This window comes from Pseudorhodoplanes sp. (assembly GCF_059499825.1).
Map to the genome: position 1 here is coordinate 336517 of NZ_JCABZI010000001.1, position 230686 is coordinate 567202.

Consider the following 230686-nt stretch of genomic DNA (forward strand, 5'->3'; position numbering starts at 1 on the left):
GCGACACCCGACATCCGGCGCGCGCCGATCGCTTCGACCCGCGCCTGCTCCACCGCATCGAATACCGCGCGGGCCTGCTGGCCGCCCGGGATCAGCTTGCGATGCACATTGGGATCGTGACAGGCGAGCTTGAGCGCGACCGAATCGGCATGGCCCCGGACGATCGCCGCTTCGCCCTTGGTGAGCTTGCGTGGCGGCTCCGGCAACCGCACCTTGCCACCGATAAGCCCCGGCCGCTCCGCGGCGAAGGCGATCTCCATCTCGGGGCGCTTGGCAATCGCGCGCAGGCAACCGGCCACCGCACGCTTGAACGGCTCGGCGGGGGATTCCTTTTGAGACGGCTTCGATTTGTAGTTCGAGGACATGGCTGCGGCTTGCGGTTCCTGCGTCTTCTTCATGTAGCGGCCAACTTGCCCGTCGTCGATCCGGGGACCGGCAAGGGCTCGATCTTCAACGGCGATGTGACACCCATCGACACATAGATGCTGACGAGCTTTTCCACGCCGATATCCGCCGGCTGAACCCATTCGGCCGGTACATAAGCAAGGCATCCTCCGACCGGAAGCGGCGCGGAGGGAATGAGAACGGCGTGATAGGCCGTCTTGCCGACCATGATCGGCTCGGGCGTCGGCAACAGAGCCAGCACCGCCGCACTTTCGGGACCACCGAAAAAGCACCAGACCGGGCTCATGCTCTTGAGGCCCTCGACGTCTTTCTTGTCCATCAACGCCACGAAGCGATGGATCAGGTCATACAGGTTTCCGATCACCGGGATTCGCCGCATGGTCGAATCCAGAAACTGCGACAGATGGCTGCGCAACCGGGACTCGACCGCGAGGCCGAGCAGATAGACGACCACCAGGAACAGAACGAGCCCGATCACATAGGCCACGAACTGGGACGCCGAGAAACCGAATCCGATCGTCATCAGCGCCTGGCCGACGACGCTGGAGGGGCCGACGTAAGTGATAATGAACTGGCCGAGCCACGCCACCACCGCAAGCGTGATGATCAGCGGCAACAACAGAATGAGGCCGGACACGAATGTACGGAACATATGCGTCATGGGCAGCCACCAGTCCGGTTGCGCAGCGCCGCGGCACGCGACGCGAGCGCTGCAAATCCGGCACCCATCGTATACGCCGCCGCGCCGGCTTGTCCCGCTATGTCAGTGCAACATTCACCGACGATTCCGGCAATTCCTGCCCGAAGCTGCGCTGATAGAATTCCGCGACGATCGGACGCTCCAGTTCGTCGCACTTGTTCACGAATGTGACGCGCAGCGCGAAGCCGACATCGCCGAAAATGTCGGCATTCTCCGCCCAGGTGATGACCGTGCGCGGGCTCATCACGGTCGAGAGATCGCCGTTCATGAACGCGTTGCGGGTGAGATCGGCGACGCGCACCATCTTCGAGACGATGTCGCGGCCTTCCTCGTTGCGGTAGTGCTTGGCCTTGGCCAGCACGATGTCGACTTCCTTGTCGTGCGGCAGATAATTCAGCGTGGTGACGATCGACCAGCGGTCCATCTGTCCCTGATTGATCTGCTGGGTGCCATGGTAGAGCCCGGTGGTGTCGCCCAGCCCCACGGTGTTTGCGGTCGCAAACAGCCGGAAAGAGGGATGCGGCCGGATCACCTTGTTCTGGTCGAGCAGCGTCAGGCGGCCGGACTGTTCGAGCACGCGCTGGATCACGAACATCACGTCGGGGCGGCCGGCGTCGTATTCGTCGAAACACATCGCGATATTGTGCTGGAGCGCCCAGGGCAGAATGCCGTCGCGGAACTCGGTCACCTGCAGACCGTCGCGGATGACGATGGCGTCCTTGCCGACAAGGTCGACACGGCTGATATGGCTGTCCAGATTGACGCGCACGCACGGCCAGTTCAGGCGCGCCGCGACCTGCTCGATATGGGTCGACTTGCCGGTGCCGTGATAGCCCGTGACCATCACCCGGCGATTGCGGGAAAAGCCTGCCAGAATTGCAAGCGTGGTCGGCCGGTCGAACAAGTAATCGGGGTCGAGATCCGGCACATGGGCATCCGGCTCGGAATAGGCCGGGACCTCGAGGTCGGAATCGATGCCGAAAACCTGCCGGACAGAAACCTTCATGTCGGGCAGCCCGCCGGGGCCCTGGGGGATCTCTTCGGATGCAGTAGCCATTGCTTCTCCATGCGCCAGCCGGACCGGGGCGCGCCAATGTCGCTTCAGGTGGGCAAATCGGTCGCCAACCTAGCAGAAACGGCAACCGCCGCGAAACCCGCCAGACCGCGTGCGAATGTCGGGATGCACGGGAAAGATAGGCATTCCGGGGTCTTCGGGAAAGGCGGAACAGGATTGCGCCGGGCGGGAACCGGGAACGACGGCCGGTTCAGCAGAAGCCGACGGATTTGAGATAATTATAGGCCTGAATGATCTCGATCAGCCGGTCCTCGGTCGAGCGGTCGCCGCCATTGCTGTCCGGATGGTGGCGCTTTACGAGGTCGTGAAACTTGGCTTTGATCTCGACCCGTGAGACCCCGATGTCGAGCCCGAGCGTATTGAAGGCCTTGCGCTCGGCGTTGCGTATGGTGCGGCCTTCCGGCTTGGGCTTGGCCCGTCCGCCGGCCGGCGCGGCGCCTTCGCCACCCAGTTCACGGTACATCGCGAACGGATCGATCCCGTTCTCGGCGTAAAAGCGGCCGGGATCGGCATTCTTGCCGGTGCCCATTTTCCAGGTCGGGCGGTGTCCCGTCAGGGCGTCCTTCTGATACTTGCGGACGTCGTCGTCGCTCATACCCTGGAAGAAATTATAGTTCTGGTTGTATTGCCGCACATGATCGAGGCAATAGCGCCAGTAATCCTTCTCGCGGCCCCGACCTTTCGGGGCGCGATGCGATGCCTCATTGGTGCAACCGGGCCACTCGCAAACATGCTCGGTCGCGCGAGCCCGCCGGTCCTCTCCGGGCTTTACGCGAATCTTGTCGAACAGGGGCGAGTCGAATTTCATGGCTTGAGAGTATGCGAAGATTGCGCGTTGAGGTTCAAGACTTGACATTTCCAGGATTGATCTGGCTTCAACCGGATCAAACTGAAGCGAGTATACGACCATGCAAACGAAAGATGTCATCACGAAGAAATTGACGGAAGCTTTCGCGCCCGAGAATCTCCGCGTCGAAGACGAGTCACATCTTCATGCTGGGCATGCCGGACATCGTCCGGGCGGGGAAACGCATTACCGCGTTTATATCGTATCAGAGGCGTTCCGTGGCAAGAGCCGCATCGACCGGCATCGCGCGATCAATGCGGCGCTGTCGGCGGAACTGGCGGGCAGCGTACATGCGCTTGCGCTTCATGCCGCGGCACCGGGCGAAGGCGGGCAATAGCCACACGCGGAGAACGCGACGAACGCGGCCGATCCGTCGCTACGCCGGGTCAGGTCGAAGCGCCTTCGCCATGCCGGCCGCGAGGTCTCGCAATTGCGGGCTGTTTCTTTCCTCGTTGATATAGATTCCAAGTTCCAGCGGAGGCAGGGCGGGCAGGAAATGCTCGCGCGCCACCCTCAAATCGGCGGGCACGACGCGCTCCGGAAGCACGGCAAAACCGAGACCAGACCTGAGTGCCGCAAGATGCGCGCTCAGGTCCGATGCCGCGAAAACGACGGAATAGGACAATCCGGCATTCTCCAGCGCTTCAATCGCCAGCCGGTCCGAAATTCCGTGCGGCCAGCTCTGCAACGGCACCGGAGCGCCCGGGCTCGTCGTGAGGTCGGGCGCACAGACCCAACAAATCTTTTCCTGCCATTGTGCGGCCTGAACGGCCGACGCGACGCTTCCTCTCGATACGAATACGACATCGAGAAAGCCGCTGGCGACGTTGCGTGCCAGTCCGGTAGATGTGTCGCAGGAAAATTGCAGCCTCTCGCCTTTTGCCAGTTCCCGGAAAGTTGCAATCAACGTCGCCAAGGTACTCGAGGCAAACACATTCGGGACCCCAATGCGGACCGTTCTGGCGACCGACGCCGTTCCTGACAGCGACAATATCTGATCGTTCATGGCGAGGATGCGCCGTGCGTAGCGGCTGACGATCTCGCCTTTCGCAGTAAGCGAAACACCAAAGCCCGATCTGACGAAAACCTCGCCGCCAACGATCTGTTGCAATCGCTTGACCTGCGCGCTGATCGCCGGCTGCGTCAAATGCAGCGCCTCGGCCGCTTTGGTGAAGCTTCCGGATTCCTGAATCACAACAAACGAACGCAGGAGTTCGATCGGGATGTTTTGCGCTTCGTGCCGCCGCTGCATGTCAATGAGACGCTGTTGTTGGCCCGGGTTCGGACCTGCTTAGGATCAGTGGACAAACGACTGAGGGCCGCGTCTGGCGTATCGCGAACTCAACACGCGTTGCTCGGCTGGGTTCAACGGATCACGTTTTGATCGGCCCGAAAGCGGATTTGCATCGATGAAACAGGACCGCCGGCCGTCAATCGCGTTGGCAGACGACCCCGCAACCCTTGGATGCAAACAGTCAGATCCGTCCATCGGGCGGCCGGACCGACCTGGTTCGCAGGTACCTGCGGCAGGCCTTTGAATCAACTGGAAATCAAAACTTATGAGGCATCATCCAACAATTTCGGCAATATAGAACTTATTAATGTCACACAATCAATGATTGTGTATCAATTAGTATGATGATGCCATGCCGGAAGCCTCACGCGTCGCCGCGGGTTCGCGCCTGCCAGCCTGGCGCACGCGACAGCGGCGTTATGCGAAGCGACGTCAGCCGGTTTCGGTCCTTCAGCAGGACGCCGAAGCGAAAGCCGTAGAAGGTGAAGGTCTGTCCGACATCGGGAATGGACCGCGCCTCATGAATGACAAGCCCCGCGATCGTGGTCGCCTGCTCATCCGGCAGGTTCCATTCCATCGCGCGGTTGAGATCGCGGATCGGAACGCTGCCTTCGACATGCACGGAGCCATCCGGCTGCGGCCATACACCTGGCAGATCCACGTCGCGCTCGTCGGTGATGTCGCCGACGATCTCCTCGATGATGTCCTCCAGCGTGACGAGGCCCATCACTTCCCCATACTCGTCCACCACGAGGGCCAGCGGGGTCTTCCGGCGGCGGAACGCCTTGAGCTGTTCCGTCAGTGACCGCACGTTCGGGACGAACCACGGCGGCCGCGCGAGCGAAACCACATCGATCTTCGCCAGATTGCCGCCAGCCTGCTGAATCGCGACCAGCAAGTCGCGGACATGCAAGGTTCCGACGAAATTGTCCGGGGTGCGGCTCCAGAGCGGAATGCGGGTCACCGGTGCATCGAGCACCGCTTTCAGAACACTTTCGGGACTCTCGTCGGCGCAAACCGTGATCATCTCGGTGCGATGGATCATCACGTCGGACACCTGCAATTCACGCAGATCCAGAACGCCGCCCATCATGTCACGGTCGTGCTTCTCCACCGCGCCATCGCGATGCAGAAGGTCGACGGCGCCGCGAAGCTCCTCACGCGCGGAGAGGATCGGCTGGCTCTCGCCAACGCGCATGCCGAATGCCGAGAGCAGCAGGCGGACCAGCCTCTCGATCCAGATCAGGATCGGACCGAACACCCTGACGACCCAACGAATTGGCCGGGCGACCAGCAGGGCAATGCGCTCGGGCGCGTTGATGGCGATGGTTTTCGGCAGCACCTCCGTAAAGACCACCACCACCGCCGTCATCACCACCGTTGCATAGACCACCCCGACATCGCCGAACCACGCGAGCATCACGCCGGTGGCGAGCGAGGACGCCGCGATGTTGACGACGTTGTTGCCGAGGAGAATGCCTCCGATCAGCCGCTCGCGCGCATCCGTCAGCCTGTTGACGATGCCGGCATTACGGCTGCCGCCCTTCTCCATGCGCAGCATGCGCGCGCGAGAGAACGCGGTCAGCGCCGTCTCGCTGCCCGAAAAGAAGAACGACAGCGCGAGGCAGAACAGAATGATGAGCAGTGACAGCCAGTCCGGAATATCCATCGGTCAGTCGAGCTGGCTGGTGAGAAAGTCCCGCACATCGGCCACATCGATATCGGGCGCGATGAAGCTTTCGCCGATACCGCGCGCCAAGATGAAGGTCAGCCGGCCCCGCTTGACCTTCTTGTCCTGCCCGATCAGTTCGAGCAGCCGGTCGGCGTCAGGCCGCTCGCCGGGCATCTCGGCAATCCGGGTCGGCAGTCCGACGGACGCCAGATGTCGCGCGACCCGCTCTGCAACCGCCGGCGCGCACAGGCCCCGGCGCGCCGAAAACGCGAAAGCCAGCGCCATCCCGATGGAAATGGCCTCGCCATGATAGAGCTTGTCGGAGAAGCCGGCCGCCGCCTCCAGCGCATGGCCGAAGGTGTGACCGAGATTGAGCAGCGCACGGTCGCCGGTCTCGCGCTCGTCGCGCGCAACGATCTGCGCCTTCATGCGGCAACTCACCGCGATCGCATGCTCGCGCGCGGCCGTGCCGGCAAAGACATCGCGCCAGTTGGTCTCCAGCCACGCAAAGAAATCGGCATCCGCGATCAATCCGTATTTGGCGACCTCGGCATAGCCTGCACGCATGATGCGAAGCGGCAAGGTGTCGAGCAGCGCGGTGTCCGCGACCACCAGGATCGGCTGATGGAAGGCGCCGACCAGGTTCTTGCCATGCCGCGAGTTGACGGCGGTCTTGCCGCCGACTGACGAATCCACCTGCGCCAGCAGCGTTGTCGGTACCTGCACATAGTCGACGCCGCGCCGCACGGCCGAGGCGGCGAAGCCGGCAAGATCGCCGATGACGCCGCCGCCGAGCGCCACCACCAGATCGCCGCGCTCGATGCGTGCCGCAATCACGTCCTCGCAGACACGCTCGAACATCGCGTAGCTTTTGGTTGCTTCGCCGGCGGGAACGACAACGCGGCTGGTCTCGATGCCGGCCTGCGCAAACGAGGCCTCTGCCGCGGCAAGGTGCTGCTTTGCGACAACCTCGTCGGTCACGATGGCAACGCGCGCACCCGGGCGCAACGCGGCCACACGTCCGCCGAGACCGGCCAGAAGACCGCGCCCGATGGCGATGTCATAGGCGCGCCCGGCCAGCGCGACATCGACCACGATCGAAGCGCTCGAGCGAATGGGGACGGTCATGGCTGGCTGCTCCGCGAAATCGAAAAATAATCGGCCAGCGCCGCGATCACTTCCTCGACGATCACTTCATGCGAGACGTCGCGCGACTCGATTGCCAATTCGGCGAGCGCATAAACCGGATAGCGCTCATCGATCAGCCGCTTCAGCGTGGCGTCAGGATCGGCAGTGTGCAGGAGCGGCCGGTCGGTACGGCGCCTGATCCGCCTCATCAGCACATCGAACCCAGCCCGAAGCCAGATCGAAACGCCCTTGTCTTTGATCAGCTTCCGGGTTTCGGCATTCATGTAGGCGCCGCCGCCGGTCGCAAGCACCTGCGGCCCGCCGTCGAGCAGGCGTGCGATCACCCGCGCCTCGCCGGACCGGAACTCGGGTTCGCCGCGGATCTCGAAAATTTCCGGGATGGTCATGCCGGCCGCAGCTTCAATCTCGGTGTCTGCATCGGCAAAGGGCAGGACAAGCCGCGCCGCGAGCTTGCGCCCGACGGAAGACTTGCCCGCACCCATCATGCCGACAAGCACCAGCGAACGGCTGCCGAGCGCGTCCACGATTCCCGCCTCGATCGGGCGGGCGGCAATATCGGCTAAAGTTTGCGTCATGCGACCTTACGGAGGTTCCTTGGCCCGCCACTATACCATGACCGGAAGATTGCAAGGCAGTGGCGGTCCCGGCCGGCCTTGTGTCCGGTCAAATCCTGGCCGTAACCTTGTCAGGACCGCGCGAACATGTTGGTACTCACGTCTCTCATTCATCGAGGCGCCGTCACTCGAGCCGCGATTGTCGATCCATGCCGAGCCTGTTCCGCTTCCTTGCCGCCGTTGCGATCGTCGTTGGAGCGATCTATGCGGGCATGCTCGCCCTCGCGGTGCTGGTGCAGCCGCAACCCCGCGAGATCAGCGTGACGATCCCGCAGGACCGGTTCAGCAAGCAGCGCTAGCGTGGCGGGCCCCGTCATGCCGAACAAGGCGGCCGGAGCGGATACCAGGCAGATCGGGATGTTCCTCGACATGCTGGCGGCCGAACGCGGCGCCCGCCCCAACACGCTCTCGGCCTACCGCTCAGACCTCGACGACTTTTCGGACTATGCGGCGTCGACGGGAAGCAGCGTCGCCGCCGCCACCAGCGACGATATCCGCGGCTATCTCGGCGAACTCGCGCGCCGCGGGTTGGCACCGACGTCCGTTGCGCGAAAGCTTTCGGCGGTACGGCAACTTTTCCGCTTTTTGTATGCCGAGCGGTACCGGTCCGATGATCCGGCCGCGATCCTGGAAGGACCCAAGCGGGGACGCTCGCTGCCGAAAACGCTGACGATTACCGAGACCGATCGCCTGATCGCGGCGGCGCGGGCCTATGCCGACAAGGCGGAACTCTCCGCGGCCGAACGGCAACGCGCGGTCCGCCTGCATTGCCTGCTGGAATTGCTTTACGCGACCGGGTTGCGGGTGTCGGAACTGGTTGGCCTGCCCGCCTCGGCCGCACGCCACGACCAGCGGATGCTGCTGGTCCGCGGCAAAGGCGGCAAGGAACGCATGGTGCCGCTCAACGACGCCGCACGTAACGCGGTATCAAGCTACCGAGCCCTGTTGGGCGACACCAAGCACCGCGATTCTCCCTGGTTGTTCCCATCCTTCGGGCAGGACGGGCACCTCACGCGACAGCATTTCGCGCGCGACCTGAAGGAGCTGGCCGCACAGGCTGGATTGCGGTCGCAGGCCGTCAGTCCTCACGTCCTGCGCCACGCCTTTGCCAGCCACCTGCTGCAGAATGGCGCCGATTTGCGAGTGGTGCAGACGCTGCTCGGCCATTCGGACATTTCGACCACGCAGATCTACACGCATATCCTGGAGGAACGGCTGAAGAGCCTGGTCCGCGATCTGCACCCCCTGAACGATGCCACGCCCCCGGAGCACGGTCGTTAACGCGTCCCGCAGCGCCGCTTGCTTGACTTGCGCGCAGCAAAGGGTCATGTGCGCCCGGCCCCGGGCGCCCCGCCCGCAAGCTCCCCCATAGCGATGCGATCTTATCTCGATTTTGAAAAACCGGTCGCCGAACTCGAAGCCAAGATCGAGGAATTGCGTGCCGTGCTGGCTGACGGCTCCGGCGAGGTGCAGGTCGATGAGGAAATCGCCCGGCTGGAGTCGAAGGCGGCCGCCACGCTCAAGGAACTCTACGAGGATCTGACCCCCTGGCAGAAGACGCAGGTGGCGCGCCATCCGCAGCGGCCGCACTGCCTCGACTTCATCAACGCCATGATCGAGGATTTCGTGCCGCTGGCGGGAGACCGCAAGTTCGGCGACGACGATGCGATCATCGGCGGCTTTGGCCGGTTCCGCGGCGAAAGCATCTGCATCCTCGGCCACGAGAAGGGATCGACCACCGAAGCGCGGCTGAAGCACAATTTCGGCATGGCGCGGCCGGAGGGCTATCGCAAAGCCGTGCGCCTGATGGACATGGCGGATCGTTTCAATATTCCGGTGCTGGCGCTGATCGACACCGCCGGCGCCTATCCTGGCATCGGGGCGGAAGAACGCGGCCAGGCCGAGGCCATCGCCCGCTCCACCGAAGCCTGCCTCAATCTCACCGTACCGAATGTTGCCGTGGTCCTTGGCGAGGGCGGGTCGGGAGGCGCGATTGCGATCGCGACCGCGAATCGCGTCCTGATGCTGGAACACGCGATCTACAGCGTGATCTCGCCGGAAGGGGCGGCGTCGATCCTGTGGCACGACACCACCAAGGCGCAGGAAGCCGCCACCAACATGAAGATCACCGCCCAGGACCTGATTCGGTTCGGCGTGGTGGATGAAATCATCACCGAGCCGGCCGGCGGCGCGCACCGCGACCCGCAGGCCGCAATGAACGCAGCGGCGGACGCGATCGCTGCAGCCTTCGCTGCCATGCGAGACCTGGACGGCCTCGCCATCCGCACGATGCGGCGCGACAAGTTCCTCGCGATCGGCCGCGGAAAATTCTAATTCGGGAGCCCGCACGGGTTACCATCGAGCGTTTTTTCCTTGTGATTTGAGGGGTTAACGTTAACGCTAATCGGCGTTGCCGCGATGTCGCCATAATCCCGCCGCGTTGAAAGTCTGTATTTCCAGTGATTTTACCGGTCGTTCATCGTGATATGCTCAACCGGACGGGGGCTGCTGGCCCTTGCACAGGCTGTGACGGGGGGATAGCAATCCTTCCCGGCGCTTGGGGACGTGATGGTGGGGGCTAAGGGTTTGAGAATGCGCCCTGTTTTGTTGCGGACGCTGATGATCTCGGCGGCCCTTCTGGGCGCTGTGGCGTTGCAGGGCTGCAAGTCCGACGGCAACCTGCCTTACGCCGCCGGCAAGGCAAACGCTCCCATTCCGCCGAAGCTGCTCGCGGAAATCTCCGACAAGAATATGGAAGTCAGCTCGCCGATCCTGGTGCGCGTGTTCAAGACCGAGTCCGAACTCGAAGTCTGGAAGAAGGATCGCTCCGGCCGCTATGCGCTGCTGAAGACCTATCCGATCTGCAAATGGTCGGGCGATCTCGGGCCAAAGGTCAAAGAGGGCGATCGGCAGGCGCCGGAAGGCTTCTACGACATCACCCCGGCGCAGATGAATCCGAACTCGCAATTCTATCTGGCCTTCAATCTCGGCTACCCGAACGCCTTTGACCGTGCCCATGATCGCACCGGCGCGCATCTCATGGTGCACGGCGATTGCTCCTCGCGCGGTTGCTACGCCATGAGCGACGAGCAGATTCTGGAAATTTTCGCACTGGGACGTGAGTCGTTCTTCGGCGGCCAGAAGTCGTTCCAGGTGCAGGCCTATCCGTTCCGCATGACGCCGGCCAACATGGCCAAGCACCGCAACAACCCGAACATCCCGTTCTGGCGGATGCTCAAGGAAGGCTACGATCATTTCGAAGTCACCAGACTCGAGCCGAAGGTCGATGTCTGCGAGCGGCGCTACGTGTTCAACGCGCAGGCGCCGGGCGGCCAGCCGGCCAATTTCAGTCCGCGCGGCAGATGCCCGGCCTACGAAGTCCCGCAGGAGATCGCGTCGGCGGTCTACGACAAGCAGCGCAACGACGAACTGCAATTCGCGCAACTCGCTTCGCGCGGCACTCCGGTTGCGCCGGTTCGCAGCGGCCGGGACGGCGGCATGCATCCGACCTTCGTCGCAAAGCTGCAGCCGCGCGAGGTCGTCGACGAGCGCGGCAACGTGAAGCTGGTCGTCGATCGCAACGCGACCGGAAGTGTCGCGTCCTACAGCGCTCCGACCTGGAACAACAACGAGTTTGCGAATTCGCCGCCGGCTGCAGAGCCTGTGCGTACGGCGAGCGTGCCGTTGCCTCGCGCGACGCCGCAAGCTGCCGCCGAACGGCCTGCAGCCGAGCCGAGCTTTGCGGACAAGCTCGGTAACTTCTTCCGCACCGGCTCCACCAAGCCTGAGCCCGCTCCGGCTCAAGTGGCCGTCGCAGAAGAGCCAAAGCCCGCACCGAAGCGCGAAAGCGTGAAACAGCGGGTCTCGAAGATGGTCGGCCTGCGCGGATCGACCGCACCCGCGGCACCGGCGCCGAGTCAGGCCGCCAGTCGCGATGACGCTGCAAAGGTGAAGACGGCACAGGCGCCTGAGCCCACCCCCGCGCCCGTTCCATCCGGCGCGATGATGAACGGCGCGCAGCCGGCGCCGTCCTCCAACAATTTCGACAGCCGCTGGAGCGCCTTCCGGTAATCCCCCGGCAGGCGCCAGCGGTCAGGCCACCGGATCAGGTGCCGGCACCGTTCGTCGCCGGCTTCACGCGGATCTTGGTCGCCATCGGCCCCGTATCGCCGACCTCCTCGACATAGCTCACCGCATCGCCGCGCCGGAGACGGTCGAAATCGCCGATCAACACGGCGTTGCGGTGGAAATAGAGCAGCCCGCCTTCCTTGGTCATCACGAAGCCATGGTCCTTTTCCGGGGCCATTTCCGCCACCTGGCCCAGAAATTCGTTGGCGGCTTCGTGCGTCGCCGCGGTCTTGGTGCGATCGGCGAGCTTGTCCTTGAACTCGGTGAGTTGCCGTTCGGCGATACGGAACGCCTCGTTGATCGCGTTATGCAAATCCGGCCGCTGGAATTTGCGCTGCAGGCGCTCCGGTTCGTGCGCGACGACTATGTCCTTGTGACCCGGCACTCCGATTTCGATACGCACCACCGGTGGAATCGTCTGATGTGCATTGCTCGCACGCTGATCGACGCGCACCCGGCAAGAGGTCAGCCGCTTGTAGATGTCTTCGAGGCGGGCGACATGGCTTCGAATTTCGCCTTCAGCCCAGTCTGAATGCTCGACATTGTGAAACGCAATTTCGAGAGGGACCTGCATTTTTTGTCACTCGCTGGATCAGCCTGATGAATGCCAACGCGTAGCCGCAAGGTTGGTTCGGCTGCGTTGACAGCGGACACTCCAAGCAGAAAGGCCGGGCGTGAGCCCGGCCTTGACAATTATCAGACTTTTGCGCGAACCGCGATCACATCACCCGAAGCGGCCGTGGCAATGCTTGTACTTCTTGCCGGACCCGCACGGGCAGACCTCGTTGCGCCCGACCTTGCCCCAGGTCGCCGGGTTCTGGGGATCGCGATCGATCGCGCGCTGCGTTCCGTTTCCACCCGCCATCGCCGGGGACAGCGTTGCGTCCGCATACGCCATCTCGTCTTCGCCGGTAAACGGATCGATCTTGTGCGCTTCCATATAGGGAAGCTGCTGCTGCTGATCTTCGGGCGGCGCCTGCATCACCTCGACGCGCATCAATTGCGCCGTCACGCCTTCGCGCATGTTCGCGATCAGCGCCTCGAACAGCTGGAAGGCCTCCGACTTGTATTCCTGCAGCGGATCGCGCTGGCCGTAGCCGCGCAAGCCTACAACCTGTCGCAGATGCTCGAGCATCACCAGATGCTCCCGCCACAGATGATCCAGCGTCTGCAGCAGGATCGACTTCTCGACATAGCCCATCACCTCGGGGCCATATTGCGCGACCTTCGCCGCCATGTGCTCGTCGGCGCGCTTGGTGATACGCTCGCGCACTTCCTCGTCGGCGATGCCCTCTTCCTTCGCCCAGTCCTGAACCGGCAGATCGAGATTGAGGATGTGCTTCACCGCATCCTGAAGGCCGGTCGTGTCCCATTGTTCGGGATAGGCATTCTCCGGAATATGTTTCGACACCATTTCGTCGATCAGCGCGTGGCGCATATCCGCCACGGTGTCGGAGACATTGTCATCCTTCATCAGGTCGATGCGCTGGTCGAAGATCACCTTGCGCTGGTCGTTGGCGACGTCGTCGTATTTCAGGATGTTCTTGCGCAGATCGAAATTGCGCGCCTCGACCTTCTGCTGCGCCTTTTCGAGCGCCTTGTTGATCCAGGGATGGATGATCGCCTCGCCCTCTTTCAGGCCGAGCTTGGTCAGCATGCCCTCGAGCTTGTCCGACCCGAAGATCCGCATCAGGTCGTCGTCCAGCGACAGGAAGAACTTCGAACGGCCGGGATCGCCCTGGCGGCCCGAACGGCCACGCAACTGGTTGTCGATACGGCGGCTTTCATGGCGTTCCGTGCCGAGCACGAACAACCCGCCGGCGGCCAGCGCCTTTTCCTTCAGACGCGCCACCTGATCGCGGATTTCCTTCTCCCGCCTCTCGCGGTCCTCGCCCTCGACCCCGCCAAGCTCCTGCTTGATGCGCATGTCGGCATTGCCGCCGAGCTGGATGTCGGTGCCGCGGCCGGCCATGTTGGTCGCGATCGTGATCGCTCCCGGAACGCCGGCCTGCGAGACGATATAGGCCTCCTGCTCGTGGTAACGCGCGTTCAGGATGGCGAACACCTTGGTCTCCTTGGCGCCCTCATCGCCGGTATAGAGCGCGGCGAAAGCGTTCGGGTCGGTGAAGTCGTGCGCCTGCCAGCCTTCCTTGCGCAGCATGTCCGCAAGGGTCTCCGACTTCTCGATCGAGGTCGTACCGACCAGAACCGGCTGGCCGCGCTGCTTGCAATCTTCCAGCAGCGCGATGATCGCGCGGTATTTCTCCGTGTTGGTGCGGTAGACCTCGTCGTCCTGATCGTCACGGACCATCGGACGGTTGGTCGGCACCTCAACCACCGTGAGATTGTAGATATCGAGAAACTCGTCCGCTTCGGTGAGCGCGGTGCCGGTCATGCCGCCGAGCTTGTCGTACATGCGGAAGTAATTCTGGAAGGTGATCGAGGCGAGCGTCTGGTTTTCAGGCTGGATCGGCTGGTGCTCCTTCGCCTCCAGTGCCTGATGCAGTCCTTCCGAATAGCGGCGCCCCGGCATCATGCGGCCGGTGAACTCGTCGATGATCACGACTTCGCCGTTGCGCACGATGTAGTCCTTGTCCCGCTGGAACAGCTTGTGCGCGCGCAGACCCTGGTTGACGTGATGCACGGTCGAGACGTTCTCGATGTCATAGAGCGAATCGCCCTTGAGCAATTCGTCGGCGCGCAGCCACTGCTCCATCTTTTCCATGCCCGCTTCGGTGAGATGCACCGTGCGCTGCTTCTCGTCGACCTCGTAGTCGGTCTTGTCGAGGCGCGGGATGTACTTGTCGATGGTGTTGTAGAAATCAGAGCGATCGTCAAGCGGACCGGAAATGATCAAAGGCGTGCGCGCCTCGTCGACCAGAATCGAGTCGACTTCGTCGACGATGGCGAAGACATGCCCGCGCTGCACCATGTCCTCGAGCCGGTACTTCATATTATCGCGCAGATAGTCGAAGCCGAGTTCGTTGTTGGTGGCGTAGGTGATGTCGCAATCGTAGGCCTTCTTGCGCTCCTCGTCATCGAGGCCGTGCACGATGATGCCCGTGGTCAGACCGAGAAAGCTGTAGATCTGGTCCATCCACTCGGCGTCGCGCTTGGCGAGATAGTCGTTGACGGTGACGACATGCACGCCCTTGCCGGCGAGCGCATTCAGATACACCGCAAGTGTCGCGACCAGCGTCTTGCCTTCGCCGGTCTTCATTTCGGCGATACCGCCTTCGTGGAGGATCATGCCGCCGATCAGCTGAACGTCGAAATGACGCTGGCCGAGGACGCGCTTGCCGGCCTCGCGGACGGTGGCGAAGGCCGGGACCAGGATGTCGTCGAGGGTCTTGCCCTCCGCCAGCTGTTTCTTGAAATCAGCGGTGCGCGCGCGCAATTCGTCGTCGGACAGCTTCTCGAGTTCGGGCTCGAGCGCGTTGATCTGCTGGACACGCGGCTGGTAGCCCTTGATCCGCCGGTCATTGGCGGAGCCGAACAGCTTGCGGGCGACTGCGCCAAGCATACGAAATCCTTTTCTTCAGATCGTCTTTGGTCGGACGACTGGAACCGCGGTTCGGCCCAAGCCGTTCCCACACGAAGTTTTGAAACCGCGGAGACCCCCGGCCAGCCGACCGCAAATCCACCCCGGAAACGGTCTCGGCCGCACCTCAATATAGCGGATCGTGCGCAAATTCGGGGAGTGCGGCCGGGATTATCTGGAGAAATAGGAGGGGGTCACACCCTTGTCAATCAGCGTCCCAGGGGCCGCGATTGCCGAAAATTAAAGGTCTTCGGGCATTGCCAAGCCCCATTGCCTGCGTAAGTGTCCGCCGCAATCGTCGGCGCCACGCCTCTTAAGGAACCCCTATGACCCGGACCCGCACCTCCCTGTTCTCGCTGCCCGCGCTTGCTGCCGCGGCCATGTTTGCCGTCGCCGGCCCCTCGGGCGCAGCGGCCCAGACCGATCCGGTGGTTGCCAAGGTCAATGGCACTGATATTCGCGAAAGCGACCTGGCAGCCGCGGAAGCCGATATCGGCTCCCAGCTTCCGCCGATGGCTCCCGACGCCAAGAAAGACTACCTCATCACCTATGTCGGCGACATGATCCTGGTGTCCAAGGCGGCTGAAGCCAAGAAGCTCGGCGACACCGACGAATTCAAGAAGAAGCTCGCGCTGGCCCGGACCAAGCTCCTGATGGAAGCGCTGCTGCAGGACGAAGCCAAGTCCGCCGTGACCGACGAGGCAATGAAGAAAGTCTATGCCGACGCCATCAAGGAGGTCGGCAACGAGCAGGAGGTCAGCGCCCGCCACATCCTCGTCGAGTCGGAAGACGACGCCAAGGCGATCTCCGCCGATCTCAAGAAGGGCGGCGACTTCGCGGCGATCGCCAAGGAAAAGTCCAAAGACCCCGGGTCGAAGGATAGCGGTGGCGATCTCGGCTTCTTCACCAAGGATCAGATGGTCCCGGAATTCGCCGAAGCCGCATTCAAGCTCGACAAGGGCCAGGTGTCGGACCCGGTGAAGTCCCAGTTCGGCTGGCACGTCATTCGCGTCGACGATAAGCGCACCAAGGAGCCGCCGACCTTCGAGCAGGTGAAAGACCAGATCGAGAATTTCGTGCAGCGCAAGGCGCAGGCCGATCTGATCCAGAAGCTTCGTGCCGACGCCAAGATCGAAAAGATCGGCGACAAGCCGGCGGCTCCGGCTCCAGCCGCGACGCCGGACACCAAGGCCCCGGCGAAGAAATAACCTCCGCTCCAGCAGTGATTTTGAAACGGGACGCGCAGGCGTCCCGTTTTATTTTGGCCGTGGTCCCGCTATGACGTGGGCCGCCCGCATTGTCGCCGGGCTGAGAGGCCCGCAATGTCCACCGCCGTCTCCCCGCTCGCCCCCACACATGTGCCGGACATGCCGCCCATCGAGGGCGTCAGGATCGCCACGGCGCAAGCCGGCATCCGCTACAAGAACCGCACCGACGTGCTGTTCGCATCCTTCGATGCGGGGACGACGGTCGCCGGCGTCTTCACCCGTTCGAAATGCCCGTCGGCGCCGGTGGAATGGTGCCGGGACCGGCTCAAGGGCGGGGCCGCCCGCGCGCTGGTGGTCAATTCCGGCAATGCCAACGCCTTTACCGGCAAGTCGGGCCGCACGGCCACACAGCTCACCGCAAAACTCGCCGCCCAGGCCGTCGGCTGCAAGGCCAGCGATGTCTTCCTCGCCTCTACCGGAGTGATCGGCGAACCGCTCGACGCCAGCAAGTTCGACGGCGTGATGCAGGCGCTGGTCACCGGCGCGGCGCCCGGCCGTTTCCTGGATGCGGCCAAGGCGATCATGACCACCGATACCTTTCCAAAGGTCGCGACCGCGCAGGCCCGCATTGGTAAGACCACGGTCACGATTAACGGCATCGCCAAGGGTGCCGGCATGATCGCACCGGACATGGCGACCATGCTGTCCTTCATCTTCACCGATGCGCCGATATCGGCGCCCGCCTTGCAGAAGCTGCTGAGCGAGGGCGTCGTTGAAACATTCAATGCCGTGACCATCGACGGCGACACCTCGACCTCCGATACCCTGCTCGCCTTTGCGACCGGCGCCGCGGCCGCGCGCGGCGCGCCGAAAATCGCGCGCGCCGCCGATCCGCGCCTCAAAGCGTTCCGCAAGGCGCTACAGGCCGTGCTGGCGGACCTGTCGGAACAGGTCGCGCGCGACGGCGAAGGCGCCCGCAAGCTGGTCGAGATCAAGGTCGAGGGCGCGACATCCGACAAATCGGCACGGCGCATCGCCATGTCGATCGCCAATTCACCGCTGGTGAAGACCGCCATTGCCGGCGAGGACGCCAATTGGGGCCGCGTGGTGATGGCGGTCGGCAAGGCCGGCGAGCCCGCCGACCGCGACAAACTCTCGATCTGGTTCAACGGCATCCGAGTCGCCACCAAGGGCGCGCGGGATCCGTCCTACGACGAAGCCCAGGTGTCCGAGTCCATGCGCAAGCCCGAGATCGCGCTGAAGGTCGCGCTGGGCCTGGGCAAGGGGCGCGACCGCGTGCTGACCTGCGATCTCACCAAGGAATATGTTGCCATCAACGGCGACTACCGGTCGTAGTTTCGACGTATCGTTTAAGCGGCCGTTAACGCCGGGCTTTTTAGAGTGATCGACGGTTGTGAGCGCCAGACTTCTTATTGTCGTTGCCTGTGCCCTCCTCGACGCCGATGGCCGCGTGCTGATTGCACAAAGGCCGGAAGGCAAGGCGATGGCGGGTCTCTGGGAATTTCCCGGCGGCAAGGTGGAGACCGGCGAAACACCGGAGCAAACGCTGATACGCGAATTGCAGGAGGAACTGGGAATTGTTGTCAGGGAAGCCTGTCTTGCGCCCCTGACCTTTGCGAGCCACGCCTATCCTGATTTTCACCTCCTGATGCCACTCTATGTCTGCCGGCGATGGGACGGTGACGTTACCGCAAACCACCATGCGGGGCTCGCCTGGGTCAGACCGAACAAGCTCAGGACTTATGCGATGCCGCCGGCCGACGAGCCGTTGATCGCACACCTGACCGCCCTGTTGTAATGCTTGAGACAGACGGGAAAGCGCATGGATACGGCAAAAGAGAATACCTGGACGATCCGCGGCTTCCTCCGCGACGAGCGCGGTGCGACCGCGATCGAATACGCCCTGATCGCGGCTGGCATTGCCGTCACGATCGTCACCGCCGTCAATTCGCTCGGAGATTCCGTCAAGGCAATGTACGAGACCATCAGCACGGCCATCGCCGGCTAGCCAGGTTTCTCTCCCGCCGGCAATTCGGTGGTCTTCAGTGCATCGGCAAGCCGCGCCTTCGCCGATCCCGGACGCAGCGGTTGCTGCTGGCTTTCATGCGGCGCCCATCCTGACAGCCAGACGATGTCGAAGCTCGCGCGCAGGCGTCCATCCGGATCGCTGAATCGCCTCGCATAGATGTCCGCCATGCGCAGCAAGGTTGCGCGCTTCAATGGCAGACGGCGGCGTTCGACGAGCGCATTGGTCCAGCCCATCCCACGCAGGTCGCGCATCAGATCGAACGCCGTCGCGTAACGCACGGTCACACGGTCGGCATCGACAACCGGCAGCGCGAAACCCGCGCGCTGCAGCAGCGCACCCAGATCGCGCAGGTCGGCAAACGGCGCGACACGCGGCGAAACGCCGCCCTCGACCTCCGCTTCCGCTTCGGCAAATGACTGGCGCAGTTCGGTCAGCGTCTCGCCGCCGAGCAAGGCCGCAAGGAACAGGCCGTCCGGCTTCAGCGCGCGGCGGATCTGCGTCAGCGCTCCGGGCAGGTCGTTGACGGCCTGAAGCGCGAGAGCGGAGACGATCAAGTCGAGCGAGGCATCGGCGAAGGGCAGCGCCTCTTCGTCGGCGGCCACCGATCGGAGTGTGTCACCGCTGCGAAGCGCGCGGACCAGCGGATCGACGGCGATGAGATCGGGCACGAGCCCCTGAGACCGCATCATGGCCCGCAACGCGTCGCCGGGCGTCCCGATATCGGCCGCACGCACAAACGAGCGTTTCACCACCAGAAGCCGCTCCGACAGTTCCTGGGCAACATGCCTGAGCAGAAAATCCACGGGGTCGCCGCGCATCGCTCGCAGCCGACGACGGCGCTGCAAGTCACGGTCGAAGATCCGGGGTGGGCCCACCACTTTCACGTGTCTCCTCGAGGCGCTACGATGGTTCGGGGTTGGGACCTCCGCGCATGCCCGGCATCGCTATAACCGAACGCATCTCCACGCGCCTGTCGCAAATTGCAGCCGCGCTGCGGTTGCCGGTCCGGCTGGCGCTCGATGTGGCGCTGCCGCCGTTGTGCCCGTCCTGTCGCGACCCGGTCGGCGATGGAGCCGGCCTTTGCGCATCGTGCTGGTCCAGGCTTTCGCCGATCGAACGTCCGTTCTGCGAGAGACTTGGCATCCCGTTCACCTATGACCCCGGCCCCGGCATTCTGTCGATGCAGGCGATTGCCAGTCCGCCGGCCTATACCCGCGCCCGCGCCGCGGTCCGCTATGACGACATTTCCCGGGCCATGGTCCACGCTCTGAAATATGGCGACCGGCTCGACCTCGCGCCGGTCATGTCCCGCTGGATGGACCGTGCCGGGGCCGACCTGCTGGCCGACGCCGAGGTCGTGGTGCCGGTTCCGCTGCACTGGCGCCGCATCTGGGCCCGCCGCTTCAATCAGTCGGCGGCGCTGGCGACGCTTCTGGCTGCTTCGCGGGACTTGCCGGTGAGCTACGCGGCCTTGCGCCGGGTCAAGGCCACCCCGCAGCAGGTCGGCCTGTCGAAGGCCGAACGGGCCGCCAACGTGCAGGGAGCATTCCGGGTCGAACCTTCCGGCAAGGCCGACATCGCCCGGCGGCATGTGGTCCTGGTCGACGACGTCCTGACCTCCGGCGCAACCGTGGATGCGTGTTCGCGCGCGCTGCTGCGGGCGGGCGCCCGCCAGGTGGATGTGCTGGTCTTCGCGCGGGTTGTCGACAGCGTGCGCACGCCCATATAGTAATTTCACCAAAGTGAATCCCATGCCTCCGGTCGAAATCTATACAACCGCATATTGTCCCTACTGCGCCTGGGCGAAGGACTTGCTGGTGAAGAAGCGCGTCACCTTCAAGGAGATCGACGTCGGCGGCAATTCCGCATTGCGGGCCGAGATGAGCGCGCGCGCCAACGGCCGCACGTCGGTGCCGCAGATTTTCATCGGCGCGACCCATGTCGGCGGCTGCGACGACCTCTATGCACTGGAGGATTCCGGTAAACTCGATCCGCTGCTGGCGCAGCCCGGTTCCGCAGCATGAATCGGTCTCCCGATCACGGTGGCGGCAAGTTTCTTGCCGGCCTGGTGCAGATGCGTTCCGGGCGAAAGCCGGAGAACAATCTCGATGCGGCGTCGGCGCTCATTCGCGAGGCCGCGGCGGCGGGCGCGCAATACGTGCAGACACCCGAGATGACCAACATCATGGAGCTGTCGCGCGAGAATCTGTTCGCCGCCATCGCGGAAGAGGAGAAGGACATTTGCCTCGCCGCCTTCCGCAAGCTTGCGCGCGATCTGAAAATCCATCTGCATATCGGTTCGCTCGCCATCAAGGTGTCGCCCGAAAAAGCGGCTAACCGCGCCTTCGTGATCGATCCGCGCGGCGAGATCGTCGCCCGCTATGACAAGATCCATATGTTCGATGTCGACCTTGCCGGCGGCGAGAGCTATCGGGAATCGAACAATTTCCGTCCGGGCGAAAGCGCCGTTGCGGTCGATCTGCCGTTCGCGCGGTTCGGACTGACCATCTGCTACGACCTGCGCTTTCCTGCACTCTATCGTGCGCTTGCCGAAGCGGGCGCGACGATGCTGGCGATGCCGGCGGCGTTCACGCGCCAGACCGGGGAAGCGCATTGGCATACGCTGATCCGTGCGCGCGCGATCGAGAACGGATCGTTCGTGCTGGCCGCGGCGCAGGGCGGCGAACACGAAAACGGACGGGCCACCTATGGCCATTCCCTTGTGGTCGACCCCTGGGGCCGCATCCTCGCGGAAGGCGGCACCGAGCCCGGCGTCATCATGGCGGAGATCGACCCCGCCGCGGTGGCGGCTGCGCGGGCCAAAGTACCCTCGCTGCAGCACGGCCGCCGCTTCGACATCATCGAGCCGATGGCGGAGCCGGCGCATCTTCATGTCGTTGGTGATCCGGCATGATCAAATACGCGCTCGTCTGCGAGCGGAAGCATAACTTCGAAATCTGGTTCAGCGACTCAGGGGACTACGACAAGCAGCGCAAGCGCGGGCTTGTCACTTGCCCGGTCTGCGATTCGAAGAAGGTCGAAAAGGCGATCATGGCGCCGGCGCTCGGCCGCGGTGCAAAGAAGCGCAGCGCCCGTATCGAGGCGCCGATGCCGGCAGCGGAAACACCTTCCGCTCCCCCGCCAGAACAGGTGGCGATGATCTCGCCGCAGGAGCAGGAATTCCGGGCGAAGCTGAAAGAGCTGCGCGACCACCTCACGGCGAATGCCGACAATGTCGGCAAGAAATTTCCGGAGGAAGCGCGCAAGATGCATTACGGCGAGGCCGAGCATCGTTCGATCTATGGCGAGGCATCGCCGGACGAAGCCAAGGAATTGCTCGACGAAGGCATCGAATTTCATCCGCTTCCGATATTGCCCGACGAGCGAAACTGATTTCGGCACAGGCGGGACACATTTCCGCTCTATGCAGGCCCGAATTGAGACGCGGAAAACGTTCGCTCAAGATTTCTTTCCGCCGGTAACAAAGTAGTAAGCCTGCCACATCGTGGTCGCATTCGACCGGCAAGCGCGCGCCTTCTCCAACAAAAGAGGGACTTTTTTGGATGCAGGCACGAGCCTACGCATTGGCGTTTGCAGTTTGTCTTTCCTTCGCAGGGGGCGCTCAAGCTGAATCCGGTATTGCATCGGTCTACGGGTCCGGCGACGGTTACGCTGGCCGAAAAACCGCAAGCGGGGAGCGAATGAATCCCGGCGCAATGACAGCCGCACACAAGTCGCTTCCGTTCGGAAGCCGCGTGCGCGTCACCAACAAGAAGAATGGACGCTCCGTCACGGTCCGAATCAACGACCGCGGACCGTTCGTGCGCGGGCGCGTTATCGACCTGTCTCCGGCTGCGGCGCGTGCGCTCGGCTTTGCAGGTCTTGCGCCGGTCTCACTGGCTCGCTGACATTCATCGCGAGCCCACCATTTCAGAAGCCCTCGTTCCGACGTGAACGGGGGCTTCCGCTTTTCAGTGCGCCCATATCAACAGCACCACGCCGATCACGATCAGCGCAATCCCGAGACCTTCTCTCGCCGTGGTCTTGTGCCCGAACACGAAGCTCGATATCGCCTGCGCGAACAGCACTTCGACCAGCGCCAGCGTGCGGACGCTTGCCGCCGTCGCCAGCGCGAAGGCGAGAAACCAGAATTGCGAGGCGGTCGCGCCCATGAAACCGGCGAACAGCGACGGCCGCCAAGCCTTCACGATCGCGCGCATGACCTCCGGGCTGCGCAGCATCAGATAGCCTGACAGCAGCACCGCCTGCATCAGCAGGCCAGCCGTCAGCGTGAAGGTCGCCGCCATCACGAAGTCGGATAGCCCGAGGCTGAGGATACCGCCGCGATAGCCGATCGCCGACAATGCGAACGCGGCGCCGGATGCAAGCCCGAGCAGCATCGGCCGCCAGCTGTCATTCGCGGCGCCGTCGGGCTTCAGCGACATCACGATAACTCCGGAGGTCGCGATCAGGATCGCGGCCACCATGCCAGGCGTGAGCCGGTCACCGAGAAAGATCAGCCCGAACAGCGCCACCTGCACCGGCTCGGTCTTGATATAGGCGATGGTGACGACGAACGAGCGTTCCCCCATCGCCATCAGCATCAGCGCGGTCGCCAAGATCTGCGCGCCCATGCCTAGCAGCACCCACGGCCAGAAGACCGGCGGCGGCGATGGCAGCCGCGCGCCGGTGACCAGCATCAGTCCGGCCAGAAACAGAACCGCGAATGGGAAGCCGAACAGAAACCGCACATGGGTGGCGCCCGCGGTGCCGAGCATCGCGGTCAGTTCGCGCTGCATCGCATTGCGGATCGTCTGTCCGGCGGCCGCCAGCAGCGTGAACACGATCCACAGCCAGCCGGTATCGGGCATCCGGATTCAGAACAGGTTTAATTGGGAGCGAACTGCATGATTTCCGTTCGTGCAGCAAAGCATCGGGACGATCACGCGGTCTCGAGCTGACGTGCCTTGCCGCTCGCGTCCCACTCCGTGACTGTGCCGTTCTCATTGTCGACGAGCGTCATGAGATCGAAATAACGGATGGTCGGATAACCGCCGGTGCGCTTCTTCACGCCTTCGCGCCACTCGTCACCATGGGCCCGCTCGGCGGCTTCGATCGACGGCCAGATATAGACGCCGGCTCCGGTGCCTTCGGCCTCGCCGACACCCCAGAGGAAATGCTTGCGCACCAGATCTTTGTTGGCGGCCCATTTCGCGGTGACACCGCGCACAGCTTCCAGTTCGCTGTCGCGATCATGGCCGGCGGGGAAATTGAAGGTCACGAGTTCGACGATCATGGGCTGCTCCTTAAGCGATGGCCTCGCATCATCGCACAGCTCCAGCCCGGAGGGATAATTTTTCTGCCCGCGTTGCGCCGCACCTAATGCAACGCGATCATGCACCGCGCGCAGCGGTCAGCATGTAGTTCACGTCCATGTCGGACGACAACTCCCAGCGGTCGCCCATCACGCGGTACACCACACCGCGCTCGTCCACCACATTGAGCCCGGCCGCCTTCATCGCGCCCTCCAGTTCGGCCGGGGTGACGAACTTGTCCCAGCGATGGGTGCCGCGCGGCAGCCAGCGCAGCACATATTCGGCGCCGACGATCGCGAGCGCGAAGCTTTTCATGGTGCGGTTGAGGGTGGCCGCGATCATCAGCCCGCTCGGGCGCACCATCTCGGCGCAGCGGCGCATGAACAGGCCGACATCGGCGACATGCTCGACCACCTCCATCGCCAGCACCACGTCGAATTTCTCGTTCTTGTCGGCGAGGTCCTCCGCCGTCACCGCACGGTAATCGATCACAAGGTCGGCCAGCGCCGCATGCTTGCGCGCCACCTCGATATTGGCCTCGGCCGGATCGGCCCCGACCACGCTGGCGCCCAGCCGCGCCAGCGGCTCCGACAGGATGCCGCCGCCGCAGCCGATATCGAGAATGCGCAAGTTCGACAGGCAGCCGATCTGCCGCGGGTTCCGCCCGAAATGGGTGGCGGCCTGGTCGCGGATATAGGCGAGCCGCACCGGATTGAACTTGTGCAGCATGGCCATCGGGCCGCGCTCGTCCCACCATTGCGCGGCGAGCTTCGAAAACTGCTCGACCTCGGCCCGGTCGATTGTGGTCTCACCCCGCTTCGGCATCGTTTCACCCGCATTCCCACCGGCCTGACGAAGCGGCGCGACGCACCGATCCAGACGCTGTCCTTCTAGCCTCCCGGTAGCGCCCCAGCCCATCACTTTTCGCTGACTCCTGCGCCTTGCAGCCGAGGCATGGCGTCGCTATGACTGCGCCGCGCCGGGCGTCCGCCCCAGCCGCCGCGCGCTAACTTTGTCAGGGGCGCCGATCCTTTCATGTCACGTCTCGTGCTGAAATTCGGCGGAACGTCGGTCGCCGATCTCGACCGCATCCGCAACGTCGCGCGCCATGTGCAGCGCGAGTACAAGGCCGGCCACGATGTGGCGGTGGTGGTCTCCGCCATGGCCGGCAAGACCAATGAACTGGTGGCCTGGTGCAAGGACGCCTCGCCGATGCATGACGCGCGCGAATACGACGCGATCGTGTCCTCGGGCGAGAATGTCACCGCCGGGCTCCTTGCCATCGTCCTGCAGAATATGGGCATCACCGCGCGCTCCTGGCAGGGCTGGCAATTGCCGATGTACACCTCGAACGCGCACGGCTCGGCCCGCATTTCCGAACTGAACGGCTCCGAGATCGTCAAGCGCTTCCGCGAGCGCAAGGAGGTCGCGGTGATCGCCGGCTTCCAGGGCATCCACAAGGAGACCGGCCGCATCACCACGCTCGGCCGCGGCGGCTCGGATACCTCGGCGGTAGCGATCGCGGCCGCGATCGAGGCCGACCGCTGCGACATCTATACCGACGTGGACGGCGTCTATACCACCGACCCGCGCGTGGTGCCGAAGGCGCGCCGTCTCGACAAGGTGGCGTTCGAGGAGATGCTGGAACTGGCCTCGCTCGGCGCCAAGGTTCTGCAGGTTCGCTCGGTCGAGCTCGGCATGGTGCACAAGGTGAAGATCTTCGTGCGCTCCAGTTTCGACAAGCCGGAAGACATCGATCCGCACGGCATGCCTCCGGGCACGCTGATCTGCGACGAGGAGGATATCGTGGAGCAACAGGTCGTCACGGGAATCGCGTTCTCGAAGGACGAAGCGCAGATTTCGATCCGCAATGTCGAGGACAAGCCCGGCATTGCCGCCGCGATCTTCGGGCCGCTTGCCGATTCCAGCGTCAATGTGGACATGATCGTCCAGAATGTCTCCGCCGACGGCAAGACGACCGACCTGACCTTCACCGTGCCGGCGAGCGATTATCAGCGCGCCATGGACGTGATCCAGAAATCGAAGGAGACGATCGGCTTCCAGCGCGTGGACGGCGCCACCGATGTGGCGAAGGTGTCGGTGATCGGCATCGGCATGCGCAGCCATGCCGGCGTTGCCGCGCGCGCATTCAAGGCGCTGTCCGAACGCAACATCAACATCCGCGCGATCACCACGTCCGAGATCAAGTTCTCGGTGCTGATCGATGCCGCCTATACCGAGCTTGCGGTGCGCACGCTGCATTCGCTCTACGGGCTGGACAAGGCCTGATGCCTGGGTTTGTGCGTCGGGCGGATTAGCGCAGCGTCATCCGCCATTGTTGCTGCAACCCGGCGGATTACGCCTTCGGCTCATCCGCCCTACGACACCAGCCAAAGCTCCGCCAGCCCTGTTTTTTGGCCGGCGCGGGCGCGCCCGTATTCGTCATCGCATTCCCTCCCTTGGACATCCCAAGGGCGCGCGGAACTCCGGGCTTCCAGGAAGCCCGCAGCCTCGTGTGGTGTTGAGAGAGTATCCACACGAGCATAGTCACCACGGACAGCCGGTCGCCCGGCGTTCCGCGCGCGGTGTTTGAAGGTCTGCTCCATCGTCCCCAGTGGACGTTCCTCCACCGAAACGCCGCGTGGCTAACGCGACGGGACGCGGCTTGAACCTTCCATTGCGAGCGCTACGTCTTGCGTCCCGCAACGGCCACCGCTTCCCGCCCCGCGTCTCATGACGCTGATCAGACGCCCCTTGGACGAGGCGGGATGAAATGACTATATTCCTAACGCAGCAAAATGTCAAGAGGCGCATCGGATCGCAATGGCGCCTTGCCGCGGGATGGGGGCAGTGACATCAATTGACGGTGCCGGTGGCGAATGGAACCGGCCGGCACGGCGCTGCTGCGCGCCTCGGCCCAACCCTGCGGACGCGCAATCCGGCTGGTCGTAGCGTGAATTTGGCGTGAATGGAGAAACCGATGTTACCCACAATCGCCATCATCGCGCAGGGCAGCATGGGCGCAGGCGTTGCGAAGCGGCTGACTGAAAACGGCGTACGCGTGCTTACCTCGCTTCACGGCCGCAGCGAAGCCAGCGCCAGGCGCGCGCAAGCCGCGGGCATGATCGATGCGAGCGATGCCGAAATCGCGGCGGCCGATGTCATTCTCTCGATCGTGCCGCCCGGCGATGCCGCGGCGCTGGCCCAGCGCCTCGCCCCCGCGCTCACCGCCACGACCACCAAGCCGCTTTATGCCGATTGCAATGCGGTCAATCCGGACACCGTGAAGCAGCTCGGCGCGGCCATTGCTCGCACCGGCGCCCCATTCGCCGATGCCGGCATCATCGGCGGACCGCCGCGCGCGGGCTACGGCGGACCGGTGTTCTATTATTCAGGCGCCGACGCTGAGCCGCTCGCACGGCTGAACGATGTCGGACTGGTGTTCCGGCGGGTCGAGGGCGGGATCGGCGCCGCCTCGGCGCTGAAGATGAGCTATGGCGGGATCACCAAAGGGCTCACCGCGGTCGGTTCGGCGATGCTGCTCGCCGCCGAACGGGCCGGCGTCGCCGAGGCGCTGCATGCCGAGCTCAGCGCCAGCCAACCGAATCTGCTGGCCTATTTCCAGCGCAGCGTGCCGGACATGTTCGGCAAGGCCTATCGCTGGGTGGCCGAGATGGAAGAGATCGCCCAGTACACCGGTGGCGGTCCCTCGCGCGAGATGTACGAGGCAATCGCCGACCTGTACGAACGGCTGGCCGCCGACAATCGCAGCGAGAAAACCGATATCGGCGCGCTGGCGAAGTTTTTCGACAATTCGACGAAAAAATAGTCGTCATTCCGGGGCAGTGCGAAGAAGCCCCCCACCCCCAACCCCTCCCCACCACTCGCTCCGCTCGCGGGGGGAGGGGAGAAGAGTTGCTTGCGGCTGGCGTATCGCACCCGCTATAGCCCGGCATAGCCGGTTTCGCCGGCCACCCCTGGAAGGAATTGCCCATGCGAGGCGCAATGGGCGGCCCGCGCGTGCTGCTGCGAAGGCTCCGCGAAGTGATGGCGGAGCCGGTCAGCGCGCAGGACCGGCTCGACCGGATCGTCGTGCTGATCGCCGCCAACATGGTTGCGGAGGTGTGCTCCGTCTACGTCTTGCGCGTGGACGGCACGCTGGAACTGTACGCGACCGAGGGCCTCAACAAGGAAGCGGTCCACCAGACCGTGATGCGGATCGACGAGGGCCTGGTCGGTCTGGTCGCCAGCCAGGCCAATCCGATCAACCTGTCGGACGCGCAGACCCATCCGGCCTTCTCCTACCGCCCGGAAACCGGCGAGGAAATCTACCATTCCTATCTCGGCGTGCCGATCCTGCGCGCCGGCAATACCCTCGGCGTGCTGGTGGTGCAGAACCGCGCCCACCGCAATTATTCCGAGGAAGAGGAAGAAGCGCTCCAGACCACCGCCATGGTGCTCGCCGAGATGATCGCGTCCGGCGAGTTGACCTCGCTCGCCAAGCCCGGCGCCGAACCGGCGGTGCATCCGCGACGGCATCTGTCCGGTACCGTGCTGGCCGAGGGCATCGCACTCGGGCATGCGGTGCTGCATGAGCCGCGCGTGGTGATCAAGAATTTTGTTGCCGACGACGTGCCGGGCGAATTGAAGCGGCTCGACGACGCGATCGGCGCGATGCGCTCCGACGTCGACGTGATGCTGGAGCGCGGCGAGATCGCCGATGGCGGCGAGCACAAGGATATTCTCGAAACCTACCGCATGTTCGCCCATGACCGCGGCTGGCTGTCGCGCATGCGCGAGGCGATCCGCACCGGCCTGACCGCGGAAGCCGGCGTCGAGCGCGTGCAGTCCGACACCCGCGCGCGGATGCTGCGCGCCACCGACCCGTATCTGCGCGAGCGGCTTCACGATCTCGACGATCTCGCCAACCGGCTGATGCGCCAGCTGATGGGCGTGCAGCATGCACCGCACCGCGACCAGCTGCCCGACAATGCCATCGTGGTCGCGCGCATGATGGGACCCGCGGCGCTGCTCGACTACGACCGCAAGCGGCTGCGCGGCGTGATCCTGGAGGAAGGCGGCCCGACCTCGCATATCGCGATCGTTGCGCGCGCGCTCGGCATTCCCGCCGTCGGCGAGGTCGAGAATGCGGCGGGCCTGGTCGAGCCCGGCGACCCGATGATCGTCGACGGCATTTCCGGCGACGTTTATCTGCGGCCGCCGCCCGATATCGAAGCCGCCTATGTCGAGCGGGTGAAGCTGCGCGCGCGCAAGCAGGCGCAATACCAGACGCTGCGCGGCAAGCCCTGCATCACCCGGGACGGGCACGAAATCGCGCTGCATCTCAATGCCGGGCTTCTGGTCGATCTCCCCCATATCGAGGAGACCGGAGCCGCCGGCATCGGCCTGTTTCGCACCGAGCTGCAATTCATGGTCGCGCCGACATTTCCGCGAATCGGCGAACAACTCGCGCTGTACCGCTCGGTGCTGGAAACCGCCGGCGAGAAGCCGGTGACCTTCCGCACGCTCGATATCGGCGGCGACAAGGTGCTGCCCTATATGAGCGCCTTCGAGGAAGAGAACCCGGCCATGGGCTGGCGCGCGATCCGGCTCGGTCTCGACCGGCCCGGCCTGATGCGCAGCCAGATCCGCGCGCTGCTGCGCGCCGCCTCCGGCAAGGCACTGAAGATCATGTTTCCGATGGTGGCGGTGGTCGACGAGTTCACGCAGGGCAAGGCCATGGTCGAGCACGAACTCACCTATCTGCGCCGGCACGGCCATACGCTGCCCGAGCGGGTGGAGATCGGCGTCATGGTCGAGGTGCCGTCGCTGCTGTTCCAGCTCGACGATTTGTTGCCGCAGGTCGATTTCCTGTCGGTCGGCTCGAACGATCTGTGCCAGTTCCTGTTCGCGGCCGATCGCGGCAATTCGCGGGTGGCGGAACGCTACGATCCGATTTCGGTGCCGGTGGTCCGCGCGCTGCGCCTGATCGCGCGCAAGGGCCGCGAACACAAGAAGCCGGTCACCCTGTGCGGCGAACTCGCCTCCAAGCCAATCGGTGCGCTGGCGCTGGTCGCCATCGGCTACCGCGCGCTGTCGCTGACCCCGTCCGCCGTCGGTCCGGTCAAGTCCATGCTGCTCGAACTCGACGCGGAAAAGGCGCTGGCGGCGATCGGGCCATTGCTCGATCACTCGGAAACCGGCATGACGCTGCGCCAGCGGATCGAGCAATTCGCCGCCTCCGAGAATCTGCAGCTTTAATCAATGCTTCCACAGGTCAAACTCGACGCCCTGATCGTGCGTCACGCTGAAATCGAAGCGCGGCTGAGCGGCCAGCTCGCCGCCGACGATTTCGTCAAGCTGTCGCGCGAATTGTCCGACCTCTCGCCGGTGGTGGAGGCGATCCGCAATTACCGCGCGGCCTCGGCCGAACTGGAGGATGTCGAGGCGCTGTTTGCCGATGCCGATTCCGACGGCGAGATGCGCGACATCGCCGATGCCGAGCGCCGCAGCTTGCGCGACAAGCTCGAACAGCTGGAGCATGAAATCCAGCTGCAATTGCTGCCCAAGGATGCGATGGACGAGCGCAGTGTCGTCATCGAAATCCGCGCCGGCACCGGCGGCGACGAGGCCTCTCTATTCGCGGGCGTGCTGTTCCGCATGTACGAGCGCTATGCCGCCAAGCAGGGCTGGAAGGTCGAGATCGTGTCGGCGAGCGAAGGCGCGGTCGGCGGCTACAAGGAAATCATCGCCGACATCACCGGCCGCGGCGTCTATGCCAAGCTGAAATACGAATCCGGCGTACATCGGGTGCAGCGGGTGCCGGAGACCGAAGCGTCGGGACGCATCCATACCTCGGCCGCAACCGTCGCTGTGCTGCCGCAGGCCGAGGATGTCGATATCGATATCCGCGACGACGATCTGAAGATCGACACCATGCGCGCGCAGGGCGCCGGCGGCCAGCACGTCAACAAGACCGAATCGGCGATCCGCATCACCCATCTGCCGTCGGGAATCGTGGTCGCCGTGCAGGAGGACCGCTCGCAGCACAAGAACAAGGCCAAGGCGATGGCGCTGCTGCGCACCAAACTCTACGATTCCGAGCGGGAGAAGCTCGATAGCGCGCGCGCCGCAGACCGCAAGGTGCAGGTCGGCTCCGGCGACCGTTCGGAACGCATCCGCACCTACAATTTCCCGCAAGGCCGCGTCACCGACCACCGCATCAATCTCACGCTCTACAAGCTTCCCGAGATCGTCGAAGGCGAAGCGCTGGGCGAAATCATCGACGCGCTGGTGGCGGAAAACCAGGCCGCCCTGCTGGCGGCGCAGAACGACGCGGCATGAGCCTGATCGATCTCGCGGCCGCAGCGGATATCGCAAGCGCGCGCCGGCTGGTGGCGGCGCGTTTCGAGGCGGCCGGCATCGATACGCCGGCACTCGACGCGCGACTGCTGGTCGGACACGCGCTGTCGCTCGATCACACCGCCCTCGCCTCGCAAGCTGGCCGCGAACTGACCGCCGCCGAGCGCGCGACGATCGCACAGCTTGCCACGCGGCGGATGCGCGGCGAACCCGTGGCGCGCATTCTCGGCGTGAAGGAATTCTGGGGGCTGCCGCTCAAACTGTCGCCGGCAACGCTGGTGCCGCGTCCCGATACCGAGACCGTGGTCGAAGCGGCGCTGGCCGCGCTCGGCGAAAGCCGCAAGCGCGATCCGTTGCGCATTGCCGATCTGGGCACCGGATCGGGCGCGATCCTGTTCGCGCTGCTGCATGAATGTCCGCACGCGACCGGGCTCGGCACCGATATCGAACCGCAGGCGCTGGAGACCGCGCATGCCAATGCGGCCGCGCTCGGGCTGCAATCGCGCACCGGCTTCGTGCTCGCCGATTTCGGCACCGCGCTGAACGAGACGTTCGACCTCGTGGTGTCGAATCCGCCCTATATCCCGACGGCCGAGATCGGGGCGCTGGCGACCGAGGTCCGCGACCACGATCCGATGCGCGCGCTGGATGGCGGCGTCGACGGGCTCGATGCCTACCGCGCGATTGCGCGGGAGGCGCCGCACCTGCTGCACGATGACGGCGTCCTGATCGTCGAGATCGGGCCAGGTCAGAGCGGCGACGTGGCCGCCATCCTGACCGGGGGCGGCCTGGAACAGCGCGCGATCCACCGCGACCTGTCGGGCCGCGAGCGGGCTCTCAGTTTCCGCCGCCGGACGCCCTAAGCGGTTGAAAACCGGTCCATTTGCCATACCCTGACCGCATCCCGTCCCGCAAAAATAACGCTTGGATTATCGGATCGGACAGACTAGCTTCCGCTGCAGATATCGGCCCTGACGCAGGGCCGCCAATTGAGGCCCGGGCGTGGTTCCCGAGGGAAGAGGGCTTCCCCGAACCGGCTCCCGCGAAGGCGGCGGCAAATCAGCATCACGGGCGTAGCCGAAACGGGCATGTAGCCGAAACGGGCATTGATCGACGCAACGGGTCGAACGACGAAATAAGGCCGAACAAAAGACGATTTTGCCGATTTGATCGGGTGCAGCTCCGGCAGCATCGGGCCGATGACGATTAGGATCATCGGCGACCCGATCCACATCGGCTCAAGGTGGCGCGCGTTTGTCGCGCCGGGGGTTGAGAACTGTCGGAGCGATAGCGATCCAAGGAGACGCGGTCCGCCGCACATGCGAGCGGAAGCTGGGTCGTTGCGACACGATGAATTGAGGTTCGAGTGATCCGCAACGCGGCCGCAGGCCGCGCATCAGGAGTTGGCAAACAGGCGAGCCATGAGAAACGGTCAGAACAACAAGCATCGGATGCGGGGTCGTAACAATCGCGGCGGCGGTGGCAAAAGCCACAACCCGCTGACCCGGGTTTACGAATCGAACGGGCCTGACGTGAAGATCCGCGGCACCGCGAATCACGTGGCCGAGAAATACATCCAGCTGGCGCGCGACGCGACCGCGTCCGGCGATCCGGTGGCCGCCGAAAACTACTATCAGCACGCCGAGCATTATTTTCGTCTGATCGCGGCGGCGCAGGAGCAATTCCGTCAGAGCCAGCCGTTCCAGCAACGCGAAGGCGGCGAGCAGCGCAGCAACGACGAGAGCTACGACGACGACGACTCGCAGCCGAATTACGGCAGTGCCGAGCCCTATTCGCCGCGCGAGCAGCCGTATCAGCAACAGCAGCAGCCGCGCGATGCGCAGCCCTACCAGCCGCGCGAGCAGCGCGATCATCAGCCGCGCGGGGATTATCAGCCGCGGCAGGATCGCAATCGCGACAACCGTCAGGACCGTCACGACAACCGGCAGAACGACGCGCGTCAGCATGAGAGCCGTCAGCCGCAGCAGGCCAACGGCAGTCAGGACGAGACGGTCGGCTTGCCGTCCTTTATTACGGGCGCGGCTCCTGCCGGTGCCGGCGACCAGCCCAATGGCGGCCATGAGGCCCAGGGCGATCGCTTCCCGTTGCATCGCCGTCGCCGCCGCGGTCCGCGTGGACCGCGACCCGAGGGCGTTGGCGAAGGCGGCGACGAGGCGCAGACCCAGCCGCCGGCCGGAGAATAAGGCTTCGCGTTTTTAGTTCTCCTCGCTCGCGGGGAGAACTGAATCGCGCGCGGCCCCGCCCGTCGACGGCGCCAGCGCCGGTTCGAGCCGTGGCACCAGCACACGCTTTTCGCGTCGCACCGGAATCGCCCGATAGGCCTGCTTGGTCGCTTCCACGATATGCACACCGGGAAACGGCGACAGCAGCGTCGGCCCCAGACGCTCCCACATACCGGCCGACCGCAGGAACCAGGCGCGCTGAACCGGCGGCACGAACAGCGCCTCGCCCCAGCCTTTCGGCGTGAACATGGTCTCGCGCAGGATGCGGGTGATCTGCGAGCGCGAATAGGGCCGGCCGTGGCCGAAGGGCGTCGTGTCCATCCGCGCCCATAGACCGCGGCGATTTGGCACAACCGCGAGCAGCCGCCCATTCGCGGACAGCACCCGCCACACTTCGCGCAACAGCCGCACCGGATCGTCCGCCATTTCGAGCGCATGCACGAGCAGCACGCGATCGACCGCGGAATCGGTCAGCGGCAATTCGGTCTCGTCGACCAGCGCCGCGAGGCCGGGCCGATTCGACGGCCATTTCACCACGCCCTGCGAGGCCGGCATGAATGCCAAACAGCGCTCCGCATCTTCGCGGAAAATGCCGAGATACGGCGTGGTGTAGCCGACGCCCGCAAGGCGCTCGCCGCGAACGTCGTTCCAGTGCGCGCGGATGGCCTGTCCGACATGGCGCCGGGCCACAGTGCCGAGCGGCTGGGCGTAGAAATTCCGCAGGTCCACGACGTCGATGAACATGCGATCATGCTAGCATGAAACGCGGGGCCGGGCCCCGCATCCACAGGTGGCGGCCCGCATTCTCGAACCCGTGCCGCCGTGTTAGCGTTGACGATCACTCCCACATAACGGAACCGACATGCCGGCGAAAATCCACCAATTCCCCTGTCTTTCAGACAATTTCGGCGTCCTGATCCACGATCCCGAGACCGGCGCCACGGCCGCGATCGACGCGCCGGAGGCGGCCGCGGTGGAACAGGCATTGAAGGACACCGGCTGGACCCTGACCGACATTCTGGTGACGCATCATCATGCCGACCACACCCAGGGCATCCCGGAACTGAAGGCCAGGCATAAATGCCGGGTGACGTCACCGAAGAATGAGGCGTCGAAGATTCCGGATACCGACGCGACCTATGGCGAGGGCGACAGCGTGAAGGTCGGCTCGCTGGAGGCGCGGGTGATCGATACGCCCGGCCATACCGCCGGCCATATCTCGCTCGTCTTCGACAAGGAGAAAATCGGATTTTTCGGTGACACGCTGTTCTCGATCGGCTGCGGCCGGGTGATCGAGGGCACACCCGCGCAGATGTGGGACTCGCTATTGAAGATCCGCGCGCTGCCGGACGACATCAGCTTCTATTGCGGACACGAATACACGCAGGCGAACATCAAGTTCGCGCTGACCATCGAGCCGGACAATCCGGCGCTGCAGAAGCGCGCGGCCGAAGTCGAGGAATTGCGGGCGGCGGACAAGCCGACGCTGCCGCAGACGCTCGGCGCCGAGAAGGCGGCGAACGTATTCCTGCGCGCGGACATGCCGTCGGTTGCGGACGCGGTCGGCCTGAGCGGCAAGCCGGCCGTCGAGGTGTTCACCGAGGTCCGCGCGCGGAAGAACAAGTTTTAGCTTGGCGTTATTCGGACGGCAGGAGATGCGTACTCCGTTCATTCCCGTGAAAGTGGGAATCCAGTGTTCGTGGCTCTGGGTCCCCGCTTTCGCGCGGACGAACGGAGAGTGCGTTCCATGACCCTGCCCCTCTCCGGCCTCCTCGTGGTCTCGCTCGAACAGGCTGTGGCAGCGCCGCAGGCAACCTGCCGGCTTGCGGATGCCGGCGCGCGCGTGATCAAGATCGAGCGGCCGGAGGGCGATTTCGCGCGCGGCTATGACGGCTATGTGCATGGCGAGAGCGCCAATTTCGTCTGGCTCAACCGCGGCAAGGAATCGGTGGTGCTCGATCTCGGCCGCGCCGAGGACAAGACGCTGTTCGCCGCGATGCTGACGAAGGCGGATGTATTCGTGCAGAACCTGAAACCCGGCGCGATTGCCAAACTCGGCTTTCCGATCGCAGAACTGCGCAAGAAACATCCGCGGCTGATCTGCTGCTCGATCTCGGGCTACGGCGAGAGCGGTCCCTACCGAAGGCGCAAGGCGTATGATTTGCTGGTGCAGGCGGAGTCCGGCCTGGCCTCGATCACCGGAGGTCCGGAGGCGCCGGCCCGGGTCGGTTTTTCCGTCGCCGACATCGGCGCCGGCATGAATGCCTATCAGGCGATTCTCGAAGCGCTGATCGCACGCGATCGCACCGGCGAAGGCGCTGCGATTTCGGTTTCGCTGTTCGACGCGATGGCGGAATGGATGACGGTGCCGCTGCTGTCGCACGAAGGCGGTCATCCGTTCAAGCGCATCGGCTTGGCGCACGCGGCGATCGCGCCCTACGGCGTATTCAAGAGCCGCGACGGCGCCGACATCCTGATCTCGATCCAGAACGATCGCGAATGGCGCGTGCTGGCCGACAAGGTGCTGGGCAACGCCGCGCTCGGCACCGATCCGAAATTCGCCACCAGCATCCAGCGCGTGACCCATCGCAGCGAAACCGACGCTGCGGTCGCCGCGGCCTTCGCATCTCATGACGTGGCGGAGTTGATGACGATGCTGGAAACAGCCGATATCGCGTTCGCGCGCGTCAACGATTGCGCGCTGTTGTCGTCGCATCCGCATCTGCGGCGGATCGAGGTCGACACGCCAAGCGGACCGGCGGCCATGCCGGCGCCGGCCCCGATCGTCGACACGCAGCGACGCTACGGCGCCGTGCCGTCTCTCGGCGAGCACAACGACAAGATCCGCAAAGAGTTTTCAGCGAACACCAACGAAGGGAAACGACCATGAACCAGGACATGTACGACAAGGGCCTGTCGATCCGGCGCAAGGTGCTGGGCGATGCCTATGTCGATGCAGCGCTGAAGAACGCCGACGACTTCAACCGGCCGCTGCAGGAACTGGTCACCGAATATTGCTGGGGTTACGTGTGGGGCCGCGAAGGGTTGCCGCTGAAGCAGCGCTCGATGCTGAACCTCGCGATGATCTCGATCCTGAACCGGCCGCACGAACTGAAGGCGCATATCAAGGGCGCGCTGACCAACGGCGTCACCAAGAACGAGATCATGGAAGTGTTCCTGCAGGTTGCGATCTATGCCGGCGTGCCCTGCGCGGTGGATTCGTTCCGGATCGCGCGCGAGGTGTTCGCGGCGGAGGAGAAGGCATGACGCCATGCCGCGCGCGACATGGCTGACTTCCTGATCGCCGATATCGGCGGCACCACCAGCCGTGCGGCGCTGGCGTCGCAGGGCGGCCGGCCGGAGCGGATTGTCACCATCGCCAATGACAGCGTCGAGGGACCGGAGGGCGTGCTGGCGCGGCTGCTCGATGGCGCTAACCAGCGGCCGCGTATGGCAGTGCTGGCCTTCGCCGCGCCGGTCGAAGGCGAGGAAATCACACTCACCAATCGCAACTGGTGTGTGCGGCTGCCGGACCTGTCGCAGCGGCTCGGCATTTCGTCGATCCATGCGGTCAACGATTTCGAGGCGCTGGCCTGGGCGCTGCCGCACCTGCAGCGGGACGATCTACAGCCAATCGGCGACGATCGCGCTTTTGCCGACGGCGTGAAGCTCGTGGTCGGTCCCGGCACGGGACTTGGCGTGGCCGCGCTGGTGCCAACCCGCGATGGGCTGCATGTCATCGCCAGCGAAGCGGGGCATGTGTCATTCGGTCCGGCCTATGCCGATGAGGAAGCCATCTTCCACCGGCTGGCTGAGACACGCACGCCGCTCTCCGCGGAATGCGTGCTGTCGGGCACCGGTCTTGCGGCGCTGCATGAGGCGATGCATCCCGGCACGCTGAAGGTGAAACCGGAAATGATTGTGCGCCAGGCGCGCGCGGGCGATCGCGAGGCGCGCGCGACCGTAGCGATGTTCGTTCGCCTGCTCGGCCGCTTCGCCGGCGACATGGCGCTCGCGTTCCGCGCGACCGGCGGCGTGTATATCGGAGGCGGCGTCGCCACCGGGCTCGGCCCGCTGTTCGATGCGCGGCTGTTCCGCGCGGCGTTCGAACAGCACCCGCCGTATGAAGCGATGCTGAAGGCGACCCCCTCGGCGCTGATCACCTGCAAGGAGCCGGGACTGATCGGCTGCGTCGCGGTGGCTGAGCGGCTGATGAAGGCTTGACTTATCCCAGCCCCATCTCCGCCAGCGCCTCGACATGGCATTGCGCGGATTTCGCATCGAAGCAGCACAGCACCACGCGCGTAATGCCACGGGATTTGGCCGACAGTTCCGACACCACCGTTCCGGCGGCAATGCGCGCGGCGCGTTCGGGCGGAAAGCCGTAGATACCGGTCGAGATCGCCGGAAAGGCAATGCTGTTGAGCCGGTGTTCTGCGGCAATCTCCAGCGAGCGGCGATAGCAGGACGCAAGCAACGCATCCTCATCCTGCGCGCCGCCGCTCCAGACCGGCCCCACCGCATGAATCACATGCCGCGCGGGAAGCATGTAGCCTTCAGTGATTTTTGCATCGCCGGTGTCGCAGCCGCCGAGACTCCCGCATTCCCTGTCGAGTTCCGGGCCGGCTGCACGGAAGATCGCGCCGCACACGCCGCCACCCGGAAGAAGCTGCGCATTCGCCGCGTTGACGATGGCATCGATATCCAGCGTCGTTATATCGGCGATCACGAGGTCGAGTTGCGCGGCGCCGATGTCGTGGGTAATGAGCGGTGTGGGGACAGGCATCCGGAGAATGTATTCGTCTGCCTTCGATCCGTCACGCGGCGGATTTGTCAGGCCGCCGTCTCCTTCACCAGATCCAGCGTCGACCGGTGCCCGATATCGGCGAAATGGCGGTCGAGGAAGCGCCGCGCGGCTCTGCGCCCAGCGCGATGCAGCAGCTTGAAGAAGTCGAAATCGGTCTTGAGACGCGACCCGTTCAGCCGCTTGTCGAGACCATCGAGCAGGATGCGATGCACGTTGATGCCGGGCGCGTTGCCGCGTGCGCCGCGTCCGACGAATTCCAGCGCGCGCAATTCCGCCGCCAGCGATGAGGAAAACGAAATCTCGTTGACGCGGTTGAGAATATCGCGCGCGGATGTCGGCGTGTCGTCGCGCCGCAGGGGCGCGATTTGCACCAGCAGCACGTCGTCCGCATTGGATGCGACCAGCGGCAGGATCGCCGGATTGCCGGTGAAGCCGCCATCCCAGTAGGGCTCGCCATCGATCTCCACGGCACGGAACACATGCGGCAAGGCCGCCGACGCCATCACCACATCGGCGGTGATATCCTCGCGCCGGAATACGCGCAGCCGGCCGCTATGCACATTGGTGGCCGAGACGAACAATTCCATCGGCGCATGATTGCGGATCGCTTCGAAGTCGACGAAGCGCTCGATCAGACCCTTCAGCGGATTGATGTTAAGCGGGTTGAAATCATATGGGCTCATCAGCCGCGACATCGCATCGACGAACATCTGCACCGGCGAGCCGCCGGCGGGGAACAACGCCAGCAGACGGTCGAGCGCGGCGCGCTGCGGTCCGGGAAGATCGCCGCCGAGGCTGGCGCTGCGCCAGAATTCCGCCAGCCGCTTGCGCGCCGCATCGGGACCGCCGCGCGCGAGCCCGTCGGCCAGCATCACCGCATTGATGGCACCGGCCGATGCGCCCGACACGCCGGAAAACGTAAGCCGGCCATCCTCCAGCAGATGGTCGAGCACGCCCCAGGTGAAGGCGCCATGCGCGCCGCCGCCCTGCAGCGCCAGATTGACCCGTTTCACGCCCGGACGGGGCCGGAACCCCGTCAGAATACGGTTAACGCCGGCGGACATGTCTTTCAGCATTCAGCTTCCCAGAATGGTGCCACCCCGCGTGAACGAAGCTAAGCAGGAATTGTTGCGTTGCAATAATCTTTATTGTGCATTGCACAACAGGATTTCGCCACATCTCGCCGTCTTGCGGTTCGAAACGGGGCCTATATGAGAGAAGCATGAGCAGCCCGATCTTCCCCGCGCCGGATCACGACCACAATCGCTGCAGCGTCGACGCGCTTCGCTATGCGGAAACGCTGTGCGATCAGCGCGCGCAGAAGCTGACGCCGACACGCCGGCAGGTGCTCGAGGCGCTTCTAGAAAACCACAAGCCGCTCGGCGCCTACGAGATCATCGACCGCGCGGCGAAAAAGCATGGCACGCGGCACGCACCGATCACGGTGTATCGCGCGCTCGATTTCCTGATCGAGAACGGGCTCGCTCACCGGATCGAAAGCCGCAATGCCTATATCGCCTGCGTGCATCGCCACGACGCCGATGACCTCGTGGTGTTCCTGATCTGCGAGCGCTGCGGCGAAGTTGGCGAAGCGCCGTCGCAGGCGGTGGCGGACTCGCTGAAAGCCGCAACCCGCGCCGCCGGCTTTACCCCGAAAGCGCCGGTGATCGAGATCACCGGCATTTGCGCGCATTGCCGGTAGATTGAATTTTGCAGTGAGTGTCCTTCTCCCCGTCAGAACGGGGAGAGCGAAACACCGCACATGTCCGCCATGCACATGCCCGCTTCCGGCGCAGGCGCATAACCGGTACGAAAGTCGCTGATCATTCCCCGCCGGGAACCCGACCATGACCACAACCACGCAGGCGCCGCATACGGCGGCCACACGCCCGCTCGAACTCGGTGCGGCCGCGGTTGTGGTGTTCCTGTGCCTGTGCTGGGGCTTCAATCAGGTGGCGGTGAAGCTCGCACTGCCGGACATTCCGCCGCTTACGCAGGCGGCGATCCGCTCGGCCGGCGCGGCGCTGATCATCTGGATCTATGCGCGCACGCGCGGCATCTCGCTCGACCTGGGCGGCGAGACGATGAAGGCCGGCCTGCTGGCCGGCTTCTTGTTCGGGCTGGAATTCATCTTCATCTATCCCTCCCTGCTCTACACGACGGCGAGCCGCGCCACCCTGTTCATCTACGTCGCGCCCTTCGTGGTGGTGCTCGGCGCGCATTTCCTGGTGCCGAGCGACCGCTTCCGCTGGACCCAATGGGCCGGCCTGCTGATGTCGTTTTCCGGTCTGGTGCTGGCTTTCGGGGTGCCGACGCCGTCCGCCAACGCGAACCAGTTCCTGGGCGACCTGCTGGCGCTGGCCGGCGGCATCGCCTGGGGCCTCACCACGCTGGTGGTGAAATCCACCTCGCTTTCGCGCGCCGCACCCGAAAAGACGCTGCAATATCAGCTGGTGATCTCGGTGCCGATGCTGGCCGTGGCGGCGTGGCTGCTGGGCGAGACCATCACCAGCATGCCGGGCGCCCTCGCCCTAACCTCGCTGGTCTACCAGACCGTCTGGGTGGTCTCCCTGACGTTTCTGATCTGGTTCACAATGGTGTCAAAATACTCGGCCAGCCGTCTTTCGGCCTTCACATTTCTGACGCCATTATTCGGGGTATTCGCGGGTTATCTGGTCATGGGCGACCCGATCACGCCGCCTTTCGCGGGCGCCGTGGCGCTGGTGATCGGCGGGCTGATCCTGGTGAATCGGCCGCGTTGAGGCTTTCTTTAGCGGCCGGAGCGCCTATACCTCCCGGTTCCGGCCGGAAACAGCGGGCAGATCGACCTCCCGTTTTCACATTGAGATGCTAGATTAGGGTTATGGATCAGATTACCACCCCGGACGTTCTCGGCGGCCCCGCACCGCGCCATTCCTCGGTTGCCGTCGATGTCGGCGGCGTAACCGTCGGCGGCGGCGCGCCGATCGTCGTGCAGTCGATGACCAACACCGACACCGCCGACGTCGAACAGACCACGCGGCAGGTCGCCGCCCTCGCCCGTGCCGGCTCCGAACTCGTGCGCATCACCGTCGATCGCGACGAAGCCGCCGCAGCCGTCCCGCATATCCGCGACCGCCTCGCCAAGATGAATGTGCGGGTGCCGCTGATCGGCGACTTCCATTACATCGGCCACAAGCTCTTGGCCGACCACCCGGCCTGCGCCGAGGCGCTCGACAAGTATCGCATCAATCCCGGCAATGTCGGCTTCAAGGACAAGAAGGACAAGCAGTTCGGGGCCATCATCGAGACCGCGATCCGTCACAACAAGCCGGTGCGGATCGGCGCCAATTGGGGCTCGCTCGACCAGGAATTGCTGACGCATCTGATGGACGAGAACGCCAACTCGGCGGCGCCGCTTGAAGCGCGCGCGGTGATGCGCGAAGCGATGGTGCAGTCCGCTTTGCTGTCCGCCGATCGTGCCGTCGAAATGGGTTTGCCGAAGAACCGCATCGTCCTCTCGGCCAAAGTGTCGGCGGTGCAAGATCTGATCGCGGTCTATCAGGTGCTGGCGACACGCTCCGATTACGCGATCCATCTCGGCCTCACCGAAGCCGGCATGGGATCGAAGGGCATCGTCGCGTCATCCGCCGCGCTCGGCATCCTGCTGCAGCAGGGCATCGGCGATACCATTCGCGTCTCGTTGACGCCGGAGCCGGGCGGCGACCGCACCGTTGAGGTGAAGGTGGCGCAGGAAATCCTGCAGACCATGGGCTTTCGCACCTTCGTGCCGCTGGTCGCAGCCTGCCCCGGTTGCGGCCGCACGACCTCGACCACATTCCAGGAACTGGCGCGCGACATCCAGTCGTTCATCCACACCTCGATGCCGGAATGGAAGACGCGCTATCCCGGCGTCGAGGCGCTCAATGTCGCGGTGATGGGCTGCATCGTGAACGGTCCGGGCGAGAGCAAGCATGCCGATATCGGCATTTCGCTGCCGGGCACCGGCGAAGCGCCGGCCGCGCCGGTGTTCATCGACGGCAAGAAGGCGGTGACGTTGCGCGGCGCCAATGTTGCGGCGGAATTCAAGACCATGGTGATCGATTATATCGAGCAGCGCTATGGTCGCGGCGGCGCGGGACGCACGGCGGCGGAGTAGCGCGCGGTTAGCTCCCACGATCAACCGGATCTCCTCGGCGCGATCGACCGCAGGCCGGCTTTCATATGGGCGGGCCGGCCTTCATATGACTTGCGTCGCCGCTTCAATTTCATTTTTCAACTGCAACGGATGATGCGAAATTGAGCGCAGCTTGGCGGCCGCCCGATGAACCCGGTATCGGGCGGACTCGACAAATGCCGAAACGGAGCGAACGATGCGGTGGCGGCTGGCTCTTGCCCTCGCGCTGGCGGGTGTTGTCCAATTTGCTTCCGGCGTGGAGGCGAATCCGAAAGTCGCGGCGCCACCAGCCTGCTCCGCCTCAAGCTCCGGAGAACCGGAACAGATTGTCAAGGAGTGCACAAGCGCGCTGACTGACAAGCGCAGATCGTCCCAAGAACGCGGGACCTTTTTTAGAATCCGCGCCCACGCGCTTTACCGGCTTGAGAAGCTCGATGCGGCACTGACGGATATTGACGCGGCGATCAAACTCGATCCGCAAAATTACCTGCACCACAACGGCAAAGGCATCATTCTCAGGAAGAAAGGTGATTACGAACAAGCCATCGAAAGCTACACCGCCGCCATCGCATTGAACCCAAAAGTATCGGTCCACTATCTTAACAGGGGTGTCGCCTATCGGTACAAGCGCGATTACGACAAGGCGCTTGCCGATCTGAATACGCTGATCGGCATGAAGCCGACCGAGACACGGGGCCATGTCGAAAGAGCGATCGTGTACCGGTTAAAGGGCGATTTTGCCCGCGCCCGCGCGGATCATGATATATCGATCAAACTCGATGCCAAGAACTGGCTGAACTACGCCGAACGCGCCCGTACCAGCGAAACCGCGCAGGATTACCGCTCTGCGCTGACCGATATCAGGCAAGCCGCAAGCATCGATCCCGGCAACGCGTCACTGACCCGATCGCTTGCAAGGCTCGAGGCCAGACTCGCACAGCAAAGCGGAACCGCCAAAACCCCGGCGGGCAGCAACGCACGTGTCGCGCTGATCATCGGCAACAGCCAATACCGCAACGTAGCTCCCCTCATGAATCCCAGAAGCGACGCGGAGACGCTGAGCAAGGCCCTGACGGCGGTCGGCTTCAATCGCGTCGATCTGAAGCTCGACCTCACGCGCGAGCAACTTGCGACTGCCCTGAAGGATTTTGCAGCGCTTGCCGACCGCGCCGAATGGGCCGTCATCTATTATGCGGGCCACGGAATCGAAGTCGCCGGGACCAATTATCTGGTCCCGGTCGATGCGCGGCTCAAATCGGACAGGGATACGTCTTTCGAGGCGATATCCCTGGATCAGTTGCTGCGCTCCGTCGAGGGTGCAAGCAAGCTGAAGCTCGTCATCCTCGATGCCTGCAGGGACAATCCATTCGCTACCAGCATGACGAGAAGTCTCGGAACGCGTTCGCTCGGCAGAGGACTGGGCAACATCGAACCGGAAGGGGCTACTCTTGTCGCCTACGCAGCGAAGCACGGGCAGACGGCTCTGGACGGCAGCCAGGGCAACTCGCCATTCGCATCTGCGCTCGCCCGCGCCATCCTAACACCCGGCCTCGAAATCAATCTGGTGTTCCGAAAGGTGCGCGACGAGGTGTTGACCGCGACCAACCGCAAGCAGGAGCCATTCACCTACGGTTCGCTGCCGAGCGAGGCGTTCTTTTTCCGCAAGTGATGTCCAACTCAGCTTCTGCGGTCGCCATGCAGCGACGCCGCTTCGATCAAGAACCAAAGCACGCCGAAAACAACTGCGATCAGAATCGTCAACGGAATCAGGTTTTCAACCATGGGCGGTCCTCCTGTCGCCTCTGCGATGAAAACAATTGCTCCTTATCCGCGTTCCGGAAAAAGCGCATCATGACCAGTCGGTAATAATTGCGGCGCACAAAGCGCGGCCTTACTGCGACCATGCGAACAAGCCGCGACGCAGATGCTGCTGTCGCTTGTGTACACAATCAGGGTCGCGTCATTTTGTCCGCTGACGGTGCCGCATTGCGGCCACGCGGCTCAGGTCCCATATCCTTGCCATGTCCTACACCGATCCAACGAAGCCACCCGTGGAACGCCCGCGCGTCGAGCCCGAGATCATCCCGCCCAATGCCAGGCGCGGTGGCGGCGGGTTCGAAAATCTGTTCGTGCGGGTCGAGGAGGGCGACGACGGTTTCCGCCGCGTTCAGATCAAGAAGATCGGTCCGTTCACGCTGGCGATGATCCTGCTCGGGGTCGGACTCGCGGTCGGCATCGTGTTTCTGCTGCTGGCCGGCCTGGTGCTGCTGTGGATCCCGATCGTGATCCTCGGCATCCTGTTCGCCCTGTTCTCGGTATCGGCGCGCGACATGTGGCGCCGCGTCCAAGGCTTTTTCGGCGGACGCACCGGCCGCTGACACCGGACATTTTCATCTCTCTGATGTCGGCCCCTCTCTGACGGGCGCCACGCATTCCGAAAGGCCGTGCATTGTCTGGTGGCGCCGACCAGCCGTCAGCCCAAATACACTTTCTGGTTGCATTTTTATAATTACTATCTAAGATTGTATTTGTTCTTGATTGCACCTGCGCTGCCTTCACACATCGGATTTCGGTCTCCGCCATCACGCATTCGCGTTGCGGCGCATGCCTCTTTGCGCGCGTCGACTGGATGGGCCCGAACCGTCGAGCCGGCAGCGCGCAGCACCGCGCGGGAGGCGGTTCTTCGATGTCTGAACAAATCAGTATTCAACCCGGCCACGGCACCGCCGGACGTCAACCCAATCCAGAATTGCTGGCACGGCAACGGCTACAGGGACACGACGACCCTGGCATGTTCGGCCGCATGTTTCCTGACCTGCCGCCGTTGAAAGTCGCACCTGCGGCATTGCAGGCGCTGGCCAACGCCATGAAGGATGCGAGCCCCGGCGACCCGGCCGGCAACAACAGCAAGATCCCGGCGGGCTTCACCTATCTCGGTCAGTTCGTCGATCACGACGTCACGCTCGACCTCACCTCGATCGGCGACAAGGCCGCCGATCCCGAAGGCATCGAGAACTTCCGAACGCCGGCGCTCGACCTCGATGCAATCTACGGCCTGGGGCCTGACGGCAGCCGGCAACTTTACGCGCGTGAGTCAGGCGCTAACGCCGGCAAGGCACCGGGTCCGAAATTCCTCATCGGCAAGACCATCAATGTCGGCTTCGGCGGTGTCACCGGCGACCATCGCAACGATCTGCCGCGCAATCCGGAAGGATTTGCGCTGATCGGCGATCATCGCAACGACGAGAATCTTGTCGTCGCACAAACGCATCTCGCCTTTCTCAAATTCCACAATGCGGTCTGCAACCGGATTGCAGCGCCCGGCAAGACCGCGGAGCAGACCTTTCTGGAAGCGCGCCGCATCGTCACCTGGCATTATCAATGGATGGTGCTGCACGATTTCGTCGAGCGCATCACCGAACCCGGCATCGTCGCCAAAATTCTCCATCAGGGGCGCAAATTCTACCGTTTCAAGAAGCTGCCCTACATGCCGGTCGAGTTCTCCGCCGCGGCCTATCGCTTCGGCCACAGCATGGTGCGCGAACGTTACAACCATAACCGGATCTTCCCCCAGGCGACACTTCAGCTCTTGTTCGACTTCACCGGACTTTCAGGCGGCATCATCGGCGATCTTGCGCCGGTACCGTCTCCCGCTCCGCTGCCGCAACCGGTGCTGCCGTCGAACTGGATCATCGATTGGCGCCGCTATTATGATTTCAGTCCGCCTGCCAATCCGGCGGACGTCGCACTCAACCCGTCACGCAAGATCGATCCGTTCCTCATTCCGCAATTGCACACACTTCCCGGCGGCGGCGGAAATCTCGCGCTGCGCAATCTGCAGCGCGGCGTGTTTCTCGGCTTGCCGTCCGGTCAGGCCATCGCAGGGGCGATCGGCGTCAAAGCCCTGACCCCGGACGAGATCGCGACCGGTCCCGATGGCAACGCCGCGCGCGAGGGCGGCCTGCATAAGCAGACACCGCTCTGGTACTACATCCTCAAGGAGGCGCAGATCAGAGGCAACGGCGAGAAGCTCGGACCGGTCGGATCAACGATCGTCGCCGAGGTGTTTGTCGGCCTCGTTCACGGCGATCATGAATCGTATCTGTGGCAGAAGGGCGTGAACTGGAAGCCCGACCTGCCCGCCAAGGTGCCCGGCACGTTTACGATGACGGACCTGTTGCGGTTTGTCGGCGATATCAGTCCGATCGACGGCATCACGACATTGCCTTGAGCGGTGGCAACGCGCGCATTCTCCGATCGCTTGCGGAGAATGCGTGCGGTCGCATCGATCACGCCGGCTCCAACCCTCATCCGGCGAGGTATTTGCGCTGGCATCTCGTCATCGAGATGGAATTGCCGCGCTCCCCGACATCCGGCCGTCAGATTTGCAAGCTATTGAATCAATTTGAATCTGACTCCGTCCGCCGCGCGCGGGGCTGCGTTACCGAAGGCCCAATCGCGCCCCAAATTTTGCGGTCGACAGGATTTTAACCCGATCGGTTCATTGAAAGCGGGACGCCACACTGGCGTTGCGCGCCTGGTTTGATCGCAGGGGTCGGATACCATGAAACGCCTTCATCGACTGATTGGAGCGGTTTGCCTATCCGCGGCGATGTTGCCGGCAACATTGCCGCTGCACGCTGCCGACGTGGCCGTGGCGCCCTTCTACGCCAAGGTCATGGCGATGAAGCCGCAAGGCCCGTTGGGGACGGTGATCGCGCAAGAGCCCGTCGAAACGTCGCTCGCAACCGCGCAGGCCTGGCGCATCGCCTACATCTCCTCAGACGTACGTGAGCGGCCAACGATCTCCACTGCACTGGTCATCGCGCCAAAGGGTGAGGCCCCGACAGGTGGCCGGCCGATTCTGGCATGGGCACACGGGACAACCGGCACGGCGCAGAATTGCGGCCCGTCGCAGGTTCTCGATCCGGCGCAGGATCTCAACCAGTATTTCCTCGTCGGCGGAACGTCCTGGACCGATTTCGGAGTACCCGCGCTGTCGGAATTCATCGGCCGAGGCTATGTCGTGGTCGCAACCGATTATCAGGGATTGGGTGGCGGCGGGCGCCACCAATATGCAATCGCCGCCACGCAGGCACGCGACGTCATCAACTCAATTCGCGCCGTCGGGAGCATGGGTCTTTCAGGACAGAACCGAAAAGCTGCGGTCTATGGCTGGTCACAGGGCGGCGGAGCGACGCTCAGCGCAGCCGGCCTGGGTGACTATGTCAGGAAGGCCGGAACGGCCTTTGACGCAATAGACATCGTCGGCTTCGCAGCGTTAGCGCCGCAGGATGTCGCAGCGATCCTTCCCAAGGAAACGCCGGACGCGAAAGCGGCCGACGCGCTCCTCCAGGGTCTGGCGAAGACCTTTTCCGACAACGTCTTCAACTTCACCCATTTCGCGATGATGATGTGGGCGACGCCTGCGGCATTTCCCGAAGTTGCGCTGTCGGATCTGTTCTCGTCGGAAGGCGTGAACGCGCTCGAGGCGATCTTCAGCAAAAAATGCATGCACGCCGCTGCCGATACGATGAACTTTGCATTCGGAGACGAATACAAGTCGTTCCTGAAAGAAAATCCCGCGCGATCGGGGCAATGGGTCAAAACGCTGTTGGACGGCAGCGTCCCGGCAGTGAAGGCGATCGCACCCGTGATCATTTACTGGGGAACGAAAGACACCGTGGTCCCTCCGGTGATGGGTCAGCTTTATCGCGAGCAGATGTGCGGCATGGGCGGCAATGTCGCGCGTGTGCAATTGCCCGGCGAGCAGACGCATTTCTCGACGCCCGGTGCCGCCAAATCCATGTATGTGCAGTGGCTCGCTGACCGCTTTGCCGGCGCGCAGGCCGCCGACGGCTGCAAGTAAATTCGTGGCCGTGAGCGCCGCGGAATGCGGCGCCGCGCCTCACGTATGCCGCAGCGCTTCGATCGGATCGAGGCGCGACGCGCGCAGCGCCGGATACCAGCCGAAGAACACGCCGACCAGTCCTGAGAACACCACCGCGATCACGATCGAGGCCGGCTCGACCAGAAGCGGCCAGCCGGCAGCATTCGAGATCAGATAGGCTGCGCCAACGCCCAGCATCACCCCGATCAGCCCGCCGATCGCGGCGAGGCCTGTCGCCTCGAACAGGAATTGCCGCAGGATGTCCCATTGCCGCGCACCGAGTGCGAGCCGAAGCCCGATCTCGCGGGTGCGTTCGGTGACCGACACCAGCATGATATTCATGATGCCGATGCCGCCGACCGCGAGCGACACGCCGGCGACAGCAGCCAGCAGGATCGCGAGCGTGCGGGCCGAGGCTTCACGGGTGGCGGCGATATCGGCGAGATTGCGGATCGAGAAATCGTCGTCCTGACCGGGCTGCAAACGATGCCGCTGGCGCAGGAGACTTTTCACCTGCTCCTCCATCAGGCTCAAATTCTCGCCGTCCAGCGCCTTCACATAGATCGAGCCAACCGCGCGCGCATTGGCGAGATTGCGGCCGAGCACGCGCTGCCGCGCGGTGTTGAGCGGCACGAAAACAACGTCGTCCTGGTCCTGGCCCCAGGTTGTCTGTCCCTTGCGGCCGGCCACGCCGACGATGCGGAACGGTACGTTGCGGATGCGCAATTCCTGCCCGACCGGATCGAGCCCGCCGAACAGATTGCGGGCCACGGTCTGGCCCAGAACAGCGACCTGCGCACCGCGCGCGATCTCTTCGGGATCGAAGCCGCGGCCAAGTTCGACATCCCAGTCACGCGCCTCGAACCAGCCGGCATCGATGCCGATCAGCGCACTCGCCCAGTTCATTCCGCCGGCCACGAGCTGGCCGGAGCCGCGCATATTGGGCGCTGTGACCTGAACCCCCGGCACTTCCGCCATGATCGCCGCGGCATCGTCATCGGTCAGGGTGGACGCGGCACCCGACCCCATCCGCACGCCACCGGCCGTCACGTTGCCCGGCGTCACGATCAGCAGGTTCGAGCCGAGGCTTCTGATCTGCGCCACCACCTGTTCGCGCGCACCGCCGCCGACCGCGACCATCGCAATGACGGCGCCGACACCGATGATGATGCCGAGCATGGTCAGCGCACTCCGCAGCTTGTGCAGCCGCAGCGCGTCGAGTGCGGAGACGATCGCATCGCGGTTCGTCATTCGGCGGCCTCATGATGCGGATGGGGCTGCTTCATCAGTTCGGCCAGGCGTTCGTCGGCATTGACGGGAACATGCCGGCGATCCGACACCACGTGACCGTCGAGGAAACGGATCAGCCGGTTGGCATAGGCCGCGATGTCCGGCTCATGCGTCACGATCACCACCGTCGTGCCCTCGCGGTTCAATTCCTGGAACAGCGCCATGATCTCGACCGAGGTCCGGCTGTCGAGCGCGCCGGTCGGCTCGTCGGCGAGCAGCATTTTCGGATTGTTCACCAGCGCGCGCGCTACCGCCACACGCTGCTGCTGGCCGCCGGACAATTGCGTCGGACGATGATGGATGCGTTCGCCCAATCCGACCCGCTGCAGCGCCGCAACAGCCTTCTCCTTGCGGCCGGCGCGGTCGGTCTCGGCATAAATCATCGGCAGTTCGACATTGGACAGCGCATCGAGCCGGTCGAGCAGATGGAATTGCTGGAACACGAAGCCGATCTTCTTGTTGCGGACGGTGGCGAGCGCGTCGGCGCTGAGCGTCGATACCAGCTCGCCGTCAAGCCGGTAGGTCCCGGAGCTCGGCTTGTCGAGACAGCCGATCACATTCATGAAGGTCGACTTGCCCGATCCCGACGGTCCCATAACCGCGACGAAATCGCCCTCGTCGACGGACACCGACACGCCATCGAGCGCGGTGACGGTCTCGCCGCCGAGCCTGTAGAGCCGCGTCAGTTGATCGGTCTCGATCAGCGGCATGTCGGTGCCCGACGCGCTGTCATCGTCAGAAGCCGAAGCTCGGACCGCGCTTCTTCGCGCTGCCGGGCCGTCCGGCGCCACCGACGATGACCTCGGCGCCGGCATCCAGCCCCGCGATCACTTCGGTCGAGCCGCCATCGGTCGCACCGATACGAATGGTGACGCCCTGCGGCTCGCCGTCGCGGCCGACGATGAAGACCCGGCCGGATTGAGCCGTCCCCTGACCCGCACCCACCGCCTGCCGCTTCACGATCTCGTCGAAGGCGGACTTCTGCTCGGGCGTCAGGATGCTCGCGATGCGCTGCTCCAGCTCGCGACGCGCGGCGAGGATGCGCTCGCGCCGCGCATTCTGGTCGCTGTCGCCGGCGCCCGCCATGAAGGTCTTGCGCATGTCGCCGAACGCGGCTTCGATCTCGCGCAGTTGGTCGGCACCGGGCTTGATCTCGGCCTTGATCGCCTCGAGGAATTCCCCGCTGTTTCCACCGCTGGCGCGGCGCGGCGCTCCGGCCGGCGCACCAGCCGGCGCACCCGGTGCGGCGGCGTTCCTGACCAGCGGCTGCTCCGCAAGCGACGGCGGCCTCCAGCGCAATGCCGCGTTCGGGATCCGCACCACGTCTTCGCGCCGCTCGGTCTCGACCCGCAGGTTGGCGGTCATCCCCGGCAGCAATTCACGCCGCGGATTCTCGATCGAGATGATGGTGGTGTAGATCACCACATTCTGCACATTCTGCGAGCCAAGCCGCACCTGCTTGACGGTGCCGTCGAAGGTGCGGCCCGGAAACGCATTGACGGTAAAGGTCACGCGCTGGCCCGGCTTGATGCGGCCGATATCGGTCTCGTCGATATTGGCGGAAATCTCCATCTTGCGGAGATCGTCGGCGATGCGGAACAGTTCGGGCGCCTGCAGCGACGCCGCGACCGTTGCGCCGAGTTCGACATTACGCTGCACGATCACGCCGTTGACCGGCGACTTGATTTCCGAATTCGAGAGATCGACCTCGATCTGCCGCACCGCCGCCTCACGCTGCTGGCCCTGCGCGGTGACCGCGGCGAGATTGGCTTTCGCCACCTGCAGATCGGCGGCAAGGCCGAGCAGCGCCGCCTTTGCCGAATTGACCTGGGCACGCGCGGAGGCGAGCGCCGCTTCCTGCGCGTCGCGGGTGGCGCGTGCGGTATCGACAGCGGCGTCGGCGGCGAAGCCGCGCGTGCGCAGGTCGCTCTGGCGCTTGTAGATGCGGTCGGCATCGGCCAGCAGCGCCTCGTTGCGCGTGACCTGCGCCTCCATGTCGACCTGAGCCGCGCGCGCCTTCTCGGTCTCGGCCTTGACCTTTTCGATCTGGCCCTCGGTCACCATCCGCTGCGCGCGCATCTGCGCGAGATCGGCGCGCGCTGCATCGAGCCGTGCCCGGATCTGATCCTGATTGAGCCGCGCCACCACCTGGCCGGCTTTCACTTCGGAATTGTAGTCGGCGAGAATCTCGACCACCTGCCCGGACAATTGCGAGCCGACGATCACCGTCGTGGTCGGGTTGATGGTGCCGGTGGCGCTGACGGTGGCGACGATCTCGCCGCGTTCGGCCTTGGCGGTGCGGTAGCTGCCTTCCGCCGGCGCGACATTCCAGCCGGGCACGAAATAGAGCGCGGCGCCGCCGAGCGCGGCCAGCACCAGAACGATCGTCGGCAACTTGCGCATCTTCGTCTACCCCGGGGAACCAGATGTAGTGCTCGACCCGCGCGTCGTCACCTTACGTTTTCGATAGCCTGCGGACACAATTGGACACAAAATCGCCAACCGCGTCCACATCGGCGGCGATGCCGGCCACGCTCATTTCTCGCGCGCGGCAATGAATCGTGCGGTTTCGCGCAGGATCGCGCCGCGCTCGCCGAACGGCGCCAGGGCCGCCTCCGCGTCCGCCACCACGCCCGCGAGCCGCTTCCGCGCGGCCTCGATGCCGAGCACCGAAACCAGCGTGGCCTTACCGACCGCAGCATCCTTGCCGGTCGCCTTGCCGACGGTCGCGGCATCGCCTTCGACATCGAGGAGGTCGTCGGCAATCTGGAAGGCTGTGCCGACCGCGCGGCCGTATGCCGACAGCGCGCGAAGCTGCTCCGCCGATGCGCCGCCGAGAATGCCGCCGGCGATGCAGGCGAAGTGCAGCAGCGCGCCGGTCTTCATCGCCTGCATGGTGATGATGAATGTCTCTTCGCCCGCGGGCATCGCACCGAACCGGCCCTCCGCAGCGAGATCGAGCATCTGTCCGCCCGCCATGCCGCCGAGCCCCGACCCGCGCGCCAGTTCGCGCACCAGCGCGATCCGCACCGCCGGATCGGGATGGGTTTCGTCACGCGAGAGAATGTCGAAGGCAAAGGTGAGCAGCGAGTCGCCGGCAAGGATCGCGGTGGCGTCGTCGTAGGCGCGATGCAGCGTCGGCCGGCCGCGCCGCAGATCGTCATTGTCCATCGACGGCAGGTCGTCATGGACCAGTGAATAGCAATGGACGCATTCGAGCGCGGCGCCCGCCATCAACCCGCGCTGGCGGGGAACATCGAACAGGGCCGCGCTTTCCACGACCAGGAAGGGCCGCAGCCGTTTGCCGCCGCCGAGGCTGGAATAGCGCATCGCATCGAGCAGGCGCTGCGGGCGTTCGATCTCACCCGAAGCAGGTTGCGTCGACAGCAGCGTGCCGAGCAGATCTTCGGTTTCGGACGCGGCGGCATCGAGTGCGTTGGTAAAGCTGGTTTTCATATTCGCCATATTCGCGGCACAGCGCCGCATTCCTTGTCTTGTCACGTTAACGGAGAGTCTCTACGGGGGACTGTCTGCCGGGGCCCGGTTTAATGACCTTATTGCAGCAACGATGGACGGGTTCCAGTCCGCGCCTCCGCCGCGCCGTGAAGGTCGCGGTGCTTGTGGTCCTCGCCGCCCTGCTGCTGCCCTATCTGCTGACACCGCTTTACCTTGTGGTGCGCCCGGTTTCCACGCTGATGGTCTGGCGCTATGTAACATTCCAGCCGGTGACGCGAATCTGGCGCCCGCTCGAGGATATCGCCCCGGTGCTGCCGCGCACCGTGATCGCGTCCGAGGATGGGCAATTCTGTAACCATCGCGGCATCGACTGGCGGAGCCTGCGCGACATCCTCAAGGAGGCAGAGGATCTGGAGGACCTGCGGGGCGGTTCGACCATCACCCAGCAGACCGCCAAGAACCTGTTCCTGTGGCAAGGCCGATCGTATGTCCGCAAGGCGCTGGAACTGCCGCTGGCGGTCTGGATGGACCTGATCCTGGGTAAACGCAGGGTCATGGAAATCTACCTCAACGTGGCCGAATGGGGCCCGAGCGGGCAGTTCGGGGCCGAAGCCGGCGCCCGCCGGGCCTTCAAGACCTCCGCGGCCGATCTGGACGCCCGTCAGGCGGCCCTGATGGCCGCCATGCTGCCCAATCCGAGACGCCGCGACGCCCAGAAGCCCGGACCTGCGGTGCGCCGGCTGGCCGGGATTTACCAGCGCCGGGCCAATAATGCTGGCCTCGACGCCTGCCTGAGACGGGCGCCCCGGGTGGTGAGGGCCGGAGGCCAAAAGCGCTAGCGCAAACGCCTCTATTCCTCTATAAGCCGCCGCAATCCATTACATCCGGTCCGGCAGGGTTCCCCTGAATGGGATGTCCCGGCCGGATTGTCTTTTTTTCGGGAGTTCCGCAAATGGCCGTTCCTAAACGAAAAACCTCGCCGTCGCGGCGCGGGATGCGCCGGTCCGCCGACGCCCTCAAGCAGCCCGCCTATGTCGAGGACAAGGACTCCGGTGAGTTCCGCCGCCCGCACCACCTCGACCTGAAGACCGGCATGTACAAGGGCCGGCAGGTGCTGAAGGTGAAGAGCGCCGAAGCCTGATCGACCGGTCCTGTGGGCGCGAAACCGGCGCCCGCATTGCTGATTGCGCCGTGGACGGGAAAGTCCCGGAGGACATGATCCATGTATCTCGTCGGCTTTCCTCTCCTGCTGGTTCCGCTCGCGATCTACAACATGATCGCGTTCCTGTTCAGCCTCGGCTTCAGCGACACGGCGTTCTCGATTCCGATGATGTCCGGCGCCACGCTCGGCGTCACCACCGGCGATCTGCTGATCATCCTGTCGATCCTGCTGCTGTTCATTGAAATCCTGAAAGCCACCCGCTTCGGCGTGAAGTCGATCGTCGACCACCTGTTGTCGTTCGTGGTGTTCGTCGCTGCCTTGCTCGAATTCATCATGGTGAAGCAGGCCGCGACCTCGACCTTCCTGATCTTTCTCGTGATCTGCGCCGTCGATGTGATCGGCGGCTTCTCGATCTCGATCCGCGCGGCCTCGCGCGACTATTCCGTCGATGGCCATCCTCCGATGGCGCATTGATTGGTGCCAACACCTCCGGCGCTGCTCCCATGACCCGTGATTTTCACCTGCCCGGCCGTTCGCCGGCCTATGCCACAGGCGGCATGGTCGCGACCTCGCACCCGCTCGCCTCGCTGACCGCGGTGGAGATCATGCGCGCTGGCGGCAATGCCGCCGATGCGGCGGTTGCCGCGATGGCGGTTGCCTGTGTCGGCGAGCCGCATATGACGGGCATCGGCGGCGACTGCTTCTGTCTGGTGGCGCGGCCCGGCCAGCCGGTCTGGGGCTATAACGGCTCCGGCCGCAGCGGCGCGGCGATGCGCGCCGAAACACTGATCGCGCAGGGGCTAAAGGACGTCGCGGTCGATTCGGTCCACGCCGTGACGGTGCCGGGCGCGATCGAGGCCTGGGACAAAATCATCAAGACGCATGGCCGTCTCAATCTGGGCCGCGTGCTGCAGCCGGCGATCGACGCGGCCGAAGCCGGCGTCGCGGTGCAGCCGCGGGTCGCGCTCGACTGGTCGCTGGCGGTCGCCAAGCTCAGCAAGCACGCGGCCACTGCGAGGCATCTACTGGTCGACGGACATGCGCCAAAGGCCGGCGATGTCGTGAGATTTCCGGCGCTGGCCCGCACGTTGCGGGCGCTGGCCAAGGACGGTGCCCGCGCCTTCTACGAGGGCGAGATCGCCGACGACATGGTGGCGACGCTTCAATCGCTCGGCGGAGTTCTGACCGCGGCGGATTTCGCGGCGCATCGCGGCGACGAGGTGACGCCGATCTCGACGAATTACCGCGGGCTCGATGTGGTCGAATTGCCGCCCAACGGGCAGGGCCTGGCGGCGCTGGTGATGCTGAATATCCTCGAGCGCTTCGACATGGGCGCGCTCGACGCCAATGGCGCGAAGCGGCTGCATCTCCTGATCGAAGCCAGCCGCCTCGCCTATGCGATGCGCAACACCAATATCGCAGACCCTGCTCTCATGACCGAGAGTGTCGACGCGCTGCTCGATCGCGGCTTCGCGGCAAAGCTCGCCGGCATGATCGATCCGGCGAAGCGCTCGTCCTTTCCGAAGGCGATCAAGCCGATGGGATCGACGGTGCTGGTCTGCGTGGTCGACAAGGACCGCAATGCGGTCACCATGATCAACTCGCTGTTCTCGGCCTTCGGCTCAGGCATCGCGACGGACAAGACCGGCATCCTGCTGCATCACCGCGGCTCGGGCTTCAATCTCACGCCGGGTCATCCGAATTGCATCGGGCCGTCGAAGCGTCCGCTGCATACGATCATTCCCGCTCTGGCCATGCGCGCCGGCCGTGTCGACATGGCATTCGGGGTGATGGGCGGTGCCTATCAGGCCATGGGGCATGCGCATGTCATCTCCAACGTCGTCGATCACGGCATGGATCTTCAGACCGCGATCGACTGGCCGCGCGTGTTCTTCGAGGGCGAGCGCGTCGAGGTGGAGAACGGCGTCAGCGATGACGTGATGCAGGCGATGCGTGCCATGGGTCATGACGTATCCCGCCGCGCGCTACCGCATGGCGGCGGCCAGGCCATCCGCATCGATTGGGACCGCGGGGTGCTGATCGGCGCATCCGATCCGCGCAAGGACGGTCTCGCGCTAGGCTATTAGCGCGACGCGGCGTCAGATCTTCTTCGACAACACGCGTCCGAGCTTCGACGGCTTCTTCGCGCTTTTGCGATAGCTCGCATTCGCGTCGGCGGGATCGGCCCGGCGCTTCTCGCGTTGCTGCGGCGCATCGAACTTGCTGGCAAAGACGTGGGCGAGGAACAGCGCATCGGCATAACGCGATGGCTTGCCCCTGGGCGCCGTTTGCTTCGGATTAACCACGGCAAGATCACGCGACCCGGTGCCAGCCGCCGCGTTGTCCGGGGCGGCATCGTCCGCGCGGGCGCTTGCAGCCTCGCTGGGGAGCGATAATGCGGGCGGACGTTTGATCCTGTCGGCGAACACGGGCCGCTCCTGCGTCAAACTGGGACATCGGCGTCCCCTGAACCTCCAACTCGCAAGGGCTATGCCGCAAGTCCTGTGCCGCAAAGCTGTCTGCCGCGAGCCCCATGCGACGAACGCCACACCGGCCCGGTTGTTCCTAGAATGCAACCGTCTGATTTTTCCGATTCTTTAGAGTTCGCTACTACTTTTCCGTTGTCATGGCGCCGCCCTGATCGTGACGCGCGCATCAACGAGGCCAATGTTGACCGGAGCAGCGAACAGGTCGCGCCCCATACCGGGTGAGCAGCAACGCGACGTTGCTGCCGGCGGCCTTCAATCAAGGGACACGCTGAACTGCGCTGCGATCCTACAGTCGGCGGGCGAAATTCCCTATGAATGGACACTCGATACTGACGCACTGATCTGGGGTGCGGGCGCAGCCCGCCTGTTCGGCCTGCACGACACTGCGCCGATCGCAACCGGCCGCGGCTTCGCCAAACTGCTCGACCCGGCCAACGACACCACCCCGTTCGACGCGATCATGCATTCGGCAAAGGCCGACATGGGCGCCGGAATTCCGTATCAGCTTCAATATGCAATCCGGTCCGATACGCGGTCACCCAAGCTGTGGATCGAGGATACCGGCCGCTGGTTCGCCGGTCCGGACGGCAAGCCATGCAAGGCGCATGGCATCATCCGCGCGATCAACGACCGTCACGAACGCGAACAGAAACTCACCTATCTGTCGCGCTTCGACGTCCTGTCCGGCGAGATCAATCGCTGGAACCTGACCGAGCAACTGGCCGAAGCGTTGCGCGAGGCATTGCTGTCACGAACCTGTTGCGGCTTTCTGCTGGTCGCCATCGACAATCTCGGGCGCATCAACCGGGCTTACGGATATGACGTGGCCGATGAGGTGATCGGCGTGATAGCCAAGCGCCTGCGCGGTCGCATGCGCGGCCTCGACGTCATCGGCCGCTTTTCCGGCAACAAGTTCGGCATCATTCTGAAGAACTGTACGCCGGACGAGATCGGCGTCGCCGCCGAACGCTTTCTGACCGCCATCCGCGACGACGTCGTGATGACCACGGCGGGTCCGGTCTCGGTCACCGGCACGATCGGTGGCGTGACCGCCCCGCGCCACGCCGCCACCGTCGACGAGGTTCTGGTGCGAGCGCAGGAAACGCTCGACCTCGCCAAGAACAGGCGGCCGGGTTCGTTTCTGTCCTATCAACCCAGCATCGAACGCGAGACCCAGCGGCGCGCGAATATCCGCGCTACCGACACGATCATCAATGCGCTGAACGAACGGCGCATCCTTATCGCCTACGAACCGGTGGTCGATGCGCAAACCCGGGAGGTGGCCTTTCACGAATGCCTGCTGCGCATCCGCCGGCCCGACGGCACGCTGGTGCCGGCCGCGGATATCATGCCGATCGCAGAGCCGCTCGGGCTCGCCCGCCTGCTCGATCAGCGCGTGCTGGAGCTTGTGGTCGCGGAGATGGTCGCGCATCCGGACTTTCGTGCGAGCCTCAACGTGTCGGCCTCGTCGACCATGGATCCGGATTGGTGGTCGCGGCTCGAGGCCTCATTGCGTATGCACGACAATGTCGCCGAGCGCCTGATCGTGGAGATCACGGAAACCACCGCCATCCACGACATCGACAACGCCCGCGGCTTCGTGCAGCGCGTGAAGGATCTCGGCGCGCGTATCGCGATCGACGATTTCGGCGCCGGATTTACCTCATTCCGCAATCTGCGCGAGCTCGGCGTCGACCTGATCAAGATCGACGGCGCCTTCGTGCAGAACCTGGCGCGGTCCGAAGACGATCGCACCTTCGTGCGCACCATGCTCGACCTCGCCCGCGGCCTGAAGCTGAAAACCGTCGCCGAATGGGTGCAGGACGAACAGTCGGCCGCCATTCTCGCGGCCTGGGGCTGCGACTATCTGCAGGGCGAACATATCGCGCTGGCGCGGCTCGACTGGTATCAAACGCGGCACGATCAGCCGACGCCGCGCCCGAACCAGGCGCGGTCGTGACCCGGCTCCGCTTAGCCGCTCAGCTCTTGTCGCTGATCTGGTCGATGCGCCGCTGCATCTCTTCGATCTGACGCTTGAGCGCGTCGATGTCTTCTGATGCGCCGGCTGTCTTTTCGGATTCGGCTTTGCCCTGATTGGCGGCGGCGCCGCCCCGGGCGAACGGCGTGAACATGGAAAACGCCTTTTCGAACATCTCCATGTTGCGCCGGACCTGATCCTCCATCGGACCGAAAGGACTGGCGCCGACGCCCACACCGAAGGCCTGCGCCATCTGCTGGCGCATCTTTTCCTGTTCCTTGGTGAAGGATTCCAGCGAGACCTCAAGATAGCGCGGCACCATCATCTGCATGGAATCGCCATAGAACCGGATCAGCTGGCGCAGGAAATTGATCGGCAGAAGGTTCTGACCTTCCTTGTTTTCCTGCTCGAAGATGATCTGGGCGAGCACCGAGCGGGTGATGTCCTCGGAGCTCTTGGCGTCGAAAACGACGAAATTTTCGCCGGCTTTCACCATGGTCGCCAGATCTTCCAGCGTCACATAGGTGCTGGTCCCGGTATTGTAGAGACGGCGGTTGGCGTATTTCTTGATCGTGATGGGATCGTCGGATTTTGCCATGATTTCGCTTGCGGGCGCCCGTTGACATGCGGAATAGGTTCCAAGACCTAAAGAGTAGGCGGTTTCAATCCACCTAGCCACCGTTTTATGCGGGTCAAATCCGGCCATATCGCATGGCCGGAGGTTTTGAGGGCTGAACGCGCCATGCTATGGCGATGCCTAACAGACAGGGAGCAACTTCATGCAGGACGACATCGTCATTGTGGGTGCCGCGCGCACGCCGGTCGGCGCCTTCAACGGAGCTTTCGCGAACCTGCCGGCGCATGAGCTCGGCAAGGTCGCCATCGAGGCGGCCTTGAAGCGCGCCGGAGTGGACGGAAAGGACGTCTCCGAGGTCATTATGGGACAGATCCTGACCGCGGGTCAGGGCCAGAACCCGGCGCGGCAGGCCTCGATCGCCGCCGGAATCCCGGTCGAAAGCCCGGCCTGGGGCGTTAACCAGCTGTGCGGCTCGGGATTGCGGGCGGTTGCGCTCGGCTACCAGGCCATCCTCAACGGCGATTCCGACATCGTGGTCGCCGGGGGCCAGGAATCCATGAGCATGGCGCCGCATTGCGCACATTTGCGCTCTGGCGTGAAGATGGGCGATTTCGCCATGGTCGACACCATGATCAAGGACGGCCTCTGGGACGCCTTCAATGGCTATCACATGGGGACCACCGCCGAGAACGTGGCCAAGCAATATCAGATCACCCGCCAGCAGCAGGACGAGTTCGCGGCCAGTTCGCAGAACAAGGCCGAAGCCGCCATGAAGGCCGGCAAGTTCAAGGACGAGATCGCGCCGGTCACGATCAAGACCCGCAAGGGCGATGTCGTGGTCGACACCGACGAATATCCGAAGGCCGGCGTGACCCCGGATTCGATCGGCAAGCTGCGCCCGGCCTTCGACAAGGAAGGCACCGTGACCGCAGCCAATGCCTCCGGCATCAACGACGGCGCCGCCGCCGTCGTGCTGATGAAGGCATCGCGGGCTAAGAAGGAAGGCCGGCCGATCCTCGCCCGCATCGCCTCCTGGGCGCATGCCGGCGTCGATCCCTCGATCATGGGGACCGGCCCGATCCCGGCGTCGCGCGCGGCGCTGGAAAAGGCCGGCTGGAAGGTCGGCGACCTCGACCTGATCGAGGCCAACGAGGCCTTCGCGGCCCAGGCCTGCGCGGTGAACAAGGAGCTCGGCCTCGACACCTCGAAGGTCAACGTCAATGGCGGCGCCATCGCCATCGGCCACCCGATCGGCGCCTCCGGCGCGCGGGTTCTGACCACGCTGCTGTACGAGATGCAGAAGCGCGATGCCAAGAAGGGCCTCGCCACGTTGTGCATCGGCGGCGGCATGGGGATCGCCATGTGCCTGGAGCGTCCGTAGGACGCGACGGGCACGAGCGGGACCATGTGCCTGGAGCGTCCGTAGGACGCAGCGCCCCGGCGCTTTTCGCCGCAGTTTGAGTTGCGTCATGGCCGGGGCTTGCCCCGGCCATTTACGTCTCTAGTGTAGGCGGTCCGGATCGGTCGTCCGGCCAAGAAACAGGGGGAACAGATGTCTCGGGTGGCACTGGTAACGGGGGGAACGCGCGGGATCGGCGAAGCGATCTGCAAGGCGCTGAAGGCGGCCGGCTACAAGGTCGCGGCGAGCTATGCCGGTAACGACGAAGCCGCCCAGAAATTCAAATCAGAAACCGGCATCCCGGTGTTCAAATGGGACGTGTCGAATTTCGAGGCCTGCGCCGCGGGCATCAAGCAGGTTGAAGCCGAACTCGGGCCGGTCGAGGTGCTGGTCAATAACGCCGGCATCACCAAGGACACGATGTTCCACCGCATGACCGCGGATCAATGGAATGCGGTGATCGGCACCAATCTCGGTTCGCTGTTCAACATGACGCGAAACGTCATCGAAGGCATGCGTGCGCGCAAGTTCGGCCGCATCGTCAATATTTCCTCGATCAACGGCCAGAAGGGCCAGATGGGCCAGGTCAATTATTCCGCCGCCAAGGCTGGCGAGATCGGCTTCACCAAGGCGCTCGCGCAGGAAGGCGCCAAGAGCGGCATCACCGTGAATGCGATCTGTCCCGGCTATATCGGCACCGAGATGGTGAAAGCCGTGCCGCAGGACGTGCTCGAGAAAAGCATCCTGCCGCATATCCCGATGGGACGGCTCGGCGAGCCGGAGGAAATCGCGCGCTGCGTGGTGTTCCTCGCCGCCGACGAATCCGGATTCATCACCGGATCGACGCTGTCGGCGAATGGCGGGCAGTATATGTCCTGACCGCCCGAACGCGGCGTGACGAGCGTGGCGTCAGTCGCGCTCGTTTCGCAGCGTCTTGCCGCTGGTGGCGTCGATATGCAGTTCGCGGCGCTCGCCGGCCTGCGTTCGGCCCTCGATCTCCCACTTGCCGTCGTCGAGCTCGATCTCGCGTATCATCGCCAGACCGGCATCGCGCGCGATCTTAGTGGCTTGTTCGACCGAAATGGCGGGTGCCTGCTGTGCAGAGGCCGCCCATCCCGCCGCGATGGCAACGAATCCGATCATGGCGATGGCGAGTGCCGGCTTCAGCATGACAGTCTCCTGGTATGGCTTGGTCAGGAAACTGAACTCGTCCCACACTGAATGTTTCCACAGGCGGGACAATCCGTCGCGCCGGCTGAGCACTGTGCCGCAACGGTGCGGCACATGGGCCATCGCGTGCCATTGAACCTTCGCTAAGCTTGCTGCGACTCACGCACATCAAGTGTGCCGGAGGCGCAGTCCATGTCCTATTCCTACGTCCTTCCGGGCGAGCGATCCTCGTCCGGACGAGCGAAGCGTTGGCTCCTGGCCTATCCGGTGGCGCAGGTCCTGTGCCTCGGCGCGGCTGCGGCCATTGGCGCATTGGGACGCAGCCTGAAGGACATCTCGCCAGACCTCGACGCCGCGACGGTGACATTCGCGACAGGCCTTGCGGTCGCCTGCGTCTATGGCCTGACCTTCGGATATCTGCGCGGCGGCCTGCTGCGCGAACAACTCGCACGCTTCTCGATGCTGTTGTGGTGCGGCGCGATCGCGGCGGTCAGCGTGTTCTTTCTCCCGCCGGCCCCGGAGGCGCTTCCCGGTCTCACCTCTGCCGTATCGAACCTGCAGACTGCCGCCCACACCGCGACGCCAATTCTGCTGTCCGGATTCGTTTATGGAATCGTCATCGGCGCTGCCGAGGCGCTGAGCCTGCGACGCGCGGCCTTCGGATTGTTCGGCTGGACCATGCTGTCCGGCTTCGCCTGGGGGATCGGGCATGTCGCAGCCACGGCTGCCGCCGCGTTCGCCGCACCGGTTGCCGTGACCGCGTTCCAGGCCGGCACCGTCCATGCCGCCTGCATGGTGTTGCAGGCATCGCTCGCCGGGCTGGTGATGCTGCCCGCTTTGCGGTTGCTGACGCCGCGGCTCAGCTATTACGGGCCGCGCGTCTACCGCTCGGCGCTGCGCACGCGCGGATAAACTTACCCTGGAGACCAGCCTTTCGGGGCGAGTTCGAAGCCGGAAAACTCAAAACCGGGTGCGACCGTGCAGCCGACCAGCGTCCAGTCGCCCAACGACTCGGCGGCCTGCCACGCATGCGTCGGCACGATGCCCTGCGGCCGCTCACCGGCCGCAAGATCGGACCCCAGGATGAGTGTGGTGCGCGTGCCGCTGTCGTGGATGTCGAGGCGGAGGGGTGCGCCGGCATGCCAGTGCCAGGTCTCGACGGCGTCCACCTTGTGCCAGTGCGAGCGCTCACCGCGCGCCAGCAGGAAATAGATCGCGGTCGAGTATGCGCGGCCGGTGTGATCGGTTCGGCTGTCGCGGAAGGTCTCGCAATAGTGCCCGCCCTCCGGATGCGGCTTGAGATCGAGCAGGCGAATGATGTCGGCGGCGGTGACGGACATGGGATCGGGCCCTCAATACGAGCGCGGCAAGCCGAGCACATGTTCGGCAATATAGGACAGGATCAGGTTGGTCGAGATCGGCGCCACCTGATACAGCCGCGTCTCACGAAACTTTCGCTCGACGTCATATTCCTCGGCGAAGCCGAAGCCCCCGAAGGTCTGCACGCACATGTCGGCGGCCCCCCATGATGCATCGGCCGCAAGCAATTTCGCCATGTTGGCCTCCTCGCCGACATCGGCGCCGCTTTCATAACGCTCGGCGGCCTCACGCACCATCAATTCGGCGGCGCGCATCTGCGCATAGGCACGCGCGATCGGAAACTGCACGCCCTGGTTCTGGCCGATCGGCCGGCCGAACACGTTGCGGTCTTTCGCATAGGCCGACGCCTTAGCAATGAACCATTTCGCGTCGCCGATGCATTCGGCCGCAATCAGGATGCGCTCGGCATTCATGCCGGACAGGATGTAGCGGAAGCCCCTGCCCTCCTCGCCGATCAGCGACGACGCCGGCACCCGCATGTTGTCGAAGAAAACTTCCGTGGTGGCGTGATTCATCATGGTGCGGATCGGGCGGATGTCGAGACCCTTTCCTTTCACAGCGCGCATGTCGACCAGCAACACGGAGAGGCCGTCGGTGCGTTTCTGCACCTGATCGCGCGGCGTGGTGCGCGCCAGCAGCAGCATCAGGTCGGAATATTCGGCGCGCGAGGTCCAGATTTTCTGGCCGTTGATGACGTACGCGTCGCCGTCCCGGGTCGCGGTGGTGCGCAGCGACAGCGTGTCCGTCCCCGAAGTCGGCTCGGTGACGCCGAAAGCCTGCAGCCGCAACTCGCCGCGCGCGATCGCCGGCAGATAATCGCGCTTCTGGGCGTCGCTGCCGTGACGCAGCACGGTGCCCATCGTGTACATCTGCGCGTGACAGGCCGCACCGTTGCAGCCGGACGCATGGATTTCTTCCATGATCACCGCCGCGGCGCGCATCGACAATCCGCTGCCGCCATATTGCTCCGGGATCAGCGCCGCGAGGAATCCGGCATTGGTCAGCGCGTCGACGAATGCGGTGGGATAAGTGCGCTCGCGATCGAGTACGCGCCAATATTCGCCGGGAAAATCGGCGCATAATGCGCGCACGCTGCTGCGGATCGCGGCAAGATCGTCGTCGTCGTCACGCATCAATCCACCTCCGCGCGGCCATTGTTGATCGCGACAGCATCGCGCTCGACCACACGCGCGCGGAAACTCACGACATCGCCGTCGCGCCACATCTCCGTGCGGACGGTCTCGCCGGGATAAACCGGCGCGGAGAAGCGCCCGGCGATGGACCTCAAGCGCGCGGGATCGTAATCGCAGACGCTGCGCAGGATTGCATGGCCCGCCACGCCGAAGGTGCCGAGCCCCTGCAGGATCGGCCGCTCGAAGCCTGCGGCACGCGCAACCGCCGGATCGGCATGCAGCGGGTTCACATCCGCCGACAGCCGATAGATCAGCGCCATTTCGGGGCGCGTTTGAAGATCGCAGATCAGGTCCGGCGCGCGGTTCGGGAGCGCATGAACCGGCGGCGATGGCCGCGTGCCACCACTGAAGCCGCCATCGGCACGGCAGAACACGGTCTGGCGAATGGTGGCGAGCGGTTCGCCGGTCGCCTTGTCGGAGATCGCGCGCTGCATCAACAACAACGCGCCCTTGCCCGCGCCCTTGTCGATGACGTCGAGGATGCGAAGGCGCGCGAGGATGGTGCCGGAGGTGGCGAGCGATCGGTGCAGGATGAGGTGCTCCTCGCCATGCACCGTCATTTCGAAATTCACGCCGGCATCGTTATCGCGCAGCAGGAATGGGTCGAAGCCGAGCACCACCGGAAAGGTCGGCAGCACCTTCAGGTTTTTTTCATAGACGAAGGGGAGTTCGCGCTCGTCGACCGGATCGTGCCCGAGGCCGACGCCAAGCGCGTAAAGCATGACGTCTTTTTCGGCGTAATGCTGCTCGATATCCGGCAGCTTCAGCGACAGAAGCCTTTCGGGATCGAGCGGCATCGCAAGGCCTGCAGGCGCGACAAGGCGCTAGTTCGCGCCGAGCCCAAGCCGCTTGATCAGTTCGCCCTTGAACTTGTAATCGGCGACGGTCTGATCGTGGAACTCTTTCCCTTCGAGATAAACAATCGGCGTGCCGGTATTGCCAGCAACTTTCAGCACGCCGTCAGACTTGACCGCGGTCGCGCAGGCCTTCTCGAGCGCGGCTTTCACCTCGGCCGGCAATCCCTTCGGCGCATACAGCCCGTTCTGTCCGGGCGGCACCGACGTCTTCACACCGAGTTCGCCCGCGGTCGGCACATCGGGATACGACGCGCTGCGCTTGCCTGCGAAGATCACAAGCGGACGGATCTGGTCGTTGCCACGGATCGACGACAGCGCCGGCGCGCCGAAATCGAGATCGCCCTTGATCAGCACCGGCAGCATTCCGGCATCGCCGCGGAACGGCAGATGCTGCACCTTGATCTTCATCGCATCGGCGAAATTCTCGACCGAGAGATGCGGAATCGAACCCAGGCCCGCATGGCCGAAATTCAGGCTCTTGTCCTTGGCGGCGGCCAGCAGATCCTGCGCGGTCTTGTAGGGCGAGTTCGGCCCCACGGCGATCGAGAACGGATTCTCGAACACCTGGCAGATATATTCGAACGATTCCGGATTGTAGCGGACGCCCTTGACGAGATAAGGCGCATTGGCAATCGGCGTCGAGGGACCGAAGCCGAGCGTGTAGCCATCCGGCGCCGCGGCCGCGAGCGCGCCGAAGCCGATGGTACCGCCGGCGCCGTCGCGGTTCTGCACGATGACGCTTTGCCCGAGCTGCTCGGCCAGCGACGCTGCGATGGAGCGGCCGATCAGGTCCACGCCGCCGCCGGCGGCGAAGGGAATGATGACCTCGATATTGCGGGAGGGATATTTCTGCGCGGGGGCCACGCCGGTCATCACCAGCAGGGCCGCTGCCGTTGACAGCATCGTCCTGATCATTGTCTCACTCCCGTTTCTCGTAAGGCTCGTATTCAGCTTGGGCGCTTGTATCCCTTCTCAGGCCGTGGTTTGCAAGCCTCGGAACGTTGAGGACAGGACATGCCGCGCCGCATCATCGATATCTCGATCCCGCTCGAAAGCGATGTCGCCAGCGATCCGCCGGTTGCGCTGCCGAAGATCCAGTATCTGCGGCATCATGAGACGATTGAGCGCATCCGCGGCTTCTTCCCCGGATTGCAGGCGGACGATCTGCCGGACGGCGCGGGCTGGGCCCTGGAGAAGGTCGAGATCACGACGCACAACGGCACCCATCTCGACGCGCCGTGGCATTACCATCCGACCATGGATCATGCGCTCGGCGCGCCCAAGCCGGCGATGACCATCGACCAGGTTCCGCTCGACTGGTGCCTGCAGCCGGGCGTGAAACTCGACTTCCGGCATTTCCCCGCAGGCTATGTGGTGACGGCGCAGGATGTCGAAGCGGAGCTGAAGCGCATCGGCCATACGCTGAAGCCGCTGGAAATCGTGCTGGTCAACACCGCGGCCGGCATGAAATACGGTCAGCCCGATTATGTCGATTCAGGCTGCGGCATGGGCCGCGACGCAACGCTTTATCTGACCGAGCGCGGCGTGCGTGTCACGGGCATCGATGGCTGGAGCTGGGACGCGCCATTCTCCTTCACCGCGCAGCGCTACGCGAAGGATCACGACGCATCGATCATCTGGGAGGGCCACAAGGCCGGCCGCGATATCGGCTATTGCCATATCGAGAAGCTGCACAATCTGGAAAGCCTTCCGGCGGACGGCTTCACGGTGTCGTGCTTCCCGGTCAAGGTGAAGGGCGGCTCGGCCGGCTGGACGCGAGCGGTGGCGATCCTGGAAGAGTGACAGCGACCTGAACGCATCCAAACAAGGGGATCATCGACTATGCCCGGCCTGATCGATATCCATGCGCACTTCCTGACCGAAAATTATCTGACCGCAATGCGCGCGGCCGGGATTGAAGACGTCGACGGCTTCCCGTTGCCGGACTGGTCGCCCGACAGCGCCCTCGCACTGATGGACCGGTGCGGGATCGATACCCAGATTCTGTCAATCTCCGCGCCGGGGATCGACTTCGTGACTGGCGAGGCGGCCCGCTCTTTGACGCGCGACATCAACGACGAACTGGCCGGCATTGTCGCGAGCCATCCGCGCCGCTTTCGCGGTTTTGGTTTGCTGCCGCTTCCCGATATCGACGCGGCGCTGCGGGAAACAGCCTACGTGCTCGATACCCTGAAATTCGACGGGATCGGCCTTTATACGAATTTCGGCGGGATTTATCCGGGCGACAGCCGTCTTGATCCGCTGTTTGACGAACTCGACCGCCGCAAGGCCGTGGTCTACGTGCACCCAGTCGCGCCGCCCGGTTTCGACATGTCGCAGTTGGGCTTCCCGGCGCCGACGGTCGAGTATCCGTTCGATACCACGCGGATGATTCTCAATCTGGTGTCATCCGGTACGCTGCGCCGGTTTCCCAACGTTCGCATGATCGTCTCGCATGGCGGCGGCACCTTGCCTCTTTTGGTGCCGCGCATCGCGCGGCACATGGTGCGGTTCGCACGCAGCCCGGTGACGGCACACGAGGTCATGGCCGATTTCCGGTCGCTTTATTTCGACGTCACCGCGGTATCGCATCCGCACGCGATCGACACCTTGCTTGCCATTGCGCCGCGCGATCACCTGCTCTACGGCAGCGATCATCCCTTCATGTTGCCAACGGTGATCCCGCAGGGCATCGACTTCCTTGCGAAATCGCCGAAGTTCGACGAAGCCACCCGGCGCGCGGTGTCCTACGAGAACGCGCAGCGACTGTTCCCCGGACTTGCAGCGGGGTAGCTTATTTTTGCGGGGCGAAGCCGATCTGCTTTACGACCGGTCGCCACACCGCCTGCTCGTTGCGCAGGAAGGCGGTCGTGTCGGCCAGTGACATCGGCCGCACCTGCGTCGCCATCGCACCGAGCTTGTCCTTCACGGACGGCGAGTCCAGAACGGCATTCAGGTCGCGATTGACCTGCTGCACGATCGCGTCCGGCGTACCGCGCGGCGCCACCAGCGCGAACCAGCCGGTCGCCTGGAAGCCCGGCAGCGTCTCGGCCACCGTCGGGATATTCGGAAAATTCTCCAGCCGCGTCAGCGAGGATACGGCCAGCGGCTTGAGTGAGCCGTTCTGGATCGATCCGAGCAGCGTCCCAAGACCCTCGACGATCACCGAGATTCGTCCACCGAGCAGATCCTGCAACCCAGCCGCCGCACCGGGATAGGGAATGTAGGTCATATCGATGCCGGCCTGCGATTTGATGCGCTCGGCAGTGAGATGCGGCAGGGTCCCGCGCGCATTGGCAGCAAAGTTCAACGTCCCTGCCTTCTCCTTGGAGAGCTTGACGAGATCGGCCAGCGAATTGACGTTCAACGATGGGGACACGGCGATCACAAAAGGCTGCTCGGCGAGCAAACCGAGCGGCACGAAATCGCCAAGCATATCGATCTTCAAGGTTGGAAACATCTCCGGCATCACGATGAAGGCCGACGCAGCCGGGACGTATAGCGTGTAACCGTCCGGCTCCGCCTGGATGGCCTGCTTAGCGGCTACGCTGCCGCCGGCACCGGTCGCATTGAGGATGACGATCTGCTGCTTCCAGCGCCGCGACAATTCGTCGGCGACGATGCGCGCCACGACATCCGGGCCGCTGGCCGGCGCTCCCTGCGTGATCATCTTCACGGGAGCGGAGGGATAGGTCTGTGCCTGCACTGCTGATGCTGGCGCAAGACCCAATGCGACACAAAAAAGGAGTTTTGGAGCGCAGCCACTCATGTCTTTCCTCCTGTGCTTGTCGGCGCGTGTGACGGGCCGCCTATCTTCCGGAGGCGGCCGCAGCGTTTATCTCCCCCACACCTCTTCGGCGACCTCGACGCAGAGCCGCAGCTTGGCCCATTGCTCGTCCTCGGCCAGCACGTTGCCTTCCTCGGTCGAGGCGAAGCCGCATTGCGGCGACAGGCAAAGCTGCTCGAGCGGCACCACCTTGGTCGCTTCCTCGATGCGCCTTTTGAGCAGGTCCTTGCTTTCCAGCGTGCCGGTCTTCGAAGTGACCAATCCGAGCACCACGCGCTTGTTGGCCTTCGGCAAAAATCGCAACGGCGCGAAATCGCCGGCGCGATCGGAATCGTATTCCAGGAAATAGCCGTCGATGCCGATCTTGTTGAACAGCACATCGGCCACCGGCTCGTAACCGCCGGACGACACGAAGGTCGAGCGGAAATTGCCGCGGCACAGATGCATCGCCGTGACCATGCCAGCCGGCTTGTCCTTCAGCGCGGAATTGATCATGTCGGCCCAGGCATCGGCGAGCCAGATCGGGTCCTCGCCGCGCGCCTGCAGCGCCGCGCGCCGTTCCTTGTCGCACAGATGCGCGTAAGACGTATCGTCGAGCTGCAGATAACGGCAGCCGGCATCGCCGAACGCCTTGATCGCCTTGCGATAGGCGAGCCCAAGATCGTGCAGCAAGTCTTCCGTCGACTTGTAGAGGCCGTCCTGAATAGGCTTCGGACCGACGCGATATTGCAGCACCGTCGGCGACGGCAGCGTCATCTTCGGCGTGACCTTGCAATTCGCCTCGAGGAATTCGAAATGATCGATCATCGGCGCGCCGGAATAACCGAGCTTGCCGGTGACGGCGATATCCTCCGGACGGGTCTCGACGCCGGCAAACTTGATGCCGTGCGCGGTCCGCACCAGTTCGGCGCCATCGAGCAGCTTGAAGAAATCGAACTGCCACCACGAGCGGCGGAATTCGCCGTCGGTCGCAAGCTTCAAGCCCACCTCTTCCTGCTTCCTGATGATCTTCCTGATTTCTTCATCTTCGACCGCTTTCAGTGCCGCGGCGTCGATCTCGCCCTTCTCGCGTTTCAATCGCGCTTCTTTCAACGGCGCGGTGCGCAGGAGCGAGCCGACGTGATCGGCGCGGAAGGGTGCAGTGGTGTTGGTCATTTTCAGGTCTCTCTTTTCGTACTCACACTTCGCCGCTCCTTACCTCTCCGCGCAATGCGGGGAGAGGTCGATTTGCGAGCGAAGCGATGCAAACCGGGTGAAGGGCCGGCTTAGTACCCATGCGAACTCGCCCCTCACCCGGCTCGCATACGCTCGCCACCCTCTCCCCGCTGACGCGGGGAGAGGGAAGCTGCGGCGCTAATTCCTACCCCAGACCTCGTCGGCGATCTCCACGATCAGCCGCAGCTTGGCCCATTGCTGCTCCTCGGTCAGCGTGTTGCCTTCCTCGGTCGAGGCGAAGCCGCATTGCGGCGACAGGCAGAGCTGATCGAGCGAGATGTATTTCGAGGCCTCGTCAATCCGGCGCTTGATGACATCCTTGCTCTCCAGTTCGCCGGTCTTGGTGGTGATCAGACCCAGCACCACGCGGCGATCCTTCGGCACCAGCCGCAACGGCTCGAAGCCGCCGGCGCGCTCGGTGTCGTATTCCATGAAATAGCCGTGCACCTTGATGCGGTCGAACAGCACCTCGGCCTCGGCGTCGTATCCGCCCGCCCCCATGAAGGTCGATTTGTAGTTGCCCCGGCACAGATGCATGGTGATCGTCATGTCGGAGGGGATATCCGACATCGCCGCGTTGATGAGATCGCCGTAGAGCGGCCCGAGCTTGTCCGGATCGTCACCGCGCTTTCTCATCTGCTCGCAATAATTCGGGTCGCACAGCATCGCGATGAACACCTCGTCGAGCTGCAGATAGCGGCAGCCGGCATCGGCGAAGCCGCGCACCGCCTTCTTGTAGGCATTGCCGAGATCGTGCCAGAACGTGTCCATGTCTGGATAGGCGCTCTTGTCGATGGGCGTTGCGACCGGCCTACCGTAGATCGCCGACGGCGACGGAATGGTGATCTTCGGCGTCTGCTTCGTGTGCGCCGCGACGAACTTGAAATGCTCGACCATCGCATGCGGGCCCGACATACCGAGCTTGCCGGTGACCGCCACGCCCTCGTTGCGTGTGTTGACCGCGGCGAACTTGATGCGGGTGTCCATCACATGCTTTTCGGCGCCGTCGAGGCCCCAGAGAAAATCGAGATGCCACCAGGAGCGGCGGAATTCTCCGTCGGTGATCGCCTTCAGCCCAACCTCTTCCTGCTTTTTGATGACGCGCTCGATCTCGCGATCCTCTATTTCCTTCAATTCACCGGCGCTGATCTCGCCTTTGGCGTGCTTGGTGCGCGCGTCATGGATCGCCTTCGGGCGCAGCAGGCTGCCGACATGGTCGGCACGGAAGGGGGGCTTGGTATCGTTCGTCATGTGAGGTTCCGCCCTATCGGTTTGCCGCTCGCTCCCGCGAAAGCGGGAACCCAGGGAGGCTTGTGAAGTAGCTCTGGGTCCCCGCTTCCGCGGGGACGAACGGAGAGATTGTTCTCAGCCCCCGGTCAATTCCTTGCGCACCATCTTCGTGCCATCGACCATCGCCTTCAGCTTCCCGAATGCCACCTGGCGCGGCAGATATTTCATGCCGCAATCGGGTGCGATCACGAGGCGCTCGGCCGGCACCACCTTGAGCGCGGCACGAATTCGGTCCGCGACGGTCTCCGGCCGCTCGACGACAAGATCGCCAAGGTCGATGACGCCGAGGATGATGGTCTTCGACGGCAGTTGCTTCAGCACATTGAGATCGAGCTTCGGCTGCGCCGCCTCGATCGAGACCTGATGCACGCCGCTATTTTCGAGTTCGCCCAGGAACGAATAGCCGGTCGGCTTTTCATGCACGACCTGCGCATAGCCGAAGCACAGATGGATCGCGATGGTGCCGGTCACTCCGTCGAGCGCGCGGGCCAGCGTCTTCAGCCCGTATTGCCGCGCCTTCTCGGGATGCTGCTGCATCCACGGCTCGTCGATCTGCACGATGTCGGCGCCGGCCGCGAACAGGTCCTTGATCTCTTCATTCACGGCAGCGGCGTAATCCATCGCCACCGCTTCCTCGTTTCCGTAGAAGTCGTCCTGCGCCTGCTTGCCCATGGTGAAGGGGCCGGGCACCGTCGCCTTGATCTTGCGATCGGTATTGGCGCGCAAAATCTTGACGTCGCGCACCTCAACCGGATGCATGCGCCTGATCTTGCCGGCGACACGCGGCACCGGAATGGTCTTGCCGGTGCGGTTGATGGTGGTGCCCGGCTTGTCGAGGTCGATGCCTTCGAGCGCGGTGGCGAAACGGTTGGAATAGCTCTCGCGGCGCTGCTCGCCGTCGCAGATGATATCGAGCCCGGCCCGCTCCTGGTCGCGGATCGCGAGCAGCGTGGCGTCGTCCTGCGCAGCCTCAAGGTGCTTTTCAGGGATAAGCCACAGGTCGTGCATGCGCACCCGCGGCACCTGCTTGGACAGCCGCTCGCGGTCGATCAGCCATTCGGGTTGGGGATAGGAGCCGACGAGACTTGTGGGCAGCAGCATCAAGACGATCCACCTTTTCTTGGACTTGCAGGCTTGGGTTCAGAAGAAAACGGCGCCGCACGATGGCTCGCACGGCGCCGCGATGGTTTCAACCCTCAGCGCGTTACTGCTGCTGCGCCTTTTCGAACGGCAGCACCGCTTCACCGGTCTTGTGCTGATCCGGCGTCAGGATGATCTGGGTATCGAGGCCGCGGAACTGCTCGAGGTCGTTACCCTTGATGCCCTTGTACTGAACCTGCATCATTCCAGACTCGGTCCATTCGCCATTCTTGCCGAACTTAACCGGACCCATGATGGTGTTGATGGTGTTCTGGCGAAGATATTCCGCGATCTTGTCGTCGTTCAGGCTCTTGGCGCCTTCGACTGCCTTGCCAAGCAACTCTGCATAGGCATAGCCCCAGGTACCGAGATAGTAGCCCAGCGGATCGACGCCCTCGGACTTGGCGCGTGACTGATATTCCTTCAGGAACGCCTCAGCGTCCGGATTCAGGAAATGCTTGGTCGGCGCCCAGGTCTCGTAGTTGATCCAGCCATTCATCAACGGGCCAAGCTGGGTCTTGATCGCGCTGATCTGCAGGCCGACCATCGAACCGCCGATCATCTTCGGCTTGAATCCGATTTCATTGACCGCGCGCACCATGCCGACCGAGTCCGGCGGATAGGAGCAGATGACGACGGCTTCCGGATTCGCCGCCTGGATCGCGCGAACGATCGGCGTGAAGTCCGTCGTGGCCGGCGGATATTTCCGATCGTAGACCACCTTGATGTTGTGCTTCTTCGCGTTCGTCCGCGCGCCTTCGCAGGCGTTGTTCGCGAACTCGGCGTCAGCTGCCACCAGCGCAACGGTCTGGATCTTGTTCTTGGCGGCGACTTCGAAGAAGCCCTCAGTGAAAGACGGCTTGGTGTTCTGCCCCGTCGGGATCATCGCGAAATATTTCGGGTAGTTGAATTCGCTGTTAACCGCGAGACCGAACAGGCCGATGATCGTCTTGCCCTTCTGCATGACGACCGGCATCGCCGGTGCGATCATGTTCGTGGCATACGGTCCGAGGATGAGGTCGACTTTGTCGACGTCGATCAGCTTGGTGTAGATGCCCGGCACGGTCGAGGCATTGGTCTGATCGTCATACGCGATGATCCGGACCGGACGCCCGAGCAGGCCGCCCTTCTTGTTGATCTGATCTTCCCAGATTTTAACGCCGAGCAGCGCCTGCTTGCCGGGGCCGGCGAGACCGCCGGTCATTGCGATGCCGAGACCGATCTTGATCGGTTCACCGGATTGCGCGTTCGCTTGCGGGCTTGCGAGCAACGACAGAGCCGCTGCACCCGCCGCAAGCATGCCGGTCAGGTTTCGTAACATGGGTTCCTCCCTTAAAGGCCCTTATTGATTTATGGGGGGATTCTTCCCGATCCGACCGGCGGCTTCAAGCTCTAAAACTCGACACCGCGCCAGCGCGGTTAATCGGCTCGCCCCGAAGCCCTTGGGATCGTTGCCTCCCGCCGCCTCGCGCGGTGAGGTTATCTTTTCGAAATACGGAGGATCTGCCGGGTGGCGGCGAGCCACCCGGCATTGGATCACACCCTGCCGGCGCGAAGCCGGGCTCGGCCTATTTGCCCCATACCTCGTGGGACAATTCGACGATTTCCCGCATCTTGGCCCATTGCTGGTCCTCGGTGAGGATGTTGCCCTCCTCGGTCGAGGCGAAGCCGCATTGCGGCGACAGGCAGAATTGCTCCAGCGGCCCGAATTTCGTCGCCTCGTCGATGCGGCGCTTCACCTCGTCCTTGCTTTCCAGGGTGCCGCTCTTGGAGGTGATCAGCCCGAGAACCACCTGCTTCTCGCCCTTTGGCAGGAAGCGCAGCGGCTCGAAGCCGCCGGCGCGATCGGAATCGTATTCCAGGAAATAGCCGTCGAAATTCACCTCGCCCAGCAGCACCTTGGCCACCGGCTCGTAGCCGCCCGAGGAGATGAAGGTGGAACGGAAATTGCCGCGGCAGGCATGCATGGTCACGGTCATGTCCGCTGGCTTGTCCTTGAGCGACAGGTTGATCATGTCGCGATATTTCTGCTGCAGGTCGTCGGTCTTGTCGCCGCGCTCGCGCGATTGCGCCAATTCCTTCTCCGAGCAGAGATAGGCCCAGACCGTGTCGTCGAATTGCAGATAGCGGCATCCGGCGTCGTAGAAGGCCTTCACCGCCTTGGCGTAAGCCTTGCCCAAATCCTCATAGAAGAGGTCGAGATCGGGATACACATCCTTGCTGATCTTGGCCCGCCCGCCGCGGAAATGCGCCACCGTCGGCGACGGGATCGTCATCTTCGGCACGACCTTGGTGTTGGCCTTCAGAAAGCGGAAATGGTCGAGAAACGGATGATCGTCCGGAAAATCGATCTTGCCCGTGGTGCGGATGTCCCAGGCCTTTGTCTCGGCGCCCTGAAACTTGATGCCCTGCGAATGGTCGTAGAGATCGATGCCGGTCATGCCGCCGAGAAAGTCGAAGTGCCAGAAGGTGCGCCGAAACTCGCCGTCGGTGGCGAGCTGCATGCCGACGTCTTCCTGCTGCTTGATGACCTTCTTGATCTCTTCATCCTCGACGGCCTTGAGCTGCGCCGCGGTGATCTCGCCCTTGTCGCGCCTGGCGCGAGCCTCCTTCAGGCGCTCGGGGCGCAGGAAGCTGCCGACCTGGTCGGCGCGGAAAGGCGGCCTTGTACGTTGCGTCATGAAGCATTCACTCCCATTCTTTTGTGCGTGTTTTCTTGAAGGTCAGTAGCGCGCCGGCACGGCCTTCCTGATGAGAACCGCGCCGGGCACGAGATCGCGGGTGCCCTGGTTGCGGAAGGCCAGCTGCAGATTGCGATGCGCCAGCCGCGCATGCTCGCGCATCAGCGCTTCGGCGCGCGCGCCTTCGCGTTCCTCGATCGCACGCACGACGCAATGATGATGGTCCTGGGCGATGGTCAGAATCTTTCGAGCTTCCGGCAACATGGCCTGAACCATAACGAAACCGCTCGGCGAAGCGAACGGAAGATTGAGTGCGCGATCGATCTGGCGCGCAAGCACGGGCGAGTCCGCGGCATCGATCAGCAGCGCATGAAACTGCCCATTCAGTCCCACATATTGCGAGAAGTCGTCGACGCTCAGAGTGGGCCGGCCCACCAGTTCGTCGAGCTGCGCCAGCCGGTCCTTGATCTCCAGCATGACAGCATTGCGGACGCCGCGTTCGGCCGCGAGCCGCGCCGCGAAACCTTCCAGCGTGCCGCGCATTTCGATCGCGTCGTGAATATCGCGCTCGGAGAATGCCTTCACGGCAAATCCTCCGGACGGTATGGCTTCGAGGAACCCCTCTTCTTCGAGCCTGACAAGGGCCATGCGGATGGGAGTACGGGAAATGCCGAGCCGCTCGACCACGGAAAGCTCGGAAATCCGGTCCCCCGGCTTCAGTTCGCCGGACAGGATCAGGTCGCGCAGCGACAGCTGCGCCTTGACCGTCTGCGACGACGACCGCTCGTTGTCGGCTGCCTGAACCGGCACAGATGCCTCCCCTTCTTCCCGGCCTTGAGATTGCCGGGAATTCATGCTGTATACAATACAGGCAGGAGGGGTGGTTAGTCCATCCGGAGCGCCAAGAAACGTCAATCCAACGCTAAGTTTTCGAAACAGGGACGAAACAGGCAGAGGGTGGGAGCGGCGGCTTTTCGCGCCTCTGTATACAGACACAGACGGATTTGCCGGTCTCAGGGCCAGGGCGGAAACGCCTCGCCTCGCGCAACCGGCCGCCTTGCGGTCCGCCACGCAACACTATCGAACCATCATCGGAGGAACATCAGATGGCTTACAAGAACCTGGAAGAGAAGTTGAAAGCGGCCGGCAATACGGTCGAGATGATGCGCAATTCGCAGATCGGCGCCTATGTGTATCCGGTCGTTGCGCCCGAATTCACCAACTGGCGCGACGAGCAGCGTGCATGGCGCGAGACCTGCGTGCTGTTCGACCAGTCGCACCACATGGTGAACCTGTTCGTGCGCGGCAAGGACACCGTGAAGCTCTTGTCCTATCTCTCCACCAACTCGTTCAAGAATTTCACCGTCGACAAAGCGAAGCAATTCGCGCCGGTGACGCCGTATGGCCATGTGATCGGCGACGGCATCCTGTTCTATCTCGCCGAAAACGAGATGGTGTATGTCGGCCGTAACCCGGCGGCGAACTGGATCGAATTCCACGCCAAGACCGGCGGCTTCGACGTGCAGACCGAATACGACGATCGCTCGCCGTCGCGCCCGATGGGCAAGCCGGTGACCCGGAGCTATTATCGCTATCAGATCCAGGGCCCGAACGCCGAAGGCGTGATCAAGAAGCTGACCGGCGGCACGTTCCCGGATATCAAGTTCTTCAACATGGGCTACGTGACCATGGCCGGCCGCAAGATCCGTGCGCTGCGTCACGGCATGGCCGGCGCGCCCGGTCTCGAAATCTGGGGTCCGTATGCCGAGGGCGACGAAGTTCGCAACGCCATCCTCGAAGCCGGCAAGGATTTCGGCATTGTGCCGGTCGGCGCCCGCGCCTACGCGACCAACACCCTGGAATCGGGCTGGATCCCGTCGCCGGTGCCGGCGATCTATTCCGGCGACAAGCTGAAGGCCTATCGCGAGTGGCTGCCGGAAACGAGCTACGAGGCGGTTGCCGGTCTCGGCGGTTCGTTCGTGTCGAAGAACATCGAGGACTATTACACGACTCCGTATGAGCTCGGCTACAACACCTTCACCAAGTTCGACCACGACTTCATCGGCTCGGATGCGCTGAAGGCGATGGAAGGCAAGAACCACCGCAAGAAGGTGACCTTCGCGTGGGATAACGACGACGTGAATCGCATCAACGCGTCGATGTTCGCTCCGCATGGCGAGAACTTCAAGTTCATCGACCTGCCTCTGTCGAACTACGCCTCGTCGTCCTACGACACCGTGATGGCGAAGGGCGGCAAGATGGCCGGCGCCTCGATGTTCTCGGGCTATTCCTTCAACGAGCGCAAGATGCTGTCGCTCGGCTGGGTGGAAGCCGAATACGCCAAGCCCGGCACCGAACTCACCCTAGTGTGGGGCGAGGAAAACGGCGGCACCAAGAAGACCACGGTCGAGCGCCACAAGCAGACCGAAGTGAAGGTCGTGGTCGGCCCGACTCCGTATGCGGCCGAAGTCCGCGAGGGCTATGAGGGCAAGTGGCGCCACCAGGCGGCATAAGCCTTCGTTCCACGTACCGGAATGACGAAGCCCCCGTGCGATGCACGGGGGCTTTTCTTAGTGCGACCCTTCGGACGTCGAACGCAGCCGCTGCAGAAGGCCGTTTCGCGCGCGCCCGCTTGATCCGCTATTCGACAGCGGCCGGCATCCTCGCCACCGACATCAGCGGCTGGGCCACCTGGTCGAGAAGCTGATCGGCGTTTTGCTCCTCACCGAGGGACTGGGTCAGCAGATGAACAATCACTGGCAGATGCAGCTGCGATGCCAGATTTCTCGCTGCGGTATAGGCCGCAATCTCGTAATGCTCGACGCGCTGGGCCGCTCCGATGAGTGCGATGTCGGCCGGCGCATCTTCCTTCTCCTTACCCTCGCCCATGACCTCTTCGCCTTCGTCGACCAGCCCGGCCATCCCCTTGCAGGGCTTGGCTCTCGCTGCGCCTCCCAGCATTTTGAGACATTCGGTGAGACGATCGACTTGCAGCTCCGTCTCGGCGAGATGGGTTTCGAACAGCGTCCTGAGTTGAGCGGTACGCGCAGCTTTCGCCATTTTTGGCAAGGCTTTCAACAGCTGCTTTTCGGCATGAAGGATATCTCGCAACTGATCGACGAGAAGGGCTTCCAGAATGTCGGAGCTGCCTTCCGAGCTCGCAGCATGAATTGAAGGGTTTTCACCGCCGTCAGCGAAATCCTGAAAAGCAGGAGCCTCCACATATTCCCACGGCTCTCCTTCGTTCCAGGGACCACGTGCATCGACTTCACCGTGATCGCCTTCTCCGGTCGAGTCGTTGAAATACTGATCGACCAATTGCGGCGTGGGCGCAATTCGACCAATCGAGAAAGGCGGTTTGCCCATGCTCTCCAGCGCAGCGGTGAACGCCCGCATATGCGTGATTTCACGCGTCATGAGAAACTGAAGGGCATCTTTGGTGCCGGAGTCCCGGCAGAAGTTGATCAGTCGCTCATAGACGATTTTGGCACGAGCTTCGGCAGCGATGTTGCTGCGCAGATCGACATCGAGCTCGCCCGTGACCTTCAGGTAGTCAGCCGTCCACGCGTTGCCCATCGAATTGAACAGATTTACGCCGCCGCCGCCCGCGATCGCGATCAGGGGATCGGCCTCCGCTTCTTCCCGGATGGATTTCATCGGCTTGAGATGCATCCGCGCCAAGGTCCCGACAATCTCCAGATGGCTCAACTCTTCGGTTCCGATGTCCATCAGCAGATCCTTGCGAGCAGGATCTTCGCAATTGAGACCTTGGACCGAATACTGCATCGCCGCAGCGAGCTCACCGTTGGCGCCGCCAAACTGCTCCAGCAGCATGTTGCCGAATCGGGGGTCGGGCTCATCCACGCGAACCGTGTACATGAGTTTTTTAACGTGATGATACATGACGTGACCTTGTGATTGCGGAAACGGATAGTGGACTTAGGCGAACGCGCCCTGGGCCTGCTCGTTCCGGCTGCAGACTTTATATTGCAGTTCCCATGAGCCTGAATTCACGTCAAAAGACGCACGTCGTTCGAAGACGAGGACATTGCTTCAGCGCCGCCGCAGGACAGCTTTTTGTTTTCATCAATGGAGACGCTATAACGAGTTGTGGCAGCGGATCGCTCTCGAAGTGCGGACCGCCTGATCAGCTTTCGCACCCACGCCCCAGGATCTCCGACGTGCAAGACCACTCGCTACCTCCCGACGCCCACGCCGCCGATTTCTGGCTGGCATGCGGGGCCATCCTCACCGTCGCGATCCTGCAATTCTTTCTGATCAACGATCTCTCGCTCGGGCCGCGCTGGCTCGCGCCGGCTATGGAGATCGCCCTTTTGATTCCGCTCGCCGTGATGTTCCGGATCGAGGAGATGCGGGCGCCGATTGCGATCGCCGATGGCAAGATCGTCGACCCGAAGCGCCGCACCATCCGCCACTTCGCGCTGGCGCTGATCCTGGTCATGACCGTCATGAATTTCGTCGCGCTGAGCGAGCTCGTGCAGGCGCTGCTCGACGGAAAGGCGGAGAACGCGCGGACGCTGCTGGTCGATGCGGTGATCATCTGGGTGATCAACGTGATCGTTTTCGGATTGTGGTTCTGGGGACTGGACGGCGGCGGCCCGGCGATGCGGCATGCGCTGGGCCAGCCCTATTACGAGTTCGTCTTCCCGCAGGCGACGGTCCATCGCGCGAAAGCATCATCGTTTTCGCCCGGCTTTATCGACTATCTGTTCCTGGCATTCACCAACGCGACCGCGTTTTCGCCGGCCGATACCATGCCGCTGTCGCAACGGGCCAAGCTGTTGATGATGGCTGAGGCGATGATCTCGCTGCTGACGGTCGCGTTCGTCGCAGCGCGCGCGGTGGGAATATTGCAGTAGCACCGACCGCGTAAATCCGCAGGGCAATGCACCTCCTCCCGAAGTCGTGAACCGCGATGGGCCGCCCGCTGTAACAGCGGGACAACCCGCCACGAAGATAGTTCGTCGACTGCATATGCGCCGGTCGGCCCTGCGATCTCAGGCATGTCAGCGCATGGGAGGTTTACGAATGCGATTTTCCGCTTTGAATGCAGCGCTTGTCGCTGTCGCCGTGCTGTTCTTTCCCGCTACATCGGCGCTCGCGGCCGACGAGCATTACGTCAAGGATGGCGCAGCCGTAGCCGGCTACGATGTGGTCGCCTATCACACCGTCGGGCAGCCGACGATGGGATCGAACCAGTTCACTGCCGAATATCAGGGCGCGACCTGGCGCTTTGCGTCTGCTGCGAACCGCGATCTGTTTGCTGCGGACCCTGCGAAATATGCTCCGGCTTATGGCGGGTGGTGCTCGGCCGGGGCCAGCAAGGGCAAGAAAGTCGCGACCAAGCCGGAATTCTGGAAGATCGTCGACGGCCAGTTGTATCTGAACAGCTCGGACGCGGCGCATACCAAACTGTTTCTCGCCGATACGTCGAATGTGATCCGGAAAGGCGAATCCAACTGGAAGGTGATTTACGCGACCAGCGCCGACAAGCTCTGATCGAAGAGCGAGTTATAGCCGAAACGCATACGGCCCGGCGCCTTGAGCCGCCGGGCCGTTCGTATGGACTCTGAAACAACAGATCCGCTGGAGCAGCCGCTGCGCTGGGCGCAGCGAATTACACCGCGAAGAACACCGTCTCCTTGTCGCCCTGCATGTGGATGTCCCAGCGCCACACGTCGCCTTGCTTCTTCGCCATCAGCGTGGCGCGGCGATCGGCCGGCACGAGGTTGAGCACCGGATCGGTTGCATTTGCGGCCTCGCCGTCGAAATAGACGCGGGTATAGACCTGCCGCAGCATGCCGCGCGCGAAGATCGCGACCACAATATGCGGCGCCTGCGCCTTGCCGTCGGGACCGGCCACCGCACCCGGCTTCACCGTGTCGAACTGAAACACGCCCGACCCGTCGCAGGCCGAGCGACCGTGGCCCTTGAACGCGGTGTTCGGCAGCCGGCGGCTGCCCGGCTCGTTCGAGTATTTTCCATTTCCGTCGGCCTGCCAGATTTCCAGCATCGCGTCGGGAATTGGCTTGCCGTCGCCGTCATAGATGCCGCCTTCGATGCGAATGCGGTCGCCGACAACATCGGCGGTGACGAGGTTCGAGCCGATGGTCTCCTTCCAAGAATAGGTCCCGTCCGGATCCCAGTGGGCGCGGCCCTTGGGGGTGAGGCCGTAGGCGTAGAACGGGCCGACGGTCTGCGAAGGTGTGAGAACTGACATGGTGTGAAATCCCGTTCGTTTTAATCCAGATCCGGAGGAGTCTGTTCGCGGCCGCGCAGCACGATGTCGAAGCGGAAGCACAGCGCCCAGTCCGGAATGGTGTTTTCGAGGTCGAAGGTCGAGACCATGCGATCCCGGTCCTTCGGGTCGGTCACCGAATTGAAGATCGGATCGAACGGGAACAGGTAATCGCCAGGGAAATACATCTGCGTCACCAGACGCGACAGGAACGAATGGCCGAACACCGAGAAATGGATGTGGTTCGGCCGCCAGGCATTGTGGTGATTGCCCCACGGATAGGCGCCGGGCTTCACGGTGATGAATTTGTAATAGCCGTTCTTGTCGGTGACGGTGCGGCCCGCGCCGGTGAAGTTCGGATCGAGCGGCGCCGGATGCTGATCGACGATATGCACGTAGCGACCGCAGGCATTGGCCTGCCAGATTTCCACGAGCGAATCCACGACCGGCCGCTTGTCCTCGTCGAGCACGTAGCCGTGCACGATGATGCGTTCGCCAAGCGGTTCGCCGCCCTTGCCCTGCTTCGTCAGGTCGTTGTCGTTTTCCTGGATTGCATCGTGGCCGTAGACCGGGCCGGTCAATTCCGACAGCGTATGCGGCGCCAGAATGAGCGGCTTGGTCGGCGAGCGTTTGACCGTGCTTTTGTATTCCGGCGTCAGGTGTTTCGGATAGGCCGACAGGCCGTCCAATGGATAGATCAAGGACATCGTTTTACTTCCCCTCGTATCTCGCCCGCTCATTCCCGCGAAAGCGGGACTCCAGTCTTTTGACTTAGGGTCCCCGCCTTCGCGGGGACGAGCGTTTTTCTCAAATCTTTTCCAGCGCGAGCGACACGCCCTGCCCAACGCCGACGCACATGGTCGCCAGCGCCTTCTTGCCGCCGCGCTTCTCGAGCGCATGCGCCGCGGTCATTGCGATCCGCGCGCCCGACATGCCCAGCGGATGGCCGAGCGCAATCGCACCGCCATTCGGATTGACCTGCTCGGCATCGTCCGGCAGCCCGAGCTGGCGCATCACCGCCAGACCCTGCGAGGCAAACGCTTCGTTCAGCTCGATCACGTCGAAATCGGTGATCTTCAGGCCGAGCTTGTCCATCAGCTTGCGCGTGGACGGTACCGGGCCGATGCCCATGATGCGCGGCGGCACGCCGGCCGACGCCATGCCGAGGATCCGCGCGCGTGGCGTCAGACCGTATTTCTTCACCGCCTCTTCCGAAGCGAGGATCATCGCCGCGGCACCATCGTTCACGCCAGACGCATTGCCGGCGGTGACGGTGCCATTTTCACGGAACGGCGTCTTCAGCTTGGCGAGCTGTTCCAGCGTAGTATCGGCGCGCGGGTGTTCGTCCTTGTCGAAGATCGTGACCTCGCCCTTGCGCCCGGCAATCTCGACCGGAACGATCTCCTCGGCGAAGAAACCGGCCGCCTGCGCCTTGGCAGCGCGCTGCTGCGAGCGATAAGCGAAAGCGTCCTGGTCGGCGCGCGTCACCTGATAATCTTCTGCGACGTTCTCGCCGGTCTCCGGCATGGAGTCGACGCCGTATTGCTTCTTCATCAGCGGATTGATGAAGCGCCAGCCGATGGTCGTATCGAAAATGTCGGCCTGGCGCGCGAAGGCTTCCTGCGACTTGCCCATCACGAACGGGGCGCGGGTCATGGATTCGACGCCGCCCGCGATCGCAAAGTCGATTTCGCCGGCGCGGATACCGCGCGCGGCATCGCCCACCGCATTCAGCCCTGAGGCACAGAGCCGGTTGACGGTGATGCCGGGCACGGAATCTGGCAGCCCCGCCAGCAGCAGCGCCATGCGCGCGACGTTGCGGTTATCCTCGCCGGCCTGATTGGCGCAGCCGAAGATCACCTCGTCGATCGCCGACCAGTCGACATTCGGATTGCGCTTCATCAGCGCCTTGATCGGCACGGCGGCGAGATCGTCCGCCCGCACCTTCGACAGCGAACCGCCATAACGGCCGATGGCGGTACGGGCGGCGTCGCAGAGGAATACTTCACGCATGCTTTGTCATACCTTTCCCCGTCACCCTGAGGTGCTTGCGCGTAAGCGCAAGCCTCGAAGGGCGACGGCCATTGTCTCAAGATCCGGGCCGCTCATCCTTCGAGGCTCGCTTCGCTCGCACCTCAGGATGACGGATAGTCGAGTTACATATAATCGCCGCTCACGCCGCCTCGCCGTGGGCGCGCGCAGTGCGGGCATGCAATTCGCGCAGCACCGACAATTCCTTCTCGGTCGGCGGCGGTGTTTCCGCGACCTTGTCGGCGTATTTCACGGTCCAGCCGGTATTTTCCTGGATCTGCTCGCGGGTCACGCCAGGATGGATCGAGGTGACCGTCATTTCCTTGGTGACCGGGTCGGGCTCGAAGATGCACAGATCGGTGACGAGCTTGGTCGGGCCCTTGGTCTTGACGCCAAGCCGCTCGCGATGATTGCCGCCCTCGCCAAACCCGAGCGAGGTGATGAAATCGAGCTTCTCCACGAACGAGCGCTTGCCCTGCGCCATGATGATGAAGATTTCGCCGCACGAGGTTGCGATCTCCGGCGCGCCGCCGCCACCCGGCAGCCGCACCTTCGGCTTGTCGTAGGGGCCGACCACTGTGGTGTTGAGGTTGGCATATTTGTCGATCTGCGCGCCGCCCAAAAATCCGACGGTGATGCGTCCGCCCTGCAGCCAGTAGCGGAACATTTCCGGCACCGACACCGTGGTCAGCGCGGTCTCGCAGAGTTCGCCATCGCCGATCGACAGCGGCAGCACGGTCGGCTTGGTCGCGAGCGTGCCCGACTCGTAGATCAGGGTGATGTCGGGCGCGTGGGTGAGGCGCGCGAGGTTCGATGCCGCCGAGGGCATGCCGATGCCGACAAAGGTGACGTCGGTATTCTTCAGCGCACGCGCCGCGGCGATGGTCATCATCTCATTGGGCTTGTAATTCATGACTCTCACTCCGCCGCCGTCCGCAGGCCTTCGACATGGCGGGCGAAATCCTCCGGCCGCTTGTCGAGCACATTCTCCTTCATCCAGGCGAGGAAGGAATCGCGGTCGCGCGCGATGCCGTCCCATTGCTTGTAGAAAGCGTTGAAGCGCTTGTAATAGCCTTGAGCATAGGACGGGAACGCGCCGCCCGGCACCACCGCGATTGCGCCGAGCGCCCAGCCCGGAATGATCACCGCGTTGAGATTGCGCGGGCCGAAATCGTCGACGATCTCCTCGACGGTGACGATCGACTTCTTCGCGGCAAGCACCGCTTCCTTCTGCACGCCGAGAATGCCTTCGAGCAGCACATTGCCGCCCTTGTCGGCGCGCAAGGCGTGGATGACTGCGACATCCGGCCGGTGCGCAGGAATCGTGGCCAGCTTTTCGCCGGTATACGGGCATTCGATGAACTTGATCGCCGGATTCACCTTCGGCAGATCGGTGCCGATGTAACCGCGGAACGTCGTGAACGGCAGGCCCGCGGCGCCGGCGGCATAGGCATTCGCCATCGCGGCATGCGAATGCTCGACGATCTCGAGCTTGTTGGGCCATCCGTTCTCGACCGCATCGCGCAGCCGGTGCAGCGAGCCGACGCCCGGATTGCCGCCCCAGGAGAAGATGATCTTGTCGGCGCAGCCCATCCCGATCATCTGGTCGTAGATCAGATCCGGCGTCATCCGCAGAAGCGTCAGATGCTTCTTGCCCTGACGAATGATTTCGTGCCCCGCGGCATGCGGGATCAGATGGGTAAAGCCTTCCATCGCAACCGTATCGCCATCCTTGATGGTCGATGACACGGCCTCGGCAAGCGACATCACACGCGACATATCAAGCGGTTCCTCGGGCGCGTTGTCGCGCCGGTTTGCTTTATTCTATTTACGGAGCGGGTTTCGGAGGGTCAAATGCCAGCGAATTCGCGCCAAGTCCAATATTTTTGGCTGCGGAACGCCCTGCCCTGACGCACGCCCGCCGCACCGCATGACCGCCAGCCGGAAACAACATGAACCTGATCTCGCCCGCGCCCATCCTGACCGTCCACGCAGAACTTGCCGACATCCTCCAGTTCGGGGCGACGCCGATCGGCGAACGGCGCGTCATCAACATTCTTGGCGGAACCGTCACCGGCAAGGTGACAGGCAAAATCCTGCCCGGCGGCGCCGACTGGCAGTTCATCCGTGCCGACGGCGCTGCCCATGTCGAGGCGCGCTACACCATCCAGGCCGACAGCGGCGCCTATATTCTGGTCTATAGCGAGGGCATCCGGCATGGGCCGCCGGAAGTACTGGCGCGCCTCCTGACCGGAGAGCAGGTCGATCCCTCGCTTTATTATTTCCGCACCTGCATGCGATTTGAGACCGGCGACAAGGACCTGGACTGGCTGAACCGCGTCATCACCATCGCCCGCGGGCAGCGCGAGAAGAATGCGGTGAAGCTGGAGGTATACGAGGTCCTTTAGCCCGTCCCTGCCAACCGCCACACCGGCGTGCCGGCAGGCTCAGTGGGCAGAAATCCCTCTATTTGGTGGCTTTTTTCTCCATACCTCCAAGGATGGGGATTGACCCCGGGCCGGTTTTCGGGAATTTGTTGTCAACGACAACGATTAGACCAAGGCCGGACAGGCCGTCTCGGGGACCGATGCCAAGGACCAAGATCGACATTCCAAACCTGCCTGCCTCGATTACCGCCGAACGTGACGGCGAGATCGGATTCCTGCGGCTGTCGCGACCGGAAAAGCGCAACGCCCTGAACGACACGCTGGTGATGGGCATCGAGGCCTATTTCGCCGGCCTGCCCTCCGACATCCGCGCCGTGGTGCTGACCGGCGATGGCGACCATTTCTCCGCCGGCCTCGATCTGTCCGAGTTGACGGTTCGCGGCACGGTCGAGTCTGTGCATCATTCGCGCAACTGGCATCGCGTCTTCGACATGTTCGAATTCGGCAAGGTGCCGGTCATCGCGGTGCTGCATGGCGCGGTTGTTGGCGGCGGCCTCGAACTGGCCTCGGCCTGCCATGTGCGGGTGGCGGAAAAGTCGACCTATTACGCGCTGCCGGAAGGCGTACGCGGCATCTATGTCGGCGGCGGCGGCTCGGTTCGCATTCCACGCCTGATCGGCGCATCGCGCATGATGGACATGATGCTGACCGGCCGCACCTATGGCGCCGAAGATGGGCTGACAATGGGCCTGTCCCACTATCTGGTGGAAAACGGCACCGGCCTGGAGAAGGGTATCGAACTGGCCAGGCGCTGCGCGGCCAATACCGCGATGACGAATTATGCCGTGATGCATGCGCTGCCACGAATTGCGGACATCGACCGTCCGGGCGGCTATATGATGGAAGCTCTGATGGCTGCGATTTCCTCCGGCAGCGAGGAAGCGCAGTCGCGGCTGAAGGATTTTCTTGAGAAACGGGCGCCCAAGGCTCTGCACAAGGGCTGAAGAGAAGGCGCCGGCAGGGTGGATAGCCATGGCGCAAGCGCCTCAGACGACACGTACAGCTACATCGGCTCCGATCCGGCCGGTGAAACTCGAAAAGCCGGAGATCGATATCGAGCGGCGGCCGGACGGCACCATGCTGATCCGTTCGCGCTATCCGCTCGACGATTATCCGGCGCGGATCACCGACCGATTGGTGCATTGGGCTAACAAGACGCCCGACCGCACCTTCATGGCCGCGCGCGATGCCAACGGCGAATGGCGCCACATCAGCTACGCGCAGGCGCTGCAATACGCCAAATGCATCGGCCAGGCCCTGCTCACGCGCAACCTGTCCGCCGAGCGGCCGGTCGCGATCCTGTCCGGCAACGATCTCGAACATGCGATGCTCGCGCTGGGCTGCCTCTATGTCGGCATCCCGTATGCGCCGATCTCGCCGGCTTATTCGCTGGTCTCATCGGATTTCGGCAAGCTGCGCTACATCCTCGATCTGCTCACGCCGGGCATGGTATTCGCCTGCGACGGCCAGCAATATTCTAAGGCGATCGAAGCGATCGTTCCGAAAGAGACCGAACTGGTCTTCACGCGCAACCCGATCCCGGGCCGTCACTCGATCGACTTCAATCATCTCGCCGCCACCATTCCGACCGATGCGGTCGAGGACGCGCATGACAAGGTGGGGCCCGACACGATCGCGAAATTCCTGTTCACCTCGGGCTCGACCGGCATGCCGAAGGGTGTGATCAATACCCAGAGGATGTGGTGCTCGAACCAGATCATGGTGCGCTCGGCGTTGCAGTATCTGCAGGACGAGCCGCCCACGGTGCTGGACTGGGCGCCGTGGCATCACACCGCCGGCGGCAACCACGACGTCGGCCTCGCGCTCTATAATGGCGGCACCTTCTATATCGACGAGGGCAAGCCGCTGCCGGGCGCGATCGAGCACACGGTGCGCAATCTGAAGGACGTTGCCTGCACCTGGTATTTCAACGTACCGAAAGGATACGAGGCATTACTGCCGTTCTTCCGTTCGGACGAGCAACTCCGGCGCAACTTCTTCAGCCGCCTCAAAGTGCTGTGGTACGCGGGCGCCGCCATCGCGCAGCACGTCTATGACGAGTATCAGGACCTCGCGATGCAGACGATCGGGCAGCGCGTCCTGTTCCTCACCGGTCTGGGCTCGACCGAAACCGCGCCCTTCGCGATGAGCCGGATGTGGGAGAGCGTCCACGGGGTCAATATGGGCCTGCCGGCGCGCGGCTCGACGCTGAAACTGGTGCCGGTCGACGGCAAGCTGGAGGCGCGCTTCAAGGGGCCACATATCACGCCGGGTTACTGGCGCCAGCCGGACCTGACCGCGAAAGCCTTCGACGAGGAAGGCTTCTACAAGATCGGCGACGCGCTCAAATTCGAGGATGAGAACAATCCGCTGCAGGGCCTGTTGTTCGACGGCCGCATCGCCGAGGATTTCAAGCTCGGCACCGGCACATGGGTCAGCGTCGGCCCGCTGCGGGCAGCTTTCATCTCGCACTTTGCGCCGTATGTCCGCGACGTGGTGATCGGCGGCGCCGACCGCGACTATATCGGCGTCATCGTCATCCCCGACGTAGAAGCACTGCGCAAATATGCGCCGGACCTGCCGAAGGACGCAGCTGCGGCCGACGTGCTGGACCATGCCGGCGTGAAGGCGAAGTTCAGGGACTTGCTGGCGGACTTCGCAAAGTCCTCGACCGGCTCGTCCAATCGCGTGATGCGGGCGATCCTGCTCGCCGAGCCGCCATCGCTCGATGTCGGTGAAATCACCGACAAGGGCTCGATCAACCAGCGCGCGGTGTTGAGCCATCGCAAGGCGATGGTGGCGGAAATGTATTCCGATCCGCCCTCGCCCCGCGTGATCACCATCGACAAAAAGGCCTGACATGTCTGAAAAAACACGCGGCATCGGCGCCACGTTCACCGATGCATGGCTGGTCGAGGGCGTGCGCACGCCGTTCGCCGATTACAACGGACCGCTGGCGGCGATCTCGCCGACCGATCTTGGCATCAAGGTCGGGCGCGAGGTGCTGAAGCGCGCCGGCGTCAAGGGCGACGATATCGACACCGTCATCACCGGCAACATGGCGCAGGCGAGCTTCGACGTGTTCTGCCTGCCGCGCCATGTGGCGCTTTATTCCGGCGCTCCGATCGAGACGCCGGCGCATCATGTGCAGCGCGTTTGCGGCACCGGCATCGAGGTGCTGTCGCAGGGCGCCGATGCGGTGTCGCTCGGACGCGCGGACGTCGCGCTCTGCGTCGGCACGGAGTCGATGAGCCGCAATCCGGTCGCGTCCTATACCAGCCGCAGCGGCTTCCGCCTCGGCCAGGTCGAGTTCAAGGATTTCCTCTGGGAGGCTTTGCTCGATCCCGCTGCCAAGGTCACGATGGGAGACACCGCGGAAAATCTCGCGCGGCAATATCAGATCACCCGCAAGGAAGTGGACGAGTTTGCCGCGCGTTCGTTCGACCGCGCGCTCGCCGCTCAAAAGGACGGTTTTCTCGATGGCGAGATCGTCCCGGTCACGACCGAGACGTTCGAACTGGAAGGCTACGAACCGCGCGGCATCAAACTGTCGCGCAAGACCCCGGAAGTGAAGGCCGACACCCATGTGCGGCCCTCGCCTGTGGATACGCTCGCGAAAATCCCGCCGGCCTTTGGTGGCGTGCAGACCGGCGGCAATTCGTCGGCGATTGTCGATGGCGCCGCGGCGGCGCTGGTCGCGAGCGGCGATTATCTGAAGAAGAACGGCAAGACGCCGCTGGCGCGCCTGGTGGCGTCCGCGGCTGTCGGCGTGCCGCCGGAGGTGATGGGGATCGGACCTGTGCCGGCCATCAAGGCGGTACTGGAACGCGCCGGGCTGAAGCTTTCCGACATCGACCGCATCGAGATCAACGAGGCCTTCGGTGCGCAGGTCATGGCCTGCGCCCGCGAACTCGGCATCGACGAGGACAAGCTCAACGTCAATGGCGGCGCCATCGCCATCGGCCATCCGCTTGGCGCCACCGGCATTCGCATCACCACGACGCTCGCTCGCGAGTTGAAGCGCAAGGGCCTGCGCTACGGCATCTCGTCGGCCTGCATCGGCGGCGGCCAGGGGATTGCGCTGCTGATCGAGAATACCGAAGCCTCGAAGAATTAGGCGGTCACATGGACATCAACGGACAAGTCGCAATCATCACCGGCGGCGCATCGGGGCTGGGCGCCGCGACCGCGCAAGCCTTCGTCAAGGCGGGCGCCAAGGTGGCGCTGCTCGACATCAATCTGGCCGCAGCCCAACAGGTTGCTGACAAGCTCGGCGGCATCGCAGTCAAATGCGACGTCACCGACGATCAGAGCGCGGCGGACGCGCTGTCCGAGGTGCAGAAGAAATACGGCGTCGGCCGCGTGCTGGTGAATTGCGCCGGCGTCGGCCCGCCCAAGCGCATCGTCGGCCGCGACGGGCCGATGCCGCTTGCCGACTACAAGAAGGTGATCGAGATCAACCTGATCGGCACCTTCAACATGATGCGGCTGTTCGCGGCGGCGTTGAGCAAGGCCGAACCGCTCGATGGTGGCGAGCGCGGCGTCATCATCTCGACCGCATCGGTCGCCGCCTTCGAAGGGCAGATCGGCCAGGCCGCCTATTCGTCGTCGAAGGGCGGCGTGGTGGCACTGACCATGCCGGCGGCGCGTGAATTCGCCCAGTTCGGCATTCGCGTGATGACGATCGCGCCCGGCATTTTCCATACGCCGATGCTCGACGCCTTGCCGGAAGAGGCACAAAAGAGCCTCGGCGCGTCGGTGCCGTTCCCGCCGCGGCTCGGGCGGCCAGAGGAATATGCCGATCTGGCGATGTTCATCGTGCGAAACGGTTATATGAACGGCGAGACCATCCGCATCGACGGCGCCTTGCGCATGGCGCCGCGTTGACTTTTTCCTTCACCTCCCCCTGAAAGGGGGAGGTCGACCGTCGAGCGCAGCGAAGACGGTCGGGCGGGGGTCACGTTACGACCCCCTCCCCCAACCCTCCTCCTTTCAGGGGGAGGGAGTCCAACCACCCCGCATCGCTGCGCGAGAATACGTCAATGCTCAGCAACAGCCGTAGCGTCAGGATCGAGTGGGGGGATTGCGATCCCGCCGGCATCATTTTCTATCCGCGCTATTTCGCGATGTTCGACCATTCGGTCACCATGCTGATCACCGCCGCGTCCGGCGTGAGCAAGGCCGAACTGCTCAAGCGCTACGAGTTCGACGGCTATCCGCTGGTCGCGACCCAAGCCAAATTCATCGTCCCGACCCGGTTCGGAGACGATGTCATCATCCAGTCGACCTTCGTGCGGGTCGGCCGGTCCAGCTTCGAGATCAAGCATCAAATCCGGAAGAACAACCAGGTCGCCGTCGAAGGCCAGGAAACGCGCGCCTGGGTGAAGCGCGAAGCCCACGACAAGTCAAAGATCAAGTCGCATCCGTTGCCGGAGGAACTGGCGGCGCGATTCCGCGGCGAGTTCTGAGCGCCCGCCTGGCGACAGGCGCGGCGCGAACGCTACAGACCTAGCGCCGTCGATATCTTCCGCAACGTCCTGACGAACTGCTCACGCTCCGCCGGCCCGACGATTGCGTCGAGTTCGCTCTCGTGACGCTGCGCGCATTCGTGCATCGCCCGCATCACCTTGCGACCGGCATCGGTCAGCGACAGCTCGTAGAGCCTGCGATCGCTGCGCGTCCGAACCCGGCTGATCAATCCGCGCTTGACCAGATTGTCGAGCACCGGCGTGAGTGTGGATTTGTCGCTACCGATTGCGCGCGCGAGTGCGGTCTGGCTGATCCCGGGATTGCGATCGATCAGGGCCAGAGCGGCAAATCGTCCAGGGCTCAAGCCCACGGATTGGGCATGCCGCGCGAAGGATTGGAACGACGCGATCTGCGCGATCCGAAGCCGGAAACCGATCCAGTCGTCGAACGGACCGAAATCGAGGGTGTCATCCACGCTGGCGCGCGGACTGACATCGCTTTCGGCGCTGCTCAGTGCGACCGTATCGCGCGCCAAAATGTCCCCCTTGATGCGTCGAAAGATCAACCTGAAAATTGTTTTATATCCAACTATTCTCCCCTACAATGCCGGGAAACATCTCGCATCTGCGAAATGCATAAAGAACCGCGATCTCAGACCCGAGGGAGAAACATCCGAATGATATCCAGACAATCCATTTGCTCGCTTGCTGCCGCTGGCGCCCTGCTGGCGTTGGCTTCGCCCGCGATGGCGCAGGACAAGACCTTCGATCTCAAACTTGCCCACTGGGTCCCGCCGTCTCACCCGCTGCAGAAGGCCCTGGAAGACTGGGGCTCGTCGGTCGAGAAGGCCTCGGGCGGAACCATCAAGTTCAAGGTCTATCCGTCGCAGCAACTCGGCAAGGCCTTCGACCATTACGACATGGCGCGCGATGGCATTGCCGACCTCACCTACATCAATCCGGGCTATCAGCCGGGCCGCTTCCCGATCATCGGCGCCGGCGAATTGCCGTTCCTGGTCACCAATGCCAAGGGCGGTTCGCAGGCGCTCGACGCCTGGTACCGCAAATACGCGGGCAAGGAGATGAAGGACGTCAAATTCTGCCTCGCTTTCATGCACGATCCCGGCACTTTCCACTCCGTGAAGAAGAAGATCACCGTGCCCGGCGACATCAAGGGCATGAAGGTGCGGCCGGCGCATGCGACCATGGCGCAATATATTTCGCTGCTTGGCGGATCGAACGTGCAGTCCAGCGCACCGGAAGTGCGTGACATCCTCGAAAAGGGCGTGGCCGAGGCCGTGACCTTCCCCTGGGGCTCGGTGCCGCTCTTCGGCATCGACAAGGTGACGAAATATCACATCGACGCACCGATGTACGCGACCACCTTTGCCTTCGTCTTCAGCCCCTCGACCTACAACCAGATGTCGGCGGCGCAGAAGAAGGTGATCGACGATCACTGCACCAACGAGTGGGCATTGCGGGTCGCGGCCCCGTGGGCAGACTACGAGCATGCCGGCATTGGCAAGCTCAAGGCGGATTCGTCCCGCGAGGTCTACTCGCTGACGCCCGAACAGCTCGCCGAATGGAAGAAGGCCGCCGAACCGCTCGAGAAGGCGTGGGCAGCCAATGTGAAGAAGGCGGGCGGCGATCCGGACGCGGTCATGAAGGAACTGCGGGATTCGCTTTCGAAGTTCAACGCGGCCTATTGATCGCGCGACGCGTTCCAGGCGATATGCAACCGACGGCGGGGGACTTTTCTCCCGCCGTTATGCCGAGAGAGCCGCAGATATTTTGCCGCCGTCCGAACGGCGCCGTGAGGTTGGGGGATGAGCAGAGTCAGCAGATGGATGGACGGCTTCATCGATTCGATCGAATGGGTCGCCGCGTTCTTCATTGGCCTGGTGGCATTCGACGTCTTTATCTCGGTGATCCTGCGCTACTTCTTCGGATACACCATCCCCGACGCCTATGATTTCGGACAGCTGCTGCTCGGCATCGTGATTTTCTGGGGCATCGCCGCGACCAGCTATCGCGGGACCCATATCACCGTCGACCTGCTCTGGGCCAACGTGAACAAGACCTGGCAGCGCGTGATCGACGTGTTCGCAACGCTGGTGCTGCTGTTCGTGGTCTCGGTGCAGACCTACACCCTGTTCGACAAGGTCTCGACCACCTACGGCGCCAACGTACAGACGTTCGACATGCGCATCCCGGTCTGGCCGTTCTTCGCGATCGCATGGATCGGCGATCTGGCCGCCGTTCTGCTGATTGCCGTGCGCACCTACCGGCTGATTTTCCATCCCGAATTGATGAAGCCGGTCGACGAAGCTTCGAAGTCGGGCGAGTGAGAAATTCCGATGTCTACTGACGCAGTTGCCGTAATCGGGTTCGTGTCGCTGTTCACGCTGATGCTGCTGCGCGTGCCGATCGGCATGGCGCTCGGCCTCGTCGGGGTGACCGGCTTCGGCTATCTCACGTCGATGAGCCCGGCGTTGAAGATCGTCGGCCACACAACCATGCGGACGGTCACCGACTTCAACTACGCGGTGGTACCGCTGTTCCTGCTGATGGGCGCATTTGCGACCACCTCGGGCATGAGCCGCGAACTGTTCCGCGCCGCGAATGCCTTCATCGGCCATCTGCGCGGCGGGCTCGGTATCGCCACCATTCTTGCCTGCGGCGGCTTTGCCGCAATCTGCGGCTCGTCGGTCGCCACGGCAGCCACCTTCTCGCGCGTCGCCTATCCTGAGATGCGCCGCTTCAACTACCCGGAAAGCTTCTCGGCCGGCGTCATCGCGGCCGGCGGCACGCTTGGCATTATGATCCCGCCGTCGACGGTTCTGGCGATCTACGGGATCATTACCGAACAGGATATCGGCAAGCTGTTCATCGCCGGCGTCATTCCCGGCATCCTCGCGGTCATCATGTACGCTGCCACGGTGTCGATCATCGGCTGGACGAAGCCAGGCTTCCTGCCGGCGGGCCCGCGTTCGTCCTGGAGCGAGCGCGTCGAAAGCATCAAGGGCGTCTGGGCCACCTTGCTGCTGTTCGCCTTCGTGATCGGCGGCCTCTATGGCGGCATGTTCACCGCGACCGAAGCGGCCGGTGCCGGCGCCGGAGGTGCCTTCATCATCGGCGTCGCTCGCGGGCGGCTTAACGGCAAACAAATCCTGCAATGCCTGCTCGAGACCACCCGCACCACGGCGGCGGTGTTTACAATCCTGATCGGCGCGCTGCTGTTCGGCTATTTCCTCACCATCACCCAGACCCCGCAGAAGGTCACCGCCTTCCTGACCGGTCTCGGCATCGGCAATTACGGCGTGCTGACGCTGATCCTGCTCATGTACCTGCTGCTGGGCTGCCTGATGGACGCGCTCGCGATCGTGATCCTGACCGTCCCGATCATCTTCCCGCTCATCAAGGAGATGGGATTCGACCCAATCTGGTTCGGCATCATCATCGTCATGACGGTGGAGCTCGGCCTGATCCACCCGCCGGTGGGCATGAATATATTCGTCATCAAGAGCGTTCTCGAGGACATCAAGATATCGACGATTTTCATCGGGGTGATCCCGTTCATCATCACCGACCTGATCCGGCTGGTCATCCTCGTCCTGTTCCCGGCGCTGGCGACCTGGCTGCCGTCGCATATGTAGCGGGCAGCTTGTCGCACCATGGCGCGGCGGTTTGAGGGGCCAAACCGCTGCCTTTTATAATTGTGCCAAGGTGCTAAATACCGGACAGACAGCTCACGATTGTCCGGCGGCAGAGGCTCATGGAACGTTCATTCAAGAAGGAAGTGCAGTCCCTGCGGCTCGGCGAGGGCCAGACCTTCCACGGCGAGGGCATCCTGGCCGTGACTAAAGCGTTGCTGCAATCCGGGGTGTCCTATGTCGGCGGCTATCAGGGCGCGCCGGTCTCGCACCTGCTCGACGTCATGGTGGACGCGGAGGATTACCTCAAGGAACTCGGCGTCCATGTCGAGACCTGCACCAACGAGGCCTCCGCCGCCGCCATGCTCGGCGCCTCGATCAACTACCCGATCCGCGGCGCGGTGACCTGGAAGGCGATTGTCGGCACCAACGTCGCCTCCGACGCGCTCTCCAACCTCGCCTCGCCCGGCGTCATGGGTGGCGCCATGATCATCGTCGGCGAGGATTACGGCGAAGGCGGCGCCGTGATCCAGGAGCGCTCGCATGCCTATGCGCTGAAATCCTCGATCTGGCTGCTCGATCCCCGTCCGGACCTGCCGAGCATCGTGCGCATCGTCGAGAAGGGCTTCGAATTGTCGGAGGCGAGCCACGCCCCGGTGATGCTCGAATTGCGCATCCGCGCCTGCCATGTCACCGGTGCGTTCGAGGCAAAGGACAACATCAAGCCGGCCATCTCGGAACTCAGCCGCACTTCGCCCGCACCGCATAACTTCGCGCGGCTCTCGCATCCACCGGTCACCTTCGTCCATGAAAAGCTGAAGGTCGAGCAGCGCATGCCGGTGGCGCGCGACTTCATCCAGCGCGAGAAGCTGAACGAGTTCTTCCCCGGCGACCTGAAGGATATCGGCATCATCGTGCAGGGCGGCCTGTTCAACGGCACGCTGCGCGCGCTTGAGCGGCTGGGCCTAGCCGACACCTTCGGCGAATGCCGCGTGCCGGTGCTCTGCCTCAACGTCACCTATCCGCTGGTGCCCCAGGAGATCCGCTCCTTCTGCGCCGACAAGAAAGCGGTGCTGATCGTCGAGGAAGGCTTCCCGGAGTATATCGAGCAGATGGTCGCGACCGAGTTGCGGCGCGGCGACATCCAGACCAGGCTTTACGGCAAGGACGTGCTGCCGCCGGCCGGTGAATATACCCAGGAAGTGCTGATGCGCGGCCTCGCGCAATTCCTGATCGAAGCCCGCCCCGCCCGTCTCGATACCGCAGCCGTGGGCGATCGCATCAACAAGCTGACCGCGCATCTTCCAGCCGTGTCGCATGCCTTGCGCGACATGCCGCCGCGGCCGCCGACATTCTGCACCGGCTGCCCAGAGCGTCCGGTCTTCTCCGCTCTCAAGCTGACACAGCAGGAAACCGGCAACGCGCATATCTCGGCCGATATCGGCTGCCACTGCTTCGGACTTTTCGCACCATTCAGCATGGGCAATTCCGTTCTTGGCTACGGCATGTCGCTGGCAAGTGCGGCCGCGGTCGGCCCCAATACCAACAAGCGCCCGATCGCGGTGATGGGCGATGGCGGCTTCTGGCACAACGGCCTGATCACCGGCGTCACCTCGAACCTGTTCAACAAGGGCGACGGCCTGCTGATCGTGTTTCAGAACGGCTACACCTCGGCGACCGGCCTGCAATACATGCCTTCATCCAAGGCCAGCCGCTCCGGCGAAGGCCAGACCGCCGATATCGAGCAGACGCTGAAAACCATGGGCGTCAAATGGCTGCGCAAGGTGCGCACCTATTCGGTCGGCAAGATGATGGCGGCCATCAAGGAAGCGCTGGCCAGCGCAGAGCATGGCCTGAAGGTCATCATCGCCGACGGCGAATGCCAGCTCGCGCGGCAGCGCCGGGTGCGCGCCGAGGATGCTGCAAAGCTGACGCGCGGCGAGCGCGTGGTCCGCACCAAGTTCGGCGTCGATGACGAAATCTGTACCGGCGACCATTCCTGCATCCGTCTGTCCGGTTGTCCCTCGCTGACGGTGAAGCCGTCGCCCGATCCGCTGCGCACCGATCCGGTCGCCAGCGTCATCGAATCCTGCGTCGGCTGCGGTCTCTGCGGCGAGGTCGCGCATGCCGCGGTGCTCTGCCCGTCCTTCTATCGCGCCGAGCTCGTGCGCAACGCAACCTGGTGGGATCGCACCCTGTTCAGCATCCGCCGCACCGTGATCGGCTGGTTCGGCGGTCGTCCGCGTGAGGCCGATATGCCCGCAGGCGCGGTGCCTGCCGCTGCGCGCGAACAGGTGACCGCATGACGAAAGAGCAGCGTCCCGTCACCATGTTGATCGCCGCGCTTGGCGGCGAAGGCGGTGGCGTGCTCACCAACTGGATCATGTCGGCCGCGGCCGATCTCGGCTTGCCGGCGCAATCGACCTCGATCCCGGGCGTCGCCCAGCGCACCGGCGGCACGACCTATTATATCGAGATCTACCCGACGCCCTGGCATGAACTCGGACTGCGCCGCCCGGTACTGGCGCTCGCGCCCGGCATCGGCGACATCGACGTGCTGGTATCCTCGGAGTTCATGGAAGCGGGACGCTGCATCGCCAACGGCTTCTGCACCCCCGACCGCACATTGCTGATTTCCTCGACCAGCCGCTTCTACGTGATCAACGAGAAGATGGCGCTGGGCGACGGCCGCTTCGACGATGCACGGCTGCTCGATGTTGCAGAGAAGAATGCGCAGTCGCGCATCCTGTTCGACATGGAATCGGTCGCCAAGGAAGCCGGCGCCATGATCAACGCGGTGATGCTCGGAGCCATTGCCGGCTGCGGCAAACTGCCGATCCCGGTGGAGGCCTTCGAGCGCGCAATTCGCGCCGAGGGCAAGGCGGCGGAGGCCAACCTGCGCGGCTTCAAGGCGGGGCTGACAGCGGCCCGCACCGAAGCCACGACCTTCCGCCGGGCGTCCGAAGGCAAGCGCCGCGAGAAGCCGCGCAACGATCTCGCCAGCCTGGAGCGCGAAATCCGCGAGACCATGCCGCAATCGGCACAGGACGTTGTGATCGAAGGCGTGCGGCGCCTCGCCCGTTTCCAGGACGACAATTACGCCCGCCTGCTCCTCGACCGGCTTGCTCCGGTGCGCGATATCGAGGCGCAGATGCATGGCGACGGCAAGCTTCTGCGCGAAACCGCGCGCCATCTTGCGGTCCGGATGTCGTTCGAGGACCTGATCCGCGTCGCGCAGGCAAAGATCGACCCGGCGCGCATGCAGCGGATCGAGCAGGAGCTGGGCGCCAACAACGGCGAGCCGTACAGCGTCACTGAATTTCTCAAGCCGGGCATCGAGGAGATGTGCCAGGTGCTGCCGCATGCGCTGGCGCGCCGGATCATCGCCTATTCCGAGAAGCGCGGCTGGCTCGATAAAGTGCATGTCGGCATGTACGTGAAAACCACGTCGGTCACCGGCTACCTGCGTTTCTGGCTGCTCGCCAAGCTGCGCCCCCTGCGCCGCTTCATGCATCGCTATGTCGTCGAGCAGGCGCAGATCGAGTCCTGGCTGGCGACGATCCTGCAGGCGGCGCGGCTGTCACCCGCGCTGGCGCTCGAAGTCGCCGAATGCGCGCGGCTGATCAAGGGCTACGGCTCCACCCACAAGCGCGGGACCGAGAACTTTCAGACCATCGAAACGCGCCTGATCCATCCAGCCCTGCAAGGCCAGATCCCGGTCCAGGACGCCATCGACGGCATTGCCAGCGCCCGCACCGCGGCGCTTATGGACCCCGAAGGGCAATCGCTGGCCAAGTGTCTGGACGAGTTCGATGCGCGCCTGTCATTCCGCATCGCTGCGGAATAGCCCGCATTCCCGAGCGGCATTGTAACCCCATCGGTCGTCCGCTAGAGCTAGCGCCGCAAGATCAAAGCCCCGACCCGTTTCGCGCAGCGAGGCTGCCTGGAATGCCGAAAGCCGGGGCGCCGTCGAGGAAGCGCGAACACGCATGGCCAAACAGCAAGGTGACCGCGCCCCGATCGCGGCCGAGATTTTCCTGAAAACGCTGTCCGAGCATGGCGTCGATTATTTCTTCTGCAATCCCGGAACCGATTTCCCGCCGATCGTCGAAGCCTTCACGCGCGCCGAAGGCAGCAATGCCAAGCTCCCGCAGCCGGTGCTGGTGCCGCACGAAAACCTCGCGGTGGCGATGGCGCATGGCGCCTATCTGATGACCGGCCGTCCCCAGGCCGTCATGGTCCACGTCAATGTCGGCACCGGCAACACCATCAACAATGTCACAAATGCCGCCCGCGACCGGGCGCCGTTGATCCTCGCTGCCGGGCGCACGCCCTTCACCGAAAAGGGCAGCTTCGGCTCGCGCAGCCGCTCGATTCACTGGGCGCAGGAAATGTTCGACCAGGCCGGCATGCTGCGCGAACTGGTGAAGTGGGACTACGAGATGAAAGTCCCGGAACAGGCCGCCGACGTGGCCGCCCGCGCCTTCGAGATGACCATGACGTCGCCGCGCGGCCCGGTCTATCTGGTGCTGCCGCGCGAGCCGCTGTCCGCGCCGGTCTCGGACACGCTGTCATCCGCGCCACGGCAATTGCCGTCTCTGGGACATCCCGATCCGCATGCGATCGAGACGCTCGCGGGATGGATCGCCACGGCGCAATCGCCGCTGATCATCACCTCGTCCGACGGCGATCCGCGCGCGGTCGCGGCGCTTGCAAAGCTCGCGGAGACTTACGCGCTGCCCGTGGTCAATCACAATCCGCGCGTGGTCACCTTGCCGTCGAGCCATCCGATGCATGCGGGCTATGATTCCGGCCCGCTGGTGCCGGAGGCCGATCTCATCATCAACGCCGAATGCGACGTCCCGTATTATCCGCATTACGACAAGGTCAAGAGCGGCTGCCAGGTCGCGCATGTCGGCGAAGACCCGACCTATCAGCGCTACCCGATGCGGTCGTTCCCGAGCGATCTGTCGATGGTGGCGCGATCGGCCGACGTGTACGAGGCGCTGCATGCGGCGCTGGAGAAGCACCGGCCGGGCATGGCGTCCGCCATCGAGACGCGCCGCAACAAGATGGCCGAGCGCCGCAAGCTTCGCGCGGAGAAATCGGCGACGGAGGCGCGTGGCTCCGCTGACAAGATTACGCCGGCCTATCTCAGCCATTGCATCGGCGAAGCGTTCGGCACCGACGCCATCATCTTCAACGAATACCCGCTCTCGCTCGAGCATTGTCCGCGCGACAAGGCCGAAAGCTTTTATTCGCTCGGGCCGGCAGGCGGGCTTGGCTGGGGACTTGGCGCCGCAATCGGCGCCAAACTCGCAGCACCGGAAAAACTGATAGTCGCCACGCTCGGCGATGGCAGCTACATGTTCGGCAATCCAACGGTGAGCCACTGGGTGCAGCAGAAGTTCAACCTTCCGATCCTGTCGATCATTTTTAACAACAGCCGCTATGGCGCGGTCCGCAAAGCTACGCTGTCGATGTTCAAGGACGGCGTTGCCGGCGAGACCGATGGCCGTTTCCTCGCCGATCTCGACCCATCCCCGCCATTCGACGAATTCGTGACGGCGCAGGGCGGACATGGCGAGCGCGTCGAGCGCCCCGAGGATGTACCGGCTGCACTCGCCCGCGCCCGCGATGCTGTCATGAAGGACAAGAAGCAGGCGCTGCTGAACGTCATCACCCCGTACTGAAACCACTCGACCACCAATCCGTCCTAACGAGGTTCCCTCCGCATGCGTATCGACGCCTTCAATCACTTCTTCCCGAAAGCCTATTTCGAGAAACTGCTGGCCAGCGGCCTGCCCGATATCGGCAAGCGCGCCACCGAATTACCGGCGCTGCACGACATCGAACATCGCCGCAGGATCATCGGCGGCTTCAAGGACTACAAGCAGGTGATCTCGCTCGCGGCCCCTTCGCTCGAGCAGCTCTCCAAGGGCGATCCCGATCTCGCGGTGGAGTATGCGAGGATCGGCAACGACGGCATGGCCGAGCTGTGTCAGAAATATCCGGACGAGTTCGCGGGCTTCGTTGCGCAGACGCCGCTCACCGCGAAGGATGCCGGCGTTGCCGAAACCACCCGCGCCATCAACGAACTCGGGGCCTGTGGCACGCAGATTTTCACCAATGTCAACGGCAAGCCGCTCGACCGTCCGGAATTCCGGCCGTTCTTCGCGGCGATGGAAAAACTCGACAAGCCGATCTGGGTGCACCCCTCGCGCGCCGCGAACTTCCCGGATTATCTCGACGAGAAAAAGTCGCTTTACGAAATCTGGTGGACCTTCGGCTGGGCGTATGAGACCGCGGCGATGATGTCGCGCCTGGTTTTCTCCAAGATGCTGGACGACATGCCGAAGCTGAAGGTCATCGTCCATCATTTCGGCTCGATCGTGCCGACTCTGGAAGGCCGTATCGGGCCCGGCTGGGATCAGTTCGGCGCCCGCACCTCGGATGAAGATTACGGCGCGCTGCTCAAGAGCCTCAAGAAGCGTCCGCTCGATTATTTCAAGCACGACTTCTATCCGGACACCGCGACCTTCACCTCCGAGGGCGCGATGAAGATCGGCTTCGGCTTCTTCGACTTCGACAAGGTGATCTTCGCGTCGGACTGCCCGTTCGATCCTGAGAAGGGCACGATGTATATCCGCGAGACCCTCCGCATCCTCGACGAATACGGCATGCCGAAGGAGGACCTCGACAAGGTCTATTACAAGAATTTGGAACGGATCACCGGCAAGACCTTTGTGAAATAGCGATTCCGGCCGCAAGAAGCCGAACTCTGAAGACTGCGCCGGGCTTGTCCCGGCGTTTTCTTTTGCGGGGGACGCCGCCTGTGAACGCCGCCCCCAAAACTCATGCCTGTGCCGTTTTGTTCTGCTAGCGTGCCCGTCACCATGGATGCCCCACACAAGCCAACACCGGCCGAAGCCGCGCCCGACACAGCGCGCGTGACGCAAAAGGCGAGCGACGATGCCGCTCGCGTCACGCCAATGATGGAGCAATTCATCGAGATCAAGGCCGCCAATCCGGATTGCCTGCTGTTCTACCGGATGGGCGATTTCTATGAGATGTTCTTCGAGGACGCCGAAATCGCGTCGCGCGCACTCGGCATCGTGCTCACCAAGCGGGGCAAACATCTCGGCAATGACATTCCGATGTGCGGGGTGCCGGTCGAACGCTCCGACGAATATTTGCACAAGCTGATCGCGCTCGGACATCGCGTCGCGGTCTGTGAGCAACTGGAGGATCCGGCAGAAGCGAAGAAGCGTGGGGGCAAGAGCGTCGTGCAGCGCGGCGTGGTCCGCCTCGTCACGCCCGGTACGCTGACGGAAGACACGCTTCTCGATGCCAGGCGCAACAACTATCTTCTTGCGCTTGCACGCGCTCGCGCCTCGTCGGTGGAAGATCAAGGTCGTTTCGCGCTGGCCTGGATCGACATTTCGACCGGCGAGTTCAAGGTCACCGAGAGCGACGCGGGTCAGCTCGCCGCCGAAATCGCCCGCATCGATCCCGGCGAGATCATCGTTTCCGACGCACTTTATGCCGACGCAGACATCGCGCCGCTGTTGCGCGCGTTTGAGCATGTGATGCCGCTGACGCGCGACGTATTCGATGGCGCGACAGCCGAGCGCCGGCTGGCGGACTATTTCAAGGTCGCGACCACGGAGAGCTTCGGCCCGCTGTCGCGGCTCGAACTGACCGCGGCCGCGGCCTGCGTCACCTATGTCGAGCGCACCCAATTCGGCAGGCGGCCGCCATTGTCGCCGCCATTACGCGAAAGCGCCGGTGCGGCACTGGCGATCGATGCCGCCACGCGCGCCAATCTCGAACTGATCCGCACACTGTCAGGAGAACGCCGGGGCTCGCTGCTGGCGGCCATCGACCGGACGGTCACCGCGGCCGGATCGCGTCATCTGGCGCAGCGCCTGGCCGCGCCGCTCACCGATGCGGATGCCATCGAACGCCGGCTGGATGCGGTGGCGCTGTTCGTGTCCGATCCCGCGATACGCGGCGATATGCGCACGAGCCTGAAGTCTGCGCCCGACCTGGCGCGCGCGCTGTCGCGCCTTGTGATCGGACGCGGCGGACCACGCGACCTTGCCGCGATCCGCGACGGACTTGCAGCCGCATCGACGCTGGCGGCGCAGCTCTCAAGCCTTCCCGATCTCCCGCAGGAGATTGCGGAGATCGCACGCGAATTGGGACGGCCGGCGCAAGGCCTGCTCACTGAATTGTCGGCGGCGCTCGCCGAGGAATTGCCGGCGCTCAGGCGTGACGGCGGATTCATCCGCGAGGACTATGATGGCGCGCTCGACGAGACGCGTGCGCTGCGCGACCGCTCGCGCAAGGTGATCGCGCAATTGCAAGCCGGCTATGCCGAGGAAACCGGCATCCGCATTCTCAAGATCCGGCACAACAACGTACTGGGCTATTTCGTCGAGGTCACCGCGCAGCACGGCGACAAGCTGATGGCCGCACCGCTCAATGCGCGCTTCATCCATCGCCAGACGCTGTCCGGTCAGGTGCGCTTCACCACCACCGAACTCGGCGAGCTGGAAGCGAAGATCGTCAGCGCCGCCGACCGCGCGCTCGGACTTGAAATCGAAATATTCGACCGGCTGGCAGCGCAGGTGCAGGCGGCGAGCGACGACATCATGGCGGCAGCCGGAGCGCTCGCGGCGCTCGACGTCGCAACCGCGCTGGCGGCGCTGGCCGTCGAACGCGATTACGTGCGGCCCGTTATCGACCGTTCGCAGGCCTTTGTGATCGAAGGCGGCCGCCATCCCGTGGTCGAGCAATCCCTGAGCGAGCCTTTTATCGCCAATGACTGCGACCTATCGGCGCCACCGCCCAAGGCCGGTCAGGAGGCCCGCGAAACCGGCCGCATCTGGCTGCTCACCGGGCCGAACATGGCCGGCAAGTCAACCTTCCTGCGTCAGAATGCGCTCATTGCAATCCTTGCACAGATGGGAAGCTTCGTACCGGCGCGGCGCGCGCGGATCGGGATCGTCGACCGGCTGTTCTCGCGCGTCGGCGCCGCCGACGACCTCGCCCGCGGCCGCTCCACCTTCATGGTCGAGATGGTGGAGACTGCCGCGATCCTGAACCAGGCGACCGAGCGCTCGCTGGTCATTCTCGACGAGATCGGGCGGGGCACCGCGACGTTCGACGGCCTGTCGATCGCCTGGGCCAGCGTCGAACATCTGCACGAGGTCAATCGCTGCCGCGCGCTGTTCGCCACGCATTTCCACGAACTGACCGCGCTGGCCGCGAAACTGCCGCGCATTCATAACGCCACCATGCGGGTCAAGGAATGGCAGGGCGAAGTCGTGTTCCTGCATGAAGTCGTGCCGGGCGCCGCGGACCGGTCCTATGGCATTCAGGTCGCCAAGCTCGCAGGCTTGCCGGCGAGCGTCATCGAGCGCGCCAAGGTGGTGCTGGCCGAGCTCGAGGCCGAGGATCGCGGAAGACCGGTGCGGGGCTTCGAGGATCTGCCGCTGTTCCAGGCGGCGCGCCCCGCATCATCGGCCCAACCGGCGCCGCTCGACAACGTGATCGCGGCACTGCAGGCGTTGCATCCCGACGAGATGTCGCCGCGCGAGGCGATGGAGGCGCTGTACGCCCTGAAGGCCAAGCTGTCCTCGGCGAAAGATTAATCCATCGGCAGGCGCGCGCTGAGCTGCGTGCGCCAGGCCCAGAGCAGCGCATTCCACAGCAGCGACGCCATCAGCGCGACCAGCAGCGCCCACCACTCACCCAGCGGCACCGCGAGCAAATGGACCGCGAGGAAGGCCGGGATCAGTCCCAGCATCGGGATCTGGGCATGGGCGATCACATTCGAGGTCGCAGGCCCGCCGATGCGGTTGTGCAGGATGACGATGAAACTCGACATCGCAATCGGGAATACGGCGAAAATGCCGGACGCAGTCGCACCGATCGAATGGCTCAGCGTGGTCACGATGATCACAAAGACCGACACGGCGGCGGCGCGCAGCGGGATGTCATAGCGACGCCGCACCACGGCAGCTTTCGGGAACGAGGCTGCCCGCGCCTGCGCCGTCGCCCAGATCGCGACTGCGCCGACCGCCAAATTCAATGCGATCGCCTGCCACATCGTGAAATCAACGCGGCTCAATGTCAGCGCGCTCGCGAACCAAATAACAAGCGCGCCACCGAGGCTGACGATCAGCGACGACTTGCGAGCCAGCAGCGCATATATCGCTGCAAAGGTCACGCCGGCAGCGTTCGCCGTCAAACTGCCGAGTGCCGATTTCGAGATGAAGTCGGGCGAATGCTCGACCGACATCACGATATAGGCCGCGCCGACCGATGTCGGCAGCGACGCAATCATCGCGCCCAGAAAGGCGCCGCCGCGCTCGACGATCAACGAGGCGGTGACGATGATGGTCGACGTCAGCGCTGCCTTGAGCAGCAGCGAGAGCCAGAAATAATCGGACGGGGACATGCGGACGTTTGAAACCGGAGGTTGTTGTTATGTATCGGAGCCAAGCCGCGTATGCCAGCCCTCGCCAGCCAGCGAAGCGTGTTTATGAGCAGGACTGGTCATTTCGAAACTCAATTCGGCGCGAGCACGAGGCGGCCTATCACCTTCCCGTCCTTCAGGTCGCTCAGGCTTGCATTGACGCTATCGAGCGGGCGGACCTCAACCGGCATCCATGGCAATGATGCCTTGCCAAGAAGCGCGATGAGTTCCTTCAGCTCGGGCAGGCTACCGGTATAGGAGCCCTGCAATGTCATCGCCCGCATCGGAATATAGGGCGTCGGCAATGTGATTTCGCCGCCATACAGACCAACCACGATCAGATGGCCGCCCTTTGTCAGCAGATCGATTCCCAGCGTCACGGAGGAACCCGAGCCGACGAAATCGACCACAGCCCAGATCCTGTCATTGACGAGCGCCTGAACCTGCGTCGCAACATCGGCGGCCCGCCCGTCAACCACCGCAAGCGCCCCGGCCCGCATCGCTGCCTCGCGCTTTGTCGGGTCGATATCCACGACGATCGCGCCTCGCGCGCCCATAGCCCGCAGAATGGCAAGCGCCATAAGCCCCACGCCGCCGGCCCCGATCACCACGACCGGTTCGGTCTTCGGCAGATCGCCGAATTTCTTCAGGGCGCCGTAGGCCGTAAGGCCGGAACAAGCGAGTGGCGCGGCCTGCTCGGGCGCCAGATCGCCGTAATCGACGAGGCACCGCGGATGAGGCACCAGGAGATGATCGCTGAAGCCGCCGGGCCGGAATGCGCCGACGAACTGCGGCTTGAGACAAAGCTGTTCGTCGCCGCGCCGGCAGACCGCGCAGGCACCGCACCCGATCCAGGGATAAACCAGACGTTCGTCGCCGATCGCGACGCCGCTGACTTCAGGACCGACCGCAACCACCCGTCCGACATTCTCGTGTCCAAGCGTCAGGGGAAGCTTGAGCCCGCGGTCGGTCAGCCGCATCACTTTGCCGCCGCCGATGTCGTAGACGCCCTCCCAGAAATGGATGTCGCTATGGCAAATCCCGGCAGCGGTCACCTGCAGCAGAACTTCGGTGCCCACCGGTACCGGCGTTGGCTGCTCGCGCAGTTGCAGCGGCGCACCACATTCGCACACTTCGTAGGATCGCATGTTCGCTCCCCCGTTTCGGCGAAAGGCTTGCCCGCTCCCGGGCGCCCGCTTCTTTTGTTGCCGTTAACCACTGATACTGCTGGGCTTTTCATAGCACCTCCAACCGACGAGGCACATTAAACTTCGTCAACCGGCGCGCTTAAGCCCGTGACAGCCGCCAAGCGCTCCGGTATCCCCTTCGGCATGCTGTCACCGGACCAGACATCCCGCGCCGCAGGGGAGGTTTTTGACTCCACCGCCGCCGCGCTCGAGATCGAGGCGCTGGCCTCGACCTATTCGGGGCGCGACCGCGAACTGCGCACGGCTGTTGCCCAGTTCATGAAAGGCGAACTGATCCGCGGCCGGGAAAAGGCTGAGCAACTCCTGCTGAAGGAACGCCAGGGGCGCCGTTGCGCCGAGCGGCTTTGTGCGATGCAGGATGAGATCATTCGCGTCCTGTTCGAATTCGCGAGCAAGCATCTTTACCCGTCCGAGAATCCGTCGGAAGCCGAGCGTATGGCCATCGTCGCGACCGGCGGCTATGGACGCGGATTGCTGGCTCCGGGATCCGACATCGATCTCCTGTTCCTGCTGCCTTACAAGCAGACCGCCTGGGGCGAATCCATCGCCGAAGCGATCCTCTATTGCCTCTGGGACATGGGCCTCAAGGTCGGGCATGCAACGCGCTCGGTGGATGAATGCGTTCGCCAGGCAAAGGCCGACATGACAATCCGCACGGCCGTTCTGGAATCCCGATTCCTGAACGGCGATCGCACTCTGTTCGACGAACTCGTGACCCGCTTCGACCACGACGTAGTGCGCGGCACCGGTCCGGAATTCGTCGCGGCCAAACTCGCCGAGCGCGAAGAACGCCTGCGCCGCACCGGCCAATCGCGCTACCTGGTCGAGCCCAATGTCAAGGACGGCAAAGGCGGCCTGCGCGATTTGCACACGCTGTTCTGGATCGGAAAGTATGTTTACCGCGTGCGCAATGTCGAAGAGCTCGTCGATCACGGCGTGTTCGACAAGGACGAACTGAAACTGTTCCGGCGCTGCGAAGAATTCCTGTGGTCGGTGCGATGCCACCTGCATTTCGTCACCGACCGTCCGGAGGAGCGGCTGTCCTTCGACATCCAGCGCGAGATCGCAGTCCGGCTCGGCTATACCGAACATCCCGGCATGCGCGACGTCGAGCGGTTCATGAAGCACTACTTCCTGACCGCCAAGAATGTCGGCGATCTGACCGCTATCCTGTGCGCGGCCCTTGAGGCCAATCACACCAAATCCGCACCGATGCTCGGTCGGATGATGGCGCGTCTGCGGCCCAATACCGGACGCCGGGCGCTTTCCGAATCCGACGATTTCATCGTCGACAATAACCGGATCAATATCGTCAGGCCCGACGTCTTCGAACGCGATCCGGTCAATCTCATCCGGATATTCTATCTCGCGCAGAAGCACAATCTCGCGTTCCATCCCGATGCGATGCGGACCGCCACTCGGTCGCTGTCGCTGATCAACAAGGAGGTGCGCGAGAACGCCGAGGCCAACCGGCTGTTCTTTGAAATCCTGACGTCGCGCAACGATGTCGAGACAGTTTTGCGCCGCATGAACGAGGCCGGCGTGCTGGGTTCTTTCGTGCGCGCGTTCGGCCGCGTCGTGGCGATGATGCAGTTCAACATGTATCATCACTATACGGTCGACGAGCACCTGATCCGCTGCATGGGCGTGATCTCCGAAATCGAGGCCGGCACCAACGAAGAATACGGGCTCGCCAACGAGCTGGTAAAAAAACTGCCGCCGCGGCAGCGCGCGCTGCTGCGCATCACGTTATTCTTGCACGATATTGCGAAAGGACGGGTGGAGGATCACTCGATCGCCGGCGCCCGGGTGGCGCGGCGTTTCTGCCCGCGCCTTGGTCTCACCAATGCCGAGACCGAAACCGTCGCATGGCTGATCGAAAACCATCTGGTGATGTCCACGGTGGCGCAATCGCGCGATCTGTCCGACCGCAAGACCATCGAGAATTTCGCGGCGATCGCCCAATCGCTCGATCGGCTGAAGCTGCTGCTGGTGCTGACGACGGCGGACATCCGCGCGGTCGGACCGGGCGTCTGGAACGGATGGAAGGCGCAGCTGCTGCGGACCCTTTATTATGAAACCGAACCGGCGCTGACCGGCGGCTTCTCGGAGGTCAATCGCGAGCGGCGTGTTGCGATGGCCCAGGCTGAATTCCGCGACGCGATGAAGAATTGGCCGACCCAGGAAGTGGACGGCTATATCGCACGTCACTACCCGGCCTATTGGCTCAAGGTCGATCTGCCGCGCAAAGTTGCGCATGCGCATTTCCTGCGCGAGGCGTGGAATTCGGGAAAGACGCTCGCGACCCAGGTCTCGTTCGACGCCGCCCGCGGCGTGACCGAGCTGACCGTCATCGCACCCGATCACCCCCGTCTGCTATCGATCATTGCAGGCGCCTGCGCTGCGGCGGGTGGCAACATCGTGGATGCGCAGATCTACACCACAACCGACGGACTGGCGCTCGACACCATCTCACTGACGCGCGAATTCGAGCATGACGAGGACGAAGGCCGCCGTGCCGGCAGGATCGCCGATACCATCGAGAAGGCCCTGCGGGGCGAAATCAAGATGCCCGATGTCGTGGCGCGGCGGGCCCTCCCGAAAGGGCGGCTCAAGGCCTTCGTGCTCGAGCCGGAGGTCAATATCAACAACGAATGGTCGAACCGCTATACGGTCGTGGAAGTCACCGGCCTCGACCGGCCGGGGCTGCTTTATGAACTGACTGCGACCATCTCCAAGCTTTCGCTCAACATCACGTCGGCGCATGTCGCGACGTTTGGCGAACGTGTGGTCGACGTGTTCTATGTCACCGACCTGCTCGGCGCGAAAGTCGCCTCGCCGACGCGGCAGGCCGCAATCAAGCGCGCGCTGCTCGCCCTGTTCGCCCGGCCTGCATCGGAGACCGCGACCCGATAGGCCGATCCCGGCTTTCCAGGCGAGCAAGAAAAAGGCGCCGAAGCATTGCTCCGGCGCCGCAAGATTCCAGCCGCTTGGCCGATTATTTCTTCTTGGGGGCCGGCTTGACAACCCAGATGCTCTGCCAAGCGTAATACGGCTGCATCATCGCGGCATAGACCAGCTTCTGGCCGGCAGCATTCGGGTCGGACGGTGCCTTGGCCTTCTTCGCCGCGAAAGCAGCGGTCGGTGCAGCAGCGAGCACAACGAGAGCGAGCAGTAGAGCGCCTTTGCGCATGGTTTCAATCCCCCAGAGTTTGAACCCACCGGCAGGTCCGGTGCGGTCGGGGATCATGCATAAATCCGCGGTCTTGAGAACACGAAAGTCCCCTGTTTACAGCCATTCTCATCACTGTGTTGAATGCGTCGCATGCGCGTCACCAAGCCCAGCCCGCTGCCTTAACCGGCCCTTAAACCGGGTCCCGTAGCGTTGGCTGCCGAACCGCGCGGCGCCCCCGCCGCGGGGTCCGGCGGGGGATGGCTTTGGGACGGCGAAGCAAGTCCGTACGCCGCGAGCCAAAGTTCGATGTCGGCGTTCCCAACCGCGAGTTGCGCGCCGATCCGCAGGACAGGCTTGCCGGCAGCGAAGACCAGGAGCGTCGCGTGAAGAGCGCGCGCACGCGCAGCCGTGCGGCCAAGACGGCATCGTCAAAGCCACAGCAAAAGCCCGCCGGGAAAAAGGGACGGCGGCGTTCGTTTCTGGGCCGCATGATCTATTGGAGCATCGTGCTCGCGCTGTGGGGCACCATCGCCCTGATCGGCCTCGTGGCATGGGTCGGCGCGCATCTGCCGTCGATCCAGTCGCTCGAAGTTCCCAAGCGCCCGCCCTCGATCCAGATCGCGGGCACCGACGGTCGCATTCTCGCCGTGCGCGGCGACAGCGGCGTCTCGGCGAAGCTGACAGAACTGCCCGCCCACGTGCCGCAGGCCTTCATCGCGATCGAGGACCGCAGATTCAAGTCGCATTTTGGGATCGACCCGATCGGCATCCTGCGAGCGGCGGTCGCCAATGTCATGCACCGCGGCGTTTCGCAAGGCGGCTCCACGATCACGCAGCAATTGGCCAAGAACCTGTTCCTGACCCAGGACCGGACCTGGACGCGCAAGCTGCAGGAAATCGCTCTGGCGCTGTGGCTCGAGCGCAAATTCACCAAGGACGAGATTCTCGAACTGTATCTGAACCGGGTTTATTTCGGCGCCGGCGCCTATGGAGTGGAGGCTGCCGCGCAGCGCTATTTCGGCAAGCATGCGCGCCACACCACCTTGTCGGAAGCCGCGATGCTGGCGGGCCTGGTCCGCTCGCCGTCGCGTCTTGCGCCGACCCGCAACCCGAACGGGGCCGAGCGGCGCGCGCAGGTGGTGATCACGGCCATGGCCGATGCGGGCTTCATCGGCGACCAGGCGGCCAAGATGGCGATCCTGCAGCCGGCGCATGCGCTCAAGCAGAAGACCACCGGCTCGATCAATTACGTCGCCGACTGGATCATGGATGTGCTCGACGACCTGATCGGCCGGGTCGAGGACGACATCGTGGTCGAAACCACGATCGATCCGGCGTTGCAATTGCTGGCCGAACAGGCGTTGTCGGAAGAACTCGCCATGCGCGGCGGCAAACTCGGCGTCGAACAGGGCGCCGTGCTGTCCATGTCGCCCGATGGCGCAGTGCGGGCGATGATCGGTGGCAAGGATTATTCGGAAAGCCAGTTCAACCGCGCGGTTGCGGCAAAGCGGCAGCCCGGCTCTGCATTCAAGCCGTTCGTCTATCTTACGGCGCTTGAGCGGGGCCTGACGCCGGACACGGTGCGCGAGGATCGCCCGATCGTGGTGAGAGGCTGGCGCCCGGAAAACTACACGCGCGAATATCACGGCCCGGTGACGCTGACCCAGGCGCTGGCAATGTCGCTGAATACGGTGTCGGTGCGCCTCACGCTCGAGTTCGGAGCGACCGCCGTGACGCGCACCGCGCACCGGCTCGGCATCGCATCGAAGCTCGAGCCCAATGCCTCGATCGCGCTCGGCACCTCGGAAGTCTCCGTCCTCGAAATGGCGTCGGCTTTCGCAACCTTCGCCAATAACGGCATGGCGATCACGCCGCATGTGGTCGAAAGCATCCGTGGCAAGGACGGCAAGGTCCGCTTCCAGCGACGACCGCAAAGCCTCGGCCAGATCGTCGAGCCGCGCTATGTCGCGATGATGAATACAATGATGCAGGAAACACTGCTGACCGGCACCGGCCGCAAGGCCGATCTCGGCGGACGGCCAGCCGCCGGCAAGACCGGCACCAGCCAGGATTTCCGCGACGGTTGGTTCGTCGGCTACACCGCGCAGCTCGTCACCGCGGTCTGGCTCGGCAATGACGATTCCTCGCCGACCAAGAAGATGACGGGCGGCGGATTGCCGTCGGAAATCTGGGCGCGCTTCATGAAGAATGCGCATCGCAACGTGCCGGTCGCCAGCCTGCCCGGCGTGCATGGCGGCATCGCCACGCCCTTCCCCGGTGCGCCGTCGCAGACTTATGGCCAGGGTTCGCAAGATTCGTATCAGGGCTCATATCAGGACTCTCGCCCGGTGCCGCCGGGATCGATCCCCGGACGCGGCGCACCTGCACCGGCCGGCCGCAACGATGGCATGGACAGCTGGCTGCTCGACCGCCTGTTCGGCCGCAGATAGGTTTCTTTGCATTGACGCGTTTTCTTCACGCGAACCGGTACCCACTTCGCTCGAAAACGCTTTAGACCCGCCTCGACGGCGCGAGCCACAGGACGAGCCACAGCAGCAGTACCAGCGCCGCCATCGCCAGCACGGCCAGTGCCGCCGGCCAGGCGCCCGACGCGATCGACGCCACTACCCAGGCGCTCAGGGTGGCTGCACTCACCTGCGGCGCAAAGCCGAGCAGCGACGACGCCGCCCCGGCGCGCTCCGCCGCACAGGACAGCCCGCCCGCCATGGTCTGCGGAAACAAGAGACCGAACCCAACCAGATTGATCCCGACCGCGATGGTGACCGGGATCACCGAATTCAGGTCGAGCGCGACCGCGGCGCAGATCGCCAGCGCGCCGGCCAGCATAACCACGGCGCCCATGCCCATTGTGCGGACGATACCGGTCCTGACCACGATCCGGGTCGCGATCATGGTGCCGATCAGATAGCCGACGGCGCTCGCGGAAATCGACAGCGACATCAGGAACGGCGTCAGGCCGTATCGCTTCTGATAGAGGAACGGCATCGACGCCAACCACGCGATCAGCCCGGTATAGGATGCGGCTCCGATCATCAGATACAGATTGAAGTCGCGGATGCGGATCAGGTCGCGGTAGCCTGCCAGCATCGATGACAGCGACATCGCCACGTCCGGCTTTTCGGTGAGCGTCTCCGGCATCTTGCGCACCACCATCGCCGTCAGCGCGACCCCGAACACGAGCAGCGCGGCAAAAGCCGAACGCCAGCCGAACATCGCATGCAAGGCGCCGCCGATCAGCGGCGCCGAGACCGGACCGAAGGCCATGACCAGGCCCATCATCGACAATTCCTTGCCGGCGCGCGCGCCGCTGTAGAAATCGCGCACCACGGCGCGCGCCAGCACGATCGCACCGGAGCCGCCGAAGGCCTGCAGCACCCGCGCGCCGATCAGCACGTCGATGGACGGCGCCAGCAGGCAGATCAGGCTGCCGAGGCAATAGCAGCACAAAGCCACCATCAGGCCGGAGCGCCGGCCGTACCAGTCCGAGATCGGGCCATAGCTGATCTGGCCGAGCGCGAAGCCGACGAGATAGCCCGACAAGGTCAGTTGCACCTGCGACGGCGACACGCCGAAGGCGCGGCCGATATCCGGCAAGGTCGGCAGATAAAGATCGGTCGACAGCGGCGCGAGCGCGGTCAATGCGGCGAGCAGCGCAGTCAGCGCGAAGGTGTCGGGCTTCAGCATCGAAGAGTGACGGCGTCTCAACGCCGCGGCTGGCGTCTTCCATCGACCGGAACGTCGGGCTCGATCCTTGCCCGCGGCGAACCATAGCGGTGAAGCTCAGGCCCGTGCATGTCAAGCCACGCTTTTGCACGCCTCACATTCGGACACAGCCGGTCCACCACCCGCCAGAAACGCTGTGAGTGATTCATCTCGACCAGATGGGCGACCTCATGGGCGGCGAGATAATCGAGCACGAAGGGTGGCGCGAGAATGAGCCGCCAGGAATAGGACAGCACCCCGGTGGTGGAGCACGAACCCCAGCGGCTCGACGGATCGCGGATCGAGACCGTCTTCACCGACACGCCCAGTTTCTGGGCCAGCGCGCGGCTGGCCTGTTCGAGATCCCGCCGCGCCTCCTTGCGCAGGAAATCGCCGACCCGCCGGTCGATATGCGGCACCTCGCCAGCGACGCACAGCCGACGCTCGCCGTCGTCACCAGTCTCGACCCAGACCGTGCCGCGCTCGCCCTTGCGATGGACGATGCGGTGCGGCTGCCCGCGCAACGGCACCACGCCGCCATGCGCGAACGGTTCGGCCGCGGGCAGATGATGCAGCCGCGACGCGATCCAGCCGCCGTGCTTCTGGGCGAATTCCCTGGCTTCCTTGAGACAGCCGCGCGGCGGCATGGTCAGCACGACCTCGCGGGTCGCGGCCTGGATACGCAGCGTGTAGCGGCGCGCCTGCCGGTGCCGGCGCACGCGCACCAGATAGATGTTCTTGTCGTGGACGACCTGGATCGCCTTCGGTTCGGCCGGTCGCCGGTACAGGAGCGCGCGGAGCGGCATGTCACCCTCGACTGCTTCGGCCTGCGATACTGCCATAGACCGGTTGCCAAACATCCCTTCGGGCAAAAAATAAAACAGACGCCGGCCAAGGTAGGAGGCGGCGGCGGACACACCATATCTTGATTGAAAAAGTGGATAAAGATTCATTCCTTCGTCCAGCCGGGGTGCCCTCTGGCGGGCGGGCGCGAATCATCGCCGCCGCGATGCCTTGCAGCATCCGGGTTGCGATGGGTGGACGCAAACCGGAACACCCGGCTTGCATCGAGAGGGGCGGACGGCGCGCCGACAGACGCAGGGCCGTTCCTGAATGCCGCGCCCCATTGCTGAGACGCAGCCGCCTCTCGGCGCACCGTCCTGGCGGCGTTCTTATCCCGGCGCCGGGCCGCGCTTTGCCTCCATGCGCCTTGATCTGCGCATGGCGTCAGCCAGCTCCTGGCAGGGGTCCCTAGTGACCCCGGGCGGAGCCCCGGCGCCGCCCGAGTGCTGGATTGCGAATCCAGCCCGCAGGCGCCGCACCCTGCTCCGCCATCAAGAACGCCTCCGGACGGCGCCCCTCATTGAGCAAGGCAATAGGACTATAATGCTAATAGGAATATTGTCAAGACGCCCGACGGTGCTCGGGACGGGCGACCACCAGGCACACCCGTCATTGCAAGGAGCGAAGCGACGAAGCCACCCATCGCAGCACCGAAGGGCCCCGTGGATTGCTTCGCTGCGCTCGCAATGACGCGAGAGGAAAGCGCAGAGGCGAAACAGCGGTCGATTACGACGCTGCGCGTTCGACGACGCGGGGGAATTTCGCCGCCGCCTTGCCCTGCTTGCTCTGGCTGGTCAGCATGAAGTCGGAAATGCGCGGCGCGATCTCGGAGCGGAAGCGCGAACCGTTGAACACGCCATAATGCCCGACGCCTGGCTGCACGTAATGCGCCTTGCGATCCGGCGGAATGTTGGTGCAGAGCTTGTGCGCCGCTTCGGTCTGGCCGAGACCGGAGATGTCGTCCTTTTCGCCTTCGATCGTGAGCAGCGCAACATTTCGGATGGCCGACGGATCGATCCGCACACCGCGATGCATCATCTCGCCTTTCGGCAGCAGGTGCTTGACGAACACCGTGTCCACCGTCTGCAGATAGAACTCAGCGGTCAGGTCCATGACGGCGAGATACTCGTCGTAGAACTCGCGATGCTTCTGCGCGGAATCGCCGTCGCCCTTCACCAGATTGAAGAACAGGTTCTTGTGCGCATCGAGATGCCGGTCGAGATTCATGCTGACGAAGCCGTTGAGCTGCAAAAAGCCCGGATAGACTTCGCGCATCACACCCGGATGCGGGAACGGCACCTTGGTGATGACATTGCGGCGGAACCAGTCGATGCCGCGGTCCTCGGCGAGCTTGTTGACGCCGGTCGGGTTGACGCGGGTATCGATCGGCCCGCCCATCAGCGTCATCGAATGCGGCACATACGGATCGCGCTCCGCTTCCATCCGCGCGACCGCAGCCAGCACCGGGACCGACGGCTGGCATACCGCGATCAGATGACAATCGCCGCCAAGCGCATGCAGGATCGAGATGATGTAGTCAATATAGTCGTCGAGGTCGAAACGGCCTTCGGCGAGCGGCACCAGACGCGCGTCCACCCATTCGGTGATGTAGACGTCATGGTTCGGCAGAAAGGCCTCGACGGTGCCGCGCAACAGCGTCGCGTAATGCCCGGACATCGGCGCCACGATCACCACCTTCGGCTGCGGACGACGCGGCGGCGATTTCATCACCCGCTCGAAATGCAGCAGCCGGCAGAACGGCCGCTCCCAGACCGGCGTGATATGCACGTCGACGCGCTCGCCGCCGACCATTGTGTCGTGGATGTCCCAGTCCGGCTTGCTGTAGCGGCGAGTGAAGCGCTCGAACATTTCCGCCGATGCAGCGACGGTCTTGCCGAATGTGGTGTGCGACCACGGATTCAAGGGATTCTTGAGATAGAGGCGGGTGACATCGGAGAACGCCCGCGCCGGATTGAGCGCGGCGTGGCTCATCTCGTAGAGCCAGTACATGCCGGTGGAAACGACGGGGCCGGCCTCGACGGGCAGGTCAGGTGCGGCGCCGAATTCCCCGATTGCGATGTTCTTTTCCGGCATTCTTTGCGTTCTCTCGGCTTTTTCTCGGCCCCGGGTCATTTTGCAACGCAACATCCGGCCTTTTGTTCAAGACGTCAATATAGGCGAAATACATTCCCAAGTGCTTACGAAATCATCATTCGCCGCTCTGCACCAGCGATCCCGCAATCCTCGCGCTGTGGAGAAGTGCCAGAAACCCAATGATCGCGGCGATAAAATAGGCCGCATTCAGCGCGAAGGCCCACACCATCAGGTCGGCCCGGAAGGTGTGGTCGATCAGCAACGCGCGCATGCCCTCGAACACATAGGTCGGCGGCAGCAGCCAGGCCACCGGCTGCAACCATGCCGGCAGCACCGCGACGGGATAATACACGCAGGCCAGCGGCAGCAGCAGGAACATGATGGTCCAGGCCATGCTCTCCGCGCCCATGCCATTGCGCAGGACGATGCCGGATACGAGGATACCGACCGCCCAGCTTGTCAGGATCAGGTTCATGAAGAACACCGCGAGCGCGAATCCCAGGCTGTAGAGATTGAAGTCGAAAAACGCGAACGCCATGATCGTGACCGGCACCATGCCGATGGCGAGCCGCACGATGCTCATGATCATCAGCGCGCAGATGAACTCGACGGGGCGCAGCGGGCTCATCATCAGATTGCCCATGTTGCGCGCCCACATCTCCTCGAGAAACGAGATCGAGAATCCGAGCTGGCCGCGAAACAGGATGTCCCACAGCAGCACCGCGCCGATGAAGGTGCCGCCCGCCTTGGCGAAGAAGCCGGCATTCTCCGACACGTAAAGCTGCAGGAAGCCCCACATCAGCATCTGCACCGCCGGCCAGTAGACCAGTTCGAGCACACGCGGCCAGGACGAGCGCAGCAGATACCAGTAGCGCAGGACCATCGCGAAGATGCGGGCGGGCGAGAACGCGATCGCCTCGCGCACCGGATATTGCCGCGGCTCGTTCGTCATGTCGCCGCTCCGGCTGCGAGATCCTGCGCCTGCCTTCGGTCGCGCGCGATGTCGAGGAACACCTCTTCCAGGCTCTCGCGACCGTAGCGCGCCAGCAGCTTTGCAGGGGCTTCGTCATCGACGATTTCGCCGCGCTTCATCATGATGACGCGATCGCAAAGCCGCTCGACCTCGGCCATGTTATGCGACGCGAGCAGGATGGTGGCGCCGCGCTCGCGGCGATAGCGCTCGAGTTCGGCGCGCACCCAGTCCGCGGTATCGGGATCGAGCGAGGCGGTCGGCTCGTCGAGCAGCAGGATTTCCGGATGGTTGAGCAGCGCCTTGGCGAGCGACACCCGGGTCTTCTGTCCGGACGACAGCTTGCCGGTGGGACGATCCAGGAAAGCGTTGAGATCGAATTGCGCCGCGAGTTCGCGGATGCGTTCGCGGACCGGTGACACACCATAGAGCTTGCCGAACACGGTCAGGTTCTGCCGCACCGTGAGCCGCATCGGCATGTCGACATAGGGGCTCTCGAAATTCATCCGGTGCAGCACGCGATGGCGCTGCCGCGGCATCTGCGCGCCGAGCACGGCGACACGGCCGGAGGTCGGCGTCACCAGCCCCATGATCATGGCGATGGTGGTGGTCTTGCCGGCGCCGTTGCCGCCGAGCAGCGCGGTCACCGACCCCGCCGGAAGCGCGAAGGAGATGCCGCCGACCGCCATGCCGCCCTTGTAGATCTTGACGGCGCGGTCGAGCGAAATGGCAGGTTCGGCAGCGTTCATTGAGACCCGGGCGGCTGGTCCCGACCATGTGCCCTCCTGCTCTCGGAAGCGCAAGGGTACGGGGCGCATGGGACGCAAACGGACGGAAACACAAGAGGCCGGGGCCGCGCTCATTGACGCTGCGCGCAATGGCCTCGTTTTATGCTACGAGCCGCCTGACTAGAACGTGAGGCATGTTACCGATGGACCTCGAGCGCCTGCCCATGCCCCGCCGCAACGTGCGGCTCGATACGCTGGTGCGCCTGCGCTGGCTGTCGATCATCGGGCAGACCGCCGCCGTGCTGGTGGTCTATTTCGGGCTTGAATTCGACCTGCCGATCTATGCCTGCCTGTCGGTGATCGCGCTGTCGGCGTGGCTGAATATCGCGCTCCGCATCCGGTTCCAGCAGGCGCGGCGGCTCGAGCCGAGCCGCGCCGCGTGGCTGCTGGCCTTCGATATCGGCCAGCTTGCCGTGCTGATGTATCTGACCGGCGGACTCGACAATCCGTTCTCGTTCTTCTTTGCCGGTCCGGTGCTGCTGTCGGCCACCGCGCTGCCGGCGCGCATGACCATTCTGATCGGCCTGCTGGCGATCACCTGCGCGACACTTCTGATCTTCTTCCACGAGCCGCTGCCCTGGTCGGAAGACTACGGTCCGATGCCGGTGCTGCCGAATCTCTACATGATGGGCGTCTGGTTCTCGATCGCGCTGGCGATCTTCTTCATCAGCATCTATGCGTGGCAGATCAGCGAGGAATCGCGCCAGCTCATCAATGCGCTCGCGGCGACCGAACTGGTGCTTGCCCGCGAACAGCACATCACCCAGATCGATGGACTGGCCGCCGCCGCCGCGCACGCGCTGGGCACGCCGCTATCGACGATCTCGCTGATCGCGCGCGAACTGGAGCGCGAGATCGATCCGAAATCGCCGCATGCCGACGACGTCAAAATGCTGCGCGAGCAGGCGCAACGCTGCCGCGACATTCTCGCCAAGCTCAACGAATTGCAGGCCGAAGGCGTCCCGTTCGACGGCCTGCCGCTGTCGAACCTGCTGGAGGAGGTCGCGGAGCCGCACCGGCATTTCGGTATCGCCATCGACGTCAAATTGCCCGCCGGCCAGCCTTCGCCGGTCGCCGCCCGCAATCCGGCGATCGTCTACGGGCTGGGAAACCTGGTCGAGAATGCCGTCGATTTCGCCCGCGAGCGCGTCGAGATTGCAGCGGATTGGACCGCCGACACCGTGACGGTCGTCGTCAGCGATGACGGTCCGGGCTTCGCCCCGGAGGTCATCAGCCGCATCGGGGAGCCCTATGTCCGCAGCCGCAGGCTGCGCCGCATGTATGCCACCGGCGAAACCGGAATGGGGCTCGGTTTCTTCATCGCCAAGACCCTGCTGGAGCGCACCGGCGCCAAATTAACTTTCGTCAACAAAGCCTTGCCCGAGAGCGGCGCCGTGGTTGCCATCCGCTGGCCGCGTTCGGTTTTCGAGTTTACCGGCCCGGCCGAGCTTGAGCAGAAGGCTGCAAGTACCTAATTATGGAAGATTGGCGGCTTCGGAGAGTTCCATGACCCTGCAACCGGCCATTTCGAGCGAGCGCTCGCTCCTGATCGTCGAGGACGACAAGTCCTTCCTGATGCGGCTTGCCCGCGCCATGGAAGGTCGCGGTTTCACTGTCACCACTGCGGAAACGGTGTCGGAAGGCCTGATGCAGGTCGAGCGCTCCGCGCCGGCCTTCGCCGTGGTCGACATGCGGCTCGGCGACGGCAACGGACTCGACGTCATTTCGGCGCTGAAACGCCGGCGCCCCGATGCGCGCGGCATCGTGCTGACCGGATACGGCAACATCGCCACCGCGGTGAATGCGGTGAAGCTCGGCGCTGTCGATTACCTCGCCAAGCCGGCCGACGCCGACGATGTCATCAACGCCCTGCTCTCGATCGAGGGCCGCAAGCCCGAGCCGCCGGAAAATCCGATGTCGGCCGATCGCGTGCGCTGGGAGCATATCCAGCGCATCTACGAATTGTGCGGCCGCAACGTCTCCGAAACCGCGCGCCAGCTCAACATGCATCGCCGCACCTTGCAGCGCATCCTGGCGAAGCGCGCACCGCGGTAGTCTCGCTTGGTCATTCCGGGGCGCTTGCGAAGCAAGCGAACCCGGAATGACAGCGGGTTACATCTCATTCCCATAAGGCCCGGCCGGATCCATCAGCGATTGCAGCCGCAGCGATGCGCATTGCGCGACCCGCAGCGTCATCACTTTGCGCGTCGGAGCCGGCAGCTTGTGCTCGGGCGCGTCGCAAACGAATTCCCCGCCGAAGCCGTCGGCGACGATCAGCCCGGTATCCTTCGGAAAGATCTCGCAGGGCACCTCGACCGTCGTTGCAAAGAACAGCCGGTCGCAATGCATGCGGTAATCCATCCATTTCTGGTCCGCACGAAAGTCCGCGATCGACGACTTGATCTCGACGATCCAGATTTCGCCGCTGCGGCCGATGCCGACGAGATCGGCGCGGCGGCCCGACGGCAACGGCAATTCACTCACGCAGGTAAAGCCGTGCGAGAGCAGCAGTCGCATGGTGCCGCGCGCCACCGTGAGCGCGGTCTGCGACTGCCGGCCGTCCACCGGCATCTCGGCGATGCGGCGGATCAGTTCGCTCATTCGGCAGCCTGCCGCGGCTGTTGCATCGACGGATGATCCGGAAACGCCGCTTCCAGCGCCTCGCGCGAGGCCGCGAGCACGCCGCGTTCGGTGATGAGCCCGGTGACAAGCCGCGCCGGCGTAACATCGAAGGCGTGGTTGGCGACAGCCGAGCCATCGGGCACGATCGTTACCGTTTCGACTCGGCCATCGGCGGTGCGGCCGGTCATGGTCGCAACCTCCGCCGCGTCGCGCTGCTCGATCGGAATTTCTGCCACACCGTCACCGAGAGAGAAATCGATCGTTGGCGATGGCAGGCCGACATAGAACGGCACACCGTTGTCGTGCGCCGCCAGCGCCTTGAGATAGGTGCCGATCTTGTTGCAGACGTCGCCGTCGCCGGTGGTCCGGTCGGTGCCGACGATCACCAGGTCGACCTGGCCGTGCTGCATGAGATGCCCGCCGACATTGTCGGCGATGACGGTGTGCGGCACGCCATGCTGACCCAGCTCGAAAGCCGTGAGCGAGGCGCCCTGATTGCGCGGACGGGTTTCGTCGACGAAAACGTGAACGGCAATACCCTTGTCATGTGCGGTGTAGATCGGCGCGGTCGCGGTGCCGAGATCGACGGTCGCAAGCCATCCGGCATTGCAATGGGTGAGGATGTTGACCGGCTCGCCCGGTTTCTTGCGCGCGGCGATGGCTTCGATCAGCGGCAGCCCGTGCCGGCCGATCGCCTGGTTGATGGCGACATCCTCGTCGCAGATCGCGGCCGCGCGCCGGTAGGCCGCGTCCATCCGCTGCGCAGGCTGGAGATGCCGGACCTCTGCCGAGATCTGGTCCAGCGCCCATTTCAGGTTGATTGCGGTCGGCCGGGCGGCGAGCAGCAACGCATACGCGCGTGCGAGATTGTCGTCGGAGGCGTCCTCGCGCAGCGCCAGTGCGAGCCCATAGGCCGCGACCGCACCGATCAGCGGCGCGCCGCGCGTCTGCATGCTGACGATGGCATGCACGGCGTCGCCGACGCTTCGCAGCGTCACCCTCTCGATCCGCCACGGCAGCAGGGTCTGGTCGAAAATGCCGACTGACCAGCCATCCGGCTCGAGCCAGATGCTCCGCGTCGCGATGCCATTCACCTTCATGAGCCAGAGATAAACCGGTTCAGCGCGCAAGCGAAAGCAATTTCGCAGGACCCGAAGGAACCCCTGGTTTCCGGGGCCAAATATCGGCCGCAGATGCTTGAATGCCGGGATATTTTTGCGGCCCGGCCATGAGCGCTGATCGCTTGCACCGGGCGTTTCGCTGACGCAATCTCCCGCCGGATTTTATCTGGCGGAGCTTCCCGGAATGGCGATCGACAATAGCGCAGCCTATAACAACCGCGCGGCGGTGCCTGATTTCCCGAATATCGTGACGCAGTGGCAGCGCGACGCCGCTGCCTATCGCGAGATGATGATCAAGGACGGCCGCGCCGAACTCGATATCCGCTACGGGCGGAGCGAGCGTCAATATATCGATTTGTTCAAGGCCAAGGACGACGAGGCGCCGGTCGCGCTGTTCATTCATGGCGGCTATTGGCGCGCGATGAGCCCGAAGGAACACAGCCATCTGGCGCGTGGGTTGACCGGTAACGGCGTCACCGTTGCGGTCGCGGGCTATGACCTGACGCCGCAGGTGTCGATCGCGCAGATCGTCGATGAGATGCGCGCCGCCGTGCTGTTCCTGTGGAAGCGCTTCGGCAAGCGCATCATGGTCTATGGCCATTCGGCTGGCGGCCATCTCACCGCCTGCATGATGGCGACCGACTGGCAGGCGCTCGATCCGACCGCGCCGGCCGACCTGATCCCGGCGGGCTCCGCCATCTCCGGCGTGTTCGACCTGACCGGGCTCGTCACCACCGACATGAACGCGGATTTCAAGCTGGACGAGGCCTCGGCGCGGGCGAGTTCGCCGCTATTCTGGCCGGCACCGAAGGGCCGCGTGCTCGATGTCGTGGTCGGCGCCGACGAATTGCCGGAATTCATCCGGCTGTCGCATGTCATGGCCGACACATGGGGCGCCGCGGGTGTGGAAACGCGATACGAGGCGGTGCCCGGTACGCATCATTTCAACGTGGTGGCGCCGTTCGCGGACCCGCTCAGCGCGATGACCGGACGCCTCGTCGAATTGTGCGAGCTGACGCGGAGATAATTGCGTCACGCAAGCGGCGCTTCAGAACCAGTAGCGCCACGCATAGACGGTGGTCAGCACCACGCCGATGCCGGTGACCACCCAGCGCATCAGTTCGCGCGGCGCATGCCGCGCGATCCGCGCGCCGATCACCGATCCGACCAGGGCGCCGCACATCATGGCAAGCGCGGCCGGCCAGTTGATGCTGCCCTGAACCGCAAACACCGTCATCGCCACCGATCCGTTCAGGGCGGCAACCAGGTTCTTGGTGGCGTTGGCCGGCCGGTATTCGCCGGAGGTCGCAAGCTGCAGCACCGCGATCAGCAGCACGCCGAGCCCGGCGCCGAAATAGCCGCCATAGACGGAGACCGGCAACAGCATCGGAATCGAGGTGAGCTTGATCTCCGGCTCGCGACCGTGCTTCGCGAGCGCGCGCGCACGCACCACCGCACTGATTTTTTCCCCGAACGCGAACAGGATGGTCGCAAAGCCGATCAGGAGCGGCACCAGAATCTCGAACACTCGATTCGACGTCAGCATCAGTAGCAGCGCGCCGATGCCGGCGCCGAGCACCGAGGCGAGAACCAGACCGATAAAGCCGCGGTCGAGCGGCGGCAATTGGGTCCGGTCGGACAGGGCCGCTATCAGGCTGCCCGGAGTCAGGGCCGCGATGTTGGTGGCAATGGCGGCAATCGGGGTCAGCCCGACGGCGAGAAAGGTCGGAAAGGTGATCAGCGCCGCGCCGCCAGCGAGGCTCGCAATCGTGCCGCCGGCGAGCCCGGCCGTTGCCAGCAATGCGGTCGACGCGATGTCCATGATTCAACCAGTCGGGAAAAAAGCCTGCCGCGACGGCGACACACTGCCGGGGCAATCCGACCTGTAAAGACATGAATGCCCGGCGCAAGGCCGGGCATCACAGGAGAGTTATGCTTTCCAGCAGAGCGACAGGCAGACGATCAGAAGAACGCCTGAATACCGGTCTGCGCGCGGCCGAGGATCAGCGCATGGATGTCGTGCGTGCCCTCGTAGGTATTGACCGTCTCCAGGTTGGCGACGTGGCGCATGACATGGAACTCGTCGGCAATGCCGTTGCCGCCATGCATGTCGCGGGCGACGCGGGCGATATCGAGCGCCTTGCCGCAATTGTTGCGCTTCATCAGCGAGATTGCAGGCGGACCCGCACGGCCCTCCTCGATCAGGCGGCCGAGACGCAACACGCCGTGCAGGCCGAGCGTGATTTCGGTCTGCATGTCGGCGAGCTTTTTCTGAATCAGCTGGTTCGCGGCGAGCGGCCGGCCGAACTGCTTGCGGTCGAGGGTGTATTGACGCGCGGCATGCCAGCAGAATTCCGCAGCGCCCAGCGAACCCCAGGCGATGCCGTATCGCGCATTGTTGAGGCAGCCGAACGGCCCCGCGAGGCCGGACACATTCGGCAGCAGCGCATCCTCCGGCACGAAGGCGTTATCGAGCACGATTTCGCCGGTCACCGAGGCACGTAACGACAGCTTGCCCTCGATCTTCGGGGTGGAGAAACCCTCGGTGCCGCGCTCGACCACGAAGCCGCGGATCTTGCCGTCCAGCTTCGCCCAGACGATGGCGATGTCGGCGATCGGCGAGTTCGAGATCCACATCTTGGCGCCGGTCAGCCGGTAGCCGTTCGGCACCTTTTCGGCGCGGGTGACCATCGAGCCGGGATCGGAGCCGTGATCCGGCTCGGTCAGGCCGAAGCAGCCGACCATCTGGCCTGAGGCGAGCTTCGGCAGGTATTTCTTCTTCTGCGCCTCGGTGCCGTAGGCGTAGATCGGGTGCATCACCAGCGAGGACTGCACCGACAGGGTGGAGCGGTATCCCGAATCGACCCGCTCGATCTCGCGGTTGATCAAACCGTAGGCAACATAGCCCAGGCCCGCACCGCCATACTCCTCGGGAAGCGTCGGGCCCAGAAGGCCGAGTTCGCCCATCTCGGGCAGCAGGGTGCGGTCGACCTTTTCGTCGCGATAGGCCTCGATCACCCGCGGCATCAATTTGTCTTGAGCATAGCCGCGCGCGGTATCGCGGACCATGCGCTCCTCTTCGGTCAGTTCCCCCTCCAGATCGAGCGGGTCTTCCCAATTGAAATGCGCGTCCTTGATGGACCCGGGGCGCTGGGCTGTAAGCTTTTCTGCGGCCTGACTCATGATGCTTTCTCTCCCTGCAGGAGCCTGTCTGCCGGCTATCCGTCAGATATTCACCGTAAATGCAACACTAACGATGCGAATGCTGGCCGCCAAACGACCGGACATGATCCTGAAAGTTACATCCACTAACATTATGTTCGGAATCGGCACCTAAGATGCGGCTTTCCGGGGGCGAGGGTTAGGACCGTGTTTATCAAGAGTGCGTTTTTCCGCCTGAAAGCTGGAGCGCTCGGCGGGGCCAGCATGCTGACCCTGGCATTCGCGACCGGGTCGGTGTCCCCGGCCGTGGCGCAGGACTTTTTGTTCTTCCGGGATAGCCCCCGCTATGACCGGTATGACGGGCCGCCGCCGCGCCTCGAAAGCCGCAGGCCGGAACCGCGCCAGCGCCTCACCCCCCGGCAGCCGGCCCGCTCGGCCGGCAAACCGCCCAAGTCGGAGATCGCCAGACCTGCGAAGGAGGCACCGCCTCCCGCCGGCCCGCACATGCTGATCGTGTCGGTGAAGTCGCAGAATGTGTCATTCTACGCCAACGGCAAGCTGGTGTCGCAATCCCCGGTTTCAACCGGCAAGGCCACCAACCCCACGCCTTTTGGCGTATTCAGCGTCATCCAGCGCAACCGGCACCACCGCTCCAATATCTATAGCGGCGCGCCGATGCCCTACATGCAGCGGCTGACCTGGTCGGGCATCGCCCTGCATGAAGGAAAGCTGCCGGGCTACCCCGCGTCTCATGGCTGCATCCGGCTGCCGGAGCGCTATGCGGATTACCTGTGGCGCACCATCCGGATGAACACGCGCGTGATTGTGTCACGCGAGGATGTCGAACCCGTGGACGTGGCGCATCCGTTGCTGTTCCAGCCCAAGCCGCCGGTTGCTGCCGTCGAGACGCTGCCGGACCTGCGCAAGACGCTGGACACCACGATGCCGGAACGGGTGCGGACCGCCAGTGCCGCATTGATCGCCACCGACGGCGCCGGTGAAGCCGCAGAGGGCACCGATGCAAAGCCTGCCATGCGCGACCTGACGTCCTCGGTCGAACAGGCCGGCACGCATGTGGAAGCTGAGGCCACCCCCGAAGCAAAGACCGCGGCCGAGGTTCAGGACAGCGAGCGCAATTCCGACACGACCGCCTCGATCTATCCGCAGCCTGCGAATATCCCGGGGCCGATCCTCGCGAGCTTCGCGCAATCGCTGGACGCCAAGCAAAAGAAAGCGCCACCCAAGGGCGCGATCACGGTCTTCATCAGCAAGAAGGACAAGACGCTGTACGTGCGCCAGCACTTCATTCCGCTGTTCAGCGCACCGGTGACCTTCAAGGACGACAAGCCGAATTTCGGCACCCATGTCTTTACTGCGCTGGCGAAAGACGGCAGCGACACCGAGGTGAACTGGAAGGCGGTCACAATGCCGCCGGAACTGCCGAAAGCCGAGAACGTCAAGACCCGCGTCGAAACCGATCGTCGCGGCCGTCCGATCGAAGTTTCGGCGAAGCGGCTGAGCAAGGCCCCCGAACCGACGCAGAGCCTCGGCGCAGCGGCGGTACTGGACCGGATCGAAATCGCGCCCGAGGTGGTCGAGCGAATCTCGGAATATGTCACCCCCGGCGCCTCGCTGATCGTCTCGGACCATGGGCTTGGCCACGAGACCGGGCTTTACACCGACTTCATCGTGGTGACGCGGTAAGCCGCGCCGCGGCCCGCGTCATTCCTTCCGCACCACCTGATGCGGCTGCTCGTCATAGGGCGGCCCGTAGATCACCAGCATCCGGATCACCGGGCTGGTGACCTTGATGTCGTGAAACACCTTTGCCGGAAAGTACACGAGATCGCCGGCCCTGATATCATGCGGGACGTCGTCGATCCGCACCACCGCCTCGCCCTCAAGCACATAAACCGCCTGTTCGAGATCGGGATGCATATGCGCAATTGCGCCTTCGTTGCGCTCGATCTCGCCCAGCACAATTTCGAGGTGCCGCGCGCCATTGACGCGCGGTCCGATCAGCCGCTTGTTGCGGGTGCCGGTGTGATTGGCCGGTGAATAGGCTTCGATCTCTTCGGACCGAATGATGTATTTCGAACGCTGCGACATGGCGTCACCTGATCCCGTTCAAGACCTCGTCAATGACGGCCCGTCAATCTCCGCCGGCAGCAGGCCGCGATCACGTGCCAGCTTGGTCACGATCGCGGCCACCGTGTCGAGCGTCGGCGTTGCGATATTCGCCGCGCGCGCGAACGCAACCGGCGCCAGCACGATCTCGGCAATCTCCATCGGACGATGCTGCTCGTAGTCCTGCAGGATCGACGCCTTGTGGTCGAGCAGCCGTGCCAGCATGCGTTTCGGTTCTATATCGAGGGCATAGCCATGCGCGGCGGAAATGCTGAGACCTTCGCGCATCACGCGGCAGTAGATTTCAGCCAGCGCCGGGTCCTTGCGCGCACCATCTGACGGGCTCGCGGTCGCCAGGCCGATGGTCGATCCGCTCATGTTGTTGACGAGCTTGGTCCAGACCGCAACGCGGATGTCGCCGGGATCGGGCGACAGGATGCCGGCCTGCTGGAGGGTTTCGCGGACTTCGGCGATCCGCCCGGGTGCATCCGCGCGTCCTGGCGCGGCATTGTCGGCAATCGAAGCCAATTCCAGCCGGTTATGTGTGGGCGAATTGTTCTTGATGACGCCCGGCGTCTCGACTTCGTTGGCGGAATAGATGATGCCGCCGAGCACCTGATCCATGCGCATCGCCGCAAGAAAGGGTTTCGCCAGTTCGAAGACGGGAAGCGCCGGCGGCTGCGGATGCTGCGATGGCAGTCCGACCGGGTACCACCAGGTCATGCCGTTTTGCGGAAACAGCACCAGCGTGTCCTTGCCGACCAGCGGCGCGATATGCGGAGCGATCGCCGCCAACGCCGTCGCTTTGGTGGCGACAATCACCAGATCCTGCGGACCGAGATCGCGCGGCGTGTCCGTGGCTGTAACCTCTGCCGCCAGAAGGTCGGCGCCGGTCTTGAGTTGCAGGCCGCGCTCGCGGATCGCCGCCAGATGCGGCCCCCGCGCGATCACCGAGACGTCGTGGCCCGCGCGCGCAAGCCGCACCGCGAAATGCCCGCCGCTGGCCCCGGCTCCGAAAATGCAGATGCGCACGGCTCACCTATTGCTTTTCGATCTTCGCGGTCTCGACCGCTCCGCGCCAGAACTTCAGATCGTCCGCGATCAGCCGGTCGAAAGCTACCGGCCCCATGGGAACGGGTGTCATGCCGAGCGCAAGCATCTTTTCTCGTACGTCTGGCATCGCCATCGCGGCAGCCACGATCTTCGCCAGCCGCTCCCGGATGTCCATCGGGGTTCCTGCGGGTGCGAGCATCCCGACCCACGAGGTTGTCTCTACTCCCGCAATGGTCTCGTTGATCGTCGGCAGGTCCGGCAGACCCGGATAGCGCTTCGGCTCCGCCAGAGCCACGAGACGAAGCTGCCCGCCGGTCACGAGCGGCATCACCGACGGCAGCGTGGCAAAGCTCATGTCGATATGGCCGCCGGCGAGATTTTGCACGGCCGGTGCGCCACCCTGAAACGGCACATGATTTACATTGATGCCAGCCTTGGCGTTGAGCAGCGCGCCTGCAATCTGGTGCGCGGAGCCAACACCGGCGCTACCAAATGTAAGCTGCCCGGGCTTCTCCTTGGCAAGCTTGATCACATCCGCCACCGACTTGATCGGCGAGTCGCTGCGAACGACCAGCGCAAGGTAGGTCTCGGTCAGCAACGACACCCCGGCCAATCCATTCGACGGATCGAACGGATAGCTCTTCTGCAGCGCGGGCCCCATGACGACGGGAGCGTTGACGCTGACGAGCAGCGTATATCCATCCGGCTGCGCGCGGGCGACTGCCGCCGTGCCGGTCACGCCGCCGGCGCCGCCCCGGTTCTCGATCGCCACCGACTGGCCGAGCGCCTCGGCGAGTTTCGGCTGAAGGATCCGCGCGGCGGCATCCGATAGCGCACCAGCCGGAAACGGCACGATGATCGTAATCGGACGCGTGGGGTAGCTTTGCGCATTGACCGAGGAGGCGGCAGCGGCACAAGCCACGCCAAGCGAGATCAGCAGGGTGACGAATCGTTTCATCAGCTCACTCCTCACGCTGTCGTGGAGTCCGCGCCTCGACTTCCTGTGCCAATGCGCGCGGCGCCTTGATCTTCATTTCCAGCGCCATCTGACCGAAGGCCTTGCCCTGCGAATCGATACGCCGCGAGGCCATGCCGCCACCGCCGAGCGCGTCTTCGAGCAGGAAGTTGAAAGCATGAAGCCCCGGCGCTTCGTATCGTGTGACCTTGCCATGGACGAGGCCCTCGAAATGGGCCGCCATTTTCTCGGGCGTCACCTCACGGCGGATCAGCGACACGTATTTCGGATCGCGTGCGATGATCGCGATGTTGGATGAATTGCCCTTGTCGCCGGAGCGCGCCACGGCGAGCGAGCGCAAGGCGACTTCGGATTCACCATCGTTTTGCTCGCTTGGCTCCGCAGCAAGCGTCGCGCCCGCTGGCGCGGCATAGCCGCCTTGCGCAGGAACATCCACATCGAACGGCTCGCCGTCGCCGATCTGGACCTTCGGCGATCCAAGCACCGACTTGTCGACAAAGAACGTGAACAAACGCACGACCGGCGTCGGCTTAGGCCGCCCGGACAAAATGCCGGTCGTGCCCTGCGCGAAGCTGATGCCGACGGAGCCGAGTTCGCGCGCGAAAATATCGATCGCTTCGCGGTCGGCATGGTCGACCACCAGACGCAACAGCACTTCGCGCACGCCGCGCGCGTTTGCTTTTGGCCCGTAGGCGGATTCCGAGCCCAGCACTTCGGTGTGCGTTGCCGTGAAATCGGGAAGCTGACGCTGGCGGAACAGCATGCGCGCACGCGCCAGCAGTGCTTCCGCTGTGCGCTCGGCCTTCGCGACCGCATCCGGTCCAACGATGGAGACCGTGGCCACGCCGCGCCAGCCATCCTGCCAGGTGGCCGAGACCTTGTATTGCGATGTCGGCGGATAACCCTTCGCGCCCGAGATGCGCACGCGGTTCTCACCCACCTGTTCGAGGATGACCTGCGTGAAATCGGCGACAACGTCCGGCAGCATGTACGCGGCCGGATCGCCGACTTCGTACAGCACCTGCTCGGCAACGGAGGCCGGCACGATCAGCCCGCCGGTATTGTCGGGCTTCCACAGCGTGAAGCTGCCGTCGATTTTGCAGGACGCGATCGGATAACCGATATTCTCCCAACCAGGCACCTTGTCCCAGTCCGTGTGCACGCCACCGGTCGATTGCGGCCCGCATTCCAGGATGTGCCCGACGAGGCTGCCGGCAGCGAGCTTGTCGTAATCGTCGGCTTTCCAGCCGAATTCATGCATCAGGATGCCGAGCGCCAGCGCCGAATCCGCGCAACGGCCGGTGATGACGATGTCGGCGCCGCGATCGAGGGCAGCGGCGATCGGCAGCGCCCCGAGATAGGCGTTGGCGGTGAGCAGTTTCGGCGGCAGCGCTTCACCGGTCGCGGCCTCGCGCGTGGTTGCACGCAGCGCGTCGATGCGCGGCATCACGTCGTCGCCTTCGACCACCGCAATCTTCAGCGACAGTCCAAGCTCGGCACAGGCTGCGTCCAGCGCGCGCTTGGCGCCTTGCGGATTGACCGCGCCGCCATTGCTGACAACCTTGATCTTGCGCTTGGCGATTTCCGGCAGCGAGCGCTTGAGATAGGCGACGAAATCCGGCGGAAAGCCGGCATTGGGATCCTTCATGCGCGCGCGGGCCAGAAGCGACATCGTCACTTCGGCGAGATAATCCATCATCAGGTAATGGACATCGGCGGTCAGCAATTGCGGAATCGCCATCGGGCTGTCGCCCCAGGCCCCCGACGCGCCGCCGATATTGATGACCTTTTCGGCCATGTCGTGCCCCACGCGCTCTGTCAGTATGACTTCGGCAGGCCGAGTTCGCGCTCGGCAAGGAAGTTGAGCACCATCTCGCGCGACACCGGCGCAAGCCGCATCACCACCGCTTCGCGGAAATAGCGCTCGACGTGGAATTCCGCAGCATAGCCCATGCCGCCATGCGTGCGCACCGCCTGGTCGGCGGCCTTGAAGGCTGCGTCGCCGGCGAAGTATTTCGCCGCGTTCGCTTCCGCACCGCATGGCTGTCCGCTGTCATACAGTTCCGCCGCGCGAAGCGTGAGCAACTCGGCGGCCAGCAATTCCGTCCAGTTCTCGGCCAGCGGATGCTGGATCGACTGATTCTGGCCGATCGGCCGTCCGAACACCACGCGCTGTCCGGCATAGTTCACCGCACGCTCGAGGCAGCGCCGGCCGATGCCGACGCATTCGGCGGCGTTCAGGATGCGCTCGGGATTGAGGCTGTCGAGGATGTAACGGAAGCCCTTGCCGTCCTCGCCGATGCGATGCTCCACCGGCACTTCGAGGTTGTCGTAGAAGGTCTGGTTCGAATTGACCGCGTGCCGCCCCATTTTCAGGATTTCGCGCACCTCGATCTTCGAGCGGTCGAAGTCGGTATAGAACAGCGTCAATCCGTCGGTCGGCTTCTTGCACTCCTCGATCGGGTTGGTGCGTGCCAGCAGCACGATCTTATCGGCCTGCTGCGCGGTCGAGGTCCAGATTTTCTGACCGTTGACGACATAATGGTCGCCCTTCAGCACCGCGCGGGTCTTGATCTTCGAGGTATCGAGGCCGGCATCCGGCTCGGTGACGCCGAAACAGGTGCGTGACGAGCCATCGATGATCGAGGGCAGCCACGCCTTCTTCTGCGCGTCGGTGCCGTGCTTGACGATGGAATGCAGTCCGAAAATGTTGATATGCACGGTCGAGCAGGCGGCGAACGCGCCGGCCGAATGCGCCACCTCCTGCATCATGATCGCGGCTTCGGTGACGCCAAGCCCCGCGCCGCCATATTCCTCCGGCATCGCAATGCCGAGCCATCCGCCATCGGCCATCGCCTTGGCGAACTCGAACGGAAAGGCGTGCGCCTTGTCTTTTTCGAGCCAGTAATCGTCATTGAAGCGGTCGCAGATCGCGCGAACGGCGTCACGGATTTCGCGCCGTTCCGGCGTGTTGCACAGCGCGTCGAAGGTCTTCACTTGCGTCAGCTCCCGGTGCTGGTTTTCGGCTTTGATTTTGATATGGCGGCGCGCTTCTTCGCACGCTCGGGCAGGATTACGTCGGTGTGCTCTCCGAGATTCGGCGCAAGACAGCGGATCCGGGCCGGCGTCTTCGAAAATTTCACCGGGAAGCGCGAAACCTTCACCCTGCCTTCCGTCGGATGCTCCATCTCGGGGAACATCTCCACCGCTTTGAGGTGCGGATCGTCGAACAGATCTTCCAGACGGTTCACCGCATGCGCCGGTATGTCGGCTAAGTGCAACGCCGCGATCCACTCCGCTGTGGCCTTTTGCGGCAAATGCTCTTTCAGGAAATGCCCCATATCCTCGGAATGCCGGGTGCGTGTTTCCTGCGTCCTGAACCTTGGATCGGTATCGAGCAGATCGGGCTTGCCGACCATCGCCGAAAATGCGCGCCAGTGCTTGTCGGTATAGACCACGAGCGAAAGATGGCTGTCCTTGGTTGGATAAGGCCCGCGCACGCGTGACATCAGGCGTTTGTAGCCCATCGTGTCGAGTGGCGGAACGAACGCGCCGCCGCCCATGTGATCGGCGAGCACGAATTGCGCCATGGTCTCCAGCATCGGCACTTCGATTTCCTGCCCTTCGCCCGTCACGGCACGATGATGCAAGGCCGCAATGATGGAGATCGCGACATAGAGACCGACCACGCGGTCGCACATATTCACCGGCGTGTAGCGTGGCGTGCCATCGATCGCGCCGAACAATCCGGCGACGCCCGCGCCCGCCTGGGTAAGATCGTCATACACGGCCTGGCCGGATTTCGGTCCATCGGAGCCGTATCCGACCGCGAGGCAGTACACGATCTCGGGATTTACAGCCCGGACCTCGTCGTAACCAAGCCCGAGCCGCGCCATCGCCTGCGGCCGCACGTTGGAGACGAACACGTCGGCATCGGACACAAGCGACAGCAGCGCCCCGCGATCCTCGGCATCCTTCAGATCGAGAACGACGCTGCGCTTGTTGCGGTTGGCATTGAGGTAGAGCGGCCCCATGCCGTCGGTGCGGTTCGGACCGATCCAGCGCAGGGAATCGCCGCCAGCGGACTCGATCTTGATCACGTCGGCACCGAGATCGCCGAGAATCTGCGTCGCCGACGGCCCCATGATGACCGTCGTCAGATCGATGACGCGGATGCCTGACAATGGGCCCCTTGGGCCACGTGCGTCCCGCGTTTCGGCCGCCCCGGACGCTTCCACCCGCTTCGTCATATTTCGCTATACCGAAAGAACTATCGCTATTTCGAATATTTCTATGGCCGGGCGACGCCGGTGTCAATCGACCGGCGTCGCTTCACCAAGGCGCCCTATCCGCCCTGCCCGAGCGTTTTGCATGCTTCGGTGACGAGCTTGATCGCCTGATCGAATTTGCCCGTCATGCGTGAGGTCGGCCCGGCAATGGTCACGATGTAATCGGCGCCCTGCCACCGGAACAGCGACGACACCGTGGTGGCGTCCTCGAAGCTTTCCGCCTGATTGAGGAAATAGCCGCGGCGTCGGGACGCCTCGATATCCTCGCGCAAGTCCTGCTTCGAGCGGATGGTTTTCGCCGTCATCGGAACGAGCTTTGCGGCTTTCAGCCAGGCCTCGAATTCTTCTTGGCCGAGGCTGCCGAGAAAGGCCTTGCCGGCCGAGGTCGCATGCAGGCTGCGCACCTGGCCGCCGGCATCGACGATAAAGCGCAGCGGATGGCTGGGTTCGAATACCAGCAGATAGGTCGCGTTGGTCTTGCCCGCCTTCGCCAGCGACACCGACTCGTCGATGGCGTCGCGTATCTTTCGCAGCAGCAATTCGGCGCGCAGCAGGATCGGATCGTGCTGCGAGATGGTCGTTGACAGATTCAGCAGCCGCACCGTCGGATAGAAGCCCGCACGCGGTCCAATCTCGTAGATATAACCGCGCGCCAGCAGCGCCCGCAGCACATCGTGGCAGCTCGACGCCGGAATGCCGAGCAGCCGCGAAATGTCGGACAGCGACAACGGCCGCCGCTCGGTCGCAAACAATTCGATGAAATCCAGCGTCCGCTCGACGATCTTGGACATGCTCTGGTCGCCCCCGGAGGCCATCGCGATACCTGCGATGCATACAATGAATGGGCCGAATGCCAAAGCGGCTTGCAACGCGGCTCGCGATTGACGCCATGCGGGCGCCTGCTACACACAATCCCACGAGCGAGGTCGTCCCATGAGCGCGCGCAAACAGATTTCCTATATCGGCGGCTATATCGACCCGGGATTCGATCGCAGCATCGAGGCCTGCGCCGATCTCTCGCTGATCCGGATCGACAAGTCGCAACCGTTCGAAGCTCTCCATGCAACGCTTGCTGCGTCGCACGCAATCCAGATCGATTCGGCGCGTCTCGACATTCCCGAACATCTGCGGGTCGGACGCGAATTCCTGTCGCGATGCCCGAATGTGCTGGTGGTGTCGGCGAGCGGCGCAGGCTTCGACGCCATCGATGTCGACGCCTGTACCGAAGCCGGCGTGATCGCGGTCAACCAGACCGGCGGCAACCGCGAAGCCGTCGGCGAGCATACGCTCGGCATGATGCTGTCGCTGACCAAGCGCATCGGTGAGGTCGACAAGGCGCTGCGATCCGGCGAGGTGGTCGACCGCATCGCCTATATGGGCGACGATCTCTACGGCAAGACCGTGGGGATTGTCGGCTTCGGCAATACCGGAACGCGGGTCGCGGAATTGTGCAGCGGCCTGTTCGCCATGACGGTGCTGGCCTATGACCCCTATGTCGGCGAGAACGTGATGACCGCTCGCGGCGTCCGCAAGGTCGATCTGCACGAACTGCTGCAACAGTCGGATTTCGTGTCGCTGCATTGCCCGCTCACCGCCGAGACCACGCGCATGATCGGCGCGCCGGAATACGCGCGGATGAAGAAGGGCGCGTTCTTCGTCACGGCCGCGCGCGGCGGCATCCATGACGAAAAGGCGCTCTACGATGCCTTGAAATCCGGCCATCTTGCCGGCGCCGGCGTCGACGTCTGGGAGCAGGAACCGCCGCCCGCCGATCATCCGCTGCTGACATTGCGCAATGTGATCGCCAGCCCGCACACCGCCGGCGTGACTCATGCCGCGCGACAGCGCCTCGCCTTGATGGCGGCCGAACAGCTCATCGACATCCTGCGCGGCGGCCAGCCGCAACGCATGCTGAACGCCGAGGCATTGCCGCGCTTCCGAGAGAGATTCGCGCAGGTGTTCGCGCATGCGTGACGTCACTCGCAATCCCGCGGCGGCGGCGCCGCCTGCGCTGAACCGGCGGCTGCTCGATATCCTGTCGCTCGAGGATCTGGAGCCTGCAGCAGAACGCTATCTGCCGCATTGCATCTACAGCTTCATCTCGGGCGCGGTGGAGACCAACGCCTCACGGCATGAGAACCGCGCCGCGTTCCAGGACTACGACTTTCATCCCCGCGTTCTGATCGACGTGTCGGCGCGAACCACCGCGACAACGCTGTTCGGGGAGACATTCAGTGCGCCGTTCGGCATCGCGCCGATGGGCGGATCGGGACTGGCCGGCTATCGCGCCGATCTTGCGCTGGCATCTGCCGCTGCGGCCGAGAATGTCCCGTTCATCCTGAGCGGCGCGTCCCTGGTGCGGCTGGAGGAGATCGCAAAAGCCAATCCGCTGGCCTGGTTTCAGGCCTATCTGCCGGTCGATCGTGGCGCCATCGGCGGCTTGATCGATCGCGTCTCAGCCGCCGGCTACCGGCACCTGGTCGTCACCGCCGACGTACCGGTCGGCGGCAATCGCGAAAATCTGGTGCGCGCCGGCTATACCTCGCCGCTGCGTCCGACGCTGAAACTCGCGCTCGATGGGCTTGCTCATCCGCGCTGGCTGTTCGGCACCGCGCTGCGCACATTGCGCCATCACGGCATGCCCTATTACGAGAATTCGAGCGTCGAACGCGGCATGGCGGTGTTCTCCAATGCGGCAACGCGCGCGCACCTGCGTGACTCGTTGTCGTGGCAAGACCTCGAATGGATCCGCGAGCGCTGGCAAGGCAAGCTGATCATCAAGGGCATCCTGTCTGCGCCGGATGCGGAGACCGCGCGCCGGATTGGCTGCGACGGTGTCATCGTCTCGAACCATGGCGGGCGGCAACTCGATGGCGCAGCCGCCCCGTTGCGCGTGCTGCCCCGCATCGCTGAAGCGGCGCAGGGCATGACAGTGATGATGGACAGCGGCATCCGCCGCGGCAGCGACGTGATCAAGGCGCTCGCACTCGGCGCCGCTTTCGTGTTTGCCGGACGGCCGTTTCTTTATGCTGCGGCAATCGGACAGGAAGCCGGCGTGCGCCGCGCGATCGATCTGCTGCGCAGCGAAATCCACCGCAATCTGGCGTTCCTTGGATCGCGCGATCCGTCCGACTTCGACGGACGGGTGATGCGGATCGCGCGTTGAGATGTCATTCAGCGCTGGTGGACGTAAGTGCCCGGCGCAGGGCATAGCGGCGCAAGCCCGCGATGCACCGCGCCCATCGGCGGCGGCGCAACGCGGCCGCTGCTGCTGCGGGTCAGCAGCCAGTCGGCCAGGGCAGGCCACCACGATCCTTCGGCCCGCGTCGCCTGTTCGAGCCAGCTATCGGGGTCGAGATAACGATCGAACGGACGCCGCATCCCGAAGGAATAATGTCGGTCGGTGCGGCCGGGCTCAGACACGATGCCGACATTGTGCCCGCCATTGGTCAACACGAAGGTCAGCTCATTGTCCGTGAAGAGGCTGATTTTGTAGACCGAACGCCACGGCGCGATGTGGTCGCTCTCCGTGCCCACGACGAACATCGGCGCGTGGATATCCTTCAGGGCAATCACTCGCCCGTCGACGGCATAGCGCCCGGCCGTGATCCTGTTCTCGAGGAACAGCGCGCGCAGATATTGCGAATGCATGCGGGCTGGCATCCGCGTCCGGTCGGCGTTCCATGATGTCAGCGCATTCGCCTTCTCGCGCTCGCCCAGCCAGTATTCCTTCAGCATCGTCCGCCAGATCAGGTCGTTCGCGCGCAGAATCCGGAAAGCGCCCGCCATCTGGCGGGTATCGAGCACGCCCTGATCCCACATCATGTCTTCGAGGAAGGCGATCTGGCTCTCGTCCACGAACAGCATCAGGTCGCCGGCTTCGCTGAAATCGACCTGCGCCGCGAGCAGCGCGATGGTCGCAAGCCGCTCGTCGCCTTCGCGCGCCATCGTCGCGGCCGCGATCGACAGCAGCGTGCCGCCGATACAATAGCCGCACGCGTGCACCTTGCGGTCGGGGACGATCGCGTTGATGGCATCGAGCGCGGCCATCACGCCGGACAGGCGGTAATCGTCGAACGACACATCGCGATCGTCGGCGTCCGGATTGCGCCAGGAGATCATGAACACGGTGAAGCCGCGCTCGACCAGATAGCGGACCAGGGAATTATGCGCCTCCAGATCGAGGACATAATATTTCATGATCCAGGCCGGAACGATCAGCACCGGCTCGGCGACGACCGCATCGCCGGCCGGCCGATACTGGATGAGTTCCATCAGGTGATTGCGGAACACGACGTCGCCCGGCGTGGCGGCCACATGCTTGCCGACCTCGAAGCCGTCGCGGATCGGCAGCTCCTTCGACGACAGCAGGGCAAAAATATCCTCGGTGTAGTTCTTCGCGCCGCGCACGAGATTGGCGCCACTCTCGCGCAGGGTGGCCTCCACAATCTCTGGATTGAGCCACGGGTTGTTGGACGGCGAGGCTGCATTGAGAATTTGGTTGACCATGAAGCGGACGCGTTTGGCCCTGATCGGACTCATGCCCCGCACCTCGCGGGTCGCCTCGCACCACCATCGCTCCTGAGCGAGTTGCGCCTGCTGCCAGAAAACAAGTGGCGCCTTGCTCCACGCCTCGTGCTGGAAGCGCCGGTCGTGCGGCTGGGCATGAAATGGCGGCGGCGGCATTGCTCCGGTCAGCGCCTGTGCGACGAAGCGCGAATACAGCGTTGCGATCTGCGCGGCGGCGATGCCCAGTTCCGCTTGCCGGCCGGGCGCGCGCGCGAGATGCGACGCCCAGTCGAACCACGCCGCCGCTTGTGCGTGGGGCGACAATCCCTGAGTCAGGCGCGCGGCCGTCGCCCGCAGGACACGATTCCAGTTCTCGAACGACGGCACCGAAATGCCATCGTCCGCATCGGCAGCAGGCGCCGCCTGCGACGCCGCCGCGACACGGGTCTCCGTTCGCGCCGGCAAGTTCAGGACGCTCAACGTCTGCCGATCGTCGTGCAAGGCCATCGATCGCTCCCATTCCGAGGCCGATGAGGGACCTGCGGACCAGACCCGCAACATCCTCTTCGTGGCCGATAAAGGTTTTGCGTCAGATCAAGCCGGGCCTGTGACAATATCGCGCCTCCGCGACGATTCAGCCACAGGACGCTTCCGCCGCTGCCACCGTCTGATATCTGTGTGCCAAGGAATTCCTACCCGCACCCAGGAGCGACTGATGAAGGCCGGCCTTGCCTCCCCGAACGGCATTACAATTCACGACGTGCCGCAACCGGCCCCAGGCCCGGCGGACCTTCTGGTCGCAGTGAAGGCGATCGGGCTGAACCGCGCCGACCTCGGCGCTGCCAAAGCCGGGGCGAGCGACGGCGGCAAGCCGATCGGAATCGAATTTGCCGGCGAGGTCGTCGCGACCGGCGCTGAGGTGCAAGGCTTCGCCGCCGGCGACCGCATCATGTGCCACGCGACCGGCAGTCACGCCGAATTTGCGCTGTGCGACTACCGCCGCGCGCTCAAGATTCCGGAGGGTATGAGCTATGAGACGGCCGCGACACTGCCGGTCGGCCTCAACACGCTGCACAATGCACTGGTCACGGCCGGCCGTCTCAAGCCAGGCGAGAACGTGCTGGTGCAAGGTGCGAGTTCCGGCGTCGGCATCATCGGGCTGCAGATGGCGAAGCTGCTCGGCGCGAAATGCGTCATCGGCACCTCGACCAACGATGCCAGACGCGCGCGGCTGACGGAATTCGGCGCGGACGTCGCCCTCAACACGGCCGATGCCGACTGGCCCGAGCAGGTTCTCAAGGCGACCGGCGGCCGAGGTCTCGATCTGACCGTCGACATGCTGTCCGGTCCGACCGTCAACCAGACCATGCGCTGCACGGCGCTCAAGGGCCGTATCGTCAATATCGGACGCCTCGCCGGCGCGCGTGCCGAATTCGACTTCGACGAGCATGCACGCCGCCGCATCGATTATATCGGCGTGACGTTCCGGACACGCAACATCGATGAGGTTCACGACATCATGGTCCGGATGCGCGACGATCTGTGGGATCACGTCAAGGCCGGCCGCCTCGGGGTGCCGGTCGACCGCAGCTTCAGCCTCGCGCAAGCCGCCGAAGCGCATGCCTACATGCGGGCGAACAAACACTTCGGCAAGGTTCTGCTGATCCCCTAGCGCCGCCCGACTCTTGTGCGACGCCGGCTGGTGACACGAGCGCCAGCCGCGGCAAGTAAGGTTAACCTCAGCCACGCATGGAACCGGTCCGGCAGCACCAGTATGAGTTTTCGTCCGCCGCAAACGCGGCCCGAAAAGAAATCAATGAAGCCTTCGCCGAGTCACTCGCCGCACCAGACGCGCTTGGAAACGCCGACCTTCTACTGCGTCGATAGCGGTGATGGCACGCAGACCAGTCCGTTCTGGCTAACCGACGTGTCGGCGCGCGGCGCGAGATTGATGGGCCGAAGCGTCGCCGACATGCCCGACATTTTTCAATTGCGGGTCAAAGGCCATGAGGACGGACTCTGGCAATGCCAGGTCGTGTGGCGTTCGGAAAACGAAATCGGGATCGCAATCCTTCGATCCGGCGCGCAAAGCGAATAGCCGCACGTCCCAGTTGATACACAATGTGTGCGCACGGAGCGTTCCGTGCTTCAGGCCGCCTGTCCGGCAATGAGCTGCCGATGCCGCGCGAAATGCCGGTCGAGCTGCACGTCGACCGAAAACGGCATCGCGCAGTCCCGGATCGCGTCGACGGACAACGCGTCGCGCTGGATCGCCGACCAGACAGCGGCCAGCCGGTCCGCCAATGCGTCGGCGAGGCGCTCGTCGTCGATCATGCGCCCGGCCTCGTCCAGGCGATCGACCAGATAGCCGCTCTTGCCCGGCGCGATCACCAGCTTGTATTGCGGCAATGTCACCGCAACGACCGGCCGTCCGACCGACAGCAATTCAAGCAGGTAGCACGGCATCCCCTCGAACCATGAGGTCAGAATGCCGGCGTGGCACCGCTTCACGATGTCAGCCACCTCGCGCGAGGTCCGGAAGCCATGGAACGTCGTGAACGGCCGCACTAGCTCGAATTCGGGATAGCGCGACGGGTCGCTGGTGCCGATGTAATGAAACTCGACCTTGCCGCCCAGACGCTCGTGCAGGCGTCGCAGGCTCTTGAACATCAAAGGCGGATTCTTGAACTCATCGAACCGGCCTGCAAACACCACACGAAAGATGCCATCCGCCTTGTCGAACGCCGCCGCCTTGAAAATCTCAGCATCGACCGCGACCGGCATGAACACCGCGCGTCTCGCTGCGTCCGGCTTCTCGCGCTCGAGCCGTGCGAGGATGTTCGGATTCACGCAAATGATTCCGCCAGCCAGGCGGATCGCGATCTCCTCGTTCATCCGATGCAGGAACCAGAATTTCTTGATCAGCGAATCCATCTTGTCGGACTTTGAGCCTTCGCCGTGGATCACCTGAACGGTCGGACGACCGAGCAGCGGTCCAAGAACCGCGAATTCGAACCGCTGCAGTTCGATGGTGGCGCTGGGCGTTGCCCGGATCGCGCGCCGCAGCGTCGCGAAATGCCTAAGCAAGCCGGCCCCAAACCGGAACGTCAGCGAGGCAAAGATTGATCGCGCCGCCTGCGTCTGGTCGTCCGGAAAATGCAGCACCGGTAGAAAATCGAACGTCCGCCCTTCCAGCGTCAGGCGCTGTATTTCGCCGAGCCGGCAATCGCCGCGGCCGTCAACGCCGACCAGCAGGACTTGCCAGTCGCGCGGCGCGTGCGCCAGCAGCATGCGAACATGGGTCTCGATGCCGCCGACCTTGTTGCCGCGCGGATCGATCGGATGGATCAGGCAGAGCATGTGCGGACGCGAGGCCCGCGACGCCTGAACGCCATCCGCCTCATTCATAACGTCCGGCAGTTCCTGTCTTGCCAGCATCTCAATCACCGCCCTTGCGATTCGATGGTCGGCAGCGCCTGCAATCTGCCCGCTTGCGTTTCAGGCGATCAGCCCGCCAGAATTCGACTGAGGCTGACCGACAAAGCCTGCCACGGAGACGGCACCGACGCCGGCACGCTCACATGCGGCGGGACGAAAATGAAATTGTTGATGTAGTCCTTGTAGCTTGCGCGGTCGCCCGCGCCGATCAGCGATGTCGATTGATGGCGGGCGATGTCGAATTCATGGATCGGGCGGATCAGTTCGCCTTCGACGAAATAGCTGCGATAGCCGTGCCCCTCCATGAAAGCCACGATGTCCGCAACCGATCCGCGACGGTGCCGTTCTTCGATCTCGATCAGGAAGACCGGCTTGTCTTGTTCAACGATCCGGAGCGCGCCCTCGAGCACTTCGCGTTCATGGCCTTCGACATCGACCTTCACGAAGCCGACCGGCTCCTGAACGATGTCGTCCATACGGAACAGCCGCACCCGCTGTGAGCGCCACCGGCCGTCGTCCTCGCCGCCGAAGTCCAGATGCGACAGCGAGTCCCATTCGCGCAAGGGAATACGCAGCGTCGCCTCACCGGTCTCGCGCGACAATGCACCCTCGATCAGCGTAGTGCGCGGCGGCATCGATTTCCGCAGCGTCTGCGCCAGATGATATTGCGGTTCGACCGAAACCACGCGGCGGGAAAACAGACTGGTGCCGAGCGTGTAGATTCCGTGATGCGCTCCGATATCCAGCGACACGAGCGAGCGGTTACACAAAAACGGAAGCAGCCGCAATTCGACTTCGCCGCGGAACAGCGCCTTGATGTATCGCGCATACACGGCCTGTTTCGGGAAACGGGACAGCAGTTTCTGCTTTGGGCTGTTGAGACGGCCCAGTTCGACGTCATACGTTGTCATGGGGGATACGGCACTTTTCACTATTTCAACATCGGCTGACAAATTGAGCATCACCAAATTTCGCCGCTCGCATCAGCCAATCATTGCTGATTTGTAAGGTTCCTGCGTCGTCCCCCGCGTGTGATTGAACCGGGCATCGCACGCATCGTGGTTTTATATGACCTCCTTTCGCTCATGACAGCCCAATTGGCGGATTAACCAAAACGCCATAGCCTTTACCTTAATGCGCGCCGCCGCAGCGGCTGACTTTTCGTTGTTTTGACCGCCTTCACGGTGCGTGATAGCGACCGCCATGCACCTGGAAATCCCCAGCGATCGCCGGAACGTCCTGCGCGGCATGGCAGCCCTTGCCGGAGCGACGTTTCTCGGCGCGTCCCCGGCGCGCAGCGTGGTCGCCCCTGCAAAGAAAGCGCGCGACGTCGCGGCGGCGCGCGGCATTCTGTTCGGGTCGGCATTCGACCAGCACATTTACGCGAACCCGCCCTATGCGAAGCTTCTCTGCGACGAATGCGCGATCCTGACACCCGACTACAGCCTGAAATTCGGCGCGCTGCGTGGTGGTCCGGATACGATCGACTTCACGGTCGCAGACCGCCTGTTCGCGTTCGCGGCGACATGCAATCTGAAGATGCGCGGACACACGCTGATCTGGAACGACTTCATGCCGGACTGGACGCGTCGCATGTCCGCGCGCGAGATGGAACGGCTGCTGGATCGCCATATCGACGACGTGGCCGGCCGCTATGCCGGGCGCGTGCATTCGTGGGACGTGGTCAACGAGCCGATCTGGATCGAGAGCGGGCATGAAGGCGGCCTGCGTGGCGGGCCGTGGTACAATGCCATGGGCCGCGATTACATTGCCCGCAGCTTCAGGCGCGCCAGGCAGGCCGATCCGGCCGCCAAACTGGTGCTGAACGAGGCCTTTCTCGAGTATAAATGGTACGATTCCCCGTTCGCGAAGAACCGGTCCCGCAAGCCGGACTCGCCATGGTCGAAATTCCGCAGCCACTTCCTCGACCTGGTCAGGCGCCTGCGTGACGAGAATGTGCCGCTCGACGCGATCGGCATGGAATCGCACATGTCACCGAAATTCCGCGACGAATATGATCGCGATTCCCTGCTCGCGTTCATGCATGCGATCAAGGCGATGGGCCTCGACATCTACATCACCGAACTCGACGTGGACGATTCGCCGTTTCCCGACGATTTCGCAAAGCGCGACAAGGGCGTCGCGGATTTTTACCAGATGTATCTCAGGGATGTCCTGTCGGTCGACGCAGTCAAGCTGCTCGTTACCTGGGAGCTCAGCGACAGGCATACATCGGTCGCGGAAAACATCATGGCCGGGCGCCTCTCCGATGTGAGGATGCCGCGCACCCTGCCGTTCGATTTCGACATGCGGCCGAAGCCAGCCTACAACGCCATCGTCTCGGCGCTCATGGGCAAATAAGCGAAGCACCGGCGCGCGCAAGGCGACCGGATTGACGTAACTCAGCCGGCGGCCGATCCGCCGGCCCCGACCTCGTGATACCCTTGCGTCAGGCCGCGTCCGGCATCTGACGTCTGCCGTCTACCGCGCGCGCGGGACTGTCGGACACCTTCTCCAGCCATTCTTCGCGCCACCACGGATAAATTGCGCGCGGACAGAGCATCCGGCAATCACTGTAGCGGGATTGACACCAGACATTCTCCAGCATGACGGCGCCGGCCTTGAGCGCGACCAGCTTGCCGGTTTTTTCGTTCAGAAAATTTTTGACTCTGGACCTGACGCGATAGGTGCCGCCGCAGAACGGCACCATCTCAGCATCGAAGAACAAGCCACCAAGCTTGTTGCCCCGGTCGAGGGTCGACAGAATCTCGTCATAGGATTTGATCCGAACAACATCGCCCGGCTCGAACTGCTGTTCGTCTGTCGCCGGCCTCCCGTCCGGTAGCCGGCCCTTCTTTCGAGGAAACGGAACGCCCTGCCACAGGGATTGAGTGACATCGTAGAGCCAACGCGCCGGCCGGCCGATTTTGTCACGATAGGCCAGGGTCCCATTATAATATGCGGCGTAAAGAGCCCCGCGCACGATTCGGCCGAGCGATGTGTTGCCGGACGTATAGTCCTCGACATATTGCCTGAGGTCCCACCACGGCAACGGCGTTGTGAAGCGCGGCAGCTCGGTTGCCTGGCACGCGTAGCGGATCTCTTTAGGATTTGCGCTGTCGACGCGTCGAACGGCCTTCCAGACATCGTCTTCCGTGCAGACCGCGCCCTTGCCTACATTCAGGGCCCTGTCACTCGACGCCGCCATGGACACGTCCGCGGCATCGACTGTTTTGAGCCAGGCTTCCTTCCAGAAGATCAGGCACGCAGCCTGACAGCCGCCATAAGCCTTGCCGTCGCAACGAAGGTCGAGATGGACAGTGTCGGGAAGGCTGCGGCCGCCGGTTCGATCCACGGTATCGCAGGTCTTGTGCGCCCGTTTGAAAACCTGAAAGCGCTTTCCGCAAAAGCCGAACATCTGCGGCATGAACGGAAGTCCTTCAAGGCGACCCTGCTTGTCGAGGGTTTTCAGGATTTCGTCCTTACCGCGAACTTCGATCCAATCACCTGCACGCAACATCACTAACGTCCCAGTGTCGGCCAGATCAGAGACGCTCCGTCAGGGAGATCTCGGATGGCCAGCTTTCGTTTCGCCGCCCCGCGCTCAGAAAAAAACTACAGTAGAGTTCCGTAGGTATTAGCACTTGAAGGTTGTTTCAAGCCACGAAGCACATCCAGATAGAGGTCTTTCTGTCTTAAGATAAACAGCAGAACGACAGCGTAGATCACAGCCATCGCACCACCGCCGAGGCACAACCTCATCAGCGGCGACAGCGCATAAGCGTCGTTAACGTAAAGGCCGATCCCGATCACTGCGCCGGCGGCGATGAGCCCTGACAGCAGCGGGCGACTGATGGCGGAAAACAGCTCCTTCAGGGAGATGGACGTGCCGTGCAGACACCACGCGATATGCGGGACGAGCCAGAGCGCCATTACCGAGGAATACGCAGCCGCGACGCCATTCGCGCCGTAAGGCAGGCCGATCAGATATGCGCCCACCAGCAGCGGCGTCATCGTGAGAGAAATTTTCAGGCTCCTCCGCTGCAATCCAACCGAGAAGAGCACCCACGACAGCGGGTTGATCATCGCGAATATCAGAATGGTCGGCGACATCAGGCGGAAAATCGGCGCCGCTTCACTCCATTGCCGCCCCAGCACGATCGTCACAATCTCGTCGGCGAATACCCCACAGAAAATCGTGACCGGAATCGTCATCGACACGACCAGCGAATAACCCTTGAGGAAATAAGCCTTGAAGCGAACCGGATCATCCTGAAGCCGCGACAGCGCGGAAAAGGCGACCCCTCCCACCGCCACGTTCAGATTTGAGATCGGGATATTGATAAGCTGATAGGCCCTTCCGTAGACGCCGAGTGCTTCGACGCCCCACACCCGGCCGAGCAGCACCTTATCGAGATTGTAGGCGATATAGACGATCACGCCGCTCAGGGTCACCGTCCCGCCGTAGCGCAACATCGAACCGATACTCGTCGACGCGTCGAAGCGGCCGGGGATCCACCTGGTGACCGCGACCGCACAAATGGTCGACACCGCCTGCACGGTGACGGCTGCGCCCACAATCGCCCAATAGCCAAATCCGGCGAGCGCCATCCCGATTCCGACGGCGATGCTGGACAGCAACGCAATGATCTCGATCACCGTGATCGTGACGTAGCGCAACTGACGCTGCAAGATCGCCATGTGCTGCACGCCGGCCGCACCGAACAGGAATGCCGGCGCCATCGCAATCGTGACCCATAACAGCCGCGGTTCATGGAAGAAGCTGACGAGCACTGGCGCCGTTGCGACACACAGAAGCGCGAGCAAGGCGCCAACCAGCAGGTTGACCCAGAACAACTTGGAAATCTGCTGGTTGGTGATCGTCGCCTGCTGAACCATCGCCGACGACAACCCGGCAGACGTAAAAAGCTCAAACACACCCGTCACCACGGTGACCATGGCAACAAGACCAAAGTCTTCCGGTGTCAGCAGCCGGGCGAGGATCATGAGGTAGGCGAAACGCAAAGCAAAGTTCGCGCCCTGGCCGCAAACCTTGGCAAGGCCTCCGCGAAGTGTCCGCCCTTTCAAATTATCCATGACGATCCCGCCTCAAAGCCCCGCCGAACCGGCGGGCTTGCCGGGCAGGAAGCGGCGAACCATGGCCGGCGGAAGCCCTGCAATTGCAACCACCGCCAGGATATTCTTCGCGCGCTTCCAGAGGGGAATGCCGGGATAAGTGATGAACTTCTTGATCGCCTGCGCGGCAGCGAACGGGAATCCAATGTCGCCTACTTTCGTAATGTCGCGATAGCCCCTGTTCAGGAGCAGGATCGTTCGGAAGTCATAAGGCCCGAGATATTGCAAAGGCGCATCCGCGTTCAGTCCGAAGCGAGCCATGTTGCGGACCAGCCCCTCCCGAAACTTGATGTCATTCAGAAGCTGACGCTGAAGAGACTGCGCGTTGACGCTTGCGGACGGGGACGCGTTCCGCCCATGAACACGATAGTATCCCAGGCTCCGGTCGATCTGTCCGACCTGGCCGTAGAGCGGTGCGCAATACACAAGGTATCCGTCAGCGGCCATGTGATCGCTGGGCGCAGGCACCGAGAACAAGCTGGCGAGATACGCTCGCGAGAACGCATTTCCCGACATCGGCGAAGACGGGATATATCCATAGCGCAACAGGAAGCCCAGATGACCGTCGGCGACGAATTTCTGGTTGGGATAGGAACCGATCGTCCTGCCTGCGCCGTCGATGATCTCGAGGCCATATTGCAGAAGCGATAACTCCGCGCGCCAGGCCTGCGTGATTTCGTGACACGCATCGAGTGCGAGGAAATCGTCGGAGTCCAGATAGACGACAATGTCTCCGCTCGCCTGCGCGAAGCCCGCCTGCAGGGCAGATAATTGACCGCCATTGCTTTTGTAGACGCGTTTGACGCCCGGATAGGACTCGATGACGGATCGCGATCCGTCCGTCGACCCGTCATCGACGACGATGCATTCCACTTCGACGCCGACCTGCCCGAGCGCGGACTCGATCGCCGCCCCGACATACTCGGCGTAATTGTAGTTGTTGATGACGACCGAGATCGACCAATCACGCATTGGTGCCCCGGTAGCTTGAGACCGCGGGGCGCTTCCATGATCGCAGCGCGTGGCTGATCTGCCCGATCCAGTTCGTGACGAAACGTGGAAACAGGATAATTGCGGCCGGTCTTGCCAGGTTACCGATGTCGCCCGGCTCCAGGCCGAGATATGCGAGCTCACCCCTGCATCGCCAGATCACAGGCAACACAGACTTCAGCGAAGCACCACTCTTGCGGTATGACGCAAGAATAGCGACCACGTCGCGCGCCACATAACGGCGCGCCTGCCGCTTGACCCTGGCCCGCACCTTCGGGTCGTGAACATATCGCTCCGCCGCGGCGTCAATCGTATCGACAAACTGACGATCGGCATCAAGCCGCAGATCGATCGAGAAATGCGACGTGGCATTCTCGCTGTGCCACGCGAAGGTCCCGCAACTCGTGTTGACCAGCCCCGCCCGGCCGGACATCAGCAGCCGGCCCCACATGGCAGTGTCGCCCGCATAGGGCCAATCGTTGACGAACCCGCCGTCCTTGCGAAGCGCATCCGTGCGCATCACGATGCCGCAGAGCTGCACAGACAAATGGCCCCTCAGATATTCGAGGAAGATCTCGACACCCTCGTGAATGCCCGTATCGAGCGACCGGCTGGCGATAGCGGGCAGCGTTCTGCGTTCGTCGGTCAGCCGGACATCGCTTAACGCGACGACCGCCACAAGCCCGGGCTCCTGCTTCAGCAGATTGACACAGCTCTCAAGCATCCATGGCGACATTCGATCGTCGTCGGGAAGGAAGACGATAAGTTCGCCCTTCGCGGCCATCAGACAGGCATTCCAGTTCGGCATCAGCCCGATATTGGTCTGGTGAGCGATCGTTCGCAGCCGCGGATCGCTAAACTCCCTCATAACGTCCTGCGTGTCGTCGGTCGAAGCATTGTCCGACACCAGCACTTCAATATTCCGGTAGGACTGCGAAAGTGCGGAGCGCACGCAATCGCCGAGCCATGACGCACGATTGAACGTTGGGATCGCAATCGTAATCATCGGGTTCGCGGTCGACTCCGCCGCAATCGAGACCGGCTGCATCATCGCTCTCCGAACCGCTGCGCGCCGGCAGGATGGCCGACCATCCGCGCCGAATGGCGAGACACCGCGTGTCGACCGACCGGAGCCTTGCGAAGTGCATACGCGCGCCGCTCCTCCTGCGGAACGGCCAGATCTTTTCGCAGGAACGCGAAAATGACCGCGAGGCCGGTGGCAAAGGCGGTATTCTTCGCCCACAGATCGTTAGTCGCGTTTGACAGAATAAGCTGAAGCAGCGCGACGTAGTAGATGCCGGAGGTGCAATAGCGCGGGTTGGATTTGAACATGAACAGGAGATAGCTGACCAGCAGCGGGATCGTGAATACGAGGCCGCAGATCAGTGCGAAATTGATCCAGCCATTCTCGATCGCGACCAGCCCGAATTGCCTCTGCAGGTTCACAACATCCGCCAACGGCATTCCAAACCAGAGATCTTCGGGGCGCGACTCCAGCAAGATTTGCAACGCATATTCGCGGCTCAACGTACTGCCGTCGTCTCTCGCGAAGCGCGCGAGCATGGTATCGAAAACATCGAAATGATACATGACCGGCAGCATCAGAATCACGCAGGTCAGGAACAGGACGAACCAGACAAGTCCTGCCTTGCTGAAAGATCCTCTTGCCAAGCTGCGAAAGGCCGCCAATGCGACAAACGCAGCCATGATCAGCCCACCGACCAGGAGTCCGGAGCGGCCGCCGGTCGGGAAGATCGCCAGAAATGCAAGGGCGGATAGCAGCAGTCTGGTCATACACCCGATTGTCAACCGCATCGGCGTCGATACGAGATTCAGGATGGCGTACAAGGCGAAGAACCCGGCTGCGGCAAGCGGGTGACCGAAAATGCCGGCGGCACGGAATTCAGTGGTCACGATCTGCTGGGTGATGGGATCGTAGAATGCCACGTTCTCGAAAATGATGCTGCGACGAAGGACAAATTCGCCAAGGACCGTCACGACCCCGACAATGAAGAGCAGATCGATAAATCGCCGGAACCAGATCATCGGCCCGCGTGGCATCGCCACGATGGACAACCTCACGATCAGGGCCAGGGCAAATGTCTCGATCAAATTCGCGGCCGATGCACCCCGCGCGACGATTGCGAACAGCGACGTCGCCAGTGCGGCAATTCCGAACGCAACGAAGGCGTAATCCGTGGTCAGCTGAACCATGCAGCGCCGACGAAACGCACCATCGACAATCAGCGCCAGCGGAAACACGGCCAACAGCAGGTAAGTCGCCGGATGGAGCTTCTGGAATTCCGGTCCGCCGCCAAAATAGTGCCATCCAATGGATGGAAGAAGGCTGCCCGGAAGCAAGAAAAACATCGCCACGAAGAGCATGATTGCCGAGGCCGGCGACATGGCCGGCCGCGAGCCTGTCACGTGCTCGTGACCATATCCGGTAACGATCGGGGGCCGGCCGACGTTGATCATCTACTGAGCTGTCCAGCAACAGGGCCCGGGTGGGCGTTCGCCCGATCTATCGCATGACAATGCCGCTCAATGTGGGGCGAAACTTCCGCCGCGCCGCCAAATGCGCATTAACCTAAACGGTCGCGCGGTCGGGCAAGCATGGATACCGGGCCCCGCCGCTCGTGCCGACAACGATCTTCATGGACAAGTGCGCGCAGGGCTTTGCTTCACACACAGCCGCTACGACGTCACGTTAGTCTTAATTGACCGGCACCATTGACTGACTGGCGCGAATTGCGCTCCCCTCCGCCGATCCGAGACGTCGCTTCGCGACGACGATGGCCGCATGGCGTCTCCCGCAGCACGATTGTCGCGCGGACGCTGCATGAAGAATGGCCCCGAGCTTAGTATAGGGAGTGAATGATGCGCGTTCTTCTTACCGGCCATATGGGATACATCGGCACCGTCATGACGCCGATGCTGATCAAGGCCGGACATGACGTCGTCGGCCTGGACAGCGATCTATATTCGCGATGCACGTTCGCGAACGGTGGCGATATCGTAAAGGTTCCCGCGATCCGCAAAGACACGCGAGACATCACGGCCAGCGATCTGGCGGGCATCGACGCAGTGGTGCATCTGGCAGCGCTCTCGAACGATCCCCTCGGCGACCTGCAGCCCGGCCTGACAGACGATATCAATCACCGCGCGAGCGTTCGGCTCGCTGAGCTGGCGAAAAGCGCCGGAGTCCGGCGCTTCCTGTTTGCATCCTCGTGCAGCAATTATGGCCAGGCCGGGGATACGATGATCGATGAAACCGCCCCGCTCAACCCGGTCACCGCGTACGGCGAATCCAAGGTGATGTCCGAACGGGGCATATCGAGGCTGGCCGGTGACGGCTTCTGTCCGGTCTACCTGCGCCCGGCCACCGCTTATGGCGTTTCGCCGCGGCTTCGGTTCGACATCGTCCTGAACAATCTTGTGGCCTTCGCTCTCACCACGGGAAACATCTTCCTGAAATCGGACGGCACGCCCTGGCGCCCGATTGTTCATATCGAGGACATTTCACGCGCCTTCATCGCCGCGCTCGAGGCCCCGGAAGCTGCCGTATTCAACGAAGCCTTCAATGTCGGCCAGACCGAACACAATTACCGCATCCGCGACCTCGCGGAAATCGTCGCCAGGACCGTGCCCGGATGCAAGCTTGCATTTGCCGACGATGCCGGCCCGGACAAGCGTTCCTATCGCGTGAACTTCGACAAGATCCGGCGCAAGCTGCCTGGGTTCAAGCCCCAATGGGACGCGCAACGGGGCGCCGAACAGCTCTACAGGGCCTATCGCGAGGCGCGCCTGACGCTGGAGGATTTCGAGGGGCCGCGCTATCAGCGCATCAGCCATATCAAGATGCTGCTGTCGGACGGCGTTCTCGACTCCCGCCTCCGCCATACCCAGCTCGTCGCCGCCTGACAGACGGCGCGGCCGCGCGGAAACACGCGCGGCCGGACTGTCTTCCGACGTCTCTTCCTGCCCGTAAACCTTGAGTGCCTCATCTGCGGTGCGTGAGCGCTACCGCAATTGCTGGCCACGCCAGCCGCCCTGAAGCGAAAAGCTTGCAACACCGCGCAGGATCGAAGGCCCGCCGGATCTCAGATGGAGATGCCGGCGGCTTCGCTGACCTGGGCAGTGATCAGGCGGCGACTTTCAGGGCCTCTTCCAGCCAGGTCGCTCCGAGGAAATGGCGGTATTGTTCGGCGCGCAGGCGATCCGAGATGCGGCCCTGCGGCAACACCACATCGTCGTACCGGATTACGCCGTCCTTGCTGATGTCGCGAACCAGCTTGCAGCCTTCGACCAATCCTTCCGGCAGGTAGCGCTGCTCGCACATCTCCTCGGCATTCACGGCTTCGCCGTAGGTCATGTACATGCCGTAATCGTCGAGAACTTCGCCGGCCTTCAGATCGCGCTTGGCAACCGCACAGACCTCCACCACCGGACCGCCGAGCGGCTTGGCGACCGGATCGCGGAACAGCGCGACGCGGGCGATCGCGTTCGGCACTTCGAAATGCACCAGATGATACGGAACGAAGAAGGAATAGAGCGGCCCCTCGCCCATCTTGTAGAGATTGAGATAGTGCTGCTGCTTCGGATCGGTGTGTTCCGCCAGCACATAGACCTTGGTCAGCGGCGTACCGACCACGTAATCGATGATGCCACCGAGCCGACGGCACTCGTCGATGTCGTAGAGCTGGCCGATCTGCATGACGTCGCCGCGATATTCCAGCCCGCGCGACATGCCGCGCGACCGCACCTTGAAGCCGGTCGCATTCGCCACGATCGCCTGTTCGAAGCTGATCTTGGAGCCATCGGCAAAGCTCGTGACCATGGCCGGATTCTGGCCCCACTTCTCGGCGAAGCCCTGCTGTGTCGTCGGATTGCGATAAGGATCCTGCAGCCCCTTCACGTTGCCGATCACCCGCGGCGTCAGGCCGAGACCCTTCACCCAGCGATACAGGTTCATCTGCGCGCCCGGCTCGTCGCCGTCGCAGGCCGACAGGATGACGCCGTGCTTTGCCGCATAGGTCTGGAGAATGGGACCGATCGTGGCGTCGATCTCCGCATTCAACAGCACGACGTCCTTGCCGTGCTTGAACGCTTCAAGCGTCACCCGGGCGCCGAATTCGACCGAGCCGGTGGCGTCGACCAGAACATCGACCAGGCCGGATCGTGCGAGCAGGAACGCATCCTCGGTGACCACCGGCCGCCCGCACGCAATCGCGTCGTCAAGCGCGCGCTGTGTATCGGCGAATGCGACGTCCTGATAGCCGGAATACTTGAACACGCCGGCGGCGCGCTCGACCTTCCGGTTCGAGATCGCGACGACCTGCATCCCCGCAACGCTATGCGCGATCTGATTGGTCAGGCCCTGGCACATGAAGCCAGCGCCAACCACGCCAACGCGGATCGGATTGCCGGCGGCCTCGCGGGCTTGGAGAGCGTCATCGACGAGTATCATGTCATATCCCTTGTCAGCACAGGCCTGTGATCGATCCGTCCCGGCTCATGCCGGTTCGAGCACGCGGCTCATCTTGCGCTTCAGTTCACCCTCGATCTCGCGATAGAGCGGGAATTTCTGGTCCTTGTCGGAGATCACGCTTACCGGCAGCGGCCAGTTCAGTTTCAGGCTCGGATCGTCATAGAGCAGCCCGCCCTCCGCATCCGGCGTGTAGAATTCGCCGACCAGATAGCTGGTGTCGGTCTTGTCGGTCAGGGTCTGATAGCCGTGCGCGAAACGCTCCGGCACATAGAGCGCGCGCTGATTGTCCTCGTTCAGCTCTACGCCGATATGCTGGAGATAGGTCGGGCTTTCCGGTCTGAGGTCGACGATGATGTCGTAGATCGCGCCGCGCGTGCAGCGAACGAGCTTGCTCTCCGCCGCGGGCGGATACTGAAAATGCATGCCGCGAAGCGTACCGGCCTTGATATTCGAGGCAATGTTGCCCTGGGCCACGGTCGGCTTCAATCCGTGCGCCCTGAACTCGTTCTGGCAGAACCCGCGCGCGAAAAATCCGCGCGAATCCTCGCGCCGTTCGAGTTCGATAATGAATGCGCCCTTCAGCTTGGTTTCCGTGAAGATCACGCTGGCCTCCTCGTCGATATCTGATGACCTGCTATCACGCGGCGCGCAAAGCGGCTGGACAGCCGCACGTTAACCTTAAGCAGGACGTTGCAATTTTATCGATGCTTCAACGCGCTTCTCGGACTTGCTCTTTTGTGGTGCGCACCGATCTACGATAAAGGCGCTCGATCAACGAGGCGCTGAAAACACCAGTCGTTATTGCTGTTTACGCTAACGCTCACATCCTGCGACTACGATGCGTGCAACACTTGATTCCGCACCGCCGCTTGCGCAGAGATTGTGGTGCGAGATGACAAAGAGAAAACCCGGCGCGGCGTGAGTTCAACAACGCGTTACTCATCGCCACCGGGAAAAAAGCAGGCGGATCACCGATGAAGGTCGTATTGTTCTGCGGAGGCCTTGGAACCCGCATTCGGGAATATTCCGAAAGCATTCCGAAGCCGATGATCCCGGTCGGATCGCACCCGATCATGTGGCACGTCATGCAATATTACAGCCGGTACGGGCACCGCGATTTCGTGCTCTGCCTCGGCTACAAGGCCAACGTCATCAAGGACTATTTCCTGCACCTCGATTCCGCCGCCACCCACAATTGCGTGGTGTCGCAATTCGGCAAGAAAATCGAGATCCTGGGCGAACAGCAACCGGACTGGCGCCTGACCATGATCGACACCGGCGTGTGGCGCAACATCGGCCAGCGGCTGGTTGCGGTGAAGGAACACGTCAAGGACGAAGAGATTTTTCTGGCGAACTACAGCGACGGGCTCACCGACGCGCCACTGCCCGAGATGATCGACTTCTTCAAGGCCAGCGGTAAGCTCGCCTGCTTCATCGCGGTTCGTCCGCCGTTCAATTTCCATCTCGCCGAATTCGACGAAGGCGGCCTGGTCAAGCGGCTTCGCGCGAACACCGAGTCCGAAGTCTGGATCAACGGCGGCTATTTCATCTTCCGCAATGAAATCTTTGATTACATCCAGGACGGCGAAGAACTGGTGCTGCAACCCTTCAACCGGTTGATCAAGGACAACAACCTGGTCGCCTTCAAATACGAAGGGTTCTGGCGCGCCATGGACACGCTGCGGGACCGCCAGGTGCTGGAGGAAATGGTCGAGAACGGCCAGATGCCCTGGGCGCCCGAAAGCGAGAACCAGCGCGAACGCAATCTGGTCCGGCGGATCTGACGCTCACATGCTCTCCCTCAATCTGCCCGCTCCCGGTGAGCGTTTGTCCGTTCTGTGCCTGGGTGCCCATTCCGACGATATCGAGATCGGATTGGGCGGCACCCTGCTCGGCCTGATTGCTCGCGGAATCCAGCTCGACGTGCATTGGTGCGTCCTGAGCGCCGCCGGCGATCGTGAAGCGGAGGCGCGCAACTCGGCGACCGACTTTCTTTCCGGCGCGGCTGGGCAAAGCATCCAGACCCTCGCGTTCCGCGACGGCTTTTTCCCCCAGCAGGGTGAGGCCATCAAGTCGTGGTTTGAGGATCTCAAGGCGCGCGTGTCACCCGACCTGATCTTCACACATCGCAAGGACGATGCGCATCAGGATCATCGCGAGGTGTGCCGGCTGACCTGGAACACTTTCCGCGATCACTTCATCCTCGAATACGAAATTCCGAAATGGGATGGCGATCTCGGGCAGCCGAACCTTTTCGTGTCGATGCCGGCCGCAATCCTGCAACGCAAGATCGAGCTGCTGGACAAGCATTTCGCGACCCAGCGTTCCAAGCAATGGTTCGACGCCGATACCTTCCAGGGCCTCGCCCGGTTGCGGGGAATGGAGTGCCGCGCGCCTGAGCGATTTGCCGAAGGCTTTTTCGCGCGCAAGATATCGATGCTCTGATCTCAGCCTCGCTTCAGGAGCGGGACTGAGCCGGCCACCAGTTGCGCCATGCGTAGCCGGCGTAGAGTCTCGCAAATAACGCAGCGCAGGCCGCATAGCGCGGCACCAGGCGACGCGGACTGGACGCAGCGCGCCACGCCCATTCGAGATTGAGTTTCCGCACCAGCAGCGGACAGCGCGTCTGACTGCCGGCGATGAAATCGAGCGACGCGCCGATTCCCAGGAATGCCATGCCCGCCGTCTTGTCGACCGCGCGTGCCGAAAACAACTCCTGCCGTGGCGCTCCCAGGGCGACCAGGCAGATGCGGGCGCCGGATTGTCCGATGATGGCGATGGCGTCGTCCGACACCGGCGAGACGACGTCGAAGTTTTGCGGCGGCGCCATGATTCCCGCGATCTGCAGGCCCGGGATCGTCGCCGAAAGATTGCGGCCGGCAACGCGCAGCGTTTCGAATGTCGAGCCGAACAGATAGACCGGATAGCCCAGCGCTGCGGCCTCGCGGCATAGCGGCACGATCAGGTCGGCGCCGGTCGCCCGTTCGAGAGACACGCCCTCCATCTTTGCGAAAGCGACGATCGGAAATCCATCCGGCATTACGATCTCGGCCTTTGCGTAGGCATCGCGAAAACGCGGATCGCTGCGCAGCTTCACAAGATGGTCGAGATTGAGAGTGCAGACCAGAAACGACTTCATCTCACCGAGACGCCGCACGATCGCGCCGACCGAGTCGGAGAGATTGCGGGTGGTGATGACCTGGCCGTCGATTTCGACGAGTCCATAACGGTTACGCATAGACTGGCATTCCATTGCAAACACGAACGAGCGATCCGGAGCGCACCCGGCGCGACGTCATCGCGACCGGAGCGCTGGTCCGGACCATGTCGAATTTTATCGGCGTTTCAGCCGGAACAGGGAGGATTGGCGTGTTAAGCCTAACCGCCGCAAGAGCGGGAGACCGGCATGTTTGGGCCGGCGAAACCGGCGCGGTTCAGAAGCGCTGAACGTTGAATCGCGGATCGACAATCCGGAACTGGCTCGGATTGGTATTGTAGTTGAGCGAGTCGACCCGCGAGCGAATTCGTGAATCCGTCCGATTGCTCAGCCCATACTGGCTTTGTGAATCGTTCGGCCCGAGCGTGCTCGGATTGGAATTGTATCTCAGCGAATCAACGCGGGAATTGATCCGAGCCGGCGTCGGCGCGGTCTGCGCTTCGGCATAAGCGGACGCCGCGATCAGAAAAGCTCCGGCGAGAAGGAATGGCTTCATGCGAGCGCCTCCCGAGACGGTGATTCAGCGCGCAATCTGCTGCCGGTATGGTTAACGAAATCTAAACAGCCGCCCGCAGACGCTGGTGGCAACGTTATGCAGCGCGGGAGTGCGCCGGCGCGGCGTCGGCGATATCGCGCATTGGCCGCTCCAGGCCCAGCATCTGCGCGAACATGCCGCACACCGCCGCATGATCGCTCTCGGCCAGCGCGTTCCAGCGCGCGACATTGGCCAGAGCCGCCTCGGTGGATCGGGCGCGCCAGCCCTCCGACGCGTACAGCGTCGCGATCGCGGCCGCCGCTGCGCCAGCATTCTCCGCATCGACCAGCAGGCCCGAACGTCCCAGCACTTCACGAAACACCGGCATATCCGGTGCGATCACCGGCACGCCGCCATGCTGGACTTCGAGCAGCGGAAGGCCGAGGCCTTCGTCGCGAGAGGTGCAGATCAGAAAGTCGGCGGCCTCGATCGCAGCGCGCGCGTCCCGGTCCGGCAGCGGACCGAGCAGCTTCACATACGGCTGTTGCGCCAGCCATTCCGCATCGGCGCCCCAGCCCGGGCGTCCGATAATGTGCAGATGCACCGGAATACCGAGGCGGACCGCGAGCGCTGCGCAGATCTGCGCCGCCGCCCGGAAATTCTTGCGGGGTTCGATCGTCCCGATCGCGCACATGGTCAGCGAGCCCGGCACGTCGGTGCGGGATGCGCGGTCGCCGACTTTGAGCCCGAACACATTGCGCACCGAGGGGCGGCACAGCGTGATGCTCGCATCGGCTCGGCAGAACGGCCGTAGCGTCGAAGCCGTGTATTCGGAATTGGTCAGGAAGTATTTCAGCGAACGCACCGCGAGCGCGAACAGAGGTGCGAAATAGAGACGCGCGGCGAGATTCAGTTCGGCGCGCCGCGTCAGGAGAAACACGTCGTGCACGTAAAGAATCGTGCTTTCGCGGCGGGCGAGAGAAAAATACGGAGACGGCGGGAAACCGGGAAACAAGAAGACATCGTCGCTGTGCCGCAGCGCCTCGCGCGGCAGCGTCATATTCTGCGCCATGACCACGCCGAGGCGCCCGCTCCCCGCGGTGACGGTCTCCACCGGCAGCGGCGACAACACCGATGGACTGAACAACTCGCGGGTGATGCGCTCGATTCCGGTCGAGCGCCGGCCCATATGGGTATGATCGATGCGCAGGCGGCGCTGAACGGGCTCGCGTTTACCGGTCACCGAATGCTCCCGCCTGTCGCGGCAAATCCGCGGTTGCCGGCCGCGTATACCCGGTGAGGGCCGCATCGAAGATGGCTTCGGTCTCGCCGGCTGCCTTGCGCCACGAGAAGCGCGCGGCATTGTCGAGACTGGCTTGCGACATCCGCCGCTGCAATTGCGCATCGCCGAAAATCGATCTGATCCGGCTGGCCAGCGCCGCCGCGTCATGCGGCGGAAAGAACAGCGCGCCCTCGCCGGCGACCTCGCGCAGCACCGGAATATCGGCACAGATGACCGGCGCGCCGAGAGACTGCGCCTCGACCACCGGGAGGCAGAAGCCCTCGTTCAGCGACGTATTGATGAAGCAGGTCGCGCCGCGATAGGCGCTGACGAGGTCGGCATCCGACAGCGTGCCCATCTTGCGGATGATGTTGCCGCCCGCGCGCCGTTCCGCCTCGGCCAGAAGCCCGGCCTGGTCACGACCGATGTGACAGATGACGGGCGCATCGCCATCCCGCTTCAGCTGCTTCAGCGCTTCGACGAGAATGGCGACATTCTTGTTCGGCGAGACATTGCCGACATAAAGGCCATAGGGTGCGTCGAACCGGCCATCCGGCTGCGGCACGCCGGGTTGCGCAGCATCGATGATCGGCGCTTCATGGACCACAGCGAGCTTGTCCCGGGCGAACGGATGTCGCGTCTCGACATCGCGCCGCGTGGCCTGCGACACGCAGACGACCGCCGAGGCCGCTCGCAAGCTGAGCGGAAACAACGCTTTCCACCACAGGCGATGCCTCAGCGGATAGGAAGCCGGCATCGTCTCCATGTACATGTCGTGCACGGTGATGACGCGTGGCCAGCCTCCCCAGAAACACCCGACCGGATTGCAGTTGAACTCGAGCGCGGCGCCGGTCTCGCGCATCAGCCGCGGCACGGTCGCGACCTGGCTCATGACGTTGACCGGCGTCTTCGGATGATAGGGAAGAGTGCGGATGTCGATCGCCCTCCGCCGCAACGATGCCGGGAGACTTTCGGCATCCCATGTGGTCGCGAGCACGTAGCGATAGCGCCGCGACTGCGCCAGTTCCTCGAGCAACGCAAACAGATAGCGCGAGATCCCGGAAATCAGGTTCGGCGGCTCGAGCAGATGATTGACGAGAATCGTGCCGGTCATCGCGGACACAATCCCCGGGACGAAGGCCGCTTGACCGCGCTAGCGCGCTTCATGCCCTCATGCCCCTCTTGTAGCCCTGGCCCGCGCGATACCGATCGTAATAGTTGCTCTCGCCGTTCCGGCAATAGTGACTGAGCTTGTCCACGTCGGCCTTGTTCAGAAGACAACCGAGAAGCTTGTCCTCGATGCCGGGCGCGGCCCGGAGCGCGGACAACGCCGCGTCGCGGCTCGTATTGCCCCATTCGACGATGAAGACGAACGAATCGACGACGTCGATCATCGCGCGAACATCCGCGAATGGGACGATGGGCGGAAGATCGAGCACGACGAAGTCGTACCGTTTGCGGAGCGCCTCGACGAGATCCTGCAGGCCCGCCGAAGCGAGCAGATCGTGCGGATTGTGAACCTGCCCCTGCGAAGCGGCAGGCATGAACGCCATTCTTGTGAGACTGTCCGTCCAGACCGCGCCGTCCAGCGCCGCCCGCCCCTTGACGATTTCGGCCAAACCGTAATCCGCTTCCGGGCTGAGCATATAGGTCAGCGCCGGATACCGCAGATCGCAGTCGACCAGAATGCAACTCCGGCCGCTATCGGCCATCGCCTCGGCGAAGTTCGCGGCGACGAAGCTCTTGCCTTCACCTGGTCTGGTCGAGCAGAAGCCGATCACCTGGCCGCCACTTGCGACCGGCGCAATGGCGGCCGCCTCAAGCTTGACGTGGCGCAACGTCTCGGCGAAGTGCGACGTGGGATTGTCGACTGCATAGCGCAGCGATCCGAGATCGTCGCTGAGCAAGCGTTTTCCGGGACCGGCGCGCGCCATCGAACCGCTGCGCAGCGTGCGGTACGGCAATGTCGGATGGCCGATGTCCGGCAAAATTCCCAGCGCCTTGCAGCCGAGAACGTCTTCGACTTGACCCTGTGTGCGGAAGGTCGAGTCGGTCGCCTCGAGGCCGAGAGCGAAAATCAGGCCGAGAAACAGACCGAGAAAGCCGCTCCCCAGTGTGATGCGGGTAGTCGCGGGGGAGCTCTTGTAGCGGGGCGTCTTCGCCGTCGAGATGATCCGCGCCTCGGTGACCGGGAAGGATTCCTGCTGCGCGATTTCCATGTATTTCTTGAGGAAATTTTCCTGCACTTCGCGCGACGTCTGGACGGCGCTTTCCAGGGCACGAAGCTTGACCTGCGCCTGATTGGTGTTCTGTGTCTGCGACACGAGCGCATCGAGGCTGTTCTGCAGGGTCGTCTCGCGAAGCTTTGCGATTTCGTAATCGCTTTTGTAGCTCTGCGCGATGCGCCGGAGCTCATCCTTGATGTTGTCGAGAAGCTGGTTCTTTTCGGTTCGCAGATTGACCGCGGCCATGTGCTTGAAGCCATAGCGCGCCGACAGCTCGGCTTCGCGCCGCGCGACTTCCAGATATTGCTGGCGGAGCCTGACAATGACGTCGTTGCGCAGCGACTCGGTAATCGTCGCGTCACTGGCGTCGCCCTTCAGGATTTCTTCGACACGGTCCCACCGGGCCTTAGCTTCTGCCACCTGCGTCCGCGCCAGAATGATCTGCGTGCTGACCTCGGCGATCTGCTGCTCGTTGATCAGGCCGCGTCCGGTATTGACGATGTTGTTGTCCGACTTGAACTTCTGGACGGCCTTGTCGGACTCCGAGGTCTGTTCCGACAATTGCTTCAAACGCTCTTCGAGCCAGAGTCCGGCACGCCGGCCCATCTCGTGTTTTGCTTCCAGAATATCGGCGAGATAGGCATCGGCGACGGCGTTCGCGACTCGCGCCGCCTGTTCCGGATTGCGCGACGTAAACCTGATCTCGATCACATTGGTGAAGCCGACGCGCCGGACATCGAGATCGCTTCTCAGCCAGTCGACCAGCAGTTCGTCCTCGAAAGGCTCCGCCTGCTCGACTTCTCCGGGTGAAATCAGCCCGGCGATCGTGTTCTTGAGTTTGGTCACCAGGCCCGGCTGCTTCTGGAACTCCGGCTCTTTTGCGAGGTTTAACTGCTTCACGACGCGCTGGAGCACACGCTCGGACTTGATGATCTCGACCTGGCTGTCGAGCGTAACCGACACGGGTGAATCCGACGTCGCAGACTGGTCGCGCAACGCCTTGATGCTGCTGTTGTCGACCAGAACCCGGGAAGCTGCCGTATATTTGGGAGTTGCCGTCAGGCTGTAGATCAGACCCATCAGGCCTGTCACTGCAGCAACGGCGACAATGACAACCGCACGCCGGCGCAAGAACCGGAAGATACCGTGGAGGTCGATCGCAACGTTGCCGTCCGACCCCGGCGCGGTCGGTGCGCTGATCTCCGGTCGCCTGAGCGGGCTGGCGTTAAGCATGGCGATGACCTACTCACACACTTACGTCCCGTGCCGTGGGACGTTGTCGGTTCGAAAAACGGCCGCCCGACAAAGGCCTACCCCCCAAAGCCGGATATGGCATCGCCTCCTGCGGCGCAAGCAAACAGCCCTTGAATGATTAACTGCCGGCCCGCGCCGGACACGGCCGAATAGCATCAAGCGGCGGAATACGGTCGCCCGCGGCGGACGCGGCCGCGCTTCTTAAAGCTCCATTAACCATAAACTTCGAATTATCGCCCCAGTGCTCGCATGCCGAACTGGGTTCGATGACGATTTTCAGGTGCCCCATTGTTGCGGTGGGTCCGCGCGACCGGTTGCCCCGCGAGGGTGCGAGCCGCGCCGGTTCCCGTCCGCAATCCGCTTGGGCGCGAACCTGGCTGGCGCGCATCTCGGTCGCGCTCGTTCCGCTGCTGACGACCGGTTGCGGCCTGTTTTCGGCATCGGGCCCCTACAGCCCCGACATCATGGCCTATAATGGCGGGCCGGACGCTCAATACGAACTCGTGCCGCTGTCGCCTCGCGTGGCGACTGCGCTCTCGCGCCGCGGCGGGCTCAAGGGCGTAGGTACGTTTTCCGACCGGCCGCCGGCGCCCGACATAAGGCTCGGCGTCGGCGACGTTGTCGCAGTCACGGTGTTCGAGGCGCAGGCCGGCGGCTTGTTCATTCCATTGCAGGCGGCATCGCGTCCCGGCAATTTCGTCCAGATCCCCAACCAGACCGTCGATCGCGCCGGAAACATCACCGTTCCCTATGCGGGGCAGGTTCGCGCCTCCGGCCGGACCGTGCCGGAGGTTCAAAGCGACATCGTCAGCCGCCTGAAAAACCGGGCGATCGAGCCGCAAGTCGTCATCACGATCGCCGAGCAACGCTCGAACCTTGTCAGCGTCATGGGAGACGTCAACAGCCCGCTCAAATTTGCGCTGTCGCTGCCGGGAGAACGCATTCTCGACTCGATTGCCCGCGCAGGCGGTCCGAAGAACCAGGGCTGGCAGACATTTGTCACATTGCAGCGGCGTGGCCACAAGCAGACGGTCGGCTTCAACCGGCTGATCGCGGAACCGGACAACAACATCAACGTGCAGCCCGGCGACACCATCTACGTCTTCAGCGAGCAGCAGACATTTCTCGCCTTCGGCGCGACCGGACAGCAGGGCCAGTTCAATTTCGACCAGGACCGCCTGTCGCTGGCCGAAGCCGTCGGCAAGGCCGGCGGCCTGATCGACTCCCAGGCCGATCCGCGGACGGTCTTCATCTATCGCGTGGAGCCGACCGAATATCTCGCAGAACTGGGCGTCGACATCAGCCGCTGGGGCAACACCCGCCAGGTCCCGGTGATCTACTGGGCGAATTTCGGCGATCCGGCCGGATACTTTCTCGCGACCTCAACGCCGATCCAGAACAAGGACGTCATATATATCTCGAATGCCGCGACCGTTGACTTTACCAAGTTCCTGACATTCGTCCGCACCATGATTGCGACGGCCGGCGACGGCTTCGCGCTGCGGAACACGATCAACGTCAAGTCCGTCAATTAACGCCGCCATGAATTAACGCTGCCATGGATCTTCGCGTTCGCGTGCCAGCTTAGGACATCCGGCACAGCGTCGCGGCGGCCCGGGCGACGCGGCCTCTCAGCGCACGCCGCACGTCAACTCAGACGAACCCGCATTTTTCAGGCGCAACACAAGTCGCGCGCTCGGACGCCATTGGTAAACGCGGCCGCGGCCCCGCAATTGCTGACTCGTCATCACAAGCGATGGCGGTCGCGCAAACCGCCTCTTTTTGGAACAGGCGGCGTTTGCGGTGACGAATACCTGGTTGAACCAAAGGTCGGGAACGGGCCCGTCAATCGTGTCACGGCCATCGCTGCGCCGTTTCACCCTTGCCCTGATCGCCGGCGGCGCAGACGCGGCCACCGTGATCCTCGTCTCGGTCGGCACGGGCGTGCTCTATCACACATTCGTTTATCAGGACGCGGGGCCGCTCACCGACTACGTCAAGGTCGGACTGATGACCGCGCTGCTTTACCTTATTCCCTGCCTCTACCGCGACGAGTATCTGTTCTCGAAGCATCTGAAATTCGATCTGCGTCCCGCGCAGATTGCACGCTACTGGACATTCGCCTTCATCTGCCTGGTGATCCTCGGCTTCCTGTCGAAAACGAGCATTCTCTATTCGCGCGGATGGCTGGTCCTGTTCTATGTCGCCGGGCTGGTCTCGCTCACCAGCGTGTATGTGCTGCGCGTTCTCGCCTTCGATGCCGCGAGCCGGCTCGGGCTGATTTCCGGACAGCGCCTGTTTCTGGTCGGACACGAGGCCGATGTCCGCGATTTCACCCAGCGCTACAATCTCCGCTCCCTGGGGTGTCAGATCGTCGGCATTGGCTATCTGTCGCCGACCGAGGACCAGACAGGCGACTCGCTGAACAGCGCCGTCGCGAAAGCGCGCGCGCTGTCCCCGGACAACATCATGCTGATTGCACCGTGGTCGAACCAGGCCACGATCGATCGCTGCATCGATGCATTCATGACGCTGCCGTGCTCGATCAGCCTCGCGCCGGAACGGATTCTGGAGCGCTTCGATCACATCACGATCGAGAAGCTCGGACCGATCGCAAGTCTCCATCTGCTGAATCCGCCGATGTCGGGCGCAGCCACCACCGTCAAGCGGGTGTTCGACATACTGGTTGCGTCGCTTCTGCTGCTGGCGCTTCTGCCGTTCTTTCTCGTGATCGCGATCCTGATCAAACTCGATAGTCCGGGCCCGGTGCTGTTCCGGCAGCAACGTTACGGCTTCAATCAGAAGTCTTTCCTGATCTACAAATTCCGGACGATGTCCGCGCTGGAAGACGGCGCGCATGTCCGTCAGGCCACGCGTCACGATGAGCGCGTCACCCGCCTGGGCCACTTCATGCGCCGGTGGAGCATCGACGAGTTGCCGCAGATCCTCAATGTGATCAGAGGCGACATGTCGCTTGTCGGCCCGCGCCCGCACGCCCTCGCTCACGATCGCGCATGGGGATCGAAGATCGCGCTGTATGCACGGCGGCACAATGTCAAACCCGGCATCACCGGCTGGGCGCAGATCAACGGCTTCCGGGGCGGGATCGTCGCCGAGGAGCAACTCCAGGGCCGCATCCTGTGCGATCTCTATTATATCGACAATTGGTCGATCTGGCTCGACATCAAGATCCTGTTCTCGACGGTGTTCTCTAAAGCCGCTCACAAGAACGCCTATTGACCGGCGGCCAACGCGATCCGCCCCTGGGCCGGCAATCGCGCAGCGCCGCCCTATGGTTAAATTTTCGTTATTTACCGTAGCGGCAAGTTGATCGCTCGCCCCATTTGGATGCGGGTATTGTGGCGCTGTCGAACGAGATCCTTGCCATGTCAAAGCATATCCGTGGGGTAATTGCGGCGCGCGCAGCGTCATCGAAAGCGCCGGAACGCGCCCTCGCGATTGCCGATCTGTCCGAGGAATATATGCCCAGCTCTTCCGCTCTCGCAGCCGAAGCGCTGGTCGTCAGTCATCCTCGTTCAGGGATCGGTCGCCGCCCCGGAAAGCGCTCGCGGCGTCCGTATACGCGGTCGGTCTGGCTGCTTGTTGGTTGGCTGGTCGTGTCGATGTCGATGATTGCAGGCGCCGGCGGCGTGGTCGCCTTGTATTTCTGATCCAGCGGGCCGGCCCGCCTGAGTCCGCCCGACCTGCAGCGTCAAAAAACAATCGTTAAGGAAAGGCTAACGCGCGGTCGGCTGAATTCTCCGGGTCGCAACGCTATTTAACCTCTTCTTTACCATAAAAGAAAAAGGTGAGCGCTGAAGGCAGCCCCTGCTTCGCGGCGCAAGCCAATCTTTAGAATTCTGCGCGTGCGGGCCGCCGGTCGTTGAAGCTGAGCGGGTCGAGAGCATGAACAGGCGCGGGTCGACAAACGAGCATTTCGCGCAGAATGGATGGCGGGCGCCCGTTACGCATCCGTATGGTCCGACCGATGACCGCATAGCCCCTGCCGCTACGCGACTGCAGCAGGGTCAGCCGGACGCCGCCTTCGGCTATCCGCGCCAATATCCCGTCGACGCAGCCCCCAGCTTCGCATTTCCCAGCACGGCACAAACTCGCCAGCCGGCGCCGGCGGGTCCGTCTGCATATCGTTTCCCAAGCCGGGACCGGGCCGAACGGCAGCCCTCTCACGGCGCCTATGTCGCAGCCGTTCAATCAGACACCACGCGTCGGACCGGCTTGTGGTGGCTGCAGTCTCGCGCCCCGGCTTCCGACAGCAGGTCCCATGCGGCGCCGGTCGCCCAGACACCGCCGGCACTGGACGGACAATTGCGAGCCCTGACCGCTGGGATCGAAGCGGTGCGGCATCACGCCGCCGCTCCGGCAGCCGCCGCAGGACAGGTGCAACAGACCCTGGATGACATCGTCGCACCATTGATGCGCGCGATCCCGTTCCGCACGATCGAGACTCTCGAAGGCGGCATCGCCACGCTGGTTCAGCGTATCGACGCAAGCCGAAAGTCGGGCGTCGAGCTCGACCGTCTCGCGCCGATCGAACAGGGATTGAGCGACGTTCGCGAGGTTCTGCACCATTTGAAGCCGCGCGAAAGTCTTACGGCGTTCCACACAGCGCTGCAGAACCTCACGCAGCGCCTCAGCCCGGAACAGGGTACCCGGCAGGTCTCGCCGAAACCCCAGATCGAAGCCGTCATCTCTTCCCTGAACGCCATTGCGCGGCTCGCCTCGTCGGCAGACACCTTGAATGCACTGTCTGAGGAAGTGCGCGGGCTTATCGCAAGGTGCGACCGTTTGGCGATTTCAGACAGTCCCCGTCGCGAACCTGCGAAGCCTGCGCCGACATCCGCGGAGACCCTGCCCGCTTCGATCGAACGCAGCCTGAAAGATATCAATCTCAGGCTGGATGCGTTGCAGAAGGAGGCTCCGGCACTCGCTGCTCCGGCTCATGAGCCAGGCATCACGGCCGGTGACAGAAGCGCGCAGGACGCGCTGGAGGAAGCCCACGACACGCTCTCGCGACTGGTCGGCCAGCTTGCACTCAATCTGAAAACACCGCGCGAGCCGCGGACTGCGCTCACGCGGCACGATCCCGTTCCGGATTACGCGAGCCCGACCGACGGACGTCATCCTGCAACGAGAAGCCTCCGTGGCGTCGCGAACGACTATGACCGCGACTTCCCGCAAGCCGGCCGTCATGACCACGCCTATTCAGATCTGGGCGGAGACGACGAGCCGCAGATGCAAAGGCGAGCGATCGTCATCCCGATCCGCCCGCTGATCTTCAGCCTGGTGGTGATCGCACTTGCAGCTGTGGCGGGCCGGGTTTCGATGCAACTGACCGATTTTTCGCTGCCGGAAATCTCGAAAGCCGGCGCATTGCAGGCTACGGTCGCCAAGACGTCCGTGGACCGGACGGACGCCGCCGAGCAGGAGGTCCCGGACCTGGCGCGATCGCAGGCTCCGGAAACGATCTCGCCGTCACCGGAACGGCAGGTTCAGCAAACCGCTTTGGCCGCCGGTGACAACGAGAATACCGGCGTGATCGGCCGGCCGGTCCCCGTCGCGGCCGGGGCGCGCGAAGCCGCGCGTGAACCCTCCCTGCCGTTGCCGGAGACTCTTCCGTCGCAACTTCGCGCCGAAGCAGCCAAAGGCAAGCCTGCAGCCGAATACGAAGTCGGCGTCAGACTCGTCGAAGGCAATTCCGCACCCGTGAATGCCGAGGAAGGTCTGCGCTGGCTCAGGCGTGCGGCAAAGTCAGGCATTATCCCCGCGCATCTGTGGATCGGAAGCCTGTACGAAAAAGGTCAGGGCGTGGACAAGGATCTTGCGCTGGCTCGCACGCACTACCTCGCCGCGGCCGAGAAAGGCAACGCCAAGGCAATGCACAATCTCGCCGTGCTCTACGCCGAAGGGATCGATGGCCGGCGCGACTACAAGACGGCGTCGCGCTGGTTCCAGCGTGCGGCTGAACGCGGCATTGCAGACAGTCAGTACAATCTGGCCGTTCTGCTGATGCGCGGCATTGGCATCGACCAGAGTCATCAGGAAGCCTACAAATGGTTCGCGCTGGCGGCAATTCAGGGCGACCGCGAGGCCGCACGACATCGCGATGAAATCGGCAGCAAGCTCGAACCGGCACTCCTGGCCAGCGCCCGAACCGCCGTTCAGCAGTTTACGCCGAAGGTGCAGCCGAAAGAGGCCGTTGTCGTCGCCACCCCCCCGGGTGGATGGGACCACACGACGGGCGACGCTGGCGCAGGACGCAAATCACGATCCGGAATTCTCGCACGCGGCGCATCCTGACGCGGACTGATCCCGGAGCCTGCGAGCGCAGACACCGCCACGCTCGGCGCGCGCGTCTGAACAACACCGGCAACAGCGGATGCTTCAGTAGCTCATAGCAGGCTGCGTTCACACGACCGCGGTCTGTCGGCACGACAAACCAGCCGCGCCGCTCGGCACGCTTCATCGAGATGACGTGAAGCCGAAAGCAAGAATTAGTGCGCTGCGCGCAGTCTCGGCAAGTCGGGGTTAATACGAAAACGCGCGTCGGTCAGTATTTCGGACCGACAAACGGCCGTCCCCAGTCGAAAATGTAATTGACCCCGAGCCTGCCGGTGCTGAATCCGAGATCGGCGTTGATGCCGCCCGGAACCGTTCCGGCCAGATAATTTTCGGCGCCGAATCCGGTGTAGAGATATTCGACTTTCATCGTCCAGCTGCGCGACAGCGCCCACTCGAAGCCCGCCCCGGCGACAAAGCCGATATGGCTGTTGTTCGATGTCGCGTAACCGCTCAGTTGTTGCCAGTTGACGTAATATCCGAGCTCGCTGTGCGCCCAGGCCAGGCCGCCGGTGCCGTAAATCATCGCGCGGTCGATGGCGTAGCCAATCCTCGCGCGCGCGGTGCCGAAGTAATTGACCTTGCTGTATGCGCTGGCGAACGTATTGACGGTGATGCGGTCGACGTCGCGCTCGATATTGCCGAAAGCGGAATCGACTTCGATACCGAACACCCAGGGCGATCGGCCATTCTGCCAGTTGAAGCCGATCTGCCCGCCGGCGAACCAGCCATCGATGTCCGTGCCGCGAGGATTTATGTCGAACGTGCCCCAGCTATAGCCGCCCTGGCCGCCGACATAGATGCCGGTCCAGTTGTACAGGGAGGCTGCCGGCGCGGGCACGATATAGCCCTGGGGGACATCCGCCGCCCGCGCGCTTCCGGCAAGGCCCAGTGATGCGACCATCGCACCGACGACGGCAGGAACGACTCGTTGCATCTTCGGCCCCCGAAATCCGGCCGCACGTCGAGCCCAAGGGCACGCCGCGACCCACCGTCGATGAGCAGCGGCTTCCCGGCCTGCCGGTGCAGTTATGCTTAATGAATGGATAACCGCGTATGGTTTACGGAACGTAAACTCGCGTATCCGCGGCTGCGCGACCCGCTGGGCAAAGCCGCCAAAACGGCGATACGGCACGCGATTTGCGCGCTTTTCCGTGCCAAAAAGCGAGGCATTGCCGCGCGGGCGTGGCTTAGGCTATGTAGGCCCCCGAAGCACCCGTAGCTCAGCTGGATAGAGCGTTGCCCTCCGAAGGCAAAGGTCACACGTTCGAATCGTGTCGGGTGCGCCACTGAAAATGTCAGCTCTCTCCGGTCCGCACCTGCAATGGCGGGGCCTGGCCGGCGTCGATTTCGGGAACCTGCGACAATCGCTGGACCCGCTATTCTGGACGAGCGCCGCCGCCCCTATCTCCGGCCCACCGCAACGCGAGAGGCAGGCTGAAATGAAGCTCCCCGACGCCAACCACCCCATCACCATCGAGCCGGCCGGCCATCGGATACGCATTACACATGGCGGCCGGGTGATTGCGGATTCGCGCCGTGCGCTGGCGCTCCGGGAAGCCGCCTACCCGGTCGTTCACTACATTCCCCGTGCGGATGTCGACATGAGCGCGCTGTCGCGCACCGATCACACAACGCATTGTCCCTACAAGGGTGACGCAGCCTATTATTCGATCGCGGTCGATGGCCGCATGTCCGCCAACGCGATCTGGACCTACGAAGCGCCATTCGACGCGGTGCGTGACATAGCCGGCCATTTGGCCTTCTATTCCAGCCGGGTGGACGCGATCGAGCTGATCCCGGCCGCCGAATGAGCCGGGAGCGCGGCCGTTAACCGTGCCGGCCGGCGGCCGACGTGCCCGGCAAGTTCCGGAAGCAATCGGCGCAGCGGTCCCCTATAGTTCCCGGAGCTGAACGAGTGACGAGGGATTGCCGCTGCGGGCGGCGACATTGATGGCGCCGACATTCGCAACCGCAATCCTTGCGCCGGTCGCAGCCTTGGCGATTGCGACCGGCATTGCCGGTCCTGCATCTGCGCAGGCGCAGTTTGACGCGCGCTACACGCTAACCATGGCCGGGATCGCGATCGGGAAACTGACCTGGCGCGCCCAGCTCGCCCCTTCCGACTATACCACCTCGGCCAAGGGCGGGGTCAGCGGCTTCCTCAGTCTCCTTGTCAAGGGCGAAGGCACCGTCATGGCCAGGGGACGGATCAAGGACGGGCAACCGGAATCTGTCAGCTTCGTCTCCGACGTCGTGCGCGAGGACGAGAAGGTCAATGTGCAGATCACCTTCGATGGCGCGAGGGTGCGCGACCTCAAGGTCGAGGAGCCGCCGCTCGAGTCCGATCGGGTCCCGATAGCGCCGTCGCACAAGATCGGCGTCATCGACCCATTGTCGGCTTTTCTGATTCCGGGTACCGAGCCGGGCCCAGCCGACGCGCTTTCGCGCCAGGCATGCGAGCGAACGCTGTCGATGTTCGACGGGCGCCGCCGCTACGATCTCGCGCTGTCATTCAAGCGAACCGACATGATCAAGGGCGAGGGCGGCCGGCAGAAGGCCGCGCTGGTCTGCGCCATCAAGTTCACGCCGATGTCCGGTCATCGATCATCGAGCCAATTGATCAAGTTCCTGTCGGAAGGCCGCGACATCGAGGTGTGGCTCGTTCCCGTCACCGGCACGCGCATTCTCGCCCCGATCCGCTTTTCGGTCGCGAGCCTGATCGGCAACATGGTGCTTCAGGCCGATCAGTTCGAAACGACGGCCTACGCCGCATCCGGCAAATAGCCGTCCAATTGCCCGCGCGGCGCAAACGCAGCCGCCACCGTCAATGCATGCGCGGCGTCTTCAGAAACCTGCTGCGGTCTGCCGACTTGACGATGATGTCGACAGTGCGTTGCTCGCGCGAGAGCGTCAGCGGCACGTCGACTCCCGCAGCTCCGATCGCCCAGATTCTCCGGAACAGATCGGCGAGGCTCGCCACCTTCGTCCCGCCGACCGCAAGCACGATGTCGCCCGTCTCGACCTTCGCACGCTGCGCGGGACCGCGGCCGGCCAGTCCCATCACCACCAGTTTCTCGTCGGAATCGGCAACATACATTCCAAGCCACGGACGTGGCGGTTCGTTTCTTGCGCCGTAGGTGAGCATGTCGTCGAGCACCGGCTTCAGCAGATTGATCGGGACGACCATGTTGATGTCGCTGCCCGTGCTGCCCTCGAGCTGTAGCGATCCGATGCCCAGCAGCTGTCCGGTTTCGCCGATCAGCGCCGTCCCGCCCCAATTCGGGTGCGACGGCGCGGTGAAAATCGCCTCGTCCAGCACGTATTCCCAATAGCCGGCGAATTCCTGCTTGCCGACCACCCGCGCCGCGACCGACCGCTTGCGGCCGCCGGCACCACCAAGGACCACCCGGTCGCCAAGCGCGACGGTGGCTGAGTCTCCTAGCGGCAGAGCCGGCAGATCAACACGCCCCAGCGCCTGGACCAGCCCAAATCCGCTCACGGCGTCGAAGCCAATGACCGTCCCCGGAACGGCGCGGCCGTCGGCGAGATGCAGCCAGATCTGCTCTGCCTCCGTAATCAGATAGCCAATGGTGAGGATCAGTCCACTGTCGCGGATCAGCACACCGTGTCCGGCCCGCTCTGTGCCCAAGGTGTCCGCCGTGAATGCATCCGGAGGCATGGTCGCGCGCAGGCCGACCACCGATTGCAGGGCGCGATCGAGGTCGTAAGCATAATCGTCGGGTCTGGGCTGCACGGCCGCGGCAATTTTCCAGTCGCTTATCGATGGCATTCGCCATTTTCCCTTTTGCGCCTACGTTGGCGGTCCGTAAGAGCAGGCCACCCCCGGAGATGCCAGTGACCCTTGCCGAACAGATCGAATCTCTGCTGCAGGACCGTTTCGGTGAGAAGGTGCCGGTCGATCCATCCTGGCCCGGCCTCGATCGCGTCGAACCAATCGTCAAACATCGCGTCCTGCGGCGTTATTCCGCACAACCTTTGGATGAGGCGATGGTTCGCCTGATTTGTGCCTGCGCGCTGTCCGCGCCCTCGAAAAGCGACCTCCAGCAGCGCGACATCGTGGTGGTCGAAGACCCGGACATCCGGCGCGACATCGCGGCCCTGATCCCGGACATGCCGTGGGTCGGCACCGCCCCGGCCTTCCTGGTCTTCCTGGCCAACGGGCGCCGTCTTCCGGCAATCGCGGAACTGCGCGGGAAACCGTTTCCGAACAATCACTTCGACCTTGTCTTCAATGCCGCCAGCGACGCCGCGATCGCATTGGCGACGGCCGTCACCGCGGCGGAAGCGATGGGTCTCGGTACCTGCCCGATCAGCGTCATCCGCGACCACGCGGCGCGGATCAGCGAACTGCTCGCCCTGCCGGAACGGGTGATCCCGTTTGCCGGACTTTGCCTCGGCTGGCCCTCGGACCAGGGACGGATGTCGCCGCGGCTGCCGCTGACCATGACCGTCCACCGCGACCGGTTCGGCGACCATGACTTCGCGACCGAGGTCGGGGCCTATGACCGGCGCAGGGAAAAGGCAGCGCCCTATCGCGAGCAACGCGACAGCGGGATCTGGGGTCAGGCGCCGGAATACGGGTGGTCGGAGGAGAAAGCCCGCCATTATGCGCAGCCGCAGCGCCAGGATTTCGGCGCCTATGTCAGGAACCGCGGCTTCTCGACCGAATAAACGAACGGATCACAAATTCGTTGCTTCATGGCGGCCTTTACCACGCCTTCATGCTGCCTAATCTATCTAGCATAGGCTAACGACAGTTCGAGACGGACGGGGGACTTAAGCGGCATGCGGCGTCTGGTTTTATTGTCATCGCTCGCGACACTTGGCGTCGCTATCGCAGAGCCGGTATGGGCGCAATATTCCTATCCGCCCGGTGGGTATCGCGGCGGCGAGCGGAACGGCGTGATCACGCTCGACGACGACGACGATGATGATGGACGCCTGCCGCCCCCGGGAATAGCGACGCAGCGTCCCTACGATCCCTCGATCAGCAGCCAGCAGCTGCCCCCGGCCAACGATCGTGAGCGCGGCGCCTATCCCTACGATTTGCATCCGCGCGTGTCGGCGCCGGCCGGAACTTTGCCGCCGCCGCCGGATCGAAATTATGCGAGCCCTGCTCCGGGATATGGACCGGCTTATCGCGAAGCGCCGGCCGCCTACTCCCCGCCACCGGCCGGTTACGGCGCTCAACCCCCGGTCGCTTATGGTGCCCAGCCTCCGGCAGCCTATGGCGCGCAGCCGCCTGTAGCCTATGGCGCACAACAGCCGCCGGCCGTTTACGGTGCTCCGCAAGGAACCTACGCGCCGCCGGCAGCCGGACCGTCTTCGGGTCCGAACGACCCGCGCTACGGCGCGCCCCGTCCGCCGATGGGAATTGAATCGGGCCGCTCCGGCTATCCTGGCACCACCGGATCGATTCCGCCGGCGGTGATCGCGGCATTGCCGCCGGAGGACCAGCCGGAAGTCGGCAAGCCGAAGGAACTGCCGCCGCAATTCCGGCGACAGGTCGTCGACTATCAGACCAAGGAACCGGCCGGCACGATCATCATCGATACGCCCAGCACCTTCCTCTATTACGTGAACGGCGATGGCACTGCGATCCGCTACGGAATCGGAGTTGGACGCGATGGCTTCACCTGGGCCGGAACCGAGAAGGTCACCCGCATGGCGGAATGGCCTGACTGGCATCCGCCCTCGGAAATGATCGAACGCCAGCCCTACCTGCCGCGTTTCATGGCCGGCGGCGAAAGCAATCCGATGGGGGCACGCGCGCTCTATCTCGGCAAGACGATCTACCGCGTGCATGGCACCAACCAGCCGTCGACGATCGGCCAGTTCGTATCCTCGGGCTGCATTCGCATGCTGAATGAGGACGTCATGGACCTCTATTCGCGGGTCAAGGTCGGCACCAAGGTCGTGGTGCGCGGCGACGGCAAGGGTCCGCGCGCACCGGGCAGCACTGCGGCTCGCTGAGCCGCGCTTCGTCGCGCCGATAAGCCGATCGGGGAATTCGCGGGATCCAATGTTCCCGCGAGTTCTCAAGCTTTTATACCGACCGTCCCCGACATTCTTTTGTCCCAATATTTGCATGACGGCCCCGCACGAATCAGAAAGGATTCGTCGATGAGGTCGGCGGTCCGTCGGCCTTTACAGCTATCACGACCATGATGCGGCGCTGTTGCGCCAGCCTTCTTAGCTCTGGTGTCGTGCGTGCTGCGCCCGGTTCGGGCGAACCATCGGTTTATGGCTGCCGGATTCGCAAATGCTTCCCGATCTTCGGATCGTCATCGCTGCCGTGATATCGACCTTCGTACTGACGGTGGGCGTCGGCTTCTACGCGTCATCGCGGCTGATCAGCGAACCCAAGAAGAGCACCGACTCGATCGCCGCCCTTGACGCGACACCGGTCAACCGGATCGCTTTGAGCTGGCCTGCACCGACACGACAGCCGGAACCCCTGGCGCTTGATTTCGCGGTCACGGCGAAAGCCCTGCGCAACCCGGTTCGCGACGTGACGCATGACTTCCCCGTAGCGGAGAAGCCATCGGAACCGGAACCGGCGCCGGTTCGGACCTCAGCCATCGATGCGGCAAAAACACCGGTCGAGAGAGCGGCGACGTCATCGCCGACAGCCGCGCCATTGAGCTCCGCGTTGCCGCAGGCCGTAACGCCACAAGTCGTAGCGCCACAAGCCGCACCGGCGGAGACCGCAACACCGCAGTCCGCACCGCCGGAGGCAGCAAAGCCGGAATCCGGACCGCCAGCGCCGGCCGCAGCCATTGCCGTGACCGAAGTGCCGAAACCCGCGCCCGAGCCGGATATCCGCGTCGCGGTCCAGTATCCGCCGATCTTGGAACTTCCGCCTGAATTGCGGGCTCCGGTCGTGTCCGCCGCACCGGCCATAACCGCCGCCGCGCCCCCCTCGGAGGCGCCGGCCACCACCGGCTCGATTGCCGAACAGGGCGCGAAAGCCGACGACGAAGCCGATGTGCGGCCAGGCAAGGAGCCGGAGACCAAGCTCGCAAGCCGGCCGGAGCCGGACGATTCAGTCGGTTCGACCTGGCAGTCGATCGAGACCGTTCCGGTCCCGAAAGCTGCGCCGGGGCTGAAACGAGCCAAGGCCGCTCCGAAAAAAAAGGCCGCAGCCCCGAAGAAAGTCGTGAGACGGCCGGTCCGGCGCGCCGCTCCGCCCGCCCAACCGGCCGCGCCGAATTTCTTCAATATGTTCACGCTGCAGCAGCCGCCGCGCTGACCGGCGCCAAGCGGATAGGCATAGCGGGCATAACTGGCGTTTCGGCTGATCCGGCTTACATCGGCTGATCAGCCAGGTACGGTCCGCCGCATGATCCCACTCTCGATACTCGATCTCTCTCCCGTCCCCGCAGGCGGCTCCGCCGCGCAGTCGTTGCGCGACTCCATCGATCTCGCGCGCCACGCCGACACCCTCGGCTATCGGCGCTATTGGCTCGCGGAGCATCACAATCTTGCAAATATCGCGAGTTCCGCCCCCGACATCATGATCGGCCAGATTGCCGCGGCAACGCGCAACATGCGCGTCGGCTCGGGCGGCGTGATGCTGCCGAACCATGCGCCGCTCGCCGTTGCGGAGCGCTTCAAGGTGCTGGAAGCGCTGTTTCCCGGCCGGATCGACCTCGGCCTCGGCCGCGCGCCCGGAACCGACCACGTCACCTCGATCGCATTGCGACGGCGGCAGGACATTCGCGACGAAGACGACTTTCTCGACCGCTTCCAGGAATTGCTGCTGCTGGAAAACAAGGGCTACCCGAAAGATCACCCGTTCAGCAACGTGCAGGCGATGCCGAACGATGTCGCGCTGCCGCCGATCTTCCTGCTCGGGTCAAGTGACTACAGCGCGCAGCTTGCAGCCCAGATCGGCGCCGGCTTTTCCTTCGCGCATCATTTTGCCGGACACGATGCAGCCGATGCGATGCGGCTCTATCGCGACAGGTTCAAGCCGTCGCAATTTCTGAAAGAGCCGCTGGCAATCCTTGCCACCGCAGCAGTCGTTGCCGAGACAGCGGAGGAAGCCGAGCGGCTTGCATCCACCATCGACCTGAATTTCGTGCGCCGCGCCAAGGGCACCTACGCTCCGCTGGAAAGTCCGGAAGTGGCGCTGGCTTACGATTATTCGCCGATCGACCGCGAACGCATCGCGCAAAATCGCGAACGGCTCGCGGTCGGCACACCGGCGATGGTGAAGGCGCGGCTCGATGCCCTCGCCGCAGCAACGCAGGCAGACGAGATCATGATCACGACCATGGTCTTCGACTACCAGGCCCGCAAACGATCCTATTCGTTGCTGGCGGAGGCGTTTTCTCTCCTGGCATCGCGTGCTAAGCCGCAACCGCAGCCGGCCACGGCTGGTTGAGTGATCGCACGAGAGACTTTGGAAGATTAGACCTTTGGGGAGATCAGACTTGGGCAAGCATGTTTCGCTCACCACCACCGATCAACATACACTCGGCGCCTACCGTGCCGATCCTGCGGGCAAGCCGAAGGGTGCGATGGTGGTCGTGCAGGAAATCTTCGGCGTCAACAGCCACATCCGCAATGTCTGCGACCGTCTCGCCGCGGAAGGTTATGTCGCGGTGGCACCCGCGGTGTTCGATCGCTTCGTGCGCGATTTCCAGTCGGGCTATACGCCCGACGAGGTCGCGCATGCGCGGACCCACATCGCCAAGGTCGACTGGTCGAAGTTTCTGCTCGATATCCAGGCCGGCATCGACGAGGTGAAGTCGGTCGGACCGGTGGGAGTGATCGGCTTCTGCCTCGGCGGCAGCGCGGCATTCCTGGCCGCGACGCGGCTCGACGGCATCAAGGCAGCAGTCGCCTATTACGGCGGACAGATCGTGAAATACGCCGACGAGAAGCCGAAATGCCCGGTGCAGATGCATTTCGGCGAGACCGACGCCAGCATCCCGATGGCGGATGTCGAGATCGTCAAGCAGAAGCGGCCCGATTGCGAGATCTACGTTTATCCGGCCGGGCACGGCTTCTATTGCGATGAACGCGCAAGCTTCCATGACGACAGTGCGAAGCTCGCATGGCAGCGGACCACCGCTTTTCTTGACAAGCATATGAAATAGCGTCGCGCGAGATCGCGCCACCGGACATGCATATGGCGCGCCGGATGTGGCGCGCCATTCGCTTATCAAAAAATTGAACATGCCCGACGCAGCCGATTGCGATTCGGATGCGATCTGTTATCCCGTTCACGGTTCCATCCCGTTCGATCAAAGGATTGCGCGATGCCGTCGAACACCTTTCTCCGCCTGATTCAGTCTTGCGTTTGCGTTTCGGCGACCATGTTTGCTGCCTCGTCCGTCTCCGCCCAGACGCCACCGAACCTCGTCGGCACCTGGAAGGGCAAAGCCGAGGCGGTCATCATCGGCGCCAACCCCTATCGTGTTGCCGAGACCCCCGGGCCCAATTTCGGTGGCCCGATGGAATTTACCTATGTCGTCAAGCAGCAGCAGGGCACCCGCTTCTCCGGCGAGTTGTCGGCCAAGGTCAGCGAAACGGTCATCGGCACGCTGCGTCCGCCGGAATTCCGCAGCGGCATCATGCTCGACAATGACGGCGAATACGACTTCACGCTGCGCGATCCGAAGACCATGGACGTTTGCTACCGGCACACCAACATGACCAGCAAGGCTGTCGCATGCTGGACCATGGAGAAGCAGCCGTAATATCGAGCGGTGAGCAGCCCGCATGTCGCGGTCGCGACATGCGGGACCACCCGTCCAGGATTTTTGCGAAACGCTCGACCCGGCGACGCGTTCGAGACTGTCAGATCAGAACCAGCGCTCGCGCACGGTGATGGTGTCGCCGGGCCGCATCGGGAAATCCGCGGGCACGCGGGTGCGCATCACTTCGCCGTTGAAATTGCGCGCGACCAGGATGTCACTCTTGCTCGCGCGCGGTGCGAATCCGCCGGCGATGGCGACGGCGGCCTCCACGGTCATGTTGGGAACGTACGGATATTGCCCGGGCGCATTGACCTCGCCGAGGATGAAGAACGGGCGATAGACCTCGACCTCGACCGAGACATGCGGATTGCGGATATAGCCCGAGCGCAGCCGGCTCGAGATCGCAGCGGCGACCTGGCTGGTGGTCAATCCACGCACCGGTACCGACCCGATCAGGGTCATCGAGATATTTCCGGACGCGTCGACGATGTAGGAATTCGTCAGGCCTTCCTGGCCGAACACCTGCACCCGTAGCCGGTCACCGGCATCGAGCTGATACGGGGCGTCATAGCCGGTCAGTCCGGCCGGAGCATAGGGCCCACCCGCCGCCACCAGGACCGGTGCGGGCGCCTGGACCTGCACCACCGCCGGCTCGCCCTCGACTGCGACCGGGGCAACCGCAACCTGATTGTGCACGCAGGCGGGTAGCGCCAGCGCGACAAGCAATACGGGCAGGCGAAGCGTGGCCTTGGGCCGCATAAGGAGGATCCGGGCAGTAAATTCCAGCCCAATTAACCCCCTGTATGGTTAACAAAGCCTCACCAAGCCCGGGTTAGTGGCTATCAGCCTCCGGGGCTGGGCTCTTGCGCTTGGCATAGGCGCCGTCTTCCAGCGGGATGGATTTGACGGCGATCCGGTCCGAGATCGCCGCGATCAGCATCGAGCCGAGGAACACGACGTGGATGCCGGCCATCCAGGCCAATTTCTTGTCGTCATAGGTGCCGACATTCATGAACGCCTTCAGCAACTGGATTGCCGAGATCGCGACGATCGACGACAGCAGCTTCATCTTCAGGCCGCCGAAATCGACCTTGGCCATCCATTGCGGCAGGTCGTGATGTTCGACGTCGAATTTTGAGACGAAATTTTCGTAGCCCGAGAAAACAACGATCAGGATCAGATTCGCCACCAGCACGATATCGATCAGAGCCAGAACACCGAGGATCACCTCCGCCTCGGTCAGGGTGCCGGCCTTCAACGCGAAGTGGGCCAATTCGCGCAGGAAATGCACCAGCAATACGACCAGCCCGATCACGAGGCCGATATAGAACGGGGCCAGCAGCCAGCGGCTGCGAAACAGCATCGCCTCGAAGAACTGCTCAAGCCGGCGCATCGATAATGTCCCCAAGCAACGTGACCCGGGCACCAGCTACAGAGGCGGTGCAAAGGCAGGAAAACCAACCGCGCATTCAAAGAGCGGCGGGTTGACCCGCCGCCCTTCACGCTCGCACGACCGCGATAACTAGGCCGCGACGCCGGTGCCGATCGGACAGCTCACACCGGTGCCGCCGAGCCCGCAATAGCCGGACGGATTTTTCGCCAGATATTGCTGGTGATAGTCCTCGGCAAAGAAGAATTCCGGCGCGTCGACGATTTCGGTCGTGATCGCACCGTAGCGCTTGTCTGCGAGCGCCTTGGCATACATCGCCTTCGACTCTTCAGCCGCTTTGCGCTGGGCCTCGTCGAAGACATAGATCCCGGATCGATATTGCGTTCCGATATCGTTGCCCTGACGCATCCCCTGGGTGGGGTCGTGATTTTCCCAGAAGGTCTTCAGCAGCTTCTCGTAGGAAATTTTCTTCGGGTCGAAGACCACCAGCACCACCTCGTTATGCCCGGTGCGTCCCGAACACACCTCTTCGTAGGTCGGGTTCGGGGTGGGACCGCCGGCATAGCCGACCGCGGTGACGAAGATGCCGTCGCCCAGCTCCCAGAACTTTCGCTCGGCGCCCCAGAAACAGCCGAAGCCGAACAACGCCATCTGCGCGCCCTCCGGATAGGGGCCCTTCAGCGGGTTGCCGTTGACGTAATGGGTGCGGGCGGTCGGGATGGGCGTAGCGCGGCCGGGCAGCGCTTCGGCCTTGCTCGGGATGGTCAGAGACTTCTTGAACGTGAACATCGGGGGGTCTCCTTCATTCTGCTCCCCAATATAAGGGCGGCGGCGCCGTTCCGCAGGCCCCTCCCGGATCACGACCTGCACCGGGACCTGACGTATCGGGACCTGGCGTATCGGGATCTGGCGTGTCGGGACGCAACGTCACGTCATCTTCCCCTCGCTTCGCCGACGCCCTATGCTGGCGGACTGAATCAGGTCGTGTGAGAGGCAAATCATGAGGTTCAACGCCGTCGCGCTCGGGCTTGCCGTGTCCCTGCTCGCGAGCCCGCTCTCCGCCCAGACCGGAACGCCCCCGCCCTATGGTGCGCCGATCCCGCTGGAAGCGGCGAAGAAGGTCGTTGCCGCAGCCGAGGCAGAGGCAGTCCGCAACAACTGGCAGGTGGCGATCGCGGTCATCGACAGCGGCGGGCACCTCGTCATGATGCAGAAGCTCGACAATACGCAGCTGGTCTCGATCCGGGTGGCCGAGGCCAAGGCGAAGTCGGCCCTCGGATTCCGGCTGCCGACCAAGCTGCTGGAGGACGCCGTTGCGGCCGGCGGCGCCGGCTCGCGGCTCTTGGCGGTGCAGGATATCGCGCCGTTCGAGGGCGGCTTCCCGATCATCGAGGACGGCAAGATCATCGGCGCCATCGGGGTCGCCGGCGTTCTCTCCGCCCAGGATGCGCAGATCGCAAAAGCCGGGCTTGCCGCGATCGGCAATCCGAGCCGCTAGCGACAGGCGCGGTTTCGGGCAGGAGCGATCAGCGCGCGTAGCCGATCAGGGGCTTGCGCTTGCGGCCCAGGAGGATGAGAACGGCCCCGATCACGCCGAAAATGAGCCAGGACGGCTGGTCGAGCACGGTCGTAATCACCGGATTCCACACCACCGCCGGCAGGCTGGCCTGCACGTTGGCCTCAGCCGATTGCAGGCTCGCGGCGTGGACATCGGTCCAGAGCTGCCCGAGCTTGTAGATATAGATGCGGCTGTCGGCGATCGACTTCGCACCGTCGTACATCAGGAGAATAAAGCCGGCGGCGAGAAAGATCACGCCGATCAATCGCAACAGAGAACGGATCATTTTGGGGTCCCAGGCATCCGAAGACGGTCGGCGCGGACGGCCCAGTCGATACCTCCCCGCGCCGTTCGGTTCAACCGCTATGGTCGCGTCAATTAAGCATCCGGTTCATCCTTGAGCATCGTGGGCAGGTTCCGCTAACGTCCGGCGAGGCGGGGTCCGCCCAAAAATTTGTTCTGAGTCCAGGGAGTTGTAATGCCCGCCACGCCTCCGGGCCGTTCAAAACGGCCTCATTTCACCGATCAGGAAGCTCTTCTGTTCCATTCCGAGGGCCGCCCCGGAAAGCTGGAAGTCATTGCCACCAAGCCGATGGCGACCCAGCGCGACCTGTCGCTGGCCTATTCGCCGGGCGTCGCGATCCCGGTGCTGGCCATCGCCGAGGACGAAAGCCGGGCCTACGACTACACCACCAAGGGCAATTTCGTCGCCGTCATCACCAACGGAACCGCGATTCTCGGCCTCGGCAATCGGGGCGCGCTGGCAGCCAAGCCCGTCATGGAAGGCAAGGCAGTGCTGTTCAAGCGCTTTGCCGATGTCGATTCGATCGATCTCGAGGTCTCGACCGAGGATCCGGACGAATTCATCAATTGCGTGAAGCTGCTCGGCAAGGGCTGGGGCGGCATCAATCTCGAAGACATCAAGGCGCCGGAATGCTTCATCATCGAGCAAAAGCTGCGCGAATTGCTCGACATCCCGGTCTTCCATGACGACCAGCACGGCACGGCGATCATCGCCGCCGCGGGCCTGATCAACGCCCTGCACCTGACCGGCCGCGACGTGGCCACCACCAAGCTCGTCTGCAATGGCGCCGGCGCCGCCGGTATTGCCTGCCTCGAACTCCTGCAGGCAATCGGCTTCCCACGCGACAACCTGATCCTGTGCGACACCAAGGGCGTGATCTACCAGGGCCGCACCGACGGCATGAACCAATGGAAATCGGCGCATGCGGCGCAGACCAAGGCCCGCACGCTGGCAGAGGCGCTGGTCGGAGCCGACGTGTTCTTCGGCCTGTCGGCCAAGGGCGCAGTGACCAAGGACATGGTCAAGTCGATGGCGGACAAGCCGATCATCTTTGCCATGGCCAATCCCGATCCCGAGATCACCGCCGAGGAAGTGGCTGAAGTGCGCGACGACGCCATCATGGCGACGGGCCGATCCGACTATCCGAACCAGATCAACAACGTGCTCGGCTTCCCCTACATTTTCCGGGGTGCACTCGACGTCCGCGCCACCACCATCAATATGGAAATGAAGATTGCGGCCGCGCATGCACTTGCGGAACTCGCGCGCGAGGACGTGCCCGACGAAGTGGCCGCAGCCTATGGCGCGCGGCCCAGATTCGGGCCGGATTACATCATTCCAGTGCCGTTCGACCCGCGGCTGATCTCGTTCGTGCCGCCGGCCATCGCCAAGGCAGCGATGGATACCGGCGTCGCGCGCAAGCCGATCGTCGACATGGACGCCTACCGGCAGCAATTGCGGACCCGGCGCGATCCGGTCGCGGGCGTGCTGCAGCGAGTCTATGACCGGCTTCGCCGCTCGCCGAAGCGCGTTGTCTTTGCCGAAGGCGAAGAGGAGCAGGTGATCCGCGGCGCCGCCAGCTTCGTGCATCAGGGACTCGGCACCGCCCTCCTGGTGGGGCGCGAGGATCGTATCCGCGAAGCGGCGGCTGATCTCGGCGTCGAGCTCGGCAACAATATCCAGCTCGTCAACGCCGCGCTGTCGCGGCGCAATGCCGATTACGCGAGCTATCTCTACGAACGCCTGCAGCGCAAAGGCTATCTGGTCCGCGATTGCCAGCGGCTGGTGAATACCGACCGCAATCATTTCGCCGCCTGCATGGTCGCGCTTGGCGACGCCGACGCGATGGTGACCGGCGTCACCCGCAATTTCTCGGTCGCGCTGGAAGACATCCGCCGCTGCATCGACCCGAAACCGGGGCACCGCGTCATCGGCGTTTCGCTGGTGCTGGCGCCGCGCGGCCGCACGGTGATCGTCGCCGATACCGCCGTCACCGAAATGCCGAATGCGAGCGATCTCGCCGACATCGCGGTGGAGGTTGCAGGTGTGGCGCGCCGGTTGGGATACGAGCCGCGCCTCGCGCTGCTCGCCTATTCCACCTTCGGGCATCCTCCGGGCGAGCGCGCGGCGCATGTGCAGGAAGCGGTGCGTCTGCTCGATCAGCGGCGTGTCGATTTCGAGTATGACGGCGAAATGGCCGCCGACGTCGCGATCAATCCGGAATTGCAGACCGCCTATCCGTTTTGCCGCCTGACCGGCCCCGCCAACGTTCTGGTGATGCCCGCGTTTCACTCCGCTTCGATCTCGACCAAGCTGTTGCAGGAGCTTGGCGGCTCGACCGTGATCGGGCCAATCCTGGTCGGCCTCGACCGGCCGGTTCAGATCGTGCAACTCGGAGCCAAGGACACCAACCTCGTCAACATGGCGGCGCTGGCGGCCTATAACGTCAGCGGGTAAGGAAGCGCGTCGCGAGCAGTCGAAAGCCTTCTTCGCTGTTCGCTACTCCCTATTCGTATTTGCCGGGAAACAAGAATGACCACCAGAACCCTGCGCGGCGTGATCGCCGCGATCGCAACCACCATCGACAAGAACGGCACGCCCGACCAGGCGCGCGCACTGAAGCTCGCGCGTTTCCTGCTCGACAATGGCTGCGACGGACTGAATGTGCTCGGCACCACCGGCGAGGCGACGTCGTTCTCGCGCGAGGAGCGCATGGGCCTGATGAGCGCCTATCGCGACAACGGCTTGCCGATGCAGCGGCTGATGGTCGGCACCGGCGCCGCGGCCGTCTCCGACGCGATTGCGCTGACGCGGCACGCCGCAGGGCTTGGCTTTGCCGGCGCGCTGGTCCTGCCGCCGTTTTACTACAAGGGCGTGCCGGATGACGGGCTCGTCGCCTATATCGACGCGATTGTGGCCGCGACCGCCGATAACCCGATCCCGCTCTATCTCTACCACTTCCCCGCCCAATCCGGCCTGCCGTGGCATGTCGGCCTGATCCGGCGCCTGCTCGATGCCCATCCCGGCCGCATCGTCGGCCTGAAGGACTCGTCCGGCGACATGGCCTATGCCCGCGAGGCGGCGAAGATCGAGGCCGGCTTCGACGTGTTTCCATCGACTGAAGCGGCGCTGCTGGAGGCGCGGTCCGGGGTCTTCGCCGGCTGCATTTCCGCTACGGCCAATTGCAACGCCGATCTGTGTCAGCGGGCCTGGACATCGGGTGACGTCGCGGCCTCGGAACAGGCGGTGACGATCCGGAACCTGTTCAACGGCAAGCCGCTCGTCTCCGGGATCAAGGCCCTGCTGGCCCATATCCATGGCGATCCGGCCCTGGCAGCCATGAAACCGCCGCTGGCGGAGCCTTCCGCTGCCGACCGGAACGCGATTATCGCCGGATATGAGGCCGCCCGGGCCCGGAAAGTGGCCTAAAAGCCGTTTTCGGGCCGTTTTCGTTCGTTGACGAAAACCGGTCCCGCGACTATAACCCGGCCAAACGAGGCGGCGGCTATCCGCCGCCTTTTAGTTTTCCGAAATCACCCGTCCGGTCGCGCCCAGGCATTCGCTCGGACCCATGTTACAGAGGGCCCCATGGCCAATACGAAATCGGCGAAGAAGAAGACGCGCGTGATCGCACGCCGCACCGCCATCAACCAGCATCGCCGGTCGATGATGCGCGGATTTATTCGCAAGGTCGAAGAGGCGATCGCCGGCGGCGACCGCAACGCCGCGCTCGAGGCGCTGAAGGCGGCGGAGCCGCAGATCATGCGTGCGAGCCAGAAGGGCATCGTTCACAAGAAGACCGCAAGCCGGAAGGTGTCGCGTCTGACGGTTCGCGTTGCGAAGCTCGCCTCGTAAAGCGTAACGGCCTTCGTCGGCCCTCGCTTTCTTTTATGTTTAAAAGACCCGGCAGTGCCGGGTCTTTTCATTTTCGGACCGACAGAGACCCGGCGCGAGCCGGGTCTTGTCGTTTGCAGGCCCTTGCAGAGCGCCCGCGGATCGTTTTGAATCACAGGTGTCGCCCGCGTGTCACACATCCAGCGCCTGCGCACCGCAAAATCCGCCGCCGCGACTTTTCAGAGCGTGCATTGGTTTGAAAACTGAGCACGAAAAGCGCCGGTAAAATAAAGATTTAGGTCCATAGCGCAGCAGGGACTTTCAATTCGGCATTCGACTGCCATCGCGACGCTGCCGGTTCGACGGTTGAATCACCCTGCAAAAGCGGTGCGAACCCGAAAAAGCATGCGGCGATTCAAGACGTTGCAGTGACAGACGCATGAAAAGGGCCGTCGTTACTGCGAAATCGCGATCTCGCGACGCTGTGTCCGAGACAAACTCGTTGCAGTTTGGGGGCGCGCGTGTATCTTCAAAACACCGCCGCGCACTGCAGCGGCGGCCTTCAATAATCGGTCTGTTTTGAAACTCAGTAAGATGAGGATGGGTGAGCTGTGTCTGAATTTCTCATCATCTTGATCTTGGCAAGGGCGACTGCGGACTCGACGGACTAGAAGATCTAATTCACTGCTGAACTTCGCGACGCTGCGTATTTGTATCCGCGTCGCTGGGAAGCTCCCGTAACTCAAACGTTGACTAAGAAATCGGTCCACCGCGTGGAGGCGCGCGGATGGTAGGGGGAGTTATGACGACGGGTCAGACGAATAACAAAGGCCGCCGGCACAAGCGGCGCGAGGCGCGGCATTCATCACCGCAGCAAAGTGATTGTGGACAGGACTTTGCCCGGCTTCTGCCGGGCGCGACTAACCGGGTGCGGACCGCAATGACCGCAATCGGATCGCTGGGCGCGGCATCTCCTCCCAACGATGGCTAGGAACAACGCTCATTTGCGAGTGCGCACGATAGCCGGATCGTTCTGAGATCCGTCCCGAAGCATCTTTCGCTTCAAGCGCTGCATTCGAAAATGAGCCGAGTTCCAAGTGGGGCGTTTCCGCCCCGGCATTTCACCCATCGTTTTTCGACATTCGGGAAGAGGCGACCGAAATGACGAGTCTGGAACAAGAGCGTTGGTCCCGGGTCAAGGGACGGCTCAAGGCTGAAGTTGGCGAAGATATTTTCTCGAGCTGGTTTGCTCGCATGGATCTGGAAGCCGTCGAGAAGGACACCGCACGCTTGTCGGTGCCGACGCGGTTTCTGAAGAGCTGGATTCAATCGCATTACAGCGATCGCGTGCTGCGTTGCTGGCAAGCCGAAGAACATTGCGTTCAGCGCATCGAACTGACGGTGCGAACTGCGGCCATCAAAGTGCCGGCGACGAAGCCGCGCGCGGACGAACAGCCGGAGCCGGTGCGCGAGCACAAGATCGAAAAGGCGAACGACGTCGAGCCGCGCTTCGCAAGCGCCGCCGCACTCCCGGTATCGGCAGCGCATGAAGCGTCTGGCGGCTCGCCGCTCGATCCGCGGCTGACCTTCGATACTTTCGTGGTCGGACGCTCCAACACTCTCACGCATGCGGCCGCCAAGCAGGTCGCCGCGGCGCGGCGTGGCGATCTCGTGATGTTCAACCCGCTCTACATTCATGCGGGCGTGGGCCTCGGAAAGACCCATCTGCTGCAGGCCATCACCTGGGCCGGCAATGCGAGCGGCGATCGCAAGATCCTTTATCTGACGGCCGAAAAGTTCATGTACGGCTTCGTCTCGGCGCTGAAGAGCCAGACCGCCATTGCGTATAAGGAAGCCTTGCGCGGCATCGACGTGCTGGTCATCGACGATCTGCAATTCCTCACCGGCAAGAGCATGCAGGCCGAGTTCTGCCACACGCTCAACGCGCTGATCGATGCCGGCCGTCAGGTCATCATCGCCGCGGATCGCCCGCCATCCGAACTCGAAACGCTCGACGATCGGGTGCGCTCGCGCCTGGCCGGCGGCCTGGTGGTCGAAATGGGCCCGCTTGGCGAGGAACTGCGCTTCGAAATCCTGAAGAACCGGATTCTGGCCGCACGCGCGCACCATCAGGGCTTTGAGGTTCCGGATACAGTGGTGTCCTACATCGCGAAATCCGTCACCCATAACGGACGCGATCTCGAAGGCGCGCTCAATCGCCTGCTTGCGCTCAGCAAGCTGACCGGCCAGCCGATGACCATGGAAGTGGCTGAGCGCGAGGTCCGGGACCTGATCCGTCCGCAGGAACCCAAGCGCGTCAAGATCGAGGACATTCAGCGGGTGGTGGCGCGGCAATACAATGTCAGCCGTTCCGATCTGTTGTCCTCGCGCCGGACCGCCAATGTGGTGCGTCCCCGCCAGGTCGCGATGTATCTTGCGAAAACCATGACGCTGCGGTCGTTGCCGGAAATCGGGCGACGGTTCGGCGGCCGCGACCACACCACCGTCCTGCATGCGGTGCGCAAGATCGAGAACCTGATCGGGAATGACGCCGCCTTGGCCGACGAGGTGGACACCCTGAAGCGGCAATTGCAGCAAGAATAGATGGGGCTTGCCGAAACCGTTCCAACACGGCAGTTTCGCGTCCCCCGGTCGTCCGGCACCCGCCGGCGGCCGGGCATCGTCACAGTGCCGCCGTTCCCGGCGCCTCAGGGTTTTGCGAGATGAAGGTCACCGTCGAGCGTGCGCAATTGCTCAAGTCGCTCGGCCACGTGCATCGCGTGGTCGAGCGCCGGAACACCATTCCGATCCTGGCCAATATTCTGCTGCGCGCAGAACGCGGCAAGCTGGTCCTCAAGGCGACCGACCTCGATCTTGAGGTCAACGAGACGATCGCGGCCGAGGTCTCGCCCGGCGGCGCAACCACGGTTCCTGCGCATATGCTGTTCGACATCGTGCGCAAATTGCCGGATGGCTCGCAGATCGTGCTCGAAGCCTCCGGCGAACGCGGTGTGCTGACGATCCGCGCCGGCCGCTCGCGCTTCACGCTGCAGACTCTGCCCGAGAGCGATTTTCCGGATCTGAATGCCGGCGACATGACGCACAGCTTCAGGATGCCGGCAGCCGACCTGAAGAAGATGATCGACAAGACCCAGTTCGCGATCTCGACCGAAGAGACCCGCTATTATCTGAACGGGATTTTCCTACATCCGGCGACGAACGCCGCCAGCAAGGCTGAAATGCTGCGAGCGGTCGCGACCGACGGTCACCGTCTGGCGCAGTTCGAAATTCCGTTGCCGTCCGGCGCCAACGGAATGCCCGGCGTGATCGTGCCGCGCAAGACGGTGGGCGAGGTCCAGCGCCTGATCGAGGACACGGAAGCGGAAATCCTGATCGAAATGTCGACGGCAAAGATCAGGTTCACCATCGGCGACGTGGTGCTGACCTCGAAGCTGATCGACGGCACCTTCCCGGATTACGGCCCGGTGATCCCGCTTGGCAATTCCAAGATCCTGCAGGTCGACAAGAACGAGTTCGAGCATGCGGTCGATCGCGTCTCGACAGTCTCGAGCGAGCGCGGGCGCGCGGTGAAGCTGGCCTTGGCCGGCGGCAAGCTGACCTTGTCGGTCAACAATCCGGATTCCGGCAGCGCGACCGAGGAACTGGAAGTCGAGTACGATTCCGATCCGCTCGATATCGGCTTCAACTCACGCTACCTGCTCGACATCGCGTCGCAGATCGAAGGCGAAGTCGCGATGCTGAAGCTCTCCGATCCGGGCTCGCCGACCCTGATTCAGGACAAGGACGGCGGCAAGACGCTTTACGTGCTGATGCCGATGCGGGTGTAGTCAGTTTCGGTCCGTAGCCCGGATGAGCGAAGCGATATCCGGGACATGCACCCCGCATTTCGCTGCGCTCATGCGGGCTACGATCTGGATCCCCGCTTTCGCGGGGACGAGCGGATACTGATATCCCGCCTATGCCTGCGACCCCTGCCCGCATCCTCCGCCTGAGCCTCACCAATTTCCGCAGCTATCGCGCCGCGAGCCTCATCGTGGGCGAACGCCCGGTGGTGCTGGTCGGCCCCAACGGAGCCGGCAAGACCAATATTCTCGAAGCCATCTCCTTCCTCGCGCCGGGCCGTGGCCTGCGCCGTGCCACCCTCGACGAAGTCGCGTTCAGCGAGGGCGATGGATCCTGGGCCGTATCGGCGGAAATCGAAGGTGCGGTCGGGCTCGCGACCCTCGGCACCGGTATCGAGGCGCCGCACGGCGACGAACAGCCTTCGACCCGGCTCTATCGGATCGACCGCGAACCGGCGGGCTCCGCCGCGGACTTTGCCGAGCACCTGCGGATCATCTGGCTCACGCCGGCGATGGACGGCCTGTTCGCCGGCCCCGCCTCCGAGCGGCGGCGCTTTCTCGACCGGCTGGTGCTCGCGGTCGATGCCTCGCATTCCAGCCGCGTCTCGGCGCTGGAGCGGGCGCTGCGTTCGCGCAACCGCCTGCTCGAAGACGCAAAAGCCGATGCGCACTGGCTCGACGCCATCGAGCACGAAACGGCGGAACTGGCCGTCGCGGTGGCGGCCTTGCGCGCGGAGACGGTCCGGCGCCTGCAGACCGCCTTGTCGGCGAGCCAGGGCGCCGCGGCCAGCTTCCCGTTTGCCGAAATCGCCCTGAAGGGCTGGATGGAGGAGGCGGCGCTGTCTCAGCCCGCGTCCGAAGTCGAGCAGCGCTATCGTGCGATCCTGCGTGAAGGGCGCCCCCGCGACGCCGCCGCCGGCCGCACGCTCGACGGTCCTCATCTCACCGACCTGCATGTGATCTATGGCCCGAAGGGCATCGCAGCCGCCGATGCGTCGACCGGCGAGCAGAAGGCGATCCTGATCCGCCTCGTGCTCGCGCATGGCGCGCTGCTCGCCGGCATGACCGGACATGCGCCCCTGCTCCTGCTCGATGAAGTCGTGGCGCATCTCGATCCCGGCCGCCGCCGGGCCTTGTTCGAGGCGCTTGGCGAGCTCGGCGCCCAGGTCTGGATGACAGGCGCCGATCCGCAGGCGTTTGCCGATATCGGGGCGGATGCGCAGATGGTCGATATCGCACCCGGCCGCATCGTCAGCCGCGCCTGAGGTTCCCGGCGGAGACGCGGTATTCGCCATCGTCTTGCACAGGAACCGTCCGCTGACATCAGGCTTTGTCCCCTCGAACCGATGGAAGGCGGCACACAGGACTGGGACGGGCGGTCATGACAGACGGAAAAACAGGCCGTGACGACGTCAACGAACGCCTGCACAAAGCCATCGCCGGTTTGCGCTCGAACATCACGCGCGTCGAGATCTGGGCGACCGCCCTGTTCACGTTTTCCCAGCCGATTCCCGACTATGAGCCGGACCCGAAATTCGAGCTCGGCCAGCCAGTCAAGACCGGGCGGATCGCCGGCCATGCCGCCTCGGAACCGGCAAAAGAAGCCGCCGAGGAACCCTCGAAATAGGGCGTGGCACAGGGCCATTTTTTCGCCCTCAAAGCGGCTTGAATTTCTTTGAATTACAATTACTTAGCCATACAGAAATAGGGCTGTACGGGTCCCGTTTTTCGTGTCACGAAGAACACGTTCCAACCCCTTGTTTTGCAACTGATTCGAAGGCTGCCTGATGGCTGAGCCCGCCCGCCAGAACATATCCGATGCATCCGCCGATTACGGCGCGGAATCGATCAAGGTCCTCAAGGGCCTCGATGCCGTGCGCAAGCGTCCCGGCATGTATATCGGCGATACCGATGACGGCTCGGGCCTGCACCACATGGTCTACGAGGTCGTCGACAACGCGATCGACGAAGCGCTGGCCGGTCACGCGACCGAAGTGACGGTGACGCTGAATCCGGACGGCTCCTGCACGGTGCGCGACAACGGCCGCGGCATTCCGGTCGACATTCACAAGGGCGAGGGCGTGTCCGCGGCTGAAGTGATCATGACGCAGCTTCATGCCGGCGGAAAGTTCGACCAGAATTCCTACAAGGTCTCCGGCGGGCTGCATGGCGTTGGCGTGTCGGTGGTCAACGCGCTGTCGACTTGGCTGAAGCTGACGATCTGGCGCGACGGCACCGAATACGCGATCGAGTTCGGCCACGGCGTCGCGAAGGCGCCGCTTCAGGTCGTCGGCAAGGTCGAGGGACGCAAGGGTACGGAAGTGACGTTCCTGCCGTCGCCCGAAACCTTCACCATGACCGAGTTCGATTTTCCGACGCTGGAACACCGGCTGCGCGAGCTCGCCTTCCTGAATTCCGGCGTGACCATCATCCTGTCCGACATGCGCCATGCCGTCGAGAAGCGCGAAGAGATGCGCTACGAGGGCGGCGTCGAAGCGTTCGTGAAGTATCTCGATCGCAACAAGACCGCGCTGATCCCCGCCCCGATCAACATCAGGATCGAACGCGACGGCGTCGGCGTCGAATGCGCGCTGTGGTGGAACGACAGCTACCACGAGAACGTGCTGTGCTTCACCAATAACATTCCGCAGCGCGACGGCGGCACCCATCTCGCCGGCTTCCGCGGCGCGCTCACGCGCCAGGTGACGCAGCACGCCGAGAGAATGGGCTCATCGCGCAAGGAAAAGGTCGATCTCAGCGGCGACGATTGCCGCGAAGGCTTGACGGCGGTGTTGTCGGTCAAGGTGGCCGATCCGAAATTTTCCTCGCAGACCAAGGACAAGCTGGTCTCCTCCGAAGTGCGTCCGGTGGTCGAAGGGATCGTCAACCAGGCTTTGCAGGACTGGTTCGAACTTCATCCAAATGAAGCCAAGGCGATCGTCGGCAAGGTGGTCGAAGCCGCCGCGGCACGCGAAGCCGCGCGCAAGGCGCGTGAATTGACCCGCCGCAAGGGCGCGCTGGATGTCTCATCCCTGCCCGGCAAGCTCGCCGATTGTCAGGAGCGCGATCCGGCCAAGTCCGAATTGTTCATCGTCGAGGGTGACAGCGCCGGTGGCTCCGCCAAACAGGGCCGCAACCGCGAATTCCAGGCGGTGCTGCCGCTGCGCGGCAAGATCCTGAATGTCGAGCGCGCGCGCTTCGACAAGATGCTGTCGAGCCAGGAAATCGGCACGCTGATCACGGCGCTCGGCACCGGCATCGGGCGTGAGGAATTCAACCCGGACAAGCTGCGCTATCACAAGATCATCATCATGACCGACGCGGACGTGGACGGCTCCCATATCCGCACGCTGCTGCTGACATTCTTCTACCGGCAAATGCCGGAACTGATCGAGCGCGGCCATCTCTACATCGCGCAGCCGCCGCTCTACAAAGTGAACCGTGGCAAGTCCGAGCAATATCTCAAGGACGAACGCGCGCTCGAGGATTATCTGATCGGCACCGGTCTCGATGAGATGGTGATCCGGGCTGCGAACGGCGCGGAGCGTGCAGGCGCGGACCTGAAGCGGGTGATCGAAGAAGCGCGCGTCGTTCGCAACCTGCTGAATGGCCTGCACAGCCGCTACAATCGCAAGGTCATCGAGCAGGCCGCCATCGCCGGCGTGCTGACGCCGAGCGTCACCAGCGATCCGGCCGCAGCCAACGACGCCGCGGCCTATATTGCCAGGCGCCTCGACGCGCTCGCCGAGGAAACCGAACGCGGCTGGACCGGCCGCTTCGACGACGCCGGCTTCCATTTCGAGCGTATCGTCCGCGGCGTGAAGGAATACGCCATGATCGACCAGGCGCTGATTGCGTCGGCCGACGCCCGCAAGCTCGACGAATATGCGCCGTCGCTGCAGGAGCTCTATGCCAAGCCCGGCACGCTCCGGCGCAAGGACGAAACCATCTCGATCCACGGCCCGGTCGGGCTGTTCGACGCCGTCACCGCCGCCGGCCGCAAGGGCGTGACGCTGCAGCGCTATAAGGGTCTCGGCGAGATGAACCCCGAGCAGCTGTGGGAAACCACCCTCGACATCAACGTGCGCTCGCTGCTGCAGGTGAAGGTGAAGGAAGGCGATGACGCCGACGACATCTTCAGCAAGCTGATGGGCGAACTGGTCGAGCCGCGGCGCGACTTCATCCAGGAGAACGCGCTGCAGGCAAGCGTCGACGCGTAGGCTCGTCGACAAACTACGCTTCGCATCAACTCCGCAGGCCCGGCGCCTCCTGGCCGGTGCGCGCGACATATTCCGTGTAGCCGCCGCCATAGGTGTGCACGCCCTCCGGCGTCAGCTCCAGCACGCGGTTCGACAGCGCCGCAAGAAAATGCCGATCATGGGAGACAAACAGCATCGTCCCCTCATAGCGCGACAGCGCAGCAATCAGCATCTCCTTGGTGGCGATGTCGAGATGGTTGGTCGGCTCGTCGAGCACCAGGAAATTCGGCGGATCGAACAGCATCTTCGCCATCACCAGACGCGCCTTCTCGCCGCCGGAGAGAACGCGGCAGCGCTTCTCCACATCGTCGCCGGAAAAGCCGAAGCAGCCCGCAAGCGTGCGCAACTGTCCCTGCCCGGCCTGCGGAAATGAATAATCCAGTTCCTCGAACACCGTGCGCTCGCCGTCGATCAGATCCATGGCGTGCTGCGCAAAATATCCCATCTTGACGCTGCCGCCGACCGTGACGCTGCCGTCGTCCGGCTCGGTCGAGCCGGTCACCAGCTTCAGCAGGGTCGATTTGCCGGCACCGTTGATGCCGAGCACGCACCAGCGTTCGGTGCGGGCAATATGGAAATCGAGGCCCTCGTAGATGCGCTTGCTGCCGTAGGATTTATGCACGCTCTTCAGGCTGGCGACATCGTCGCCCGAGCGCGGCGGCGGCATGAAGTCGAAGGCGATCACCTGCCGGCGCTTGGGCGGCTCGACCCGCTCGATCTTGTCCAGCTTCTTGACCCGGCTCTGCACCTGCGCGGCATGCGAGGCGCGCGCCTTGAATCGCTCGATGAACTTGATCTCTTTCGCCAGCATCGCCTGCTGGCGTTCGAACTGCGCCTGCTGCTGCTTTTCGTTCATGGCGCGCTGCTGTGCGTAGAATTCGTAATCGCCGGAATAGCTGGTCAGCCCGCCGCCATCGATTTCGATCACCTTGTTGACGACGCGGTTCATGAACTCGCGATCGTGCGAGGTCATCAGCAGCGCGCCGTCATAGCCTTTCAGGAAGCTCTCCAGCCAGATCAGGCTTTCGAGATCGAGATGGTTCGACGGCTCGTCGAGCAGCATGCCGTCCGGCCGCATCAAGAGAATGCGCGCCAGCGCCACCCGCATCTTCCAGCCGCCGGAGAGATTGCCGACATCGCCGTCCATCATCTCCTGGCTGAACCCTAAGCCCGCAAGCACCTCGCGCGCGCGCGCGTCGAGCGCATAGCCGTCGAGTTCCTCGAACCGCGCCTGCACCTCGCCATAGCGTTCGAGAATCTCGTCCATCTCGTCGGCGCGATCCGGATCGGTCATGGCGCTCTCGAGCTCTTTCAACTCGGCCGCGACCGCGCTGACCGGACCCGCCCCTTCCATTACTTCGGCCACCGCGCTGTGGCCGCTCATCTCGCCCACATCCTGGCTGAAATAGCCGATGGTCAGCCCGCGATCGACCGAGACCTGGCCCTCGTCGGGCTGCTCGGTGCCGGCGATCATGCGGAACAGCGTGGTCTTGCCGGCGCCGTTCGGGCCGACGAGGCCGATCTTCTCGCCCTTGTGCAACGCGGCCGAAGCCTCGATGAACAGGATCTGATGGCCGTTCTGCTTGGAGATATTGTCGATGCGGATCATGGGAGAGTGCGGGCCGGAAAAAGGAAGCGGCCCGCTTAGCGCATGTCCGTGACAGACGGAAGCACGAAAGACTGACCCGCGCGCGATGTCGAAATTGCTGTGGCCGACCGCCCGCAGGCAGCCGGCCATCGCACGGGGCCCGTCAGATCAGAACTCGTCCCAGCCCGCGTCATCTTTCAGCGCATTCGCGCCATGGACACGCGGAGCCGCCGCAGCGCGCCGCGCGGGTGCTTTCGGCTCGGGCTTCGCCTCCGCCTTGCCAACGGGTCTCGCCGCGGGCGCGGCCTTTCGGGTGATGACCGGGGTGACGACGTTCGGTCCCACGACGGTCTGCCCGAAAGAGAAGAAGCTCATGCGCTCGCGCATGGCGCTCTGCTGATCCTCCAGCGTTTTGGCGGTGGCGGCATTCTGCTCGACCAGCGCCGAATTCTGTTGGGTGACCTCGTCCATCTGCACCAATGCCTTGCTGATTTGCTCGAGACCGGTGGCCTGCTCGGCGCTGGCATTGGCGATGTCGGAGACGATGCCCGCAACCTGCCTGATCGAATTCACGATCTCGCCGAGCGAGCTTCCGGCGCGGTTGACCAGGCCGACCCCGTCCTGCACCTGCGCCGACGAATTGACGATCAGGTCCTTGATGTCCTTCGCCGCCTGCGAGGAACGCTGCGCGAGGCTGCGAACTTCCGACGCCACCACGGCGAAGCCACGGCCGGCCTCCCCGGCGCGCGCGGCCTCCACTGCGGCGTTGAGCGCCAGCAGGTTGGTCTGACGCGCGATCTCGTCGATCACCGAAATGATGTCGGAAATCTTGCGCGAGGATTCCTCGATCCGCGCCATGGCCGAGACCGCCTCGGACACGACCTGCCCGCCCTGATCGGCAATCTGGGCGGTGCCCTGCGTCAGCGAATTGGCGTTCTGGGCGTTACCTGCGTTCTGCTTCACCGTCGCGGAGATTTGCTCCATCGAAGCCGACGTCTGTTCGAGGCTGGCCGCCTGCTCTTCGGTCCGCTGCGACAGATCGGTGGTCGCCGCCGCGATTTCAGCCGCCGCGTTGGAGACCTCGTCATTGGCCTGTGCGATGGCCTCGATCGTCGACTGCAGGCGATCGAGTGTCGCGTTGAAGTCTTCCCTGATGCCCCGATAATCGTCCGTGAAGCCCTCGTCGAGCCGAATGGTGAGATCGCCATCCGACAGCCGCTTCAGTCCTTCGCCGAGCGCGCGCATGGCGCTCGCCTGTTCGTCGGCGGCACGCGCCCGCTCCTCGGCCGCCTTCGCCTGCAATTCGGCCTCCGCGGCCTGACGTCTCAGCGCCTCGTCGGCTTCTTCCTTCGCCTTTTCGACCACGACCACCTTGAAACGCTCGACCGCATTGGCGACCGCACCGATTTCGTCCTTCCGCTCAAGCCCCGGAAGCACGACCGATACGTCACCCTCCGCAAGCTTGAGCATCGCGCCCTGGATGCCATGCAGCGGGTTGGTGACGCGGCGCGACACCAGGATCATCATCGCGGTTACGAAGACGAGAACACCGAACAGAACGCCAAGGGCCACCATCAAATGCATCAGCGACGAACGGGCCTTCTCGGCGGCATGCTCGCTGGCGATATTCAACGAGGCTTCCGCGACACCGAGCAAGGATGCGAGTTTGCCGACTGACATCGGCGTCCAGTCCTGCGCCTTGATCCCGGTATCCTCGCCGGCGAGCACGGATTTCAGCACCTTGAGGCGCAATTCCGCGAATTTCGGATCGAAGAAGTCGTCCTTGGCCTTGCGCAGCGCCGCGCTGAAGGACGGCTGCAGGTTGAGACCCTTGGTCGTATCCTCGAGGACCTGCCAGACGGCATCGGTTTTGGCGAGATTGGCCATGTAGATGGACAATGCGTCCGGCGGCAGTTTCAGGCCGCCAAGGCCATTCGATATGATCACAGTCGCGTCGCCTGCCGTATTGCGGGCAACCCAGGCGAGTTGTTTCAGTCCCAGCATCTGATCGACAAATGCGTCATCAAGCTTGACCATGGCGGTCAACTGCTCGGAGAGCCGATCGAGCGCGACCAAGAGGCCGGTGGTGAGGTCGGTGTACTCCTTTGCCAGATCGGGCCGGCGGCCGGACTTCGGCAAGGTGATGGCCCGCTCGGTTTCCTGGTGCATGGCCGTCAGCCGCTGCACCGACTGGATGAGCGCCGGCAGAGTGGCGTCCTTGCCGGGGAAGGACAGACCCTTGAGCGCCTCGATCGCGGGCGCAAGCGCCGCCATTTCTGCTGCACGGACCTCCAGAGTCTGACGGCCAAGGCCGGACAGGGCGGCATCGCTGTTGAGATCGCGCATCGTTGTCGAGCGATCGACACGCAGATTGTGGAGTGCGGTGAACAGATCGCGGGAAATGTCCACGACAGCGGCGCTGCGGGTGGCGGTCTGGTACTGAGTCCAGGCGGTGTACGCGTCGCGACCGACCAGGAGGATCGCCAGCACCGCCAGAATTCCGATCACCGATTTCAACAGCGTGCCAACGGATATGCTATTCAGCATGATGCAAAGCCCTTTCGCCCTCCGGCCCTGATGAGCCTTAAGCGCCGAAAGTAAATTGCTGGTAATGGATGAAAGGGCGCCGTTGAAATTCAGGCGGATAACCTGTTTTAGGTAACTCGTTTCCGGCTGGCAGTGACTTGGCAAGGGCCGGCACGACTGACACGACCGAATTCTGTCTGAGAACATGCAAGCCGCGCAACAATTGAGCGGCGAAAATTCAATCGTGAAGAATTTTACGGTCGGCCTTTAGAACAAATCAAAATACTCTTTCTGTTCCCAATGCGTGACGTCGGCGGTGTCGCTTTCGACCTCCGTGCGATAGCGCACGATCTCCGCATCCTTGATACGAATGTAGTAATCGACGAAATCCTGACCGAAGGCGCCGCGGAAACAGGCATTGTCACGCAGCGCCGCCAACGCCTCGCCGAGATTCTTCGGCATCATGTCGGCTTCGGTCTCGTATGGCGTGTCGGCCGAAGGGCCCGGATCAAGCTTGCGCGATACGCCGTCCATGCCGCAGGCGATCTGCGCAGCGAGATAAAGATACGGATTGGCCGCGGGCTCGCCGATCCGGTTTTCCAGATGCGTCGCCGGATCTCCCTGCTGGCCGATCACCCGCACCATCACGCCACGATTGTCCTGCCCCCAGATGACGCGATCCGGCGCCAGCGCATAGGCGCGGTAGCGCTTGTAGCCGTTCAGCGTCGGCGTGGTGAAGGCGGCCGCGGCGCGCGCATTGGCAAGCAGGCCCGCCAGCCAATGCTGGCCGAGCGGTGGCAGCGTCTGCCCGGGATCGTGCGAGACGAAGGCATTGGCTTTGGTTCTGGTATCGATCAGCGACTGATGCAGATGCCAGCCGCTGGAAAAGGCGTTGGGCAATCCCGGCCGGCACATGAAGGTGCAATGCAGGCCGTGCCGGCGCGCGATCTGCTTCATCGCGCTGCGGAACAGCACCATCATGTCGGCGGAAGCGAGTCCGATCTCCGGGCGAAAGGTGAACTCGCACTGGCTGGGTCCGAGTTCGACTTCCAGCGACCGGAACGGCAAACCAAGCGCGGTGACCGCCTTCCAGAACGGCTCCAGCACCGGCTCGATCTGGTCGGACCGCGCCTCGGTCAAAAGCTGGAAGCCTTGATGGATGTAGCTGACATCGACCGGCTCGCCCGGCCAGGTCGCGTCGGCGGGCATGAGCCGCGGATTTTCGATCCGGTACAGATGAAACTCGACCTCGAGCCCCGCCATGATGTCGAAGCCGGACGAGCGCAGCGCTGCGAGCTGATCGCGGCAGAGCTGGCGCGTCGAGAACGGCACCGGCTTGCCGTTCGGGAAATACATGTCGCAGAGCACCCAGCCGGTATTCGGCGCCCAGGGCAACACCTTGAACGTCGACGGATCGGCGATCATCAGGAAGTCGCCGGCGCCCTGCATCTCCGGCATGGCGAAGCCGCCGCCCGGCGTGAACACCGGAAACACCGTGCGATGCGAGGTATCCTTGGCGAGCAGCGTCGTCGTCATCGAGACGCCGTTGCGCATCAGCTTCGCGGCCTCGGCGGCGACGAGGGTCTTGCCGCGCAACACGCCATGCTGATCCGGGAAGGAGAAACGCACCAGTTCGAGCTGGCGCTCCTCGATTTCCTTTTCGACCGCGGCGGCGAGGCGGAATTGCTCCTCGCTCCACAGATTGTGGCGCTCGACGAAACTCAGGGATGCGCGGTCGCGGGAGGACATCATTGCACTTTACGGTCTCCACCTCCCCCTGAAAGAGGGAGGTCGACTGCCGAAGCATAGCGAAGGCAGTCGGGTGGGGGTCAAGGGAAAGAGTATCTAACAGACCCTCCCCGGCATGCTTCGCATGCCGACCCTCCCCTTTCAGGGGAGGGAGGAAGAGAGTTCAATGCCCGTTGGCCCAGCTCTTGGTCTTGCGGCGACGCTCGTGCGCCGTCGCGGCGTAGCCCTGCCAGTCGGCTGCGGGGCCGACACCATCGACGCAGACCGGACCGGTGATCGCCGGGGCCTGCTGCGGCTCGAGCACCATCAGTGGACGCTCGCCCTTGCCGGCCTGTTCGATCGCCGCGCGCAGCATGCGCCGATATGCGCTGATCGCCTTGTCGGACTGGCCGAGATGCTCCTTGGTGCGATCCTGGATCGGCCCCATCGACTCGCACGCCCATTGGTCGTGAATGTTGATGTCGGCGCCCATGCCGGTATAGGTCTCGTGCGCCTGCTCGTGCGGATCGAATCCGTAATCGTTGGACTTGTTCTTGCGCGGCACGTAATTCGGCAGCTCGTAGAGCTCCAGCCGCTGCCGGCGCATCTCCTCCTTGTCGACCTTCTGGCCGAAACTGGTGAAGATGCAGTACCAGTAATGCGTGGTCTCATCGATCGGCACATGCCATTGCGAGATCGTCATCTCCTGGCTCATCGGGATCATGAACGCATTCGGAAACACCAGGTTGGTGGTCCGCACATGCACCGACTGATCGCTGATCTGGCGCAGCGTATTCAGCCGCAGACCGTAATCGGTGTGCTCGACCTCGATGCGCGGACGCGGGAAATCGCGCATGATCTTGGTCATCGGCATATCGGCGTCCGACGTCGAGTCGCGGAACATCTTGCCGTAGGATTTCGACGTATCCTCATCCTCGAAGAAGCGGTGCAGCCACGATGTGTGCGCGGGGTCGATGCCGACCTCCAGCGATTGCAGCCAGTTGCACTCGATCAGTCCCTTGAAGGCGAAGGTGTATTCGTCCGGCGCGACAAAGCAGTCGAAATCCGGAAAGGCCGGCGGCTCGCCCGGGCCCATATAGGCGAACAGGATGCCGCTCTTCTCCACCACCGGATAGGACTTCTGGCGGATGTTGGCGCAGAGGTTCGAGCCTTCCGGCTCCGCCGGGGTCTCCAGGCACTTGCCGTTGACGTCGAACTTCCAGCCGTGGAAGGCGCAGCGCAAGCCATCGGCTTCAAGGCGTCCGAACGCGAGATCGGTGCCGCGATGCGGACAACCGCGCGCGATCAGGCCATAGCGGCCCTGCCCATCCTTGAACATCACGAGGTCCTCGCCCATCAGCCGCACCGGCTTGATCGGGCGATTGCCTGACAATTCCTCGACCAGCGCGGCGGGCTGCCAATAGCGCCGCAGCAGGTTGCCGGCCTTGGTTCCGGGATTGGTGCGGGTGATGAGGTCGTTCTGTTCTGCGCTCAGCATGGCGATGATCCTTTCATCCAGGACTGGCCGACAGGACTGGCCAATCGGGCCGCACATAGGTATGTTCGGTGACCGAACGTTGGTTCGAATTACACCAGACTGAGAGTGGGAGCGCAAGGTCAGGATGTGACCGGCGCAGTGCAAACATGCCGCGCATCAAGCGATTGCCCGAGGAGGAACGACTCGCCAAGGACGCCGGACCAGAGTTCCTGGAAGCGCTGGCGCGCGGGCTTCGCGTAATCCAGACCTTCGGTCAGGAACACCGGCAGCTTTCGCTGAGCGATGTCGCGAAGCTGGTCGAATTGCCGCGCGCTTCGGTGCGGCGAACGTTGCACACGCTGATCCATCTCGGCTTCGCCGAAACCGACGGTCGGATGTTCCGGCTGACGCCGCGGGTGCTGATGCTGGCCGGCGCCTATCTGGGCTCGAACCCGGTCTCAACCCTGATCCAGCCGGCGCTGGAGCGGCTGAGCGGTGGCATCAACGAGGCCTGCTCCGCAGCGGTGCTCGACGGCGACGACATGGTCATGATCGCGCATGCGTCTCCGGCGCGGGTCCTGCAGCTCAGCGGGCAGATCGGCCTGCGCATCCCGGCGGTGTCAAGCTCGCTCGGACGCATCCTACTGGCGAGCTTCGACGACAAACAGCTTGAGCAGCTTCTGGTGCGGGCGCACGTCAAACGGCTGACGCCGCAAACGCTTGTGAAAAAGGACGAGTTGCGGCGCGCGATCCTGAAGGCACGCAGCGAGGGCTATTCGCTGGTCGATCAGGAGGTGGAACTCGGCTTCCGCTCGATATCGGTCGTCCTGCGCCGGCGAGATGGCAAGGCCATCGGATCGCTCAATGTCGGGGTCCACAGCGAGCGCGGCTCGCCCGAGACCATGATCAAGACGTTCCTGCCGAAGCTCCGCGCGCTGGCCGACGATCTGCAGCAGCAACTGATCTGACGAGAGAGGCGATCAGGCCCAGCCGGACGCCTTGCGCCGCTGGATATAGGCCCGCCGCAAATTGTTCAGCCGGTCCTCTTCGGAGCGGGCATCCTTGACCGAGGCGGTGGCGCAGACCCGGTATTCCAGATCGACCGGACGATGCACGATCCGCTTGCGAGCAAATATCGAGCGCAGGCCGGACGCCTGAGGCTGGATCAGGGTTTCCAGGCTGGCTGCAACATTGGCCGAGACCGCAAAGGCGATCTGTTCCCCGGTGGCGATATGCCGGACCTCGAACACGCCCGGCCCGTCCGGTGCGTCGAGCCGCAGGCCCGTATGCAAATCCGGGAAGGTCTTCCAGTCGGTCCAGGAGACAGGCATTTTTGTTCTTTCGGGCAGGTTAACAATCGTTAACGAATCGTGCGGTGCTTTTGCACCATGGCCCAACCCAACTCAAGCGGCTTCGTTCCGAAGCCTCTGAAACTTCTAAACATTTTCGTGAAGCAGGCCCGGGCGGGGGGCAAGCCGGCGCCGGCGGGACGGGAGCGTCAGCGGCCCGGCAAGACCAGTATTTTCGGCTTCGCCGGCAGCGTGGTCTTCGAAATGACCACCGACGGCGTATCGGAAAATTCGATGTCGAATTTCTCACGCATGCGGTCGAGGAAGCGGTTGAGGGTGAAGACGCTGAAGTAATGCATCGGGATGATCAGCGGCGCCTTCAGCCCCTCCATCACCTCGACCATGCCGTCGAGATCGAGCGTGTAGCTGCCATCGACCGGGACCAGCACCGCGTCGATGCGACCGATATCGTTCAGCTGCTGCTGCGTCAGCGTGTGATGCAGATGGCCGAGATGCGCGATGCACATGTTCGCGATCTCGAACACGAAGATCGAATTGCCATGCCGCTGGGTGCCGCCGCCGTAATCGCGGATATTGGTCGGCACGTTGCGCACCCGCACATCCTTGACGCTCACGTCATGACGCATCGGCTGGCCGCGCTCCTCGGCCCAGCCGCGCAACACATGCAAGATCCCAGGCTCGGGATTGTCGGTATAGTGCGTCGAATGCGCGCGGTTCATGGTGACAATGTCGGGCAGCATCGGCGGCCGCACATAATCGTTATAGTCGGTGGCGATCCGCACCACGCGCGGGCTTTCGATCAGAAAGGTGGAGTGGCCGATATAGGTGATGCGAACCTGATCGAATTTGAGTTGCGCCACGCGAAACGCCGCCGGGATGACGCGCGGCCGGTCGGCCGCCACAAGGCCGGGGCAGTTCTCGGTCATTTCGGGTTTGGCGGCAGGCGCCTGGATGCGCTCGAACGCCGAGGCCGGTCCGCTCGCAAGATTTCCGCCGGAAAGACAGAGCGCGGCGACAGCCCCTGCACCCAGCCAACCGAAGGATATCCGCATCCACAGCTCCCTTGCCGCGCCAAGTATGACATGGCGGGACGGAGCCGCAATTCACCAGAATGTGCAGCCCTGCGGCGAACTGCCCAACAAAAAAGCGGCGCCTCAACTAGAGAGGCTTGCCTCAGCGCTGCGACACGATGAAGCCCTTCGGGGTCACCACCACCCAGCGGCCATCCTGACGGCGGATGGTTTCGACCCGGCCGAGACCGGGAAGATTGGCGCCCGGCACCACTTCGAACATGCCCATGCGCTCGTTCTCGACCATGGCGCCGCCGCGAAACACCTCGCGCAGCACCCAGCCATTCACGACCGACGGACGGTCCTGCTGCTTGGTCGCAATCGACCCGGTGACGTCCGGCGCAGAGGCCAGCGCCGGTGCCACAGGCGCTGCGGCAGCCGACGCGGTGCGCTTGTCGATCCGCTCCAGCATTTCGGACAGCTTGGCCACCCGCGAGGCCGGCTCGGCCTGCGCCTTCTCGGCACGTTCGACGCGGTCGGCCATCTTGGCCAGTTGCGCATTCGCGGTCTTGGCATTGCTGTCGATGCTGGCCTTCAGCGATGCAACTTCGGTGGACAGCTTCGCAATCACACCCTGCAGCGCCTTCACCTCGATGGTGCGCGCATCGTCGGCGACCGGTTGCGGCTTGGCGAACGCCACCGCTGCCACCGCGCCGACCGCGGACCCCGCCGCCGCCGACAAGGCAATTGCAACCGCCAGCACGGCGGCGCGGCCGAAGCGCTGACGGCTCGCCGGCACGAACAGGATCGGTGCTTCATGCGATTCAAGCTTGCGGCGCCGCGCGTGATCGAATGGCTCGACATTGATCTCGGACGCGTTGCCATCCGTGGCTTCGGCTTCGGCCTTCACCGGTTCGGCAGCGCCGGACGCTGCATTCAGGCCGGACTCGTCTACTGGACCCATGGATACTCTCCGGATGGTGATACGTCGCTTCACCAATCGGTAACCAAGGGCACTTACGAAAAAGTTAAACTTTTAAGGGATCGCGCGGACGTGATTGCGCGCGCCGCATTGGTAAATGCAATCCTAATGCGTCGGCTTCGATGCCGCGCTCTTCAATGCATCAGCATCCGCGGCGAAAATCCCGGCCCGGTCTTGCCGAAGCTATCGGGCGTATCCTTGCCGCATCGGAATCCGCGCGCCGTCTCGTCCGCGACCTTGCGCGCGAGTTCATTCGCATCCGGATTGGCGCGGCCGTCGACATAGCCGACATGGCAGACGCCACCCGGATCGAGCCGCGTGATCACCAGCACTTGCCCGCGCACGATCTCGCCGTCCGGATTGGGCTCTTCTTTCTGCACCGTGGTCGACCAGCGCATGATGGCGGCGAAGGGTCGTTTCTTGCCATCCGGCAAGGTCTCGATCCGCCACTCCACGACATCGCCGTGTCCGTTGAACGACATCAGCGACTCACGGTTTGCCAATTCCTTCTTTGCGTTGCGCCCGTAGCTCACGAACGAGCGCTGATCGCCGCCCGAAATGTAGATCGGAATCCCGGCGTAACCCTTGCACAGCCACGAACCATAATCCTCGACGTCACGGCCGGGCGTATGCTTGCAGGCTTTCAGGTCGATCTTCGTGTAGGCGTGTTCGATGGATTGCGCCGACGCGCCAGTGGCAACACCGATCACGATCGCGAAAACACCAAGAAGCCGGACCATCGCATCATCCTGTCGTGCGCGGATATATCCGTCGCACGGCACAGTCTGACGGTTCAATCAGACCTTCGGCTCCGGCAATCCCGCGGACGCGCAGGCCGCGCGCAGCGTATTGAGGATCACGCAGGCAATGGTCATCGGCCCCACGCCACCCGGCACCGGCGTCACCGCGCCCGCGACCTCAAGCGCTTCCTTGTAATTGACGTCGCCGACCAGCCGCGTCTTGCCGGCTTCTCCCGGCACCCGGTTGATGCCGACATCGATCACGGTCGCGCCCGGCTTGATCCAGTCGCCGCGCACCATTTCCGGCCGGCCGACCGCCGCAAACAGCAGGTCGGCGCGACGGCAGACATCCTTCAGATCCTTGGTCTTCGAATGCGCGACGGTGACGGTGCAATTCTCCGCCAGCAGCAATTGCGCCAGCGGCTTGCCGACGATGTTGGAGCGGCCGATCACCACCGCATCCATGCCTGCGAGCGACGGATGCATCTTCTTCGCCAGGATCACGCTGCCGACCGGCGTACACGGCACCAGCGCGCGCTGGCCGGTGGCGAGCCGTCCGGCATTCACCGGATGGAAGCCGTCGACATCCTTGCCCGGATCGATGGTGTTCAGAATGAGCGTGGAGTCGATCTGCGACGGCAGCGGCAATTGCACCAGAATGCCATGCACGGTCTTGTCGGCATTGAGCTGTTCGATCAGCTTGAGCAGATCGGCCTGCGAGGTGTCGGCCGGCAGCTTGTGATCGAACGACTTCATCCCGGCTTCGGTCACCGCCTTGGACTTCGACTTCACATAGACTTCGCTCGCAGGATCGGAACCGACCAGCACCACCGCAAGACCCGGCACGATGCCGTGCTCTTTCGTGAGCTGTGCCGTCGCGGTCGCGATGTTGCCGCGCAGCTCCTGCGCGATGGCCTTTCCGTCGATGATGGTCGCAGTCATTTCAAATCCGCCAGCAGGTGTTGAAGCCGTGCCGCGAGCGCGGCGCCGTCGCCTTTGATGACGATGCGCTTGATGCGCGCGGTGTCGCCGGCCGCCAATGTCACCGTGCGGCGCGGCACGTCAAGCGTCTTTGCCAGCAGCGCAACCAGTGCGGCATTGGCTTCGCCTTCGATGGGCGCCGCCCGCACCCGCGCTTTCAGCACGCTTCGCCCATCGGCGAGCGTCTCGATCCCATCGAGCGCGTCCCGCCCACCCCTTGGCGTCAGCCTGATCGTGACGGAAAGCCCCGACGCCGTTGCATTCCAGGGCAACGACTGTGGGCGCTCCACCGTTGCCCAACCGGTCCGGTCAGAACACGTTGGGATAGATGTAGCGGGTGATCACGCTCTGGATGAAGATAATGATCAGGATCAGGATCACCGGCGAGATATCGATGCCGCCGAGATTGGGCATGATCGAGCGGATCGGCCGCAGCACCGGCTCGGTGATGCGCCACAGGAAGTCGCCGACCATCGCCACGAACTGGTTGCGGGTGTTCACGACGTTGAAGGCCACCAGCCAGGACAGGATCGCCGAGGCGATCAGCAGCCAGATGTAGAGCTGCAGAACGATCAGGATGACGTCGAGGAGGGCGCGCATCGGGCGATGTCTTCTCTTCGGGGATGGTGGCTTTCATCTATCGGCTCCGCCGATTCCGGGCAAGCGGCGGAACCGCCGGCCGGCCCGCGTAACATCCGCGCGCCCGGCCGTTGCAAGGCGGCGGCAAATCCGCCGGGTCCGGGGCGGATTGGCGCTGCCCTCCGCACGTTGCGGGCGGGCACCCCGGCGGTCCTTGACTTGGCAAAAGCCGGGTCCTAAATGGCCGCTCTTCGCCCATTCCCGCATCCGGACAGGTTTCGCCCGGTTGCGGCTGGCGGGGGCCGTAGCTCAGCTGGGAGAGCGCCTCGTTCGCAATGAGGAGGTCAGCGGTTCGATCCCGCTCGGCTCCACCAATTTCCGGCGGAAATTTCTGCATTTGTGGCTGGCATCCGGGAGCCGCCGTCTGCAATCCTTCGGGTAATCGGCCAGCGCGGCCCCATTGTCGCGCCGGCGTCTCCGCTTAGGATGGAGCACCGTGCAAATGGCAGGGACCCCGATGAACGAGAAGAGCAAGGCCCTCGGCGAACAGGTGCGCGCGCTGCCCCCGCAGGAGCGTATCGCGCTTGTCGAGGATGTGCTCGACAGTCTCGACCGTCCTGATCCGGACATCGATCGGCTGTGGGCGGCTGAAGCCAGACAACGTCTCGCGGCGTATCTGCGCGGTGAGCTTGCGGCAAACGATCTCAACGAAATCGTCGCCAAGTATCGGTCGTGAAGATACGGGTTCTGAAGCCGGGCTTCAAAGGAAGGTGTTCGCTAAAACCTAAATCGCTTTAAAATTGAACATTCAGTCTAGGTACTTCGCAGCGCCTTCAAAGATGCCCAGATTTTATTTTGGCAACACCATAATTGCATTGTTTCTCTGTTTGGGGATCCCAGCAACGCTTTTGTTCAATGGGTTCTGCCTTTCTTCGACCGAACATACGGGAGGGAAAGAATACAGCCGAACATACCACGTTTCGTTTTTGTCGAACGAAGATGCGGTTAATGCTGTAATCGACTCAATCATAGCGGGCCGAAAGCCGACGCTAAGTCGTCAAGATTTTCGCATGCTTCATCCCGATTGCTGCAAAGTTGTGTGGATGAATATTGAAAGCATTTCCGAGCGACTGCTGGGGCAGGCGGCCAAGGAGGTCCGAGTAGATTTGGCGGATGGCGGCGACAGACTCCACTATACAATCTCGAACTGCGGCCGGGTTCGGTTCCTCGGGGCTTACTTCCGTTAGCCTTGTCTCTCGAAACAGGCCCGACGATTTCGCAGCCGTCCCCGTGGTTTGTCTTCTGATACGAAGACTGGATAGCCGCATGCGTCGGGCCTCGTATTTGCCTACCTCCCACCCGCCTTGATCTTCCCCTCCAGCCGCGCGATCGCCGCAGGCCCGTCGGGATCCTTGGGCGAAAGCTTCGCGAACGTCCTGAAATCCGAAAGCGCATCGGAGAGCGAACCCTTCATTTCCAGCGCATTGCCGCGATTGAAATAGGCGCTGGCATCCTTCGGGTTCAGCTTGATCGACTCGTTGAGATCGGCAATCGCCTTGTCGAGCTCCTTCTTGCGGATCAGCGCGACACCGCGATTGTTGTAGGCCTTGGCGTAGCGCTTGTTGATCCGGATCGCTTCGGTCGAGTCAGAAATCGCCTTCTCGGGGTCGCCCTTGCGGTTCCAGGCGACGCCACGATTGCTGAGCGCGCGTGCGTGCGTCGGGTTGATCTTCAGCGCCTCGTTGAAGTCGGCGATGGCCCTATCCTGATCGCCCTTGAGACTCCAGGTGAAGCCGCGATTGGCGAACGAATCCGCATCCTTCGGATTCGCCGCAATCGCCTTGTCGCAGGCCGCGAGCGCCGCATCGCCGGTCGCCTTGGCGCAGAGTTCGCGTTCGCTTTGCGCCAGAACCGCAGCCGGCGCGATGACGGTGGAGATCAGGATCAGGCTAAGCTGCAATGTCCGGGGTCGCATGGTGTCCATCCCCTGTGGCAAGCTCTTTGTCACCTGCCGCTAGCTTAGCTTTTTGGCGAAAAGCCGAAACTTCAATAATGCGGTTTTGTGTGCGACATCTTCGGTGATCCCGCCTGCGAAGTTCCGCAGCCTCACCCGCCTACCGCAGTTCCACGTCGTGTCGGCACAACCGGGCCTCTCGCCGAACCTGACCATGACCACGCCCCCCGACACCGCGCCGCTCGGCCGATACCGGCCGTTCGTCCTGTTCTGGTTCGCGCGCGTCTCGGCGAGCCTGGCGCTGCAGATGATGGTCGTTGCGGTGGGCTGGCAGGTCTACACCATGACCGGCCGCGCGCTCGATCTCGGGCTCGTCGGGCTCGCGCAGTTCGTGCCGGCCTTTCTGCTGGTGCTGGTCGCCGGCGCCGTGGCCGATCGCTATGACCGCAGCAAGGTGGTGCGGCTCGCCCAGTTGACCGAAGGCAGCGCCGCGCTGCTGCTTGCGATCGGCACCTGGCAGGGCTTCCTCACCCGCGATCTCATTCTGGCGCTGGTGTTCCTGCTCGGCGCCGGCCGCGCCTTCGAGGCACCGACGCTACAGGCGCTGTTGCCGCGCCTGGTGCCGCTGCCGGTGCTGCCGCGCGCGGTGGCGGGTTCGGCATCGGCGAACCAGGCCGCCACGATCTGCGGCCCGGCAATCGGCGGGCTGCTTTATGTCGTGAGCCCGACGCTGGTTTATGCGCTGTGCGCGGCTTTGTTCATCGGCGCCAGCATCCTGGTGGCGCTGATCCGGATCGAGCAGGTGGCCCCGAAGCGCGAGAAGATCGATATCTCAACGCTGTTCGCCGGCATTGGCTTCATCCGTAGAAGTCCGCTGATCCTAGGCGCGACCTCGCTCGACATGTTCGCGGTGCTGTTTGCCGGCGCGACCGCGCTCATGCCCGTTTATGCCAAAGACGTCTTCCATGTCGGCCCCTGGGGGCTCGGCATCATGCGCGCGATGCCGGCGATCGGTGCGCTCTTGATGGCGCTCGCGCTGGCGCGCTTTCCGCTCGTGCGCAATGCCGGACGCAAGATGTATCTGGGCGTCGCGCTGTTCGGGATCGCGACCATCGTGTTCGCGTTGTCGACATCGTTTCCGTTATCGTTGCTGGCGTTGTTCGCGCTCGGCATGGGCGACATGGTGAGCGTGGTGGTGCGGCAGACTCTGGTGCAGGTGCAGACGCCCGACGACATGCTCGGCCGGGTGATCTCGGTCAACGCGCTGTTCGTCGGCACCTCGAACCAGCTCGGTGAATTCCGCGCCGGCGTGTTCGCGCATTTCGCCGGCACCGTGCCGGCGGTGGTGTTCGGCGGAGTCGCGACCTTGCTGATCGTCGGATTGTGGACGAAGTTGTTTCCCGAACTGCTCAACGTGCAGAGCCTGCAGAAGGACCAGCGATGACCGGCAACGCGCAGATCGCAGTCCGCAGATCGCGGTCAGTCGTCGCGGTCAGGCGGTGAGGATTTTCGGCGTGGACTTTTCGGGCGCCGGCTTGGCGGGCGCAGGCTGCGGCAGCCAGCGCTCGAGAAAATGCGCCAGCCAGTTCTGCATCGCGTAATCGAACACGAAGCGGTCCTCGAAATGCGCGGCGCGCTGCTTGGCGCCCGGCAATTCCATCCGGTGCTGCCCGCGGATGGTCCAGCGGCACATCATCGCGTGCGTCACTTCCGGGTGGAACTGGATCGCATAGGCGTGATCGCCCTGCCGGAAGGCCTGCACCGGGAAGGTGTCGCCCTCGGCGATCAGGGTCGCACCGCGCGGCAGGTCGAAGCCCTCGCGATGCCATTGATAGACATGATCCGGCCAGATCTCGCACAGCTCGCGGCCTTCGCGGGTCGGCCGGATCGGGTAATAGCCGACCTCGACATGGCCCTCGCCGTGGAAATCGACCCGTGCCCCGAGATGCCGCGCCAGCATCTGGCCGCCGAGGCAGATGCCCAGATACGGCTTGTTCTCCTTCAGCGGCACGCCGATCCAGTCGATCTCGCGCTTGATGAAATCGAGCTCGTCATTGGCGCTTTGCGGCCCGCCGAAAATGACCGCGCCGGCATGCTGGTCCAGCGTTGCCGGCAGCGGGTCGCCCAGAACCGGGCGGCGGATATCGAGCGGGAAACCGCGCTTGCGAAGATATTGCCCGACCCGGCCGGGGGTCGAGTTTTCCTGATGCAGGACGATGAGAACGGGTAACGACATCGGTCTGCTGAACGAGGCTCCAGCGATTCACACGTCAAACTATCCGGTTTGCGCGGTCTGACAAGCGGCGGCGGCGGAAAGGCCGCTATGATGAAAAGCGCTATCCCGGCTCGGAGTCGTGCCGCTTTGCCACCTGGGGCAGCAACACCCCGTGCGGGACCAGCCCAATTCCGTAGACCAGCAGCTTGTTGAGAAAGCCTGGCACCACCAGCCGCTTTCCGGCGATCAGGCCGCGATAGCCTTCCAGCGCCACGCGATCCGCATATGTGGTCATCGGTGTCTGGATCACCTGGTCACCGGTCCTGGCGACAGCCTGAAACTCCGTCGGCACCGGTCCGGGGCAAAGCGCGGTGACACGGATGCCGCGGTCTCTCCATTCCTCGTGAAGCGCCTCGGTCAACGACACCACATAGGCCTTGCTTGCGTAATACACCGCATGCTTCGGCCCCGGCAGGAACCCCGCCACCGACGCCACATTCATCAGGCCGCCGCGCTGGCGCTCCATCGCATCGGCGAAGCGCAGCGACAGATCGGTCAGCGCCCGCACATTGAGATCGATCATATCGAGCAGCCGCCCGCGCGGCCGCGACGACGCCGGTCCGGCGAGACCGAAGCCCGCATTGTTGACGACGTATTGTGGCTCCAGTCCGTCGCGGACCAGCGCCGCCTCGATCGCCTCGCCGGCATCGCGCGCCTGCAGATCGATCGTCAGGACCAGCGGACGCGGGCTGCCGCCTGCCGCGATGTCGTCGGCCAGTGCCTCCAGCCGGTCGGTGCGGCGAGCCGCAAGAACCAGCCGATGCCCATGCCGCGCGAATACCCGCGCGAGTTCCGTGCCGATGCCGGACGAGGCGCCGGTGACCAGCGTGACCGGTTCAGGCATCGTCGCGCGATTTGAGAGCCTCGGCGACCTCGAGCCGCATCTCGACCCGGTCGCGCTGCGAAATGCCGAGCAGATCGGAGGCGCGCCACACGATGTTGTCCTCGAATTCGTTCATCCGGCCGTCGGCGTAGACAATCTCCCACATCATCTTCACGATGCGGCGGCGTCCATCCTCGTCGAGCGAGCGATTGATCAGGCTGGTGAAGCTGTAGAGATCGACCGCCTCGCGGTCGGCCGCGGTCGCGGCCGCGATCAATTCATCGACCGCATCGTCATCGAGATCGAACTGCCGCTTCAGCAAGTCCTGCAGCATGTCCTGCTCCGCGCCAGTCTCCTGTCCGTCGACCGACATCACATGAATGAGCAGGGCGGCCGCGGCCAGCCGGTAGTCGCTCTCGCTGAAGCGGCTGGCCGGCTTTTCGCCGATGCCGACGTCGTTCAGAAACTCTTTCAAAAGCTGCAGCATGAGACCTCGGCGCTGTGATCGCAGGAATGTGGTTGCCGGACCGGCGCTTGTAAAGCGCGTTTGGCCTCATGACCAATTTGTCATGGACGCTCCGGTACGGCCGAAAGCGGGCAGTTCACACCCGTCATCCTGAGATAACGGAGACGGATTGCGCACGCCCGGTTCTCGGGGAGGCTAAACGATCAGCGCACCGCCGCGCTGTCGCGCAGGCTCTGGTCCAGGAGATTGAGATTGTTCTGGATATACGGGTTGCCCGGGTCCTTGGCCTGCGCCGCCAGCAAGGTCTTGCGGGCACGATGCCGGTCGCCGCGCAGCAGATAGGAATAGCCCTGGTTGTTCAGGATTTCAGCCGTCGGCCCGGCGATGCGGATCGCCTGCGCATAGGCGCGGTCGGCGAGATCGAACCGCTTGAGTTTGTCGTAGCTGGCGGCAAGCCCGACCCAGGCCTCGAGATCCTGCGGCCCCTTCTCGACCGCGCGGCGGAAATGCTGTTCGGCGAGCCCGAAACTGTTTTCGCGGTAATGCTGCTTGCCGAGTTCGAGATCGCCCTTCGGATCTTCGCCCATCAGCCCGGTGGAACTTGGCGTGTTGTCCCGTATGCCCGCTACCGAGCCGGTATGCTCCGTGGTCGTCTCGCAGCCGGCCAGCACGAGCAGGCAAACGGCCGAAAGCACAGCACCGGGAAGGGATCCACCACGCATTCTACGCTCCAGGCGCGCCGGATCCCGGAAGACCGCCGCACAGCCGGCTTTTACGCGCCGGCGACCGGACGGTAGCGAAGGCTGGTTAAGTTTCTATTCCCTGCCCCGCGGGCGCGGAGATTACTGAAATCCGCCGGTCACCATGCGCACTGCAACGGGAAGTAGAATGACTACGAACAGCACCGGAAAAATGCAGATCATCATCGGCAGCGCGAGCTTGGCGGGAAGGCTGTAGGCCTTCTCTTCGGCGCGCGACAGCCGCTTGTGCCGCATGTCGTCGGAATAGACCCGCAGCGCCTCGGTGATGCTGGAGCCGAGTTCATCGGATTGCTGGATCAGCGTCGCGAACGAGCGCGCCTCCTCGAGGCCCAGCCGGTCCGCCAGATGTTCGAGCGCCTCGGTCATGGTGCGGCCGGCGCGGATTTCCAGATTTGCCATGTGGATGTTGGCGCAGAGCGACGGATAGGAATCGGCGAGCTCGCGCCCGACGCGGTCGAGCGACGCTTCCATGCTCAGGCCGGCATCGGCGCAGACCACCAGCAGATCCATGAAATCCGGGAAGCCGGCACGATGTTCGGCGCGCCGCGAGGCGATACGCCGGTCGAGATAGACGCTCGGGGCAACATAGCCGAACATGCCGGCGGCACCCACGATCATCCAGTACATCGACTTGCCATCGCCGGGCGCGAACATCATCGCGGTCACCGCCAGGCCGACCGCAAGGGCGGTGCGCATCACGAAGAAGACGCCAACGCCGCGCGGATCGTAGATGCCGGCCAGCACCAGCCGCTTGCGCAGCACCTTCATATCCTTGGAATCGCTTTCGGCGTAATGCTTCTGCGCGTAGCCGATAATGCGTTCGGCCGCCTGGAAACCGGACTTGCGCTGATGATGCTGCTGGAAGCTCTCGGCCTCCCCGGTCAGCTTGGCGTTGATGCCGGCGGTGCGCCGGCGCACGGCGCCATGCACGCGCACCATTGCCATCATCGCAAATGTCAGGGTCGCCGTGGCCAGGAACACCATCAGCGTCAGCAGGGTCGATTCCGAATCTCCGAATGGGGCGAAGTTGAAATCCATGATCAGATCTTGAAGTTGACCATGCGGTACATGATGAAGATGCCGACGCTCATCCAGCCGCCCGCGGCGGTCAGCGCAATCTTCGTCAGATCGTGATGCCAGACGCTCGAATAGAAATCCGGCGCGAGCAGGTTGACGATGGCGAACACCGCGATCGGCAGCGACGCGAGAATGATCGCGGATGCACGCCCCTCTGCCGCGAGAGCGCGCACCTTGCGCCGCATCTTGAACCGGAGCCGGATCACGCCGGATAGGTTTTCCAGAATCTCGCTGAGATTGCCGCCGGTCGAACCCTGGATCGCGACCGCCGTCACGAACAGCGGCAGATCGTCCTGGCCGACACGGAAATACAGATTGCGCATCGCGCCTTCGAGATCGGCGCCGTAGGTGATCTCGTCGGCGACGATGCCGAATTCGCTGCCGCAGGGATCGGCCATCTCCCGGCCAACCATGGTGATTGCCACCGGCACCGGATGGCCGGCGCGAAGGCTGCGCACGATGATATCGAGCGCATCCGGGAACTGCGCACCGAACTTCTTCTGGCGGCGGCTGCGTAGAAATTTGAGCCAGAGCAGCGGGCCAAGCGTGAGAAAGAACACCAGGACGATTGCGGTATAGCGCGCATCGCCCTTGATGACATGCATCGCTACCGCTGCCAGCACGGCCGTGACCGCAATATAGAGCGAAAGCTTGCCGACGCCCGCCGACACGCCCGATTGCAGGATCAGCCGGTTGATCGATTCGATCGGCAGCCTGTAATCGCCACCCTTGGTCAGGCCGCGCTCCTTGCGCAACTGGATCAGAATGCCCTCGCGATCGGTCTGCCCCTTCAGCAATTCGATCCGGCGATTGATGCTCTGACGATAGGATGCGCTGCGGAAGAACAGCAGATAGACCGCCTCGAAGATCAGGAAGGCGGAAATCCCGATGAAGGCGTAGAAGAGGTATTCGGTGTCGAAATCGAGCCAGGCCATCGCTTAACCCCTATTGAAGCGGCTGGCTTGGATCGAAATAGGTGCCGGGAATGCGAATGCCGCGCGCCGTAAGCTCGGCGAGAAAACGCGGCCGCACGCCGGTCGCCTGGAAATGGCCAATCACGGCGCCGTCGTCGGCGGTTCCGGTCCGGACGAATTTGTAGATTTCCTGCATCTGCACGATGTCGCCTTCCATGCCGGTGATTTCGGCGATGGAGGTGACGCGGCGTTTTCCATCGGACAGGCGCTGCAACTGCACGATCATCCGCACGGCAGCGGCGATCTGGCCGCGGATCGAAGGGATCGTCATCGGCAGCCCGGCCATGCCGATCAGCTGTTCGAGGCGCGACACCGCCTCGCGCGGATTATTGGCATGGATGGTGGCCATCGAGCCTTCGTGACCGGTATTCATCGCCTGGAGCATGTCGAAGGCTTCCTCGCCGCGGCACTCGCCGAGGATGATGCGTTCGGGACGCATGCGGAGCGCGTTCTTGACCAATTCGCGCTGGCGGATTTCCCCCTTGCCCTCGACATTGGGCGGTCGCGTTTCCATGCGCGCAACATGCGGCTGCTGCAATTGCAGTTCGGCGGCGTCCTCGATGGTGATCAGGCGCTCCTTGTCCGAGATGAAGGCGGAGAGGGCGTTCAGCATCGTCGTCTTGCCGGAGCCGGTGCCGCCGGAAATGATAGTGGTGATGCGCGACTTGACGGCCGCCGCCAGCAGTTCCGCCATCTGCGGCTTGAGCGCGTCGATCTCCACCAGCTTGTTCAGGTTGAAGGGCTTCTTGGAGAATTTGCGGATCGACACCAGCGGTCCGTCGACGCCGACCGGACGCACCGCGACGTTGACGCGTGAGCCGTCGAGCAGGCGCGCGTCGCAAAGCGGATGCATTTCGTCGACGCGCCGTCCGACCGCCGACACGATCTTGTTGATGATGCGCAACAGATGCGCCTCGTCCTTGAACCGGCAGGCGATCGGTTCGAGCAGCCCGCCACGCTCGACATAGGTGGATTCATGGCCATTGATCAGGATGTCGCTGATCGAAGGGTCTTTCAGCAGCGGTTCGAGCGGGCCGAGGCCGGTCATCTCGTCCAGAATTTCCGCGACGAAGCTGTTCAGCTCCTGCGCATTCAGGGCGAGCCGTTCGCTCACCACGTACTGGCCGACGAGCTTCTGGATATGCTCGCGCATCTGATCTTCCGGCAGCTTCTCCAGCGCCTGCAGATTGACCTCTTCCAGCAGGCGGCGATGCAGCCGCACCTTGGCGTCCAGCAGCTTGTCGGTATGCAGCGGATTGGCGGCCGGCGGCGGCTCCATGGCAGCTGGCGCCAGCGCCGGCTCCGGCTCGGCCAGGACGCTCCAGGACGGGGCGTCGGACGCAGGCGAGACCGCCGGCGCGGGAGCAGAAACAGACGCCGGCAGCGATTGCGACGGCGGTTGCGCAACCGGATTGCGTCGTGCTGAGAACCGTCCGGCCATCTTCGTTCTGCGTCCCGGCGATAAAGCTAGCGTGCGAAAGACAGGCTGAGTTTCTTCTGGCCCGCTGGCGCCTTGCTTGCGGCTTTCGCCGTTTGCGGAGCGATCAGCTTGCGCAGTTCCTGGGTGATGTTGTTGCCGCGCTTGACGTCCTCGAGCGGCACGCCGCGATCGATCGCCTCACGCACCAGACGGTAATTGTTCGGAATGGTGCCTGCGAACGCGTCGCCGAGCGCCTGTTCGAGATCGGTCTTCTTGAGGCCGGGCGCAAACATCCGCTGCTCGAAGCGGTTGATGATCGCCTGCGGCTGCGGACCGTCCGGCATGCGCTCGCGGATGGCGGCGACGATGTTCTTGGTGTGCTTGAGGCTCGGCACCGTCATTTCGCTGACAATGAACAGGCGGTTCGATCCCTCCAGCACGGCATCGGTCCAGGCGAACCAGGTGCGCGGCATGTCGATCACGACATGTTCGAAATTCGAGGCGACGAGATCGAGAAGCTTGGTCACTACGTCGGGATCGAAGGTGCGCATCTCGGCCGGGCGCGGCGGCGCGGCGATCACCGAAAGACCGGAGGCGTGGTGCGCGATCATTACGTCGAGCAATTGCTTGTCGAGCCGGTCCGGACGCGGCTCGATCTCCGACAGGTCGAGACGCGGTTCGAGGTCGAGATAATCGGCGCAGGCGCCGTGTTGCAGGTTGAGATCGACCAGACAGGTCGATGCGCGGCCGCGCGGGCCGCTCGACAGCAGCAGCAGGGCGGTCTGGATCGCAAGCGTGGTGACGCCGGCGCCGCCGACAGCCGGGATGAAGGTGAAGATTTCGGCTTCCGCACCCTCTGCCGCGACCGGCTTGACCACGCGCGCGCAGGTGCGGACCAGTTCGACCGGCGACACCGGCTTCACCAGGAAGTCGGCGATCTTCATCTGGATCAGCGTTCGGGCGACGTTGGCGTCGAAATCCTGCGCCACCACCACGATCGGCGGCCAGCCGCCGGTGCGGATCGCGAGCCGTTCCAGCGCCAGCATCTCGTCGGCGCGGGTGGTGTCGAGATCGACCACGATCACCGTCGCGCCGTCGGGATCGATCCGGTCTCCCGCTGCGGCCACGCTCTCCGCCCGCAGGTCGAAGTCGATCTGCGGGCTGGTGCTAAAGGTCTGGCGCAGCTGCTGCTCGAATTGCGCATCCGCGGTCAATGCAACGACGCGCGTATGGCTGCTCGGCGGTGCTTTTTCTTTCATGCGCATGCGAGGATCCGGGCTTCTAGGAGCATTACGGTTGCGGCTGGGCCGGCGCCGGCGCGGCGTTTTGCGGTCCGCCCCAGGCCGACGGCGGCCGCCCCGTCCCCCGCGTCACCTGCGTCTGGGTCTGCGTCGTCGACTTGACGTATTCGGTGGTGTAATCGGGCGGCGGCTGCGGCTGGCTACCCGAATCCGACGTCAGCGGATTCATCGGCCGGATCACATTGCGCGTACGATATCGTTCGACCGCGCCCGACATCCGCTCGCCATTGAAGGCGATGTTGCGATTGGCGCTGTGCGGCGGCCACGGATCGACCATCATGGTCATCTGGTTGACTGCCATGGCATTCCCTGCCGAAGGCACGATCGTTTCGCGCCGGTCGAAATAGATATCCGAGCAGCCGGACAGTACGCAGGACGCAGCGAGCGCAAGGAGCCCAAGCGACGTCGCCTTAGTATTTGACGGACAGGACATGACCCACCTCCTTCGTGGCGACAGCGGCAGGACGCGGCTGCATGTCGAGCATATGGCCGGTATAGGCGCGCACGACGCCGTTCTGCAGCTTCTCGATCGCACGCGGCACTTCCGGCTTGCCCATCAGGAAGAGATCGACATCGTTCGGCGGCAGCGTCGAATCGAGCGGCGTCGCGATCTTGTCTCCGGGCGCTGCGGGACGCACCAGCCGCGGCGTCACGATGATGGCGAGGTCGGTCTCCTTCTTCTTGTAGGCGGCGGAGCGGAACAGCGCGCCGAGGATCGGCACGTCGCCAAGCCAGGGCAGTTGCTCCTGGGCGGTTTCGCCCTGGCTCTGCAGCAGCCCGCCGATGACGAAGCTCTGGCCGTCACGCAGCTCGACCGTGGTCGACGCACGCCGTACGATCAGTGGCGGCACTGAAACGCCCGCGACCGTCACCGGGTTGGATGCGTCGAGCTGACTCACCTCCGGCTCGATCTTGAGATTGATCAGGCCGTCCGACAGCACGGTCGGCGTGAAGGCAAGGCCGACGCCGTATTTCTTGTACATGATGGCCACGGCGCCAAGGCCTTGCGGCACCGGCACCGGGAATTCGCCGCCGGCCAGGAAGCTTGCGGTATCGCCGGACAAGGCGGTCAGGTTCGGCTCGGCCAGCGAGCGTGCCATGCCCTTCGCTTCCAGCGCGTTGATCAGTACGTCGACGGACAGGCCGTTGGTGATCAGCTTGCCGATCAGGAAGCCAAACGGGGCCGCACCCGACAGAACGCCGGCAGCGACAGCCGACGAAATCGTCAAAGCCGACTCAGCAACGTTCGGACCGCCAGCCGTCACGCCCGGCTGCTTCCAGGCATCGGCGCCTGGGGTCGCGCTTGTTCCGGTGATCGGCAGGCGGCTCGCGGGTTGGCGCGAACCGATATTGCCCATGAAGCGGCCATTGCTGGCGGTCGGATTCCACTGGACGCCCAGTTCCCGGCCTGCCTGGCGGTTGGCTTCGATGAAACGCACTTCCAGCATCACTTGCTGCGGCGACATCACCGTCATCGTGTTGATGATGTCCGGCCCGAACTGACGCGCGAGCAAGACCGCCCTCTCCGCCGTCGGCGCGTCATGGACGGCGCCCGACAGCATGATGCGGCCATTCACGGACGAGGCTCGGATCTTCGAGCCGGGAAACTGGCGGGCCAGCGTCGCCTGCAGCATCGACGTGTCGTGCGTCACCTCGACATCGAACACGCCGACAAGCTTCTTGCCTTCGGCATAGGCCGAGACCCGCGTGGTGCCGCTCCTGCGGCCCAGAATGGAAAGCGTGCGGTCGGTGAGCGGCGACACGTCGGCGATCTCCGGATCGGCGACAACGAGCTCCACGAAGCTCGCATCCGTCCGCACGTCCTCGGTCTTGCCGATGGAGACGCCGACGGTCGCGGTCCGCTTCGCCGCAACGATCTGCACGATCCGCTGCGCGGACGCGATTCCGAAGCCGGGCAACGCCGGCTCGGCAATCACCACCGCGAGGCCGACCGCCAGCGCACGAAACGCGAGCGAGCGCCGTGCGTTTTGCTTCAGGCTCCTGTCCGCGCGCCCCGTCGACGCGGCGGATATTTCGATCTTGTTGTTCACGACACGCTCCCCAACCAAAACAAGGTCCCCGTTATTGCTTCCGCGCTTTCGTCCCCCCGGACGCGAGCAGGGAATTTCCGGTGCCTTCGACCGGCACCTCGTAGCTTTGCCTCTGACCGCCGCGCTGCACCGATACGCTGGTCACGGCGTTGTTCTTCTTCTTCGGCGCTGCCTGATCAGGCTTGCTCAGATCGTCGAGCGTCACGCGACGCGTCGACTCGGAGCTCAGCTCACCGGCCTTGCGCAACAGAAGCGAAAGACTGCCGACCGAAGCGGCCAGCCAGATTTTCTGGGCACCGAGGGTATCGACCTCGAGCGTCACCGCCTTTGCGACCGCAGCCTTGCTGGTGCGATCGTCGGCACTTTGGTCGACCGCGAGAACGCGTGCATTCTGCAGCACCACCTCGGTGGTGGCGTCGCCCTTCTCGATCTGGCGCGTCAGCACCACATCGACGCGGTCGCCCGGCAGCACGAAGCCGCCAACGCCCTCGACGTCGTTCACGCGAACAGACACCGCCTTCATGCCCTCGCCAACGATGGCGGACAGGGTCGCGCGCTGACCGGGTCCCGTGACCTTGACCGCAAGGACCGGCTCGTTCGCTTCTATCGGCGCGAGCACCACGCGCTTGCCGGCGGACAGAAGTCCGCTGACATTTGCGAATGCGCCCTGCGGCATGGCGTCAGACGGCCACGGCACTTCGCGCAAATGCTCTGCCGCGAGTTCAACGCCAAAAGGCAGCCGCTGCGTGGCCACCACGATGGTGTTGGTCGACAACGGCTTCTTCTGCGCTTCAAGACTCCGCAATCGCCGCTCGGCCTGGCCGTTCAGCCATGCCTGCGCGATGAAGACCGCGAGCAGTCCGAAGACTACTGCAAACGCGACCATCACGATTGTGGACTTTCGCACGACGACCTTCCCGAACCTCGGCGCTTTGTTTGCGCCCTTTATCGAGGATCACTATCGCGATGTGGTCGTATGGAATTGATGAAGCGAAACTGGCTTCTGGCTCTATGCTAAAAATTGGTTGAATGCGCAGGCTTTACGAAATCTGTCGAGAATTGAACAACGCGCGCTTAACCTTGAGCGCATCGACCGACGCTAATTGGCGGCGGCAATGTGTGGTTAGGTCCACACCATAGCGCACAGGCGCTTTGCCAAAAGGGATTTCTAACGCGCTTCCGCGACCGGCGCGTTTGCTGGCTTCGCAATCCCAAGCCTGGTTGGTGAATCGATTCCGAATCGATGTGGTTAAGCGCCGCTCACCGCACGATTGAAATCGTTCACCTTGTCAGGAAGAGCTACGCCGGCACGGCAGGCCGCGGCTGCGCAGACTGCGCCCGCTCCTCTTTCGCGAGCTTTGCAAGCGTGAGCAGGTCCACCTTGCCGGACCCGAGCATCGGCAACTTTTCCATGACGATGACTTCGGCAGGAATCATCAGTTCGGATGCATGTCGGGAACGTGCAAAGGCGATGAAGTCGGCGCGCGTCGCCTTCTCATTGTTGGTGTAAAGCAACAGACGCTCGCCCTTGCGGGCATCAGGCACCGACACGACCGCCGAAACTGCATCCGGCCAGAGGTCGCCCGCCAATGCCTCGACCGCGGCGAACGACACCATTTCCCCGCCGATCTTCGCGAAGCGTTTGGCTCGGCCCATGATCTTGATGAAGCCCTGTGGGTCGATCGTCACGATATCGCCGGTGTCGTGCCAGCCTTCCGCCGGCCGCTCCAGAACGCCGGGATTCTCGGCGCGCAGATATCCCAACATGACGTTCGGCCCTTTGACGAACAGCCGGCCGCCCTCGTCCACGCCCTCGACCTTCTCCAGCCTCGCTTCCATGCCGGGAAGCAGCCGGCCCACCGTGCCGAATTTATTGAACATCGGCGTGTTGAGTGCGAGCGCGGGCGCGGTTTCGGTCACCCCGTAGCCTTCGAGAATCCGGATGCCGAACTTCTCCAGATAAATCTGCCGCGTCGAGTCGCGCACCGGTTCGGCACCCGCGAGCATGTAGCGGATCGACCGGAAGTCATAGGGGTTGGCAGACCGGGCATACCCGTTCAGGAAAGTGTCAGTGCCGAACATGATGGTGGCATTGGTGACATAGACCAGCTCCGGCACCGTCCGGTAATGCAGCGGCGACGGATAGAGGAAGATCGGCACACCCGATACGACCGGCAGGATCACGCCCACCGTCAGTCCGAAGGAATGAAACACGGGCAGGATGTTGAAAACCTTGTCCATGCGGTTGAAATCGATGCGCGCGCGCGCCTGCGCCGCGTTGGTGAGGATGTTGCGGTGGGACAGGACCACGCCCTTCGGCACACCCTCCGATCCAGACGTGAACAGGATCGCCGCCCAGTCATCCGGCTTCCTCCGCACGATCGGTTTCTTGTAGCTCAGCAGTCCGGCGAGCTTGTCGAACGTACCGACCGTCGCACGGACATCTTCCAGATAGACGAACTTGACGTCGGCCGACATCTTCTCGACCAGCGGCTCGAGCTTGCCGCGCTCGATGAAGGTCCGCGATGTCACCACCGTAGACACTCCTGCCGCGCGGCAGCCGGCGAGGATATTGGTGGCGCCGGCGGTGAAATTGATCATCGCCGGGACCCGCCCTGCTGACATCAACCCGAACAGGGTGACCACAGCACCGTTCGCATTCGGCAGCATCACGCCGAGCGGCTTGCCCGGCTCGGCAAGCGGCATCAGTTTCTTGCCGAGGATACGGGTACCGAGCAGGAGCCGCTTGTAGGTCAGCGTACCGGTGACGAGATCCTCGGTCGCAACGGTTTTCATGCCGTGCTCTTTCGCGGCCTCGATCAGCGCCTCGACGATGGTGCGGTCGGTGCTCGTGGTCTCGTAGATCATGTTCGACATGACGTCGTAGAGCGCCGCGCCCGCCGCACGACGCCGCGCCTTGCCGCGCAGGGCGGGGTCGAGATTGAGCTTGGTCGGCTCCAGCACCGTGACACGGACCTTGGGGAAGAGCTGCTTGCGGATCTGGTAGCCCTTCAGCCGCGTCAGATACGAACGCTCGAGACCCTCGATACGGATCGGGACGATCACCGCATCCGACTTGTCGGCGATCAGGCCGGCGCCGTCATAGACCTTCATCAGCGAGCCGGTCATGGTGAGCCGGCCCTCCGGGAAGATGATCAGCGTTTCGCCGCTGGCAACCGCCTGAATCAGGGTACGGGTCGCCATCGGCTTCAGCGGATCGATCGGCAGCGCGCGCGTGAGGCGCGTGAAAGGCTTGACCCACCATTTCTGCGCCATGGTCGTGTCGATGGCGAAGAGCGGGTCGCGGCCAAGCAGCGACAGCGCGATGCCGGCGTCGAGGAAGCTGACATGGTTGAGTGCGAGGATCACATTGGGCTGCTTCACCTTCTGCAGATTCTCGAGACCGATCACCTCGGCGCGGAAGAAGGCGCGGTAGATGATGGACAGCGCATCGGCGAACGGCCGCGTCGGCATCGTGAAGGCGATCAGCACCGCCACGATCGCGTTCGCCACGCCGAGGCCGATAAACAGCGTCGGTGTGGTGACGCCGCCAAGCCCCTGCAGCATCGCCACCACCAGCGTGGCGACGGTCATGAACAGCGCATTGAGGATATTGACCGCCGCAACCACGCGGGCGCGTCGGTCGGCACCGGCCCATGCCTGCACGGCGGCAAAAGCCGGCACGATGAACAGACCGCCGCCGATGGCGAGACCGGCCAGTGCGACCGCGGCATTGATCCCGCGCGGCGTGCGGAACACTTCGAGAGGGCCCATGAGCTGCGCCGGCGGCGGTGCGCCATAGAGCGACCAGCCCATGAACAGCGCAAAGCCCGCCAGCAACAGAGCGCCAAGCAGCGTCGGCAGAAGAATGATGCGCCCGCTCGCCAGAAAAGCCGCGAGGCCCGAACCGATGGCAACCGCGATCGAGAACACGGCCAGATAAGCCGTCACCGTATATTCGTCACCGCCTATGATGTTCTTGACCGACGGCGGCAATAGCGACAGCACGACGACGCCGGCGAGCCAGAACCAGCTCGTCACCAGCGCGCCCCACCAGAGCCGCCCGTCGCTGCGCAAGTCCTTGATCAGCGTCCAGGTCGAGGTCGCGATATTCTTGTTGATGATCAGGTTGGGCGCCGCCTCGCCGGTGCGCGGGATCAGCAGCGCCGAGACCCAGCACAGCAAGGCAAAGGCCATCACCAACACGGAGAACACGGCCGGGCTGCCGCCGCCCTTGGCGGCGATGCCGCCGACAATCGTGCCGAGCAGGATGGCGATGAAGGTCGCGCCCTCGACTAGCGCATTGCCCGCGGGCAATTCGCGGCGCGCCAGATGATCGGGCAGAATGCCGTATTTGATCGGGCCGAACAGCGCGCCGATCACGCCGAACCCGAACAGGGCAACGAACAGAATGACCAGAGAAACGACCGGTGGCTGACCGGGATCTTCGCCGGCATGGACCACAAAACCAAGGACCGCGATCGCGGCGACGCCGATCTCGACGAATTTCAGACGCCGTGCCACCACCGCCTTGTCGTAGCGGTCAGCGACCTCGCCGCCGAGCGCCGACAGGAAGAAGTAAGGCGCGATGAAGACCGCACCCGCGAGCGTAATGAGCGCCTCGCCGCCGGACCCCATATGGAACAGGATCAGGAAGACGATCGCGTTCTTCAGGAAGTTGTCGTTGAAGGCGGAGAAAAACTGGCACCAGAACAATGGCGCGAAGCGCCAGGACAGCATCAGCGGCTTCGACGATTCGGCCATGCGCGTCAGTCACCCGATGTTGTGCAAAATGGATTTCATCCTAGCAGGTCATGCCCGCCGCCGGTATGACGGAAAAAGGCCGCCCGGCGCGGCTTCGCAAAGTCCGATCACCGGGACGCCCGGGACGGAGGCGGCTTCGGAGGACACTAAACCGAGCGCGCCAGCACCGTCGGCTGCTTCATGCAATCCTCGTCGACGCCATTATGCAGCTTGAACTGACTGAAGCCCACATGGCTCGCGGGCGAACCCGACACCACCACCAGATAGGCGAATTCGGTCCGGTGCCGCTTGGCGTCGCTGAAAACCTCGTCATATTCGGCCCAGCCCCAGATCAGCAGCTTGCCCTGCAGATCGCGAACCTGGCGCAGGATTGCCGGTTCCATCCCGATAATCGGCGACAGCGCAGTGGCGCGAGGCCCAACGATCAGTGGCTTGTAGGAATCGTACGACAGGATGCGGTTTCCGAGTTCGTCGAAATCGGCGAAGTCGAAATCCGCCGGCACTGAGCGGTCGAAATACTTCCAGTTCACATGGCCCCGCCCGTTCCGGGTCGGCGTCGTGCCGGTATTCTCCCAGATCGGCTGGATGGTGCAGGTCTGAATCTCATCGTTCAGCGGATTCTTGGTCAGCGCCACCTGGAATTCGCGCAGCGAGACGTAGGCGCGCTGGGCCGAAATCAGCCCTTCGTTGACGAGGCTGGCGGTGCGGTCGGACGAGCGCACCGCACGCAGCATCCAGAGGCCCTGGAAAATGGTCGCCAGCAGCAGAAACGCGGCAAAGCCGATCAGCAGCACATCGGTGATGCGGATATCGCACAGGAACCGGTTCCGCCAGCTCATGGTCTGCGGCCGCGGCTGCGGGGTAGCCTGCGCCTGCCACAGCAGCGCATCGAGGCTATCGCGGGTCAGGACCGCGCGCTCGACCACTGCGCCCAAGCCGTCCTGCTGGAAATGGATCGGCAGCCGTGAGGGCGTCCGGGTCTGCTCAGGCGCCGGAGCCGGCTGAACCGAGCAGACGGCGGACAGAACACCGACCGACCCCACGATCACAACCAGCGCGACCAGCGCCGAAATCAGAAATGCACTGATAGTTTTCATTGTCAGGAACGCCTGGCGGTGCCGCTCGACCAGTCATGGATAGCGCCGCGAGGCCCCCCGCGACTGGGGTGACGTTAGAGAGCAGACCCGGATCAGTCAAACCGATACCGCCGCCGGACCGGGACATCGGCGCCCGCGATTCGCGCCGCACATGGCAGCAACTCAGCCGGCGCCATAGCCACAACGGGACTGACCTTGTATCCGGGAGATCAAACGAATCGGATCATGTCTTGCCGGACCAACATGCTCGCGCCGGGCTGTCGGCGACCGCCCTCGGGGTCCTGTGCGGTATTGCCGCCTCGATCTGCTGGGCCATCGGTTTCGTGGCCGGCAAGCACGGCATCGCCGCCGGGCTGACCCCTCCCGATCTCGCGTTTCATCGCTTCGTCTGGTCCGGGATCCTCGTCATCCCGCTTGTGGCACGGGCGGGCCTGGCCGATCTCGGCGGCCTTGGATGGGTCCGCGGATTGATCATCCTCGTTCTGGCAGGTCCGCCTCAGGCGCTGCTGAACTACACCGGACTGACGCTCGCGCCGTTGGGGCACGGCGCTGTCATCCAGCCCGGCTCCGCGGCGCTCGGCGGGCTGCTTCTGGCCTTCCTGGTGTTGCGGGAGCCGCTGACCCGGGCCCGCGTGATCGGCGTCATCGCGATCCTGCTCGGCCTGCTCGTGCTGGCCGGCGAGGCCATCACCGCGATTCGCGGCGGGGCGATCACCGGCGACCTGATGTTCTGCATGGCCGGATTGACCTGGGCCACCTTCACCATCTGCCTGCGCGGATGGCGCACCAGCGGGCTGCTCGCGGCACAGGTGGTCGGCGTGCTGTCACTGGTCGTCTATGTGCCGGTCTACGCGATCCTGTTCGGCTTCGACCACATGATCGCGGCTGGACTGACGGAAAACCTGATTCAGGTCGTGGCACAGGGCGGCTTTGCCGGCCTGCTCGCGCTCTATCTGTTTGCGCGCGCGGTGACCGCGCTCGGCGCCGGACGCGCGTCGATGTTTCCGGCACTGGTGCCGCCGATGACGATGCTGATCGGATTTCTGGCGATCGGCGAGGTTCCGACGATCCCGCAACTCGTGGGACTTGCGATCGTAGTGGTCGGCTTCCGGTTCGCGCTCAAGCCATAGGGCGGCCGGAAACTCGCAGGAACGAATGCCCTAAAGCGTCACTGCGCCTTGCAAAGCGTCGCTTTCCGTTTCGGCCGCTTCAGGGTCGCCTCCTGACCCTTGATCCAGAACGACACCCCACTCTTGGAGTAGCGGGCACCCGATGCCGATAGCCGTTTCGGCAACGCATAGGCGTGCCCGTCGAATTGCAGCCGCATCCTGTTGTCGCCTCGATACAAGGCCGCGGAGACCGGCGTGCCATCCGCACAGGTGTAGCTTACGAAAATCACCTGGGCATGCGCGGGCACAGCCCACAGCACCGGCAGCAACAAAAACCCTACCCGCGTGATGAACCCGGCTGTCATTGCGCTACACCGCTTTTCGTGTCGACAGAAACTCACCCATGCGATCGAGGGCCTTAAGAATATTCGCGGTCGAATTGGCATAGGATAGCCGAACATAGCCCTCGCCGAGAATACCGAAATCCGGGCCGCCGATAATCGCAACGCCGGCATCATCCAGTAACGATGAGGCCAGCGCCTTCGCCTTCCAGCCGGTCTGCTTGACGTTCGGGAAAGCGTAGAATGCGCCCTTCGGGGTTGCGCAGGACACGCCGGGCAGCTTGTTCAGGCCATCGACCACGACCTTGCGGCGCCGATCGAACTCGGCAACCATCTTCGTGACCTCGTCCTGCGGCCCGGTCAGGGCGGCGAGGCCGGCATATTGCGCGGAGGCATTCACGCAGGAATGCAGGTTGACCGCGAGCTTGCGCGCATAGTCGTAGAGCTTGCCCGGCCACACCGCGTAGCCGAGTCGCCAGCCGGTCATCGCATAGGTCTTCGACCAGCCATTCAGCAGGATCAGCCGGTCGCGGATCTGCGGATAGGACAAGAGGCAGACATGCTTCTCGCCGTCATAGACCATGTGGTCGTAGATTTCGTCCGACATCACCGCCACATCCGGAAAGCGCTCGAGACCGGCGACCAGCTTGTCGACCTCGGACTTTGGAGTGACACCACCGGTCGGATTGGCGGGTGAATTGACGATCAGAAGCCGCGTCTTCGGTGCGATCAGTTTCAGCGTTTCCTCGGCGGAAAACGCGAAACCGTTCTCTTCGCGGATCGGCACCGGCACCGGATTGGCGCCGGTGAATTCGATCATCGAGCGGTAGATCGGAAAGCCGGGATCGGGATACAGGATGTCCACGCCGGGCTCGCCGAACATCATGATCGCCATGAACATGGTCGGCTTGCCGCCCGGCATGATCATGACTTCATCCGGCGACACCTCGACCGCGTAACGCTGGTGCAGGTCAGCCGCCACCGCCTCGCGCAATTGTGGGATGCCGGTGGCGGGCGTGTAGCCGTGATGGCCGTCGCGCAATGCCTTGATCGCGGCTTCGACGATGAAGTCGGGCGTGCGGAAATCCGGCTGGCCGATGCCAAGATTAATGACGTCGCGGCCCTGGGCGATCAGCGCATTGGCACGCGCCAGCACCGCGAAGGCATTCTCCTCACCGATCCGGTCGAAAGCGGCAATGGTACGGAGCATCGGCAATTTCCTCTGGTGGCATCATTAAGTTCGGTTCGATACCCGCCGGTCAACTCTTTCGATCGATCCGGCCGATCTCCACTTCCGCCATCCGCATCACATCGAACAGAATAAAGACCGACCACCCGATCAGCAGGAGGCCATTCAGGGCCGCCATCGGACCGAACAGCCGCAGGCCGGGCGGCGGCACCACGTCGCCATAACCGAGTGCCGTATAATTTTCGAATGCAAGTTCGAAGGTGGAGATGCCGTTACCGGGAGCGAAGCCGACAAGGTTGTATAACCCCGTCCACAGGCCGATCTCCGCAAGATGAGCAATGCTCAGCACCGCGACCGTGACCAGCAGAAGCGCGATCAGGCGCGTCACGAAATGAAAGTCGTCGGTGGCGACGGCGGTCCGTCTGGTCCCGACCATGATCAGCGCCGACATCACGGCGTGGATGACGAAATTCACCAGGCTTACGCCCCCGCCCGCCGCCAGCTGCCAGGTCATCTTTGAGAATCCTCCACGGATGCCGTCAGAAATAACTTAAGTCATGGACATTGCCGAGTAGCGAGCGGCGTGCCACATAGGGTGGATTATGACCGTCTGGCTTGAACTGGCCATCGTCGTTGGGCTCATCCTGCTCAACGGCTTTTTTGCAATGGCTGAGCTGGCGATTGTGTCCTCGCGGCGCATTCGGCTCCAGCAGATGGCGGAAGCCGGCGACAAGGGCGCCGGTCGCGCGCTGGCACTGGCCGAGAGCCCGGGGCGTTTCCTGTCGGGCGTCCAGGTCGGCATCACATTGATCGGCATCCTGTCGGGCGCCTATGGCGGCTCGACCCTGGGGGCGCGCCTCGGTTCCGTCCTGAACGAGTATCCGGTCTTTGCCCCGCGCGGCGAGGAAGTCGCCTTCATTCTTGTCGTCATCGCCATCACGGCGTTGTCCGTCGTCGTCGGAGAACTGGTTCCGAAGCGTATCGCCCTGCTGCAGCCGGAACGCATCGCGGCGGTCGTGGCCGGTCCGCTTCAACTCCTCGTTCTGATCGCACGCCCTCTCGTCTGGTTACTCGAAACGTCCACCGCGCTACTGCTCAGGCTTCTTCGCATCCCGGAAACGAAGACCGACTCGGTCACCGAGGAGGAAGTCAGAATTGCGATCGCGGAAGGTACCGAAGCCGGCGTGATCGATGAGGTCGAAGAGAAGATGATTCACGGCGTGCTTGCGCTCGCCGATTCGTCCGTTGCGTCAGTCATGGTGCCGCGGCCGGACGTCTACTGGATCGATCTCGCGGACAAGCAGGAAACCATCGAGCGCGAGATCGCCGATTGTCCCTATTCCCGCATCGTGGTCGCGCGCGACGGCGATCTCGGACGGCCGCTTGGGGTCGTCCAGAAAAAGGACCTTGTCGGCGACCTGATTTCGGGACGGGGGATCCGTGTCGAGGAGCGATTGATCCAGCCTGCATTCGTGCCGGAGACCATGCCGGTTCTGCGGCTGCTGGAGACCTTCAAGATATCACCCGTTCATATCGCCTTCATTGTCGACGAATACGGCGACTTCCTCGGCATAGCGACGCTGAACGACGTGCTGGAAGGTATCGCCGGCGATCTCGGTGACGAGCACGAGCAGCCTTCGGAAAATGTTGTGCGGCGACCCGATGGTTCATGGCTCGTCGACGGGCGCGCCCCGGCATCCGACCTGATCGAGAAGCTGAAGCTTCGGGATTCCGAGGGCGAATTCCACACTGCCGCCGGCTTTGCCCTTGAACGGCTCGCGCACATCCCTGTCGAGTGCGAAACCTTCGAGATCCCGGGATGGCGAGTCGAGATCCTCGATATGGATGGCAAGCGGATCGACAAGCTTCTGTTCACGCCGGTGCCGCAAACCGCTGACGGATAGTCGGAACGGAAGTTCGTCGCATTCGTTATCTCCTGTCGTGCTGCACGGTAGAGGCGATGACGCATAAAAATAAACGCAGACTGCGATCGCAGCTCTGGTTCGATAACCCGGACAATCCGGGGATGACCGCGCTCTATCTGGAGCGCTATCTGAATTTCGGACTTACGCTTCAGGAATTGACGGCCGGCAAGCCGATCATCGGCATCGCGCAGACCGGCAGCGATCTATCGCCATGCAATCGGCACCATCTCAATCTGGCACAACGCGTGCGCGAAGGCATCCGAGATGCCGGCGGCATCGCGTTCGAATTTCCCTGTCATCCGATGCAGGAGACCGGCAAGCGGCCGACAGCCGCGCTCGACCGCAACCTGTCCTATCTCGGTCTCGTCGAGGTTCTGTACGGCTATCCGCTGGATGGGGTGGTTTTGACCACCGGTTGCGACAAGACCACGCCGGCCGGCCTGATGGCCGCCGCGACCGTCAACATCCCGGCGATCGTGCTGTCCGGCGGGCCGATGCTGAACGGCTGGTGGAAAGGCAAACGCTCCGGCTCCGGGACCGTCGTCTGGCAGGCACGCAAGGACCTGGCGGCCGGCAAGATCGAGTACGACGAGTTTCTCGCGATCGTTGCATCGTCGGCACCCTCGATCGGCCATTGCAACACCATGGGCACCGCCTCGACCATGAACGCGCTTGCCGAGGCGCTCGGCATGTCGCTCCCCGGATGCGCCGCGATCCCCGCACCTTATCGCGAACGCGCGCAGATCGCTTACGAGACCGGCCGGCGCGCGGTGGAGATCGTTGAAGAAGACCTGAAACCGTCCGACATCATGACGCGTCAGGCGTTCGAGAATGCCATCGTCGCCTGTTCGGCGATCGGTGGGTCGACCAATGCGCCGATCCACATCAATGCGATCGCGCGCCATGT

209 protein-coding genes and 2 tRNA genes (2 of these 211 running past the window's edge) are annotated in these 230686 nt (G+C 63.5%); 101 read left to right on the forward strand and 110 right to left on the reverse strand.

From position 1 onward, the window contains the following. The 4 genes from cobT to AC5I5I_RS01715 all read right to left on the reverse strand — a co-directional run. Positions 1-365, reverse strand: partial view of a cobaltochelatase subunit CobT gene (gene cobT, locus AC5I5I_RS01700; RefSeq protein WP_495969835.1) — the 5' portion only. Its footprint begins 1540 nt before the window's first position; 365 of the gene's 1905 nt are visible here — the first part of the coding sequence; its start codon is at positions 363-365; the stop codon falls past the left edge of the window. 29 nt (positions 366-394) lie between these two features. Then, positions 395-1066, reverse strand: coding sequence for a DUF502 domain-containing protein (locus AC5I5I_RS01705; protein ID WP_495969388.1), 672 nt, complete (start codon positions 1064-1066; stop codon positions 395-397). A gap of 97 nt (positions 1067-1163) precedes the next feature. Then, positions 1164-2162 (reverse strand): cobaltochelatase subunit CobS, encoded by a 999-nt coding sequence (cobS, locus tag AC5I5I_RS01710; RefSeq protein WP_325705668.1) that lies wholly within the window; start codon positions 2160-2162, stop codon positions 1164-1166. Between the two features lie 208 nt (positions 2163-2370). Beyond that, on the reverse strand, positions 2371-2988 hold the full coding sequence (locus AC5I5I_RS01715) for a J domain-containing protein (RefSeq protein ID WP_495969389.1): 618 nt from the start codon (positions 2986-2988) through the stop codon (positions 2371-2373). 100 nt (positions 2989-3088) lie between these two features. Here AC5I5I_RS01715 and AC5I5I_RS01720 point away from each other — a divergent pair, with 100 nt between their 5' ends. Next, positions 3089-3364: a BolA family protein gene (locus tag AC5I5I_RS01720; RefSeq protein WP_495969390.1), complete on the forward strand. Its 276-nt coding sequence runs from the start codon at positions 3089-3091 to the stop codon at positions 3362-3364. A gap of 39 nt (positions 3365-3403) precedes the next feature. On the opposite strand, the gene AC5I5I_RS01725 is transcribed toward AC5I5I_RS01720, so the two are convergent. From AC5I5I_RS01725 to AC5I5I_RS01740, 4 genes are all read right to left on the reverse strand, one after another. Then, a complete protein-coding gene (locus tag AC5I5I_RS01725) occupies positions 3404-4279 on the reverse strand; it encodes a LysR family transcriptional regulator (RefSeq protein ID WP_495969391.1) in 876 nt (291 codons plus the stop codon). Positions 4280-4685: 406 nt separating this feature from the next. Continuing rightward, positions 4686-5990 (reverse strand): HlyC/CorC family transporter, encoded by a 1305-nt coding sequence (locus AC5I5I_RS01730; RefSeq protein WP_495969392.1) that lies wholly within the window; start codon positions 5988-5990, stop codon positions 4686-4688. Between the two features lie 3 nt (positions 5991-5993). Further along, positions 5994-7121 (reverse strand): 3-dehydroquinate synthase, encoded by a 1128-nt coding sequence (gene aroB, locus AC5I5I_RS01735; RefSeq protein WP_495969393.1) that lies wholly within the window; start codon positions 7119-7121, stop codon positions 5994-5996. Next, positions 7118-7717 carry a shikimate kinase gene (locus AC5I5I_RS01740; protein ID WP_495969394.1) on the reverse strand — a complete coding sequence of 200 codons (600 nt, stop codon included), beginning with the start codon at positions 7715-7717 and terminating at the stop codon, positions 7118-7120. The genes aroB and AC5I5I_RS01740 overlap by 4 nt, the downstream gene beginning before the upstream one ends. A gap of 188 nt (positions 7718-7905) precedes the next feature. On the opposite strand from AC5I5I_RS01740, the gene AC5I5I_RS01745 reads away from it, so the two are divergent. The 4 genes from AC5I5I_RS01745 to AC5I5I_RS01760 all read left to right on the forward strand — a co-directional run bounded on the left by AC5I5I_RS01745 (position 7906) and on the right by AC5I5I_RS01760 (position 11827). Beyond that, on the forward strand, positions 7906-8055 hold the full coding sequence (locus tag AC5I5I_RS01745; protein ID WP_495969395.1) for a histidine kinase: 150 nt from the start codon (positions 7906-7908) through the stop codon (positions 8053-8055). Between the two features lie 16 nt (positions 8056-8071). Continuing rightward, entirely contained in the window at positions 8072-9037 is a 966-nt protein-coding gene (locus tag AC5I5I_RS01750) for a site-specific tyrosine recombinase XerD (RefSeq protein ID WP_495969396.1), read from the forward strand. A gap of 93 nt (positions 9038-9130) precedes the next feature. Continuing rightward, complete coding sequence (locus tag AC5I5I_RS01755; RefSeq protein ID WP_495969397.1) at positions 9131-10090, forward strand: acetyl-CoA carboxylase carboxyltransferase subunit alpha; 960 nt, start codon at positions 9131-9133, stop codon at positions 10088-10090. A gap of 258 nt (positions 10091-10348) precedes the next feature. Continuing rightward, the gene (locus tag AC5I5I_RS01760) at positions 10349-11827 is read left to right on the forward strand and encodes a L,D-transpeptidase family protein (protein ID WP_495969398.1); all 1479 of its coding nucleotides are present in this window, start codon (positions 10349-10351) and stop codon (positions 11825-11827) included. Between the two features lie 34 nt (positions 11828-11861). On the opposite strand, the gene AC5I5I_RS01765 is transcribed toward AC5I5I_RS01760, so the two are convergent. After that, complete coding sequence (locus AC5I5I_RS01765; protein WP_495969399.1) at positions 11862-12458, reverse strand: HPF/RaiA family ribosome-associated protein; 597 nt, start codon at positions 12456-12458, stop codon at positions 11862-11864. Positions 12459-12608: 150 nt separating this feature from the next. Beyond that, positions 12609-15407 (reverse strand): preprotein translocase subunit SecA, encoded by a 2799-nt coding sequence (gene secA / locus AC5I5I_RS01770; protein ID WP_495969400.1) that lies wholly within the window; start codon positions 15405-15407, stop codon positions 12609-12611. A 344-nt stretch (positions 15408-15751) separates the two neighbouring features. On the opposite strand from secA, the gene AC5I5I_RS01775 reads away from it, so the two are divergent. The 4 genes from AC5I5I_RS01775 to AC5I5I_RS01790 all read left to right on the forward strand — a co-directional run bounded on the left by AC5I5I_RS01775 (position 15752) and on the right by AC5I5I_RS01790 (position 18662). Beyond that, positions 15752-16633 (forward strand): peptidylprolyl isomerase, encoded by an 882-nt coding sequence (locus tag AC5I5I_RS01775; RefSeq protein ID WP_495969401.1) that lies wholly within the window; start codon positions 15752-15754, stop codon positions 16631-16633. A 114-nt stretch (positions 16634-16747) separates the two neighbouring features. Beyond that, a complete protein-coding gene (gene argJ / locus AC5I5I_RS01780; RefSeq protein WP_495969402.1) occupies positions 16748-17989 on the forward strand; it encodes a bifunctional glutamate N-acetyltransferase/amino-acid acetyltransferase ArgJ in 1242 nt (413 codons plus the stop codon). 58 nt (positions 17990-18047) lie between these two features. Then, positions 18048-18452 carry an 8-oxo-dGTP diphosphatase MutT gene (gene mutT / locus AC5I5I_RS01785; protein WP_495969403.1) on the forward strand — a complete coding sequence of 135 codons (405 nt, stop codon included), beginning with the start codon at positions 18048-18050 and terminating at the stop codon, positions 18450-18452. 24 nt (positions 18453-18476) lie between these two features. Next, positions 18477-18662: a Flp family type IVb pilin gene (locus tag AC5I5I_RS01790; RefSeq protein ID WP_495969404.1), complete on the forward strand. Its 186-nt coding sequence runs from the start codon at positions 18477-18479 to the stop codon at positions 18660-18662. Here AC5I5I_RS01790 and AC5I5I_RS01795 read toward each other — a convergent pair. After that, the gene (locus AC5I5I_RS01795; protein WP_495969405.1) at positions 18659-19501 is read right to left on the reverse strand and encodes a methyltransferase domain-containing protein; all 843 of its coding nucleotides are present in this window, start codon (positions 19499-19501) and stop codon (positions 18659-18661) included. The two genes, AC5I5I_RS01790 and AC5I5I_RS01795, sit on opposite strands and share 4 nt — an antisense overlap. A gap of 113 nt (positions 19502-19614) precedes the next feature. Here AC5I5I_RS01795 and AC5I5I_RS01800 point away from each other — a divergent pair, with 113 nt between their 5' ends. The 5 genes from AC5I5I_RS01800 (at position 19615) to AC5I5I_RS01820 (ending at position 22591) form a co-directional block, all read left to right on the forward strand. Beyond that, positions 19615-20412 carry a ComF family protein gene (locus AC5I5I_RS01800; RefSeq protein ID WP_495969406.1) on the forward strand — a complete coding sequence of 266 codons (798 nt, stop codon included), beginning with the start codon at positions 19615-19617 and terminating at the stop codon, positions 20410-20412. Between the two features lie 22 nt (positions 20413-20434). Beyond that, positions 20435-20707: a glutaredoxin 3 gene (gene grxC, locus AC5I5I_RS01805; protein ID WP_495969407.1), complete on the forward strand. Its 273-nt coding sequence runs from the start codon at positions 20435-20437 to the stop codon at positions 20705-20707. After that, positions 20704-21597, forward strand: a complete 894-nt coding sequence (locus AC5I5I_RS01810; RefSeq protein WP_495969408.1) for a carbon-nitrogen hydrolase family protein — start codon at positions 20704-20706, stop codon at positions 21595-21597. Before grxC ends, AC5I5I_RS01810 begins: the two co-directional genes overlap by 4 nt. Continuing rightward, entirely contained in the window at positions 21594-22076 is a 483-nt protein-coding gene (locus tag AC5I5I_RS01815; protein ID WP_495969409.1) for a DUF1178 family protein, read from the forward strand. The genes AC5I5I_RS01810 and AC5I5I_RS01815 overlap by 4 nt, the downstream gene beginning before the upstream one ends. Positions 22077-22246: 170 nt before the next feature. Beyond that, a complete protein-coding gene (locus AC5I5I_RS01820) occupies positions 22247-22591 on the forward strand; it encodes a septal ring lytic transglycosylase RlpA family protein (protein ID WP_495969410.1) in 345 nt (114 codons plus the stop codon). Between the two features lie 63 nt (positions 22592-22654). Here the strand turns inward: AC5I5I_RS01820 and AC5I5I_RS01825 are convergent, their stop codons facing one another. The 3 genes from AC5I5I_RS01825 to ubiG all read right to left on the reverse strand — a co-directional run bounded on the left by AC5I5I_RS01825 (position 22655) and on the right by ubiG (position 24823). Next, positions 22655-23554, reverse strand: coding sequence for a DMT family transporter (locus AC5I5I_RS01825; RefSeq protein ID WP_495969411.1), 900 nt, complete (start codon positions 23552-23554; stop codon positions 22655-22657). Positions 23555-23625: 71 nt separating this feature from the next. Beyond that, on the reverse strand, positions 23626-23979 hold the full coding sequence (locus tag AC5I5I_RS01830) for a hypothetical protein (protein WP_495969412.1): 354 nt from the start codon (positions 23977-23979) through the stop codon (positions 23626-23628). Positions 23980-24076: 97 nt separating this feature from the next. Further along, a complete protein-coding gene (ubiG, locus tag AC5I5I_RS01835) occupies positions 24077-24823 on the reverse strand; it encodes a bifunctional 2-polyprenyl-6-hydroxyphenol methylase/3-demethylubiquinol 3-O-methyltransferase UbiG (protein ID WP_495969413.1) in 747 nt (248 codons plus the stop codon). A 210-nt stretch (positions 24824-25033) separates the two neighbouring features. On the opposite strand from ubiG, the gene AC5I5I_RS01840 reads away from it, so the two are divergent. The 6 genes from AC5I5I_RS01840 (at position 25034) to AC5I5I_RS01865 (ending at position 33564) form a co-directional block, all read left to right on the forward strand. Next, the gene (locus tag AC5I5I_RS01840; RefSeq protein WP_495969414.1) at positions 25034-26287 is read left to right on the forward strand and encodes an aspartate kinase; all 1254 of its coding nucleotides are present in this window, start codon (positions 25034-25036) and stop codon (positions 26285-26287) included. Between the two features lie 691 nt (positions 26288-26978). Then, positions 26979-27827 carry an NAD(P)-dependent oxidoreductase gene (locus tag AC5I5I_RS01845; RefSeq protein WP_495969415.1) on the forward strand — a complete coding sequence of 283 codons (849 nt, stop codon included), beginning with the start codon at positions 26979-26981 and terminating at the stop codon, positions 27825-27827. Between the two features lie 164 nt (positions 27828-27991). Next, positions 27992-30259, forward strand: coding sequence for a phosphoenolpyruvate--protein phosphotransferase (ptsP, locus tag AC5I5I_RS01850; protein WP_495969416.1), 2268 nt, complete (start codon positions 27992-27994; stop codon positions 30257-30259). Positions 30260-30262: 3 nt separating this feature from the next. Next, positions 30263-31342, forward strand: coding sequence for a peptide chain release factor 1 (prfA, locus tag AC5I5I_RS01855; protein WP_495969417.1), 1080 nt, complete (start codon positions 30263-30265; stop codon positions 31340-31342). Next, positions 31339-32223, forward strand: coding sequence for a peptide chain release factor N(5)-glutamine methyltransferase (gene prmC, locus AC5I5I_RS01860; RefSeq protein WP_495969418.1), 885 nt, complete (start codon positions 31339-31341; stop codon positions 32221-32223). Before prfA ends, prmC begins: the two co-directional genes overlap by 4 nt. Positions 32224-32781: 558 nt before the next feature. Continuing rightward, positions 32782-33564: a DUF4167 domain-containing protein gene (locus AC5I5I_RS01865; RefSeq protein ID WP_495969419.1), complete on the forward strand. Its 783-nt coding sequence runs from the start codon at positions 32782-32784 to the stop codon at positions 33562-33564. A gap of 12 nt (positions 33565-33576) precedes the next feature. On the opposite strand, the gene AC5I5I_RS01870 is transcribed toward AC5I5I_RS01865, so the two are convergent. Further along, positions 33577-34347, reverse strand: coding sequence for a methyltransferase domain-containing protein (locus AC5I5I_RS01870; protein WP_495969420.1), 771 nt, complete (start codon positions 34345-34347; stop codon positions 33577-33579). A 118-nt stretch (positions 34348-34465) separates the two neighbouring features. Here AC5I5I_RS01870 and gloB point away from each other — a divergent pair, with 118 nt between their 5' ends. The 4 genes from gloB (at position 34466) to AC5I5I_RS01890 (ending at position 37827) form a co-directional block, all read left to right on the forward strand. After that, on the forward strand, positions 34466-35233 hold the full coding sequence (gene gloB / locus AC5I5I_RS01875) for a hydroxyacylglutathione hydrolase (protein WP_495969421.1): 768 nt from the start codon (positions 34466-34468) through the stop codon (positions 35231-35233). Between the two features lie 117 nt (positions 35234-35350). Continuing rightward, complete coding sequence (locus tag AC5I5I_RS01880) at positions 35351-36493, forward strand: CaiB/BaiF CoA transferase family protein (RefSeq protein ID WP_495969422.1); 1143 nt, start codon at positions 35351-35353, stop codon at positions 36491-36493. Continuing rightward, a complete protein-coding gene (locus AC5I5I_RS01885; RefSeq protein WP_495969423.1) occupies positions 36490-36870 on the forward strand; it encodes a carboxymuconolactone decarboxylase family protein in 381 nt (126 codons plus the stop codon). Before AC5I5I_RS01880 ends, AC5I5I_RS01885 begins: the two co-directional genes overlap by 4 nt. An 18-nt stretch (positions 36871-36888) precedes the next feature. Then, positions 36889-37827 carry a glucokinase gene (locus AC5I5I_RS01890; protein WP_495969424.1) on the forward strand — a complete coding sequence of 313 codons (939 nt, stop codon included), beginning with the start codon at positions 36889-36891 and terminating at the stop codon, positions 37825-37827. Position 37828: 1 nt separating this feature from the next. Here the strand turns inward: AC5I5I_RS01890 and AC5I5I_RS01895 are convergent, their stop codons facing one another. Both AC5I5I_RS01895 and AC5I5I_RS01900 read right to left on the reverse strand, forming a co-directional pair. Beyond that, positions 37829-38389: an O-acetyl-ADP-ribose deacetylase gene (locus tag AC5I5I_RS01895; RefSeq protein WP_495969425.1), complete on the reverse strand. Its 561-nt coding sequence runs from the start codon at positions 38387-38389 to the stop codon at positions 37829-37831. Between the two features lie 47 nt (positions 38390-38436). After that, positions 38437-39486, reverse strand: a complete 1050-nt coding sequence (locus AC5I5I_RS01900; protein ID WP_495969426.1) for a patatin-like phospholipase family protein — start codon at positions 39484-39486, stop codon at positions 38437-38439. A gap of 146 nt (positions 39487-39632) precedes the next feature. On the opposite strand from AC5I5I_RS01900, the gene AC5I5I_RS01905 reads away from it, so the two are divergent. The 7 genes from AC5I5I_RS01905 to AC5I5I_RS01935 all read left to right on the forward strand — a co-directional run bounded on the left by AC5I5I_RS01905 (position 39633) and on the right by AC5I5I_RS01935 (position 48435). After that, positions 39633-40112, forward strand: coding sequence for a Fur family transcriptional regulator (locus AC5I5I_RS01905; protein WP_495969427.1), 480 nt, complete (start codon positions 39633-39635; stop codon positions 40110-40112). A 145-nt stretch (positions 40113-40257) separates the two neighbouring features. After that, positions 40258-41172, forward strand: coding sequence for a DMT family transporter (locus AC5I5I_RS01910; protein ID WP_495969428.1), 915 nt, complete (start codon positions 40258-40260; stop codon positions 41170-41172). Positions 41173-41273: 101 nt separating this feature from the next. Next, positions 41274-42548 (forward strand): flavodoxin-dependent (E)-4-hydroxy-3-methylbut-2-enyl-diphosphate synthase, encoded by a 1275-nt coding sequence (gene ispG / locus AC5I5I_RS01915; protein ID WP_495969429.1) that lies wholly within the window; start codon positions 41274-41276, stop codon positions 42546-42548. A 214-nt stretch (positions 42549-42762) separates the two neighbouring features. Next, positions 42763-44235 (forward strand): caspase family protein, encoded by a 1473-nt coding sequence (locus AC5I5I_RS01920; protein ID WP_495969430.1) that lies wholly within the window; start codon positions 42763-42765, stop codon positions 44233-44235. A gap of 352 nt (positions 44236-44587) precedes the next feature. After that, the gene (locus AC5I5I_RS01925) at positions 44588-44944 is read left to right on the forward strand and encodes a hypothetical protein (protein ID WP_495969431.1); all 357 of its coding nucleotides are present in this window, start codon (positions 44588-44590) and stop codon (positions 44942-44944) included. 308 nt (positions 44945-45252) lie between these two features. Continuing rightward, positions 45253-46797, forward strand: coding sequence for a peroxidase family protein (locus tag AC5I5I_RS01930; RefSeq protein WP_495969432.1), 1545 nt, complete (start codon positions 45253-45255; stop codon positions 46795-46797). A gap of 333 nt (positions 46798-47130) precedes the next feature. Then, on the forward strand, positions 47131-48435 hold the full coding sequence (locus tag AC5I5I_RS01935; protein WP_495969433.1) for an alpha/beta fold hydrolase: 1305 nt from the start codon (positions 47131-47133) through the stop codon (positions 48433-48435). A 39-nt stretch (positions 48436-48474) separates the two neighbouring features. On the opposite strand, the gene AC5I5I_RS01940 is transcribed toward AC5I5I_RS01935, so the two are convergent. The 4 genes from AC5I5I_RS01940 to AC5I5I_RS01955 form a co-directional block, all read right to left on the reverse strand. Continuing rightward, positions 48475-49707 (reverse strand): ABC transporter permease, encoded by a 1233-nt coding sequence (locus AC5I5I_RS01940; RefSeq protein ID WP_495969434.1) that lies wholly within the window; start codon positions 49705-49707, stop codon positions 48475-48477. Then, the gene (locus AC5I5I_RS01945; protein WP_495758594.1) at positions 49704-50456 is read right to left on the reverse strand and encodes an ABC transporter ATP-binding protein; all 753 of its coding nucleotides are present in this window, start codon (positions 50454-50456) and stop codon (positions 49704-49706) included. Before AC5I5I_RS01945 ends, AC5I5I_RS01940 begins: the two co-directional genes overlap by 4 nt. Positions 50457-50481: 25 nt before the next feature. Further along, positions 50482-52149, reverse strand: coding sequence for an efflux RND transporter periplasmic adaptor subunit (locus AC5I5I_RS01950; protein WP_495969435.1), 1668 nt, complete (start codon positions 52147-52149; stop codon positions 50482-50484). A gap of 132 nt (positions 52150-52281) precedes the next feature. Further along, a complete protein-coding gene (locus AC5I5I_RS01955; protein WP_495969436.1) occupies positions 52282-53211 on the reverse strand; it encodes a polyprenyl synthetase family protein in 930 nt (309 codons plus the stop codon). Between the two features lie 83 nt (positions 53212-53294). On the opposite strand from AC5I5I_RS01955, the gene mtgA reads away from it, so the two are divergent. The 4 genes from mtgA (at position 53295) to ggt (ending at position 56451) form a co-directional block, all read left to right on the forward strand. Then, positions 53295-54041 carry a monofunctional biosynthetic peptidoglycan transglycosylase gene (gene mtgA / locus AC5I5I_RS01960; protein WP_495969437.1) on the forward strand — a complete coding sequence of 249 codons (747 nt, stop codon included), beginning with the start codon at positions 53295-53297 and terminating at the stop codon, positions 54039-54041. Positions 54042-54154: 113 nt separating this feature from the next. Beyond that, a complete protein-coding gene (rpmF, locus tag AC5I5I_RS01965) occupies positions 54155-54343 on the forward strand; it encodes a 50S ribosomal protein L32 (RefSeq protein WP_325706119.1) in 189 nt (62 codons plus the stop codon). Positions 54344-54424: 81 nt separating this feature from the next. Continuing rightward, complete coding sequence (locus tag AC5I5I_RS01970; RefSeq protein ID WP_495969438.1) at positions 54425-54838, forward strand: hypothetical protein; 414 nt, start codon at positions 54425-54427, stop codon at positions 54836-54838. A 29-nt stretch (positions 54839-54867) separates the two neighbouring features. Further along, entirely contained in the window at positions 54868-56451 is a 1584-nt protein-coding gene (gene ggt, locus AC5I5I_RS01975; RefSeq protein WP_495969439.1) for a gamma-glutamyltransferase, read from the forward strand. 12 nt (positions 56452-56463) lie between these two features. On the opposite strand, the gene AC5I5I_RS01980 is transcribed toward ggt, so the two are convergent. Then, positions 56464-56793, reverse strand: a complete 330-nt coding sequence (locus AC5I5I_RS01980) for a hypothetical protein (RefSeq protein WP_495969440.1) — start codon at positions 56791-56793, stop codon at positions 56464-56466. 241 nt (positions 56794-57034) lie between these two features. Here AC5I5I_RS01980 and AC5I5I_RS01985 point away from each other — a divergent pair, with 241 nt between their 5' ends. Continuing rightward, positions 57035-58813 carry an EAL domain-containing protein gene (locus AC5I5I_RS01985; protein WP_495969441.1) on the forward strand — a complete coding sequence of 593 codons (1779 nt, stop codon included), beginning with the start codon at positions 57035-57037 and terminating at the stop codon, positions 58811-58813. Positions 58814-58832: 19 nt separating this feature from the next. On the opposite strand, the gene phaR is transcribed toward AC5I5I_RS01985, so the two are convergent. After that, on the reverse strand, positions 58833-59429 hold the full coding sequence (gene phaR / locus AC5I5I_RS01990) for a polyhydroxyalkanoate synthesis repressor PhaR (RefSeq protein ID WP_495969442.1): 597 nt from the start codon (positions 59427-59429) through the stop codon (positions 58833-58835). A 181-nt stretch (positions 59430-59610) separates the two neighbouring features. Here phaR and AC5I5I_RS01995 point away from each other — a divergent pair, with 181 nt between their 5' ends. Both AC5I5I_RS01995 and AC5I5I_RS02000 read left to right on the forward strand, forming a co-directional pair. Next, entirely contained in the window at positions 59611-60789 is a 1179-nt protein-coding gene (locus AC5I5I_RS01995) for an acetyl-CoA C-acetyltransferase (RefSeq protein ID WP_495969443.1), read from the forward strand. Positions 60790-60960: 171 nt separating this feature from the next. After that, positions 60961-61686 carry a beta-ketoacyl-ACP reductase gene (locus tag AC5I5I_RS02000; protein ID WP_495969444.1) on the forward strand — a complete coding sequence of 242 codons (726 nt, stop codon included), beginning with the start codon at positions 60961-60963 and terminating at the stop codon, positions 61684-61686. A 30-nt stretch (positions 61687-61716) separates the two neighbouring features. Here AC5I5I_RS02000 and AC5I5I_RS02005 read toward each other — a convergent pair whose 3' ends face one another. Next, positions 61717-61977 (reverse strand): PepSY domain-containing protein, encoded by a 261-nt coding sequence (locus tag AC5I5I_RS02005; protein WP_495758294.1) that lies wholly within the window; start codon positions 61975-61977, stop codon positions 61717-61719. Positions 61978-62169: 192 nt separating this feature from the next. On the opposite strand from AC5I5I_RS02005, the gene AC5I5I_RS02010 reads away from it, so the two are divergent. Further along, positions 62170-62889, forward strand: a complete 720-nt coding sequence (locus tag AC5I5I_RS02010; RefSeq protein WP_495758295.1) for a hypothetical protein — start codon at positions 62170-62172, stop codon at positions 62887-62889. A gap of 2 nt (positions 62890-62891) precedes the next feature. Here AC5I5I_RS02010 and AC5I5I_RS02015 read toward each other — a convergent pair whose 3' ends face one another. The 4 genes from AC5I5I_RS02015 to AC5I5I_RS02030 are packed head-to-tail and all read right to left on the reverse strand — an operon-like array spanning position 62892 to position 66322. Then, the gene (locus tag AC5I5I_RS02015; RefSeq protein WP_495758296.1) at positions 62892-63317 is read right to left on the reverse strand and encodes a cupin domain-containing protein; all 426 of its coding nucleotides are present in this window, start codon (positions 63315-63317) and stop codon (positions 62892-62894) included. A 12-nt stretch (positions 63318-63329) separates the two neighbouring features. Further along, positions 63330-64490: an acyl-CoA dehydrogenase family protein gene (locus AC5I5I_RS02020; protein ID WP_495969445.1), complete on the reverse strand. Its 1161-nt coding sequence runs from the start codon at positions 64488-64490 to the stop codon at positions 63330-63332. Further along, positions 64490-65347: a MaoC/PaaZ C-terminal domain-containing protein gene (locus AC5I5I_RS02025; protein WP_495969446.1), complete on the reverse strand. Its 858-nt coding sequence runs from the start codon at positions 65345-65347 to the stop codon at positions 64490-64492. The genes AC5I5I_RS02020 and AC5I5I_RS02025 overlap by 1 nt, the downstream gene beginning before the upstream one ends. A 27-nt stretch (positions 65348-65374) precedes the next feature. Further along, positions 65375-66322 carry a Bug family tripartite tricarboxylate transporter substrate binding protein gene (locus AC5I5I_RS02030; protein WP_495969447.1) on the reverse strand — a complete coding sequence of 316 codons (948 nt, stop codon included), beginning with the start codon at positions 66320-66322 and terminating at the stop codon, positions 65375-65377. 99 nt (positions 66323-66421) lie between these two features. Here AC5I5I_RS02030 and AC5I5I_RS02035 point away from each other — a divergent pair, with 99 nt between their 5' ends. Then, a complete protein-coding gene (locus tag AC5I5I_RS02035) occupies positions 66422-67210 on the forward strand; it encodes a cyclase family protein (RefSeq protein ID WP_495969448.1) in 789 nt (262 codons plus the stop codon). Positions 67211-67249: 39 nt separating this feature from the next. After that, positions 67250-68200 (forward strand): amidohydrolase family protein, encoded by a 951-nt coding sequence (locus AC5I5I_RS02040; RefSeq protein WP_495969449.1) that lies wholly within the window; start codon positions 67250-67252, stop codon positions 68198-68200. Between the two features lies 1 nt (position 68201). Here AC5I5I_RS02040 and AC5I5I_RS02045 read toward each other — a convergent pair whose 3' ends face one another. The 7 genes from AC5I5I_RS02045 to AC5I5I_RS02075 all read right to left on the reverse strand — a co-directional run bounded on the left by AC5I5I_RS02045 (position 68202) and on the right by AC5I5I_RS02075 (position 76330). Then, positions 68202-69113: a Bug family tripartite tricarboxylate transporter substrate binding protein gene (locus tag AC5I5I_RS02045; protein ID WP_495969450.1), complete on the reverse strand. Its 912-nt coding sequence runs from the start codon at positions 69111-69113 to the stop codon at positions 68202-68204. 129 nt (positions 69114-69242) lie between these two features. Then, positions 69243-70349, reverse strand: a complete 1107-nt coding sequence (locus AC5I5I_RS02050; protein WP_495969451.1) for a 5-methyltetrahydropteroyltriglutamate--homocysteine S-methyltransferase — start codon at positions 70347-70349, stop codon at positions 69243-69245. Positions 70350-70547: 198 nt separating this feature from the next. Then, positions 70548-71660 carry a 5-methyltetrahydropteroyltriglutamate--homocysteine S-methyltransferase gene (locus tag AC5I5I_RS02055; RefSeq protein ID WP_495969452.1) on the reverse strand — a complete coding sequence of 371 codons (1113 nt, stop codon included), beginning with the start codon at positions 71658-71660 and terminating at the stop codon, positions 70548-70550. A 114-nt stretch (positions 71661-71774) separates the two neighbouring features. Further along, the gene (locus AC5I5I_RS02060; protein ID WP_495969453.1) at positions 71775-72800 is read right to left on the reverse strand and encodes a uroporphyrinogen decarboxylase family protein; all 1026 of its coding nucleotides are present in this window, start codon (positions 72798-72800) and stop codon (positions 71775-71777) included. Between the two features lie 103 nt (positions 72801-72903). Continuing rightward, positions 72904-74160 (reverse strand): amino acid ABC transporter substrate-binding protein, encoded by a 1257-nt coding sequence (locus AC5I5I_RS02065; protein ID WP_495969454.1) that lies wholly within the window; start codon positions 74158-74160, stop codon positions 72904-72906. Between the two features lie 247 nt (positions 74161-74407). Continuing rightward, positions 74408-75520: a 5-methyltetrahydropteroyltriglutamate--homocysteine S-methyltransferase gene (locus AC5I5I_RS02070; RefSeq protein WP_495969455.1), complete on the reverse strand. Its 1113-nt coding sequence runs from the start codon at positions 75518-75520 to the stop codon at positions 74408-74410. A 42-nt stretch (positions 75521-75562) separates the two neighbouring features. Then, positions 75563-76330 carry a GntR family transcriptional regulator gene (locus AC5I5I_RS02075; RefSeq protein WP_495969456.1) on the reverse strand — a complete coding sequence of 256 codons (768 nt, stop codon included), beginning with the start codon at positions 76328-76330 and terminating at the stop codon, positions 75563-75565. 296 nt (positions 76331-76626) lie between these two features. Between AC5I5I_RS02075 and ligM the strand changes: the two genes are divergently transcribed. Beyond that, complete coding sequence (ligM, locus tag AC5I5I_RS02080) at positions 76627-78033, forward strand: vanillate/3-O-methylgallate O-demethylase (protein ID WP_495969457.1); 1407 nt, start codon at positions 76627-76629, stop codon at positions 78031-78033. Between the two features lie 127 nt (positions 78034-78160). On the opposite strand, the gene AC5I5I_RS02085 is transcribed toward ligM, so the two are convergent. Then, positions 78161-79423, reverse strand: coding sequence for a DUF892 family protein (locus AC5I5I_RS02085; protein ID WP_495969458.1), 1263 nt, complete (start codon positions 79421-79423; stop codon positions 78161-78163). Positions 79424-79701: 278 nt separating this feature from the next. Here AC5I5I_RS02085 and AC5I5I_RS02090 point away from each other — a divergent pair, with 278 nt between their 5' ends. Beyond that, positions 79702-80400 carry a hypothetical protein gene (locus AC5I5I_RS02090; RefSeq protein ID WP_495969459.1) on the forward strand — a complete coding sequence of 233 codons (699 nt, stop codon included), beginning with the start codon at positions 79702-79704 and terminating at the stop codon, positions 80398-80400. 169 nt (positions 80401-80569) lie between these two features. Then, entirely contained in the window at positions 80570-81040 is a 471-nt protein-coding gene (locus AC5I5I_RS02095; RefSeq protein WP_495969460.1) for a YHS domain-containing (seleno)protein, read from the forward strand. 118 nt (positions 81041-81158) lie between these two features. Here AC5I5I_RS02095 and pcaG read toward each other — a convergent pair whose 3' ends face one another. The 5 genes from pcaG to AC5I5I_RS02120 form a co-directional block, all read right to left on the reverse strand. Next, positions 81159-81761, reverse strand: coding sequence for a protocatechuate 3,4-dioxygenase subunit alpha (gene pcaG / locus AC5I5I_RS02100; RefSeq protein ID WP_495969461.1), 603 nt, complete (start codon positions 81759-81761; stop codon positions 81159-81161). Positions 81762-81781: 20 nt separating this feature from the next. After that, entirely contained in the window at positions 81782-82486 is a 705-nt protein-coding gene (gene pcaH / locus AC5I5I_RS02105; RefSeq protein ID WP_495969462.1) for a protocatechuate 3,4-dioxygenase subunit beta, read from the reverse strand. Positions 82487-82586: 100 nt separating this feature from the next. Then, entirely contained in the window at positions 82587-83792 is a 1206-nt protein-coding gene (pcaF, locus tag AC5I5I_RS02110; protein WP_495969463.1) for a 3-oxoadipyl-CoA thiolase, read from the reverse strand. Between the two features lie 160 nt (positions 83793-83952). Next, positions 83953-84723, reverse strand: coding sequence for a CoA-transferase subunit beta (locus tag AC5I5I_RS02115; RefSeq protein WP_495969464.1), 771 nt, complete (start codon positions 84721-84723; stop codon positions 83953-83955). A 5-nt stretch (positions 84724-84728) separates the two neighbouring features. Then, positions 84729-85589, reverse strand: coding sequence for a CoA transferase subunit A (locus AC5I5I_RS02120; RefSeq protein WP_495969465.1), 861 nt, complete (start codon positions 85587-85589; stop codon positions 84729-84731). Between the two features lie 173 nt (positions 85590-85762). On the opposite strand from AC5I5I_RS02120, the gene AC5I5I_RS02125 reads away from it, so the two are divergent. The 6 genes from AC5I5I_RS02125 (at position 85763) to AC5I5I_RS02150 (ending at position 91725) form a co-directional block, all read left to right on the forward strand. After that, positions 85763-86218: a DUF3237 domain-containing protein gene (locus AC5I5I_RS02125; RefSeq protein ID WP_495969466.1), complete on the forward strand. Its 456-nt coding sequence runs from the start codon at positions 85763-85765 to the stop codon at positions 86216-86218. A gap of 179 nt (positions 86219-86397) precedes the next feature. Further along, entirely contained in the window at positions 86398-87201 is an 804-nt protein-coding gene (locus tag AC5I5I_RS02130) for a crotonase/enoyl-CoA hydratase family protein (protein WP_495969467.1), read from the forward strand. 28 nt (positions 87202-87229) lie between these two features. Continuing rightward, a complete protein-coding gene (locus AC5I5I_RS02135; RefSeq protein WP_495969468.1) occupies positions 87230-89116 on the forward strand; it encodes a feruloyl-CoA synthase in 1887 nt (628 codons plus the stop codon). Between the two features lies 1 nt (position 89117). After that, positions 89118-90374, forward strand: a complete 1257-nt coding sequence (locus AC5I5I_RS02140) for a thiolase family protein (RefSeq protein ID WP_495969469.1) — start codon at positions 89118-89120, stop codon at positions 90372-90374. A gap of 8 nt (positions 90375-90382) precedes the next feature. Beyond that, the gene (locus AC5I5I_RS02145; RefSeq protein ID WP_495969470.1) at positions 90383-91144 is read left to right on the forward strand and encodes an SDR family NAD(P)-dependent oxidoreductase; all 762 of its coding nucleotides are present in this window, start codon (positions 90383-90385) and stop codon (positions 91142-91144) included. A gap of 155 nt (positions 91145-91299) precedes the next feature. After that, positions 91300-91725: an acyl-CoA thioesterase gene (locus AC5I5I_RS02150; protein WP_495969471.1), complete on the forward strand. Its 426-nt coding sequence runs from the start codon at positions 91300-91302 to the stop codon at positions 91723-91725. A gap of 32 nt (positions 91726-91757) precedes the next feature. On the opposite strand, the gene AC5I5I_RS02155 is transcribed toward AC5I5I_RS02150, so the two are convergent. Then, entirely contained in the window at positions 91758-92261 is a 504-nt protein-coding gene (locus AC5I5I_RS02155; protein ID WP_495969472.1) for a MarR family winged helix-turn-helix transcriptional regulator, read from the reverse strand. A 141-nt stretch (positions 92262-92402) separates the two neighbouring features. Here AC5I5I_RS02155 and AC5I5I_RS02160 point away from each other — a divergent pair, with 141 nt between their 5' ends. The 8 genes from AC5I5I_RS02160 (at position 92403) to mutS (ending at position 105037) form a co-directional block, all read left to right on the forward strand. Further along, entirely contained in the window at positions 92403-93434 is a 1032-nt protein-coding gene (locus tag AC5I5I_RS02160; RefSeq protein ID WP_495969473.1) for a TRAP transporter substrate-binding protein, read from the forward strand. Positions 93435-93551: 117 nt separating this feature from the next. Continuing rightward, on the forward strand, positions 93552-94073 hold the full coding sequence (locus AC5I5I_RS02165) for a TRAP transporter small permease (protein ID WP_495969474.1): 522 nt from the start codon (positions 93552-93554) through the stop codon (positions 94071-94073). A gap of 9 nt (positions 94074-94082) precedes the next feature. Further along, positions 94083-95381, forward strand: coding sequence for a TRAP transporter large permease (locus AC5I5I_RS02170; RefSeq protein ID WP_495969475.1), 1299 nt, complete (start codon positions 94083-94085; stop codon positions 95379-95381). Positions 95382-95500: 119 nt separating this feature from the next. Continuing rightward, positions 95501-97684, forward strand: coding sequence for a thiamine pyrophosphate-dependent enzyme (locus AC5I5I_RS02175; protein ID WP_495969476.1), 2184 nt, complete (start codon positions 95501-95503; stop codon positions 97682-97684). Continuing rightward, complete coding sequence (locus AC5I5I_RS02180; protein WP_495969477.1) at positions 97681-99225, forward strand: indolepyruvate oxidoreductase subunit beta family protein; 1545 nt, start codon at positions 97681-97683, stop codon at positions 99223-99225. Before AC5I5I_RS02175 ends, AC5I5I_RS02180 begins: the two co-directional genes overlap by 4 nt. Positions 99226-99367: 142 nt before the next feature. Next, complete coding sequence (locus AC5I5I_RS02185) at positions 99368-101071, forward strand: thiamine pyrophosphate-requiring protein (protein WP_495969478.1); 1704 nt, start codon at positions 99368-99370, stop codon at positions 101069-101071. Positions 101072-101113: 42 nt separating this feature from the next. Further along, complete coding sequence (locus AC5I5I_RS02190) at positions 101114-102133, forward strand: amidohydrolase family protein (protein ID WP_495969479.1); 1020 nt, start codon at positions 101114-101116, stop codon at positions 102131-102133. Positions 102134-102274: 141 nt separating this feature from the next. Further along, a complete protein-coding gene (gene mutS, locus AC5I5I_RS02195) occupies positions 102275-105037 on the forward strand; it encodes a DNA mismatch repair protein MutS (RefSeq protein WP_495969480.1) in 2763 nt (920 codons plus the stop codon). On the opposite strand, the gene AC5I5I_RS02200 is transcribed toward mutS, so the two are convergent. Both AC5I5I_RS02200 and AC5I5I_RS02205 read right to left on the reverse strand, forming a co-directional pair. Further along, entirely contained in the window at positions 105034-105846 is an 813-nt protein-coding gene (locus AC5I5I_RS02200) for a hypothetical protein (RefSeq protein ID WP_495969481.1), read from the reverse strand. The two genes, mutS and AC5I5I_RS02200, sit on opposite strands and share 4 nt — an antisense overlap. A 110-nt stretch (positions 105847-105956) precedes the next feature. Continuing rightward, positions 105957-107012 (reverse strand): alcohol dehydrogenase, encoded by a 1056-nt coding sequence (locus AC5I5I_RS02205; RefSeq protein ID WP_495969482.1) that lies wholly within the window; start codon positions 107010-107012, stop codon positions 105957-105959. A gap of 183 nt (positions 107013-107195) precedes the next feature. Between AC5I5I_RS02205 and AC5I5I_RS02210 the strand changes: the two genes are divergently transcribed. Next, a complete protein-coding gene (locus tag AC5I5I_RS02210; RefSeq protein ID WP_495969837.1) occupies positions 107196-109988 on the forward strand; it encodes a [protein-PII] uridylyltransferase in 2793 nt (930 codons plus the stop codon). A gap of 82 nt (positions 109989-110070) precedes the next feature. On the opposite strand, the gene AC5I5I_RS02215 is transcribed toward AC5I5I_RS02210, so the two are convergent. After that, positions 110071-110322 (reverse strand): hypothetical protein, encoded by a 252-nt coding sequence (locus tag AC5I5I_RS02215; protein ID WP_495969483.1) that lies wholly within the window; start codon positions 110320-110322, stop codon positions 110071-110073. 182 nt (positions 110323-110504) lie between these two features. Here AC5I5I_RS02215 and AC5I5I_RS02220 point away from each other — a divergent pair, with 182 nt between their 5' ends. After that, a complete protein-coding gene (locus AC5I5I_RS02220; RefSeq protein ID WP_495969484.1) occupies positions 110505-112697 on the forward strand; it encodes a transglycosylase domain-containing protein in 2193 nt (730 codons plus the stop codon). A gap of 61 nt (positions 112698-112758) precedes the next feature. Here AC5I5I_RS02220 and AC5I5I_RS02225 read toward each other — a convergent pair whose 3' ends face one another. The 5 genes from AC5I5I_RS02225 to AC5I5I_RS02245 form a co-directional block, all read right to left on the reverse strand. After that, complete coding sequence (locus AC5I5I_RS02225) at positions 112759-113952, reverse strand: multidrug effflux MFS transporter (RefSeq protein WP_495969485.1); 1194 nt, start codon at positions 113950-113952, stop codon at positions 112759-112761. A 17-nt stretch (positions 113953-113969) separates the two neighbouring features. Beyond that, positions 113970-114812 (reverse strand): M48 family metallopeptidase, encoded by an 843-nt coding sequence (locus AC5I5I_RS02230; RefSeq protein ID WP_495969486.1) that lies wholly within the window; start codon positions 114810-114812, stop codon positions 113970-113972. A 727-nt stretch (positions 114813-115539) separates the two neighbouring features. Further along, positions 115540-116907: a polyhydroxyalkanoate depolymerase gene (locus AC5I5I_RS02235; RefSeq protein ID WP_495969487.1), complete on the reverse strand. Its 1368-nt coding sequence runs from the start codon at positions 116905-116907 to the stop codon at positions 115540-115542. A 115-nt stretch (positions 116908-117022) separates the two neighbouring features. Next, the gene (locus AC5I5I_RS02240; RefSeq protein ID WP_495969488.1) at positions 117023-117859 is read right to left on the reverse strand and encodes an ABC transporter permease; all 837 of its coding nucleotides are present in this window, start codon (positions 117857-117859) and stop codon (positions 117023-117025) included. Then, positions 117856-118626 (reverse strand): ABC transporter ATP-binding protein, encoded by a 771-nt coding sequence (locus AC5I5I_RS02245; protein WP_495969489.1) that lies wholly within the window; start codon positions 118624-118626, stop codon positions 117856-117858. The genes AC5I5I_RS02240 and AC5I5I_RS02245 overlap by 4 nt, the downstream gene beginning before the upstream one ends. A 173-nt stretch (positions 118627-118799) precedes the next feature. Here AC5I5I_RS02245 and AC5I5I_RS02250 point away from each other — a divergent pair, with 173 nt between their 5' ends. Both AC5I5I_RS02250 and AC5I5I_RS02255 read left to right on the forward strand, forming a co-directional pair. Then, on the forward strand, positions 118800-120140 hold the full coding sequence (locus tag AC5I5I_RS02250; protein ID WP_495969490.1) for an ActS/PrrB/RegB family redox-sensitive histidine kinase: 1341 nt from the start codon (positions 118800-118802) through the stop codon (positions 120138-120140). 31 nt (positions 120141-120171) lie between these two features. Beyond that, positions 120172-120720 carry an ActR/PrrA/RegA family redox response regulator transcription factor gene (locus AC5I5I_RS02255; RefSeq protein WP_495969491.1) on the forward strand — a complete coding sequence of 183 codons (549 nt, stop codon included), beginning with the start codon at positions 120172-120174 and terminating at the stop codon, positions 120718-120720. A 57-nt stretch (positions 120721-120777) separates the two neighbouring features. Here AC5I5I_RS02255 and AC5I5I_RS02260 read toward each other — a convergent pair whose 3' ends face one another. Further along, complete coding sequence (locus AC5I5I_RS02260) at positions 120778-121266, reverse strand: MmcB family DNA repair protein (protein ID WP_495969492.1); 489 nt, start codon at positions 121264-121266, stop codon at positions 120778-120780. Beyond that, positions 121263-122387: an S-methyl-5-thioribose-1-phosphate isomerase gene (mtnA, locus tag AC5I5I_RS02265; protein ID WP_495969839.1), complete on the reverse strand. Its 1125-nt coding sequence runs from the start codon at positions 122385-122387 to the stop codon at positions 121263-121265. The genes AC5I5I_RS02260 and mtnA overlap by 4 nt, the downstream gene beginning before the upstream one ends. 205 nt (positions 122388-122592) lie before the next feature. Between mtnA and AC5I5I_RS02270 the strand changes: the two genes are divergently transcribed. Next, complete coding sequence (locus AC5I5I_RS02270) at positions 122593-123435, forward strand: alpha/beta hydrolase (protein WP_495969493.1); 843 nt, start codon at positions 122593-122595, stop codon at positions 123433-123435. 21 nt (positions 123436-123456) lie between these two features. On the opposite strand, the gene AC5I5I_RS02275 is transcribed toward AC5I5I_RS02270, so the two are convergent. Both AC5I5I_RS02275 and AC5I5I_RS02280 read right to left on the reverse strand, forming a co-directional pair. Then, complete coding sequence (locus AC5I5I_RS02275) at positions 123457-124230, reverse strand: sulfite exporter TauE/SafE family protein (RefSeq protein WP_495969494.1); 774 nt, start codon at positions 124228-124230, stop codon at positions 123457-123459. A 140-nt stretch (positions 124231-124370) separates the two neighbouring features. Continuing rightward, the gene (locus AC5I5I_RS02280; RefSeq protein ID WP_495969495.1) at positions 124371-125591 is read right to left on the reverse strand and encodes an acyl-CoA dehydrogenase; all 1221 of its coding nucleotides are present in this window, start codon (positions 125589-125591) and stop codon (positions 124371-124373) included. Between the two features lie 186 nt (positions 125592-125777). On the opposite strand from AC5I5I_RS02280, the gene AC5I5I_RS02285 reads away from it, so the two are divergent. Further along, on the forward strand, positions 125778-127274 hold the full coding sequence (locus AC5I5I_RS02285; RefSeq protein WP_495969496.1) for a L,D-transpeptidase: 1497 nt from the start codon (positions 125778-125780) through the stop codon (positions 127272-127274). A gap of 18 nt (positions 127275-127292) precedes the next feature. Here AC5I5I_RS02285 and AC5I5I_RS02290 read toward each other — a convergent pair whose 3' ends face one another. The 7 genes from AC5I5I_RS02290 to AC5I5I_RS02320 form a co-directional block, all read right to left on the reverse strand. Continuing rightward, positions 127293-127679 (reverse strand): cupin domain-containing protein, encoded by a 387-nt coding sequence (locus tag AC5I5I_RS02290; protein ID WP_495969497.1) that lies wholly within the window; start codon positions 127677-127679, stop codon positions 127293-127295. A gap of 18 nt (positions 127680-127697) precedes the next feature. Next, positions 127698-128729, reverse strand: coding sequence for a ketopantoate reductase family protein (locus tag AC5I5I_RS02295; protein WP_495969498.1), 1032 nt, complete (start codon positions 128727-128729; stop codon positions 127698-127700). A gap of 7 nt (positions 128730-128736) precedes the next feature. After that, entirely contained in the window at positions 128737-129708 is a 972-nt protein-coding gene (locus AC5I5I_RS02300; RefSeq protein WP_495969499.1) for a Bug family tripartite tricarboxylate transporter substrate binding protein, read from the reverse strand. Positions 129709-129712: 4 nt separating this feature from the next. After that, positions 129713-131524 (reverse strand): acyclic terpene utilization AtuA family protein, encoded by a 1812-nt coding sequence (locus AC5I5I_RS02305; RefSeq protein WP_495758410.1) that lies wholly within the window; start codon positions 131522-131524, stop codon positions 129713-129715. 20 nt (positions 131525-131544) lie between these two features. After that, entirely contained in the window at positions 131545-132723 is a 1179-nt protein-coding gene (locus tag AC5I5I_RS02310) for an acyl-CoA dehydrogenase family protein (RefSeq protein WP_495969500.1), read from the reverse strand. A gap of 5 nt (positions 132724-132728) precedes the next feature. Next, complete coding sequence (locus AC5I5I_RS02315; RefSeq protein WP_495969501.1) at positions 132729-133910, reverse strand: CaiB/BaiF CoA transferase family protein; 1182 nt, start codon at positions 133908-133910, stop codon at positions 132729-132731. 161 nt (positions 133911-134071) lie between these two features. Further along, the gene (locus AC5I5I_RS02320) at positions 134072-134806 is read right to left on the reverse strand and encodes an IclR family transcriptional regulator (RefSeq protein WP_495969502.1); all 735 of its coding nucleotides are present in this window, start codon (positions 134804-134806) and stop codon (positions 134072-134074) included. Between the two features lie 142 nt (positions 134807-134948). On the opposite strand from AC5I5I_RS02320, the gene AC5I5I_RS02325 reads away from it, so the two are divergent. Then, complete coding sequence (locus AC5I5I_RS02325; RefSeq protein WP_495969503.1) at positions 134949-135989, forward strand: hydroxyacid dehydrogenase; 1041 nt, start codon at positions 134949-134951, stop codon at positions 135987-135989. Then, positions 135982-137181: an alpha-hydroxy acid oxidase gene (locus AC5I5I_RS02330; protein ID WP_495758498.1), complete on the forward strand. Its 1200-nt coding sequence runs from the start codon at positions 135982-135984 to the stop codon at positions 137179-137181. Before AC5I5I_RS02325 ends, AC5I5I_RS02330 begins: the two co-directional genes overlap by 8 nt. 8 nt (positions 137182-137189) lie before the next feature. Here the strand turns inward: AC5I5I_RS02330 and AC5I5I_RS02335 are convergent, their stop codons facing one another. Beyond that, positions 137190-139031, reverse strand: coding sequence for a PHA/PHB synthase family protein (locus AC5I5I_RS02335; RefSeq protein ID WP_495969504.1), 1842 nt, complete (start codon positions 139029-139031; stop codon positions 137190-137192). A gap of 208 nt (positions 139032-139239) precedes the next feature. Here AC5I5I_RS02335 and AC5I5I_RS02340 point away from each other — a divergent pair, with 208 nt between their 5' ends. Then, positions 139240-140196 (forward strand): quinone oxidoreductase family protein, encoded by a 957-nt coding sequence (locus AC5I5I_RS02340; protein WP_495969505.1) that lies wholly within the window; start codon positions 139240-139242, stop codon positions 140194-140196. Between the two features lie 30 nt (positions 140197-140226). After that, positions 140227-140622, forward strand: a complete 396-nt coding sequence (locus AC5I5I_RS02345; protein WP_495969506.1) for a hypothetical protein — start codon at positions 140227-140229, stop codon at positions 140620-140622. Between the two features lie 50 nt (positions 140623-140672). On the opposite strand, the gene AC5I5I_RS02350 is transcribed toward AC5I5I_RS02345, so the two are convergent. Together AC5I5I_RS02350 and AC5I5I_RS02355 are read right to left on the reverse strand one after the other, a co-directional pair. Further along, positions 140673-141962 (reverse strand): glycosyltransferase family 4 protein, encoded by a 1290-nt coding sequence (locus AC5I5I_RS02350; RefSeq protein ID WP_495969507.1) that lies wholly within the window; start codon positions 141960-141962, stop codon positions 140673-140675. Positions 141963-142030: 68 nt separating this feature from the next. After that, positions 142031-142873, reverse strand: coding sequence for an FkbM family methyltransferase (locus AC5I5I_RS02355; RefSeq protein ID WP_495969508.1), 843 nt, complete (start codon positions 142871-142873; stop codon positions 142031-142033). A gap of 292 nt (positions 142874-143165) precedes the next feature. On the opposite strand from AC5I5I_RS02355, the gene AC5I5I_RS02360 reads away from it, so the two are divergent. Next, on the forward strand, positions 143166-144323 hold the full coding sequence (locus tag AC5I5I_RS02360) for an endo-1,4-beta-xylanase (RefSeq protein ID WP_495969509.1): 1158 nt from the start codon (positions 143166-143168) through the stop codon (positions 144321-144323). 88 nt (positions 144324-144411) lie between these two features. On the opposite strand, the gene AC5I5I_RS02365 is transcribed toward AC5I5I_RS02360, so the two are convergent. The 5 genes from AC5I5I_RS02365 to AC5I5I_RS02385 all read right to left on the reverse strand — a co-directional run bounded on the left by AC5I5I_RS02365 (position 144412) and on the right by AC5I5I_RS02385 (position 150566). Continuing rightward, entirely contained in the window at positions 144412-145482 is a 1071-nt protein-coding gene (locus tag AC5I5I_RS02365) for a hypothetical protein (RefSeq protein WP_495969510.1), read from the reverse strand. A gap of 95 nt (positions 145483-145577) precedes the next feature. Further along, entirely contained in the window at positions 145578-147059 is a 1482-nt protein-coding gene (locus AC5I5I_RS02370) for a lipopolysaccharide biosynthesis protein (RefSeq protein ID WP_495969511.1), read from the reverse strand. A 12-nt stretch (positions 147060-147071) separates the two neighbouring features. After that, positions 147072-148070: a glycosyltransferase family 2 protein gene (locus tag AC5I5I_RS02375; RefSeq protein WP_495758416.1), complete on the reverse strand. Its 999-nt coding sequence runs from the start codon at positions 148068-148070 to the stop codon at positions 147072-147074. Further along, positions 148063-149136, reverse strand: coding sequence for a glycosyltransferase family 2 protein (locus tag AC5I5I_RS02380; protein ID WP_495969512.1), 1074 nt, complete (start codon positions 149134-149136; stop codon positions 148063-148065). The genes AC5I5I_RS02375 and AC5I5I_RS02380 overlap by 8 nt, the downstream gene beginning before the upstream one ends. Next, positions 149136-150566: a VpsF family polysaccharide biosynthesis protein gene (locus AC5I5I_RS02385; RefSeq protein ID WP_495969513.1), complete on the reverse strand. Its 1431-nt coding sequence runs from the start codon at positions 150564-150566 to the stop codon at positions 149136-149138. The genes AC5I5I_RS02380 and AC5I5I_RS02385 overlap by 1 nt, the downstream gene beginning before the upstream one ends. A 402-nt stretch (positions 150567-150968) precedes the next feature. Between AC5I5I_RS02385 and AC5I5I_RS02390 the strand changes: the two genes are divergently transcribed. Then, positions 150969-152012 (forward strand): NAD-dependent epimerase/dehydratase family protein, encoded by a 1044-nt coding sequence (locus tag AC5I5I_RS02390; protein WP_495969514.1) that lies wholly within the window; start codon positions 150969-150971, stop codon positions 152010-152012. 220 nt (positions 152013-152232) lie between these two features. Here AC5I5I_RS02390 and AC5I5I_RS02395 read toward each other — a convergent pair whose 3' ends face one another. Then, a complete protein-coding gene (locus AC5I5I_RS02395; protein ID WP_495969515.1) occupies positions 152233-153558 on the reverse strand; it encodes an NAD(P)H-dependent oxidoreductase in 1326 nt (441 codons plus the stop codon). Between the two features lie 45 nt (positions 153559-153603). Beyond that, a complete protein-coding gene (gene rfbC, locus AC5I5I_RS02400) occupies positions 153604-154182 on the reverse strand; it encodes a dTDP-4-dehydrorhamnose 3,5-epimerase (RefSeq protein ID WP_495758527.1) in 579 nt (192 codons plus the stop codon). A 371-nt stretch (positions 154183-154553) separates the two neighbouring features. Between rfbC and AC5I5I_RS02405 the strand changes: the two genes are divergently transcribed. Both AC5I5I_RS02405 and AC5I5I_RS02410 read left to right on the forward strand, forming a co-directional pair. After that, positions 154554-155363 (forward strand): sugar phosphate nucleotidyltransferase, encoded by an 810-nt coding sequence (locus tag AC5I5I_RS02405; protein ID WP_495969516.1) that lies wholly within the window; start codon positions 154554-154556, stop codon positions 155361-155363. Positions 155364-155370: 7 nt separating this feature from the next. Next, on the forward strand, positions 155371-156024 hold the full coding sequence (locus tag AC5I5I_RS02410; protein ID WP_495969517.1) for a PIG-L deacetylase family protein: 654 nt from the start codon (positions 155371-155373) through the stop codon (positions 156022-156024). Positions 156025-156037: 13 nt separating this feature from the next. On the opposite strand, the gene AC5I5I_RS02415 is transcribed toward AC5I5I_RS02410, so the two are convergent. From AC5I5I_RS02415 to AC5I5I_RS02435, 5 genes are all read right to left on the reverse strand, one after another. Continuing rightward, positions 156038-156817: a WecB/TagA/CpsF family glycosyltransferase gene (locus AC5I5I_RS02415; RefSeq protein ID WP_495969518.1), complete on the reverse strand. Its 780-nt coding sequence runs from the start codon at positions 156815-156817 to the stop codon at positions 156038-156040. 196 nt (positions 156818-157013) lie between these two features. Beyond that, the gene (locus AC5I5I_RS02420) at positions 157014-157292 is read right to left on the reverse strand and encodes a hypothetical protein (protein WP_495969519.1); all 279 of its coding nucleotides are present in this window, start codon (positions 157290-157292) and stop codon (positions 157014-157016) included. Positions 157293-157386: 94 nt separating this feature from the next. Beyond that, entirely contained in the window at positions 157387-158514 is a 1128-nt protein-coding gene (locus AC5I5I_RS02425) for a glycosyltransferase (protein WP_495969520.1), read from the reverse strand. Beyond that, the gene (locus tag AC5I5I_RS02430; RefSeq protein ID WP_495969521.1) at positions 158504-159667 is read right to left on the reverse strand and encodes a glycosyltransferase family 4 protein; all 1164 of its coding nucleotides are present in this window, start codon (positions 159665-159667) and stop codon (positions 158504-158506) included. Before AC5I5I_RS02430 ends, AC5I5I_RS02425 begins: the two co-directional genes overlap by 11 nt. 49 nt (positions 159668-159716) lie before the next feature. After that, on the reverse strand, positions 159717-162011 hold the full coding sequence (locus AC5I5I_RS02435) for a Wzz/FepE/Etk N-terminal domain-containing protein (RefSeq protein ID WP_495969522.1): 2295 nt from the start codon (positions 162009-162011) through the stop codon (positions 159717-159719). Positions 162012-162298: 287 nt separating this feature from the next. Here AC5I5I_RS02435 and AC5I5I_RS02440 point away from each other — a divergent pair, with 287 nt between their 5' ends. From AC5I5I_RS02440 to AC5I5I_RS02455, 4 genes are all read left to right on the forward strand, one after another. Further along, positions 162299-163567: a polysaccharide biosynthesis/export family protein gene (locus AC5I5I_RS02440; protein WP_495969523.1), complete on the forward strand. Its 1269-nt coding sequence runs from the start codon at positions 162299-162301 to the stop codon at positions 163565-163567. Between the two features lie 316 nt (positions 163568-163883). Then, on the forward strand, positions 163884-165272 hold the full coding sequence (locus AC5I5I_RS02445) for an exopolysaccharide biosynthesis polyprenyl glycosylphosphotransferase (protein WP_495969524.1): 1389 nt from the start codon (positions 163884-163886) through the stop codon (positions 165270-165272). A gap of 146 nt (positions 165273-165418) precedes the next feature. Continuing rightward, a complete protein-coding gene (locus AC5I5I_RS02450; protein WP_495969525.1) occupies positions 165419-165703 on the forward strand; it encodes a hypothetical protein in 285 nt (94 codons plus the stop codon). Positions 165704-166358: 655 nt separating this feature from the next. Next, positions 166359-168350: a tetratricopeptide repeat protein gene (locus AC5I5I_RS02455; protein WP_495969526.1), complete on the forward strand. Its 1992-nt coding sequence runs from the start codon at positions 166359-166361 to the stop codon at positions 168348-168350. A 250-nt stretch (positions 168351-168600) separates the two neighbouring features. Here AC5I5I_RS02455 and AC5I5I_RS02460 read toward each other — a convergent pair whose 3' ends face one another. Then, positions 168601-169326: an outer membrane protein gene (locus AC5I5I_RS02460; protein ID WP_495969527.1), complete on the reverse strand. Its 726-nt coding sequence runs from the start codon at positions 169324-169326 to the stop codon at positions 168601-168603. A gap of 275 nt (positions 169327-169601) precedes the next feature. On the opposite strand from AC5I5I_RS02460, the gene AC5I5I_RS02465 reads away from it, so the two are divergent. The 3 genes from AC5I5I_RS02465 (at position 169602) to AC5I5I_RS02475 (ending at position 171176) form a co-directional block, all read left to right on the forward strand. Beyond that, a tRNA-Arg gene (locus AC5I5I_RS02465) sits at positions 169602-169678 on the forward strand. A gap of 153 nt (positions 169679-169831) precedes the next feature. After that, positions 169832-170203, forward strand: coding sequence for a DUF427 domain-containing protein (locus tag AC5I5I_RS02470; RefSeq protein ID WP_495969528.1), 372 nt, complete (start codon positions 169832-169834; stop codon positions 170201-170203). A gap of 139 nt (positions 170204-170342) precedes the next feature. Then, a complete protein-coding gene (locus tag AC5I5I_RS02475; protein WP_495969529.1) occupies positions 170343-171176 on the forward strand; it encodes a DUF3108 domain-containing protein in 834 nt (277 codons plus the stop codon). A 40-nt stretch (positions 171177-171216) separates the two neighbouring features. Here the strand turns inward: AC5I5I_RS02475 and AC5I5I_RS02480 are convergent, their stop codons facing one another. After that, a complete protein-coding gene (locus tag AC5I5I_RS02480) occupies positions 171217-172182 on the reverse strand; it encodes a S1C family serine protease (protein WP_495969530.1) in 966 nt (321 codons plus the stop codon). Positions 172183-172247: 65 nt separating this feature from the next. Here AC5I5I_RS02480 and AC5I5I_RS02485 point away from each other — a divergent pair, with 65 nt between their 5' ends. From AC5I5I_RS02485 to AC5I5I_RS02510, 6 genes are all read left to right on the forward strand, one after another. Continuing rightward, positions 172248-173084, forward strand: coding sequence for a nitroreductase family protein (locus tag AC5I5I_RS02485; RefSeq protein WP_495969531.1), 837 nt, complete (start codon positions 172248-172250; stop codon positions 173082-173084). Positions 173085-173198: 114 nt separating this feature from the next. After that, positions 173199-174386 (forward strand): L,D-transpeptidase, encoded by a 1188-nt coding sequence (locus AC5I5I_RS02490; RefSeq protein ID WP_495969532.1) that lies wholly within the window; start codon positions 173199-173201, stop codon positions 174384-174386. A gap of 289 nt (positions 174387-174675) precedes the next feature. Next, positions 174676-175665: a hypothetical protein gene (locus AC5I5I_RS02495; protein ID WP_495969533.1), complete on the forward strand. Its 990-nt coding sequence runs from the start codon at positions 174676-174678 to the stop codon at positions 175663-175665. Between the two features lie 90 nt (positions 175666-175755). Beyond that, positions 175756-176802 (forward strand): LLM class flavin-dependent oxidoreductase, encoded by a 1047-nt coding sequence (locus tag AC5I5I_RS02500; protein WP_495969534.1) that lies wholly within the window; start codon positions 175756-175758, stop codon positions 176800-176802. A gap of 49 nt (positions 176803-176851) precedes the next feature. Beyond that, the gene (locus AC5I5I_RS02505; protein WP_495969535.1) at positions 176852-177520 is read left to right on the forward strand and encodes a dienelactone hydrolase family protein; all 669 of its coding nucleotides are present in this window, start codon (positions 176852-176854) and stop codon (positions 177518-177520) included. Between the two features lie 162 nt (positions 177521-177682). Continuing rightward, positions 177683-178123, forward strand: a complete 441-nt coding sequence (locus AC5I5I_RS02510; RefSeq protein WP_495969536.1) for a hypothetical protein — start codon at positions 177683-177685, stop codon at positions 178121-178123. Between the two features lie 105 nt (positions 178124-178228). Here AC5I5I_RS02510 and AC5I5I_RS02515 read toward each other — a convergent pair whose 3' ends face one another. The 3 genes from AC5I5I_RS02515 to msrA form a co-directional block, all read right to left on the reverse strand. Next, positions 178229-178882: a polysaccharide biosynthesis/export family protein gene (locus tag AC5I5I_RS02515; RefSeq protein ID WP_495969537.1), complete on the reverse strand. Its 654-nt coding sequence runs from the start codon at positions 178880-178882 to the stop codon at positions 178229-178231. A 73-nt stretch (positions 178883-178955) separates the two neighbouring features. After that, complete coding sequence (locus AC5I5I_RS02520) at positions 178956-179516, reverse strand: TIGR00645 family protein (protein WP_495969538.1); 561 nt, start codon at positions 179514-179516, stop codon at positions 178956-178958. 129 nt (positions 179517-179645) lie between these two features. Next, a complete protein-coding gene (gene msrA, locus AC5I5I_RS02525; protein WP_495969539.1) occupies positions 179646-180302 on the reverse strand; it encodes a peptide-methionine (S)-S-oxide reductase MsrA in 657 nt (218 codons plus the stop codon). Positions 180303-180513: 211 nt separating this feature from the next. Here msrA and AC5I5I_RS02530 point away from each other — a divergent pair, with 211 nt between their 5' ends. Beyond that, positions 180514-181011 carry a GlcG/HbpS family heme-binding protein gene (locus AC5I5I_RS02530; protein WP_495969540.1) on the forward strand — a complete coding sequence of 166 codons (498 nt, stop codon included), beginning with the start codon at positions 180514-180516 and terminating at the stop codon, positions 181009-181011. A gap of 28 nt (positions 181012-181039) precedes the next feature. Here the strand turns inward: AC5I5I_RS02530 and AC5I5I_RS02535 are convergent, their stop codons facing one another. After that, positions 181040-181357 (reverse strand): hypothetical protein, encoded by a 318-nt coding sequence (locus tag AC5I5I_RS02535; protein WP_495969541.1) that lies wholly within the window; start codon positions 181355-181357, stop codon positions 181040-181042. Positions 181358-181549: 192 nt separating this feature from the next. Here AC5I5I_RS02535 and AC5I5I_RS02540 point away from each other — a divergent pair, with 192 nt between their 5' ends. The 8 genes from AC5I5I_RS02540 (at position 181550) to gyrB (ending at position 193292) form a co-directional block, all read left to right on the forward strand. Continuing rightward, complete coding sequence (locus AC5I5I_RS02540; protein ID WP_495969542.1) at positions 181550-183832, forward strand: NADP-dependent malic enzyme; 2283 nt, start codon at positions 181550-181552, stop codon at positions 183830-183832. A 75-nt stretch (positions 183833-183907) separates the two neighbouring features. Continuing rightward, complete coding sequence (locus AC5I5I_RS02545; RefSeq protein ID WP_495969543.1) at positions 183908-184804, forward strand: dihydrodipicolinate synthase family protein; 897 nt, start codon at positions 183908-183910, stop codon at positions 184802-184804. Positions 184805-184963: 159 nt separating this feature from the next. Beyond that, the gene (gene rpsT, locus AC5I5I_RS02550; protein ID WP_495969544.1) at positions 184964-185230 is read left to right on the forward strand and encodes a 30S ribosomal protein S20; all 267 of its coding nucleotides are present in this window, start codon (positions 184964-184966) and stop codon (positions 185228-185230) included. A gap of 1140 nt (positions 185231-186370) precedes the next feature. After that, entirely contained in the window at positions 186371-187813 is a 1443-nt protein-coding gene (gene dnaA / locus AC5I5I_RS02555; protein ID WP_495969545.1) for a chromosomal replication initiator protein DnaA, read from the forward strand. A 119-nt stretch (positions 187814-187932) separates the two neighbouring features. Beyond that, positions 187933-189057: a DNA polymerase III subunit beta gene (gene dnaN / locus AC5I5I_RS02560; protein ID WP_495969546.1), complete on the forward strand. Its 1125-nt coding sequence runs from the start codon at positions 187933-187935 to the stop codon at positions 189055-189057. Between the two features lie 131 nt (positions 189058-189188). Next, the gene (gene recF / locus AC5I5I_RS02565; RefSeq protein WP_495969547.1) at positions 189189-190337 is read left to right on the forward strand and encodes a DNA replication/repair protein RecF; all 1149 of its coding nucleotides are present in this window, start codon (positions 189189-189191) and stop codon (positions 190335-190337) included. A gap of 116 nt (positions 190338-190453) precedes the next feature. Continuing rightward, positions 190454-190699 (forward strand): hypothetical protein, encoded by a 246-nt coding sequence (locus tag AC5I5I_RS02570; RefSeq protein ID WP_495969548.1) that lies wholly within the window; start codon positions 190454-190456, stop codon positions 190697-190699. 160 nt (positions 190700-190859) lie between these two features. After that, positions 190860-193292, forward strand: coding sequence for a DNA topoisomerase (ATP-hydrolyzing) subunit B (gyrB, locus tag AC5I5I_RS02575; RefSeq protein ID WP_495969549.1), 2433 nt, complete (start codon positions 190860-190862; stop codon positions 193290-193292). A 25-nt stretch (positions 193293-193317) separates the two neighbouring features. Here gyrB and abc-f read toward each other — a convergent pair whose 3' ends face one another. The 4 genes from abc-f to AC5I5I_RS02595 all read right to left on the reverse strand — a co-directional run bounded on the left by abc-f (position 193318) and on the right by AC5I5I_RS02595 (position 200671). Beyond that, a complete protein-coding gene (gene abc-f / locus AC5I5I_RS02580) occupies positions 193318-194940 on the reverse strand; it encodes a ribosomal protection-like ABC-F family protein (RefSeq protein WP_495969550.1) in 1623 nt (540 codons plus the stop codon). A 147-nt stretch (positions 194941-195087) separates the two neighbouring features. Continuing rightward, positions 195088-197466, reverse strand: coding sequence for a methyl-accepting chemotaxis protein (locus AC5I5I_RS02585; RefSeq protein ID WP_495969551.1), 2379 nt, complete (start codon positions 197464-197466; stop codon positions 195088-195090). A 246-nt stretch (positions 197467-197712) separates the two neighbouring features. Beyond that, positions 197713-199170 carry a glutamine synthetase family protein gene (locus tag AC5I5I_RS02590; RefSeq protein ID WP_495969841.1) on the reverse strand — a complete coding sequence of 486 codons (1458 nt, stop codon included), beginning with the start codon at positions 199168-199170 and terminating at the stop codon, positions 197713-197715. 187 nt (positions 199171-199357) lie between these two features. After that, on the reverse strand, positions 199358-200671 hold the full coding sequence (locus AC5I5I_RS02595; protein ID WP_495765189.1) for an aromatic ring-hydroxylating dioxygenase subunit alpha: 1314 nt from the start codon (positions 200669-200671) through the stop codon (positions 199358-199360). Positions 200672-200817: 146 nt separating this feature from the next. On the opposite strand from AC5I5I_RS02595, the gene AC5I5I_RS02600 reads away from it, so the two are divergent. Next, entirely contained in the window at positions 200818-201618 is an 801-nt protein-coding gene (locus AC5I5I_RS02600) for an IclR family transcriptional regulator domain-containing protein (RefSeq protein ID WP_495765190.1), read from the forward strand. Between the two features lie 12 nt (positions 201619-201630). Here AC5I5I_RS02600 and AC5I5I_RS02605 read toward each other — a convergent pair whose 3' ends face one another. From AC5I5I_RS02605 to AC5I5I_RS02635, 7 genes are all read right to left on the reverse strand, one after another. Then, positions 201631-201981, reverse strand: a complete 351-nt coding sequence (locus tag AC5I5I_RS02605) for a hypothetical protein (protein ID WP_495969552.1) — start codon at positions 201979-201981, stop codon at positions 201631-201633. A 167-nt stretch (positions 201982-202148) separates the two neighbouring features. Next, positions 202149-203012 carry an MBL fold metallo-hydrolase gene (locus tag AC5I5I_RS02610; RefSeq protein WP_495969553.1) on the reverse strand — a complete coding sequence of 288 codons (864 nt, stop codon included), beginning with the start codon at positions 203010-203012 and terminating at the stop codon, positions 202149-202151. Between the two features lie 121 nt (positions 203013-203133). Further along, positions 203134-203934, reverse strand: coding sequence for a hypothetical protein (locus AC5I5I_RS02615; protein ID WP_495969554.1), 801 nt, complete (start codon positions 203932-203934; stop codon positions 203134-203136). 152 nt (positions 203935-204086) lie between these two features. Further along, entirely contained in the window at positions 204087-204692 is a 606-nt protein-coding gene (locus AC5I5I_RS02620; protein WP_495969555.1) for a hypothetical protein, read from the reverse strand. A 57-nt stretch (positions 204693-204749) separates the two neighbouring features. Then, a complete protein-coding gene (gene folD, locus AC5I5I_RS02625) occupies positions 204750-205634 on the reverse strand; it encodes a bifunctional methylenetetrahydrofolate dehydrogenase/methenyltetrahydrofolate cyclohydrolase FolD (RefSeq protein WP_495969556.1) in 885 nt (294 codons plus the stop codon). Further along, positions 205631-205963 carry a DUF167 family protein gene (locus AC5I5I_RS02630; protein WP_495969557.1) on the reverse strand — a complete coding sequence of 111 codons (333 nt, stop codon included), beginning with the start codon at positions 205961-205963 and terminating at the stop codon, positions 205631-205633. Before AC5I5I_RS02630 ends, folD begins: the two co-directional genes overlap by 4 nt. A gap of 19 nt (positions 205964-205982) precedes the next feature. Further along, positions 205983-206273 (reverse strand): YggT family protein, encoded by a 291-nt coding sequence (locus tag AC5I5I_RS02635; RefSeq protein WP_495969558.1) that lies wholly within the window; start codon positions 206271-206273, stop codon positions 205983-205985. A 277-nt stretch (positions 206274-206550) separates the two neighbouring features. Here AC5I5I_RS02635 and AC5I5I_RS02640 point away from each other — a divergent pair. Further along, positions 206551-206626, forward strand: a tRNA-Ala gene (locus AC5I5I_RS02640). A gap of 128 nt (positions 206627-206754) precedes the next feature. Continuing rightward, on the forward strand, positions 206755-206988 hold the full coding sequence (locus AC5I5I_RS02645; RefSeq protein WP_495969559.1) for an addiction module protein: 234 nt from the start codon (positions 206755-206757) through the stop codon (positions 206986-206988). A 612-nt stretch (positions 206989-207600) separates the two neighbouring features. Here AC5I5I_RS02645 and AC5I5I_RS02650 read toward each other — a convergent pair. Beyond that, positions 207601-208227, reverse strand: coding sequence for a tetratricopeptide repeat protein (locus AC5I5I_RS02650; protein WP_495969560.1), 627 nt, complete (start codon positions 208225-208227; stop codon positions 207601-207603). 157 nt (positions 208228-208384) lie between these two features. Between AC5I5I_RS02650 and AC5I5I_RS02655 the strand changes: the two genes are divergently transcribed. Next, positions 208385-209650 carry an MFS transporter gene (locus AC5I5I_RS02655; protein ID WP_495969561.1) on the forward strand — a complete coding sequence of 422 codons (1266 nt, stop codon included), beginning with the start codon at positions 208385-208387 and terminating at the stop codon, positions 209648-209650. A 48-nt stretch (positions 209651-209698) separates the two neighbouring features. Here AC5I5I_RS02655 and AC5I5I_RS02660 read toward each other — a convergent pair whose 3' ends face one another. The 13 genes from AC5I5I_RS02660 to AC5I5I_RS02720 all read right to left on the reverse strand — a co-directional run bounded on the left by AC5I5I_RS02660 (position 209699) and on the right by AC5I5I_RS02720 (position 225215). Continuing rightward, positions 209699-210442, reverse strand: a complete 744-nt coding sequence (locus tag AC5I5I_RS02660; RefSeq protein ID WP_495969562.1) for a glutamine amidotransferase — start codon at positions 210440-210442, stop codon at positions 209699-209701. A gap of 100 nt (positions 210443-210542) precedes the next feature. Further along, a complete protein-coding gene (locus AC5I5I_RS02665; protein ID WP_495969563.1) occupies positions 210543-211325 on the reverse strand; it encodes an SDR family NAD(P)-dependent oxidoreductase in 783 nt (260 codons plus the stop codon). After that, positions 211318-211791 carry a tellurite resistance TerB family protein gene (locus AC5I5I_RS02670; RefSeq protein ID WP_495969565.1) on the reverse strand — a complete coding sequence of 158 codons (474 nt, stop codon included), beginning with the start codon at positions 211789-211791 and terminating at the stop codon, positions 211318-211320. Before AC5I5I_RS02670 ends, AC5I5I_RS02665 begins: the two co-directional genes overlap by 8 nt. 182 nt (positions 211792-211973) lie before the next feature. Further along, positions 211974-212492: a tetratricopeptide repeat protein gene (locus AC5I5I_RS02675; protein WP_495969567.1), complete on the reverse strand. Its 519-nt coding sequence runs from the start codon at positions 212490-212492 to the stop codon at positions 211974-211976. A 120-nt stretch (positions 212493-212612) separates the two neighbouring features. Beyond that, positions 212613-213569, reverse strand: coding sequence for a type II secretion system F family protein (locus AC5I5I_RS02680; RefSeq protein ID WP_495969569.1), 957 nt, complete (start codon positions 213567-213569; stop codon positions 212613-212615). Between the two features lie 2 nt (positions 213570-213571). Further along, positions 213572-214543 carry a type II secretion system F family protein gene (locus AC5I5I_RS02685; protein WP_495969571.1) on the reverse strand — a complete coding sequence of 324 codons (972 nt, stop codon included), beginning with the start codon at positions 214541-214543 and terminating at the stop codon, positions 213572-213574. Positions 214544-214553: 10 nt separating this feature from the next. Continuing rightward, positions 214554-216023, reverse strand: coding sequence for a TadA family conjugal transfer-associated ATPase (locus AC5I5I_RS02690; protein ID WP_495969573.1), 1470 nt, complete (start codon positions 216021-216023; stop codon positions 214554-214556). A gap of 26 nt (positions 216024-216049) precedes the next feature. Further along, the gene (locus AC5I5I_RS02695; RefSeq protein ID WP_495969575.1) at positions 216050-217267 is read right to left on the reverse strand and encodes a CpaE/TadZ family protein; all 1218 of its coding nucleotides are present in this window, start codon (positions 217265-217267) and stop codon (positions 216050-216052) included. Between the two features lie 25 nt (positions 217268-217292). Next, a complete protein-coding gene (locus AC5I5I_RS02700) occupies positions 217293-217736 on the reverse strand; it encodes a hypothetical protein (RefSeq protein WP_495969577.1) in 444 nt (147 codons plus the stop codon). Beyond that, entirely contained in the window at positions 217714-219354 is a 1641-nt protein-coding gene (locus AC5I5I_RS02705) for a type II and III secretion system protein family protein (protein WP_495969579.1), read from the reverse strand. The genes AC5I5I_RS02700 and AC5I5I_RS02705 overlap by 23 nt, the downstream gene beginning before the upstream one ends. A gap of 31 nt (positions 219355-219385) precedes the next feature. Further along, complete coding sequence (gene cpaB / locus AC5I5I_RS02710; RefSeq protein ID WP_495758530.1) at positions 219386-220261, reverse strand: Flp pilus assembly protein CpaB; 876 nt, start codon at positions 220259-220261, stop codon at positions 219386-219388. Positions 220262-220653: 392 nt separating this feature from the next. Further along, positions 220654-224118 (reverse strand): acyl-[ACP]--phospholipid O-acyltransferase, encoded by a 3465-nt coding sequence (locus tag AC5I5I_RS02715; protein ID WP_495969582.1) that lies wholly within the window; start codon positions 224116-224118, stop codon positions 220654-220656. 146 nt (positions 224119-224264) lie between these two features. Then, positions 224265-225215 (reverse strand): hypothetical protein, encoded by a 951-nt coding sequence (locus AC5I5I_RS02720; protein ID WP_495969584.1) that lies wholly within the window; start codon positions 225213-225215, stop codon positions 224265-224267. Positions 225216-225445: 230 nt separating this feature from the next. Between AC5I5I_RS02720 and AC5I5I_RS02725 the strand changes: the two genes are divergently transcribed. Then, positions 225446-226345 (forward strand): DMT family transporter, encoded by a 900-nt coding sequence (locus AC5I5I_RS02725; RefSeq protein ID WP_495969586.1) that lies wholly within the window; start codon positions 225446-225448, stop codon positions 226343-226345. A 38-nt stretch (positions 226346-226383) separates the two neighbouring features. Here the strand turns inward: AC5I5I_RS02725 and AC5I5I_RS02730 are convergent, their stop codons facing one another. From AC5I5I_RS02730 to AC5I5I_RS02740, 3 genes are read right to left on the reverse strand one after another with little or no spacing between them, the layout of a single operon-like run. Further along, a complete protein-coding gene (locus tag AC5I5I_RS02730) occupies positions 226384-226689 on the reverse strand; it encodes an MliC family protein (protein ID WP_495969588.1) in 306 nt (101 codons plus the stop codon). A gap of 4 nt (positions 226690-226693) precedes the next feature. Continuing rightward, positions 226694-227875: a pyridoxal phosphate-dependent aminotransferase gene (locus AC5I5I_RS02735; RefSeq protein WP_495969590.1), complete on the reverse strand. Its 1182-nt coding sequence runs from the start codon at positions 227873-227875 to the stop codon at positions 226694-226696. A 49-nt stretch (positions 227876-227924) separates the two neighbouring features. Continuing rightward, positions 227925-228368, reverse strand: coding sequence for an ion channel (locus AC5I5I_RS02740; protein WP_495969592.1), 444 nt, complete (start codon positions 228366-228368; stop codon positions 227925-227927). A gap of 88 nt (positions 228369-228456) precedes the next feature. On the opposite strand from AC5I5I_RS02740, the gene AC5I5I_RS02745 reads away from it, so the two are divergent. Further along, positions 228457-229758 (forward strand): hemolysin family protein, encoded by a 1302-nt coding sequence (locus AC5I5I_RS02745; RefSeq protein WP_495969594.1) that lies wholly within the window; start codon positions 228457-228459, stop codon positions 229756-229758. A gap of 56 nt (positions 229759-229814) precedes the next feature. After that, a protein-coding gene (locus AC5I5I_RS02750; protein WP_495969596.1) for an IlvD/Edd family dehydratase crosses the window boundary here: on the forward strand, positions 229815-230686 show its start. 922 nt of this gene lie beyond the right edge of the window; only the first 872 of its 1794 coding nucleotides appear in the window; its start codon is at positions 229815-229817; the stop codon falls past the right edge of the window.

Bases quoted from the DNA above. Each gene is read 5' to 3' on its own strand.
- AC5I5I_RS01705 (WP_495969388.1), bottom strand. From the start codon at position 1,066: ATGACGCATATGTTCCGTACATTCGTGTCCGGCCTCATTCTGTTGTTG.
- cobS (WP_325705668.1), bottom strand. From the start codon at position 2,162: ATGGCTACTGCATCCGAAGAGATCCCCCAGGGCCCCGGCGGGCTGCCC.
- AC5I5I_RS01715 (WP_495969389.1), bottom strand. From the start codon at position 2,988: ATGAAATTCGACTCGCCCCTGTTCGACAAGATTCGCGTAAAGCCCGGA.
- AC5I5I_RS01720 (WP_495969390.1), top strand. From the start codon at position 3,089: ATGCAAACGAAAGATGTCATCACGAAGAAATTGACGGAAGCTTTCGCG.
- AC5I5I_RS01725 (WP_495969391.1), bottom strand. From the start codon at position 4,279: ATGCAGCGGCGGCACGAAGCGCAAAACATCCCGATCGAACTCCTGCGT.
- AC5I5I_RS01730 (WP_495969392.1), bottom strand. From the start codon at position 5,990: ATGGATATTCCGGACTGGCTGTCACTGCTCATCATTCTGTTCTGCCTC.
- aroB (WP_495969393.1), bottom strand. From the start codon at position 7,121: ATGACCGTCCCCATTCGCTCGAGCGCTTCGATCGTGGTCGATGTCGCG.
- AC5I5I_RS01740 (WP_495969394.1), bottom strand. From the start codon at position 7,717: ATGACGCAAACTTTAGCCGATATTGCCGCCCGCCCGATCGAGGCGGGA.
- AC5I5I_RS01745 (WP_495969395.1), top strand. From the start codon at position 7,906: ATGCCGAGCCTGTTCCGCTTCCTTGCCGCCGTTGCGATCGTCGTTGGA.
- AC5I5I_RS01750 (WP_495969396.1), top strand. From the start codon at position 8,072: ATGCCGAACAAGGCGGCCGGAGCGGATACCAGGCAGATCGGGATGTTC.
- AC5I5I_RS01755 (WP_495969397.1), top strand. From the start codon at position 9,131: ATGCGATCTTATCTCGATTTTGAAAAACCGGTCGCCGAACTCGAAGCC.
- AC5I5I_RS01760 (WP_495969398.1), top strand. From the start codon at position 10,349: ATGCGCCCTGTTTTGTTGCGGACGCTGATGATCTCGGCGGCCCTTCTG.
- AC5I5I_RS01765 (WP_495969399.1), bottom strand. From the start codon at position 12,458: ATGCAGGTCCCTCTCGAAATTGCGTTTCACAATGTCGAGCATTCAGAC.
- secA (WP_495969400.1), bottom strand. From the start codon at position 15,407: ATGCTTGGCGCAGTCGCCCGCAAGCTGTTCGGCTCCGCCAATGACCGG.
- AC5I5I_RS01775 (WP_495969401.1), top strand. From the start codon at position 15,752: ATGACCCGGACCCGCACCTCCCTGTTCTCGCTGCCCGCGCTTGCTGCC.
- argJ (WP_495969402.1), top strand. From the start codon at position 16,748: ATGTCCACCGCCGTCTCCCCGCTCGCCCCCACACATGTGCCGGACATG.
- AC5I5I_RS01790 (WP_495969404.1), top strand. From the start codon at position 18,477: ATGGATACGGCAAAAGAGAATACCTGGACGATCCGCGGCTTCCTCCGC.
- AC5I5I_RS01795 (WP_495969405.1), bottom strand. From the start codon at position 19,501: ATGCGCGGCGACCCCGTGGATTTTCTGCTCAGGCATGTTGCCCAGGAA.
- AC5I5I_RS01800 (WP_495969406.1), top strand. From the start codon at position 19,615: ATGCCCGGCATCGCTATAACCGAACGCATCTCCACGCGCCTGTCGCAA.
- grxC (WP_495969407.1), top strand. From the start codon at position 20,435: ATGCCTCCGGTCGAAATCTATACAACCGCATATTGTCCCTACTGCGCC.
- AC5I5I_RS01810 (WP_495969408.1), top strand. From the start codon at position 20,704: ATGAATCGGTCTCCCGATCACGGTGGCGGCAAGTTTCTTGCCGGCCTG.
- AC5I5I_RS01815 (WP_495969409.1), top strand. From the start codon at position 21,594: ATGATCAAATACGCGCTCGTCTGCGAGCGGAAGCATAACTTCGAAATC.
- AC5I5I_RS01820 (WP_495969410.1), top strand. From the start codon at position 22,247: ATGCAGGCACGAGCCTACGCATTGGCGTTTGCAGTTTGTCTTTCCTTC.
- AC5I5I_RS01825 (WP_495969411.1), bottom strand. From the start codon at position 23,554: ATGCCCGATACCGGCTGGCTGTGGATCGTGTTCACGCTGCTGGCGGCC.
- AC5I5I_RS01830 (WP_495969412.1), bottom strand. From the start codon at position 23,979: ATGATCGTCGAACTCGTGACCTTCAATTTCCCCGCCGGCCATGATCGC.
- ubiG (WP_495969413.1), bottom strand. From the start codon at position 24,823: ATGCCGAAGCGGGGTGAGACCACAATCGACCGGGCCGAGGTCGAGCAG.
- AC5I5I_RS01840 (WP_495969414.1), top strand. From the start codon at position 25,034: ATGTCACGTCTCGTGCTGAAATTCGGCGGAACGTCGGTCGCCGATCTC.
- AC5I5I_RS01845 (WP_495969415.1), top strand. From the start codon at position 26,979: ATGTTACCCACAATCGCCATCATCGCGCAGGGCAGCATGGGCGCAGGC.
- ptsP (WP_495969416.1), top strand. From the start codon at position 27,992: ATGCGAGGCGCAATGGGCGGCCCGCGCGTGCTGCTGCGAAGGCTCCGC.
- prfA (WP_495969417.1), top strand. From the start codon at position 30,263: ATGCTTCCACAGGTCAAACTCGACGCCCTGATCGTGCGTCACGCTGAA.
- prmC (WP_495969418.1), top strand. From the start codon at position 31,339: ATGAGCCTGATCGATCTCGCGGCCGCAGCGGATATCGCAAGCGCGCGC.
- AC5I5I_RS01865 (WP_495969419.1), top strand. From the start codon at position 32,782: ATGAGAAACGGTCAGAACAACAAGCATCGGATGCGGGGTCGTAACAAT.
- AC5I5I_RS01870 (WP_495969420.1), bottom strand. From the start codon at position 34,347: ATGTTCATCGACGTCGTGGACCTGCGGAATTTCTACGCCCAGCCGCTC.
- gloB (WP_495969421.1), top strand. From the start codon at position 34,466: ATGCCGGCGAAAATCCACCAATTCCCCTGTCTTTCAGACAATTTCGGC.
- AC5I5I_RS01880 (WP_495969422.1), top strand. From the start codon at position 35,351: ATGACCCTGCCCCTCTCCGGCCTCCTCGTGGTCTCGCTCGAACAGGCT.
- AC5I5I_RS01885 (WP_495969423.1), top strand. From the start codon at position 36,490: ATGAACCAGGACATGTACGACAAGGGCCTGTCGATCCGGCGCAAGGTG.
- AC5I5I_RS01890 (WP_495969424.1), top strand. From the start codon at position 36,889: ATGGCTGACTTCCTGATCGCCGATATCGGCGGCACCACCAGCCGTGCG.
- AC5I5I_RS01895 (WP_495969425.1), bottom strand. From the start codon at position 38,389: ATGCCTGTCCCCACACCGCTCATTACCCACGACATCGGCGCCGCGCAA.
- AC5I5I_RS01900 (WP_495969426.1), bottom strand. From the start codon at position 39,486: ATGCTGAAAGACATGTCCGCCGGCGTTAACCGTATTCTGACGGGGTTC.
- AC5I5I_RS01905 (WP_495969427.1), top strand. From the start codon at position 39,633: ATGAGCAGCCCGATCTTCCCCGCGCCGGATCACGACCACAATCGCTGC.
- AC5I5I_RS01910 (WP_495969428.1), top strand. From the start codon at position 40,258: ATGACCACAACCACGCAGGCGCCGCATACGGCGGCCACACGCCCGCTC.
- ispG (WP_495969429.1), top strand. From the start codon at position 41,274: ATGGATCAGATTACCACCCCGGACGTTCTCGGCGGCCCCGCACCGCGC.
- AC5I5I_RS01920 (WP_495969430.1), top strand. From the start codon at position 42,763: ATGCGGTGGCGGCTGGCTCTTGCCCTCGCGCTGGCGGGTGTTGTCCAA.
- AC5I5I_RS01925 (WP_495969431.1), top strand. From the start codon at position 44,588: ATGTCCTACACCGATCCAACGAAGCCACCCGTGGAACGCCCGCGCGTC.
- AC5I5I_RS01930 (WP_495969432.1), top strand. From the start codon at position 45,253: ATGTCTGAACAAATCAGTATTCAACCCGGCCACGGCACCGCCGGACGT.
- AC5I5I_RS01935 (WP_495969433.1), top strand. From the start codon at position 47,131: ATGAAACGCCTTCATCGACTGATTGGAGCGGTTTGCCTATCCGCGGCG.
- AC5I5I_RS01940 (WP_495969434.1), bottom strand. From the start codon at position 49,707: ATGACGAACCGCGATGCGATCGTCTCCGCACTCGACGCGCTGCGGCTG.
- AC5I5I_RS01945 (WP_495758594.1), bottom strand. From the start codon at position 50,456: ATGCCGCTGATCGAGACCGATCAACTGACGCGGCTCTACAGGCTCGGC.
- AC5I5I_RS01950 (WP_495969435.1), bottom strand. From the start codon at position 52,149: ATGCGCAAGTTGCCGACGATCGTTCTGGTGCTGGCCGCGCTCGGCGGC.
- AC5I5I_RS01955 (WP_495969436.1), bottom strand. From the start codon at position 53,211: ATGGCGAATATGAAAACCAGCTTTACCAACGCACTCGATGCCGCCGCG.
- mtgA (WP_495969437.1), top strand. From the start codon at position 53,295: ATGACCTTATTGCAGCAACGATGGACGGGTTCCAGTCCGCGCCTCCGC.
- rpmF (WP_325706119.1), top strand. From the start codon at position 54,155: ATGGCCGTTCCTAAACGAAAAACCTCGCCGTCGCGGCGCGGGATGCGC.
- AC5I5I_RS01970 (WP_495969438.1), top strand. From the start codon at position 54,425: ATGTATCTCGTCGGCTTTCCTCTCCTGCTGGTTCCGCTCGCGATCTAC.
- ggt (WP_495969439.1), top strand. From the start codon at position 54,868: ATGACCCGTGATTTTCACCTGCCCGGCCGTTCGCCGGCCTATGCCACA.
- phaR (WP_495969442.1), bottom strand. From the start codon at position 59,429: ATGGCAAAATCCGACGATCCCATCACGATCAAGAAATACGCCAACCGC.
- AC5I5I_RS01995 (WP_495969443.1), top strand. From the start codon at position 59,611: ATGCAGGACGACATCGTCATTGTGGGTGCCGCGCGCACGCCGGTCGGC.
- AC5I5I_RS02000 (WP_495969444.1), top strand. From the start codon at position 60,961: ATGTCTCGGGTGGCACTGGTAACGGGGGGAACGCGCGGGATCGGCGAA.
- AC5I5I_RS02005 (WP_495758294.1), bottom strand. From the start codon at position 61,977: ATGCTGAAGCCGGCACTCGCCATCGCCATGATCGGATTCGTTGCCATC.
- AC5I5I_RS02010 (WP_495758295.1), top strand. From the start codon at position 62,170: ATGTCCTATTCCTACGTCCTTCCGGGCGAGCGATCCTCGTCCGGACGA.
- AC5I5I_RS02015 (WP_495758296.1), bottom strand. From the start codon at position 63,317: ATGTCCGTCACCGCCGCCGACATCATTCGCCTGCTCGATCTCAAGCCG.
- AC5I5I_RS02020 (WP_495969445.1), bottom strand. From the start codon at position 64,490: ATGCGTGACGACGACGACGATCTTGCCGCGATCCGCAGCAGCGTGCGC.
- AC5I5I_RS02025 (WP_495969446.1), bottom strand. From the start codon at position 65,347: ATGCCGCTCGATCCCGAAAGGCTTCTGTCGCTGAAGCTGCCGGATATC.
- AC5I5I_RS02030 (WP_495969447.1), bottom strand. From the start codon at position 66,322: ATGATCAGGACGATGCTGTCAACGGCAGCGGCCCTGCTGGTGATGACC.
- AC5I5I_RS02035 (WP_495969448.1), top strand. From the start codon at position 66,422: ATGCCGCGCCGCATCATCGATATCTCGATCCCGCTCGAAAGCGATGTC.
- AC5I5I_RS02040 (WP_495969449.1), top strand. From the start codon at position 67,250: ATGCCCGGCCTGATCGATATCCATGCGCACTTCCTGACCGAAAATTAT.
- AC5I5I_RS02050 (WP_495969451.1), bottom strand. From the start codon at position 70,349: ATGACCAACACCACTGCACCCTTCCGCGCCGATCACGTCGGCTCGCTC.
- AC5I5I_RS02055 (WP_495969452.1), bottom strand. From the start codon at position 71,660: ATGACGAACGATACCAAGCCCCCCTTCCGTGCCGACCATGTCGGCAGC.
- AC5I5I_RS02060 (WP_495969453.1), bottom strand. From the start codon at position 72,800: ATGCTGCTGCCCACAAGTCTCGTCGGCTCCTATCCCCAACCCGAATGG.
- AC5I5I_RS02065 (WP_495969454.1), bottom strand. From the start codon at position 74,160: ATGTTACGAAACCTGACCGGCATGCTTGCGGCGGGTGCAGCGGCTCTG.
- AC5I5I_RS02070 (WP_495969455.1), bottom strand. From the start codon at position 75,520: ATGACGCAACGTACAAGGCCGCCTTTCCGCGCCGACCAGGTCGGCAGC.
- ligM (WP_495969457.1), top strand. From the start codon at position 76,627: ATGGCTTACAAGAACCTGGAAGAGAAGTTGAAAGCGGCCGGCAATACG.
- AC5I5I_RS02085 (WP_495969458.1), bottom strand. From the start codon at position 79,423: ATGTATCATCACGTTAAAAAACTCATGTACACGGTTCGCGTGGATGAG.
- AC5I5I_RS02095 (WP_495969460.1), top strand. From the start codon at position 80,570: ATGCGATTTTCCGCTTTGAATGCAGCGCTTGTCGCTGTCGCCGTGCTG.
- pcaG (WP_495969461.1), bottom strand. From the start codon at position 81,761: ATGTCAGTTCTCACACCTTCGCAGACCGTCGGCCCGTTCTACGCCTAC.
- pcaH (WP_495969462.1), bottom strand. From the start codon at position 82,486: ATGTCCTTGATCTATCCATTGGACGGCCTGTCGGCCTATCCGAAACAC.
- pcaF (WP_495969463.1), bottom strand. From the start codon at position 83,792: ATGCGTGAAGTATTCCTCTGCGACGCCGCCCGTACCGCCATCGGCCGT.
- AC5I5I_RS02115 (WP_495969464.1), bottom strand. From the start codon at position 84,723: ATGAATTACAAGCCCAATGAGATGATGACCATCGCCGCGGCGCGTGCG.
- AC5I5I_RS02120 (WP_495969465.1), bottom strand. From the start codon at position 85,589: ATGTCGCGTGTGATGTCGCTTGCCGAGGCCGTGTCATCGACCATCAAG.
- AC5I5I_RS02125 (WP_495969466.1), top strand. From the start codon at position 85,763: ATGAACCTGATCTCGCCCGCGCCCATCCTGACCGTCCACGCAGAACTT.
- AC5I5I_RS02130 (WP_495969467.1), top strand. From the start codon at position 86,398: ATGCCAAGGACCAAGATCGACATTCCAAACCTGCCTGCCTCGATTACC.
- AC5I5I_RS02135 (WP_495969468.1), top strand. From the start codon at position 87,230: ATGGCGCAAGCGCCTCAGACGACACGTACAGCTACATCGGCTCCGATC.
- AC5I5I_RS02140 (WP_495969469.1), top strand. From the start codon at position 89,118: ATGTCTGAAAAAACACGCGGCATCGGCGCCACGTTCACCGATGCATGG.
- AC5I5I_RS02145 (WP_495969470.1), top strand. From the start codon at position 90,383: ATGGACATCAACGGACAAGTCGCAATCATCACCGGCGGCGCATCGGGG.
- AC5I5I_RS02150 (WP_495969471.1), top strand. From the start codon at position 91,300: ATGCTCAGCAACAGCCGTAGCGTCAGGATCGAGTGGGGGGATTGCGAT.
- AC5I5I_RS02160 (WP_495969473.1), top strand. From the start codon at position 92,403: ATGATATCCAGACAATCCATTTGCTCGCTTGCTGCCGCTGGCGCCCTG.
- AC5I5I_RS02165 (WP_495969474.1), top strand. From the start codon at position 93,552: ATGAGCAGAGTCAGCAGATGGATGGACGGCTTCATCGATTCGATCGAA.
- AC5I5I_RS02170 (WP_495969475.1), top strand. From the start codon at position 94,083: ATGTCTACTGACGCAGTTGCCGTAATCGGGTTCGTGTCGCTGTTCACG.
- AC5I5I_RS02175 (WP_495969476.1), top strand. From the start codon at position 95,501: ATGGAACGTTCATTCAAGAAGGAAGTGCAGTCCCTGCGGCTCGGCGAG.
- AC5I5I_RS02180 (WP_495969477.1), top strand. From the start codon at position 97,681: ATGACGAAAGAGCAGCGTCCCGTCACCATGTTGATCGCCGCGCTTGGC.
- AC5I5I_RS02185 (WP_495969478.1), top strand. From the start codon at position 99,368: ATGGCCAAACAGCAAGGTGACCGCGCCCCGATCGCGGCCGAGATTTTC.
- AC5I5I_RS02190 (WP_495969479.1), top strand. From the start codon at position 101,114: ATGCGTATCGACGCCTTCAATCACTTCTTCCCGAAAGCCTATTTCGAG.
- mutS (WP_495969480.1), top strand. From the start codon at position 102,275: ATGGATGCCCCACACAAGCCAACACCGGCCGAAGCCGCGCCCGACACA.
- AC5I5I_RS02200 (WP_495969481.1), bottom strand. From the start codon at position 105,846: ATGTCCCCGTCCGATTATTTCTGGCTCTCGCTGCTGCTCAAGGCAGCG.
- AC5I5I_RS02205 (WP_495969482.1), bottom strand. From the start codon at position 107,012: ATGCGATCCTACGAAGTGTGCGAATGTGGTGCGCCGCTGCAACTGCGC.
- AC5I5I_RS02210 (WP_495969837.1), top strand. From the start codon at position 107,196: ATGCTGTCACCGGACCAGACATCCCGCGCCGCAGGGGAGGTTTTTGAC.
- AC5I5I_RS02215 (WP_495969483.1), bottom strand. From the start codon at position 110,322: ATGATCCCCGACCGCACCGGACCTGCCGGTGGGTTCAAACTCTGGGGG.
- AC5I5I_RS02220 (WP_495969484.1), top strand. From the start codon at position 110,505: ATGGCTTTGGGACGGCGAAGCAAGTCCGTACGCCGCGAGCCAAAGTTC.
- AC5I5I_RS02225 (WP_495969485.1), bottom strand. From the start codon at position 113,952: ATGCTGAAGCCCGACACCTTCGCGCTGACTGCGCTGCTCGCCGCATTG.
- AC5I5I_RS02230 (WP_495969486.1), bottom strand. From the start codon at position 114,812: ATGGCAGTATCGCAGGCCGAAGCAGTCGAGGGTGACATGCCGCTCCGC.
- AC5I5I_RS02235 (WP_495969487.1), bottom strand. From the start codon at position 116,907: ATGCCGGAAAAGAACATCGCAATCGGGGAATTCGGCGCCGCACCTGAC.
- AC5I5I_RS02240 (WP_495969488.1), bottom strand. From the start codon at position 117,859: ATGACGAACGAGCCGCGGCAATATCCGGTGCGCGAGGCGATCGCGTTC.
- AC5I5I_RS02245 (WP_495969489.1), bottom strand. From the start codon at position 118,626: ATGAACGCTGCCGAACCTGCCATTTCGCTCGACCGCGCCGTCAAGATC.
- AC5I5I_RS02250 (WP_495969490.1), top strand. From the start codon at position 118,800: ATGTTACCGATGGACCTCGAGCGCCTGCCCATGCCCCGCCGCAACGTG.
- AC5I5I_RS02255 (WP_495969491.1), top strand. From the start codon at position 120,172: ATGACCCTGCAACCGGCCATTTCGAGCGAGCGCTCGCTCCTGATCGTC.
- AC5I5I_RS02260 (WP_495969492.1), bottom strand. From the start codon at position 121,266: ATGAGCGAACTGATCCGCCGCATCGCCGAGATGCCGGTGGACGGCCGG.
- mtnA (WP_495969839.1), bottom strand. From the start codon at position 122,387: ATGAAGGTGAATGGCATCGCGACGCGGAGCATCTGGCTCGAGCCGGAT.
- AC5I5I_RS02270 (WP_495969493.1), top strand. From the start codon at position 122,593: ATGGCGATCGACAATAGCGCAGCCTATAACAACCGCGCGGCGGTGCCT.
- AC5I5I_RS02275 (WP_495969494.1), bottom strand. From the start codon at position 124,230: ATGGACATCGCGTCGACCGCATTGCTGGCAACGGCCGGGCTCGCCGGC.
- AC5I5I_RS02280 (WP_495969495.1), bottom strand. From the start codon at position 125,591: ATGAGTCAGGCCGCAGAAAAGCTTACAGCCCAGCGCCCCGGGTCCATC.
- AC5I5I_RS02290 (WP_495969497.1), bottom strand. From the start codon at position 127,679: ATGTCGCAGCGTTCGAAATACATCATTCGGTCCGAAGAGATCGAAGCC.
- AC5I5I_RS02300 (WP_495969499.1), bottom strand. From the start codon at position 129,708: ATGAAACGATTCGTCACCCTGCTGATCTCGCTTGGCGTGGCTTGTGCC.
- AC5I5I_RS02305 (WP_495758410.1), bottom strand. From the start codon at position 131,524: ATGGCCGAAAAGGTCATCAATATCGGCGGCGCGTCGGGGGCCTGGGGC.
- AC5I5I_RS02320 (WP_495969502.1), bottom strand. From the start codon at position 134,806: ATGTCCAAGATCGTCGAGCGGACGCTGGATTTCATCGAATTGTTTGCG.
- AC5I5I_RS02325 (WP_495969503.1), top strand. From the start codon at position 134,949: ATGAGCGCGCGCAAACAGATTTCCTATATCGGCGGCTATATCGACCCG.
- AC5I5I_RS02330 (WP_495758498.1), top strand. From the start codon at position 135,982: ATGCGTGACGTCACTCGCAATCCCGCGGCGGCGGCGCCGCCTGCGCTG.
- AC5I5I_RS02335 (WP_495969504.1), bottom strand. From the start codon at position 139,031: ATGGCCTTGCACGACGATCGGCAGACGTTGAGCGTCCTGAACTTGCCG.
- AC5I5I_RS02340 (WP_495969505.1), top strand. From the start codon at position 139,240: ATGAAGGCCGGCCTTGCCTCCCCGAACGGCATTACAATTCACGACGTG.
- AC5I5I_RS02350 (WP_495969507.1), bottom strand. From the start codon at position 141,962: ATGCTGGCAAGACAGGAACTGCCGGACGTTATGAATGAGGCGGATGGC.
- AC5I5I_RS02355 (WP_495969508.1), bottom strand. From the start codon at position 142,873: ATGACAACGTATGACGTCGAACTGGGCCGTCTCAACAGCCCAAAGCAG.
- AC5I5I_RS02360 (WP_495969509.1), top strand. From the start codon at position 143,166: ATGCACCTGGAAATCCCCAGCGATCGCCGGAACGTCCTGCGCGGCATG.
- AC5I5I_RS02365 (WP_495969510.1), bottom strand. From the start codon at position 145,482: ATGTTGCGTGCAGGTGATTGGATCGAAGTTCGCGGTAAGGACGAAATC.
- AC5I5I_RS02370 (WP_495969511.1), bottom strand. From the start codon at position 147,059: ATGGATAATTTGAAAGGGCGGACACTTCGCGGAGGCCTTGCCAAGGTT.
- AC5I5I_RS02375 (WP_495758416.1), bottom strand. From the start codon at position 148,070: ATGCGTGATTGGTCGATCTCGGTCGTCATCAACAACTACAATTACGCC.
- AC5I5I_RS02380 (WP_495969512.1), bottom strand. From the start codon at position 149,136: ATGCAGCCGGTCTCGATTGCGGCGGAGTCGACCGCGAACCCGATGATT.
- AC5I5I_RS02385 (WP_495969513.1), bottom strand. From the start codon at position 150,566: ATGATCAACGTCGGCCGGCCCCCGATCGTTACCGGATATGGTCACGAG.
- AC5I5I_RS02390 (WP_495969514.1), top strand. From the start codon at position 150,969: ATGCGCGTTCTTCTTACCGGCCATATGGGATACATCGGCACCGTCATG.
- AC5I5I_RS02395 (WP_495969515.1), bottom strand. From the start codon at position 153,558: ATGATACTCGTCGATGACGCTCTCCAAGCCCGCGAGGCCGCCGGCAAT.
- AC5I5I_RS02405 (WP_495969516.1), top strand. From the start codon at position 154,554: ATGAAGGTCGTATTGTTCTGCGGAGGCCTTGGAACCCGCATTCGGGAA.
- AC5I5I_RS02410 (WP_495969517.1), top strand. From the start codon at position 155,371: ATGCTCTCCCTCAATCTGCCCGCTCCCGGTGAGCGTTTGTCCGTTCTG.
- AC5I5I_RS02415 (WP_495969518.1), bottom strand. From the start codon at position 156,817: ATGCGTAACCGTTATGGACTCGTCGAAATCGACGGCCAGGTCATCACC.
- AC5I5I_RS02420 (WP_495969519.1), bottom strand. From the start codon at position 157,292: ATGAAGCCATTCCTTCTCGCCGGAGCTTTTCTGATCGCGGCGTCCGCT.
- AC5I5I_RS02430 (WP_495969521.1), bottom strand. From the start codon at position 159,667: ATGACCGGCACGATTCTCGTCAATCATCTGCTCGAGCCGCCGAACCTG.
- AC5I5I_RS02435 (WP_495969522.1), bottom strand. From the start codon at position 162,011: ATGCTTAACGCCAGCCCGCTCAGGCGACCGGAGATCAGCGCACCGACC.
- AC5I5I_RS02440 (WP_495969523.1), top strand. From the start codon at position 162,299: ATGACGATTTTCAGGTGCCCCATTGTTGCGGTGGGTCCGCGCGACCGG.
- AC5I5I_RS02450 (WP_495969525.1), top strand. From the start codon at position 165,419: ATGTCAAAGCATATCCGTGGGGTAATTGCGGCGCGCGCAGCGTCATCG.
- AC5I5I_RS02460 (WP_495969527.1), bottom strand. From the start codon at position 169,326: ATGCAACGAGTCGTTCCTGCCGTCGTCGGTGCGATGGTCGCATCACTG.
- AC5I5I_RS02470 (WP_495969528.1), top strand. From the start codon at position 169,832: ATGAAGCTCCCCGACGCCAACCACCCCATCACCATCGAGCCGGCCGGC.
- AC5I5I_RS02475 (WP_495969529.1), top strand. From the start codon at position 170,343: ATGGCGCCGACATTCGCAACCGCAATCCTTGCGCCGGTCGCAGCCTTG.
- AC5I5I_RS02480 (WP_495969530.1), bottom strand. From the start codon at position 172,182: ATGCCATCGATAAGCGACTGGAAAATTGCCGCGGCCGTGCAGCCCAGA.
- AC5I5I_RS02490 (WP_495969532.1), top strand. From the start codon at position 173,199: ATGCGGCGTCTGGTTTTATTGTCATCGCTCGCGACACTTGGCGTCGCT.
- AC5I5I_RS02495 (WP_495969533.1), top strand. From the start codon at position 174,676: ATGCTTCCCGATCTTCGGATCGTCATCGCTGCCGTGATATCGACCTTC.
- AC5I5I_RS02500 (WP_495969534.1), top strand. From the start codon at position 175,756: ATGATCCCACTCTCGATACTCGATCTCTCTCCCGTCCCCGCAGGCGGC.
- AC5I5I_RS02510 (WP_495969536.1), top strand. From the start codon at position 177,683: ATGCCGTCGAACACCTTTCTCCGCCTGATTCAGTCTTGCGTTTGCGTT.
- AC5I5I_RS02515 (WP_495969537.1), bottom strand. From the start codon at position 178,882: ATGCGGCCCAAGGCCACGCTTCGCCTGCCCGTATTGCTTGTCGCGCTG.
- AC5I5I_RS02520 (WP_495969538.1), bottom strand. From the start codon at position 179,516: ATGCGCCGGCTTGAGCAGTTCTTCGAGGCGATGCTGTTTCGCAGCCGC.
- msrA (WP_495969539.1), bottom strand. From the start codon at position 180,302: ATGTTCACGTTCAAGAAGTCTCTGACCATCCCGAGCAAGGCCGAAGCG.
- AC5I5I_RS02530 (WP_495969540.1), top strand. From the start codon at position 180,514: ATGAGGTTCAACGCCGTCGCGCTCGGGCTTGCCGTGTCCCTGCTCGCG.
- AC5I5I_RS02535 (WP_495969541.1), bottom strand. From the start codon at position 181,357: ATGATCCGTTCTCTGTTGCGATTGATCGGCGTGATCTTTCTCGCCGCC.
- AC5I5I_RS02540 (WP_495969542.1), top strand. From the start codon at position 181,550: ATGCCCGCCACGCCTCCGGGCCGTTCAAAACGGCCTCATTTCACCGAT.
- AC5I5I_RS02545 (WP_495969543.1), top strand. From the start codon at position 183,908: ATGACCACCAGAACCCTGCGCGGCGTGATCGCCGCGATCGCAACCACC.
- rpsT (WP_495969544.1), top strand. From the start codon at position 184,964: ATGGCCAATACGAAATCGGCGAAGAAGAAGACGCGCGTGATCGCACGC.
- dnaA (WP_495969545.1), top strand. From the start codon at position 186,371: ATGACGAGTCTGGAACAAGAGCGTTGGTCCCGGGTCAAGGGACGGCTC.
- dnaN (WP_495969546.1), top strand. From the start codon at position 187,933: ATGAAGGTCACCGTCGAGCGTGCGCAATTGCTCAAGTCGCTCGGCCAC.
- recF (WP_495969547.1), top strand. From the start codon at position 189,189: ATGCCTGCGACCCCTGCCCGCATCCTCCGCCTGAGCCTCACCAATTTC.
- AC5I5I_RS02570 (WP_495969548.1), top strand. From the start codon at position 190,454: ATGACAGACGGAAAAACAGGCCGTGACGACGTCAACGAACGCCTGCAC.
- gyrB (WP_495969549.1), top strand. From the start codon at position 190,860: ATGGCTGAGCCCGCCCGCCAGAACATATCCGATGCATCCGCCGATTAC.
- abc-f (WP_495969550.1), bottom strand. From the start codon at position 194,940: ATGATCCGCATCGACAATATCTCCAAGCAGAACGGCCATCAGATCCTG.
- AC5I5I_RS02585 (WP_495969551.1), bottom strand. From the start codon at position 197,466: ATGCTGAATAGCATATCCGTTGGCACGCTGTTGAAATCGGTGATCGGA.
- AC5I5I_RS02595 (WP_495765189.1), bottom strand. From the start codon at position 200,671: ATGCTGAGCGCAGAACAGAACGACCTCATCACCCGCACCAATCCCGGA.
- AC5I5I_RS02600 (WP_495765190.1), top strand. From the start codon at position 200,818: ATGCCGCGCATCAAGCGATTGCCCGAGGAGGAACGACTCGCCAAGGAC.
- AC5I5I_RS02605 (WP_495969552.1), bottom strand. From the start codon at position 201,981: ATGCCTGTCTCCTGGACCGACTGGAAGACCTTCCCGGATTTGCATACG.
- AC5I5I_RS02610 (WP_495969553.1), bottom strand. From the start codon at position 203,012: ATGCGGATATCCTTCGGTTGGCTGGGTGCAGGGGCTGTCGCCGCGCTC.
- AC5I5I_RS02615 (WP_495969554.1), bottom strand. From the start codon at position 203,934: ATGGGTCCAGTAGACGAGTCCGGCCTGAATGCAGCGTCCGGCGCTGCC.
- AC5I5I_RS02620 (WP_495969555.1), bottom strand. From the start codon at position 204,692: ATGGTCCGGCTTCTTGGTGTTTTCGCGATCGTGATCGGTGTTGCCACT.
- folD (WP_495969556.1), bottom strand. From the start codon at position 205,634: ATGACTGCGACCATCATCGACGGAAAGGCCATCGCGCAGGAGCTGCGC.
- AC5I5I_RS02635 (WP_495969558.1), bottom strand. From the start codon at position 206,273: ATGCGCGCCCTCCTCGACGTCATCCTGATCGTTCTGCAGCTCTACATC.
- AC5I5I_RS02645 (WP_495969559.1), top strand. From the start codon at position 206,755: ATGGCAGGGACCCCGATGAACGAGAAGAGCAAGGCCCTCGGCGAACAG.
- AC5I5I_RS02650 (WP_495969560.1), bottom strand. From the start codon at position 208,227: ATGCGACCCCGGACATTGCAGCTTAGCCTGATCCTGATCTCCACCGTC.
- AC5I5I_RS02660 (WP_495969562.1), bottom strand. From the start codon at position 210,442: ATGTCGTTACCCGTTCTCATCGTCCTGCATCAGGAAAACTCGACCCCC.
- AC5I5I_RS02665 (WP_495969563.1), bottom strand. From the start codon at position 211,325: ATGCCTGAACCGGTCACGCTGGTCACCGGCGCCTCGTCCGGCATCGGC.
- AC5I5I_RS02670 (WP_495969565.1), bottom strand. From the start codon at position 211,791: ATGCTGCAGCTTTTGAAAGAGTTTCTGAACGACGTCGGCATCGGCGAA.
- AC5I5I_RS02675 (WP_495969567.1), bottom strand. From the start codon at position 212,492: ATGCGTGGTGGATCCCTTCCCGGTGCTGTGCTTTCGGCCGTTTGCCTG.
- AC5I5I_RS02680 (WP_495969569.1), bottom strand. From the start codon at position 213,569: ATGGATTTCAACTTCGCCCCATTCGGAGATTCGGAATCGACCCTGCTG.
- AC5I5I_RS02685 (WP_495969571.1), bottom strand. From the start codon at position 214,543: ATGGCCTGGCTCGATTTCGACACCGAATACCTCTTCTACGCCTTCATC.
- AC5I5I_RS02690 (WP_495969573.1), bottom strand. From the start codon at position 216,023: ATGGCCGGACGGTTCTCAGCACGACGCAATCCGGTTGCGCAACCGCCG.
- AC5I5I_RS02695 (WP_495969575.1), bottom strand. From the start codon at position 217,267: ATGCGCATGAAAGAAAAAGCACCGCCGAGCAGCCATACGCGCGTCGTT.
- AC5I5I_RS02700 (WP_495969577.1), bottom strand. From the start codon at position 217,736: ATGTCCTGTCCGTCAAATACTAAGGCGACGTCGCTTGGGCTCCTTGCG.
- AC5I5I_RS02715 (WP_495969582.1), bottom strand. From the start codon at position 224,118: ATGGCCGAATCGTCGAAGCCGCTGATGCTGTCCTGGCGCTTCGCGCCA.
- AC5I5I_RS02720 (WP_495969584.1), bottom strand. From the start codon at position 225,215: ATGAAAACTATCAGTGCATTTCTGATTTCGGCGCTGGTCGCGCTGGTT.
- AC5I5I_RS02730 (WP_495969588.1), bottom strand. From the start codon at position 226,689: ATGACAGCCGGGTTCATCACGCGGGTAGGGTTTTTGTTGCTGCCGGTG.
- AC5I5I_RS02735 (WP_495969590.1), bottom strand. From the start codon at position 227,875: ATGCTCCGTACCATTGCCGCTTTCGACCGGATCGGTGAGGAGAATGCC.
- AC5I5I_RS02740 (WP_495969592.1), bottom strand. From the start codon at position 228,368: ATGACCTGGCAGCTGGCGGCGGGCGGGGGCGTAAGCCTGGTGAATTTC.
- AC5I5I_RS02745 (WP_495969594.1), top strand. From the start codon at position 228,457: ATGACCGTCTGGCTTGAACTGGCCATCGTCGTTGGGCTCATCCTGCTC.